Origin of the sequence: Enterococcus sp. HY326 (assembly GCF_026157065.1) — a bacterium.
Taxonomy (GTDB): Bacteria; Bacillota; Bacilli; order Lactobacillales; family Enterococcaceae; genus HY326.
Map to the genome: position 1 here is coordinate 1 of NZ_JANLGQ010000003.1, position 230,686 is coordinate 230,686.

The 230,686-nt window shown below is 40.7% G+C and carries 198 protein-coding genes, 8 tRNA genes, 1 rRNA gene, 2 pseudogenes and 1 other annotated feature (1 of these 210 cut by a window edge); of the genes and pseudogenes, 162 read left to right on the plus strand and 47 right to left on the minus strand.

The window, feature by feature from the left end; all coding sequences use genetic code 11:
- The first annotated feature begins 3 nt into the window (after window positions 1-3).
- The 15 genes and pseudogenes from rrf to ORH16_RS07970 form a co-directional block, all read left to right on the plus strand.
- Window positions 4-119 (plus strand): 5S ribosomal RNA (rrf, locus tag ORH16_RS07900).
- An 18-nt stretch (window positions 120-137) separates the two neighbouring features.
- Window positions 138-210: transfer RNA gene (locus ORH16_RS07905), tRNA-Val, on the plus strand.
- A gap of 3 nt (window positions 211-213) precedes the next feature.
- Window positions 214-286: transfer RNA gene (locus ORH16_RS07910), tRNA-Lys, on the plus strand.
- A 6-nt stretch (window positions 287-292) separates the two neighbouring features.
- A tRNA-Leu gene (locus ORH16_RS07915) sits at window positions 293-374 on the plus strand.
- 5 nt (window positions 375-379) lie between these two features.
- Window positions 380-452, plus strand: a tRNA-Thr gene (locus tag ORH16_RS07920).
- Window positions 453-462: 10 nt separating this feature from the next.
- Window positions 463-534, plus strand: a tRNA-Gly gene (locus ORH16_RS07925).
- A gap of 14 nt (window positions 535-548) precedes the next feature.
- A tRNA-Leu gene (locus tag ORH16_RS07930) sits at window positions 549-634 on the plus strand.
- Between the two features lie 17 nt (window positions 635-651).
- Window positions 652-725: transfer RNA gene (locus tag ORH16_RS07935), tRNA-Arg, on the plus strand.
- Between the two features lie 72 nt (window positions 726-797).
- Window positions 798-871: transfer RNA gene (locus tag ORH16_RS07940), tRNA-Pro, on the plus strand.
- A 212-nt stretch (window positions 872-1,083) separates the two neighbouring features.
- The gene (locus ORH16_RS07945; RefSeq protein ID WP_265457797.1) at window positions 1,084-1,551 is read left to right on the plus strand and encodes a CtsR family transcriptional regulator; all 468 of its coding nucleotides are present in this window, start codon (window positions 1,084-1,086) and stop codon (window positions 1,549-1,551) included.
- Window positions 1,552-1,558: 7 nt separating this feature from the next.
- Complete coding sequence (locus ORH16_RS07950) at window positions 1,559-4,057, plus strand: ATP-dependent Clp protease ATP-binding subunit (RefSeq protein ID WP_265457799.1); 2,499 nt, start codon at window positions 1,559-1,561, stop codon at window positions 4,055-4,057.
- Between the two features lie 458 nt (window positions 4,058-4,515).
- Entirely contained in the window at window positions 4,516-5,436 is a 921-nt protein-coding gene (locus ORH16_RS07955) for a peptidase U32 family protein (protein ID WP_265457801.1), read from the plus strand.
- Between the two features lie 10 nt (window positions 5,437-5,446).
- Window positions 5,447-6,694 carry a peptidase U32 family protein gene (locus tag ORH16_RS07960; protein ID WP_265457803.1) on the plus strand — a complete coding sequence of 416 codons (1,248 nt, stop codon included), beginning with the start codon at window positions 5,447-5,449 and terminating at the stop codon, window positions 6,692-6,694.
- Window positions 6,695-6,966: 272 nt separating this feature from the next.
- Window positions 6,967-8,313, plus strand: a complete 1,347-nt coding sequence (gene gor / locus ORH16_RS07965) for a glutathione-disulfide reductase (RefSeq protein WP_265457805.1) — start codon at window positions 6,967-6,969, stop codon at window positions 8,311-8,313.
- A gap of 94 nt (window positions 8,314-8,407) precedes the next feature.
- Window positions 8,408-8,659, plus strand: a pseudogene (locus tag ORH16_RS07970) (glutathione-disulfide reductase); the annotation flags it as partial.
- 216 nt (window positions 8,660-8,875) lie between these two features.
- On the opposite strand, the gene ORH16_RS07975 reads toward ORH16_RS07970, so the two are convergent.
- On the minus strand, window positions 8,876-10,795 hold the full coding sequence (locus ORH16_RS07975) for a BglG family transcription antiterminator (protein WP_265457807.1): 1,920 nt from the start codon (window positions 10,793-10,795) through the stop codon (window positions 8,876-8,878).
- Between the two features lie 269 nt (window positions 10,796-11,064).
- On the opposite strand from ORH16_RS07975, the gene ORH16_RS07980 reads away from it, so the two are divergent.
- The 7 genes from ORH16_RS07980 to rihC all read left to right on the plus strand — a co-directional run bounded on the left by ORH16_RS07980 (window position 11,065) and on the right by rihC (window position 17,482).
- Entirely contained in the window at window positions 11,065-11,388 is a 324-nt protein-coding gene (locus ORH16_RS07980) for a PTS sugar transporter subunit IIB (protein WP_265457809.1), read from the plus strand.
- Between the two features lie 94 nt (window positions 11,389-11,482).
- Window positions 11,483-12,751 carry a PTS sugar transporter subunit IIC gene (locus ORH16_RS07985; RefSeq protein WP_265457811.1) on the plus strand — a complete coding sequence of 423 codons (1,269 nt, stop codon included), beginning with the start codon at window positions 11,483-11,485 and terminating at the stop codon, window positions 12,749-12,751.
- A gap of 49 nt (window positions 12,752-12,800) precedes the next feature.
- Window positions 12,801-13,157 carry a PTS lactose/cellobiose transporter subunit IIA gene (locus ORH16_RS07990; RefSeq protein WP_265457813.1) on the plus strand — a complete coding sequence of 119 codons (357 nt, stop codon included), beginning with the start codon at window positions 12,801-12,803 and terminating at the stop codon, window positions 13,155-13,157.
- A 26-nt stretch (window positions 13,158-13,183) separates the two neighbouring features.
- Window positions 13,184-13,786: a YczE/YyaS/YitT family protein gene (locus ORH16_RS07995; RefSeq protein ID WP_265457815.1), complete on the plus strand. Its 603-nt coding sequence runs from the start codon at window positions 13,184-13,186 to the stop codon at window positions 13,784-13,786.
- A 334-nt stretch (window positions 13,787-14,120) separates the two neighbouring features.
- Window positions 14,121-15,584 (plus strand): glycoside hydrolase family 1 protein, encoded by a 1,464-nt coding sequence (locus tag ORH16_RS08000; RefSeq protein WP_265457817.1) that lies wholly within the window; start codon window positions 14,121-14,123, stop codon window positions 15,582-15,584.
- Window positions 15,585-15,786: 202 nt separating this feature from the next.
- Entirely contained in the window at window positions 15,787-16,344 is a 558-nt protein-coding gene (locus ORH16_RS08005) for a hypothetical protein (protein WP_265457819.1), read from the plus strand.
- A gap of 208 nt (window positions 16,345-16,552) precedes the next feature.
- On the plus strand, window positions 16,553-17,482 hold the full coding sequence (gene rihC, locus ORH16_RS08010) for a ribonucleoside hydrolase RihC (RefSeq protein ID WP_265457821.1): 930 nt from the start codon (window positions 16,553-16,555) through the stop codon (window positions 17,480-17,482).
- Between the two features lie 177 nt (window positions 17,483-17,659).
- On the opposite strand, the gene ORH16_RS08015 is transcribed toward rihC, so the two are convergent.
- Complete coding sequence (locus ORH16_RS08015; RefSeq protein WP_265457823.1) at window positions 17,660-18,628, minus strand: biotin--[acetyl-CoA-carboxylase] ligase; 969 nt, start codon at window positions 18,626-18,628, stop codon at window positions 17,660-17,662.
- 141 nt (window positions 18,629-18,769) lie between these two features.
- Here ORH16_RS08015 and ORH16_RS08020 point away from each other — a divergent pair, with 141 nt between their 5' ends.
- Window positions 18,770-18,982 carry a zinc ribbon domain-containing protein gene (locus tag ORH16_RS08020; protein WP_265457824.1) on the plus strand — a complete coding sequence of 71 codons (213 nt, stop codon included), beginning with the start codon at window positions 18,770-18,772 and terminating at the stop codon, window positions 18,980-18,982.
- 212 nt (window positions 18,983-19,194) lie between these two features.
- Here ORH16_RS08020 and ORH16_RS08025 read toward each other — a convergent pair whose 3' ends face one another.
- The 3 genes from ORH16_RS08025 to ORH16_RS08035 all read right to left on the minus strand — a co-directional run bounded on the left by ORH16_RS08025 (window position 19,195) and on the right by ORH16_RS08035 (window position 21,975).
- Window positions 19,195-19,998 carry an ABC transporter ATP-binding protein gene (locus tag ORH16_RS08025; protein ID WP_265457826.1) on the minus strand — a complete coding sequence of 268 codons (804 nt, stop codon included), beginning with the start codon at window positions 19,996-19,998 and terminating at the stop codon, window positions 19,195-19,197.
- Complete coding sequence (locus ORH16_RS08030; protein ID WP_265457828.1) at window positions 19,999-20,901, minus strand: ABC transporter permease; 903 nt, start codon at window positions 20,899-20,901, stop codon at window positions 19,999-20,001.
- Window positions 20,902-20,973: 72 nt separating this feature from the next.
- Window positions 20,974-21,975, minus strand: a complete 1,002-nt coding sequence (locus tag ORH16_RS08035) for an ABC transporter substrate-binding protein (protein ID WP_265457829.1) — start codon at window positions 21,973-21,975, stop codon at window positions 20,974-20,976.
- A gap of 714 nt (window positions 21,976-22,689) precedes the next feature.
- Here ORH16_RS08035 and rpoB point away from each other — a divergent pair.
- The 5 genes from rpoB (at window position 22,690) to ORH16_RS08060 (ending at window position 32,003) form a co-directional block, all read left to right on the plus strand.
- On the plus strand, window positions 22,690-26,307 hold the full coding sequence (gene rpoB / locus ORH16_RS08040; RefSeq protein ID WP_265457831.1) for a DNA-directed RNA polymerase subunit beta: 3,618 nt from the start codon (window positions 22,690-22,692) through the stop codon (window positions 26,305-26,307).
- 150 nt (window positions 26,308-26,457) lie between these two features.
- Window positions 26,458-30,111 carry a DNA-directed RNA polymerase subunit beta' gene (gene rpoC / locus ORH16_RS08045; RefSeq protein WP_322597294.1) on the plus strand — a complete coding sequence of 1,218 codons (3,654 nt, stop codon included), beginning with the start codon at window positions 26,458-26,460 and terminating at the stop codon, window positions 30,109-30,111.
- A 242-nt stretch (window positions 30,112-30,353) separates the two neighbouring features.
- Window positions 30,354-30,914, plus strand: a complete 561-nt coding sequence (locus ORH16_RS08050) for a DUF3592 domain-containing protein (protein ID WP_265457835.1) — start codon at window positions 30,354-30,356, stop codon at window positions 30,912-30,914.
- 227 nt (window positions 30,915-31,141) lie between these two features.
- Complete coding sequence (mgsA, locus tag ORH16_RS08055) at window positions 31,142-31,570, plus strand: methylglyoxal synthase (protein ID WP_265457837.1); 429 nt, start codon at window positions 31,142-31,144, stop codon at window positions 31,568-31,570.
- 19 nt (window positions 31,571-31,589) lie between these two features.
- The gene (locus ORH16_RS08060; RefSeq protein ID WP_265457839.1) at window positions 31,590-32,003 is read left to right on the plus strand and encodes a VOC family protein; all 414 of its coding nucleotides are present in this window, start codon (window positions 31,590-31,592) and stop codon (window positions 32,001-32,003) included.
- A 114-nt stretch (window positions 32,004-32,117) separates the two neighbouring features.
- On the opposite strand, the gene ORH16_RS08065 is transcribed toward ORH16_RS08060, so the two are convergent.
- Together ORH16_RS08065 and ORH16_RS08070 are read right to left on the minus strand one after the other, a co-directional pair.
- Window positions 32,118-32,672: a chromate transporter gene (locus tag ORH16_RS08065; RefSeq protein ID WP_265457841.1), complete on the minus strand. Its 555-nt coding sequence runs from the start codon at window positions 32,670-32,672 to the stop codon at window positions 32,118-32,120.
- Window positions 32,669-33,217: a chromate transporter gene (locus ORH16_RS08070; protein WP_265457843.1), complete on the minus strand. Its 549-nt coding sequence runs from the start codon at window positions 33,215-33,217 to the stop codon at window positions 32,669-32,671. Before ORH16_RS08070 ends, ORH16_RS08065 begins: the two co-directional genes overlap by 4 nt.
- A gap of 108 nt (window positions 33,218-33,325) precedes the next feature.
- Here ORH16_RS08070 and ORH16_RS08075 point away from each other — a divergent pair, with 108 nt between their 5' ends.
- Complete coding sequence (locus tag ORH16_RS08075; RefSeq protein WP_265457845.1) at window positions 33,326-34,180, plus strand: LysR family transcriptional regulator; 855 nt, start codon at window positions 33,326-33,328, stop codon at window positions 34,178-34,180.
- Window positions 34,181-34,292: 112 nt separating this feature from the next.
- Here ORH16_RS08075 and ORH16_RS08080 read toward each other — a convergent pair whose 3' ends face one another.
- From ORH16_RS08080 to ORH16_RS08090, 3 genes are read right to left on the minus strand one after another with little or no spacing between them, the layout of a single operon-like run.
- Window positions 34,293-34,934: an ABC-2 transporter permease gene (locus tag ORH16_RS08080; RefSeq protein ID WP_265457847.1), complete on the minus strand. Its 642-nt coding sequence runs from the start codon at window positions 34,932-34,934 to the stop codon at window positions 34,293-34,295.
- A complete protein-coding gene (locus ORH16_RS08085; protein ID WP_265457849.1) occupies window positions 34,924-35,670 on the minus strand; it encodes an ABC transporter ATP-binding protein in 747 nt (248 codons plus the stop codon). Before ORH16_RS08085 ends, ORH16_RS08080 begins: the two co-directional genes overlap by 11 nt.
- Window positions 35,671-35,672: 2 nt before the next feature.
- A complete protein-coding gene (locus tag ORH16_RS08090; RefSeq protein ID WP_265457851.1) occupies window positions 35,673-36,134 on the minus strand; it encodes a helix-turn-helix domain-containing protein in 462 nt (153 codons plus the stop codon).
- Window positions 36,135-36,509: 375 nt separating this feature from the next.
- On the opposite strand from ORH16_RS08090, the gene ORH16_RS08095 reads away from it, so the two are divergent.
- From ORH16_RS08095 to ORH16_RS08160, 14 genes are all read left to right on the plus strand, one after another.
- Complete coding sequence (locus ORH16_RS08095; RefSeq protein WP_265457853.1) at window positions 36,510-37,676, plus strand: AI-2E family transporter; 1,167 nt, start codon at window positions 36,510-36,512, stop codon at window positions 37,674-37,676.
- Window positions 37,677-37,796: 120 nt separating this feature from the next.
- A complete protein-coding gene (locus ORH16_RS08100; RefSeq protein WP_265457854.1) occupies window positions 37,797-38,519 on the plus strand; it encodes a class I SAM-dependent methyltransferase in 723 nt (240 codons plus the stop codon).
- A gap of 188 nt (window positions 38,520-38,707) precedes the next feature.
- A complete protein-coding gene (locus ORH16_RS08105) occupies window positions 38,708-39,667 on the plus strand; it encodes an ABC transporter permease (RefSeq protein WP_265457856.1) in 960 nt (319 codons plus the stop codon).
- Window positions 39,668-39,678: 11 nt separating this feature from the next.
- On the plus strand, window positions 39,679-40,566 hold the full coding sequence (locus tag ORH16_RS08110) for a carbohydrate ABC transporter permease (RefSeq protein WP_265457858.1): 888 nt from the start codon (window positions 39,679-39,681) through the stop codon (window positions 40,564-40,566).
- 26 nt (window positions 40,567-40,592) lie between these two features.
- On the plus strand, window positions 40,593-42,206 hold the full coding sequence (locus tag ORH16_RS08115) for an ABC transporter substrate-binding protein (protein WP_265457860.1): 1,614 nt from the start codon (window positions 40,593-40,595) through the stop codon (window positions 42,204-42,206).
- Window positions 42,206-43,693, plus strand: a complete 1,488-nt coding sequence (locus tag ORH16_RS08120; protein WP_265457861.1) for a glycoside hydrolase family 32 protein — start codon at window positions 42,206-42,208, stop codon at window positions 43,691-43,693. Before ORH16_RS08115 ends, ORH16_RS08120 begins: the two co-directional genes overlap by 1 nt.
- Entirely contained in the window at window positions 43,693-44,574 is an 882-nt protein-coding gene (locus ORH16_RS08125) for an ROK family protein (protein WP_265457863.1), read from the plus strand. The genes ORH16_RS08120 and ORH16_RS08125 overlap by 1 nt, the downstream gene beginning before the upstream one ends.
- 54 nt (window positions 44,575-44,628) lie before the next feature.
- On the plus strand, window positions 44,629-45,606 hold the full coding sequence (locus ORH16_RS08130; RefSeq protein ID WP_265457865.1) for a LacI family DNA-binding transcriptional regulator: 978 nt from the start codon (window positions 44,629-44,631) through the stop codon (window positions 45,604-45,606).
- Between the two features lie 151 nt (window positions 45,607-45,757).
- Window positions 45,758-46,159: a DUF2871 domain-containing protein gene (locus tag ORH16_RS08135; protein WP_265457867.1), complete on the plus strand. Its 402-nt coding sequence runs from the start codon at window positions 45,758-45,760 to the stop codon at window positions 46,157-46,159.
- Window positions 46,160-46,494: 335 nt separating this feature from the next.
- On the plus strand, window positions 46,495-47,385 hold the full coding sequence (locus ORH16_RS08140) for an SDR family oxidoreductase (RefSeq protein ID WP_265457869.1): 891 nt from the start codon (window positions 46,495-46,497) through the stop codon (window positions 47,383-47,385).
- Window positions 47,386-47,617: 232 nt separating this feature from the next.
- Window positions 47,618-48,412 carry a MerR family transcriptional regulator gene (locus tag ORH16_RS08145; protein WP_265457871.1) on the plus strand — a complete coding sequence of 265 codons (795 nt, stop codon included), beginning with the start codon at window positions 47,618-47,620 and terminating at the stop codon, window positions 48,410-48,412.
- A 560-nt stretch (window positions 48,413-48,972) separates the two neighbouring features.
- On the plus strand, window positions 48,973-49,719 hold the full coding sequence (locus ORH16_RS08150) for an alpha/beta hydrolase (protein WP_265457872.1): 747 nt from the start codon (window positions 48,973-48,975) through the stop codon (window positions 49,717-49,719).
- A 119-nt stretch (window positions 49,720-49,838) separates the two neighbouring features.
- A complete protein-coding gene (locus ORH16_RS08155; RefSeq protein WP_265457874.1) occupies window positions 49,839-51,008 on the plus strand; it encodes a cation:proton antiporter in 1,170 nt (389 codons plus the stop codon).
- Between the two features lie 75 nt (window positions 51,009-51,083).
- On the plus strand, window positions 51,084-51,719 hold the full coding sequence (locus tag ORH16_RS08160; protein WP_265457876.1) for an NAD(P)H-binding protein: 636 nt from the start codon (window positions 51,084-51,086) through the stop codon (window positions 51,717-51,719).
- A 172-nt stretch (window positions 51,720-51,891) separates the two neighbouring features.
- Here ORH16_RS08160 and ORH16_RS08165 read toward each other — a convergent pair whose 3' ends face one another.
- A complete protein-coding gene (locus ORH16_RS08165) occupies window positions 51,892-52,206 on the minus strand; it encodes a DsrE family protein (protein ID WP_265457877.1) in 315 nt (104 codons plus the stop codon).
- Window positions 52,207-52,332: 126 nt separating this feature from the next.
- Here ORH16_RS08165 and ORH16_RS08170 point away from each other — a divergent pair, with 126 nt between their 5' ends.
- The 8 genes from ORH16_RS08170 to ORH16_RS08205 all read left to right on the plus strand — a co-directional run bounded on the left by ORH16_RS08170 (window position 52,333) and on the right by ORH16_RS08205 (window position 60,818).
- Window positions 52,333-52,632: a rhodanese-like domain-containing protein gene (locus tag ORH16_RS08170; RefSeq protein WP_265457879.1), complete on the plus strand. Its 300-nt coding sequence runs from the start codon at window positions 52,333-52,335 to the stop codon at window positions 52,630-52,632.
- A 231-nt stretch (window positions 52,633-52,863) separates the two neighbouring features.
- Complete coding sequence (locus ORH16_RS08175) at window positions 52,864-53,937, plus strand: ABC transporter ATP-binding protein (RefSeq protein WP_265457880.1); 1,074 nt, start codon at window positions 52,864-52,866, stop codon at window positions 53,935-53,937.
- The gene (locus ORH16_RS08180) at window positions 53,937-54,824 is read left to right on the plus strand and encodes a carbohydrate ABC transporter permease (RefSeq protein WP_265457881.1); all 888 of its coding nucleotides are present in this window, start codon (window positions 53,937-53,939) and stop codon (window positions 54,822-54,824) included. Before ORH16_RS08175 ends, ORH16_RS08180 begins: the two co-directional genes overlap by 1 nt.
- A 1-nt stretch (window position 54,825) precedes the next feature.
- Complete coding sequence (locus ORH16_RS08185) at window positions 54,826-55,644, plus strand: carbohydrate ABC transporter permease (RefSeq protein WP_265457882.1); 819 nt, start codon at window positions 54,826-54,828, stop codon at window positions 55,642-55,644.
- Entirely contained in the window at window positions 55,628-56,917 is a 1,290-nt protein-coding gene (locus tag ORH16_RS08190; RefSeq protein WP_265457884.1) for an MBL fold metallo-hydrolase, read from the plus strand. The genes ORH16_RS08185 and ORH16_RS08190 overlap by 17 nt, the downstream gene beginning before the upstream one ends.
- 16 nt (window positions 56,918-56,933) lie before the next feature.
- Complete coding sequence (locus ORH16_RS08195) at window positions 56,934-58,223, plus strand: extracellular solute-binding protein (protein WP_265457886.1); 1,290 nt, start codon at window positions 56,934-56,936, stop codon at window positions 58,221-58,223.
- A 96-nt stretch (window positions 58,224-58,319) separates the two neighbouring features.
- Window positions 58,320-59,876, plus strand: coding sequence for a bifunctional metallophosphatase/5'-nucleotidase (locus tag ORH16_RS08200; RefSeq protein WP_265457888.1), 1,557 nt, complete (start codon window positions 58,320-58,322; stop codon window positions 59,874-59,876).
- A gap of 213 nt (window positions 59,877-60,089) precedes the next feature.
- Window positions 60,090-60,818 carry an AAA family ATPase gene (locus tag ORH16_RS08205; RefSeq protein WP_265457890.1) on the plus strand — a complete coding sequence of 243 codons (729 nt, stop codon included), beginning with the start codon at window positions 60,090-60,092 and terminating at the stop codon, window positions 60,816-60,818.
- Between the two features lie 97 nt (window positions 60,819-60,915).
- Here ORH16_RS08205 and ORH16_RS08210 read toward each other — a convergent pair whose 3' ends face one another.
- The 5 genes from ORH16_RS08210 to ORH16_RS08230 form a co-directional block, all read right to left on the minus strand.
- Window positions 60,916-62,712, minus strand: coding sequence for a glycoside hydrolase family 2 protein (locus tag ORH16_RS08210; RefSeq protein ID WP_265457892.1), 1,797 nt, complete (start codon window positions 62,710-62,712; stop codon window positions 60,916-60,918).
- 13 nt (window positions 62,713-62,725) lie between these two features.
- Window positions 62,726-63,115, minus strand: coding sequence for a hypothetical protein (locus ORH16_RS08215; RefSeq protein ID WP_265457894.1), 390 nt, complete (start codon window positions 63,113-63,115; stop codon window positions 62,726-62,728).
- Between the two features lie 7 nt (window positions 63,116-63,122).
- Window positions 63,123-63,959, minus strand: a complete 837-nt coding sequence (locus ORH16_RS08220) for a carbohydrate ABC transporter permease (RefSeq protein ID WP_265457896.1) — start codon at window positions 63,957-63,959, stop codon at window positions 63,123-63,125.
- Between the two features lie 12 nt (window positions 63,960-63,971).
- Window positions 63,972-64,877 carry a carbohydrate ABC transporter permease gene (locus tag ORH16_RS08225; protein ID WP_416207854.1) on the minus strand — a complete coding sequence of 302 codons (906 nt, stop codon included), beginning with the start codon at window positions 64,875-64,877 and terminating at the stop codon, window positions 63,972-63,974.
- A gap of 84 nt (window positions 64,878-64,961) precedes the next feature.
- Window positions 64,962-66,227, minus strand: a complete 1,266-nt coding sequence (locus ORH16_RS08230; protein ID WP_265457899.1) for an extracellular solute-binding protein — start codon at window positions 66,225-66,227, stop codon at window positions 64,962-64,964.
- Between the two features lie 239 nt (window positions 66,228-66,466).
- Between ORH16_RS08230 and ORH16_RS08235 the strand changes: the two genes are divergently transcribed.
- The 4 genes from ORH16_RS08235 (at window position 66,467) to msrA (ending at window position 69,949) form a co-directional block, all read left to right on the plus strand.
- Window positions 66,467-67,390 (plus strand): ArsR/SmtB family transcription factor, encoded by a 924-nt coding sequence (locus ORH16_RS08235; protein ID WP_265457901.1) that lies wholly within the window; start codon window positions 66,467-66,469, stop codon window positions 67,388-67,390.
- 213 nt (window positions 67,391-67,603) lie between these two features.
- Window positions 67,604-68,530 (plus strand): LysR family transcriptional regulator, encoded by a 927-nt coding sequence (locus tag ORH16_RS08240; RefSeq protein WP_265457903.1) that lies wholly within the window; start codon window positions 67,604-67,606, stop codon window positions 68,528-68,530.
- A 3-nt stretch (window positions 68,531-68,533) separates the two neighbouring features.
- The gene (locus ORH16_RS08245; RefSeq protein ID WP_265457904.1) at window positions 68,534-69,328 is read left to right on the plus strand and encodes an aminoglycoside adenylyltransferase domain-containing protein; all 795 of its coding nucleotides are present in this window, start codon (window positions 68,534-68,536) and stop codon (window positions 69,326-69,328) included.
- Between the two features lie 90 nt (window positions 69,329-69,418).
- On the plus strand, window positions 69,419-69,949 hold the full coding sequence (gene msrA / locus ORH16_RS08250; RefSeq protein WP_265457906.1) for a peptide-methionine (S)-S-oxide reductase MsrA: 531 nt from the start codon (window positions 69,419-69,421) through the stop codon (window positions 69,947-69,949).
- A gap of 45 nt (window positions 69,950-69,994) precedes the next feature.
- On the opposite strand, the gene ORH16_RS08255 is transcribed toward msrA, so the two are convergent.
- A complete protein-coding gene (locus ORH16_RS08255) occupies window positions 69,995-70,648 on the minus strand; it encodes a GntR family transcriptional regulator (protein WP_265457908.1) in 654 nt (217 codons plus the stop codon).
- A 127-nt stretch (window positions 70,649-70,775) separates the two neighbouring features.
- Here ORH16_RS08255 and ORH16_RS08260 point away from each other — a divergent pair, with 127 nt between their 5' ends.
- From ORH16_RS08260 to ORH16_RS08280, 5 genes are read left to right on the plus strand one after another with little or no spacing between them, the layout of a single operon-like run.
- Window positions 70,776-71,690 (plus strand): phosphate/phosphite/phosphonate ABC transporter substrate-binding protein, encoded by a 915-nt coding sequence (locus ORH16_RS08260; protein WP_265457910.1) that lies wholly within the window; start codon window positions 70,776-70,778, stop codon window positions 71,688-71,690.
- Window positions 71,690-72,508 carry a phosphonate ABC transporter ATP-binding protein gene (gene phnC / locus ORH16_RS08265; protein WP_265457912.1) on the plus strand — a complete coding sequence of 273 codons (819 nt, stop codon included), beginning with the start codon at window positions 71,690-71,692 and terminating at the stop codon, window positions 72,506-72,508. Before ORH16_RS08260 ends, phnC begins: the two co-directional genes overlap by 1 nt.
- Window positions 72,495-73,289, plus strand: coding sequence for a phosphonate ABC transporter, permease protein PhnE (gene phnE / locus ORH16_RS08270; protein WP_265457914.1), 795 nt, complete (start codon window positions 72,495-72,497; stop codon window positions 73,287-73,289). Before phnC ends, phnE begins: the two co-directional genes overlap by 14 nt.
- Before the next feature lie 9 nt (window positions 73,290-73,298).
- Entirely contained in the window at window positions 73,299-74,084 is a 786-nt protein-coding gene (locus tag ORH16_RS08275; RefSeq protein ID WP_265457915.1) for a PhnE/PtxC family ABC transporter permease, read from the plus strand.
- Between the two features lie 9 nt (window positions 74,085-74,093).
- Window positions 74,094-74,831 (plus strand): tyrosine-protein phosphatase, encoded by a 738-nt coding sequence (locus ORH16_RS08280; protein WP_265457917.1) that lies wholly within the window; start codon window positions 74,094-74,096, stop codon window positions 74,829-74,831.
- A gap of 6 nt (window positions 74,832-74,837) precedes the next feature.
- Here the strand turns inward: ORH16_RS08280 and ORH16_RS08285 are convergent, their stop codons facing one another.
- A complete protein-coding gene (locus ORH16_RS08285) occupies window positions 74,838-75,524 on the minus strand; it encodes a prepilin peptidase (RefSeq protein WP_265457919.1) in 687 nt (228 codons plus the stop codon).
- Between the two features lie 221 nt (window positions 75,525-75,745).
- Here ORH16_RS08285 and ORH16_RS08290 point away from each other — a divergent pair, with 221 nt between their 5' ends.
- From ORH16_RS08290 to ORH16_RS08310, 5 genes and pseudogenes are all read left to right on the plus strand, one after another.
- On the plus strand, window positions 75,746-76,231 hold the full coding sequence (locus ORH16_RS08290; RefSeq protein WP_265457921.1) for a Dps family protein: 486 nt from the start codon (window positions 75,746-75,748) through the stop codon (window positions 76,229-76,231).
- Between the two features lie 169 nt (window positions 76,232-76,400).
- A complete protein-coding gene (locus ORH16_RS08295) occupies window positions 76,401-77,357 on the plus strand; it encodes an NAD(P)/FAD-dependent oxidoreductase (RefSeq protein ID WP_265457923.1) in 957 nt (318 codons plus the stop codon).
- A gap of 354 nt (window positions 77,358-77,711) precedes the next feature.
- Complete coding sequence (rplM, locus tag ORH16_RS08300) at window positions 77,712-78,155, plus strand: 50S ribosomal protein L13 (protein ID WP_265457925.1); 444 nt, start codon at window positions 77,712-77,714, stop codon at window positions 78,153-78,155.
- 15 nt (window positions 78,156-78,170) lie between these two features.
- Window positions 78,171-78,563, plus strand: coding sequence for a 30S ribosomal protein S9 (rpsI, locus tag ORH16_RS08305; protein ID WP_265457927.1), 393 nt, complete (start codon window positions 78,171-78,173; stop codon window positions 78,561-78,563).
- 362 nt (window positions 78,564-78,925) lie between these two features.
- Window positions 78,926-80,085, plus strand: a pseudogene (locus tag ORH16_RS08310) (IS256 family transposase).
- 26 nt (window positions 80,086-80,111) lie between these two features.
- Here the strand turns inward: ORH16_RS08310 and ORH16_RS08315 are convergent.
- Window positions 80,112-82,016, minus strand: a complete 1,905-nt coding sequence (locus tag ORH16_RS08315) for a PfkB family carbohydrate kinase (RefSeq protein ID WP_265457928.1) — start codon at window positions 82,014-82,016, stop codon at window positions 80,112-80,114.
- A gap of 201 nt (window positions 82,017-82,217) precedes the next feature.
- Here ORH16_RS08315 and ORH16_RS08320 point away from each other — a divergent pair, with 201 nt between their 5' ends.
- The 12 genes from ORH16_RS08320 (at window position 82,218) to ORH16_RS08375 (ending at window position 93,160) form a co-directional block, all read left to right on the plus strand.
- Complete coding sequence (locus ORH16_RS08320) at window positions 82,218-82,826, plus strand: ECF transporter S component (RefSeq protein ID WP_265457930.1); 609 nt, start codon at window positions 82,218-82,220, stop codon at window positions 82,824-82,826.
- 15 nt (window positions 82,827-82,841) lie between these two features.
- A complete protein-coding gene (locus ORH16_RS08325) occupies window positions 82,842-83,594 on the plus strand; it encodes an energy-coupling factor transporter transmembrane component T (protein ID WP_265457932.1) in 753 nt (250 codons plus the stop codon).
- Window positions 83,595-83,606: 12 nt separating this feature from the next.
- Complete coding sequence (locus tag ORH16_RS08330; RefSeq protein WP_265457934.1) at window positions 83,607-84,458, plus strand: energy-coupling factor ABC transporter ATP-binding protein; 852 nt, start codon at window positions 83,607-83,609, stop codon at window positions 84,456-84,458.
- The gene (locus tag ORH16_RS08335; protein ID WP_265457936.1) at window positions 84,452-85,264 is read left to right on the plus strand and encodes an energy-coupling factor ABC transporter ATP-binding protein; all 813 of its coding nucleotides are present in this window, start codon (window positions 84,452-84,454) and stop codon (window positions 85,262-85,264) included. The genes ORH16_RS08330 and ORH16_RS08335 overlap by 7 nt, the downstream gene beginning before the upstream one ends.
- Complete coding sequence (locus ORH16_RS08340) at window positions 85,257-85,958, plus strand: phosphoribosylanthranilate isomerase (RefSeq protein ID WP_265457938.1); 702 nt, start codon at window positions 85,257-85,259, stop codon at window positions 85,956-85,958. Before ORH16_RS08335 ends, ORH16_RS08340 begins: the two co-directional genes overlap by 8 nt.
- Complete coding sequence (locus ORH16_RS08345) at window positions 85,951-86,910, plus strand: carbohydrate kinase family protein (RefSeq protein ID WP_265457940.1); 960 nt, start codon at window positions 85,951-85,953, stop codon at window positions 86,908-86,910. Before ORH16_RS08340 ends, ORH16_RS08345 begins: the two co-directional genes overlap by 8 nt.
- A 5-nt stretch (window positions 86,911-86,915) precedes the next feature.
- Complete coding sequence (locus tag ORH16_RS08350) at window positions 86,916-87,632, plus strand: HAD family hydrolase (RefSeq protein ID WP_265457942.1); 717 nt, start codon at window positions 86,916-86,918, stop codon at window positions 87,630-87,632.
- The gene (locus tag ORH16_RS08355) at window positions 87,604-88,785 is read left to right on the plus strand and encodes an iron-containing alcohol dehydrogenase (protein WP_265457943.1); all 1,182 of its coding nucleotides are present in this window, start codon (window positions 87,604-87,606) and stop codon (window positions 88,783-88,785) included. Before ORH16_RS08350 ends, ORH16_RS08355 begins: the two co-directional genes overlap by 29 nt.
- Before the next feature lie 30 nt (window positions 88,786-88,815).
- Window positions 88,816-90,255, plus strand: coding sequence for an MFS transporter (locus ORH16_RS08360; protein ID WP_265457945.1), 1,440 nt, complete (start codon window positions 88,816-88,818; stop codon window positions 90,253-90,255).
- Between the two features lie 30 nt (window positions 90,256-90,285).
- The gene (locus ORH16_RS08365; RefSeq protein ID WP_265457947.1) at window positions 90,286-91,236 is read left to right on the plus strand and encodes a nucleoside hydrolase; all 951 of its coding nucleotides are present in this window, start codon (window positions 90,286-90,288) and stop codon (window positions 91,234-91,236) included.
- Window positions 91,237-91,297: 61 nt separating this feature from the next.
- Entirely contained in the window at window positions 91,298-92,212 is a 915-nt protein-coding gene (gene rbsK, locus ORH16_RS08370; RefSeq protein WP_265457949.1) for a ribokinase, read from the plus strand.
- A 723-nt stretch (window positions 92,213-92,935) separates the two neighbouring features.
- The gene (locus ORH16_RS08375; RefSeq protein ID WP_265457951.1) at window positions 92,936-93,160 is read left to right on the plus strand and encodes a hypothetical protein; all 225 of its coding nucleotides are present in this window, start codon (window positions 92,936-92,938) and stop codon (window positions 93,158-93,160) included.
- 206 nt (window positions 93,161-93,366) lie between these two features.
- On the opposite strand, the gene ORH16_RS08380 is transcribed toward ORH16_RS08375, so the two are convergent.
- Window positions 93,367-94,203, minus strand: coding sequence for a helix-turn-helix transcriptional regulator (locus ORH16_RS08380; RefSeq protein WP_265457953.1), 837 nt, complete (start codon window positions 94,201-94,203; stop codon window positions 93,367-93,369).
- Window positions 94,204-94,370: 167 nt separating this feature from the next.
- On the opposite strand from ORH16_RS08380, the gene ORH16_RS08385 reads away from it, so the two are divergent.
- The 4 genes from ORH16_RS08385 (at window position 94,371) to ORH16_RS08400 (ending at window position 100,036) form a co-directional block, all read left to right on the plus strand.
- Entirely contained in the window at window positions 94,371-96,116 is a 1,746-nt protein-coding gene (locus tag ORH16_RS08385; RefSeq protein ID WP_265457956.1) for an ABC transporter ATP-binding protein, read from the plus strand.
- Window positions 96,103-97,884, plus strand: coding sequence for an ABC transporter ATP-binding protein (locus ORH16_RS08390; RefSeq protein ID WP_265457958.1), 1,782 nt, complete (start codon window positions 96,103-96,105; stop codon window positions 97,882-97,884). The genes ORH16_RS08385 and ORH16_RS08390 overlap by 14 nt, the downstream gene beginning before the upstream one ends.
- A 150-nt stretch (window positions 97,885-98,034) precedes the next feature.
- Window positions 98,035-98,754, plus strand: coding sequence for a RibD family protein (locus ORH16_RS08395; protein ID WP_265457960.1), 720 nt, complete (start codon window positions 98,035-98,037; stop codon window positions 98,752-98,754).
- 103 nt (window positions 98,755-98,857) lie between these two features.
- A complete protein-coding gene (locus ORH16_RS08400) occupies window positions 98,858-100,036 on the plus strand; it encodes an MFS transporter (RefSeq protein ID WP_265457961.1) in 1,179 nt (392 codons plus the stop codon).
- A 146-nt stretch (window positions 100,037-100,182) separates the two neighbouring features.
- Here ORH16_RS08400 and ORH16_RS08405 read toward each other — a convergent pair whose 3' ends face one another.
- Entirely contained in the window at window positions 100,183-101,166 is a 984-nt protein-coding gene (locus tag ORH16_RS08405) for a LacI family DNA-binding transcriptional regulator (protein ID WP_265457962.1), read from the minus strand.
- A 205-nt stretch (window positions 101,167-101,371) separates the two neighbouring features.
- Here ORH16_RS08405 and ORH16_RS08410 point away from each other — a divergent pair, with 205 nt between their 5' ends.
- Genes ORH16_RS08410 through gtfA form a run of 6 tightly spaced genes read left to right on the plus strand, consistent with a single transcriptional unit; the run spans window position 101,372 to window position 109,644 of the window.
- Window positions 101,372-102,577, plus strand: coding sequence for an extracellular solute-binding protein (locus ORH16_RS08410; protein ID WP_265457963.1), 1,206 nt, complete (start codon window positions 101,372-101,374; stop codon window positions 102,575-102,577).
- Between the two features lie 43 nt (window positions 102,578-102,620).
- Complete coding sequence (locus tag ORH16_RS08415) at window positions 102,621-103,982, plus strand: carbohydrate ABC transporter permease (RefSeq protein ID WP_265457965.1); 1,362 nt, start codon at window positions 102,621-102,623, stop codon at window positions 103,980-103,982.
- Entirely contained in the window at window positions 103,982-104,824 is an 843-nt protein-coding gene (locus ORH16_RS08420) for a sugar ABC transporter permease (protein ID WP_265457967.1), read from the plus strand. The genes ORH16_RS08415 and ORH16_RS08420 overlap by 1 nt, the downstream gene beginning before the upstream one ends.
- A 4-nt stretch (window positions 104,825-104,828) precedes the next feature.
- Complete coding sequence (locus ORH16_RS08425; protein ID WP_265457969.1) at window positions 104,829-106,496, plus strand: alpha-glucosidase; 1,668 nt, start codon at window positions 104,829-104,831, stop codon at window positions 106,494-106,496.
- A 12-nt stretch (window positions 106,497-106,508) separates the two neighbouring features.
- Window positions 106,509-108,194: an alpha-glucosidase gene (locus tag ORH16_RS08430; protein WP_265457971.1), complete on the plus strand. Its 1,686-nt coding sequence runs from the start codon at window positions 106,509-106,511 to the stop codon at window positions 108,192-108,194.
- Window positions 108,195-108,198: 4 nt separating this feature from the next.
- Window positions 108,199-109,644 carry a sucrose phosphorylase gene (gene gtfA, locus ORH16_RS08435; RefSeq protein ID WP_265457973.1) on the plus strand — a complete coding sequence of 482 codons (1,446 nt, stop codon included), beginning with the start codon at window positions 108,199-108,201 and terminating at the stop codon, window positions 109,642-109,644.
- A gap of 319 nt (window positions 109,645-109,963) precedes the next feature.
- On the opposite strand, the gene ORH16_RS08440 is transcribed toward gtfA, so the two are convergent.
- The 4 genes from ORH16_RS08440 to ORH16_RS08455 all read right to left on the minus strand — a co-directional run bounded on the left by ORH16_RS08440 (window position 109,964) and on the right by ORH16_RS08455 (window position 115,841).
- Window positions 109,964-110,794: a carbohydrate ABC transporter permease gene (locus ORH16_RS08440; protein WP_265457975.1), complete on the minus strand. Its 831-nt coding sequence runs from the start codon at window positions 110,792-110,794 to the stop codon at window positions 109,964-109,966.
- A 690-nt stretch (window positions 110,795-111,484) separates the two neighbouring features.
- Window positions 111,485-112,360, minus strand: a complete 876-nt coding sequence (locus tag ORH16_RS08445) for a carbohydrate ABC transporter permease (protein WP_265457976.1) — start codon at window positions 112,358-112,360, stop codon at window positions 111,485-111,487.
- 8 nt (window positions 112,361-112,368) lie between these two features.
- Window positions 112,369-113,631: an extracellular solute-binding protein gene (locus ORH16_RS08450; RefSeq protein WP_265457978.1), complete on the minus strand. Its 1,263-nt coding sequence runs from the start codon at window positions 113,629-113,631 to the stop codon at window positions 112,369-112,371.
- Between the two features lie 14 nt (window positions 113,632-113,645).
- Complete coding sequence (locus tag ORH16_RS08455; RefSeq protein ID WP_265457980.1) at window positions 113,646-115,841, minus strand: alpha-galactosidase; 2,196 nt, start codon at window positions 115,839-115,841, stop codon at window positions 113,646-113,648.
- Window positions 115,842-116,013: 172 nt separating this feature from the next.
- Between ORH16_RS08455 and ORH16_RS08460 the strand changes: the two genes are divergently transcribed.
- Window positions 116,014-116,838 (plus strand): AraC family transcriptional regulator, encoded by an 825-nt coding sequence (locus tag ORH16_RS08460; RefSeq protein WP_265457982.1) that lies wholly within the window; start codon window positions 116,014-116,016, stop codon window positions 116,836-116,838.
- 136 nt (window positions 116,839-116,974) lie between these two features.
- On the opposite strand, the gene scrK is transcribed toward ORH16_RS08460, so the two are convergent.
- Window positions 116,975-117,844 carry a fructokinase ScrK gene (gene scrK / locus ORH16_RS08465; protein ID WP_265457984.1) on the minus strand — a complete coding sequence of 290 codons (870 nt, stop codon included), beginning with the start codon at window positions 117,842-117,844 and terminating at the stop codon, window positions 116,975-116,977.
- Between the two features lie 26 nt (window positions 117,845-117,870).
- The gene (locus tag ORH16_RS08470) at window positions 117,871-118,680 is read right to left on the minus strand and encodes a helix-turn-helix domain-containing protein (RefSeq protein WP_265457986.1); all 810 of its coding nucleotides are present in this window, start codon (window positions 118,678-118,680) and stop codon (window positions 117,871-117,873) included.
- A gap of 81 nt (window positions 118,681-118,761) precedes the next feature.
- Between ORH16_RS08470 and ORH16_RS08475 the strand changes: the two genes are divergently transcribed.
- Window positions 118,762-120,942 carry an alpha-galactosidase gene (locus tag ORH16_RS08475; RefSeq protein WP_265457988.1) on the plus strand — a complete coding sequence of 727 codons (2,181 nt, stop codon included), beginning with the start codon at window positions 118,762-118,764 and terminating at the stop codon, window positions 120,940-120,942.
- A gap of 124 nt (window positions 120,943-121,066) precedes the next feature.
- Here ORH16_RS08475 and ORH16_RS08480 read toward each other — a convergent pair whose 3' ends face one another.
- Window positions 121,067-122,683, minus strand: a complete 1,617-nt coding sequence (locus ORH16_RS08480) for a glycoside hydrolase family 13 protein (protein ID WP_265457990.1) — start codon at window positions 122,681-122,683, stop codon at window positions 121,067-121,069.
- Window positions 122,670-124,631 (minus strand): sucrose-specific PTS transporter subunit IIBC, encoded by a 1,962-nt coding sequence (locus tag ORH16_RS08485; protein ID WP_265457992.1) that lies wholly within the window; start codon window positions 124,629-124,631, stop codon window positions 122,670-122,672. Before ORH16_RS08485 ends, ORH16_RS08480 begins: the two co-directional genes overlap by 14 nt.
- 247 nt (window positions 124,632-124,878) lie before the next feature.
- On the opposite strand from ORH16_RS08485, the gene ORH16_RS08490 reads away from it, so the two are divergent.
- The gene (locus ORH16_RS08490) at window positions 124,879-126,363 is read left to right on the plus strand and encodes a sucrose-6-phosphate hydrolase (RefSeq protein WP_265457994.1); all 1,485 of its coding nucleotides are present in this window, start codon (window positions 124,879-124,881) and stop codon (window positions 126,361-126,363) included.
- A gap of 11 nt (window positions 126,364-126,374) precedes the next feature.
- Entirely contained in the window at window positions 126,375-127,358 is a 984-nt protein-coding gene (locus tag ORH16_RS08495; RefSeq protein WP_265457995.1) for a LacI family DNA-binding transcriptional regulator, read from the plus strand.
- A 102-nt stretch (window positions 127,359-127,460) separates the two neighbouring features.
- Here the strand turns inward: ORH16_RS08495 and ORH16_RS08500 are convergent, their stop codons facing one another.
- The 3 genes from ORH16_RS08500 to ORH16_RS08510 all read right to left on the minus strand — a co-directional run bounded on the left by ORH16_RS08500 (window position 127,461) and on the right by ORH16_RS08510 (window position 128,728).
- Window positions 127,461-127,610: a hypothetical protein gene (locus tag ORH16_RS08500; RefSeq protein ID WP_265457996.1), complete on the minus strand. Its 150-nt coding sequence runs from the start codon at window positions 127,608-127,610 to the stop codon at window positions 127,461-127,463.
- 131 nt (window positions 127,611-127,741) lie between these two features.
- Window positions 127,742-128,179 (minus strand): VOC family protein, encoded by a 438-nt coding sequence (locus ORH16_RS08505; protein WP_265457998.1) that lies wholly within the window; start codon window positions 128,177-128,179, stop codon window positions 127,742-127,744.
- An 81-nt stretch (window positions 128,180-128,260) separates the two neighbouring features.
- Window positions 128,261-128,728 carry a GNAT family N-acetyltransferase gene (locus ORH16_RS08510; protein ID WP_265457999.1) on the minus strand — a complete coding sequence of 156 codons (468 nt, stop codon included), beginning with the start codon at window positions 128,726-128,728 and terminating at the stop codon, window positions 128,261-128,263.
- 231 nt (window positions 128,729-128,959) lie between these two features.
- Between ORH16_RS08510 and ORH16_RS08515 the strand changes: the two genes are divergently transcribed.
- The 6 genes from ORH16_RS08515 to ORH16_RS08540 all read left to right on the plus strand — a co-directional run bounded on the left by ORH16_RS08515 (window position 128,960) and on the right by ORH16_RS08540 (window position 133,048).
- Entirely contained in the window at window positions 128,960-130,177 is a 1,218-nt protein-coding gene (locus ORH16_RS08515; protein ID WP_265458001.1) for an MFS transporter, read from the plus strand.
- 522 nt (window positions 130,178-130,699) lie between these two features.
- On the plus strand, window positions 130,700-131,263 hold the full coding sequence (gene amaP / locus ORH16_RS08520) for an alkaline shock response membrane anchor protein AmaP (RefSeq protein ID WP_265458003.1): 564 nt from the start codon (window positions 130,700-130,702) through the stop codon (window positions 131,261-131,263).
- 18 nt (window positions 131,264-131,281) lie between these two features.
- Complete coding sequence (locus ORH16_RS08525; RefSeq protein WP_265458004.1) at window positions 131,282-131,473, plus strand: DUF2273 domain-containing protein; 192 nt, start codon at window positions 131,282-131,284, stop codon at window positions 131,471-131,473.
- A gap of 48 nt (window positions 131,474-131,521) precedes the next feature.
- Window positions 131,522-132,073, plus strand: coding sequence for an Asp23/Gls24 family envelope stress response protein (locus ORH16_RS08530; RefSeq protein WP_416207855.1), 552 nt, complete (start codon window positions 131,522-131,524; stop codon window positions 132,071-132,073).
- A 27-nt stretch (window positions 132,074-132,100) separates the two neighbouring features.
- A complete protein-coding gene (locus tag ORH16_RS08535) occupies window positions 132,101-132,349 on the plus strand; it encodes a GlsB/YeaQ/YmgE family stress response membrane protein (RefSeq protein ID WP_265458006.1) in 249 nt (82 codons plus the stop codon).
- Between the two features lie 444 nt (window positions 132,350-132,793).
- Window positions 132,794-133,048, plus strand: coding sequence for a hypothetical protein (locus ORH16_RS08540; RefSeq protein WP_265458007.1), 255 nt, complete (start codon window positions 132,794-132,796; stop codon window positions 133,046-133,048).
- A 64-nt stretch (window positions 133,049-133,112) separates the two neighbouring features.
- Here ORH16_RS08540 and ORH16_RS08545 read toward each other — a convergent pair whose 3' ends face one another.
- The gene (locus ORH16_RS08545; protein ID WP_265458008.1) at window positions 133,113-133,478 is read right to left on the minus strand and encodes an iron-sulfur cluster biosynthesis family protein; all 366 of its coding nucleotides are present in this window, start codon (window positions 133,476-133,478) and stop codon (window positions 133,113-133,115) included.
- A gap of 190 nt (window positions 133,479-133,668) precedes the next feature.
- Between ORH16_RS08545 and ORH16_RS08550 the strand changes: the two genes are divergently transcribed.
- The 13 genes from ORH16_RS08550 (at window position 133,669) to ORH16_RS08610 (ending at window position 148,277) form a co-directional block, all read left to right on the plus strand.
- A complete protein-coding gene (locus tag ORH16_RS08550) occupies window positions 133,669-134,148 on the plus strand; it encodes a hypothetical protein (protein WP_265458009.1) in 480 nt (159 codons plus the stop codon).
- A 246-nt stretch (window positions 134,149-134,394) separates the two neighbouring features.
- A complete protein-coding gene (locus tag ORH16_RS08555) occupies window positions 134,395-135,924 on the plus strand; it encodes an MFS transporter (protein ID WP_265458011.1) in 1,530 nt (509 codons plus the stop codon).
- A complete protein-coding gene (locus ORH16_RS08560; RefSeq protein ID WP_265458012.1) occupies window positions 135,917-136,861 on the plus strand; it encodes an alpha/beta hydrolase in 945 nt (314 codons plus the stop codon). The genes ORH16_RS08555 and ORH16_RS08560 overlap by 8 nt, the downstream gene beginning before the upstream one ends.
- A gap of 78 nt (window positions 136,862-136,939) precedes the next feature.
- Window positions 136,940-139,210, plus strand: a complete 2,271-nt coding sequence (locus ORH16_RS08565) for a glycoside hydrolase family 65 protein (RefSeq protein WP_265458014.1) — start codon at window positions 136,940-136,942, stop codon at window positions 139,208-139,210.
- On the plus strand, window positions 139,207-140,025 hold the full coding sequence (locus ORH16_RS08570; RefSeq protein WP_265458016.1) for an alpha/beta hydrolase: 819 nt from the start codon (window positions 139,207-139,209) through the stop codon (window positions 140,023-140,025). The genes ORH16_RS08565 and ORH16_RS08570 overlap by 4 nt, the downstream gene beginning before the upstream one ends.
- Before the next feature lie 206 nt (window positions 140,026-140,231).
- Window positions 140,232-141,221, plus strand: coding sequence for a LacI family DNA-binding transcriptional regulator (locus ORH16_RS08575; RefSeq protein WP_265458018.1), 990 nt, complete (start codon window positions 140,232-140,234; stop codon window positions 141,219-141,221).
- Between the two features lie 19 nt (window positions 141,222-141,240).
- Window positions 141,241-141,975 (plus strand): sugar phosphate isomerase/epimerase family protein, encoded by a 735-nt coding sequence (locus ORH16_RS08580; protein WP_265458020.1) that lies wholly within the window; start codon window positions 141,241-141,243, stop codon window positions 141,973-141,975.
- The gene (locus ORH16_RS08585; protein ID WP_265458022.1) at window positions 141,968-142,921 is read left to right on the plus strand and encodes a sugar kinase; all 954 of its coding nucleotides are present in this window, start codon (window positions 141,968-141,970) and stop codon (window positions 142,919-142,921) included. Before ORH16_RS08580 ends, ORH16_RS08585 begins: the two co-directional genes overlap by 8 nt.
- A 12-nt stretch (window positions 142,922-142,933) precedes the next feature.
- Window positions 142,934-143,551, plus strand: a complete 618-nt coding sequence (locus tag ORH16_RS08590; RefSeq protein WP_265458024.1) for an orotidine 5'-phosphate decarboxylase / HUMPS family protein — start codon at window positions 142,934-142,936, stop codon at window positions 143,549-143,551.
- Entirely contained in the window at window positions 143,548-144,090 is a 543-nt protein-coding gene (gene hxlB, locus ORH16_RS08595; protein ID WP_265458025.1) for a 6-phospho-3-hexuloisomerase, read from the plus strand. The genes ORH16_RS08590 and hxlB overlap by 4 nt, the downstream gene beginning before the upstream one ends.
- A 124-nt stretch (window positions 144,091-144,214) precedes the next feature.
- Window positions 144,215-145,498, plus strand: a complete 1,284-nt coding sequence (locus ORH16_RS08600) for a gluconate:proton symporter (RefSeq protein WP_265458027.1) — start codon at window positions 144,215-144,217, stop codon at window positions 145,496-145,498.
- 14 nt (window positions 145,499-145,512) lie between these two features.
- A complete protein-coding gene (locus ORH16_RS08605; RefSeq protein WP_265458029.1) occupies window positions 145,513-147,639 on the plus strand; it encodes a hydantoinase/oxoprolinase family protein in 2,127 nt (708 codons plus the stop codon).
- Window positions 147,636-148,277: a hypothetical protein gene (locus ORH16_RS08610; RefSeq protein WP_265458031.1), complete on the plus strand. Its 642-nt coding sequence runs from the start codon at window positions 147,636-147,638 to the stop codon at window positions 148,275-148,277. The genes ORH16_RS08605 and ORH16_RS08610 overlap by 4 nt, the downstream gene beginning before the upstream one ends.
- Before the next feature lie 54 nt (window positions 148,278-148,331).
- Here ORH16_RS08610 and rsgA read toward each other — a convergent pair whose 3' ends face one another.
- A complete protein-coding gene (gene rsgA / locus ORH16_RS08615) occupies window positions 148,332-149,294 on the minus strand; it encodes a ribosome small subunit-dependent GTPase A (protein WP_265458033.1) in 963 nt (320 codons plus the stop codon).
- Between the two features lie 282 nt (window positions 149,295-149,576).
- Here rsgA and ORH16_RS08620 point away from each other — a divergent pair, with 282 nt between their 5' ends.
- From ORH16_RS08620 to cls, 8 genes are all read left to right on the plus strand, one after another.
- Complete coding sequence (locus ORH16_RS08620; protein ID WP_265458035.1) at window positions 149,577-150,581, plus strand: LacI family DNA-binding transcriptional regulator; 1,005 nt, start codon at window positions 149,577-149,579, stop codon at window positions 150,579-150,581.
- Window positions 150,582-150,794: 213 nt separating this feature from the next.
- Window positions 150,795-152,066 (plus strand): extracellular solute-binding protein, encoded by a 1,272-nt coding sequence (locus tag ORH16_RS08625; RefSeq protein WP_265458037.1) that lies wholly within the window; start codon window positions 150,795-150,797, stop codon window positions 152,064-152,066.
- Window positions 152,067-152,090: 24 nt separating this feature from the next.
- Window positions 152,091-152,957 carry a carbohydrate ABC transporter permease gene (locus tag ORH16_RS08630; RefSeq protein ID WP_265458038.1) on the plus strand — a complete coding sequence of 289 codons (867 nt, stop codon included), beginning with the start codon at window positions 152,091-152,093 and terminating at the stop codon, window positions 152,955-152,957.
- A 15-nt stretch (window positions 152,958-152,972) separates the two neighbouring features.
- A complete protein-coding gene (locus tag ORH16_RS08635) occupies window positions 152,973-153,803 on the plus strand; it encodes a carbohydrate ABC transporter permease (protein ID WP_265458039.1) in 831 nt (276 codons plus the stop codon).
- A 344-nt stretch (window positions 153,804-154,147) separates the two neighbouring features.
- The gene (locus ORH16_RS08640; protein ID WP_265458041.1) at window positions 154,148-156,343 is read left to right on the plus strand and encodes an alpha-galactosidase; all 2,196 of its coding nucleotides are present in this window, start codon (window positions 154,148-154,150) and stop codon (window positions 156,341-156,343) included.
- A 212-nt stretch (window positions 156,344-156,555) separates the two neighbouring features.
- A complete protein-coding gene (locus tag ORH16_RS08645) occupies window positions 156,556-157,014 on the plus strand; it encodes an S-ribosylhomocysteine lyase (protein WP_265458043.1) in 459 nt (152 codons plus the stop codon).
- 109 nt (window positions 157,015-157,123) lie between these two features.
- Entirely contained in the window at window positions 157,124-158,089 is a 966-nt protein-coding gene (locus ORH16_RS08650) for a TMEM175 family protein (RefSeq protein WP_265458045.1), read from the plus strand.
- A 124-nt stretch (window positions 158,090-158,213) separates the two neighbouring features.
- Window positions 158,214-159,689 carry a cardiolipin synthase gene (gene cls / locus ORH16_RS08655; RefSeq protein ID WP_265458047.1) on the plus strand — a complete coding sequence of 492 codons (1,476 nt, stop codon included), beginning with the start codon at window positions 158,214-158,216 and terminating at the stop codon, window positions 159,687-159,689.
- 127 nt (window positions 159,690-159,816) lie between these two features.
- On the opposite strand, the gene ORH16_RS08660 is transcribed toward cls, so the two are convergent.
- Window positions 159,817-160,308, minus strand: coding sequence for a flavodoxin family protein (locus ORH16_RS08660; RefSeq protein WP_265458049.1), 492 nt, complete (start codon window positions 160,306-160,308; stop codon window positions 159,817-159,819).
- 174 nt (window positions 160,309-160,482) lie between these two features.
- Here ORH16_RS08660 and ORH16_RS08665 point away from each other — a divergent pair, with 174 nt between their 5' ends.
- The 5 genes from ORH16_RS08665 (at window position 160,483) to ORH16_RS08685 (ending at window position 163,639) form a co-directional block, all read left to right on the plus strand.
- Window positions 160,483-160,668 (plus strand): hypothetical protein, encoded by a 186-nt coding sequence (locus ORH16_RS08665; protein WP_265458051.1) that lies wholly within the window; start codon window positions 160,483-160,485, stop codon window positions 160,666-160,668.
- 290 nt (window positions 160,669-160,958) lie between these two features.
- Window positions 160,959-161,816: a transporter substrate-binding domain-containing protein gene (locus ORH16_RS08670; protein ID WP_265458053.1), complete on the plus strand. Its 858-nt coding sequence runs from the start codon at window positions 160,959-160,961 to the stop codon at window positions 161,814-161,816.
- Window positions 161,816-162,475 carry an amino acid ABC transporter permease gene (locus ORH16_RS08675; protein ID WP_265458055.1) on the plus strand — a complete coding sequence of 220 codons (660 nt, stop codon included), beginning with the start codon at window positions 161,816-161,818 and terminating at the stop codon, window positions 162,473-162,475. Before ORH16_RS08670 ends, ORH16_RS08675 begins: the two co-directional genes overlap by 1 nt.
- Window positions 162,476-162,749: 274 nt before the next feature.
- Window positions 162,750-163,130 carry a hypothetical protein gene (locus ORH16_RS08680; RefSeq protein WP_265458056.1) on the plus strand — a complete coding sequence of 127 codons (381 nt, stop codon included), beginning with the start codon at window positions 162,750-162,752 and terminating at the stop codon, window positions 163,128-163,130.
- 209 nt (window positions 163,131-163,339) lie between these two features.
- Window positions 163,340-163,639, plus strand: a complete 300-nt coding sequence (locus ORH16_RS08685; protein WP_265458058.1) for a DUF2316 family protein — start codon at window positions 163,340-163,342, stop codon at window positions 163,637-163,639.
- A gap of 333 nt (window positions 163,640-163,972) precedes the next feature.
- On the opposite strand, the gene aroD is transcribed toward ORH16_RS08685, so the two are convergent.
- Together aroD and ORH16_RS08695 are read right to left on the minus strand one after the other, a co-directional pair.
- Complete coding sequence (aroD, locus tag ORH16_RS08690; protein ID WP_265458060.1) at window positions 163,973-164,728, minus strand: type I 3-dehydroquinate dehydratase; 756 nt, start codon at window positions 164,726-164,728, stop codon at window positions 163,973-163,975.
- Between the two features lie 119 nt (window positions 164,729-164,847).
- Window positions 164,848-165,729, minus strand: coding sequence for a shikimate dehydrogenase (locus ORH16_RS08695; protein WP_265458062.1), 882 nt, complete (start codon window positions 165,727-165,729; stop codon window positions 164,848-164,850).
- Between the two features lie 333 nt (window positions 165,730-166,062).
- On the opposite strand from ORH16_RS08695, the gene ORH16_RS08700 reads away from it, so the two are divergent.
- From ORH16_RS08700 to ORH16_RS08770, 15 genes are all read left to right on the plus strand, one after another.
- Window positions 166,063-167,097, plus strand: coding sequence for a LacI family DNA-binding transcriptional regulator (locus tag ORH16_RS08700; protein ID WP_265458064.1), 1,035 nt, complete (start codon window positions 166,063-166,065; stop codon window positions 167,095-167,097).
- A 31-nt stretch (window positions 167,098-167,128) separates the two neighbouring features.
- Window positions 167,129-168,202 (plus strand): Gfo/Idh/MocA family protein, encoded by a 1,074-nt coding sequence (locus tag ORH16_RS08705; protein ID WP_265458066.1) that lies wholly within the window; start codon window positions 167,129-167,131, stop codon window positions 168,200-168,202.
- Between the two features lie 173 nt (window positions 168,203-168,375).
- Window positions 168,376-169,344 carry a sugar phosphate isomerase/epimerase family protein gene (locus ORH16_RS08710; RefSeq protein ID WP_265458067.1) on the plus strand — a complete coding sequence of 323 codons (969 nt, stop codon included), beginning with the start codon at window positions 168,376-168,378 and terminating at the stop codon, window positions 169,342-169,344.
- Window positions 169,345-169,443: 99 nt separating this feature from the next.
- A complete protein-coding gene (locus ORH16_RS08715) occupies window positions 169,444-170,490 on the plus strand; it encodes a Gfo/Idh/MocA family protein (RefSeq protein ID WP_265458069.1) in 1,047 nt (348 codons plus the stop codon).
- 237 nt (window positions 170,491-170,727) lie between these two features.
- Complete coding sequence (locus ORH16_RS08720) at window positions 170,728-172,326, plus strand: alpha-glucoside-specific PTS transporter subunit IIBC (RefSeq protein ID WP_265458071.1); 1,599 nt, start codon at window positions 170,728-170,730, stop codon at window positions 172,324-172,326.
- 27 nt (window positions 172,327-172,353) lie between these two features.
- On the plus strand, window positions 172,354-173,685 hold the full coding sequence (locus ORH16_RS08725) for a 6-phospho-alpha-glucosidase (protein WP_265458072.1): 1,332 nt from the start codon (window positions 172,354-172,356) through the stop codon (window positions 173,683-173,685).
- Between the two features lie 246 nt (window positions 173,686-173,931).
- Window positions 173,932-174,717 carry a MurR/RpiR family transcriptional regulator gene (locus tag ORH16_RS08730; protein WP_265458075.1) on the plus strand — a complete coding sequence of 262 codons (786 nt, stop codon included), beginning with the start codon at window positions 173,932-173,934 and terminating at the stop codon, window positions 174,715-174,717.
- A complete protein-coding gene (locus ORH16_RS08735; protein WP_265458076.1) occupies window positions 174,677-175,147 on the plus strand; it encodes a hypothetical protein in 471 nt (156 codons plus the stop codon). The genes ORH16_RS08730 and ORH16_RS08735 overlap by 41 nt, the downstream gene beginning before the upstream one ends.
- Window positions 175,148-175,157: 10 nt before the next feature.
- The gene (locus ORH16_RS08740) at window positions 175,158-175,625 is read left to right on the plus strand and encodes a PTS sugar transporter subunit IIA (protein ID WP_265458077.1); all 468 of its coding nucleotides are present in this window, start codon (window positions 175,158-175,160) and stop codon (window positions 175,623-175,625) included.
- A gap of 255 nt (window positions 175,626-175,880) precedes the next feature.
- Window positions 175,881-177,557: a potassium-transporting ATPase subunit KdpA gene (kdpA, locus tag ORH16_RS08745; RefSeq protein ID WP_265458078.1), complete on the plus strand. Its 1,677-nt coding sequence runs from the start codon at window positions 175,881-175,883 to the stop codon at window positions 177,555-177,557.
- Between the two features lie 51 nt (window positions 177,558-177,608).
- Entirely contained in the window at window positions 177,609-179,639 is a 2,031-nt protein-coding gene (kdpB, locus tag ORH16_RS08750; protein ID WP_265458080.1) for a potassium-transporting ATPase subunit KdpB, read from the plus strand.
- A 24-nt stretch (window positions 179,640-179,663) separates the two neighbouring features.
- Window positions 179,664-180,197 carry a potassium-transporting ATPase subunit C gene (locus ORH16_RS08755; protein ID WP_265458082.1) on the plus strand — a complete coding sequence of 178 codons (534 nt, stop codon included), beginning with the start codon at window positions 179,664-179,666 and terminating at the stop codon, window positions 180,195-180,197.
- Between the two features lie 14 nt (window positions 180,198-180,211).
- Entirely contained in the window at window positions 180,212-182,845 is a 2,634-nt protein-coding gene (locus ORH16_RS08760) for a sensor histidine kinase (protein ID WP_265458084.1), read from the plus strand.
- Window positions 182,835-183,518, plus strand: coding sequence for a response regulator transcription factor (locus tag ORH16_RS08765; protein ID WP_265458085.1), 684 nt, complete (start codon window positions 182,835-182,837; stop codon window positions 183,516-183,518). The genes ORH16_RS08760 and ORH16_RS08765 overlap by 11 nt, the downstream gene beginning before the upstream one ends.
- A 73-nt stretch (window positions 183,519-183,591) precedes the next feature.
- Window positions 183,592-183,963 carry a YccF domain-containing protein gene (locus tag ORH16_RS08770; protein WP_265458087.1) on the plus strand — a complete coding sequence of 124 codons (372 nt, stop codon included), beginning with the start codon at window positions 183,592-183,594 and terminating at the stop codon, window positions 183,961-183,963.
- Between the two features lie 172 nt (window positions 183,964-184,135).
- Here the strand turns inward: ORH16_RS08770 and ORH16_RS08775 are convergent, their stop codons facing one another.
- Complete coding sequence (locus ORH16_RS08775) at window positions 184,136-184,951, minus strand: AraC family transcriptional regulator (protein ID WP_265458088.1); 816 nt, start codon at window positions 184,949-184,951, stop codon at window positions 184,136-184,138.
- A gap of 131 nt (window positions 184,952-185,082) precedes the next feature.
- On the opposite strand from ORH16_RS08775, the gene ORH16_RS08780 reads away from it, so the two are divergent.
- From ORH16_RS08780 to ORH16_RS08790, 3 genes are all read left to right on the plus strand, one after another.
- Entirely contained in the window at window positions 185,083-186,585 is a 1,503-nt protein-coding gene (locus ORH16_RS08780) for a PTS transporter subunit EIIC (protein ID WP_265458089.1), read from the plus strand.
- Between the two features lie 2 nt (window positions 186,586-186,587).
- A complete protein-coding gene (locus ORH16_RS08785; RefSeq protein ID WP_265458091.1) occupies window positions 186,588-188,078 on the plus strand; it encodes a glycoside hydrolase family 32 protein in 1,491 nt (496 codons plus the stop codon).
- Between the two features lie 132 nt (window positions 188,079-188,210).
- Window positions 188,211-188,454: a binding site (T-box leader), on the plus strand.
- Between the two features lie 70 nt (window positions 188,455-188,524).
- Complete coding sequence (locus ORH16_RS08790; RefSeq protein ID WP_265458092.1) at window positions 188,525-189,640, plus strand: 5-methyltetrahydropteroyltriglutamate--homocysteine S-methyltransferase; 1,116 nt, start codon at window positions 188,525-188,527, stop codon at window positions 189,638-189,640.
- Window positions 189,641-189,897: 257 nt separating this feature from the next.
- Here the strand turns inward: ORH16_RS08790 and argH are convergent, their stop codons facing one another.
- The gene (gene argH, locus ORH16_RS08795; RefSeq protein WP_265458094.1) at window positions 189,898-191,280 is read right to left on the minus strand and encodes an argininosuccinate lyase; all 1,383 of its coding nucleotides are present in this window, start codon (window positions 191,278-191,280) and stop codon (window positions 189,898-189,900) included.
- Between the two features lie 467 nt (window positions 191,281-191,747).
- Window positions 191,748-192,968 carry an argininosuccinate synthase gene (locus ORH16_RS08800; RefSeq protein WP_322597295.1) on the minus strand — a complete coding sequence of 407 codons (1,221 nt, stop codon included), beginning with the start codon at window positions 192,966-192,968 and terminating at the stop codon, window positions 191,748-191,750.
- A gap of 306 nt (window positions 192,969-193,274) precedes the next feature.
- Between ORH16_RS08800 and gdhA the strand changes: the two genes are divergently transcribed.
- Together gdhA and ORH16_RS08810 are read left to right on the plus strand one after the other, a co-directional pair.
- Window positions 193,275-194,621, plus strand: coding sequence for an NADP-specific glutamate dehydrogenase (gene gdhA / locus ORH16_RS08805; protein WP_265458096.1), 1,347 nt, complete (start codon window positions 193,275-193,277; stop codon window positions 194,619-194,621).
- Between the two features lie 15 nt (window positions 194,622-194,636).
- Window positions 194,637-194,930 (plus strand): hypothetical protein, encoded by a 294-nt coding sequence (locus tag ORH16_RS08810; RefSeq protein WP_265458097.1) that lies wholly within the window; start codon window positions 194,637-194,639, stop codon window positions 194,928-194,930.
- 199 nt (window positions 194,931-195,129) lie between these two features.
- On the opposite strand, the gene ORH16_RS08815 is transcribed toward ORH16_RS08810, so the two are convergent.
- Window positions 195,130-196,302, minus strand: a complete 1,173-nt coding sequence (locus ORH16_RS08815) for an ROK family transcriptional regulator (protein ID WP_265458099.1) — start codon at window positions 196,300-196,302, stop codon at window positions 195,130-195,132.
- Between the two features lie 314 nt (window positions 196,303-196,616).
- Here ORH16_RS08815 and xylA point away from each other — a divergent pair, with 314 nt between their 5' ends.
- The 5 genes from xylA to xylB all read left to right on the plus strand — a co-directional run bounded on the left by xylA (window position 196,617) and on the right by xylB (window position 203,330).
- Window positions 196,617-197,924 (plus strand): xylose isomerase, encoded by a 1,308-nt coding sequence (gene xylA, locus ORH16_RS08820; protein WP_265458101.1) that lies wholly within the window; start codon window positions 196,617-196,619, stop codon window positions 197,922-197,924.
- A gap of 7 nt (window positions 197,925-197,931) precedes the next feature.
- Complete coding sequence (chvE, locus tag ORH16_RS08825; protein WP_416207847.1) at window positions 197,932-199,020, plus strand: multiple monosaccharide ABC transporter substrate-binding protein; 1,089 nt, start codon at window positions 197,932-197,934, stop codon at window positions 199,018-199,020.
- Window positions 199,021-199,084: 64 nt separating this feature from the next.
- Window positions 199,085-200,617: a multiple monosaccharide ABC transporter ATP-binding protein gene (gene mmsA / locus ORH16_RS08830; protein ID WP_265458103.1), complete on the plus strand. Its 1,533-nt coding sequence runs from the start codon at window positions 199,085-199,087 to the stop codon at window positions 200,615-200,617.
- Window position 200,618: 1 nt separating this feature from the next.
- Window positions 200,619-201,815, plus strand: a complete 1,197-nt coding sequence (gene mmsB / locus ORH16_RS08835) for a multiple monosaccharide ABC transporter permease (RefSeq protein ID WP_265458105.1) — start codon at window positions 200,619-200,621, stop codon at window positions 201,813-201,815.
- Window positions 201,816-201,827: 12 nt separating this feature from the next.
- Window positions 201,828-203,330, plus strand: coding sequence for a xylulokinase (gene xylB, locus ORH16_RS08840; protein ID WP_265458107.1), 1,503 nt, complete (start codon window positions 201,828-201,830; stop codon window positions 203,328-203,330).
- Between the two features lie 61 nt (window positions 203,331-203,391).
- Here the strand turns inward: xylB and ORH16_RS08845 are convergent, their stop codons facing one another.
- Window positions 203,392-204,903, minus strand: a complete 1,512-nt coding sequence (locus ORH16_RS08845; RefSeq protein ID WP_265458109.1) for a glycoside hydrolase family 43 protein — start codon at window positions 204,901-204,903, stop codon at window positions 203,392-203,394.
- A 212-nt stretch (window positions 204,904-205,115) separates the two neighbouring features.
- On the opposite strand from ORH16_RS08845, the gene ORH16_RS08850 reads away from it, so the two are divergent.
- Window positions 205,116-206,576 (plus strand): glycoside hydrolase family 1 protein, encoded by a 1,461-nt coding sequence (locus ORH16_RS08850; RefSeq protein ID WP_265458110.1) that lies wholly within the window; start codon window positions 205,116-205,118, stop codon window positions 206,574-206,576.
- A 152-nt stretch (window positions 206,577-206,728) separates the two neighbouring features.
- Here the strand turns inward: ORH16_RS08850 and ORH16_RS08855 are convergent, their stop codons facing one another.
- Window positions 206,729-207,535 carry an AraC family transcriptional regulator gene (locus ORH16_RS08855; protein WP_265458112.1) on the minus strand — a complete coding sequence of 269 codons (807 nt, stop codon included), beginning with the start codon at window positions 207,533-207,535 and terminating at the stop codon, window positions 206,729-206,731.
- Between the two features lie 107 nt (window positions 207,536-207,642).
- Here ORH16_RS08855 and ORH16_RS08860 point away from each other — a divergent pair, with 107 nt between their 5' ends.
- Window positions 207,643-209,643 (plus strand): beta-galactosidase, encoded by a 2,001-nt coding sequence (locus ORH16_RS08860; RefSeq protein WP_265458113.1) that lies wholly within the window; start codon window positions 207,643-207,645, stop codon window positions 209,641-209,643.
- A gap of 92 nt (window positions 209,644-209,735) precedes the next feature.
- Here the strand turns inward: ORH16_RS08860 and ORH16_RS08865 are convergent, their stop codons facing one another.
- Window positions 209,736-211,517: a sensor histidine kinase gene (locus tag ORH16_RS08865; RefSeq protein ID WP_265458115.1), complete on the minus strand. Its 1,782-nt coding sequence runs from the start codon at window positions 211,515-211,517 to the stop codon at window positions 209,736-209,738.
- A 9-nt stretch (window positions 211,518-211,526) separates the two neighbouring features.
- Entirely contained in the window at window positions 211,527-212,132 is a 606-nt protein-coding gene (locus ORH16_RS08870) for a DUF624 domain-containing protein (protein WP_265458116.1), read from the minus strand.
- A gap of 248 nt (window positions 212,133-212,380) precedes the next feature.
- Between ORH16_RS08870 and ORH16_RS08875 the strand changes: the two genes are divergently transcribed.
- The 9 genes from ORH16_RS08875 (at window position 212,381) to yicI (ending at window position 223,936) form a co-directional block, all read left to right on the plus strand.
- On the plus strand, window positions 212,381-213,322 hold the full coding sequence (locus ORH16_RS08875) for an ABC transporter permease (RefSeq protein WP_416207848.1): 942 nt from the start codon (window positions 212,381-212,383) through the stop codon (window positions 213,320-213,322).
- An 11-nt stretch (window positions 213,323-213,333) separates the two neighbouring features.
- Entirely contained in the window at window positions 213,334-214,275 is a 942-nt protein-coding gene (locus ORH16_RS08880; protein ID WP_265458120.1) for a carbohydrate ABC transporter permease, read from the plus strand.
- Between the two features lie 34 nt (window positions 214,276-214,309).
- Window positions 214,310-216,055 (plus strand): extracellular solute-binding protein, encoded by a 1,746-nt coding sequence (locus ORH16_RS08885; RefSeq protein WP_265458122.1) that lies wholly within the window; start codon window positions 214,310-214,312, stop codon window positions 216,053-216,055.
- Window positions 216,056-216,174: 119 nt separating this feature from the next.
- A complete protein-coding gene (locus ORH16_RS08890) occupies window positions 216,175-216,816 on the plus strand; it encodes an SGNH/GDSL hydrolase family protein (RefSeq protein ID WP_265458123.1) in 642 nt (213 codons plus the stop codon).
- Window position 216,817: 1 nt separating this feature from the next.
- Window positions 216,818-218,278, plus strand: coding sequence for an alpha-L-fucosidase (locus ORH16_RS08895; protein WP_265458125.1), 1,461 nt, complete (start codon window positions 216,818-216,820; stop codon window positions 218,276-218,278).
- Between the two features lie 10 nt (window positions 218,279-218,288).
- A complete protein-coding gene (locus ORH16_RS08900; RefSeq protein WP_265458126.1) occupies window positions 218,289-219,116 on the plus strand; it encodes an alpha/beta hydrolase in 828 nt (275 codons plus the stop codon).
- 30 nt (window positions 219,117-219,146) lie between these two features.
- A complete protein-coding gene (locus ORH16_RS08905; RefSeq protein WP_265458128.1) occupies window positions 219,147-220,565 on the plus strand; it encodes a response regulator in 1,419 nt (472 codons plus the stop codon).
- Between the two features lie 222 nt (window positions 220,566-220,787).
- Entirely contained in the window at window positions 220,788-221,672 is an 885-nt protein-coding gene (locus tag ORH16_RS08910) for an ROK family protein (protein ID WP_265458130.1), read from the plus strand.
- Window positions 221,669-223,936, plus strand: a complete 2,268-nt coding sequence (yicI, locus tag ORH16_RS08915; RefSeq protein ID WP_265458131.1) for an alpha-xylosidase — start codon at window positions 221,669-221,671, stop codon at window positions 223,934-223,936. Before ORH16_RS08910 ends, yicI begins: the two co-directional genes overlap by 4 nt.
- A 91-nt stretch (window positions 223,937-224,027) precedes the next feature.
- Here the strand turns inward: yicI and ORH16_RS08920 are convergent, their stop codons facing one another.
- Entirely contained in the window at window positions 224,028-224,804 is a 777-nt protein-coding gene (locus ORH16_RS08920) for an epoxyqueuosine reductase QueH (RefSeq protein WP_265458133.1), read from the minus strand.
- 343 nt (window positions 224,805-225,147) lie between these two features.
- On the opposite strand from ORH16_RS08920, the gene ORH16_RS08925 reads away from it, so the two are divergent.
- A complete protein-coding gene (locus ORH16_RS08925; protein ID WP_265458135.1) occupies window positions 225,148-227,829 on the plus strand; it encodes an HAD-IC family P-type ATPase in 2,682 nt (893 codons plus the stop codon).
- Window positions 227,830-227,971: 142 nt separating this feature from the next.
- Here the strand turns inward: ORH16_RS08925 and ORH16_RS08930 are convergent, their stop codons facing one another.
- On the minus strand, window positions 227,972-228,601 hold the full coding sequence (locus ORH16_RS08930; protein WP_265458137.1) for a hypothetical protein: 630 nt from the start codon (window positions 228,599-228,601) through the stop codon (window positions 227,972-227,974).
- A 198-nt stretch (window positions 228,602-228,799) separates the two neighbouring features.
- Between ORH16_RS08930 and ORH16_RS08935 the strand changes: the two genes are divergently transcribed.
- Entirely contained in the window at window positions 228,800-230,032 is a 1,233-nt protein-coding gene (locus ORH16_RS08935) for an MFS transporter (RefSeq protein WP_265458139.1), read from the plus strand.
- Window positions 230,033-230,070: 38 nt separating this feature from the next.
- On the plus strand, window positions 230,071-230,686 hold the 5' portion of the coding sequence (locus tag ORH16_RS08940) for an aldo/keto reductase (RefSeq protein ID WP_265458141.1). 347 nt of this gene lie beyond the right edge of the window; 616 of the gene's 963 nt are visible here — the first part of the coding sequence; it begins with the start codon at window positions 230,071-230,073; the stop codon falls past the right edge of the window.

Consider the following 230,686-nt stretch of genomic DNA (forward strand, 5'->3'; position numbering starts at 1 on the left):
TTGTGTGGTGGCGATAGCGAGAAGGATACACCTGTAACCATGCCGAACACAGAAGTTAAGCTTCTTAGCGCCGATTGTAGTGAAGGGTTGCCCTTTGTGAGAGTAGGACGTCGCCACGCAGTTGTTTTGTAATCATTGGAGGTTTAGCTCAGCTGGGAGAGCATCTGCCTTACAAGCAGAGGGTCAGCGGTTCGATCCCGTTAACCTCCATATGAGTCGTTAGCTCAGTTGGTAGAGCATCTGACTTTTAATCAGAGGGTCACAGGTTCGAGCCCTGTACGACTCATACGATGCGGGTGTGGCGGAATTGGCAGACGCACTAGATTTAGGATCTAGCGCCTTACGGCGTGGGGGTTCAAGTCCCTTCACCCGCATAGAAGCCGGCTTAGCTCAGTTGGTAGAGCATCTGATTTGTAATCAGAGGGTCGAGGGTTCAAGTCCTTTAGCCGGCATAGGAAAACTGCGGAAATAGCTCAGTGGTAGAGCACCACCTTGCCAAGGTGGGGGTCGCGGGTTCGAACCCCGTTTTCCGCTTTAAGTAAAAACAAGCCGGGGTGGCGGAACTGGCAGACGCACAGGACTTAAAATCCTGCGGTGAGTGATCACCGTACCGGTTCGATTCCGGTCCTCGGCATAGTGTGAAAACACCATGCACCCATAGCTCAACTGGATAGAGTGTTTGACTACGAATCAAAAGGTTAGGGGTTCGACTCCCTTTGGGTGCATTGTAACTTTTAGCTACGAATCAACTTAGAGGAGTAGTTTTTTTATTTATCCAATTTTCAATAGTTACTAAACGGGAAGTAGCTCAGCTTGGTAGAGCACTTGGTTTGGGACCAAGGGGTCGCAGGTTCGAATCCTGTCTTCCCGATTGTAGGTTAATCAGTAGATTGACCTATTTTTTTGACCTTAAAATACCATTTCTTAAATTATGATTAAAAATAATCGGTCGTTTTTAACGATAAACCTTGCAAAGCCTCTAAAACTGCGAGAAAATAACATAAGTGAAACAAGCTATTTCCTTTGCATTCCTTGTTAAATCAGCTATAATTAAGGTCAATATTAGTCAAAGGAATGATTATTATGAGTTCTCATAATACCTCAGATTTAATTGAAGCTTATTTGAAGCAAATTTTAGAAAATAGTGAAATAATTGAGATTCGCCGAACTGAGATGGCTGAACTATTTAATTGTGTGCCTTCTCAGATTAATTATGTGATTAATACGCGTTTTACGATTCAGCGGGGTTATACTGTTGAAAGTAAGCGGGGCGGCGGTGGTTATATTCGGATTGCTAAGGTCACAATTACTGATAAACATGTTTTCTTGGAGCAATTGGATCAGCTAGTCGGGCTGGAACTATCGGAAAAAAATGCAGTGGCCCTGATTCAAAAACTGTACGAGGAACAAGTAATTGGCCGTAAAGAAGGTAATCTGATGCTCAGTGCTATTTCCAAAAATGCTTTGAGCCTAAGTTCAAAGGAAAATCAAATTCGGGCTCAGCTGATGCACTTATTTTTAGAGCGACTTAGCTACGAAGAAAAGGAGTGAAGTAAATATGGATGAATTATTTACAGAACGCGTCCGAGTGGTACTTAATATCGCTCAAGAGGAAGCAAAATACTTTAAACATCAATCTGTTGGATCAGAACATCTATTATTAGCATTAATTTTAGAACCAAATGGTATTGCCGGCAAAACATTGCGCCAAATGAATGTTGAAGAAGGCGATGTCCGCGAAGAAATTGAACATTTGACGGGTTATGGAACAGTTAAAAAATATCCTGAAGGCAGCTATTTGCCGTATTCTCCACGGGCAAAACAAATTTTTGCTTATGCTGGAGATGAAGCCAAGCGCTTGGGAGCACCAAAAATCGGGACAGAGCATATATTGCTAGGTTTATTACGGGACGACGAAATTTTAGCCTCTCGTATTTTACAAAATATTGGCCTGAGTTTACCTAAAATGCGCCAGTTGTTGCGGAAAAAAATGGGTATTAGTGATGTGCAGGGGAACAACCAAAATGGACAAGCCCGCCGTCGTAATCCTAATAATGCTAAAGCAGCTGCACCACAAGGAACGCCAACTTTAGATAGTCTGGCCCGGGATTTAACAAAATTAGCTCGGGAAAACCGTTTAGATCCAGTTGTTGGTCGGGATTCAGAAGTCCGTCGGTTGATTCAAATTTTAAGCCGCCGTACGAAAAATAATCCAGTCTTAGTAGGTGAGCCTGGTGTTGGTAAAACAGCGATAGCGGAAGGTTTAGCCCAAAAAATTATCAAAGGCGAAGTGCCCGAGGATATGCAGCAAAAACGTTTGATGATGCTGGATATGGGAGCTTTAGTCGCTGGCACAAAATATCGTGGTGAATTTGAAGACCGAATGAAAAAAGTCATTGATGAAATTTATCATGATGGTCAAATTATTCTCTTTATTGATGAATTGCATACATTAATCGGTGCTGGTGGGGCTGAAGGAGCAATTGATGCCTCTAACATCTTAAAACCTGCTTTGGCTCGAGGTGAGCTGCAAACAATTGGTGCAACGACTTTAGATGAGTACCAAAAATATATTGAAAAAGATTCTGCGTTGGAACGGCGCTTTGCTCGTGTGCAAGTCGATGAACCGACAGCTGATGAAGCTGAGGAAATCTTGCGGGGATTGCGGGCTCGCTATGAAGAGCATCATGGTGTTGAAATTACTGATGAGGCGCTACACGCGGCGGTTCATTTGTCGATTCGCTATATTAATTCCCGTCAATTGCCAGATAAGGCTATTGATTTAATGGATGAGTCAGCGGCGAAAGTTCGTTTGGATAAATCAGATACACCTTCTGAATTGGCTCAACTGCAGGAAGACATTATGATTTTGTCTACTGAAAAAGAGTTGGCTATTCAACAGATGGACTTCGAAAATGCTTCTCGGTTACGTAAGAAGGAAAAGAAACTGGATCAAAAGCTGCAAACTCTTTTACAACAAGAAGAGAAGGAAGCTTCCGGTTATGCAGATAAAGTGACGGAAGAGGATGTTGCTGGCGTGGTTTCCCAATGGACGGGTGTGCCGTTGCAACAATTGGAGAAAAAAGAAAGCGAACGTCTGCTGGATTTAGAAAAAATTCTACATCAACGGGTCGTTGGGCAAGACGATGCCGTCAAAGCAGTAGCACGGGCTATTCGCCGAGCGCGTAGTGGCTTGAAGGATCCACAACGGCCAATTGGTTCCTTTATGTTTTTGGGGCCAACTGGTGTTGGGAAAACCGAATTGGCAAAAGCGTTATCTGAAGCAATGTTCGGCAGTGAAGATTCATTAGTCAGAGCCGATATGTCAGAATTTATGGAAAAATATAGTACCAGCCGATTGATTGGTTCCCCTCCAGGCTATGTTGGCTATGATGAAGGCGGCCAATTAACCGAGAAAATTCGTCAAAAACCTTACTCAGTCATTCTGCTAGATGAAGTTGAAAAAGCCCATCCAGATGTCTTTAATATTTTGCTGCAGGTTTTAGATGACGGTCACTTGACAGATGCTAAAGGTCGTAAGGTCGATTTTAGAAATACTATTTTGATTATGACCTCTAACATTGGCGCAACGGCGATTCGTGAAGAAAAGAATGTTGGCTTTAACGTGAAGGATTTGACCAAAGATCATGATGCAATGCAAAAACGGATTTTGGAAGAATTGAAAAAAGGTTTCCGTCCTGAATTCTTGAATCGGATTGATGAAACGGTTGTTTTCCATTCTCTAAGTGAAGACAATATTCATGATATCGTGAAAATCATGAGCAAGAGTATTATCAAACGTTTGGCGGAACAAGATATCAAAGTTAAAATTACGGCCGCAGCAATCGCAGTCATTGCTAAAGTCGGCTTTGATCCTGAGTATGGTGCACGGCCAATTCGCCGGGCTTTACAAAAAGAAATTGAAGATCGCCTTAGTGAATCTCTACTTTCTGGGCAAATTAATTTAGGTGATACCGTGACGATTGGCGCAACCAAAGGGAAAATTACGGTCAACGTAAAAGACCCAGTTGTCGATCGTGAAGCTCAGCCAGTTTAAAATTTTGGCATTTGGTATTAATGAAAAATCAATTGAAATTTGAAGCAGCATCCAGCACAGCCTATGTGTTGGGTGCTGCTTTTTTAATTTTGAAGGGATTATAAAAAATAAGCAGAGGGAAAGTTAAGTATACTTGGAAATTATTTTTTTGATTGCCTTACGGTAGGGCAATTGCTTCTAAGAAATTGAGCATCTAGTAAATATTTTGCAATTGGCCTATGCTTAAAGCCTAATTTAAAATCATTATAAAGGATTGGAAAGTTTGTGAGTCTGTGATACTATAAAAAAGTTCAAAAGTTATTTAAACTCAGCAATTTATGAATTGCTTTAAGAGATATCTGCTGAGAGTTGATTTGTTGAAATGAGAATCAGTTAGACTTAGCTGTAGTAATTTTTTGAGAATAAGTTAATCATGTTTAAAAGTAAAGATATCTTGGTAGGAAACAGGAGGAATAGCTGTGATTGAAATTCGCAGTACAGTGGAATCAATGGAGCAAGCGCAGGCGCTGTTGGTGGCTGGCGTGGATGCCATTCAATTTGGCGAGGCGGAGTTTGGCCTGCGTTTGCCCCATTCATTTTCCCGCGCTGAGCAGCAGGAATTAGTAGACTTGGCTCATTCGTTTGGCAAAAAAGCTATCATTGTTGTCAATGGCATTATGCATCCGGAAAAAATGAAAAAAATTCCGGAATACTTGGATTTTCTCGCGACGACAGGTGTTGATCAATTAGTTGTCGGAGATCCGGGAATTGTTTATTTAATCCGTAAAAATAATTATCAGCTGCCTTTTATTTATGATGGGGAAACTTTGGTCACTAGTTCCCGCCAAATTAATTTTTGGAGTAAAAAGGGTGCTGTGGGAGCTGTTTTAGCTCGGGAAGTTCCCTTTGATGAGCTGGTAGCGATGAAGGATAATTTAGCGGTGCCAGCGGAGATTTTAGTTTACGGGGCGACTTGTATACATCAATCAAAACGCCCGCTATTGCAAAATTATTATAATTTTAAAGGCCTTGATGAAGCGACGGTAAGAGAGCGGGATTTATTTTTGTCTGAACCTAAGAAGGCAGACACCCACTATTCAATTTTTGAGGACAGTCATGGCACGCATATTTTTGCGGATAATGATGTCAATTTACTACAGGAATTACCGCAGCTGTTTGAAAATCACTATACAACTTGGAAGCTAGATGGTATTTATGCCCCAGGGGAAAATTTTGTCGAGGTGGCTAAAATTTTTGTCGCTGCCAAAGCGGCCTTAGAGACGGGAGCTTGGACTGAGAGTTTGGCAACTGCTTGGACTGAACAGATTCAGCATTTGCATCCTGCACAGCGGGAATTAGACAGCGGTTTTTTCCATATTCAAGGAGCCGATATTAAATAAGAGGTGGAACATGACAACGGCAAAAAAATTAAAACGACCTGAAGTGCTAGCGCCGGCAGGGACGTTAGAAAAATTAAAAACGGCGATTCACTATGGCGCCGATGCGGTTTATATTGGCGGTAATGCTTACGGTTTGCGTAGTCGTGCCGGAAATTTTAGTTTAGAGGAAATGGCCGAAGGGGTGGCTTTTGCCAAAGCCCACGACGCCAAAGTTTATGTGGCCGCCAATATGGTAACTCATGAAGGCAATGAAGAAGGTGCTGGCGAATTTTTCCGAGAACTGCGGGATGTGGGTATTTCGGCGGTAATTGTTTCCGATCCGGCCTTAATTGAAATTTGCGCAGCAGAAGCACCGGGCTTGCCGATTCATTTGTCGACTCAAGCTTCGGCGACCAATTATGAAACACTGGAATTTTGGAAGGAAGAAGGCTTAGAGCGGGTGGTTTTGGCCCGGGAAGTTTCGATGGCGGAGGTGGCGGAAATCCGCCAGCATACGGATGTGGAAATTGAAGCCTTTATTCACGGAGCGATGTGTATTTCTTATTCGGGGCGCTGTACGCTTTCCAATCATATGTCGATGCGGGATGCCAATCGTGGCGGCTGTTCTCAGTCTTGCCGCTGGAAATATGAATTGTATGATTTGCCTTTTGGTGGGGAAAAGCGTTCTTTGACAACAGCGGGTTCAGTCACAGAAGAATTTTCGATGAGTGCCGTGGATATGACGATGATTGAACATATTCCCGACTTGATTGAAAATGGCGTGGACAGCCTGAAAATTGAAGGCCGGATGAAGTCGATTCACTATGTTTCGACGGTGGCAAATGTCTATAAAGCGGCTGTCGACAGTTACATGGCTGATCCGGAAAATTATGTCTGCAAGCAGGAATGGATTGATGAGCTGTGGAAGGTGGCGCAACGGGAATTATCGACTGGTTTTTATTACCAGACGCCATCTGAGGAGGAGCAATTGTTTGGCGCTCGCCGCAAGATTCCTGTTTATAAATTTATCGGTGAAGTGCTGAGTTATGATGAAGCGACTCAGATTGCCACGATTCGTCAGCGCAATCATTTTTCTGTTGGGGATGAAATCGAATTTTATGGTCCGAATTTTACGCATTTTTCCCAAAGTGTTACAGAGATGAAAAATGATGAGGGAGAAGCAATTGACCGGGCACCGAATCCGATGATGATGTTGACGATGCCAGTGACGCAGCCAGTCAAAGCTGGCGACATGATTCGCAAAAAGAAAAATGATTAGTTAAGTTCTGAACAGCTGCAGCTAGGCAAACGTTTGCTTATGCTGCAGTTTTTTTGATAAACTAGACAATCTTGAGAATATAGATTTTTCAAATGAAATGTTATAATGAAGCCATAATAGGGCACAAAAGCTTGTCAATCAGTTGTTTGTGCTGTTAAAAGCGAGAAAAAGTGCAACAACTTAGTAGTTGCAAACTAAAAAATTTACGGATTTTAATTGTGTAAAGACGGATTTAACGACAAGCAAAGAGCCCAGCAAACAGGAGGAAGAACATGGAAACCTACGATTATATAGTTATCGGCGGCGGCAGCGGTGGAATCGCTTCAGCGAATCGAGCTGGGATGCACGGCGCTAAAGTTTTGTTGATTGAAGGCCACAAAATTGGCGGTACGTGTGTCAATGTCGGCTGTGTTCCCAAAAAAGTCATGTGGCAGGCCAGTGATATGCTGGAAATGATGAATCGTGATGCTAAGAGCTACGGGATTGATGTGGAAGTAAAAGGCTTGGATTTCCAAGGTTTAGTAGAGCGTCGGGAAAAATATATTGATTTTTTACATACCGCCTACCATCGTGGCCTGGATAGCAATCATGTCACCTACTTAGAAGGCCATGCTAAATTTGTTAATGAAACAACAGTTGAAGTAGCAGGTATCGAATATACAGCGCCGAATATTTTAATTGCTACTGGCGGTCATGCCAGTGGGATGAAAATTCCCGGTGGTGAGTATGCAATTGATTCCAATGGTTTCTTTGAGCTGACCGAGCTGCCTCAAAAAGTGGTGGTTCTTGGCGCCGGATACATTGCGGCTGAGTTAAGCGGTGTACTGCATGGTTTAGGTGCTGAGGTGCATTGGGCTTACCGCAAGGAACGGCCGTTGCGGACTTTTGATAAAATGTTGCAAGAAGGCTTGGTGGAAATTTACGAACAGGCTGGTCTGCATCTCCATAGTCGTTCGGTTGCCGCTAAGATTGAAAAACATGAAGATGAGTACACTGTCTTTTTTGAAAATGGCGAAAGTTTAACGGCAAATTGTGTCATTTTTGCCGGCGGACGCAAAGCTAATATCAAAGGCTTAGGTCTGGATAAAACGCAAGTTGCCTTAGATGAACGAGGCTTTATTAAAGTTGATAAATTTCAAAATACTACCCAAAAGGGGATTTATGCGATTGGCGATGTGATTGGCAAAGTGGATTTGACACCAGTCGCAATTGCCGCTGGTCGCCGCTTGTCAGAGCGGCTGTTCAACGGTCAGGAAAAACTCTTTTTAGATTATGATTTGATTCCGACGGTGATTTTCACCCATCCGCCGATTGCCACAATCGGCCTAACGGAAGAAGACGCTTGGGCCAAATATGGTGAACAAGAGGTTAAAATTTATCAGTCTAAGTTTACGCCGATGTATTTTGCCTTGAATGAACACCGGCAAAAAGCCATGATGAAATTGGTCTGTGTTGGACCAGAAGAAAAAATTGTCGGTCTCCACGGTATTGGCATCGGTGTCGATGAAATGCTACAGGGCTTTGCCGTAGCCATTAAGATGGGGGCGACGAAAGCTGATTTTGACAACACAGTGGCAATCCACCCGACTGGTTCGGAAGAATTTGTGACGATGCGTTAAATTAGTTGAGTTAAATTATTTTGATAGATTGAAGGCCGCCCTTGTTAGATTAGGGCGGCCTTTTCAGTTAAATATCGAAAAAATGATTCCTTAGGTTAAAATTTATCAGTCTAAGTTTACGCCGATGTATTTTGCCTTGAATGAACACCGGCAAAAAGCCATGATGAAATTGGTCTGTGTTGGACCAGAGGAAAAAATTGTCGGTCTCCACGGGATTGGCGTCGGTGTCGATGAAATGCTGCAGGGCTTTGCCGTAGCCATTAAGATGGGGGCGACGAAAGCTGATTTTGACAATACAGTGGCAATCCATCCGACTGGTTCGGAAGAATTTGTGACGATGCGTTAAATTAGTTGAGTTAAATTATTTTGATAGATTGAAGGCCGCCCTTACTAGATTAGGGCGGCCTTTTCAGTTAAATATCGAAAAAATGATTCCTTAAATTTGAGAATTTAAAAGAGGGAAAAAATTTAAGAAGCAGAAGACTGAGAAACTTAGCTTCTGCTTCTTTTTTGATGTAAAGGAATAGCGTAAGAGATTAGTATGATTGACCTTTAAGTAAAGCTACATCTTGGCTTGCTGTTGGATAAATTCCTGCAATTTTTCATAGGAATTAATTTTTAGCAGCTCAGGATAAATAGCTGGGTCATCAAAAAAGGAAATCAAGGCTTCGTAAATATTGAAAAACAGTTTTTTATCGTGCTTGCTGATGGCGGGTAGTATCACTAGGGAAATTTTTTGACCACCCCAGTCCAAGGGCTTTTTCAAAAAGGCTAAAGCAATTTTTGTCTGATTAGCCGCCGAATGAATCGAATGGGGGATAGCAATCCCATCATAGGCTTTCGAGGCCGCTTGCTCCCGCTCTAAAACTTGTTCGAAAAAGCTTTCTGAAACGATTTCCGCTCGGGTGAAATTCCCGCAAATCAGTTGAATTAAATCGTGTTTTTCTGTGACCTCGGGATGGAAGTAGCAGAATTTTTCTTGGAAAAAATCGGTAAAATTATTCAGCAAAATACGGCACTTTTGATAGGTCCGCAGTTCGGCAATTTCCATCGTCAGTCGACGTTTTTGCTGCCGATTTAAAATCGGCGCAATCGGCAGAATTTGATAGCTCTGACTTAAACTTAAGGGCACCTCCAAGGTGGTAATCAGTAAATCAAATTCCTCCTGCTGAATTTCAGATAATTGGGAAATCACCGAGATGATATTCAGCTCGTGACTGAAATTATCATTGAGGTATTGATACAATTCCACATCCAGCTTCATATATTTTGGACACAGGAGCACGGTCCGGATTTTATAGAGATTCTGCTGTTGATTTTCCAATTCAAAGGCGATATGCATGGCAATATAGGCCACCTCGTCTTCGGTCACAGAAAAGGGATAGAATTCCTCCAGCTTTAAGGCGATGGCGACCGCCACCGTAAAGACAATCGGGTAATCTTTTTTGATGGTAGTGACCATCGGATTTTTGATAAAGCTATTTTCCTTACCTCGGGCAATCAAGCCGCTCAGATGTAGAGAAAAGGGCACAATAAAGCTGCGGTCAGTTAAGCTGATGCCAAAGGTTTCTTGAATTTCGGCAGCAATTTCGCGAATCTGCTCAAAGAGGATGGTGCCAACAATTTCCTCCACCTCCGCCAAATTATTCGTAGGAACAAAATTGGCATTGGCCTGAAATAAAACATGGAGTTCTTCCCTTTCAGAGGGATTTAATTTGATCGAAAAGGCCGCCTCAAGACGGTCAATTAGTTGATTGACCAGCAGGGCTTTTTCTTTTTCCAGCCAGACGCTGGAGGTTTCCCGCGCGACGAGGGTGTGGTGATGGCGAATCGAGTCGACTAAAATTAAAAGGTGCAGCACCAAATTCGTATAAGCAAATTCATTGAGGGAGTAGCGGCTTTCCTTGGTGACTTCGGTAATTGCCGTGGCGATGATTTTAATATCCGCCGGGTCAAAATGCTCCGCTAATATTGCTAAATCAATAAAATGATTGGGCATCTCCTCAAAGACCAATAGTGAAATCAGCCGCCGCCGCTCCTTTTCATTCCCCTCAATCACAAATTCTTCGCCCCGCAGGCAAAACTGCAGGTCAGCATTGCCATAGGTTTTATTCATGCGGGCAATATCTTGGCGAATGGTCGATTCGCTGATAAACAATTCATTTTCCAGTTGAAATAAATTAAGGCTGCGCTTTTGAATCAGGGCCTCCCGCAAATAATAATTGCTGCGCTCAGTAAAGGTTTCCGGCATCTCATTGACTTCATTTTGCGACTCGCTGACCAGCTTTCGGCCTAAATCTTTATCAATTAGATAGCCGCTGTTGGAGGATTGAATCACTCCGCTGCTTAATTCGTTGATTTCCTTGACATAATTTTTAACGGTGCGGGGGGAAATATTCAAACTGGCCGCAGTGACTTTGGAGGAGACGGGCTTGTCTTGTTTCAAGAGAAATGTGATGAGGTGTTTTTGTTTGTCTTTCATAAGCGTCACTCCTACAGTTAGTAATAATTCCAAATAAAAAAACACCGACTATTTTATTAAAGTCTTGCATATTGATTATAACATCATTTCTTATGAAATGTAGTCGTTTACAATAACATTCATTTGCACCGCTTGAGGGCAAATGAATAATTGTTTGCCCCCCTTTGAGGGAGCATAATAGGCTCATCAAAACAAATTGATCGCCGGTAGCGAAGCTCTTCAGACAAAGTAAAATTTTCCGGCATCAAACAAATCAGGAGGAAACAAAGATGGAAAACGTGAATATTTTACTCTGCTGTGGAGCTGGTATGTCCAGTGGTTTCTCAGCCCAAAAAACGCGAAAGGCCGCTAAAAAGAGAGGCTTGACTGCAACAGTAGAAGCTCGTAGCGAAAGCGAAGTTGCACAATATTTGCCAACGATTGATGTTTTATTATTAGGCCCCCATTATGCGGCCTTTAAAGATGAAATGGCAGAAACAGCACGGCCCCACAACGTAGTAGTCAACGTCATTCCCCAAGATATTTACGGCATGTTAGATGGTGATGGCCTACTGGATTTTGCCCTAGCTCAACTGGCAACTGCTAAAAGTTAATGGAAAATAAGCCAGACTTTTTGACAGACTAGCGCTGATCAAAAAAGTCTGGCGCTAAATAAAATTAGGTAACACACTTAGGAGGAGTAAACTCATGAAGAAATTTATGGATTGGTTATCGAATTCCTTTGCCCCGAAAGCGAAGAAATTAACGCAGCGTCCATCAGTGGCGGGCTTATCCAGTGCAATGCAAAAATTAATTCCCTTTATTTTAACAGGCTCCATCGTCTTCTTTTACAATGTGTTTCGGTCATACATCTCAGTCCTACCAGATTTAAGCACTATTTCAAATTATTCCTTTGGATTAATTGGCTTGATTGCGGCTTTTATGGTAGCCAATCAATATATGGAAAAATTCAACCATCGGCAATATGCCATCACCGCTGGCATTGTTTCCATCTGTTCCTTGATGATGTTTTTACATCCGGTAGCCGCTGAAGAAGGTGTTTACGAGATGGACCGCATCGGACCAACGGGCATTTTAATTGGTGTTATCGTCGGGATGGGCGTCAGCGTGATTTTCCATTACTATGCAAAATTGAAATTATTCAAAGAAAGCAATGTGCCAGACTTTGTAATTGAATGGATTAATAATATCATTCCGATTTTTGCCAGCTTAGCTTTTTGGGCGGCATTAACCTTTGGCCTGAAAATCGATATCTTTGCCGTCATTATCGGGGCCTTTGGACCAATTCAAAGCTTTGGTCAATCTTTACCAGGCTTGATTCTCTTAGTCTTAATTCCCGCTTTCTTTTATTCAATGGGAATTTCAACATGGCTCTGGTCAGCCATTCAAAATCCAATTTTTATTGCCGGCATTGCGGCGAATACTTTGGCGGTGCAACAGGGCATGGACCCGAGCAATATTGTCACCAATGAAGTGGTCTACAGCATCGGCTTAATCATGATGGGGGGCACGGGTGCCACCTTAGCATTAAACATTATGATGCTCTTTTCAAAATCGAAAAAATTGAAAACGCTGGGTCGAATTTGTATCTGGCCATCGATTTTTAATATCAATGAGCCATTAGTCTTCAGTACGCCAGTGGTTATGAACCCATTATTGATGATGCCAATGTGGATTAATTCAATTGTCGGCAGCTGTGTGGTCTGGTTTGTGATGAAGGGCGGCCTATTAAATATTCCAAGTGAATTAATGCAGCTGGCACAGATTCCTGCACCGATTTCCAGTGTAATTTTAACTAGCGATTTTAGAGCAGTCCTTTGGTATGTCTTGTTATTCGGCATTTACTTCGGCGTTTGGTATCCATTCTTTAAGGTGTATGAAAAAGAAGTCTTAGCTGAAGAAATTGAAGAAGCTAAAGAACCAACTTTTATTAACACAACTGAATCAGTGGCTTAAAAATGTTCAGCCACTGAATAAAAATAAGAAAATGAAATAGGTGAAAAAAATGGAAGCATTTGAAGAAAAAGAAAATGAATTGATTCCGGTGGCGATGCAGATTATTCTGCACGCTGGCAATGGTCGCACGAAAGCCCAAGAGGCCATCAAAGCCGCTAAAACCAGTGATTTTGAGGCCGCCCATCAGTTATTGAAGGAAGCCAAAGAGAATATCACGCTAGCACATCGGGCCCAGACCGACGTGATTCAAAATGAAGCCCGTGGGATAACCTATGCGCCTTGTCTACTCTTTACCCACGCTCAAGATCATTTGATGACCATTTCCAGTGAGGTCACGTTAACCAAAGATTTAGTGGAGCTGTTTGAATTAGTGATGGAAAAAGTAGGTCTGGTTCATGAAAGTTGAGACGTTGAAAACACAGGTGCAACTGGATGTCCTTAATTAAACGTCAATTATTTTCAGCAATCGGCGCCGCAATTGTCGGTATCGGGGTTGGCTTATGCGTTTTAACCGGCTTTGGCGCCGATGCGTTAGGTCTTTTATGGCAGGGCGTGGCCAATGTCCTGCCCCTGACAGTCGGTCAAGCGTCCTTATGTATCACTGGTATTTGTTTAATCATCGTCTTTTTTATCGACAAAAAAGAATTGGGTTTGTCGACGATTATTAATCCTTTGGTGACTAGTCTGGTGACAGATTGGACGATTCAAACGGTGCAATTACCGCAATTAAAAGTGCTGCTGCTGTTGATTTTGGTCTTCGGCATTTCCTTGATTGGCATCGGCAATGGCTTAGCTTCAGCAACCAACACCGGAAAAGAAGGATACATCGCCTTAAGCTTTGGTATCAGCCAAAAGCTACAGTTTGATTTAGCAAAAGTGCGCTCAGTGATGGATTTAATCTGTTTTATTCTGGGGATGATTTTAGGCGGTGGCTTGATGATTGGACCAATTTTAGGCGTTATCCTGATTGGACCATTGTTAAAACGCAGCAATCAATTTTGTTTCCAGCGTTTTAAATTTTTAGCAAATAGCTAAATGAAAGAACGGGCAACTTAGGAGATTGCCGAAGATGAAAACAATTTTTTTCAAGTTGAGCAAAAGTTTATCTGATTTTAAACAAGCCTTTTTAAAGAGGCTGATAGAAAGTTAATTTGAGGCGGAACTGGTAAAAAGTATTACTAGCAGTGGCTAGTGACTAAACAATAATAAATATTTTTGAGAAAAGCCGCTGACGAAATCGGTTTGGATATAAAGCTGAAATGTTAGATGCCAGCCAATTCCTCATAAAAATTTTAAAATATAGTAGCAATTGATGCAGTCCGCTATTGGCTTCATCCTTAAGCAACAATACATTTAAAGGAGCGAGACAATGAATAAAGAATTTCCAAAAAACTTCCTATGGGGAGCAGCAACTAGTGCGTATCAAGTGGAGGGTGCAGCTTTACAAGACGGCAAAGGACTGTCTCAACAAGACGTGATTAATCGGGAACGCCATGAGTTATACGGCTTTGCTGATGCCAGTATTGCCAGCGATCACTATCATAAATACAAAGAGGACATCGCCTTATTCAAAGAAATGGGGTTTACCAGCTATCGCTTCTCCATTGCGTGGTCCCGCATTTTTCCAAATGGTGACGATCAAGTAAACGAAGCCGGCATCCAATTTTATCGGGACTTGATTAAAGAATTAAAAGACAATGGCATTGAACCAATTCCTACTCTATATCACTATGACTTGCCGTGGGCTTTAGTTGAAAAATATGGCGGCTGGCTTTCCCGAGAAGTCGTCAAAGATTTTGAAATCTTTGCCAAGTATGTGGTGAACGAATTCAAAGATGATGTTAAATACTGGATTACCTTAAATGAACAAAGTATTATCGTGCAATACTGGACTCAAAAATGTTATATTTTGCCGGAATTTCAAGACAATAATCAGCTGCGTTATCAAATTAATCACCATATGAATTTGGCACAGGCAGTCGCAGTTAAATTGGTTCACGAAGTTGGCGGTTTGGCTGGCCCGGCCTTGGGCTATGCGCCGGTCTATGCCCGAACCTGTAAACCAGAAGATCAATTGGCAGCCATCAACGCCAACGATTTGCGTAATACCTATTACTTAGATGTTTACTTCAAAGGCTATTACAATGTCGCTGCCTTGAACTATTTACAGGAGAATGATTTAGCACCTGTTATGGAGGCGGGGGATGAAGCCTTCTTCGCCGAAAATATTTCTGATTTCTTCGCCATTAATTATTATGACAGCAGCTGTGCACAAGCTTGTCCAAAAGATGCTGAACGTCGCTGGTCCGGCTATAATCTTAGCGGTAAAAAAGGCGATATGTCCGGCTTTGAAACCCATCCCGGCTTTTATCAAATGTGTCCAAATCCTGAATTAGAAACGACTGATTGGGATTGGGCGATTGACCCGACCGGTTTGGAATTTGTCTACCGGGATTTATATACCCGCTACAAAATTCCATTTATGATTACTGAAAATGGTCTGGGGGCCTATGATGAATTGACCCCGGATGGCAAGGTTCACGACGAGTATCGCATCAAGTATTTGAAGGAGCACATTGCCGCAACCAAGCGAGCAATGGATCGTGGCGTTGAAGTCATTGGCTATATGCCGTGGTCGGCTTTGGATTTATTATCCACCAGCAATGGCTACCGTAAACGCTATGGCCTGATTTACGTGGACCGTACGGATGAAGATCCTAAAGACTGCGCCCGCATCCGCAAAGATTCCTTCTATTGGTATCAGCAAGTCATTGCCAGTCGAGGCACAGACTTAGCCGTAGACAATTTTCTATCAGTCAGTGAAAAAGAATGATTTAGACAGTTAGTTTGTGTTAAGTTGAAAAATAGAAAAGCCCGTTTATCATTGGTTCCCAATGATGATTGACGGGCTTTTTTGCGTCTTTGTTCGTAACAGATATAGAATAAAGCAGAAAAATTATATCCAAGTTCTTAAAAATATTTTATGATAAATTAAGAGCTTTGGATGTTGAAGGAGACTGGGAGGATGACGACCTGTGAAAAAACGCAGATACAACATGAAAAGGGTTCAAACAAATTATTATAAAAATGCTCAGTCAGGTTTGGTCATCTTACTATTCCTAATTTTCTTCGCAATGATTAGTGGATATATCACTTTTCAAACGATGACAGCCGGAGATTTAGGTATCAGTATTGTGATGTTAGTTTTAACACTGTTTGCTACGGCAAGCATCATTGTTACCGCTAAAGTATCTCTAAAGGCCTTTAGTAGAAGGAAACAGCTTTTTGAAGAACGTGTTCCGCAAAAGCTATTTCAGTTATTAGAAGAAGAATTGCAAGATGAAGCGAGCCAATATTTTGAATCCGTCTGTGTTGGACCTAGTTATATCATCAATTTGAACCCTGAGCCTTTTCAAGAAGTATTTTTAAAGCGGACCAAGCTTTCCCGCATACAGGTCGACAAGGTGCAAGCAGGGACTAAATATCGTTATTGGAGCCATCGGATTCGCGTGTATGTGCCGGGTAAGAGTATGGAAATATATATTATCAATGAGCAGGTGAAAAATGATTTTTTGGCGATGGTGGGAAAGTGAAAGGATGGAGTGGAGAAGTAGTTGTCAGATGGTAACCTGAAATTAATTGTGCTGGCTAAAACTTTCGCATCTTACTCAAAGTGACTTATGATATAAACATCGAGATATCTTTATAGCCTGTCTAAATTGATTAAGGACTCAACATTTGAAAAAAATGGTTATGATATAAATAAATTCTACTTAATATACCAAAACAAGGAGTAAAAAAATGGAAAAAACTAATAAACGTCCCATCATCATCGACACAGACCCAGGTATTGACGACGCAATGGCGCTAGCTGCGGCGTTGTTTTCAAAAGAGCTGGATGTTCAGCTTTTGACTACAGTGGCGGGGAATGTCTCGTTAGAAAAAGTCACCCGTAACTTATTACGGTTGTTAACTTTTTGGGATTTGAAAATTCCTGTTACCAAAGGAGCTAGCCAACCACTTTTAAGAGCTGCCCGTGATGCCAGTGAGGTTCACGGTGAGTCTGGTTTAGCTGGGTTTGATTTTCCTGATGGAAATCAGGAAAACTTGCTGCCAGAATCAGCTGTGGCAGCGATGAGACGTGTGCTAATAGCAGCCACAGAGCCGGTGACGATTGTTGCCTTGGCACCGCTGACGAATCTTGCTTTATTGCTGCGGGAATATCCTGAAGCCAAAGAAAAAATTGCAGAGATTGTGATGATGGGGGGCGCCCTTGGTCGGGGAAATTTTGGTGCTTATACAGAATTTAATATCGGAGTTGATCCAGAGGCGGCCCGGATTGTTTTTGACAGCGGATTGAAATTAACGATGGTGCCCTTGGAGATGGGCAGTATCGCTAAAATTTATCCAGAGGAGAGTCAGAAAATGGCGAGCCTTAATCAGACAGGACGAATGCTTTATTCTTTGCTGCAGCATTATCGCAGCGGTTCGTTGGATAGCGGCTTGGAAATGTATGACAGCACCGTTATCGCCTACTTATTAAACCCTTCAATGTTTACTGTGGAAAAATTGTCGGTTCAGATTGAAACTCAAGGGGCGTACACAGCCGGAGCGACAATTGTTGACTTAGCTGGTTTTTACCAAGAGCCAGCTAATTGCCAAGTTTGTGTCAACTTGGACAGTACCAAATTTTCTACTTGGCTCTTGGCGGCTTTAGCTAATTGCCCTTAATTTTCTGTAAAAAACGAGGCTGTGATATTAGGCGTTTTAACAGATGAAATCCCGATTTATATTATATTTGCTCCTATGGTTCAGTAGAGCCTCGTCGCAAATTAACAATATCTAGTGGTTTTCACTAGATATTGTTCGTAAGATTCGGCTCTGTTTTAACTAATATCACATCTTCCTTTAGCCAATCGTCGCTAAACTGATTTCGCCTGAAGATAAAACCTGCTGGCTGCCATCAGTTAAATCAACAATCAATTCACCTAAGTCGTTGATGTCAACGGCGGTACCTACATAGGTTTGGTTTTGCCGATTGTAGCTGACAGTTTTGCCTAGAACAAAGGAATGTTTCCGATACAAATCAATGGTAATTTGCGGCTGGTTCAAATAAAAGAAAAACTGATTCATGATTTCTGCAATCAATTGATTGCGGGTAATCGTTGGTTTGCCATCTGGGAAAAGTGAGGTCGCTTTGGCCTGCAATTCATCAGGGAAATCAGTTTGCGGAATTGCCAGATTGAAGCCTAAACCAATGATAATATGAGCAATTTCCATCGTATTAACATCACTCATGGCTTCCGATAATATCCCGCAAATTTTGCGGCCGTCTAAATAGATATCGTTGACCCATTTAATCTGGGCTTGTTTGCCAGTTAAATTTTCAACAGCTTTAACGACGGCGACTGCCATCACAACCGTGTATTGGGGCAGCTCAGAAAATTTCTTATAAGGATTTAATAGCAGACTTAAATAAATTCCCTCTTTAGGTTTGGCCACAAAGGGACGACCAAAACGGCCTTTTGCAGCTGTTTGAGTTTCTGCTACAAAAAGCGTCGCTTCGACTTGGTCTTCAATCGCCGCTTTTTTGGCGTCCTTCATAGTTGATTCGGAGGTTTTTAACACCGCCACACGTTCAATTTGATTTTCAGCCGTGAAAAGCTGGCGAATTTCGGTGGCTGAAAGATGCTCAGGGGTAGCTTCCAAGCGATAACCATTCGCTTCATGGGTGATTTCGAAACCTTCTTTTTCAAGGGTTTTGATGGCTTTCCAGACACTAGTTCTGGAAACGGCTAGGTCTTGGGCCATTTTTTCGCCGGATAAAATGCTGTCGCTGGTCATTAATAAGTCTAAAACTTTTTCTTTGGTGGTCATAGGTTCCTCCGCTAGTTTCATTTCTCCTAGTTTAGCAGATTTTAGGAAAATATCCGACTTTAGACAGATGTTTTTTTAAGAAAATATTTATATAATGAATTCATTAAATATCAAAGTATCGTTTAAATAGGAGTGAAAAATATGGAGAAAAAACAGTATGTCTGTGAGAAATGCGGCAATACTCATTACGAGGCTGATCAGTTTCAAGCAACCGGTGGGAACTTTGCCAAAATTTTCGATGTACAAAATAAAAAATTTATCACTATCAGCTGTAGTCGTTGCGGCTTTACTGAGCTGTATCAAGGTAGCACCAGTGATGGCTGGAATATCTTAGACTTCTTGATGGGCGGTTAACCAAGACTGCTCACTTCTACTGAAAAAATGTACCCCCATGTTTGGCTTGCTTATGTACCGACCTCAAAAAAGTTAGATTTTTGGTCTAACTTTTTGGGTCACTACATGGCCTGACTCTGGGGGCACATTTTATTTTGTCGCTATAAAAGAATTTTTCGACACCTAAAATAAGAATTACTTGTAACGATACAACTTAATTAAACACGAAAAAATTAGCTTAACAAAAGCTGATCGTCTTTCAATTCGGCTCCACTATTGCGATGGAACATGTCCATCAGCTCGGCGACGGTCAGATTTTGTTTTTCTTCGCCTTTGACATCGACAACGATTTGTCCTTGATGCAACATAATGAGGCGAGTGCCATAGCGAATGGCATCCTCCATATCATGAGTCACCATAAAGGCTGTCAAAGCTTGTTCACGAATCAACCGTTCTGTTAATTCCATTACCGTAATCGAAGTCTTGGGGTCGAGTGCGGCAGTATGTTCATCCAGCAAAATTAATTCTGGTTTTTGCAGGGTAGCCATCAGTAAAGTAATCGCTTGACGCTGACCACCGGAAAGCAGGCCGATTTCAGCACCTAAGCGCGTTTCCAAACCAAGATTTAAAGTCGCTAGCTGGTCTTTAAAAAAATTGCGGTCTTTGTTTTTCACACCGGCGCCGAAGTTTCGTGGGCGGCCACGTTTTAAAGCTAAGGCCAAATTTTCTTCAACAGTCAAACGGACAGCCGTGCCCATGCGGGGATCTTGAAAGACGCGACTAATTTGTTTGGAGCGGCGCATAACAGATTTTCGGGTGACATCTTCACCATTGACGATGATTTTTCCTTGGTTGACTGGTAATGTACCAGCAATGCTGTTTAAAAGGGTGGATTTACCAGCACCGTTTCCGCCGATAATTGTAATAAATTCTCCTTGGTCCATCGTCAAATTAATGCCTCGTAGGACATGGTTTTCATTGACGGTACCCTGTTCAAAAATTTGATGCAGATTTTCAATTTTTAAAATAGTAGTCATCTAGGCAGCTCCTTTCTTAGGGGCTTTTTTGCTGAGGCCGAGTTTTTTGCGAACCTCCGGCAAGGCCAAGCAAATTGTCAACACGATGGCTGAGGCTAATTTTGAGTCGCTGGCTTGAACATTTGTAGTGAAAACCAATGCTAAGATAAAGCGGTAAATGCTTGCGCCTAAAACAATTGTCAAAAGACGAATCAATAGCGGTTGGTTGCGGAAGATAACTTCAGCGATAATAATCGAAGCCAAACCGATGACGATGGTGCCGGTTCCGGAGTTCAAATCGGCAAAATTATTATTTTGCGCAAGCAGAGAACCAGATAGCGCAATGCAGCCATTGGAGAGGGCGTAGCCGATTAGTTTCATGTTGTCTGTGTTAATGCCGTTAGCCTGACTCATCTCGATATTGTCGCCGGTGGAACGCATCGCCAAACCGATTTCTGTTTTAAAGAAGAGCACAAGGAGAATGACAACTACTAAAACGATGATAGCGCCTGTCACGATAATTGACAGCTGTTTAGTCCCCAGAATTTCTTGAAAGAAATTAAAAATATTATCTTGGCCTAACAGGGCGATGTTCGCAGCCCCCATGACCCGCTGAGTGACTGAATATAACCCTGTCATCGTGATAATTCCTGCGAGTAAAGCGGGAATTTTTAATTTTGTATGCAACAGGCCAGTAATTACTCCCGCTGCGGCGCCACCGATAAAAGCGTAGACACAGGCGAGTAACGGAGGCGTGCCATTGACAATATTAATTGCAGCGATGCCGGCACCTAATGGGTAGCTGCCTTCAGCCGTTAAATCCGCCACGTCCAAAATTCGGTAAGTCAGAAAAACCCCAATCGCTAATAGCGACCACAACAACCCTTGGGCTAATGAACTTGTTATCAGAGATAAAATATCCATTGGAAAAACTCCTTTTTGTAATGAAATATGTACGAGGGGCGAAGGATAAGTCTCGCCTTCGCCCTATAAGAATTATTCTGGGGCAACGATGGTACTTGGATCAATCCCTAAAGCTTCCGCCATGTCTTCATTGATCACTAGTTCTAATTCAGTAGCACTTTCAACCGGAGTATCTGCCGGTGTCGCTTCGCCGCTTAAAATGCGGGCGGCCATCTCGCCGGTTTGCACACCTAGAGAATGGTAGTCAATACCGTAAGTTGCTAAACCACCATTTGTTGTTTGATCGACGGAGCCAGTGACCACTGGTGTCTTGCTTTCTTTGACTACGTCACCGATAATAGCTGCAGCACTGGCAAAGGTATTGTCAGTTGGGATGTAAATTGCATCGACTTGGCTAGTTAAGCTTTCGGTTACCTGTTGAACATCATTGGTAGAAGTGGCTGTCTTCACAACGACTTCAATGCCAGCATCTTCTAAAGCCGCTTGAGCCAAATCAGCTTGGATTTTTGAATTGGACTCGCCGGAGTTGTACATAATGCCCACGGTTTTGGCATCAGGCACAATACTTAAGAGTAAAGCGATTTGTTTGTCAATTGGCACCATATCAGTTGTACCGGTGACATTACCGCCAGGTTCTTCTTCAGAAGCCACTAAGCCAGCATCGACTGGATCAGTAACAGAAGTGAAGGTGATTGGAATTTCAGTTGTTTGATTGACTAAAGATTGAGCCGCTAAAGTAGCAATTCCTAACAATAAATCAGGATCTTCACTGACTAATTGCTGGCTCATACTCATCAAATTATCTTGGCCGTTTTGGGCATTTTGATAATTGACGGTGAGATTTTCCCCTTCAACGTAGCCGTTATTTGCTAAGCCCTCTAAGAAGCCCTCATAAGAAGCATCTAAAGAGTCATGCTCGACTAATTGTAAGACACCGACTGTGACGTTCTCGCTGTCTGCAGCGCTTCCCGATGTGGAGCTGCCGGAAGAGCCATTGTCCGATGACCCGCAGGCCCCTAAACTGATTGTCGCCAATAAAGCTGCTGCTGTTAAAACTAATTTTTTCATTTTCATTTTTACGTCCTCCATTTTTTTCAATCAAACAAAAACGTCCATTTAGATAATTTCTAAATGGACGAAAATAAACTATCGTATCACGCCACTTAGAAATCAATCTACGCGGCTTTTTGCTCATTGCGAATTTCCCTAGCCATCATAGATACAAACTGAACTGCTTGCCGTTTGTATCCACGTATGAATACAAACCTATCTAAAATAGCTAAAGTATGTGTGTTGATTCAACTGTTGTGTCGAAATTTTTTGAAGTGTTTGCATAATAATTTCTCCTTCTTGTTGAATGTCTAAAAGTATACCTGTAGTTAAATGGCATTGTCAATAGAAAAGTTAAAATTTTCTGAAAATTCGTTGAATTCATTTAATTTGAAACTTATTTACTCCTCATTTTTTGAATTCTAAAAGCTTTTGTTAAGCCTAGCGTGACAACCAGAAAACAGTTGACTTTCTACTATAAATATTATATTATATATAGACGCAAAAACGAAGTGAATTAAAAAAGGCAGGAGCGAAATATTGTCCGTTCCGGCTTTAGCATAGGAAACAAAAGTAGAAGCACTAAAGATTTTAATCTTTCAAAACGCCTCTGTCTTTTGGTTTTTTTTATGCCCAAAAGCCGCAAAAAATGCTCTTTGTTACGTAAAAATAATATTTGAAATTATTTCGTAACAATTTAGCTTCCTTTTTGAAAATTAATCTAGAGGAGTGAATAGCTTGGCTGGACAAGACGTAGCATACGGGAAACACCGCACACGTAGAAGTTTTGCTAGAATTAGTGAAGTTTTAGAATTGCCAAACTTGATTGAGATTCAAACAAAATCTTATCAGTGGTTCTTAGATCAAGGACTGCAGGAGATGTTTGAAGATATCTTGCCGATCAACGATTTTAACGGAAACCTGTCTTTAGAATTTGTTGGCTATGAATTAAAAGAACCGAAGTATACGGTCGCAGAAGCACGGGCTCATGATGCCAATTACTCTGCACCATTGCATGTCACTTTACGTTTAACCAATCGTGAAACTGGTGAAATCAAATCCCAAGATGTTTTCTTCGGTGATTTCCCATTAATGACTGAACAAGGCACGTTTATTATCAACGGAGCTGAACGGGTTATCGTTTCCCAATTAGTGCGTTCTCCTGGGGTTTATTTCCATGGAAAAGTTGATAAAAATGGTAAAGAAGGCTTTGGTTCAACTGTGATTCCTAACCGGGGCGCTTGGTTAGAAATGGAAACAGATGCCAAAGATATCTCCTATGTCAGAATTGACCGGACTCGGAAAATTCCTTTGACCGTCTTAGTACGGGCCTTAGGTTTTGGTTCTGATGATACGATTTTTGAAATCTTCGGCGACAGTGACAGCTTACGCAATACTGTTGAAAAAGATTTACACAAAAATGCTAGCGACTCACGGACTGAAGAAGGCTTGAAGGACGTTTACGAAAGATTACGTCCAGGCGAACCTAAAACCGCTGATAGTTCTAGAAACTTATTGACTGCTCGTTTCTTCGATCCAAAACGTTACGACTTAGCTAACGTAGGTCGTTATAAAGTCAACAAAAAATTAGATTTAAAAACTCGTCTGTTGAATTTAACTTTAGCTGAAACCTTAGTTGATTCAGAAACAGGTGAAATCCTTGTTGAAAAAGGCACTGTTTTAACTCACCAAGTGATGGATGAGTTAGCACCGCATATTGACAATGGGTTGAACTCGATTACGTATTACCCAAGTGAAGATGGGGTTGTCACTGAACCGATGACTGTTCAAGTGGTGAAGGTGTATTCACCAAAAGACCCTGAACGGGAAGTCAACGTAATTGGTAACGGCTATCCTGATACCCACACTAAAACAGTTCGTCCAGCTGACATCATCGCTTCAATGAGCTATTTCTTAAACTTAATGGAAGGTATCGGCAATGTTGATGATATCGACCACTTAGGAAATCGTCGGATTCGTTCTGTTGGTGAATTGCTGCAAAACCAATTCAGAATTGGTTTAGCACGGATGGAACGGGTTGTTCGTGAAAGAATGTCAATTCAAGACCAAGAAACTTTAACCCCACAACAATTGATTAACATTCGTCCAGTTGTGGCCAGCATTAAAGAATTCTTTGGTTCTTCTCAGTTGTCTCAGTTCATGGATCAAACGAATCCATTAGGGGAATTAACCCACAAACGCCGTCTTTCAGCCTTAGGACCTGGTGGTTTGACTAGAGACCGGGCTGGCTATGAAGTACGGGACGTGCATTATTCCCACTATGGCCGTATGTGTCCGATTGAAACGCCTGAAGGACCGAATATCGGTTTGATCAATAGCTTATCCAGCTATGCGAAGGTCAATGAATTTGGTTTTATCGAAACACCTTACCGTCGTGTCAACCGGGAAACTGGTCATGTGACGGACACCATTGACTATTTAACAGCTGATATCGAAGACCACTACATCGTAGCGCAAGCGAACTCACCGTTAAATGAAGATGGCAGTTTTAAAGAAGAATTAGTAATGGCTCGTTCTCAAAGTGAAAACTTGGAAGTAACGATTGATAAAATTGATTACATGGACGTTTCACCTAAACAAGTAGTTGCCGTGGCGACAGCGTGTATTCCTTTCTTGGAAAACGATGACTCCAACCGGGCCTTGATGGGTGCCAACATGCAGCGGCAAGCTGTACCGTTGATTCAACCTCGTTCACCTTTTGTGGGAACTGGGATGGAATTTAAAGCAGCCCATGACTCAGGTGCTGCCTTACTGTGTAAACATGATGGCGTTGTTGAATTCGTCGATGCTTCTGAAGTCCGTGTTCGTCGGGACAATGGCGCTTTAGATAAATATTCTGTGACTAAATTCCGTCGTTCAAACTCTGGGACTAGCTACAATCAACGGCCAATCGTGCATTTAGGCGAAGCAGTTGAAGCTGGCGATACATTAGCAGATGGACCTTCAATGGAAGAAGGCGAATTGGCTTTAGGTCAAAACGTCTTGGTTGCCTTCACTACTTGGGAAGGTTATAACTATGAAGATGCGATTATCATGAGCCGTCGTTTAGTTAAAGATGATGTGTATACGTCCATTCATATTGAAGAATATGAATCAGAAGCCCGTGATACTAAATTAGGACCTGAAGAAATCACTCGGGAAATTCCTAACGTCGGAGAAGATGCTCTGAAAAACTTAGATGAAATGGGTATTATCCGTATCGGTGCTGAAGTCAAAGATGGTGACTTACTCGTTGGTAAAGTCACGCCAAAAGGGGTAACGGAATTATCAGCAGAGGAACGTTTGTTACACGCTATCTTTGGTGAAAAGGCTCGTGAAGTTCGTGATACTTCATTACGAGTTCCTCACGGCGGCGGCGGTATCGTCCACGATGTGAAAATCTTTACCCGTGAAGCCGGTGATGAATTATCTCCAGGCGTGAACATGTTAGTTCGTGTTTATATCGTTCAAAAACGTAAAATTCATGAAGGCGATAAAATGGCCGGACGTCATGGTAACAAAGGGGTTGTCTCACGGATTATGCCGGAAGAAGACATGCCATTCTTACCAGACGGTACACCGGTTGATGTCATGTTGAATCCTTTAGGGGTACCATCTCGGATGAATATCGGACAAGTGCTGGAATTGCATTTGGGTATGGCTGCTCGCCAATTGAAGATTCATGTGGCAACACCAGTCTTTGATGGAGCCAATGATGATGATGTTTGGGATACAGTTCGGGAAGCTGGTTTAGCTAGCGATGCCAAAACTGTGTTATACGATGGCCGGACTGGTGAGCCGATGGATAATCGGGTCTCTGTTGGGGTTATGTATATGATTAAATTAGCCCACATGGTTGATGATAAATTGCACGCCCGTTCAATTGGACCTTACTCACTGGTTACACAACAACCATTAGGTGGTAAAGCGCAATTTGGTGGACAACGTTTTGGGGAAATGGAAGTTTGGGCCTTAGAAGCATATGGTGCAGCTTACACTCTTCAAGAAATCTTAACTTACAAGTCAGATGATGTTGTCGGTCGGGTGAAAACTTACGAAGCCATCGTCAAAGGTGAACCAATTCCAAAACCAGGTGTGCCTGAATCCTTCCGTGTATTAGTGAAGGAATTACAATCCCTTGGTTTGGATATGCGAGTTCTCGACATTGAAGAAAAAGAAATCGAACTTCGTGATATGGATGACGAAGATGATGACTTGATTACTGTCGATGCTCTAACAAAATTTGCTGAACAACAATCAGCAAAAGAATTGGCACAAAAAGGTACTGAAGCTGTTGCCGAAGCACAAGAGGACTTAGTCCAAAGCATCGAAACAGCAGAAGACTTCGAACAATAATCTTGAAAACCTGTCGCAACTGTCAGCTTTTCAAAAACTGAGTCGAGAGACAGTTAGGTTAGTCTAGGCGGACTTTATTCGGTGAAGTCCCTTAGCTGACTCTGCTGATCTTTCTCAGTGGGTCATCAAATGAAATGGAGGGAACCCCTTTTGATCGATGTAAATAAATTCGAAAGTATGCAAATCGGTTTGGCTTCTCCAGAAAAAATCAGAAGCTGGTCTTATGGCGAAGTGAAAAAGCCAGAAACCATTAACTATCGTACTTTAAAACCCGAACGTGAAGGGTTGTTCTGTGAACGCATCTTTGGTCCAACTAAAGACTGGGAATGCGCCTGCGGAAAATATAAACGTATTCGTTACAAAGGTATCGTCTGTGATCGCTGTGGTGTGGAAGTCACTCGCTCAAAAGTTCGTCGTGAACGGATGGGTCACATTGAGTTAGCTGCACCCGTTTCCCACATCTGGTACTTTAAAGGTATTCCTTCAAGAATGGGTCTTGTTTTAGACATGAGCCCCCGTGCCTTGGAAGAAATCATCTATTTTGCCTCTTATGTGGTAATCGATCCAGGTAATACTACTTTAGAAAAGAAACAATTATTAACTGAACGGGAATACCGTGAAAAACGTGATCAATTCGGTCAAGAATTCCAAGCTGCCATGGGTGCTGAAGCCATTAAGAAATTATTGGACTTAGTTGACTTAGATGGTGAAGTTGCGGAATTAAAAGAAGAATTGAAAACTGCTCAAGGTCAAAAACGGACCCGGGCGATTCGTCGCTTAGACATCTTAGAAGCTTTCAGAGCTTCTGGTAACCAACCAAGCTGGATGGTTATGGATGTTATTCCAGTTATCCCCCCAGACTTACGTCCAATGGTCCAATTAGAAGGTGGTCGTTTTGCGACTTCTGACTTAAATGACTTGTACCGTCGGGTAATCAACCGTAACAACCGGTTGAAACGTTTATTAGATTTAAATGCACCAAGCATCATTGTGCAAAATGAAAAACGGATGCTGCAAGAAGCCGTTGACGCCTTGATTGATAATGGCCGTCGTGGCCGTCCAGTTACTGGACCAGGTAACCGTCCATTGAAATCTCTTTCCCATATGTTAAAAGGGAAACAAGGTCGTTTCCGTCAAAACTTACTAGGTAAACGGGTTGACTATTCAGGTCGTTCAGTTATCGTTGTGGGACCATTTTTACAAATGTATCAATGTGGTCTGCCAAAGGAAATGGCGATTGAATTGTTCAAACCATTTGTGATGAAGGAATTAGTTTCTCGGGAATTAGCTTCTAACATCAAGAATGCTAAACGTAAAATTGAACGCCAAGAAGATGAAGTTTGGGACGTTTTAGAAGACGTCATCAGAGAACATCCAGTTCTGTTGAACCGGGCACCTACGCTTCACAGATTGGGTATCCAAGCCTTTGAACCAGTTTTAGTTGAAGGTCGTGCTATTCGTTTGCATCCACTTGTGTGTGAAGCCTACAATGCCGATTTCGATGGAGACCAAATGGCGGTTCACGTACCATTAAATGAAGAAGCTCAAGCGGAAGCCCGCATGTTAATGTTGGCTGCTCAAAACATCTTGAACCCTAAAGATGGTAAACCAGTAGTAACGCCATCTCAAGATATGGTCTTAGGTAACTATTACCTAACGATGGAAGAAGATGGTCGTGAAGGCGAAGGCATGATCTTCCGTGATATGAACGAAGCAGTCATTGCTTGGAGAAATGGTTATGTCCATTTACATTCACGGATTGCGGTTAATCCAAACAGTCTAGGTGACAAACCGTTTACTGATTGGCAAAAAGAACGCATGATGGTGACAACTGTCGGTAAAGTTATCTTTAACGAAATTATGCCGCAAGAGTTCCCTTACTTGAACGAACCAACTAATTCTAACTTGACGGAAAAAACGCCTGACAAGTACTTCGTGGAAGCTGGGACAGATATTCCGGCCTTCATCAAGGAACAAGAATTGATTGCGCCATTCAAGAAGAAAAACTTAGGAAACATCATCGCAGAAGTCTTCAAACGTTTCAAAATTACCGAAACGTCTAAGATGCTAGATAGAATGAAAGACTTGGGCTACCGTCATTCAACAATGGCTGGTATCACAGTGGGGATTGCCGATATCATGGTCCTTGCTGAAAAGCATGACATCATCGAAAAAGCCCACAAACAAGTTGAAAATATTACCAAACAATTCCGTCGTGGTTTAATCACCGATGACGAACGTTATGAACGGGTTATTGCCGTTTGGAATGCTGCCAAAGATGAAATCCAACAAAAACTGATGGAAAGTTTGGATGCTAAAAATCCAATCTTCATGATGTCAGACTCTGGAGCCCGTGGTAACATCTCCAACTTTACTCAGTTGGCTGGGATGCGTGGTTTGATGGCCGCTCCAAATGGTCGTATCATGGAATTGCCAATCATCTCTAACTTCCGTGAAGGCTTGTCCGTCTTGGAAATGTTTATCTCAACTCACGGGGCTCGTAAAGGAATGACCGATACCGCCTTGAAGACTGCCGATTCAGGTTACTTGACTCGTCGTCTAGTTGATGTGGCCCAAGATGTTATCATTCGTGAAGAAGATTGTGGCACTGACCGTGGTCTAGATATCCAAGCGATTCGTGAAGGTAATGAAATTATCGAATCATTGGAAGAACGTTTAGTTGGTCGTTATACTCGTAAGAGCGTAATTGATCCAGCAACGGGTGCTGTTTTAGTTGGTGAGGACCAAATCATCACTGAAGACTTGGCTCGCCAAATTGTTGATGCTGGCATTGAAACAGTGACCATTCGTTCTGTCTTCACATGTAATACTAAACATGGTGTATGTAAACATTGTTATGGCCGCAACTTGGCAACTGGTGCTGAGGTTGAAGTGGGTGAAGCAGTTGGTACCATCGCTGCCCAATCTATCGGTGAACCTGGTACTCAGTTAACCATGCGTACATTCCATACCGGCGGGGTTGCCGGCGACGATATCACGCAAGGTTTGCCGCGGGTTCAAGAAATTTTTGAAGCTCGGAATCCTAAAGGGCAAGCTGTCATTACCGAAGTTACCGGTGAAGTCATCGATATCTCTGAAGATGCAGCCACTCGGACTAAAGAAGTGACCGTCAAAGGTGAAACAGATACAAGAACTTACACTGTACCATTTACAGCCCGTATGAAAGTTGCTGAAGGCGACATTATTCACCGGGGAGCTCCATTGACTGAAGGTTCAATCGATCCGAAACAATTATTAGTTGTTCGTGATGTATTGTCTGTTGAAAACTATCTATTAAGAGAAGTTCAACGGGTTTACCGGATGCAAGGGGTAGAAATCGGCGACAAGCATATTGAAGTAATGGTTCGTCAAATGCTGCGTAAAGTCCGCGTTATGGACCCAGGTGGCTCTGACATCTTACCAGGTACTTTATTAGATATTGCTGACTTTAAAGATCGGAACTATGAAACGTTAATTTCTGGTGGTGTGCCAGCTACTGGCCGTCCAGTTCTATTAGGTATCACAAAAGCTTCCTTGGAAACAAACAGCTTCTTATCTGCTGCTTCCTTCCAAGAAACAACTCGTGTCCTGACAGATGCTGCCATCCGTGGTAAGAAAGATCCATTACTAGGCTTGAAGGAAAATGTTATCATCGGTAAGATTATTCCAGCTGGTACTGGTATGGCTCGCTACCGCAATATGGAACCAAAAGAAACAGTTATTGCCAGCGAAAATGTCTACAGCATTTCTGACATCGAAGCGCAAATGGCAGCTGAAGATGCTTTAAACAGCCAAAATATTTAAAATGATATTTAAACAAGTCCCTCGCACTTTGAGGGGCTTGTTTTTTTGTCTAGATGGTGAATAGAAGTGAGGTCGCTGGCGCAATTTGTGTTCCAAAAGATAAAATAAATTTTGAAAAGCAAGAAGAATGCAGCTATAGATGGTAAACTAATGATAGAAAAAAAGATAAACTTGTATAAACAGTAGGATTAAGTAACTGCTAATCATAACTAGAATCGGGTTTCAAAAAAGGGGAAGTGGCAATGAATCAGATAAAACCAAAAAGCTTTGTATATCGCTTTAGCTGGGTAGCTATTTTACTGGCGGCTTTAAGTCTTATTTTCATAGGAGTGGCGGTAATTATGCAGGTTATACCAATAGACTCAGATCATTTTAATCTGTCGGTTAATGGCGTGCGCCAGACCTACAATAGCGAAAACTTGCGCACCTTTCGGCTGATTTTTCTAGCAGCTTTTGGCGGCATCGGTGGCGTTTTACTTTTGGTGTCGGTGATTCTTTTTGCCCGGTCATCCCGTAAAAGTCGACGCATCGAAAACTTGCGAGCCACTGGTAAAAAAGTGCTGGCAGAGGTAGTCGATTATAATTTTTCTGGCGTGACGGTGAATAATCGGCGGGCGACTTATCTTATTTGTTCCTATCAGGCTAAAAGCGGCGAGCATCTAAATTTTAAAAGCCCTTTGCTACGGCGGGACCCTACTCCGTATCTACCGAAGGGAGAGGTGATTGTCTATTATGATAAAAACAATTTGAAGAACTATTTTGTGGATATTGATGGCAGCATGGAAAAAGTGGTTGAGTTGTAAAAGAGCTGTCTGAACTGCTACTTGGAAAACTGTATCTTTAATTTTTTTTAGTGGTGACTTTTTTGATTTATGCAGCAATTCAGTCAGATGAAGTAGATTCTAGGTCTGCTATCTATTTAACTGTTGCAAATTTTTTACATTTAACCAAATAGAAAATAGTTGATTTCTTTACAGGAGAGCAGGTTTCCTGCTACCATTTAGCTAAATAAATTTTGAGGAGTGTTTGCATGAAGATTGCATTGATTGCCCATGATCGCAAAAAAGCCGCCATGGTTAAATTGGCGACCGCTTACGAGCCGATTTTAGCGAAGCACGAATTGTTTGCAACGGGAACGACTGGCTTAAAAATCATGGAGGCAACGAAGTTAAAAGTTCATCGATTTAAATCCGGACCACTGGGGGGCGACCAGCAAATTGGCGCTTTGATTTCAGAGGACTCAATGGATTTGGTGATATTTTTGCGGGACCCGCTGGCTTCTCAGCCCCATGAACCGGATGTCAATGCCTTGATTCGCTTGAGCGATGTCTATGAAATCCCATTGGCCACCAATATCGGGACTGCCGAGGTTTTAATCCGCGGCTTGGCGGCAGGCTTTTTAGATTTTCGGGAATTAGTCAGCCATGAGACAGTGGAAATCTTAGCAGAAGAAATCTAAATTTAAAGGAGCAAATGAGATGGATGAACAACGAGTAGTACCCTTTTTAACATTTAACGGGGAAGCGAAGGCGGCTTTGGAGTTTTATGCGGCTAATTTGCCAGAAGCCGAGATTTTATTGGCGGAACCATATGGCACTGACAATCCGCATATGCCAGCAGCAGAAGGACAACGGATTATGTACGGACTGCTGTCACTCTTAGGACAGAAAATTATGTTTTTAGATATGGACAGTCAGAATCCGGCGCCGGCGTTTAATTGGTCCTCTTCTTTATACCTTGAGTGCCGCAGCGAAGCGGAGTTTGATGTAATCTTTGCTGCCTTGGCAAAAGAGGGCAGCATCATGATGGGACCAGAAGCAATTGGCGATATTCGCAAGTGTGCTTGGGTCGTTGATAAATTTGGCGTGACTTGGCAACCGGTTTGGCGATAAAAAAATAGTTTGCTGCATAAAGAGGCAGCCCTTTTTCAGTGATGAATGTGGTCCTGAAAAAGGGTTTTTCTTTATGGAGAGCAAACTATTTTTTGATAAGTCTTTTAAAACTGCTTAATAAATAATCAAGCCGATAACACCGGCCACACACATCAGTAAAATTGGGTTGACCTTATATTTTTTCAAAGCGAAAAAGGCAATGGCAAAGAGAATAAGCGCCTTGAAATCAATATTAAGCCAAGGAATACTTGAAAGCTCAGAGCTGCCGTAAAAGGTCAGTAAAATAATTGTCAAGGCGGCTGAGGCAATTAGGCCAACAGAGGCAGCCTTCAAGCCTTGAAAAATATTGCCGACTAAAACTGACTCTTGATGGCTTTGGAAAAATTGATATAAAGCCATTGAGATAATCACGCCGGCAGTAATGGCGCCTAATGTGGCCACAAGCGCCCCAAGGACTCCTGCCAGCTGCATGCCGACAAAAGTTGAGGTATTAACGGCTAGTGGCCCGGGAGTCATTTGGGAAATCGTAATAACATCGGTGAAGACCTTCTGGGTAATCCAGCCATTTTTTTCGACGACCTCTGCTTGTATCAACGGGATAATGGCATAGCCACCACCGATACTAAATAAACCAATTTTTAAAAAGTTCCAATACAGTTGCCAAATCATGCTTGCACTTCCTTTCTGCGATTAAAGACGACTAACAGACAGGAGAAGACTAAGATTAATGCAACATTGACTTGGAAAAAAGCATTGAGAATAAAACTGCCGGCTACAATAATTAATAACAATAGGCTGCGCTGACTGCGAATAGCCGTGACCATATCTACCACTACTTCTAAAATTAAAGCGGCAACGGCGGCCTGCATACCGGTTAGTACGGCATTGACTGTTGGATTGGCAGCAAAGGCTTGATAAAATTGCGCAATCACACCGATAATTACCAGCGGCGGTAAGATGCCGCAGACTAAGGTAATAACAAAGCCCGCCCAACCAGCTGCTTTTTTACCGGCTAAAACACATAGATTTATCGCAATCGCTCCGGGAGAGGATTGCGCTACTGCGGCCATTTCCACTAAATCTTCTTCAGTGAAGAAGCGCCCCACATAATATTTGCGAATCATCGGCACCACCACATAGCCGCCGCCAAAGGTAAAGGTGCTGATAATCAAATTAATTCGAATCAACCATAAATAATCTTTCAACGTTTTCATATTTTCACCTCATCTAATTAGTATAAAGGTGTTTTAATGATTAGTGAAATGATAAAATGAAAGAGAAGACATGAATAGATTTCATGGGAAAGCGAATGGTAATCAGTTATGAATTATCGGCAATGCGAAATATTTAGAGCAGTTGCCCGCCAAGAAAATTTCACTAAGGCGGCGAAACAACTTTTTATGACCCAATCGGCAGTTTCACATGCAATGGCGGATTTAGAAAAAGAAGCCAGCACCCAACTATTGGAGCGGCTGCATCGAGGAGTTCGTCTGACACCGGCGGGGGAAATATTTTTGCAGGAGATTCTGCCTATTTTAGAAAATTTTGAGCGGGTGGAAAGTCATCTGCCACAGCTTGCCCAACAGCTGCCCCTGAGAATTGGCTCTTGTATGACCTACGCCAAGAGTGATTTACCGCCACTGATTAAACAGCTGCAGCAGCAAAATATCCGCTGCAAAGTGACTGTTGGACCGGCTGGGGAAATTGCGCAGCTGCTAGAGCAAGGCCAGATTGATATTGCTTTTTTAGAGGGGCAACGAACGCTTGAGGGCTATCAGCAAAAACCGCTGGCCCGCTATCCCATCGGTTTTTATGCCAATCAGGATTTTATCGACCGGCATAAAGGAAAATTTTCTTTTGCGGAAGTCTTGCAACAGCCGCTGTTACTAAGGGAGCGGGGCAGCGCTGTCCGTGAGGCGCTGGAGGCCAGCGTGACGCTGCGAAACTTTCAGCTGCGGCCGGCTTGGGAAAGCAATGATTCAGAGGTGCTGATTGAAGCAGCCTTGCATGGCGTCGGCATCGCAGTGCTGCCGGAGGTTCTGATTACCGCTGAATTGTCAGAAGGCACATTAATTCCTCTACAAATCCCACAAGTTAAACTAGAAAATCCGGTAGCGGCTGCGATTCGCAGCAGCACAGAAATCCCGCAAATTCTCAATTTATGGCAGCAATTATAGAATTTGCGGGAGTTGATATTCGAATTTTTTTGGCTTAACACCTAGTCTAACTAGGAAAGTTAATTTTAATGCAAGTCAACTCAGCTTCATTTTAAGAAAATAAACCTGACTTCTACAAGTTCACCGCCAAAAAATTTCTCGAAGCCCTTTTTTTCGCGAAGTAGCTCGAAAGGATAAACAACAGGCTGCCAACTGCTAAAATTGGCAGCTGACGTAGTTGGTCAGCCCAAGCGATTGAATCTAACCACGGCAGCAGATGAGCTAAGCTTTCTCCGATGATGGCTACGATAGTGGCAGGAATAATCGCAAAAATAAAGCTTTTACCGGCTTGATAGGCCGTTTGAAAAAACAGCGGCAAAAACAGCCAGTTGAAAACGGCGAAAATCAATAATCCAATCCCAAAGAATGCCACGTTAGCCTCGATGCCCACTGGATTGCCGATGCTTCTCAGATACAAGAGACGAATAAAGGCGAAGGGGACAGTAAAGAGTAAAGCGAAAATTTCTGATGCAATTAAAATGGTAAATTTGCTGGTGACAACATCGACTTTTTTAATCGGTAACAGGGCAGTGTAATAAATATCGTGGGTTTCTCTGGCATACAGCAGGTTGACAAAGTTGCCGATGCAGACAAAGAGAAACACCATGCTATACGGATAGCCGGGGACTAACACCAATGCGCCCATCAAAGAGAAAACAAAGAGATTCGGATGCCCGGCTAGCCGAATTTCCTTTTCTAATAAATTAGAAATCATAATGTTTACCCTCCATTCGAACCATAATTTCTTCTAGAGAGAGGTCAGCTTCTTTAGGTGTCTCCTTTAAATATTGAAAAGAAGCGATAAACTCGGCTTTCTCAGCGGCTTGAATCAGCTTGCCCTCCTTTAAGTAAACAATCCAATCTGCAGATTTTTCCAAATCCGAGGTAATATGGGTGGAAAAGAGAATACCCCGGCTACCATCGGCCGTTAATTGTTTAAAAATAACCAATAAATCATCACGGGAGACCGGGTCAAGACCGCTTGTCGGCTCATCAAAAATAAAAAGTTTTGCTTGGTGGGACAAAGCCAAAGCAATATTGTATTTGACCTTCATACCTGCGGAGAGCTCCTTGACCTTTTTTTCAGGATTCAAACCAAACAGACGCATGTATTTTTGATAGGTGTCTTCTTGCCAGTTGGGGTAAAAACGCTTGGTGGTAGCTGTAATCACCTTAAGCTTTTTTTCTTGATAATAATCGACACCCCCAAGGACAACACCAGTTTGCTGCTTCCAAGCAATTTCTTGAGTGAGCTGGTCTTTGCCTAGTAGAGCAATGTTGCCCTGATCAATAGGAATCAAATTTAAAATGGCCTTCAACAAAGTGGTTTTGCCGGCGCCATTTGTGCCAATCAAGCCGACGATACTGCCAGCAGCGATTTGCAGCGAAATATCCGCCAAAGTAAAGCTGGGATAATTTTTAGTCACCTTATCGACTGTTAAAAGTTCCATCGTCAGTCCTCCTTTTTAGCCAACAGGGTTTCAAGACTATAACCGGTCCAACGGAAAAAAGAATCGGCAGTTAAAATGGCAATGCCAGCTGTAGCAGGATTGCTATCCCCTAAAACGACTAAGGTATCGCCGCCTTTGATATTAAAGGTCTCACGGGCTTTTTTCGGTAGCACGATTTGGCCCCGGTTGCCGACAGTCACTGCGCCAAAGATATGTTTGTTCAAGGGGGCTATCGGCAGGCCCGCTTGATCGCTATCGTGGCGCACCAAATCATTTAATGAAACGGTGTATAAATCGGCCAAAGCTGCACAATTTAGTAAATCTGGTAGGCTGTCGCCATTCTCCCACTTGGCAACTGCTTGGCGGGAAACGCCAACTTTTTCAGCGACATATTCCTGTGACCAGTGATTCTTCTGTCGCAGATAGCGGAGATTTGCGGCGACAATTTTTGCTTGATTATTCATACTTTTCACACCTTTCATACTTTGACTATACTTGAATTTTTAACAGACGAACACCACCTGCTGTTAACGAAAAATGTCTGCTTTAGTTGCTTCTAGTTTACCAAAATTATTCCCCTGACAACATCAGACTATTTTTCAGAAAAAAGTCAGTGTGCTTTTCTCGAAAATAAAAAGGAAAAAATTGATGGAAAGTTTTTTTCTGCAATCTGAACTGATGCTGTCATCTAAAAAGAAGCCAGAAATTCAAAAATTTAGGTGAGTAAGCTGAGTTCAAAGCTCGCTAACTTTCAAATGAAAAAAACGGGAGTATATTTAGAGCAGGAAAACGGACTTTTTGATACTATAGAGGTATTACAATGAAAACAGGAGTATATTATGGAAAAAAATCGTTTAATGGCCTTCTTAGGTGGGAAGACCTCCTATTTTGTGATTGGCTTAGTGGCGTTGTCGGCACTGGCCATCTTTTTGCTAAATCAAATTTCCTATATTTTTAATCCCTTGGTGACAATTGTGCTAACTGTCATGCCGCCGGTGATTTTTGCGGGCGTTTTGTATTATGTGTTTAATCCTATAGTGAGTCGGCTTTCAAAGAAAATATCTCGGACTTGGGCCGTTGCTATTGTCTTTTTAGTGGCCTTGCTGATTCTCGGCTTAGCAGGTGTGCAGGCGGTTCAAGTGATTAGCAGCCAAGCCCAAGAATTAGTTCAGCAGCTACCGGATTTATTTGACAATTTTCAAGCGGAGATTGAAAGCTTCTTTGCTTCAACCCCCTTTGACAATCAAGTAACGCAATTGGTGGATTCGATGGATAAAATTGTCACGGACGTCACAGGTTATGTGGCAGATAACTGGCAAGCAGGAGCTTCAAGTTTGGGAAATATTTTTTCAGCAGTTTCTTCCACCTTGGTGACCTTGTTCACGGGACCGATTATCGCCTTCTTTTTGCTGAAGGACCCACAGAAATTTTATCAAGCGGTTTTACGGATGATTCCGCCGGGCTTTCGTCCTGATTTTAAAAAGCTGACTCGAATTGCTAATCAGCAGTTGGGGGATTATCTCAAAGGCCAAGTGATTGCTTCACTGGTTTTAGGTGTCATGTATTGGATTACTTTCTTATTGATCGGTTTGAATTATGCGACCGTCTTGGCGGTGGCGGCGGGGATTTTGTGTATCATTCCTTATGTCGGGCCGTTTATCGCCTTCTTGCCGGGACTATTTATCGCCTTTCAAGACAGCAGCTTTATGGTCATTAAATTTTTAATTGTCTGGTTTGCTGTCCAATTGCTCCACGGCGATTTAGTGGTGCCACGGGTGATGGGAGATCGGCTGAAAATTCATCCAATCACAATCTTAGTGGTGTTATTGGTGATGGGGGACCTCTTAGGCTTTGTCGGCGTGATTTTTGGAATCCCAATTTATACTTTGATTAAGCTAGTTGTTGTCTATCTCTTTAGCCGCTTTAAGCAGCGTTACAATCGTTTCTTTAAAGATAAAGGAACTTATGAAGATAGCGAATTTTCTGAAGAGGACTATTTAGAGTAAAGCGTTGAAAAGATTCCACTCCTTACTATGATTGACAGGAGTTGTGAGACATTAGTTTACTTTCTAAAACAGACTTCACAGTATGGTAACAGAGCTTATTCCACTTTTAGGAGAAAATAAATGACAGTTAAAGATTATTATCAGGAAATTCATCAGCCCTGGGGCGAATTATTTTACAAATTATTGTTTCAACAGTTGAAAGAAAGCTTGCCTGCTGGTGGCCGGATTTTAGATTTTGGTTCAGGCTTCGGTAAAACGGCGGGCTTTTTAAGCCAAACTCATCAAGTGGTCGCTTACGAGCCTAACGCTGAAATGCTGCCGCTGCGACTGGCCGCTGACCAATACCAACAGTTGACGGGCAGTTTTGCCGAATTTGAGGCAGCTATTTTTCAACAGGCAAAATTTGATGGAATTTTGCTGCATAATGTGTTGGAGTATGTGGCCCTTGAAGAGCGCCCCAAAGTTTTAGCCCTACTGCAATCCCATTTAAATCCGGGTGGGAAAATGTCTATCGTCAAGCACAATCGCAATGGAACAATTTTTGCTAAGGCGGTCCTGCAGGATGACCCAGCGTTGGCTTTATCGATTATTAATGGCGGAGCTTCCCGTTCCGCCAATTTTGGAACAGTGGCGGTCTATGAAACGGAGTGGCTGGCAGAAGTCTTGCAGCCGTTAAATTTAGCGGAGCGTTTTGGCCTGCGAACATTTTTTGGCTTGAGTCAAAATACCGAAGTCAAATATACAAAAGCTTGGCAGGAAGCGATGTTTGGCTTAGAGGAAAAAGCTAGCCAGCAGGCACAATTTATTGAAGTTGCGATGTTTAACCATTTGATTTTCAGCTAAAAATAAAAGCACGGTAAACTTTTTTGCAAAAAGCAATTGACAGGAAAGCGCTACCGTGCTATTCTAAATCCATAAAATAGAAACGTTTCCAAAAGAGCTGTGAAAAGATTTTTCTGAATGGAAAAGTTGTCGCTATTATTTTTTTAAAACAAAATGGAAACGTTTCTAAAACGAGGAGAGGGAGTCTGATGGAAAAAGCTCTGCCGATTGAAAAAGTTGATAAGAAAAAAGAGAAGGCCCAGAAAAGGGAGAAAATCAAAAAGCGTTTAAAGCGGGACAAGTGGTTGTATTTCTTAATGATACCGGGAATTTTACTGACGCTGGTCTTTAAATATTTTCCGATGTACGGCGCCTTAATCGCCTTTAAAAATTACAATCCATTATTGGGAATTTTAGGCAGTCCTTGGGTTGGGTTAGAACATTTTAGAGATTTTATATTTTCACCGAATTTCACAAATTTATTAGGCAATACCTTGAAGCTAAGTGTTTATGGATTGTTACTAGGATTTATCCCGCCAATCTTTTTGGCACTAGCCCTAAACCAAATCTTAAACAAAAAGCTTAAAAAGAAGCTGCAATTAATTTTGTACGCACCGAACTTTATTTCAGTGGTGATTATTGTGGGGATGCTCTTCTTATTTCTTTCTGCTAACGGTCCGATTAACGGCCTAGTAGAAAAAATTACCGGTCAGCCCATCATGTTCATGTCTAATCCAGCGTACTTCAGGACCATTTATATTTTGTCCGGTATCTGGCAGGGGATGGGTTGGTCATCCATTTTATATACGGCAACCTTAGCCGGTGTCAGCTCAGATTTATATGAAGCGGCCAATATTGATGGCGCGAATATTTTGCAAAAAATTCGCCATATCGATTTACCGGCCTTAAAGCCTGTGATGGTAATTAGTTTTATTTTAGCCGCAGGAAATATTATGAATATCGGCTATGAAAAAGCCTACTTGATGCAGACATCCATGAATATTCCTACTTCGGAAATCATTTCAACTTATGTCTATAAAGTCGGGCTGCAATCTGGTGATTATGCCTATTCAGCGGCAGTTGGCTTGTTCAACATGATTATCAATGTGATTTTATTGCTACTGGTTAATGGAATCGTCAAGAAACTGAATGAAGGCAAAGGCTTATAGGAGGAAACAAGATGAATATGCAGATGTATTCGCAATTTGATAAAAGAATTTTATGGGTTAACCGCATCATTATCTTTTTTCTGGTGACGATTACGATTTTACCCTTGGGCTATGTGGTGATTGCCTCCTTTATGGACCCGTCAACGTTAATTAGTCAGGGGATTAGCTTGAATCCCGCCGATTGGACGACACAAGGCTATCAACGGGTGTTTGCCGATGATTCGATTATTCGCGGCTTTGTTAACTCGCTGTTTTATTCCTTTACCTACAGCGTCTTAACGGTTTTTATCACCATGATTACCGCCTATCCCTTATCGAAACCAGATTTATATGGCCGCAAAATTTTGATGACCTTCTTTGTCATCACGATGTTTGTCGGCGGCGGCTTAGTACCGACTTATTTATTAATCAAGGACTTGGGTATGTTGAACTCTGTTTGGTCAATTATTATCCCGGGGGCTGTTAATGTGTGGAACATTATCATGGCCCGGACTTACTTTAGCGGTTTACCAAAGGAATTGTCAGAAGCTGCGACAATTGATGGCGCTAATGAATTGCAGATTCTTTTTAAGGTGATGTTGCCGTTGGCCAAGCCAATTATGTTCGTCTTATTCCTATACGCCTTTGTCGGTCAATGGAATTCTTACTTTGATGCGATGATTTATTTGAAGGATCCCGATTTGCAGCCGTTGCAATTAGTTTTACGGAATATCTTGATTCAGAATCAACCATCAACAGACATGGTTGGTGCCAACACAGCGATGGCTGAGATGAAACAAATTGCGGAGCTGATTAAGTATTCAACAATTGTCATTTCCAGCTTACCGCTGATAGTGATGTATCCCTTCTTCCAAAAATATTTTGAAAAAGGTGTTTTAGTCGGCTCAGTTAAAGGATAAACTAAAAAATTTCTCAGGAGGATAAAATGAAAACAAAACCGATGATCTTCAGTGCATTATTAATTTCCAGTCTAGTCTTAGGCGCCTGCGGGGGTTCTGACAGCGCCACTTCAAGTCCAGATTATGAACTAACGGACGTGACTTTTCCTTTAGAAGAAAAAGTGACACTAAAAATGCTCTCACAAGGAGCAGCGTTGGCGCCGGACGATCCCAACGATAAATTAATTTTCCAACGGATTGAGGAAGATACCAATGTGCATGTGGATTGGACAAATTACAATGCTGATTTCGTAGAAAAAAGAAACCTTGATATTGCCAGCGGAGAATTACCAGATGCCATCTTTAACGCTGGGGCTAGTGATTATGATTTACTCAGCTGGGCTGAAAGCGGTGTGATTGTACCGGTGGAGGATTTGATTGACCAATACATGCCCAACTTGAAAAAGATTTTTGATGAAAATCCTGAATACCGCCAATTGTCAACTGCACCAGATGGCCATATTTATTCCTTTCCTTGGATTGAAGAATTAGGAGAAGGCAAAGAGTCAATTCATACTGTCAATGATATGGCCTGGATTAATGTTGAATGGTTAGATAATTTAGGCCTGGCTATGCCAACGACGACGGATGAGCTGATGACAGTTTTAGAAGCCTTTAAAACGCAAGATCCTAACGGCAATGGTGAAGCCGATGAGATTCCCTTCAGTTTTATCAACGACGGCGGCAATGAAGATTTGAAATTTTTATTTGCGGCCTTTGGCGAAGGGGACAACGATGACCATCTAATTGTCGACAATGACGGCAATGCGCAGTTTACCGCAGATAAAGAGGGCTATAAAGAAGCGATTAAGTATTTTAATGAAATGTATGACAAAGGCTTGATTGACGCAGAAGCCTTTGAGCAGGATTGGAATACCTATGTGGCAAAAGGTAAAGAGCACGAATACGGCGTCTACTTTAGCTGGGACAAAGCCAATATCTCAGGCGACAATGATAGCTATGATGTCCTGCCGGTATTAGCAGGCCCTGATGGCACCAAGCATGTCACAAGAACCAATGGGATTGGTTTCTCTCGGGATCGGTTTGTTATCACCAGTGCCAATCAGAATTTAGAATTAACCGCTAAATGGGTCGATAAAATGTATGAGCCTTTACAGTCTGTCCAAAATAACTGGGGCACATACGGCGATGACACGCAGGCTAATATTTTTGAACTCAATGGCGAGATGCTGACTCATTTGCCTTTAGATGGCGAAGCGCCTGGGGAATTACGCCAAAGAACAGAAGCTGCTGGACCATTAGCAATTCTTGACAGTTACTACGGTACGGTAACGACGATGCCAGATGATGCTGCATGGCGTTTAGAATTGATGCATGAAACATATTTACCATATATTTCCAATGAAAATAATTATCCTAAGGTCTTTTTAGAAAAAGAAGAGACCGATCGTTTAGCCAAAATCGAAACGGATATGTGGGATTACATTTACCGCAAACGGGCAGAATGGATTACCAATGGTACTATCGATCAAGAATGGGACGAGTATTTAGCAGAATTAGAGCGGGTCGGCATTGACGAATGGCTGGAAATTAAACAAGCCGGCTATGACCGCTTTGTTGAGGGGACTGAAGCAAATTGATGAATTTAACAACGGCTGAAGATTTATTGCAGGAAGCCAATCGCTATGTGGAAAAAAATAAGGCGGGGGTCAACCCCCGCTATCGCCATCAATTTCATTTGATGGCCCCGATTGGTTGGATTAATGATCCGAACGGTGTGGTCTATTATAAAGGCGAGTACCATGTCTTTTATCAACACAATCCCTTTGATTCTGCATGGGGCCCGATGTTTTGGGGCCACGCCAAATCAAAGGACTTAATCCATTGGCAGGAGTTGCCTATCGCTTTGGCGCCAGACCAATGGTATGACCTTGACGGTTGCTTTTCCGGTAGCGCCATTGAAAAAGATGGCAAGCTGTATTTGCTTTATACTGGCCATCGAGTGATTGACGGGCAAACTTATCAACGCCAGTGCTTAGCTGTTTCTGATGACGGCATTCATTTTAGCAAATCAGCACACAATCCGGTGATTGCCGAAGAACTCTTAGGCCAGCATGGAGAGATTAAAGATTTTCGTGATCCGAAAATTTTTCAAAAAGGAAATAAATATTATACGGTAGTGGCTAGCAAAACGCCGCAGGAAACGGGCCGAATTTTGCTATTCTCTTCGGATAATTTGACGGACTGGCAGTTTGTCTCAGTAGTTTTAGAAGGCACTCCAGAGCAGGGAATCATGTGGGAATGCCCTGACTTATTTCATTTAGATGGCTCAGATGTCTTAATCATTTCGCCAATTCAAATGCCGCAGGCCGGCTTAGAATATCATAACATCAGTTCGACGGTGGCTTTTATCGGGGAGATGGATTGGCAGACAGGGAAATTCCAGACTGAAAATTACCACGAGATTGACCGGGGCTTTGACTTTTATGCCCCGCAAACCTTAGAAGATGATAAGAAACGGCGAATTATGATTGCTTGGATGCAGCTGTGGGACCGGGCCATTCCCAGCCATGATTTAGGTCATGGCTGGTCAGGAGCGATGACTTTGCCGCGAGAGTTAAAGGTTAAAAATCAGCGCTTAATCCAAAAGCCGATTTCTGAAGTTTATGCTAATATCGAATATTTATATGGCGTTGAGAATTTGGTGGTGGCCGGCGAATCTCTCCGTTTGAAAAAGGTTATGGGGGATAATACCTACTTGCAGCTGGTCTGTGATTTATCTGCCAGCCAAAGTTTTGTTTTAGAATTGGCCAAAAATCAAGAATCCGCCATTCGTCTCAGCTATGATAAAGGGAGCGAAATTCTAACCTTGAGTCGGGAAAATTTCGGCTACGCACTCCTTGGTGCAGAAAAAGAGCCGCTGGTTAGCCGCAGTGTGCAGGTGCCTTTAATTAATCAATGTCTGACCCTTGAAATTTTTCGGGATACTGCTAGTTTAGAAATTTTTGCCAATGCACTGGAAACTTTAACGATGACCTTTTATGAAAAGACAGCTGGTCAGGAGATGGCCTTTGAAGCAGAAGGCCAATTAACGATCCAGTCCCTTGAGATTGGTCGGGTGATTTAATGCTCTTAGGTGCAATCGAAGCCGGCGGGACAAAATTTGTTTTAGGTGTCGGTACTCCGGCAGGGGAAATTATCGCCAAGACTACCTTAAAAACAGAAAATCCAGCTGTGCTTTTGCCGAAAATAGAAAGTTTTTTTGCCGACTACGAGCTAGCTGCCGTTGGAGTCGGCAGCTTTGGTCCGTTGGATTTAAATCCCAACTCAAAAAGCTATGGCTTTATCACCAATACACCGAAATTGGCTTGGCAAAATTTTGATTTGTTAGGCAGTTTAAAAAGCAGTTTAGATGTGCCGATTTTTCTGACTACAGATGTGAATGCCTCTTGTTTGGGGGAGAAAACCTTTGGCGCATTTCAAGACTATACAAGTCTAGTGTATTTTACGATTGGCACAGGAGTTGGCGCCGGCGGTATCCAAGGCGGGCAATTTATTCAAGGTCTGTCCCATCCGGAAATGGGCCACATGCTGCTGCGGCAGCATCCCGCTGATTTATATGCAGGGAATTGTCCCTTCCATCAAAATTGTCTGGAGGGCTTAGCCAGTGGTCCGGCGATTATGGCTCGAGCTGGTCGAGCCAGTCATTTATTGGCTGAAGCTGACCAAACTTGGGAATTTGTCAGCGACTATCTAGCTCAAGCGGCCTTTAATGTGTCCTTGATTCTCAGCCCAGAGGTGATTATTTTTGGCGGTGGTGTGATGAAGCAACCGCAGCTGCTACCGAAAATCCGCCAAAAGCTGATGCTGCTTAATCAAAATTATTTGAGCCTGCCAAATTTAGACGATTATCTGCAAACAGACAGCTTAGCTGATTTACAGGGCTTATTGGGCTGTATCGCCTTGGCACAACAGCAACTGTCGCCAACAAAAATGGCGAACCGCTAGTTTTTTTAAATTTTCCTCGTTATAATAAAGTGATTGGACTTTTGGAGGAAAATAATGAAGATTACGATGAAGGAAGTCGCAAAACTAGCCGGCGTTGGTGTCGGCACAGTCTCACGAGTTTTAAATAACGGCTCAGTCAAGGAGAGCACGCGTCTAAAAGTTGAAGCGGCGATGAAGGAATTAAACTATCAGCCGGATTTATATGCCCGCAGCTTTAAAACCAACCGTACGAATACGATTGCGCTAATTATTCCGACTGTCTGGCACCCCTTCTTTTCAGAATTTGCTTGGCATGTGGAGCATCAGCTAGAAAAAAATAATTACAAAGTCTATCTTTGCAATTCAAGTGGCAATGCAGACAAGGAACAAGAATATATTCAGATGGTTGTCCAAAATAAAGTCGACGGCATCATTGGCATCACCTATTCGGATATTGACCAATATATTTCCAGCAATCTGCCTTTTGTCAGCATTGACCGTTATTTTACCGAAGATGTCATCTATGTGACCGCCGATAATTCAGCGGGGGGGCGCTTAGCTGTTAATGAATTGCGGGCTCGTGGTTGTCAAAAACTAGCCTATATCGGTGGGTATCAAGAAACTCCGAATGAAACCAAGAACCGCCGCAAGTATTTTGAAATCGAATGCCAACGGTTGAAACAAAGCTATGAAATTTTAGATATGCTAGAGCCTTTGACGGATTTAGCAGACCGTTTAACCGAATTTTTAACGGCGCATCCTGAAATAGATGGCATCTTCACCATCAATGATTCGATGGCGCTAGATGTCCAACGGGTTTTAACAAAATTAGGCCGACGAGTGCCAGAAGATGTGCAGATTATCGGTTTTGATGGGCAGCGAAATCGTGAAGGTGAAAAATATTTAGTCTCTTCGATTGCCCAGCCGGTAGAGTTAATGGGCCAGACAGCGGTGGACTTAATTTTGCAGGTCATCAACGGGCAAGACGTGCAACAACGGACAGTCTTGCCGGTGGCTTTTGTTGAAGGCGGCACAACGCAAAGTAAAGAATAAACGGCAACTTGAAGTCTCAGGAGTGGGAGGCTTCAAGTTTTTTTGTGGAAATGAACACTTTTTATAAATGTGTCTAAAAAAAATGACAGTCAAAAATGAATATGCTAGGCTTTTCTTAGATTAGAAAAATTATTATCTAAAGGAGAGTACAATGAAAAAATTAGTACGGGTTAGTATGTCCTACATGATTTTAGGATTGGTGTTTGGTGTTTATTATCGGGAGTTTACCAAGTTCAATGATTTTACTGACAAGACGCAATTGAGTGTGCTACACACGCATACGTTGATTTTAGGGATGTTTTTCTTTTTGATTGTGTTGCTATTGGAGAAAAATTTCCAAATCAGCCAGCATAAAAATTTCAAAAAGTTTTTTATCATCTATAATATCGGCTTGGGGGTCACTTTGTTGATGCTGTTAGTCCACGGCACTATGACTGTTCTAGGCTACGCTGATTCAGCGGCGATTTCCGGTATTGCTGGTCTGGGCCATATTATTATCACCATCGGGCTAGGCTTCTTCTTTAATGTTTTATTCGGCTCGATTAAAGAATAAATCCTAATCAGTAATTTGCATTTGTCCTGTACCTTGCTCAATCTTTTCGATGAGAAGTTGGTAACAGTGTCAAATGCTTTTTTATTTGAAAAAAATTTTCCGATGAAAGTCGCTAAAAAAGCAGGAGCTCTTTTTTTAGCGGCCAAAAAGAAATATTGAAGCTAAGAGATTAAGTGCTTTTCCTAGCTATGATTCTTTGTTAGTAACGGCATACTCAAAATATATTTTCCTGTTATAAAGTCATAGCTGTCAATAAATTAACTTCTCAAAATTTGCTCACTTGGATAAAATATTTTTTTAATTTAGTCTGATAGCAGAACGGGAGGAGATTTTTTATGGCAAAACCAGATTTAAAGGACCCAAGAAAGTTATTTCACGATTGGCAGTTTCCTAAACAAGAGCAAGAGACACCGGCCCTTCAAGATGAAATGAAGGTCAAACCAGATTGTGGCGAGGACAGCTATGTCGGCAGCCAAAAATTATTTGGCCGCAGAGTCTTGATTACCGGCGGCGACTCGGGGATTGGTCGAGCTGCAGCAATCGCCTACGCTAGAGAAGGTGCTGATGTTGCCATTCAATATCTACCAGGTGAAGATGAAGATGCCAAAGAAGTTGCAGCGTTGATTGAAGCGGCTGGTCAAAAAAGCCTGCTGCTGCCTTATGATTTGCGGGATGAAGCCGCTCCAGCTGAAATGGTTGAAAAAACAGTGGTCGCTTTTGATGGTCTTGATACCTTAGTTTTAAATGCGGCTCAGCAAATTGCCCAACCAAATGTTGCAGATTTACCGTTGGAACAAGTCAAAGATAGTTTTATGGTCAATATTATTTCGATGTTTGCGACGGTCAAAGCAGCGCTGCCTCATCTACCAGCCGGCAGTGCGATTGTTACGACGACCTCGGTCCAAGCCTATCAGCCGAGCCCGCAATTATTGGATTACGCAGCAACCAAAGCTGCCATTGCCAACTACACCATGAACTTGGCGCAGTCATTGGCGCCAAAAGGCATTCGCGTCAATGGAGTTGCGCCAGGCCCAATTTGGACACCATTGCAATTAGACGGCGGCCAGTTGCCGGATGCATTGCCAGAGTTTGGGCAAGAAGCTCTGTTGGAACGGGCTGGTCAACCTGCTGAATTGGCCCCGGTCTATGTCTTTTTAGCCTCTAATGATGCTAGCTATGTTACCGCCCAAATTTATGGCGTGACTGGCGGTACTCTAATTAATTAAAATTAAAATTAAAAATAGAAATTTATCCTGCGCCGTTGACTTGTTTTTCAACGGTGCAGTTTTTTTGTCGAATAATAGTTCTGAAAAAATTTATTTTACGAAGGGTGGTTACGATTTTTTTCAGATAGTTGGTTAAATTTTGCTATACTGAAAAAAAGTTTATTTCCCCCTTGACCTTCCAGTAACAGGAAGGCTTAAGCTAGGAATGTGCCAGTCAAAGAGGAGGAGCAAGATGTTAACCATCAGTCAGTTTTCGAGAGCCGGGCGGATTACCGCCAAAACGTTAAGGTATTACGATGAGATTGGGTTATTGTCGCCGCAGAAAGTTAATCCGGACAATGGCTATCGTTATTATGCGGTCACCCAATTAGCCGACGTTGCCTTAATCCAGCGGTTGAAAATTTATGGCTGCAGTTTGGCGGAAATTCGAGGAGTGCTCCGTGATGCAACGCAGCTGCCTGTGCTGTTGGCAGAGAAGGAAAAACAATTGCGGGAACAAATGGCAAATTACCAGACCCTCCAGCTACAACTGGCCAAAGATTTGAAAACCTTAGCTGAAGGAGGAGACTTTATGTCTTACCAAAATGAAATTGAACTTGTCGATAGCCCCACCATGAATTTATTTAGTCTGCGGAAAACGATGGATGTCAAAGATTTCGGGAATTTGCTACAGGAATTATTTGAACAGATTGGTGTAGCCGGAGTTACGCCAATTGGTGCCCCAATGGCTTTTTATCACAGCGATGAATACACGCCAGAAAATTACGATGTGGAATGGGCGGTACCAATTGCTGAAGCAACGAAAGCCACCCGCATCTTACCCGCTTATCAAGCTGCCCGGTTAATCTTTAAAGGCAATTACCAAGAGATGCCGTCAGTCTATGGAGCCTTGTCGCAATGGCTTGAAGAGCACAATTTTCAACTGATTGAATCTCCTTTTGAGTTTTATCAAACTGACCCAAGCCAAGTCGCTGCTGACGAAAATCAAGTGGATGTCTATTTCCCCATTAGACTACTGGATGCTTAAAAGTGAGCAAGATAGTCTGTGATTGTCAGGCTTTAGAAAGCTTTTAGCAAAGCTAGCCGCAAGCAAATTCTTGTACCAAATATTGACATCGAAAAGCTGCTGTTATTGTGATAAAACAGTAGCTTTTTTGCTGAGCTGTGAGATTAGCCTTTTTTACAGCTGAAAGCCCGAATTATATTGCACTTTTTTGTGGTTCAGTGGTTGCGTAAGACAGAAAGTACCTATGCTCCTATAAGTTAGGAGGATTTCATCGCAAATTGAAAATGATTAACTGTTCCTACTGGATATTTTTCGTTAGATCGCAAGGTTCGGCGCGGCCTAAACTAGTTGTGCAGCCATTTTCTAATTGCTTACAGATGAGCCAAGTGGAAATTTTTCTTCATTTTTTTATTTTCTTTGATAATTACTGAAGTTTGGCAAGCCCGTTTTACTTGCAAAGACAATTGAAAAATTATGGTCTGAGACAAACTAATCAGCAGTCACAATTGCTGTCAGAAATTGTTTTTTGTGCTACGATCATCTGGCAGTTGGAAAATATCTAAAGAAAGTCAGGAAATAAAATGAAAAAACTAGCCAGATGGCAAAAAGTTCTGCTTGGTGCTTTATTGGCGATTGTCTTAGTCTTTGCCGGGGGCTTTTTGTACCTCGAAAAAAGTACCTACAGTGCCTCAACGGCAGCCGTGAATGCGGAACAGGTGAGCCAAGAATCAAAGGATTATTATTATTTTGCGGCACCGGAGAAAAGTAGCATCAACTTAATTTTCTATCAAGGAGCGCTGGTGGAGGCGGATAGCTACAGTATCTGGGCTGAGCAGGTGGCCCAAGCCGGCTACAATGTTTACCTTTTGAAACTCCCTTTGAATCTCGCTGTTCTGGGAGAAAACGCAGCTGAAAAAATTATCGAAGAAAATCCCGCCGACACGTATATTTTAGCGGGACATTCCTTAGGTGGCGTGATGGCCAGCCGCTTTACTGCTAACCACTTGGATCAAGTAGCCGGAATGATTTATTTGGCCAGCTACCCTGATGAAAAGGGGAGCTTAGCTACGAGTGATTTGCCGGTTCTTTCTTTGACCGCAAGTGATGATGGTGTCTTAGACTGGGATAATTATGAAGCGGCAAAGGAATATCTGCCAAGTGATACGAATTACCAATCAATTGTTGGCGGCAATCATGCCGGCTTTGGTAGTTACGGTGAACAAAAAGGGGACAATCTAGCGGAAATGTCCAATGGCGAGCAACAAATTGAAGTGGCGACGATGTTGATTCAATGGCTGCAGGAAAACTTTCCGCAAAATAATCGCTGAAAAATGTAAATAGAAAAATCCCGCAAACATTTTCAAGTTTGGGGGATTTTTTTCGTTTTTTTACCCAAGAAGTGCTATGCTTTTGGTGATCAATTATATAGAAAAAGGAAGTTACGACAATGGAATTTATCGGTATCTTGTGTCTTATTTTATTAGCAACTACCATCGCTTCTCATTTTTCGCAAAAAATTGGCATCCCGGCAGTCGTCGGGCAGCTACTGATTGGCGTAATCTTAGGGGAAGGGGTTCTCAATTGGTTGCATCCGGATACCTTGATTCATGAGTTTTCAGAAATCGGCGTCATTTTGCTAATGTTTATTGCTGGCATGGAAAGTAATCTGAGCCAGCTAAAAAAATATTTGAGACCGGCTTTGCTTGTTGCTTCTTTTGGCATCCTGTTGCCGCTTTTCTTAGGCTTTGGTACAGGACAAGTGCTGGCGATTTCCACCACTGAAGCAATTTTTTTTGGAATTATTTTGACCGCTACTTCCGTCAGTATTTCAGTGGAGGTATTAAAGGAATTGAAGGCCTTAGACACTAAAGAAGGTTCGACAATTTTAGGGGCAGCAGTAATTGATGATATTTTGACGGTGCTGTTGGTCAGCTTTAGCTTTACGTTTTTAGCACCTGACAATAGTCGCAATTCTCCATCAATTCTTTTGATTGTGTTAGAGGACTTACTATATTTTCTATTGATTTACTGTTTAGTCAAATGGTTGGCACCTTATTTAATGAACCTCAGCCGCAAAGTGTATGCACCGGCGGCCGTCATTATCGTGTCATTGGTCATTTGTCTTTCGATGGCCTACTTGGCGGATTTAGTCGGACTTAGTTCAGTGATTGGCGCCTTTTTTGCTGGCGTTGCCATCAGTCAAACCAAAGATAAAACAGAGGTCCATCGCAATGTGGAGGCCCTTGGTTATGCTGTTTTTATTCCAGTCTTTTTTGTCAGCATCGGTCTGAGCGTTTCCTTCGGCCAATTAAAAAGCCAAATAGTTCTAGTCGTGGCCTTTGTTTTGGTGGCAATTGCCGCTAAAATGATTGGCGGCTTTATCGGCTCCAAGCTTTCTGGTTTTTCTAATAACAGTAGCTGGATGATTGGCGCAGGAATGGTTTCACGAGGGGAAATGGCCTTAATCATTTTACAATTAGGGACAGACGCCGGCGTAGTTGCCAGTGATTACTATTCTTCACTGGTCTTAATTATTTTAGTGACAACCCTCGTTTCACCATTGATTTTGAAATATTTCACGAATCGCACGTATGGCAAGGTCGCATCTAATCAATAAACAGCACTTTTGAAGAAAAAAAGTCTTTAGGGTATGCTTAATTTAAATCAATTAGTCAAACAGGAGGTACAGAAAATGAAAATGTTTATCGCAGGGGCAGCCGGTCGGGTAGCCGAAGAATTAATTGCCGATTTGATTGAAGACGGTCATGAGGTATTAGCCGGAGCTAGAAGCCCTGAAAAAATAAAAACGGGCGTTAAGATCACCCCCGTCCATTTTGATTTACACTGGGAAGTCGCCGAAATGGCCGCTGCTTTAGCGGATGCCGAAGTCGTTTATTTTGTCGCCGGCTCTCGGGGCCAAGATTTACTACAAACCGATTTGTTCGGTGCAGTTAAATTAATGCAGGCTGCCGAAACCCAAGGTATCAAACGCTATATTCAATTGAGCTCGACGTATTCCATGGAACCGGAAAAATGGCGGGGCACTGGTTTAGAAAAAATCATGAACTATAATATCGCCAAAATGTTCGCTGACCATTGGCTCATCGATAACACGCAGCTGGACTACACAATTTTACAGCCAGGTAGTCTAGAAGAAACTACCGCAACAGGCAAAATTTCCGTAAACAGCGGAGCGATGGGTCTCAATCCGATTCCCGATGTCGCTAAAACTTTAGCAGAATTGTTGAAATATCCTAATACGATTAAAAAGGTTATCTCCATGATGGGCGGTTCAGATGAGATTGATGAGGCGTTGAAGTCTGTGTAGCCTTTGGACTGGCAAAACCTGGTTCATTTTAACAAGTCAATGAATCATATAAGAATCTAAAAAAATAGAAAACAAAAAAGGCCAGCAACAGCTTAAACTTAAAACGTTCGCCATTGCTGGTCTTTTCTTTTGCCAAATAGCTCGCTGCTAAAATTGTGTCTAGATTACTCCCTCAAGGCTTAATATAAGCATAGCCATTCGACTGTAGCTTAACTAAATCTAAAACGCCAGCGGGCACCACCTCGACATTTTTAGGTAGCTGTTCTTCTGCGATATCATTCGCCTTTAACGCATTGTGGCAAGCGTGGAAAATAATTTTGGGATTGCTGATAAAGTGTTGGTAAGCCGGTTCAAGATAACCGGTGACAGCTCCACCATTTACTAAAACAATCACTTCAATTGTGGCTGTGGCCTGTAGCAAATTTTTTACATTGCTGCGGGCTTCCGGCCATTTTTCTTTTTCATCAATGTGAAAGACAACCTTCATAAAGATTCCTCCTAAGTTTGTTTGCATTTTCCATGGAAGCACTCAGTCATTCCAAAGAACAATTAGTGGTAATAACTAGGCTTATTGTATATTATCAACATAAGAAAGAAAAATGGGAGGCTCAATATGTATCAAACGATTTCGATGAAGGATTTTTATCAACAGGCAACACAGAAAAAATTACATATTCTAGATGTTCGCCCGGTAGAGGGCTTTTTTGCTGGGCATGTGCCTAACGCAGTGAGTTTGCCACTGGAGGAGCTACCGGAAAATTTAGCTCAGTTGTCAAAGGACCAAAAGTATTACATTATTTGCCGCAGCGGTCAGCGCTCACAAAGAGCCAGCGAGTTTTTAGCAGAAGCGGGCTATGATGTCACTAATGTTGCCGGTGGTACGTTGGCTTGGCCGGGCACCTTAGAGAAATAATTTTAAATAAAGTATTTTCTTTTTGCTAAAAAAAGCTGATAATAAGCTGAATTGTTTTTTAGAAATATTGCCGAAGGGGAGCTGGTAATTCTATAAATTTTTAAGGATAAGTTTTTAAAAAATATCTCATAAAGACCATTTGAAATAAGTAAAGTTTTAAAATAAAAATAGCTGCTGTAATTTTTTGTTTTACATAAATTTGATTTTGATAAATAGATGGGGGATTCGACATTGATTGAAATTGTCGGTTTAAAAAAAGTCTTTGAAAATGGGTTTGAAGCCTTGAAGTCGGTGGACTTTACGATTGAAAAAGGAGATTTGGTTTGTCTGCTGGGGCCAAGCGGCTGCGGCAAGTCGACGATTTTAAATATGATTGCCGGCTTGTTGACACCAACAGAAGGCGACATTCGCTTTGACGGGAAATCGGTCGTGAAAACTGAACCGAAGGACCGCAATATTGGCTTTGTGTTCCAGAATTATGCCTTATATCCACATATGACGGTTGAGGAAAATGTCATGTTTCCACTGACTGTCGGCGACAAAAAAATGAAAAAAGCAGAGGCCAAGCCGATTGCTGAAAAGTATATGAAGCTGACCAATATCGAAGAATTAAAGGATAAAAAACCAGGCACTTTATCTGGTGGGCAACAACAGCGGGTAGCGATTACCCGGGCTTTGGTCCAAAATCCTGAAGTTTTATTATTAGATGAACCGTTAAGTAATTTAGATGCCCGCCTGCGTTTGAAGATTCGGGAAGAAATTCGCCGTCTTGTCAAAGAAGTCGGTATCACCACAATTTTCGTGACCCACGACCAAGAAGAAGCTCTTTCCATCAGCGATAAAATTATTTTGCTAAATGAAGGTGTCGTTCAACAAGATGATGATCCGCAAAATCTTTATTTGGAGCCTAGCAATTTATTCGTAGCTAAATTTATCGGAAATCCAATTATCAATATTTTACCAGTGGAAATCAAAGCGGGTCAGATGCTGCATCCGGAATTTAGTATTCCGCTGGAGCGCTTCAGTGATGAGCGCTTTAAAAAAGGCTATCAAGACGGTCAATACTATATTGGTATTCGACCTGAGGATGTGATTCCAGCCGATGCTGAGCCGGATTTCACGGCTAATATTAAAAGCGTAGAGTTGATTGGCCGGGAACGAATTTTGAATTTTGACGTTAATGAGATTCACTCCAAGTCTTTAGTGCCAATTGAAGTCGCCATTGAAGAAGGCAATACCCAAGGTTTCCGTTTTAATTTGAACAAGGCCTTTATCTTTGAAAAAGAAGGGGCGCGCATCTACTAATGTTTAAATTTAAGAAGAATTACAATCCAGAGAACCAGCCAAAAGCTTGGCTTTTCCTGTTGCCCTCGTTGATTGTCATTGTATTCTTTAGCATTTATCCGTTGATTCGTTCATTTTGGATGAGTTTTCAAAGCGGCAGCTTAATCAACCAGCAGTGGGCCGGTATCGAAAATTATCAAAGAATTCTCAGCGACCCAGTCTTTTTTCGGGCGCTAAAAAATACTGCTCTCTACACCTTCACTGTGGTGCCGATTGCTTTAATCATCTCTTTAGCGATTGCCTGGGTCATCTTTGAAAAAGTGAAATTCAAAAGTTTTTTTGAAACAATTTTCTTCATGCCTTATGTGACTTCAACAATTGCCATCGGGATTGTCTTCCGTTATTTCTTTAACGGCTCTTATGGGATTGTCAATTATATTCTGGGCTTTTTCGGAATTCCCGGAGTCAATTGGCTTGACGATGTCAAGATGAGCATGCCAACCTTGATTATTTTTGGGATTTGGAGCAGTCTGGCCTTCAATATTATTATTTTGCTGGCAGGCCTCAGAAATATCGACAAGGAACATTATAAAATTGCCAAAATGTTTGGCGCAAATAGCTGGGAAATTTTCAGCCGGATTACCTTCCCGCAATTGATTCCAACGATTGCCTTTTTGCTGACAGTCAATGTGATTGGTGCCTTTAAAGTTTATACTCAGGTCTATGCTTTATTTGGCGGGAAAGCTGGGATTGCCAACAGTGCGACCACGGCGGTTTATTATATCTATGATAAATTTCATATTGCCGGTCGGCCAGGTGTGGCGATGGCAGCGACTGTCGTGTTGTTCTTAATTATTCTAGCGGTCACCTTTATCCAAAATAAATTGTTGCGAAAGGTGGGCAATTAAGATGAGTAAAGTGCTGACAACTATCAGTTATGTCTTTATTGTTTTATTAGCGATTATCACCGTCTTCCCCTTTGTCTATATGATTTTAGCGGGCTTGATGACTTATCGGGAAGCGACAAGTATTCCGCCGACCTTTATCCCAGAAGCTCTGCAATGGAGCAATTTTACGACAGTCTTTGAGCGGGCACCGTTTCTGCAATATTTTATCAATACCGTCTTTGTGTCAACGGTGACGACTATTTTTACATTGATCACTGCCGTATTAGCTTCCTTTGCATTAACTAGCTTAGAGTTTCGCTTTAAAAAAGTTGTGATGGCGATTATGGTTTCCCTGTTGATGGTGCCTTATGAATCAATTATTTTTACCAACTACAATACAATTGCCAGACTGGGCTTGCTGAATACGTACACGGCCTTGATTATTCCATTCCTGACGAGTATTTTCTATATTTATTATTTGAACGGCTATCTTAAAGGAATTTCCAGCACCTTTTATAAAGCTGCCAAAATTGACGGGGCGACGGATTTGCAATACATTCGCCGGATTTTAATTCCCATGTCAAAACCAGCTCTAGTTACCGTGGGGATTTTAACTTTTATTTCCAGTTGGAATTCATTCCTGTGGCCGCTTTTAGTTACCAATACAAAAGATTTGCGACTGTTGAATAATGGACTGTCAGCCTTCACTACAGAAAGCGGCAGTGATGTCCAATTGCAAATGGCGGCTGCCACCTTGACGGTCATTCCCATCTTAATTATTTATCTTATTTTCAGAAAAGAAATTATCAAAGGAGTGGCAAAAGATGGCATCAAAGGCTAAGACAACTGTGACCTTTCACAGCGGAATTTTAACAATTGGCGGCACGATTATTGAAGTCGCTTATAAAGACGCTCATATTTTCTTTGATTTTGGTTCTGAATATCATCCTGAAACACCGTTACCGGACGAAAATTTACAAACACTTGTCGATCATCGCTGGGTGCCGGAGATGTCGGGAATTTACGACGCTCGCTTGAATTATTCCTATCAAGGGGAGACGCCTCAGGAGTTTAAAGAGACAGCGGTCTTTTTGTCCCATGCTCATTTGGACCATTCAAAAATTATCAATTACTTAGATCCCTCTATTCCGTTGTATACTTTGGCGGAAACGAAGGCGATTTTAGAAGAACTAAATCGGGACGGCGACTTTTTAACCCCGTCGCCCTTTGCTGAAAAAAACTTTGTCAGAGAAATGATTGGCTTAAAACCACGGGATGTCATTCAAGTTGGGGAAATCTCGGTGGAAATTTGGCCGGTGGATCATGATGCTTTCGGCGCTTCAGCGTTATTGATTCGCACGCCGGAACAATTGATCACTTACACAGGGGACTTACGCCTGCATGGATATCATCCGGAAATTACGGAGGCCTTTGCCAAAGCGGCCTTTCAAACGGATTTATTGATGATGGAAGGGGTCAGCATTAGTTTTCCAGAACGGGAAGAAAATCCCGAAGAAATCAAAGTTTTAAGTGAAAAAGACTTGATTCAAAGAGTTGTTGATGTCGAGTTAGAAAACCCGAAACGGCAAATTACTTTTAACGGCTATCCAGCCAATGTTGAACGCTTTTTACAACTCGTTGAGCATTCGCCACGGACAGTGGTATTGGAAGCCAATCAAGCCAGTTTATTACAGGAGATTTTTGGCAAACAAGTGCCTTATTATTATGCCAAAGACAAAATAAATCCTGATTTAAATCCAGAGTTAGAAGTCAGCTATCAAACTTTATTAGCTGATGATGAAAAATATTTGTGGCAGGCAGTTGCTGATTTTGAACAGCTGCAGGCCGGGGGACTTTATTTACACTTGGATGCTCAGCCTTTGGGGGACTTTGATCCGGCTTATGCAGTCTTTTTAGCGCTATTAGCGGATCATGAAATCGAATTTCTGCGTCTAGCAGTATCGGGGCATGCTTTTCCTGCTGATTTGAAGCAAATTATTGCTTGGATTCAGCCTAAACTATTGGTTCCAATCCATACCTTGAAGCCAGAAAAACTGGAGAATCCGTATGGTGAAAGAATATTACCCACACGTGGGCAAAAAATTGTTTTATAAAGAGGGAGCGTAAAAGATGAAAGCAAACAAAGTAACATTTGGAGTATTTGCAGCAAGTGCAGCACTTTTATTAGGGGCTTGCGGTGGCAGCAACGATTCAACGGCGGACTCAACTGCCAGCAGCGAAATTGCGACAGAAGTATCTGAAGGAACTACTGTCACATTTTGGCATGCGATGAATGGTGCCCAAGAAGAAGAATTGGTATCACTAACTCAAGAATTTATGGATGCGAATCCGAATATCACCATTGAGTTGCAAAACCAATCTCAATATTCTGATTTGCAAGCAAAAATCAATTCTACTTTGCCTTCACCAAAAGATTTACCAACAATTACTCAAGCTTACCCAGGCTGGTTATACAGCGCAGCAACTGATGGCATGCTAGTCGATTTACAAGATTACATCGATAACACCGATATCGGTTGGGGCGACCAAGAAGCAATTCGGGAACCCTTGATGGAGGGTGCGCAAATCGATGGCACGCAATATGGAATTCCTTTTAACAAATCGACAGAAATGTTATTCTACAATGCGGATATGTTAGCTGAATACGGCGTCGAAGTGCCAACAACTTTTGAAGAATTGGCGGAAGCTTCTAAGACAATTTACGAACAATCAAACGGTGAAGTTGTCGGAGCTGGTTTTGATTCATTAAACAATTATTATGCTATCGGTATGGAAAATGCCGGTGTTGATTTCAATGCTGACTTAGACTTTGCCGGTGACGAATCTAAAGAAGTTATCAACTACTATGCAGATGGTGTTAAAGAAGGCTACTTTAGAATTGCTGGTTCTGACAGCTACTTATCTGGACCATTTGCTAATGAACAAGTAGCAATGTTTATCGGCTCTATCGCTGGTGAAGGCTACGTGAAAAAAGATACTGAAGGTGTCTTTGAATACGGCGTAGCAACTCGCCCGGCTGAAATGAACCTGCAACAGGGAACGGACATTTACATGTTCGACAGCGCTTCTTCAGAAGAAAGAACAGCTGCTTTTGAATACATGAAATTCTTAACTTCTCCTGAATCGCAATTGGATTGGGCTGTCAACACAGGCTACATGCCCGTTGTCGAATCTGTTTTAACTTCAACAGAATACTTAGACAATCCAGAAACAAAAGTACCGGCAGAATTAGGCCAAGCAACAGCACATTTATTCTCAATTCCAGTGGCACAAAGTTCTGATGCTGCTTACAATGAAACTCGGGCAATTATGGAAAATATCTTGTCGAACACCGACCAAGATACCGACCAATTAATTGAAGACTCTGTTTCACAATTCCAAGATGCTTGGAACCAATAAGCGTTAAAAATCCAGCAGGTTGAATCTGCTGATGATAAACACGAGGAAGGCCTGTGACAATTTTGTCGCAGGTTCTTTCGTTAATTGGAGGAACTTATGCGTTTAACTATTTTAGAAACCAGCGATATCCACGGCTATATTTATCCGACCAATTACGCTGACAAGCAAGAGCTGCCAATCGGTGCAGCCAAAGTTGCCAGTAAAATCAAAGAACTGACTGCAGCGGCAGAAGGTCCGGTGATAAAAATTGAAAATGGCGATTTTATTCAAGGCTCGCCCTTCAGCTATTTCGTTGCCAAAGAAAATAAGTTGACGGCTGCTGACTTGACGCAAGTCACCGACTTAATCGGCTATGACGTTCATGTTTTAGGCAATCACGAATTTAATTACGGTCGGGCTTACTTAGAAGAAGCAGTTGCCAGTTATCAAACACCGGTTTTAGCAGCAAATATTTTAAATGAAAACGGTGAGCCAGCATTTGGCAAAGCCTATGAAATTATCGAAAAAGCGGGTGCTAAAATTGCCATTCTAGGCTTAGATACTCAATACATCCCCCATTGGGAGCAGCCAGCAACGATTGCGGGTTTGACGTTTGTCAGCGCTGTGGCAACCGCCAAAAAATATCTACCTCAATTACGGAAATTAGCTGACGTGGTAATCGTCAGCTATCACGGCGGATTTGAACGGGATTTAGTCACAGGAGAGCCCACCGAATTATTGACCGGGGAAAATGAAGGTTATCAATTGCTGACAGAAGTTGCCGGCATCGACGCTTTAGTGACCGGACATCAGCATCGGGAAATCGCCGCCATTGTCAATGGCGTGCCAATCGTACAGCCAGGCTATCGTGGCAATCATGTAGGCGAAATTCAATTGGAGCTGAAAAAAACGGCAACTGGCTATCAAGTGACTACTAGCAAAGCTGAAATTCATCCGGTGGCAGATGTTAAAGCCGATCAAGAAATTTTAGCTGCTGTTGCTCCTATTGAAAAAGAGTTGGAGGCTTGGCTCGACCAGCCGGTGGGAAAAGTTGTCGGTGACATGACGATTGTCGATGCGATGCAGGCCCGCTTAGTTGAGCATCCCTATGTAGAATTTATTAATCAGGTGCAAATGGCTGCCAGTGGTGCGGAGATTTCCGGGACGGCGTTGTTTAACAATGAAGGCAAAGGATTTCAAGAGACGATTACCATGCGGGATATTATCACCAATTATATTTACCCGAACACGCTAGCCGTTTTAAAAATTTCCGGCACCGATTTGAAAGCGGCCCTTGAGCAAACTGCCAATTATTTAATTTTGGAAGATGGCGAAATCCAGTTTAATCCGGCCTTCATTGATCCAAAGCCACAGTATTATAATTACGATATGTATGAAGGTATTGAGTACATTATCGATATGACGCAGCCTGTTGGACAGCGGATTACTAAGTTGACTTTTAAAGGACAGCCGGTGAAACCAACGGATGAGTTAGAAATTGTCACCAATCAATACCGAGCAGTGGGGGGCGGCAATTTTCAAATGTTTACTCCAGAAAAAATTGTTCGGGAAGTTCAGATTGATATGACCGAACTGATTGCCAATTATCTAGAAAAACATCCGGTAATCAACGCTAGTGTCAACCATAATTTTAAAGTCGTAAAAAAAGCCTGAATTTTTTTAACAGGCACCACCAGAATTTCAACTTCTAGCAACAATTGTATATTGCTGAACCGAAGATCCACTTCAGAAAATTCCTGAAATATACGCCAAGTAGTAGAGCTGCAGCTTTTTGCAGCTTTTTTGCTTGGTTGACACTTTTGCAACGTTTGTTATATTGGAAGGAAAGACCGGTTTGAAAATTGGACAATCAAAAGGAGGAGGACCATGTTTCTTCATGAGTTAAAAATCAATGATACACAGCAAAAGGGGTATCCCTTTGAAGTTTTTGCTGTACAGGAAATTTTAAAGCAGGAGGGCAGGCTACCTTTTACCGCTCCTGTTACCTTTTTGTCAGGAGATAATGGCACTGGTAAGTCAACGATTTTGGAGGCAATTGCTGTTGCCTATGGTATCAATCCAGAAGGCGGCAGCCAAAATTTTAACTTTGAAACATTTGCGAGCCACTCTTCACTCCATGAGAATGTGCGCCTGATTAGAAAAGGCACACTTCCAAAAACAAAATTTTTTCTGCGCTCAGAAACTTATTATAATGTGGCGTCAGAAATTGAAGAGCTTTCTGGATATGAAATGACGCCCTTTGGTTCCTACGGCGGCCAATCACTTCATGAACGCTCCCACGGAGAAGGTCTGTTGGCAATTATTGAAAATCGTTTTGGCGGCGACAGTTTTTATTTGCTGGACGAGCCAGAGGCGGGCTTATCAACCAGCCGCCAATTTTCTTTACTGGAACAAATGCATCGGCTAGTCAAGACGGGCTCGCAACTCATCATTGCGACCCATTCGCCAATCATCATGGCGTATCCCAATGCGCAAATTTATCAATTTTCGGAAGCGGGTCTAGAGGAGCTGCCCCTCGAGGAAACGCTGGCCTTCAAAGAAAGCAAAGTCTTTTATGATGACCATAAACGGCTGCTACATTATTTGTTGGAGTGAAGGGGTGCTGCAGGAAATTGAGGGGAGTATTTTTGCGGTTTTTTTTATAAAAAGGTAGGAGTATGAGCAGGCGCCCATACTCCAAATTTTTTTGAAATTATTCTACACTAGGGACATGGAACATATCGTTGACTGCTTTTATGGCTGACAAGTCACATTTTGGTTGACGATCATAAGTTACTAAGCCGTTAATTTCTTGTTCAACATCACTTAACTGGGTATAGCAGTAGCCCCATAATCCTGTGGAGGCATAGACAGCTTCCATTATTCTACGATAATCTTTTACAAAATCTTCTGCATTTTCGACAGAAGTATAGCCCCAGCCCGGTTGACCTGAGACATCAAAACCGATACCACCAAATTCAGTTAACAAAATTGGTTGGTCTTGATAGTCAAAACCATTTGCAAAAATTGGCCAAGGCGTTGAAGGTCTGGATAACAGCTTTTCTCTTGAAATCAATGTATCTTTGAAATAGTCATAAATTTGAACTTCATCCTCTTGTCCGTGGCAATAGTTATGAATTGCGCAGATATCTGTTTCTGTCGCAGCCCAACCATCATTGGAGATTACGAGACGTGTTTTGTCCAGTGAATGAAGATAGTGGTACATTGTTTGAGAAAAATGCTGTTGCTGGCGATCAAATGAAATATCAGGCACCCCCCAGCTTTCATTAATGGGAACCCAGGTCACAATCGCTGGATGATTGTAATCTCGTTTAATAATTTCAGTCCATTCTGACATTAATCTTTCTACCGATTGATGGTTGTATACGGCTGGTGCAGCGCATTCGCCCCATACTATGAAGCCCATTTGATCGGCATAATATAAAAATCTTGGGTCTTCGGTTTTTTGGTGTTTGCGACAGCCGTTAAAGCCCATCGCCTTCGATAATTCAATATCTTGAATAAAATCTTCGTCCGTTGGGGCAGTTAACAAGCCAGTCGGCCAATATCCTTGGTCTAAGATTAGCTTTTGATAATAAGGCTTATTGTTTAAATAGAACATGCCATTTTCCCAGTGAACTTTTCGCATACCAAAATAACTTTCAACAGTATCAAGAGTCTTGCCATCTTCCAGCAAGGTCAGCTTGATATCAAAAAGATTTGGCGTTTCGGGAGTCCAAGACCAACCCTCACCATGGTAATTTTTTCTGAAAATATAATCTTGAATTAAATCAATATCTAGGATTAAATTTTTTTCAGTAAGATTTGCGATACCGCTAACAATTAGTTGTTCTTTAAAGGAGATTTCATATTGTAATTTTATCTCAGAGTTCATTAATTGATTTAGAGAAACTTTAAGCTCTATTTTACCTTCATCGAATTTTGGCGTTAAGTAAAGTTCTTGGATATAAGTCTCCGCTACTACTTCTAGCCAAACAGTCTGCCAAATGCCTGTGGAATTGGTGTACCAAATTCCTCTCGATTCATCCTCCCAGAATTGTTTTCCCCGTGGAATACTTTCGTCATAATGTGCGTCATATGCGCGAACACTCAAACTCTGCAAAGAATTATCAGCTAATAAGTCTGTAATATCTGTCTGGAAAGAAGTGTGTCCACCAATATGCTTGCATACGTGCTGACCGTTGAGATAGATGTCTGATTCATAATCAACTGCTCCAAAATGTAAAATGACTCGTTGATTTTTTTCTTTTGCTAAGTCAAATTGACGGTGATACCAAACAATGTCATGGGGTGTTCGGTCGGCAATTCCACTCTCTTGGCTCTGATAGACAAACGGAACTTGAATTGTTTGATCATAGACATCTGAATTCTGATACCATTTTTCCTTTAGGCCTTGATTGCCATCGTCAAATTTGAACGACCATTCGCCATTTAAATTTGTCCAATTATTGCGAACGAGTTGAGGGCGAGGGTAACTAGTTTTTTTCATTTTTTTCTCCTTTTTATCCAATAGTGGATTTACTAATTCTGATTGATTTATTTCTTGCTAAGAATATAACACCGGCTGCCATGGCCAAAACCATCGTGACAAAATCCATGATAAAGTATGAAAATATGCCCAATACTAATAGATAGCAACCGATTTTTTTGCTGGTTTCTTGATCTTTCATATAACGTTTTGAAAGAATCAAGTTAAATAATCCTAATCCAATTAATAAGGTCCCAAACATGCAAATGAAGAAGAACATGTTCCCAACATGTTCAATGGTACTTAAGCCACCAGTCAGAACTTGTTGTTGATAAATGCCATAGACTAAAATGGTAATTAAGCCATCAATAATCTGCCAGATTCCCGTTATTTTTACTAACCTACGTTCTATTTTTCGATTCATCGTCATCCTATCCTTTCACACCGGCTGAAAGAGACATTGATTGTAGGAAATATTTTTGAGCAAACAAGTACAAAATAAAAGTAGGAATGATTGCAATTAATGCGCCAGCCATTAGTAATGTCGGTTGTGCTTGATACATTCCTTGGAGTAATTGCAAGCCTGAGGTAATCGGCATTTTATCAATATCATTGAAGACAATGGAAGGCCATAGGAAATCATTCCAAGAACCAGTGAAGGAAAACAACGCTACAACAAGTAACACTGGCTTAATTAAAGGCAGAATAATTTTTCTGAAAATCGTAAAATCATTTGCTCCATCAATTTGTGCTGCTTCATCGAAGTCTTTCGGAATATTATCCATAAATTGCTTCACCAGAAAAATATTAAAGACACCGGCAGCGCCTGGAATAATCATCGCAAGCGGGGTATTAACCCAACCGAAAATATCAACAATTTTATACAGTGGAATCAAATTCACAACACTTGGAAACATCATCGTAGCTAACAAAAAGGAAAAAAGAGCATTTTTCCCTTTAAAACTTAAGCGACTATAGGCAAAAGCTGAGAAGGATACAACTACTAAAACTAATAAGGTATGACTAACCGCAATAAAAAGAGAATTCATAAACCAGCTGACAAGAGGTGTACTAGTATTATTTACTAAAAGAGAAGTATAGTTGGTTAGCACCCATTCAATTGGTAGAATCTTGAAGCCGGCAGTTAGTAACTCTAATTCGGATTTAAATGAAGTCATAACTCCATAGATTAAAGGAACTAACCAAATTGCAGCCATTGCTAATAAAAAAATAAAGGCTATTGTTTTGGAAACGATACTTTTTTTCACGATGGCGTCCTCCTAATCTCGATTTCTTAAAAACTTAAATTGAACGGCAGATACAACCATGATGCATAAACCTAAGATTACTGCCATGGCTGAAGCCATTCCTGCGATGGATTGTCCTGAACCAAAGGCATTTTGTTGAATATACATTAATAGAACCCTTGTGGAATTACTCGGCCCCCCAGCAGTTAACATTAGCGGCTGACCGTAAACATTAAACTGAGCAATTGTTGTCATGACAACGGTATATAAGATTTGTCCACGAATAGCAGGTAAGGTTATTTTCAAAAACTTTTGCAAGGAGCTTGCCCCATCGATATCCGCTGCTTCGTAGTAGTCTTTAGGGATGCCATTTAAGGCAGCTTGATAAATCACCATATTACCACCAATCGTCCACCAGACTGTCACTACAACAAGAGCTATCCAAGCAAAGGGTTGCGTGCCTAACCACGAGGTTGCTGTATCGAAAATATTGTTAATCGGACCATAGTTGACATTAAAGATTAAAGTCCAAATGATGACCACAGCAGAGATAGCGAATAAAGAAGGCATGTAAAAAATAGATTGAAAAATTTTACCTAGTCGAGGTTTAGTATTAAGAGCCGCCGCCAAAATCAAAGGAATACCAATACAAAATGGTACTGTACAGATAACAAATAGAAAGGTATTTTTTAGTCCAATGCGTAGCTGCTCATAAAATATTGAATTTGAATTAAAGAATAGCTCTTTATAATTATCTAGTCCGACGAAAGTAGGTGTCGAAAATAAATTCCAATCCGTAAAAGATATGTAGATTCCAAATACTACAGGAACTAAGAAAAATATTAAAAAGATAATCAAGTGGGGAGCTAAAAAGAACCAAGGTGTTACTTTTTTTAAAGTGGTTTGCTTTTTCGCCTTGGTTGTAGCTGATGAAGCCATCATAATAAACACCCTTTCTTAAAAAGAAACCGTAATGGGAAAATCGCCAATTTATGCTTCTTCCCATTACAGTTTCAGAAGATTTTAATTATCCTTCGCAACTTTGTCGGCGACTTCTTTTTGCATATTATTTACGAAATCTTCAATCGAGGTTTTTCCGAAGATTGCATCAAAACCATTGGCATCTAAATATTCAGCTACATAACCGTTGTATTTGTAATCAAAGATTTTTAAGGTTGCTTGCTCCTCAGCACTGCTGATAAATAGCGATTGCGGCATTTCTTGGTATTCTTCGTTGCTTAAAATATCTAGGCTGGCAGGATTTTGTCCAGCTTTTGCCCATTCGACAGAATTGGTTCTAATCCATTCAATGAAGTCCATAATTCCTTGAGTTTTTTCCTCAGATCTTTCGGAGTTTTTAAACATGACAAATTGGTGAGAGGAGGCCCAATTGACAGTTTGACTAATGTCATCAGATAGTTGCGGTGAATTGGTTAAACCCCATTCAAACTCAGCATCTTTAATATTATTTTGTAGCCAAATTCCTTCTGGCATGAACAGTAGCTTGCCCGCTAAAAACAATTGGGTTGGATCTTCACCATCTTTAGTCGTCACGCCTTCATCGAATAAAGTTTTCCATTCTGTGATTGCATCGGTTGCAGCAGCTGTATCTAAAGTTGGAGTGATACCATCTTCACTTAACGAACCGCCTTCTTGAGCTAACAGAGATAAATAATTTGGTTTAACCCATGTTACTGCAATTCCCCGGACATCATCTGCTGCTGCTTTTTTCCCTGCCTCAGTGATTTCATCAAAGGTTAGTATATTGTCATCTAAAGCATTGGGTGCGTATTTTTCTAACAAATCTTGGTTGTAATAGGTCCCCCAATTGTGGATGTCAAATGGTAAACTGTAGCGGGAACCATCAATCTCTCCTAAGTTCCAAGCTTCTGCAACATAATTCTCTGCAGTTATATTTGTATAGTCTCCTAAAATATCGTCATAAGATTCCAACATATCGTTGTCCACATATTGTTGAATTCTTTCTGCATGGACAATGTTTAAATCGGGAATATTCTTACCGGAATTTACAACAGTCGGTATTTTTGAATACATATCGGTTTCTTTTAGTGACACATTTTTAATTTTGAAATCTGGATCAGTTGCATTGTACTCATCAATTAATTTCAATAAATTTGAATTGTCGGCTCCGGTGAAAGGATTCCAAAAAGTGATTTCATTGGCACTCGCCTCTGAACTTGAGCCGTCTGATGATCCCCCGCATCCTGTTAACAAGGTGAAACACGAACTTGCTACTAACAAACCAGCGAATAATTTAGTCTTTTTCATTCTGATTACCATTTACTAAAAAGTTAATAGAATAGTTGGTTGATAGATTTTTCATGATTAACTTATTAGTAATTCCTTCCTTGTTTTTTTAGTACAAAGTCAAAATAACATCCGTTGCAATCGCTGTCAATGCTATGTTACAATAGTTTTATAAAAACAACTTTTTAGTTATAGAAGTTTTATGTTAGTCTTGTGAACTAGTTTTTTACTTTAACTAATTAGTTAAAAGGAGTATAGAAATGGAACTTGACTTAAGTAATCTTTCTTTGCCGGTCTTTGAAGCTTTAGCCAGTGATACAAGAATAAAAATGATTCGCTTTGTGGGGGATAAGCAAAAAAGTATTCAAGAAATTGCTGAGCATTTAGGGATTAGCAATGCAATCGTGAGTAGACATGTTCAGCAGTTGGAGGATGCGGGGATTCTTTCATCTGAAAGGGGTTTGGGTAAAAATCGCAATAAAAAGATGGTGTTTTTAAAAGTGGATAACATCAACATTGTTTTCCCAGAAAAAATTTATCAACCTTTTCATCTACATCAAACTGACTTGAAAATAGGTCATTTTACCGACGTGTTGGTTGAGCCAACATGTGGCTTAGCCACGGTGGATGGAGTAGTTGGCAAATCCGATGATCCAAAATATTTTCTAGATGGCAATCGGGTAAATGCAGCATTATTATGGTTTAACAGAGGATTTGTGGAGTATAAAGTGCCAAATCTTTTGCAAGCAGACGAAATTCCGGAGCTGCTAGAAATCAGTTTAGAAATAGCATCAGAATTTCCTTTATCAAATAATGTCTGGCCAAGTGATATTTCCATCTTTGTCAATGATGTCAAAGTTGCAGTGTATACAGTTCCTGGGAATTTTTCAGATGTTCGTGGCAGATACACTCCAAAATGGTGGAATGACGAGTTTAGCCAATATGGATTATTAAAGCATATTAGGATTAATAAACTTGATACAGGAATAGACGGTGAAGCTTACTCAGAAATAACCATCAATGATTTAAATTTACAAGAAAGTCCCATTATCAAACTACGTCTAGAAATTGAGAAGGATGCAAAAAACCAAGGTGGCTTGACACTTTTTGGAAAAGGATTTGGCAATCACGATCAAAACATTTTAATCAATACCTATTATTTAAAAAAAGATGGGGATGAATAAGCTGACTGAAATTTTATCAAAGTATCATGTTGGAAAAAATGTTTATCAACTCAATTGGCATCATTTATATACATCGGAGCTAGCTATCACTTGGTAGCTGTAGGAATCTAAATGATTCAGCAAAATTAGCAAAAATTCTTCATAGCATTCCCCCCGCAGCTGGCGTATAATTTTTGAAAATGAAGCAGGTGTGCTTAATCAAAGGAGGCCCTTATGCGAATTCAACAGTTGGAATATTTGGAAATGATTGCTAAAACTGGCTCCATCAATGAAGCGGCCAAAAAATTATTCTTGACCCAGCCCAGTTTATCCAATGCCATCAAGGAATTGGAAAATGAAATGGGGGTCCAGTTGTTGCTGCGGAGTAAAATGGGGGTGACTTTGACCAATGACGGTCGGGAGTTTTTGATTTATGCTCGCCAAATTTTGGATCAGGTGTATTTACTGGAGGAACGCTATCAGCAGCAAAGCGTTCGTAAGCAGGCTTTTTCCGTATCGGCGCAGCATTATGCCTTCGTGGTCCATGCCTTTGTTGAGCTGATTCGCGGTGTCACAACCGCCGAATATCAATTTACACTGCGGGAAACCGAGACGGAAAATATTTTAGATGATTTAACTAGTTTTAAAAGTGAAATTGGTGTGCTCTATATAAATGACTTTAACCGTCAAGTGATGACTAAATTATTTAAAGAAAAAGATTTAGTTTTTACGCCTTTATTTGTCGCTCAGCCCCATGTCTTTGTCGGCCGCCAAAATCCTTTAACCCAGAAAAAAATTGTCCAGTTAGAGGATTTACAGGAATATCCTTATCTTTCTTATGAACAAGGGGACAGCAATTCCTTTTATTTTGCGGAAGAAATTCTCAGCACTCTGGAGCATAAAAAAAGCATTAAGGTCAGTGATCGGGCCACAATTTTCAATTTGATGGTGGGTCTGGATGGCTATACTATCAGCTCCGGCATTATCTCCAGTGAACTGAACGACGATAAAATCGTCGCCATTCCGCTGGCGGTCGAAGATTCGCTGACTTTGGGCTGGATTAAACAAAAGCAGTTGGAATTATCCCCGATTGCCCAAGAATATCTGCAGATTCTTCAGGCCCATATCAGAAAATATGGGTTTGAGGTTATTGGGGAGTAACCTATGCCCACTCCAACATTATTACAACAAATAAAAAATGATACCAAAAAAATCCTGCGTCATAAGCTAGTGGGCATTTATTTGCATGGCTCGTTTGTTTTAGGCGGCTACAATCCTGATTTCAGTGATTTGGATTTTTTGATTGTCGTCAAATACAACTTGACGAAGACTGAAAAATTGGCCTTGATGGCAGTCGTGCTAGAGAAGTGGTGGCCCAATGCTCCCAAAAAAGGCTTGGAGTTTCATGTAATGACGGTGAAGATGCTGCAAAAAAGCCCTGTTGCGGCAGCTTTTGATTTTCATTTTTCACCGCTTCATCGAAGGGCTTTTTTGAAAAGCCCTGAGCAATTTGTTGAAGCGATGCAGGGACTTGACCCGGATTTACCTGCACATCTAAAAATAATTCGCAAAAAAGGCTATGTTTTGCTAGGTAAATCCACTAAGAAAACCATCCCCTATATTTGCAAAGAGAACTATTGGCGCAGTGTGTGTGCTGATTTACAGGATGCTTCAGTGGGCATCCGCCAAGCTCCAGTTTCAACGCTTTTAAATTTGTGTCGCAGTTTAGCTTTTGTGAAGCGTAATCTGCTGTTAGGAAAATTAGCTGGTGGCCGCTGGGCTTTGCAGCAGGTGTCGCCAGAATTTCAGAAAATCATTGGGCAGGCAATTATTGATTATCAAGGAAATCCCCTTAGCTTGCAGCAAAATTATTCGGAGGAAAACTTGCAAGAAATCACAGTTTTTCTACTGTCTGCGATAAAAAAAGCTGCTGGGGAAAACTTGCTTTTCGTTCATTAATTTTTTGCAAAGCCGATTGATAATTCTAAGCATAATTTTTGCGGAAGTCCCAAAAGTGAGTATGATTAGCAGTAGAAAGAAGGGATAGTAATGGCAGAATTTAAAAAAGCCGTCTTTGCTGGCGGATGTTTCTGGTGTATGGTCAAACCTTTTGAAGAAACGCCAGGTATTGAGAAAGTAGTTTCCGGTTATACAGGCGGACATACCAAAAATCCCACCTATCGCGAAGTTGGTTCTGGTAAGACTGGCCACACTGAAGCGGTGGAAATTACTTATGACCCAGATCAAATCAGTTATGCTGATTTAGTTGAAATCTATTGGCGCCAAACCGACCCAACAGATGCTTTAGGACAATTTGCAGATCGTGGCGACTCCTATCGTCCGGTGATTTTTTACGGCGATGAGGCTGAAAAAGCAGCGGCAGAAAAATCGAAGGCCGACTTAGCAGCTAGTGGTCGCTTCAAAGAACCGATTGTTACAAAAATCGAAGCTCGCCAAACATTTTATCCGGCTGAGGATTATCACCAAGACTATTACAAAACTAACAGCGCCCACTACAACATGTATCGTGAAGGCTCTGGCCGGGCAGCGTTTATTCGCAATAACTGGAAAAATGAATAAAATTAAAGGAACAGCCAGTCATCTTGAGACTAGCTGTTCCTTTTTTTAAATACGCCCATAATGTAAAATCTGCTGGTTGGCGTATTGGAGATAGTCCTGCAATTTATCAATGGCTTCAGCATAATGTTCAGCACGGATTAAATCCAAATACTCTTGGAAAAATTGAATTGTCGATAAAATTTTTTTTGGTGCATTACTGGAAGCGGACATTTTTCGATACAAAGAGGTGCTGACGACTCGGGCCCACAGACTCTCGTAGGTCGGCGCAAGCAGCTCATTGCCGGAGGCTGCCATGATAGCCGTATAAACTTTGGGCATTTGATTGATATATTGAACGTAATCGAGATTTTCTCGATACTGCTTGGCTAAGGCTAATTTTTCTTGAATGTCCTCTACATCTAAAACAGCTAGGCCAAGGCTGGCTTGTTTTGTGGCTAAAATTAACCATTCAACACAAATTTGTGTGATGTCGACCATTTCTTTTACCGTGGCTTCCCTCAAGGAGATGCCACGGTTTTTTTTGTAGACAATTAATTTCTCCTGCTCCAATTGTTTTAGAGCAGAACGAATAGGTGAGCGGCTGTAGCCAAGTTTTTTTGAAATCGAGGCTTCGGATAAACCTTCTTCAAGATTATATTCCCCGAAAAGGATTGCTTGTTTAATTTCTTGGTAGACACTACTTTCAATGGATTTTGGCATGATTTTCATCCTTTTACATATAATTTACAAAAACGTTACTGAATATTGATGAATCTTCCCTGTCCTACAAAGTATACTACAAGTGTTCAGTGGTATACTACTGAAATTTGAAAATGGGAGATTGAAAATGAAAAAAATGAAATTAGCACTTTTAACTTTATTATGTGGGGCATCTTTAGCAGTGATGACAGGCTGCGGTAATAATCAAGCAGCGAGTGCAGCTGGCGAAATTGATAAATTAACGATTGTCCAAATGCCGGATGAAAATAATCCGGATGCAGGCACGAAAAATGAAGACTTCCGCAGTGCAATGGCGGAGGAATTAGGTTTAGAGGTGGAAGAATTAGTTGGCGCAGAATATTCTGTGGGCATTGAAGCGATGAAATCCGGGAAGCTGGATGTGTTGTTAGTTTCGCCGATGAGTTATTATCAGGCGAAAAAAGTTGCTGGCGTTGAGCCGCTAGTTACGACAACTTCCATGGGGGAAGAAGAATATCGGACGGTCTTTATTGTTGGTAAGGACGACACGGAAACACAAACGCTAGCTGATTTAGAAGGAAAAACTTTTGCCTTTGTTGACCCGGCCTCTTCTTCTGGCTATATGTTTCCCAAAGCTAAGTTAGTCAATGAACTGGATTTAGATACTGACCAATTGGAAAATCCTGACTACTTCTTTAAGACTGTTGCTTATTCCGGCAAACATGACTCAAGTATCATGGGCGTCATTAAAGGCGATTACGATGCAGCGGCGGTTGCTGGTCAAACAATTCCGCAATTGATTGAAGCGGGAATTATTGAAGAAGACGACGTGCGGGTAATTGGCGAAACCGATGTGATTCCGAATGCTTGCTTTGTCATTCGTGCAGACTTACCGCAGGAGATGAAGGATAAAATTAAAGAATTTTATTTAAATTATGCCAACGAAGACTATTTTGAAACAATGTATGGCAGTAAAGACGTGCGCTTTATCGAAGCCAAGGATGAAGATTATGCAATCGTAGAGGAAATGGTGGCGACATTAAACATTGAGGAGGCCGAATAATGGCAGCAGAATTATTAGTCTTAAAAAATTTAGGGAAAACCTACGACAAAGAAAATTATGCGTTGAAAAACGTTGATTTAACGATTCACAAAGGCGAATTTATCGTGGTTATCGGGCCTTCCGGTGCCGGTAAATCGACCTTCATCCGTTCAATTAATCGGATGATTGATCCCTCTGAAGGGGAAATTATTTTTGACGGTACCCATATGGAAAAAGTGAAGGGACGGGAATTAAAACGTCAGCGCTCTGACATCGGCATGATTTTCCAACATTACAATTTGATTGGCCGCACCAATGTGATTAAAAATGTGTTGCATGGTCGTTTAGGCAAGGTTTCATTCTTCAATAGTCTTTTGAGCCGCTATCCAGAAGCGGACAAACGGGAAGCCGTTGAATTATTAACCAAAGTCGGCTTAAAAGACCAATTATACAAACGAGCAAACGACTTATCTGGCGGGCAAATGCAGCGGGTCGGCATTTGCCGAGCGATTATGCAGCATCCTAAATTAATTTTGGCGGATGAACCAATTGCTTCGCTGGATCCCAATTCGGCTGGGATTGTGATGGATCATTTAAAGGGTGTTACCGAGGAACGAGGTATCACCTGTATCGTCAACTTGCACCAAGTCGATTTTGCAAAAAAATATGCGACTCGAATTATCGGCATTCAAGCTGGCCAAGTTGTTTTTGATGGACGGCCAAGCGAGCTTTCAGATGAAATGACTGCCATGATTTACAAAGGGAAAGAAGCGCAGATGAAATTGCCGCAAGAGGATGCGCTACTGACGGAGGGAAATTTGACTTATGGAGAAATCTAGCCAACAGGTACTGCTGACTGAACAAAAAAAATTGGCTTTATTGCTAAAGCTGATGACTGTCATCGGCGTGGTCATCTTTGCTTTTGCCTATCTGCAAGTAAATCCTTTAGAAGCATTGCTGGCCTTCCCTAGTTTCTTTCAGTTTTTTATTACTAATTTTCTGCCGGCTAATTTCACTCAATTACCAACCTACCTACCCTTAATTTTAGAAACGCTATTATTTGCGGTTGTAGGAACTTATTTTTCAGCGATTTTGGCCTTTGTCTTTGGCCTCTTAATGTCAGAACAAACAAATCCGTTTCGCTGGTTGAGAGTCGGCGTGCGGGTCTTCATTTCATTTTTAAGAAATATTCCGATTTTAGTTTGGGCTTCATTGCTAGTTTATATTTTCGGCATCGGGAATATGGTGGGACTGCTGGCTCTGATTATTGCTACTTTAGGATTTTTGGCCCGCTCCTATGCAGATTCTATCGATGAAATTGCCGGCAGCAAGCTCGAGGCTTTGCGGGCAAGCGGCGCTTCTTATCTGCAAATTTTATTTCATGGACTGATTCCGGAATTTATTCCATCTTGGATTAACTGGACACTGTTTTCCTTTGAAATAAATATTCGCGCCTCCTCCATTTTAGGAATGGTCGGCGCAGGCGGCATCGGGATTATGATTCAAACCAATATTCGTCTATTTAAATACCATGAGGCCTTGTCTTTGATTATTATTTTAGTGGCGATGGTGCTGCTGACTGAATTTGTCGTCAATCGCCTCAGACGTTTAGTGAAATAAGGAGAAAAAATGAATACTAAAATAGCCGTTTCAAGCAAAAAAGATAAGCTGCTAACCGCTTTGATCCTAATAGGCTTGACCAGTCTCTTTGTGGTCAGCTTATCTTTATTAAAACTAGATATTCCCGAATTTCTCAGCCGGTTTAAATCGGCTGGTGACATTTTACCGAACTTTTTAGCTTTGGATTTTTCAGAAATCAGCACGATTATCTATGAACTATTTGTTTCCATCTGCATGGCGATTGCCGCTTTGGCATTAGGCTTTGTGATTTCGATTCCCTTGAGCTTTCTCGGAGCTCGCAATACGACACCATGGCCAATTTTATCTGGTTTTATCAAAGGATTGGTGGGAATCGTGCGGGCAGTGCCTGCTTTGATTTGGATTTTAATTGTGGTGGCCAGCTTAGGTTTTGGTAATACGGCTGGTGTTGTGGGGTTAATTTTCCCAACGACGGGCTACTTGATTAAATCTTTTATCAGTTCAATCGAAGAACAAGATCCAGCCATCATCGAAACGATGAAGGCAACCGGGGCCGGCTGGCTGCAATTAATTGTTGAAGGCTTATTGCCGGGCTTAGTCAATCCGCTTTTGTCTTGGACCTCGATTCGTCTGGAGTCCAATATCGCAGAATCAATTTCTTTGGGGATGGTTGGCGCTGGCGGCATCGGCATGGTGATGACTCGGGCGATTGGTCAGTATGACTATGCTAAAATTTCCACAATTATTTTAGTCATTTTTATCACGATGATTACCTTTGAATTAATTATCGGCCAAATAAAACGAGCAATTAGATAGGAGCAAACCATGACAAATTTTACCCGCCTGCCGTTAAAAGGCAGTTATAATACCCGTGAATTAGGCGGTTGTCCCACAGAAAATGGAGCGATTAATTTCCACAAATTTATTCGCAGCGACAGCATCACAGCTTTAACCAATCAGGATTTGGATTTTTTGAAGGAATACGGACTGCAGACGATTATTGATTTACGCAGTGAAGCCGAAGTTGCGCAGGCGCCAAATCCGCAAATGGAGGGCGTTGAGAATCTGCACATTCCTTTAATCACCGGAGACATCGCTGATGCAACAAAGGATTTAGGTGGTTTTATGAAGCTGACCATGGGGGATTTTTATATCAATGTCTTAAAGGATTATCCGCAAAATCTGGTGAAAGTATTTGAAGCGATGGCCGATAGTCAAGGTGCTGTCCTCTTTCATTGCAGTGCAGGCAAAGATCGAACCGGAATTATTGCAGCTTTTCTTTTAGATTTAGCTGGCGTTTCCGAGGCCGATATAATCGCCAATTATCAATTGACTCATACTTATTTAAAAACTAATCCGACTTATACAAAGTCCGCCAGCGGCTACCCTCAAGAAATGTTTTATTCACTGCCAAGCTACATGGAGGAGCTGTTGAGCTATTTGTATCAACATTATGATTCAGCCGAAAATTATTTGAAAACATTCGGCCTATCAGAGTTAGCCATTGAAAATTTACGGGAGCAATTGACCGGACCTATTCTCGTTTCCGTGAAGGAAGATTAAAGTTTATCAAGAATGCCACAATAAGAACGCCAAAGCTGCCCACAGAAATGGAACAAAGGGCAGCTTTTTTATAGGTTGCCGAGAGAAACTGCTAAGCAAAATCACTAAAACACCCAGCAAACTTGCCAAACAAACCAGTAAAGCCAACTCTTGATAAGGAAGAAATAGCGACCAGCACAGGAGTAGTTGCAAATCACCATCACCGATTTTTTGAGGGAAGAATAACCGGATACACAAAAAAATTAGAAAAAGCAGAGCAGTCTGCTGCCAATATAAGGGCAACGGCCCAATAATTGCCAATAAAAGCATCACTACACTTGCAGGATAAAGAATTTTTGGTTCGACATGATAATAAAATAAGTCTGTCAAACTCAACAGCCAGCCACTCAATAGCCAAAGACCGCAAAATAAACTGTAAAAAGTCAGTGGCAGTTGTGAGAGTCCAACAAACAATAACGCTCCGCTCATCTCAGCAAGCAAATAAATTTTTGGAATTGGCTGGTGACAAGCGGTGCAGCGAAATTTTTGCAGGAGGATGGAAAAGATGGGAATCAGCTCATAACTGCGTAATTTATGTTGACAGCGGGTGCAGTGGGAAGCCGGTTTGACAATTGAAATTCCCTGATAGCTGCGTTCGATAACGACGCAGCAAAATGAAGCTAGGCAAGCACCGAATAAAAAAGCCAACAGCATGAACAGCACCTCATTTCAAAAGTATATTTTCTACTAATTTATATTTTCTATAAAGAAATACGCAGGCCTAGCAAGATTGCATTTTGCCGAGATTCCCGAAAGAGAAAACCGCTTTAAATGAAAAAAATTCTCAATTAGCTTGTTATGGTTTACTTTTTCTGCCCTTTCTACTATCATTTAAGAGTAGGAAAAATTAGAATTATTTTAAGGAGGAACTTAACATGAAATTTGAACAAACAAAAGAAGTATTAAATCAATTGGTCGCTGATTTGAGCCAGTTCTCTGTTGTGATTCACCAAACTCACTGGTATATGAGAGGACCTGAATTCTTAACTTTACACCCATTGATGGATGACTACATGGATGAAATCAATGATCAACTGGATGTAATTTCTGAAAGATTGATTACTTTAGATGGTTCACCTTACTCCACTTTAAGAGAATTCGCTGACAACACTGGTATCGAAGACGAAGTTGGCAACTGGGATCGCACAATTCCAGAACGCATGGAAAAATTAGTTGAAGGCTATCGCTACTTAGCCGACCTTTACCAAAAAGGTATTGACGTATCTGGTGAAGAAGGCGACGACTCCACACAAGATATTTTCATTGCTAACAAAACTGACATCGAAAAGAAAATCTGGATGGTCCAAGCTAAACTTGGCAAAGCACCAGGCGTTGACGCTGACACTCGTGTTGGGAAATAATTAAATGATTGAGAAGCTGTCGAAAAATCGGCAGCTTTTTTTATTGCCTTAAAGATAAGGAACGCTTCCTTTTTACAGACTATTTTTCTAGAAATTTTTGATTTAGCTAAATAAAACGAATATGCTATAATTCCATTGAGAATCATTTTCAATTAAATGGAGGGTTCAGATGGAGGATGTAATTATTATCGGCGGCGGACCTGCCGGTTTATATAGTGCTTTTTATTGTGGGATGCGAGGCTTGTCGGTGAAATTAGTTGAAGGAAGCTCGCAGCTTGGGGGCAAATTGAATTTTTATCCTGAGCGGATTATTTGGGACCTTGGCGGTGTTGAGCCAAGGCCGGCCAAAGAGGTTGTGGCGGCTTTACGAGAGCAGGCCGCCACGTTTCCGACAAAAGTCTTATTGAATCAAGCAGTTGTGGCGCTAAAACAGCAGGCTGAACACTGGCAGGTGATTACCAAGGAAGGACAAGTGCACGAGGCCAAAGCTGTGATTGTGGCGACTGGTACAGGCATGGTTGCAAAACAACCGGTGATTTGGGGTGATGCTCAAGCACCACAAATTGATTACAAATTAGCGACTGCTGAAAGGTATCGAGATCAGACGGTTCTTTTATATGGAAGCTTTGCGAAAGTCAAACGAGCACTAAAGAAATTAACTGTTGCCAAAAAAGTTATTGTCTTTGGCGCAGAAAAAAAATTCCCCGCTGAATTTACCAATCTACATGTTATTCCTGAGCCATTGCGAGTGACGGTGAAGGAAGTGGAAAATCAATTGGCCGTGACCTTAACATTTCCTGGAGAAAACGTTCAGCCTTTGTTAGTTGATTGTTTGGTTGCCTTTCAGCAGGTCAACCATGCTCATCCGCTTAAATCAGAACTGAGTAAGCGATTTGAAATTAGCGAGTTTGGGCAAGTGACAACCTTGGGGCAGGGTAAGACGGATCTGGCCGGCCTGTTTGCTGTTGGTGACGCCAGTCAGTATGAAGGCAAAATGAATATGATTGCCGGTGCCATTTATGAAGGATTACAGACTGCCAATCAAATTGCCGTTTATTTGAATAATGAAGCTGAGCCGGTCGGCAAGGTTTCTACTCATCACCCTGAGCTGCTAAAGAAATTGTGATGTGGGCTGCGAATTAGAATGGAGAAATCCATTCTTTTTTTGTTTTGAAAGCCATTAGCTAGTTTATTAACAGGAATTATCTGGAGTCATGAATCCAATTTCCCCTGAAATTTTCCGATAATGGTGTCCGCTTGCCGTTTTTTTATTTTTGCAAAAGGGTCTGCTGTATTTGCTTTTGCCTTTAGTTTGGAAGAATCTTGATTTATTTTAAATATTTTCTAATAAAAACTGGTGGATTTCATTGACTTTGCTGGTGTTTCAGGTTATGATGTTAAACGGTATTGTTTACCCCACAAGAGCCCCGGAAACTCACGTGTATGTAAACATCAGAACTTAAATTGGAGGAAGAAAATCGTGCGTACAACATATATGGCTAAGCCAGGCGAAGTAGAACGTAAATGGTACGTAGTAGACGCAACTGATGTTCCTTTGGGACGTCTTTCAACTGTTGTTGCTTCAGTGCTACGCGGTAAAAATAAACCAACATTCACACCAAACGTGGATACAGGCGATTTCGTAATCGTCATCAACGCTGACAAAATTAAATTAACAGGTAAAAAAGCAAGTGATAAAATTTACTACCGTCACAGTAACTACCCAGGTGGGTTGAAATCTGTAACTGCTGGTGAATTACGTGCTAAAAATTCTCGTCGTTTGATTGAAACTTCTGTAAAAGGCATGCTACCTAAAAACACTTTGGGCCGCAAACAATTTACTAAGTTAAACGTGTACGGTGGAGCGGAACATCCACATACTGCACAACAACCAGAAGTTTTAGACATCACAAACTTAATCTAAGAGGAGGGAATTTCATTGGCACAAGTACAATATATCGGCACAGGCCGTCGTAAAAATGCAGTTGCCCGCGTACGTTTAGTACCAGGAACTGGTCAAATTACTGTAAACAAAAAAGATGTTGAAGAATATATTCCACACGCTGACTTACGTCTAGTTATCAACCAACCTTTTGGTGTAACTGAAACTGTCGGTTCATACGACGTTTTCGTAAACGTAAACGGTGGAGGCTACGCAGGACAATCAGGAGCTATCCGTCACGGAATCGCTCGTGCATTGCTTGAAGTTGACCCTGACTTCCGTACACCTTTAAAACGCGCTGGCTTACTTACTCGTGACGCTCGTATGGTTGAACGTAAGAAACCAGGTCTTAAGAAAGCTCGTAAAGCTTCACAATTTTCAAAGCGTTAAAAACAGCTTCATATCAGTGCTTTCAGGCGTTTCGCAATTCACTTTGCGAAGCGTCTTTTTTTTTAGTTGACACCATTCCGGTCTGACTTTTTTTGAGATAATTTACGGTAGGCAATTTCACCAATAGGCATTTGAATGACGTTTGGTGTATTTAAAATGGTTAAGCGGGAAACCGATAAGTACGATTTCTTGCGGATAGTAATTTTGAAGATCAGTATTTAGTGAGAAAACTAATAAATATCTCGGCAGATCAACAAAAGACCGGCGAACTTATCAATATATTGTCCGAAGAACTAACGAATAAATCTTTTTCTGGAAGATTTGGTGGAGAAGGATTGATAGAAGCATTTGAAACGTTACGTCTGGCACTAATCCGAATTTATAGTAAAATCACTACAGATGAATTGGACGATTTATTTCGTCGCCATTTAGAGTTAGCTGTTAATTCATTATTACAAGCTGAATTAACAGCGTTTCTTGACTATGAGAAATATGATAGAGCAGGATTTAATTCAGGGAATTCCCGTAACGGAATTATACGCGTTCGTTTAAAACAGAATACGGAGAATTGAACCTGGTAATACCTAGAGATCTTGAGGGGGAATTTACACAACAAACAGTACCTGCCTATAAATGAACGAATGATTCTTTAGAGACGACAATTAATCAATTGTTTCAAAAGGGCATTACAATGTCAGAAATCTCTGATTTGATTGAAAAAATGTATGGTTATTACTATACTCCGCAAACTATTTCGAACATGAGCAAATTAGCATCTGAAGATGTTCTAGCTTTCAAAGAAAGAAAGCTTGAATCGAACTATTCAGTGATTTTTATGGATGCCACTCACATTCCAATAAAGAGACGGACAGTCTTAAAAGAAGCTGTGCATAATAGTGATTGATATTCGTCTAGATGGAACCAAAGAGGTACTTGGATTTACTATTGCTCCAACCGAATCAGCTTATATCTGGAAAGAACTACTTCAAGATATTAAAACTTGTGGGTTAGAAGAGGTTTAATTAGTCGTAACTGACGGACTAAGTGGTATTGCTGATAGCATCCATGCAATCTATCAAAATGCTCAGTTTCAGCAATGTTGCGTTCATGTTTTTAGAAATATCGCCTATAGCGTCCGTGTTGGTGATCGAAAGGAAATTTGTGATGATTTCAAACAAGTCTACCAAGCAACTTACAAAGAAGAAGCGGTTACGCAACTGGAATTTATGATAGATAAGTCGAAAAAACAGTACCTACAGTGATTAAATTACTCATGAACCCTGCTATATTAACGTTCTATAATTTTCCAACTTCAATCAGAAGGACGATTTATTCGACTAATTTAATTGAAGGATTTAATAAACAATTAAAAAAATATACAAAAAGAAAAGAACAATTTCCTAATGAAGAATCTCTAGAGAGATCCCTTGTTTCGCAAGTCAATCAATATAACCAAAGATTCTTATCTAGAGTACACAAAGGGTTTAAAGAAATTCAGCATACTTTGGAATCAATGTTTTAACTTGAGTGCCAGAGTGGATATTTCATTTACACATAATTCTTTACGCTACCAATTTTTGAAATATAGGTATCAAGAGTTTGCTTATCAATTAATGAGGGGATTACCCCATCACGAGAAATCGAAAAACCAGCAGCGGCAGTGGCAATTGAGATGCTTTTTTCTATATCATTTCCATACATCAGGTAGGCAGTCATCGCACTGATAAAGGCATCACCAGCACCAGTACTATCAATAGAAGGGAAGTCGGATGATTCAAAAAATAGACTTTTATTTTTTGTCTTCAAAAAGCTACCTTTCGCTCCACGAGTGACGATAATCATTTTTACCCCTTGAGCTAAAAACCAAGTGGCTTTTTCTTCTAATGTAGTTCCTTCCTCAGCAAATTCAGTCAGATAGTCTTCATTGGGCACTAAGATATCAATTTTTTTCAACATTTCCTTTGAAATAGATTGAGCTGTGGCAGGTTTCAAAATAGTTTTTGCACCATGTTTATGAGCTAAATCGCTAGCTTTTTCAATCGCTTCTAAAGGAATTTCGGTCTGCATCAAACAATATTCAGCATCTTCGAAAGCTTCCTCTTGAGTCTCGATATCTTTTGGTGAGAGCTCGTAATTTGCTCCGGGTAAAATTGAAATCATAGACTCACCATCAGGCTGGACAAATATATATGCTTTGCCAGTGTTGCCACTTTTGGAGTGAATGAGGTTGCTTGTATTGATACCATGTGCCTCTAACTCTTTATAGACTCGATCGCTATCTAAATCTTTTCCAATTTTTCCAATCAAGCTGACCCGGTGGCCAAGTTTCGCTACTCCAATGGCTTGGTTTAGTCCTTTACCCCCAGGCATATTAGTGATATTAGACAGAATTATACTTTTTCCCTCGACTGGAATTTCTGGTGTAGTCAAGTAAGTGTCAATGTTAATACTGCCAATAACTGTAACCTTAGGGGCATGTAAATCATAGGGTTTACTTATGGTAACAAAATTATTAATTTCAGGATGCCCAAACTGAATGGTTGGAGAGTCGATATCACTTTTGTTTTCAATCGCTTTTATGATTTTCTGACAGATAATTTTCCCAAAGTCTGCGTTTTTTACAATGACAGAAGATATTTTAATGTGTGAATTTGCCAAAGAAAAGTCACGATCATTCTGAATAGCAATAAGGGAAAAATTTTCGGGAATTTGGATATTAGAACCATTGACTAAGCTATATAATTCCATAGCTTGAACATAGGTTGAGACGACGATTCCTGTCAGTTCTTGCTTGCCAATTTTATGAAGTAGTTCATCATCTATACCGTGATAAATCTCATCTCGGGAAAACTGTAATCCATTTTCAAAAAAAGCCTTCTTATACCCTTCAATGAACTTAGCTGTTCTTCTACCAGCTTTTACGAGACAGGCAATTTTTTTGTGCCCTTTTTCAATCAAAGTTTTTGTCATAGTGAAAGCAGTGGACTCGTAGGGCAACAGTAAAGAATTATCATCACCATCCACTCCGATAGTTTGCAAGGGAACATCTATTTGATCAAATAAGTATTTTTTTGACAGACTGTTTTTTGAAACGGGTTCCCAGATTATGGCATCGACGTTCGCTTTGCAGATAGTGGTGATATTTTTAAGCTCCTGCTCTTCATTATTGTAATTATTTAAAACTAAAGTGCTATAACCATTTTTTTGTGCTTCGCTTAAAATACCATCTAAGGTCGAATCTTTAGTCGTTGTTGAATTCAGAAGAACTCCTATTGTCCAAGATCTCTTTTGTGGAGTAATTTTTGATGAGTAGGGAGAATAATTATATTCTTTGACAACTCTTAAAACGCGCTCTCTAGTTTCTTGGCGAATCGAATCGTCTTTTCCGTTAACAATTTTAGAAACTGTAGATACTGAAACGCCGGCTAACTTGGCTATATCTTTTATGTTCATATGAGACATCCTTTCTAATCGAAATTCTTGGCTTTACAGTTACTATAATAATCTATCCAAAGAAAACCGGTCAAATAAAAAATTATTCACGAAAAAAAATATTGACAACGGTTTCAAATAATGCTAAATTCTATTTAAGAAAACATTTTCGGAAAACACTTTCTTTAACAGTATAACATATTTATCATTGGAGGGGTTGCGATGAAGAAAGAAAAGGTACGGATTTTTGTAGCTAAGCAATTAACAACAAAATCATTAGTACTAATTCCAATTGCTGTTGGGATTAACTTGATTGGTGGCACTCTTTGCTCAACATTAAAATTGCCACTTTTTCTAGACATGATTGGCACTATTCTAATTGCTTGTCTTTCAGGACCTTGGATTGCTGCTTTATGTGGATTTATCACAAATTTATTTTTAACGATTGTTGCTAATCCAGTGTATTTACCTTATTCGATTGTTAGCATTTTATGTGGGCTTGTTACTGGCTATTTAGTTAAATTAGGACTTTTCAAAAAAATCTGGGGAGTTGTTTTAACATGGTTGGCTTGTTCATTAACAAATACTATCAGCGCGTCATTGATTACTATTTTCGTTTATGGAGGCGCCACTGGTATTAACACAAGTTCATTAGCGACAGCAGCTTTGATAGCGGCTACAAAAGAAATCGTGTTTGCTGTTTTTTCAACCTCTATGGTGGAAAACTTAATCGATAAAGGAATTGTTTTTATCATTGCTTATTCACTATTCAGAAAAATCCCTAAGAAGTTTGCTTCGCAATATGCGCCACTAGATTCTGCAAAAGTTTAAAAAGGAAGTGAAATAATGGAAGGTGTATCAAAAAGAATTGAGAATTTGAATCCATTGACTAAACTTTTGGCAATACTTGTTTTTGGCATGGCTACTGGCTTCTTCCCAAATCCCATACTCGGCTTTGTATTATTGTTTTTATTGATGATTCTGGCATTTATTTTACATTTGTTAGTGGGATTTTCTAAAATGATTTTTGGCTTCGGCGTGCCTTTAACTACTATGTTAGTTTTTATCCAAGGTTTTTATAGTCCCCAAAATAACCAAATTCTACTTGATTTTGGATTTGCTCAACTCGGCCTTGAAGGAACCATGTACGCGCTAAAACTTGTGAGTGTTCTTTTGGTTTTTATGGGAACGTTTTTCTTAATGAATCAAACAACTAAGACATCAAAATTAGTTGCTGCTCTTGAAAAAAGCGGCTTAAATCCTAAAATAGGCTACCTAGTTTTAGCAAGCTTTAATGTCGTACCACAAATGAATCGCAGATTAAAAGAAATCAGAGAGGCTCAGGAATCACGTGGAGTTGTTCTAAAAGGAAACATCTTCCATCGAGTGAAGACGTTTGTTCCTTTGATTGGACCAATAGTTTTGAGTTCTTTCACAGATGCCCAGGAAAGAGGAATGACATTGGAAACTCGTGGTTTTGCGATTGAAGGAGTTAAACGTACTTCCTTAGTTATTACGACAACAGATAAGCTAGATTACATTGTTCGATATAGTCTTCTGCTTTTTTTACTGCTAGTTATCATAAATAATTTTAGATAGATGGGGGACGAAATGGAAAACATAATTGAGATTTCTAATTTATCTTACCGTTACAACCAAAGTAGTCACCGAAGCCTAGACTCAGTCAGTTTCAATGTAAAAAGAGGTGAATTTTTAGCTATTATTGGCCCCAACGCCTCAGGTAAGTCTACCTTATGTAATGCTTTGGTTGGTCTAATACCATACTTTTTCGTTGGAGCAAAGGAAGGGAAAGTATTGGTTAATGGAAAAAATGTTGACGAAACTGATATTAGTGATTTATCAGCTGTTGCCGGGCTCGTTTTTCAAAATCCGTTTAATCAGCTTTCTTATACCACTGAAACAGTTGCCGAAGAGCTTGCTTATGGCTTAGGAAATCGTGGTGTTGCTAGAGAAGAGATGTTAAAGAAGATCGATGAGGTTGCGAAAAGAATTTCTTTGACAGATTTGCTGAATCAAAATCCTTTAGAACTGTCTGGGGGACAAGTACAGCGTGTGGCTTTTGGTTCAACTTTCATTTTAGAACCACAAATATTAGTGTTAGACGAATTTACGACTCAGCTAGATCCTCGAGGTAGTGATGAGTTGATGCAATTGATTAAAAGCTTAAATCAAGAGGGTGTGACAATCATTATTGTTGACCATGATATGGAACGTGTAGCTAAATATGCCAATCGAGTACTCGTTTTAAACGAAGGAAGAGTAATGCAAATTGGAACACCTCGCGAGGTTTTTACCAAAGAGAACGCTAAAAAATATCAAATAGATTTACCAGAGTTTGTTAAGCTGAGCTATCTTTTGAAGGAAAAAAATTATTGGCAAGGGGAAATAGCCTTCACAGAAAAAGAAGCTTTAAATATGTTGAAGGAGATTAAATTATGTTAATCGAAATCTCAAATTTAGTTCATCAATATGCTTCCGGACAGAGGGCTTTAAACGGTGTCAGTTTTTCGATAGAAGCAACAAATCCAGTAGCAATTATTGGACAAAATGGTGCAGGAAAAACAACTTTGGTAAAGCATCTCAACGGTTTGTTAAAACCGACATCTGGAAAAATCTATATTGATGGCAAGGAAATTTCTACACAAGAAACGTCTGCTTGGTCAAAGACTGTTGGTTATGTCTTTCAAAATCCTGATAACCAGCTATTTCTAGATTCTGTAAAAAAGGAATTTGAATTTGGACCTAAGCAGATTGGCATGGAGAAAGAGGAAATCGCAACAAGGCTAGAAATGGTTAGCCAGCTTGTTGGACTATCAAAAAAACTCGATGTGCATCCTTTTGATCTTTCTGCCGCAGAAAAAAAATTCTGCACGATTGGTTCAGTCTTAATGATGAATCCTAAAATTATCATACTAGATGAACCCACTTGCGGCCAAGATTTATTAGGTGCTCAGCGCTTAAACCAAATCGTTAAGCAATTGGCGGAGTTAAACATTTTGTGTATCACTATCTCCCATGATATGAGATTCGTTGCAGAAAACTTCGAACGAATTCTTGTTATGCGAAAAGGAGAAGTAGTTTTAGATGGCGATAGACAAACTATTTTTAAAGAGCGGGAACAATTGGCCAGCAGTTTTGTTACGCCACCACCGATAGCTCAATTGGGACTCAAACTAGGATTAACTCAACTGGCTTTTAACGCCGTTGATTTTATTAATAAATTAGAGGAGGAAACACAAAATGTCTGATGTAATTATACAGATTTACGGAATTAGGACGGTCGAAGACGCAAGGATGGTAGTGGAGCTTGGAGGAAATCACCTCGGCATTTGCTACGGTAAAAATAAGCGAGTTCCTAATCAATTAAGTTGTGAGGAAGCTAAAGAGATATTTGATAATATTCCAGAAAACGGGGTTGCGATTGGCCTAACTGTCGCTGAAGACATTGATGAGATAACAGAGGATTTAAAAATTGCTCTACCAGAAATTCTTCATTTGTCAGGTGATATTGAAGGGATTTCACCCGATGAGATTACTGCCTTGAAAACTAGGTTTCCCAATTTGAAAATTATGCAAGCCATACCGGTATTATCAGGGATACCGCTAGAAGAACAAAAAGTGATGGAGTACGTGAAAGAGTATGAAGCAGTTTCTGATTTCTTTTTAATTGATACAAAGACTCCTGATGCAGGAGATATTGGTGCAACTGGAGCTGAACATGATAGAAATATTGATAAAAAAATTGTAGAGAGTACGAAGGTTCCATGCATTATTGCCGGGGGATTAGGGGCAGATAACATTGCCGAAGCAATTCATTTAACCAAGCCGTATGGCGTCGATTCCTTCACCCTAACTAATTATTCTGATGAAAGAGCTGATACTAAGAGATGCAAAGATCCAGAAAAGGTACTAGCTTTTGTAGAGGCTGTGAAAAATGCCTAAGGTGTTAGTTGTAGGTGATGCTAACGTTGATATTATTGTACCTTACCCGAAAATCATAGATTCCGAAAAAGGGCTGGCTTCCTTTGAAAACCCCATTCTTCAAGGAGGTGGAACAGCAGCCAATACAGCAATTGCTTTGTCTAGAATTGGGGTTGAAACTGCTTTTTTAGGCACAGTAGGAAATGACAGCTATGGGAAATTTGTAGCAAAGGATTTTGAGAATGAAGGAATTGATGTCGCTCATTTAATTATTGATCCTAGTTTAAATACTGTAGGGGTTTTTGCATTTATTGATGACTCAGGAGAACGATATTTGTGGGGATGGCCTAGAGAACAACAAGCGTTTAAAGAAATTGCTGGGGAGTACGTGAATGAAAATACTTTAAAAGATATTAATTGGGTGCATTCTTCTGGAATGGCAGTTGTCCATGATTCTTCAGCAAGGAGTTCTATCCTAAAATTATTTACACTTGCTCAGCAAGCTGGAATACCCACATCTTTTGATTTAAATTTACGTGTAAATGATGGCCAGTTAGACCCTGAATATAAGGAAGCAGTATTAAAAATATTGGAGCAAACGAATTATGTTTTGGGGTCTGCAAAGGACGAATATGCCTATATCGGTACAACTGACAATTGGTTAGATAATGTCAAAGAACTAGTGTCAAAAGAACGCGTTTGTATTGTTCGTAATGGTAGTCATGGCTCTTTAATTGTTACTGAGGAGGAGCAAGCTGAGGTTTCAGCTTTTCGCATCACTGTAAAAGATACAGTTGGAGCTGGAGACACTTATAATGCTGGCTTTATTAAAGGAATGCTTCATGGCGAAGATTTACGTAAATGTTTATTTCTGGGTAATGCCGTAGCAGGCTATACAGTATCTAAAATAGGAGCTAGAAATTGTCCTCGAAAAATAGAATTAGCTACTTTTATTGAGGAGCATGGAGGATAAAAGCTTTGCTGAAACTTAGTACAGAAACCTGTATCAGCGTAATTTGGGATTTCGATGGAACCTTGGTAGATACAAGCTCGGATGTTTGGAAATCTTTAATTAGTGCAGCAAGAATGTGTACCGGGGAGATAAACTGCGAGTATATTTCAGATGATACTAATTTGGCAAAGCCAATCCAAGAGATATTTTCTCAGATGTTGATCAATGGGGACGCAAGTCAACTTAATTTTTTCGAAAAGGAAGTTGCAAGCCATTATCGTACAAAGAATAACTTTGATCAATCATTCGCTTATGAAGGCATTCGGGAAATTTTACACTTTTTTCAGGAGCAAGGAGTTCCACAGTTTGTCGCCTCTATGAAGCCTCAACAGCCTTTAAAGAAAGTAATAAAAAAATTGAATTGGGAAGAGTACTTTTTGGAAGTCATAACGCCAGATGTACTAGATAGTAAAGTTTTGACTAAGGAAGAAATGATCTATTTAATAGTAGAAAAAAATAAGTTGGATAAAAAAAGCTGTTATATGATAGGCGATTCAGCGAGTGATATCTTAGCAGCTTCAAAAAATGAAATTTTAACCATCGGAGTAACCTATGGCGATGGAAACTCAGAAGAACTAATTAGTTCTAACCCGGATACAATAATAGATTGTTCTCAATTGTTGAAAGATTTTTTTATAAAAGGAGGGAAGTCATTTGAAGGGGAATTTCGAAATAGAAATTGATACCAAGTTCATTTTTGATGATAGGTGTGAAGAAAGAGTTGGTGAATGCATAGAGGAACTTGGGTATAGTAAGGTTCTACTATTACATGATGACGGAAAATTTCTTCAAGAAAGTGGTCTGCTAGACACCGTCGTGAGTTCATTGCAAAATTCGAAAATCAATTTTTGGGTGTTATCTGGAATTTTGCCGAACCCGAGATTGACAATCGTTGAAGAAGGAATTTCTTTAGTTAAAGAACATCAAATTGATTTGATTTTGGCAATCGGCGGTGGCAGCGTCATTGACACAGCTAAGGCAATTGGTATTGGAGCTAAGGTAAATCATCCAGTTTGGGATTTTTTTGAAGGAAAAGCAATTCCTAAGGATACTGTTGCAGTAAGTTCATTGTTAACTTATCCATCAGCAGGAAGCGAATCTAGCTGTGTGACTGTCATTAATAATACAGAAAAAAAGCAAAAGCTTTTAGTAAGTGCTCCAATTATCAGACCTAGAATGGCTTTTATGAACCCTCGCTTAACCTATTCACTACCCGGCAGTTTAACGGCTTTGGGAATTGTTGATATGTTTTCACATATATGCGAGAGATATTTTTCAGACTCTGATGAAATAGGTGTTATTGATCGTATGGCAGAGGGGGCACTTAAAACAATTGTCGAGATTGGTCCTTTATCGATTTCTGAACCAAATAATTATTTTTATCGATCTGAATTGATGTGGCTGTCAACGATTGCTCAAAATAATACTTTAGGGATTGGTAGAAGCCAGGACTGGGCCACGCATGAAATTGCTAATGAGCTTAGTGCATTGTATGACACTCCACACGGCATTACAATTTCAATTATCATGCCTGCTTGGCTTAAGTACGTGTCTCGGATGCGACAACAACGAGTCGGGCGCTTTGCTGTAAAAGTTTTTGATGTTGAAGAATCAACTCAAGAGTTATCTAAACAGGCGGAGGAAGGAATCACAGCGTTAGAAGCATTTTTCAAAAAAATGAAGATGCCAGTATCGCTAAGGGAGTATGGTCTTACAGAAATTGATATTGAGGCGCTCCTAGATGGAATTAATTTTAATGGTGATGACCAGTCAATCGGCAGCTATTACCGTTTAAATAGAAATGATTGTCGTGAAATTATTAGAATAGCGTATTAATGGATTACAAAATTGAAAGTGAGGAAAAGAATGGAGAATACTAAAGATGTACATGTGACGGGAGTCCCTGTACCAGAAGAAGGAACTACAGAATTTGAAAAAATGAACAAGATGGCAAAAAAAGCCATCCCTCTAATCCTTTTGATTTTCACATTTGGTATTTTAGAGCAACAGGCTTTTGGTATGATCTTTGTGAATATTGGTGAACAGTTGGGAACTCCTAATTTAGCCTCATTAATTACCTCAATTCCTGGTATTATTTTAGGTATTGTTTGTGTTATCTATGGTTCTTTAGGTGACTTTGTTTCTTTGAAAAAAATGACCATTTTAGGTGTTGTAGTCTTTGTAATAGGTTCCCTTATTGGTTTTGTCTTTGGTCCAATGAGCATTTGGGCTGTCGTTATTGCTCGAGTGCTACAATCCGCAGGGGGGCAAGTAGCAGGCTCAGTTTTCTTAGTATTAGTATCCAAATATATTTCTAAAGAAAATCGGGTGGTCTATTATGGAATATTTGTTGCGGTATTTAGATTTTCTGCTGCCTTAGGTGTGGTTGCAGCTGGTTATATCACGAAAGTTGATTGGCGCTGGCTATTCGCAGTTCCTATCCTATCCGTACTATTCATTCCTTCATTAGCTAAAAATCTTCCTGATGATAAAGCAGAAGGAGCAAATATTGATTGGCTTGGTTTTGCATTAATCGGTGCGTTTGCCGGATCAGTTACGATGTTTTTTACAGATATGAATATTTTCTGGGCATCAGCTTCTGTAATTAGTTTAATTTTGTTTGTTGTCTATATCAATAAAGCGAAAGATCCTTTCATTACGCCTGAATTCTTTAAGAATCCAGCTTTTATTGCAACAATGGTTGTCATATTTGTCGGTTACTTCTTTAGCTACACCTTAAATGCAGGGGTCAATGCTATTGGTCTTAATGTTTTCGGGATAGATTCTGCTGAAGTGTCTACCTTGCTTGTCTGGTCGATTTTATTGGCAGCGGTATTAGGTTTTGTCTGTGGACCTGTAGTTAAAAAAATTGGACGTTCGGCAGCTATTATTATGGCTTTGCTATTTATGGGCTTAGGACTTCTAGCAGTCGCTTTTGCGATTCCTTATGGGAAGGTGATGGCTTTAGCAGTAGCCCCATGTATTTACTATTTTGGGACCTCTTTCTTTTATTCACCAATCGTAGATACAGCGACATTGACTGTAACCCCAGAAGAATCTGGCCGTGTTTTAGGAGCTAACGATTTGGTTCAAGCGATTACTGGCTCAGTTGGTGTGGCAATCTTTGGTGGAATGATGTCATCTGGTGTATTTTCTGGAGGCAGTTTAACTGGTACGGCAGAAGGTGCAGCTTCAACTTATTCAAATGTGTTCATAATTGGTGGAGCTATTGTTTTAGCGGCGATGCTCATCTTCATTTTTACTAAAAAAATGATTTATCAGTACTCAGATAAGATTAAACGCTAATAATTAAAGTTTGAAACTGGAGGATAAAAGATGGTAAGGAAAGTAATTTTAGATTGTGATCCCGGACATGATGATGCAATGGCTTTATTGATGGCGATTGCCTCAGAAGAAATTGATTTATTGGCAATCACAACTTCAGCAGGCAATCAGTTGCCTCAAAAAACCTTTGAAAATGCTAGAAAGCTATTGGCATTAGCTAAAAGAGAAGATATTCCGGTCGCAGCAGGTGCAGCTAAACCGTTAAGACGAGAATTGATTATTGCTGATGATGTACATGGGGAGAGTGGTTTAGATGGTGCTGATTTACCCATCCCTACAACTTCTAAATTGTCAATATCAGCTAACGATTTAATCGCAGAAATTTTAAAGGAATCTACAGAAAAAGTAACACTAATTGCTACAGGCCCGTTAACTAATATTGCCATTTTCATTCTGTCACATCCAGAGTTAAAAGAAAAAATCGAATTAATCTCTTTTATGGGAGGTGCTTGCTTCGGTGGGAATATGACTCCAGAAGCTGAGTTTAATATTTATGTCGACCCAGAAGCAGCTGACATCGTTATGCAATCAGGGGTGCCATTAGCAATGTTTGGCTTGGATGTGACGCTGAAAGCACAACTGTTTGATACTGATATTAAAGAAATTCGAGAAATAGGCAATGATGTCGCAAAGACAATGGCCGACTTACTAGACTTTTTCAACTTAACAACAACTGTTCCTTTTTGGGCTGATAATCAACACGTTGAGGGAATTCATATGCATGATCCTTGCGCAGTGGCATTCGTCATTGATCCTACTATCTTCACCACCTATTTGATGCATGTAGAAGTGGAAACCAGCAATACTTTAGCTTTAGGTAGTACAGTTGTTGACTATGACAATGTGTTCAAAAAAGACAAAAATGTGGCGGTTAGCTTTGATTTAGATTTACAAAAATTCCGAAAGCTTACTATGGATACAATGAAGTTTTTCGATAATTAAGGGGTTTCGCAGTTAGAAATATGAATCAAATAATTTTGTCACTAGGTGAGAGGAAAGTCCTATGAATAAAGTAACTGTATTGGGTAGTATAAATTTGGATACCACTATTCGGATGAAACAACTGCCAAAACCTGGAGAAACTGTCCATTCTAAAGAACTCTTCAGTAGCGGTGGCGGCAAAGGGGCAAATCAAGGGATAGCGGCTCAAAGAAGTGGTGCAATGACCACTTTTATAGGTGCAGTAGGAAATGATGAAGCAGGAAAACTTTTACTGGATTTATTGAGTCAAGATGGAATAGATATCTCTGGCATAAGAACTCTAGAAAATGAAAGAACAGGATCAGCGGTTGTCATGGTTGATGATGTCGGAGAAAATTGTATTGTTATCCATTCTGGAGCTAATGAGAAAGTCAGTCTTCCTAACTCAAATTGGCTGATTCACCAAATTCAAAATAGCGATTTTCTAATTGCTCAGTTTGAGACTAATCTGAATGTCATCATTCAAGCTTTCAAAATAGCTAAAGAAAATGGGATAAAAACTATTTTGAATCCAGCTCCAGGTACTAATCGAATTCCTAGGGAGCTGCTTCAAAACACAGATATCTTAATTCCTAATGAAACTGAAGTTGAAATAATTACCGGTCTTACAGTTCAAACGGAAGAAAACTTGGAAACGGCAGCTAAAGAAATTTTGAAATACGGAGTGGAAGTGGTGATTATTACTTTAGGAAGCAGAGGTTCTTACTATTTTAGCCAGAATGGATCTGGGATAATTGCTGCTCAAAAAGTTCAAGCAATAGATTCTACAGCTGCTGGGGATACTTTTATTGGAGCTTTGGCGGCTGTTTTAAAAGCAGATTACTCCAATCTAGTCAGTTCAATTGAATTTGCATCACATGCTTCAGCCATAACTGTACAGCGCTATGGTGCGCAACCTTCAATTCCGTATCTAAAAGAAATTTTAGCAACAAAATGAAGAACGCTTGCGATATTTACCAAATGTAAAAAAATTTAAAATGAATAGTCAAATGTTTAACTTCATTTGACTATTCATTTTTTGCAGAAATCAATTAAATAGAGAATTAAAATCGTTAACAATTGTCAAGAATCTTTAATGTATAAAAGTTGATTGTTTTTAAAATATCAACAAACTGAATTTCGATAGTAGTTTAAATTTTAATGCTGAACTATATTTTGACATTAAATTACAACAAGATTACTATGAATTTTGTAAAAAAAGGTTTGTTCAAGAAAATATCCAGATACTTCAAGGAGATATTTTTAAATTTCCTTTGAAAGAATTGTCGGGAGAACAAGATGTCTTGTGGATTAGGAATTCTCCGTGGGTAACAGTCAGTACCTTGTCTAGTTTGGATTCTAATAATTTACCTACTAAGTCTAATATAAAATTTTAAAAGGAATTGACACTCTAACTGGTGCTAGTAATTTTGATATATGTGAATATATAATTTTATAATTGATAGATGAATGTAAAAAAACTAATACGGTTCTAGCTATGTTATGTAAAACTAATGTAGCTCGTAATGTATTTCAAGAGTTGCATAGACGAAAAATCAACTTTATTCTCAATGTTTGGCATAGGAGATTGTTCATATTCAAGCTACAAAGTTGGTATCAGTGGCTTCTAAAAAAACCATTGTTTGTTTTGATGTATTCAGAGAATAAAAAGTCCATGGTGATGGATGATACAGGATATTTTTTATCTTTTGATGACTATGACCTTGCCTATGTGGTGATGCTGATTATTAATTCAGAATCTGTTCAAGAATTTTTAAAGACTATTGCTTTTTTGGATGCTAAACATCTTTTTACAAAAAAAGTAATACAGCGGATTGATTTTAGAAAAAATATTGCTTATTTAACGATTGAGGATTTAGTTCAGACAGAAATGAATTTGGACTGAATCTTTACATAACTGATGAAATTTATCCGAATTTATGAATTTTAGTTCATATTCATGGAAGTTTCGTTTTCTTAAGTGTTGATGTAAAGGGATTCATAGTTTTCAATAGGAAATTCTCAAAACATTAACATTCGTTTCCTATAGAGTTAGATATATAAACCTAAAAGGCACTTTCCATTTTTATTGGAAAGTGCCTTTTTCACTACTCACCCCTCATCCCCCAACATCAACGATGGCGCCTTCCCAAATTTCTTCTTAAAAGATTTACTAAAATGAAACGTATCCTGATAGCCCACTAGCTTGGCGACGTCGCCAACGGTGTGCTGTTTTTTTTCTAGCAGATATTTGGCGTGATTGAGGCGAATATCAATTAGGTAGCTGATGGGGCTGACGCCAATCAGCTCTTTGAAAATACGTGAGAGATAGGTGGCGCTAACAAAATGGTCTTGGGCCAGCATTTCTAGCGTAATTTCTTGGTCATAATGGTTTTCAATGTAGTAGAGCACCTGGTTGACGATTTTTTGTTGGCGATTTTCATTGTCGAAGAGCAGGTTGGACATTTTGATATCGTTTTCAGTATTGAGGGCCCGCAGAATATAAATCAGCATTTCGATGATGATAATTTTTTGCATCATGGCGCTCTCTGATTGTTGCTGTTCGACTTCGTTGATGGCCTGCCAGGCTTTTTGCAAAACAAAATGCTGGTATTTGCCCAGATTTGGGCGTGGATGGTCGTGGGGCAGAAAATTGCGCTTGAAGCCATCTAAGGAAATATTGCGGATGCCGATATGAAGTTGATGGGAAAAAGTATCTGGCTGCTGCCATTCCCGATGGCGCATGCCGGAATTGAAAATCATCACATTTCCGGCGGCTAAAGAGATGGGCTCTTCCCCTTCAAATTGATAGATGGCTTCTCCCTCTAAAATAATGCTGATTTCTAAAAAATCATGGCTGTGCATATTGGAAAAATTGCGGTCATTATTCCAAGGGTCAAATAGGTAAATGACCTCAGGACTAAAAGTTTTTGGCGAAATAAAATTCATCGAAGGCCCCTCATTTCCTCACTCATATAAATAATATTTTACATTATCTAGACAAAGAAAATCCATTCTCATTGGCAACTATTTTCATTAAACTTTTACATGCAAACAAGGTGGGATTTTTCTTAAAAAATCTAGAGGGAAATTCCTAAAAGGAAGGTGAAAAGAGAATGGGAGATTTGCAGTGGATTTGGCGTTATGCCAAAAGGGACAAGCGGAAAGTTTTTCTGGGATTATTATTTATTTTATTGAATGCGGGGTTGGTGATTGTCAATCCGTATGTTGCGGGAGTTATTGTGGACCGGGTGATTTATCAAGGGGATGCGGGGCTGTTGCTACCAATTCTGGCGGTGATGATTGGCACGACGCTGCTGCGGACGATTGTTCGTTATAGTTATCAAATTATTTGGGAGCAGGTGGGTCAGGATACGATTTATGCGCTGCGGGGCGACCTCTATCAAAAATTGCAGGAGCTGGACTTTGGCTTTTTCAATCATACGCGGGTCGGCGATATTATGGCCCGGATGACGGGAGATACGGATGCGATTCGCCATTTTGTTTCGTGGGTCAGCTATAACGTGTTGGAGTGCGTGATTTGGTTTGTTTCAGCAATTATTGTGATGGGTACGATTAATTTGCGGCTGACGCTGGCGTTGGTGGCGATTACGCCGTTTATTTTTATTTTGACAAATCGGATGGCTCGGGATGCCCATCCATTATTTATTGAAATTCGCGAAAGTTTTTCCCGGCTAAATTCGATGGTGGAGGAGAATATCGGCGGCAATCGCGTGGTCAAAGCCTTCGCCCAAGAGGCTTTTGAGATTGAAAAGTTCAATCACTTTAACGCTGATTTTAAACAACGGAATTTAGATTTGGCTGGAGTCTCCAGAAAATATTTGCCATTGTTAGATGGACTGGCGGGTAGTTTAGGCATGACAGTTTTGGTGTTGGGTGGCTTTTTAGTAATCAACAGTCAAATGTCTTTAGGGGAATTGGTGGCTTTCAATGGCTATTTATGGATGTTGAACAATCCCTTGCGGATGAGTGGCTGGCTGATTAATGATGTTCAGCGTTTTTCGGCTTCTTGTATTAAGATTCGGGAAATGTTAAATCGCAAATCAGAAATTCCTATTGGAGCGGCGGCAGATATTCAGCAAATTAAAGGTGATGTGGAGTTTCGCCATGTGTCTTTTGCTTTTCCTGATGATCCGGAAAAGGAAATTCTAGCGGATGTCTCTTTTACGATTAAACAAGGGCAGACGATTGGTATTTTAGGAGAGACGGGTTCTGGTAAATCCACACTGGTCAATTTAGTCGGGCGTTTTTACGACCCGACGGCGGGCACGGTTTTAATTGACGGCAAAGATATCAAGACCTATCCCGTGCGACAATTACGGGAAAAAATTTCGATGGTGATGCAGGATGTCTTTTTATTTTCCAATACGATTGCCGAAAATATTTCTTTTGGGAATCCTTATGCCGACCCAGAGATGATTCAGCAGATGGCGGCGATTGCCGATGCGGATGCATTTATTCATCGGATGCCAGAGGGCTATGAAACGCTGGTGGGTGAGCGGGGCGTTGGTCTTTCTGGCGGTCAAAAGCAGCGGATTTCCTTGGCCCGGGCTTTGACCAAAGACCCCGCTGTCCTGATTTTGGATGATACAACGTCTGCTGTCGATATGGAGACGGAAATTAAAATCCAAGAAAAATTGACAAATCTGACTCAGCAGAAGACGACTTTCATCATTGCCCACAGGATTTCTTCTGTGCGAAAAGCCGATGTCATTTTGATGATGGAAAAAGGCAAAATTATTGAACAGGGCACCCATGAAGAATTAATTGCAAAACGGGGCAAATATTTTGAAGTCTACCAAAGACAACTGGGAGGAGCTGAGGAAAATGGCTCGCAATAAATACGATGTCGATGAAGAATTAGAAAAAAGTTTTAACTGGCAGGATTTTAAATGCTTAGGGCAATATGTAACGCCTTATCGCAAGCCGATTGCGCTGGTCTTAGTAACAATTATTCTGGCCAATAGTGGAAGTATGCTCTTGCCGCTGTTCACCAAAATTGCCATTGACACATCGATTCCCCAAAGAAACACAAATGAACTGCTGCTGATTGGTGCTGGCTTTCTCGCAATATTAATCATTGTCGGGCTCTGCTTACGCTACCGTATTTTCCAAATTACTAAAATCGGTCAAGATGTCTTGAAGGATATGCGCTTTGATATTTTTCAACATTTGCAAAAGCTGCCTTTTTCTTATTTTGACAATCGACCCCACGGCAAAATTTTGATTCGTGTGGTTAACTATATCAATACGCTGAGCGATTTGCTGAGCAATGGCCTGATTAATCTCGTTTCGGATGTCTTTAATATCTTGATTACCCTCGTCTTTATGTTTGCGATTGATTTCAGACTGACCTTGTATAGCTTGGCTTTGCTGCCGGTGCTGATTATTATGGTGCTGTTTATTAAAAATCGTCAGCGGGCGGCTTACCAAACCTTGTCGAACAAGCAATCAAACATGAACGCCTATATTCACGAAAGCATTGCTGGCATCAAGATTACCCAATCCTTTGCCCGGGAAGCGCAAAATTATCAGGAGTTTCAAACGGTCAGCGATGATTGCCGTCAATCTTTTATGAAGGCGGTTAAAATTCAATTTCTGATGTGGCCGGGGGTGGAAAATATTTCGGTTATTACCACCAGCTTGATTTATTTTGTTGGGGTCAGACAAATGGGTGTCGATGTTTCTGTGGGAACGCTAATTGCCTTCATTTCTTATATTAATAATTTCTGGAACCCTGTTATCAATATTGCGAATTTTTATAATTCGCTAATTACCGCCACCGCTTATCTAGAACGGATTTTTGAAACGTTGGACGAAAAGCCGGTCATACAAGATGCACCGACGGCGATTGAACTGCCTGCTATCACCGGCGACATTGACTTTCAAGATGTCAGCTTTTCCTATGAAGCGGGGAAAAATATTTTAAATCAGGTCAGCTTTCAGGTTGAAGCCGGTCAAAGTATTGCTTTAGTTGGGCCAACTGGTTCTGGGAAGACAACGATTATTAATCTTTTAAGTCGGTTTTATGATGTATCTTCAGGCAGTGTCAAAATCGATGGCTATGATGTGCGGGATGTCACGCTGCATTCATTGCGGCGGCAAATGGGGGTGATGCTACAAGATACCTTTATTTTTTCCGGCACGATTATGGATAATATTCGTTACGGCAAATTGGATGCAACAGAAGCAGAAGTAATTGAGGCGGCGAAAGTCGTGCGGGCACACGATTTCATTAAGGAATTAAAGGATGGCTATCAAACTGTGGTGGAAGAACGGGGCAATACCTTGTCTGCTGGTCAGTGCCAATTGATTTCCTTTGCTCGAGCGTTACTAGCCGATCCAAAAATTTTAATTTTGGATGAAGCCACCTCTAGCATTGATACGAAAACGGAGGAGCTGTTGCAAAAAGGTTTGGTCCAGTTGCTAAAAGGGCGGACTTCCTTTATCATCGCCCACCGGCTTTCGACAATCAAACATTCTGATAAGATTTTTTACATCAACAAAGGTGAAATTGCTGAAGCTGGTAGTCATGATGAATTGATGGCGGCTAGAGGCTTGTATTATTATTTGTATCAATCCCAGTATGATTTGTTGCGGGCGATATAGAAAAGAATAGTTAAAGGTGGAGATTAGAAATTTAAAATCGCCACCTTTTTCCATGCCCCGAAAGCATACTCCAAACCCAACTAAGCATTGGTCAACTCAGCTAGTTTCCTCTAAAGTGAAATTAGAAATTATTTTAGAGGAGGAAGAAAAATGACGAAACCTTTTGTTTTTTGTCACATGCTGATTTCATTGGATGGAAAAATTACCGGCAAGTATATGGAGACACCGGAAGGAGAGCGGGCCGGCGACTTTTTCTATCAACTGGCTTTTGGTCAAGCGCCTTTTTACAAAAATCAAGGCTGGCTGTCTGGCCGGAAAACGACGGATGATAATTTTACTTTTTATCAGGAGCCAGAGCTGCCGGAAAAATTTCCAGAAGTTCCTGATGGGGATTTTATCACCGAGACCGGTCGAAAGATTTATTATATTTCGATTGATCCCTCGGGGAAACTCGGCTGGCAAAAAAATACGATTACCTATCGAGACACGACGGCGACAGTGATTGAAGTGCTGACAGAAAAAGTCAGCGACCAATACAAAGCTTTTCTACGGCAGCGAAATATTCCCTATCTGATTGCTGGCCAAAAGCAGATTGATCCACAGCTGACACTGGAAAAATTGCAACAATATTTTGCTTTGGATTCAGTGATGCTAGGTGGCGGCGGACTATTGAATTGGTCATTTATTGAAGCGGGAGTCTGCGATGAAGTCAGTCTGGTGGTGGCGCCGGTGGCCGATGGCGCCTCTGATAGTCCTTCGGTTTTTGAAAGCGGCAATTTGAGTGACAATCAAGCCGTTGCATTTTCCTTAGAACAAGTGGAAAAGCAAGCAGACGGCACCTTGTGGCTGCGTTATTCAGTTAAAAAATAAACTTCCATGCTTTAAAGGCATACAAAAAAATATTATAAGTATTGGTGGTCTGGTCAGCTTTCCTCTAAAGTAAAGACAGAATGAGTTTAGAGGAGTAAAAAAGATGGATCAACGAAAAAAACAATTGCTCGCCCTTTTGTCGGCGGCTTTGGTGATTGCTTCGGCGCCGGCAATCTCTGCTAATATTCCGGCAATAGCGGCTAGCTTTCCCACGGTCAGCCAAACTTTTATCAGTTTGTTTACGACAATTCCAGCGCTATTTATTATTGTGGGAGTTTTTCTGACTAGCATAGTTGAAAAGCAGCTAGGGCAAAAGAAAACAATTTTGGCAGGCTTATTGATTGTGGCAATTTTTGGTACGCTGCCGGCCTGGTTTAATCAAGCCTTTGCGCTATTATTTTTATCCCGCTGCATTTTAGGGTTAGGCATTGGGTTATTTAACCGACTGATTATCCAAATGGTCAGTGCTTTGTATCAAGATTCCTTGACGAAACGGGCGCGGGCACTAGGTTTGGAAAGTGCCTTTGAAGGGCTGGGGGGCATCGTGATGACAATCAGTGTCGGCCAGCTGGTTAAAATTTCTTGGCAGCTGTCCTTTTTGGTTTATGGCATTTCGTTGATTGGCTTTGTGTTGGTATTGTTCTTTTTGCCAGAACAAAAAAAATCTGCACAAGCGCCTACCGCTGATTTAACAATAACGGTAAAAGCTGCTCCAGCAGTCAAAGCAAAGATGATTCAGCTGGCTTGTTTGTTATTTGTGATAGTCGGTTTGTTTATTATTTTTAATCTGCAAATCACCCCGCTGCTTTTAGAAAAGGGCATTGGCGATGCTACACAGGGGAGCAATATGATTGCCGGCATTTCGATTGGCGCCTTTATCGCAGGGAATTTATTCGGCAAAACTTACACTATTTTGAAAAATTATGTCCTGCCGACTGCAGCCTTTTTAGCGGGGACCTTTATCATTTTGACGACAATTTCAACATCGATTCCCTTGACAATTCTCCTTTCCGGCGGCTTGGGCTTTGCCTTTCGCAATATCATGCCTTTTTTTAATCATTTATTTACCTCGGCTGACGGTGATTCCGCTAAGTTTGGGACGACGGCAATTTTAATTGCCTACAATTTAGGCTCGACCTTTTCGCCTTACTTTATTCAAGGCTTTAATTTTTTAGGCGTTAATCAACCAAGTTTGCTTTTGCAAGTTGTCGGAATAATTTTTATTGGCATCGCAGTGTTGACGGCAATTTTTAACCGGAAAATTTATCTAGAAGAAATTTAATAAAAAAAAAACCACCTCTTTGAAAATAGATTTGTAGGAAGTACCGTAAAAGTAAGCATAAAATGCTAACTCGGCGGTCACTTCAAGCATCTATCGTTTAAAAGGTGTTTTTTTGTGTATAGAGGGATTGTTATTTTCCTTCGAGGTTAAACTGACTCCCGAACGATTAAGCGAGTTTCTAACGGTGCCGCTTTAGGAACTGGTTGTTCTTCAATTTTGGCAATCAACGCTTCTGCTGCCAGCCGACCCATTTCCTCAATCGGCTGATGAATCGTAGTGATTTCCGGATTGGTTAAGGCGGCCATCGGTTGGTCGTCAAAGCCTAAGACCGCTAAATCAGTTGGGATAGTTAACTGAAATTTGCGGGCTTCACTGATAATGCCGGCTGCCACTTCATCGCCGTTGGAAAAAACGGCGGTTGGTCGCAAAGTATCAGTAGCCATCATTTTTTGTAAAAATTGGCGACCACCAGCTGCCCCTAAAATATTTTCATAATAATCCGTGTCGGAAAATTCGATGCCAGCTTCTTTTAAGGTTTTTAAAAAGCCTTTAAAGCGATGGTCGTGGGCATTGCGAATATTGCCGGTACAAAAGGCAATTTTGCGATGGCCTTTTTCAATTAAAAACTTGGTTCCTTGATAACTGGCTGCCTCTTCGTCAATTTGAATCACCGGCAAATCCTTCGAGCCGATGTAACGATTGCAGAGAATTATTTTGCCTTCATCAATCAGTTGGACAATATTGTCCGTGGCATGTTCTAAATTGGTGACAATAATTCCGTCCAGCTGTTTTTTGGAAATCAGCTGAATAAAAAAATCCTCCAGCTCAAGATTGCCCTGAGTTTGTAAAACAACAAGGTTATAGCCTTTTGCTAAGGCGGTTTTCTCGATTTCATTGACTAGATAGGCGAAAAATGGGTTGGTGATATAAGAAATAATCACGCCAATCATTTTGGATTTTTTACCCCGCAGCTGCTGGGCGACATTATTGGGGAAATAATTTAAATCCGCCATCGCTTTTTCAATTTTCTTTTTGGTTTTTTCTGAGACATAAGGATGATTATTTAAGGCACGGGAAACGGTTGTCACTGAAACCCGGGCTTTTTTTGCAACGTCTTCAATACTGGCCATGTGCTCAACTCCTTAGAAAAAATCTTAATTTAATTATAGCTTAAAAACTTGATATAGCAAGGAATAAATCATATGGTAACGATTATCATATGAAAACGGTTGACAATTTCTTTTGCGGCTGTTATTCTCAATTTATGAAAACGATTGACATAAATGATTAGCAATTATTTTTTCAATAGAAAGAGTAAAAAGAAGGAGTAAAAAAATGAAAAAGAAATTATTTGCAATAGGTTCAGTACTTTTTCTTAGTTTTGGTTTAGTCAGCTGTGGGCAGGGTGCAGAAGATGAGGTCAGTCTAAAATTATGGGTCGATCCTGGTAGTAGTGAATTTTATGAATCTGTCGTGGCTGAATATCGGGAAACATATGACATCGACTACCCGATTGAAATTATTGAATCTGATACTGGAAAAGCACAGGAATATGTTAAAAAAGATCCAGAGGCAGCTGCCGATGTTTTTAGTATGCCCCATGATCAGTTGGGTCAATTAGTTGAAGCCGGAGTTATTTATGAAAATACCAAATATCGTGATGATGTGACGGAATTAAATACAGAACAGGCTGTCGAAGCTGCTACTTATGAAGGCAAGATGTATGGCTATCCCTATGGTGTAGAGAGTATGATGTTGTACTATGACAAATCGGTTTTGAGTGAAGAGGATGTTCAAACTTTTGAAGGGATTGTGGCAAAAGCCAAAATTGGTTTAAACCTTGAGGAAAACGGAGCTGATTATTTTGCTGTCCCATTCTTTGTATCCAATGGTTCGAAACTTTACGGAGATAATGGTGAAGATCCTAACGGAACCACCTTTAATGATCAGTATGGGGTTAATGTTTTAAAATGGATAGCGGCTCAAAAAGCTAATCCAAATGTTGTACAAGCTAATGCTGACTTAATGAGCCAATTAGAAAATGGGTCAATTTCAGCTTTGGTCAGTGGTCCTTGGGGGAAAGATAGTGTTGAAGAAATTCTAGGAGATAATATGGGAATTGCCACCTATCCAATGAATGACTTTGGCAACGGGAGTGTCCAAATGAAAGCTTTTCTTGGAGTGAAGCTTTATAGTGTCAATGCATTTACTGAACACCCTTTAGAAGCGATGGCGTTGGCTAATTACTTAGCAGGTGAAGAGGCGCAGTCACGGGCTTTTGATGAATTAGGGATGACTCCTTCCAATTTAGTTTTGCAAGAAACGGCTAAAGTATTAGAAAATCCTTTGGCCAGTACAGTTGTTGAGATGGCGACACCAGAACATACATTGTTGATGCCTAAAATTCCTGAGATGGTTGGTTTTTGGCCTTCTGCGCTTTCAGTAATTAGTGATGCCTATAAAGGGAAAATCCCTGAAAATCAAATGGAAAACAAATTAACTCAGCTGATTGAAGACACATCAACAGTTGCTGAAGAATAGTTGATAGTAAAGAACAGTTGAAACGATAAAATGAGGTGGGAAAATGGAAGAGAGCAGAGCAAAAGAAATCAATCAGATTTCTTTTAGAGAATTTTTTTCTCAAGGGGATGTAGGGGACAAGCTATCCTTTATTTTAATGGGAGTCAGTAATATTATCCATCAGCAGATTTTGAAGGGATGTCTATTTCTCATTTCAGAGATTGCTTTTGTCAGCTGGTTTATTCTTTTTGGAATTCGCAATATTATCAGCATGATAACTCTGGGAACAGCAGAGCAAAGCTGGCTTTATGATGCCGCGTTGGAGATCAATATCCGTGTGTCTGGTGATAATTCCATGCTGCTATTGATTTATGGGATTGCTACGATTTTAGCCGCCGTAGCGTTTGGCTTTTTGTATGTTGCTAGCCTGAAAAGCGGCCGTAAGAATTTCTTTTTGCGGGAACAGGGCTTAAGCATTCCAAATTTTAGAACAGACTTAAAATCATTACTAGATGAAAAATTCCATTTAACGCTGATGTCAATTCCATTGCTAGGGGTGATTATTTTCACCGTCTTACCACTGGTGTATATGATTTCTTTAGCATTTACTAGCTACGATCATAATCACTTGCCTCCTAGAAATTTATTTGACTGGGTGGGCTTAGTTAACTTTGGCAATGTCTTGAATGGCCGTATTTCCGGCACCTTCTTTCCACTATTGGGTTGGACATTAATCTGGGCAGTGTTGGCGACTGTTACTAGCTTTTTCTTTGGAGTTTTATTAGCAATGCTGATTAATTCTAAAGGTATCAAAGGCAAGAAAATTTTCCGTACACTTTTCGTATTGACGATGGCAGTACCGCAATTTATTTCGCTATTGATTATGCAAAATATGCTGCATGCTTCTGGTCCTATCAACACTCTTTTGGAGAATTGGGGCTGGATTAGCGGCCCGATTCCATTTTTAACAGACGGTTTGATGGCTAAAATTTCCATTGTAGTTGTCAATATGTGGATTGGAATTCCAGTTTCAATGCTGGTGACAACAGGGATTATTATGAACTTGCCAGAAGAACAAATTGAGGCAGCTCGGATTGATGGTGCGAATAAATTTCATATTTTCCGCTATATTACGTTTCCACAGATTTTGTTTGTGATGGCGCCTAGTTTGATTCAGCAATTTATCGGCAATATTAACAACTTCAATGTTATCTATCTGCTGACAGGTGGAGGGCCATTGAACAGTGATTATTACAGCGCTGGTGAAACGGACCTATTAGTGACTTGGTTGTATAAATTGACTGTGGAGGTCGCCGATTATAATATCGCTTCTGTTATTGGAATTATCACTTTTGTACTGAGTGCTGTCTTCTCATTGTTTGCTTACACCCGTTCTGGTTCCTATAAGAAAGAAGGAGAAATCTAATGGAAAAAAGTCGCAAAAATACCAAATTTTTAATTTATGCTCTACTGATCGCTTTGGCGATTCTCTGGGTTTTTCCGATTCTTTGGATTGTCTTGACCTCATTTCGTGAAGAAGGTGGTCAGTTTGTTTCATATATCATTCCTAAGCATTTTACTTTAGAACATTATAAGTTTTTGTTCAGTGGCAGTTCAAGTTTTCCTTTTCTTCGCTGGTTTATGAATACGCTGATTGTCTCAATCGCTTCTTGTCTGCTAAGTACAGCAATTACGATTTCCATGGCATACGTTTTATCGCGGTTGCGCTTTAGATTTCGCAAAAGCTTTTTGAAAATTGCTTTGGTTTTAAATATGTTCCCGGGATTTATGAGTATGATTGCTGTCTATTATATTTTGAAGGCGTTAAATTTGACTCAAAGTTTATTTGCTCTAGTCTTAATTTATTCATCAGGGGCAGCCTTAGCTTTTTATATTGCAAAAGGCTTTTTCGATACAATACCCCATTCTTTAGATGAGTCGGCGATGATTGATGGCGCAACAAAATTTCAAATTTTTACTAAAATCACACTGCCCTTATCTAAACCAATTATTGTCTATACAGCTTTGCAGGCATTTATGTCACCTTGGATGGACTTTATCTTTGCCCGTGTCATTATGGGGGATAAGGTGGAGAATTACACAGTCGCAATTGGATTGTATTCAATGATGACTAGGGATAATGCGGATAATCTGTACATGGCTTTCACCGCTGGTTGTGTAATTATCGCAATCCCGATTACAATGCTCTTTATTTTCCTACAAAAATATTATGTGGAAGGAATTACGGGCGGTTCCGTAAAAGGTTAAGAAGATGACAGTCAAACATAAATGGTGGCAAGAAGCAATTGGCTATCAAATTTATCCCAAAAGTTTTCAAGATAGTAATCATGATGGAATTGGGGATATTCAAGGGATTATTCAACATTTAGATCAGTTGAAAGATTTAGGCATCACAGTGATTTGGATTAGTCCAATTAATTTATCGCCGATGGTGGACCATGGTTACGATATTTCTGATTATCTGCAAATTGATCCTTCGTTTGGAACTAATGGGGATTTTGAGGAACTAATTGCCGCCGCCAATGATCGAGGGATTAAAGTCTTATTGGACTTGGTGATTAATCATACTTCTTCTGAACATGAATGGTTCAAAAAAGCAATGGAGGATTTAAATAGTGAGTATGCGGATTATTATGTGATTAAAGAAGGTAAAGGCGATTTACCACCAAACAATTGGCGCTCGATTTTCGGCGGCAGTGCGTGGGAAAAAATTGCAGGCACGAATAAATACTATTTGCACTTATTTACAGTAGAGCAGCCAGATGTCAATTGGGAGAACCCTAAACTACGGCAGGAACTGTATAAGGTGATTGAATTTTGGTTGGACAAAGGTGTAGCCGGCTTTCGGATTGATGCCATTTCCCACATTAAGAAGATTTATGATCAAGAGGATAGTCCCGCTGATGGACCTGACGGCTTAGCAACCAATTGGGAATTATATCGAGACGCAGAAGGCATCGGTGAATTTCTCGGAGAAATGCGCGATATGACTTTTAAAGGCAAGGACATTTTAACGATTGCTGAGATGGATGTTGAGGATCCTCAAAAATGGGAGGAATACTTCGGTGATGATGGCTACTTCACCTCGATTTTTGACTTTTATCACACACCCTTTACAGTGCAAGACAAAAAATATCGAGATGATCCAGTAGCTTTTATTGAAATGTTGAAAAAATTAGTTTTTAAAAAACAGCAATTAGCTAACGGGCGTGTGTTTTTCACAAATTTCATTGAGAATCATGATTTGCCGAGAGCCTTGAATCGTTTCATTCCTCAAAAAGAGATTAACTTTCATTCGGCCTCAGCACTGGCATTGTTTTATTTCTTTTTGCGGGGAATTCCCGTGATTTATCAAGGCCAAGAAATTGGTATGGTGGATTATCCAAAAGCGTCGATTGAAGAGTATGTAGACTTGGCCACCCACAATAACTATCAAGACTATCTTTTGCGCAATTATACCGAAGTTGAGGCTCTGCAACAGATTAATATTGAAAATAGAGAGAATAGTCGGACACCTATGCAATGGGATAATACAGCTTATGCAGGTTTTAGCGATGTAACACCTTGGTTTGCAGTCAATCCTAATTATCCTCAATTGAATTATCAAGTAGAAGAAGAAAATCCAGCCTCCTTGCTGAATTTCTATAAAAAAATGACAACTTTGCGAAAAAGAGCTGCTCTGCAACCGATTTGGATTGATGGTGATAGTTTGCCAATCTTAGAAGATTATGCTGGATGCATCGCATATCAGCGGGTACTAGTTAATCAAAAATTAACCGTCGTAATTAATTTTACTAATAAAAAAATGACGCTGCCTTTGGAGAAATCGGAAGTGCTGCTAACTAATTATGACCAGGTTGCTTGGAGGAAAAAACAAGTGGAATTGCAACCGTATCAAGGACTTATCTTAAAGGATTAGGGAGCGTAAAGGATGAAAAAAAATTGGTGGAAAGAGGCGGTTGTCTATCAGATTTACCCCAAAAGTTTTCAAGACAGCAATGGTGATGGGATTGGCGATATTCCAGGGATTATCACTCGTTTAGATTATCTCAAGGAACTGGGGATTAATGTTATTTGGCTATGTCCCGTATACAAGTCACCAATGGATGATGGGGGGTACGATATCGCCGACTATTATCAAGTTGATGAGATGTTTGGCAGTAATCAGGATTTGGAAGAACTATTAACCAAAGCCAACCAACTAGGAATGAAAGTTTTGATGGATTTGGTAGTCAATCATACATCAGATGAACATGCTTGGTTTCAAGAAGCAATTAAAGATCCTACCAGTCCATACAGGGATTACTATGTCTTCCGCGAAGGCCGTGGAGGTCAAGCACCTAATAACTGGCGCTCTTATTTTGGTGATTCCGCTTGGGATTTGGTACCGGGAGAGGATAATTTATTTTACCTCCACGCTTTTACAAAAAAGCAACCGGATCTAAATTGGGAAAATGACAATTTGCGACAGGATATTTACGATATGATTAACTACTGGTTAGATAAAGGCTTAGCTGGTTTTCGGATTGATGCAATTTTAAATATTAAAAAGCGAATTGAGCTAGGGGACTTTCCCGCAGATGGTGAGGACGGACTGACCTTTATTGGCCCGTGGATTTTGAATCAGCCGGGAATTGAAATTTGGCTAAAAGAAATGAAGGAAAAAACTTTTATCCCCCATGACAGCATGACGGTTGCCGAAGCGAATGTGCCTCATGAGCGTTTAGGTGAATATATTGGTGAAGATGGTTTTTATTCGATGGTTTTTGATTTTAGTTATACAGATATCGACGTGCCGACAACCGGGGAATGGTTTAAACCGAGTGGCTGGACTTGGCCACTATTTGCAGAAAAAGTTTTCGAGAGTCAAGTGGAGACACAAAAACAGGGATGGGGAGCGACTTATCTAGAAAATCATGATCAACCACGTTCTCTTAATAAATATTTACCAGCAGCCGATATCAATAATGAAAGTAAAAAAATGTTGGCTACATTATGGATGATGCTTCGGGGAACCCCATTTATTTATCAGGGGGAGGAACTAGGGATGACGAATAATGCTGGGATGACAGCTATTAGCGATTTTGATGATATCGCCACCCATGACCAATTTCATCGGGCTAAATTGTCTGGTATGACACAAACTGCAGCATTTGAAGCTGTCAGTCAGCGCAGTCGCGATAATTCCCGCACGCCAATGCAGTGGGAGAATTCAAAAAATGCTGGTTTTTCAACTGCTGATCAAACATGGTTAAAGGTGAATCCCAATTATCCTGAAATCAATGCTGCATCTGAAATTTCTGATGAAGATTCGGTCTTTCGTTATTACCAACAACTAATTGCGCTGCGGAAAAACAGTATTTATCGTGATGTTGTCATCTACGGAGAATTTCAACCAGTTTTGACTGACAATAGCCAAACGATTGTTTATCTACGAAGACTTGTTGAAAAGGAAATTCTAATAGCTGTTAATGTGACTAACGAAGTCCAAGAAATAGTAATACCAGAGGGTTTCAATCATTTTATATTAGGGAATTATGGGAGGGAAAATTTTTCAGCAGGACAATTGATGCTGAAGCCATACGAGAGTCTCATCATTGCCAATTTTGGAGGATAAAAAAATGAAGCTAACCAATCAAGTCATGCTAATCACCTATGCTGACAGCTTAGGCAAAAATCTGAAAGAACTAAAGCAAGTGCTGGATAATTATTTAACGGATGTGATTGGCGGGGTTCATCTGCTGCCCTTCTTTCCTTCGACGGGCGACCTCGGTTTTGCCCCGATTGACTATCGGGAGGTGGACAGTGCTTTTGGCGATTGGCCGGAGATTGAAGCGTTGGGGGAAAAATATTACCTGATGTTTGATTTTATGATCAATCATATTTCCCGCCAATCGACTTATTTTAAAGACTTTAAAGAAAAGCACGAAGACTCCGCTTATAAAGAAATGTTCATCCGGATTCACGAGTTCTTTCCTGAAAATCGACCGACACAAGCCGACATTGACTTAATTTATAAACGCAAAGACAAGGCGCCTTTTCAAGAGGTGACCTTTGCTGATGGTCAGCAGGAATTAGTTTGGAATACCTTTGGAGAAGAACAGATTGATTTGGATGTCACGAAGGCCGTTACTAAACAATTTATTCAAGAAACGATTGCCGATATGGCGGCTCATGGTTGTTCGCTGATTCGCCTCGATGCCTTTGCCTATGCCATCAAAAAATTGGACACCAATGATTTTTTTGTTGAACCGGAAATTTGGGAATTATTGGACGAGGTTAGAGCGGAGGCAGCCACACATCAAGTGGCGTTATTGCCGGAAATTCACGAGCACTATTCAATCCAAATGAAAATTGCCGATCACGACTATTATATCTATGATTTTGCTTTGCCGATGCTGACTTTATATAGCCTGTATAGCGGTCAGACAGCGCCTTTGGCAAACTGGTTGAAGAGGAGCCCGATGAAACAATTTACGACACTGGATACCCATGATGGCATCGGCGTTGTAGATGCCCGGGATTTATTATCCCCGGAGGAGCTGAGCTATACTTCTGAGGAATTGTATAAAGTTGGTGCCAATGTTAAAAAGATTTATTCCTCTGAGAGCTACAATAATTTAGATATTTATCAAATCAACAGCAGCTATTATAGTGCATTAGGCGACGATGACCGCAGCTATCTGCTGGCACGGGCGCTGCAATGTTTTGCTCCAGGTATTCCGCAGGTTTATTATGTCGGATTACTGGCTGGAAAAAATGATATTGAGCTATTAGAGGCCACCAAAGAAGGCCGCAACATCAATCGCCATTACTATGACTTAGCTGAAATTGCAGAAGAAGTCCAGCGGCCGGTTGTTCAACAGCTTTTTGAATTATTGAAATTCCGCAATCGCAGTGCTGCCTTTGATTTAGCTGGCAGCATCACCGTGGAGACACCAAGTGCAACGGAAATTGTCATTACCCGTAAAAATCAAACGGGTGAGGTAACGGCAACACTGACGGCTGATTGCCAAACAAAAAACTTCAGTATTCATGAAAATGGTAAGTTGGTTTTTGAACAGTAAATAAAATTTGTCCCTACAACGGAAATTAAACCGTTGTAGGGACTTTTTGTGGTTTTAAGTTGCTGATGAAAGTTAAGAGCGTGTAGGCTGGCCTAACATTTTTAAGCGAATCATGGGTAAGTTAACTTAATAATTCTGTGGATAACAGAATGAACTATTTTAAACCCACTAGAAATCACTGCAATAATGTTTCGCCACAATCCAAATACCCACCAGGACTAATTAAAAATTTAGTCCCGTCTATATCGACAGCCTGAATAATTCTCAAAACAAAAAATCCCCGCTGCAATCATTTGAGGGAGGATTTTTCACGTTTCTTTTATTTCACAGCACCATTGCTCATACCGGCAATGATATTTCTTTGGAAGACTAGATAGACTAAAGTGATGGTGATGATCCCCACCGTGTAAGAAGCAAAGCTTGGACCGTAGTCGTTGAAATATTGTCCCGTGTAGTTGTATTGGAACAACGGTAAGGTCCACATGTTAGAATCCCGATTTAAAATCAACAACGGCAACATGAAATCATTCCAGAACCACAGGGCATTGATGATGACGGTGGTTGCATGCATTGGCTTTAACATTGGAAAAACGATTTTGAAATAGGTGGTAAAATGACTAGCGCCGTCAATTTCAGCCGCTTCATCCAAGCTGACTGGCACGTTTAATTTGATAAAGCCAACGTATAGGAATAGCGTTTGTGGGACAGCATACGTGATATAAAGCAAGATTAGACCCCACATATTTGCTAAACCAATCCGGCTCATCATAACGGTAATTGGAATCATAATGACTTGAAAGGGCACGAAAATTCCTAGAATTAAAAAGAGATACATTAATCCATAAGCTTTGCCGCTGGACATTTTGCGGGCCAGAGAATAGGCAGCCATCGGGATGATTGCCGTTACTAAGAGGACGGCAATGACCGTGATCACTGCGGAGTTCCAGAAGTAATGGCCGATGCCGTCTTCTAGTAGTCGCTTAAAGTTATCCAGCGTGCCGGGATTAGGCAGGCTGAAGAAATTATTCATAATATCTGGGGTCGTTTTGAAGGAGCTGAACAAGGTTGCTAGCAACGGCACTAAAATCATAAAGCCGCCTAACAGCAAGAGCAAGTATTTTGGAATATTTTTTTCTTTCGATGTTTTCATTAGGAACCTCCTACTTCGTTTTAAAGGAATAATTTTCTTTCAGAAAATTAGATTCTCATCCGTATGTCATTCCGCTAAACAGGTTTTTTCAAGTTTTCTTTTAGCAAAGAGATTTTGTTTAGCCGAGGGTGACTGTGAAAAGCGGAACTGAAATCCTACTTCGTGTTAAGGGAATAATTTTCTTGCAGAAAATTAGTTTGATTCTCATCCGTATATCATTCCGCTAAACAGGTTTTTTCAAGTTTTCTTTTAGCAAAGAGATTTTGTTTTACTAGCGGAGAGTAACTGCGAAAAGCGGAACTGAAATCCTACTTCGTGTTAAGGGAATAATTTTCTTGCAGAAAATTAGTTTGATTCTCATCCGTATATCATTCCGCTAAACAGTTTTGGTCAAGTTATTTTTAGCTAAGTGATTGTTTTACTAGCGAAGAGTAACTGCGAAAAGCGGAACTGAAATCCTACTTCGTGTTAAGGGAATAATTTTCTTGCAGAAAATTAGTTTGATTCTCATCCGTATATCATTCCGCTAAACAGTTTTGGTCAAGTTATCTTTAGCTAAGTGATTGTTTTACTAGCGAAGAGTAACTGCGAAAAGCGGAACTGAAATCCTACTTCGTATTAAAGGAATAATTTTCTTTCAGAAAATTAGTTTGATTCTCGTTCATCCGTTTATTTGTAACGGATAAGCTCTTACTCGATTTCAAATTTCTTCGACATTTTTAATTGCGCCATTGAAACGAGCCCGATGAGGATAAATAGGACTAGGGCGATGGCATTGGCATAACCAAATTGGTTATTTTTAAAGGCGTAGTTGTAGACTAAAAGACCTAAAGAGGTTGTGGCGTCGTTTGGTCCGCCGCCGGTTAAAGCAAAGATTTGGTCAAAGGCAGTCAGTCCGCCCTTTAAAGCCATAATGAAGACCATCGAAATACTTGGTAATAAATAGGTCAGTTCAATATTCCAAAAAATTTGTTTATCATTAGCCCCGTCAATTCGGCCAGCTTCAATGATTTCCTGGGGAATACTTTGAAAACCTGCAAGAAAGATGATGACGGGCATGGCAATTCCCTGCCAAAGTAAAACGAAGATAACTGCAAAGATAGCGCCCCAAGTGGTTCCTAAGAGGCCAGTTTGTAGAAATTCAATGCCAAGTGCGTTGCCGATTGTCGGCAAGCCATAGTTGAAAATTTGGCGGAAAACTAGCGAAACCACTACGCCAGATAGAACAGCGGGGAAAAAGAACCAAGCCCGAAAGAAGGTTTTTCCGCGGATGTTGGAGTTCAAGGCCCGGGCGATTAAAATCCCAAAGCCGATTTGGCCGGCAATCATGCAAACGGTGACAATTAAAGTGAAACCAATTGATTTAATGAACTTTGGATCTGAGAAGAGGATTTTATAATTATTCAACCCAACAAAATCAAAATTATAGGTTAAGCCGGTCCAGTTGGTAAGACTGTAAAAGGCTCCTTGCACCATTGGAAAGTAGAAGAAGACGATTTGCAGAATAATTGGAATTGCAACAAAGATGACGGCCCAATAACGGTTTAAAAACTCTTTTATTTTCATGAAACTCCCTACCTTCCATCTGCTTTCATCGGATTAAAGAAAGCGTTCAGTGCATCCACCATCATCTGCTGGTTGCCGTTGTGTAAATAATTTGTCGTCAAGGTGTAAAAATCATTTTCGCTGTTCCAGTCTTTGGCTAACCAAACCAAGTGGCGGTCAGTAAAGGCTAACTCAGTCAGGCCGCTTAATGGCGAGTCTTCGTCATTTTCCACTACGCCCTCAACGGCGACAGGTGAACCATCGACATCATAGTATTTTTGCATCGCTTCAGGAGTGGTCATATATTCAACAAAACGCTGAGCTTCTTCTTTATGCTCAGAAGTTGCGGAAATCGACATCGCCAAATCACCGGCGCCAATCGTCAAACTTTCGCCAGCTTCATCAGCCGGAAACGGGAAGGTAGCCACTTCAAAATCAGGATCTTGCGAATTAATCATCGGCATCGCCCAAGAACCATTTGGCATAATCAAAGCATCGCCCTTGGTGAAGGTCACGACGGTGTCATTGTAGCCGGCTCCCTGCCAATTATTTTGCAGAGCACCGGCTTCTCTTAATAAATCTAGACGATTGAAATCTCCCTGCATGTCTGGCTCATCGACACTGATGCCGTTGACTTCAGAAAAACGCCAAACATCATTGGCTTCTTCTTCACCGCCGGCCACTGTCGCTAGGGCCAGCTGATGATAACCATTTAAGGTCCAACCTTCAGACCCAGCTATTGCAAAGGGAACTTGGCCTTGAGCTTCAATATCAGCTACTAAATCTTGAAATTCCGCCCAAGTTTCAGGAGCTTCTAAGCCCATTTCATCAAAGGCAGTTTTATTGTAGTAAAAGCCATAAACATTAGCAGATAAAGGTACATTGTAGACTTCCCCATCTACAGCGAAACGTTGGGCATATTCATTTTTAATATTTTCCAAGTAAGGCTCATCCGTTAAATCTTCGAGATAGCCGGCTTTTGCCCATTCCTGCAATTCAATACTTTGCGGGTAGAGATTGATGACATCCGGCACGTCACCGGCCAACATGCGGGTTTTAATTACTTCGCCGGCATTGGGAACATCAATCACCTCAACGTGAATGTCAGGATTTTCGGCTTCAAAATCTTTAGCGATTTCTTGGATAGTTTGCGACATTTCTTTTTTCTGGTTAAAATATTCAATCGTCACTCGGCCGTCGCTGCTCATTTCCGAACTGCCGCAGGCGCTAAGGCCGACCACTGTTAAAGCTAAACCAGTGGTCAGAAGCCATTTATTTTTAGATAACTGCATTTTTTTCACTCCTATCAGTCAACAAGTTTAAAGCGATACAGCCAAGAAGAAAAATCCTCTGTCTGCTGCGGTAAATAAAAGCCGAGATTCATCAATTCATCGCCACCGTAAATCTCACCGTTCGCGGCTTGATAATTTTTCTGCGGATCTAAACCTGTTAGTTTCAACAGGCTAAAGGGTTCTTGCCCTTGATTTAGAATTTTAAAGGCCATCACCAGTACTTCTTTTTTATCTTGCGCGATAAACTGCCACACACATTCATTGCTGGTAAAAGGATTTTTTAAGCGGGCAAACTGACCGAATTGGACCGTTTGCCGAATGTCTTTATACAAGGAAACTTGTTCAGCGACAGCTTGTTTTTCGGCCTTTGTTAGTTTTGTTAAATCCAGCTCATACCCAAAAGTCGAACTCATGGCAGCATTCCCCCGAGTCTCTAAGGAAACCTTGCGACCGGTTTGATGATTTGGAATATCTGAAACATGAGAGGTGAAGGCAGACGGCGGATAAACTAAAGAAGTACCGTATTGAATTTTCAAACGCTCAACAGCGTCGGTATTATCACTTGTCCATGATTGCGGCATATAGTGTAAGATGCCGCTGTCGAAACGACCACCACCACCAGAACAGCCCTCCCAAAGAATATCGGGATACGTTGTAACTAAGTTTTCTAAAAGCTCATAGAGTCCTAAAATATAACGGTGGAAGGCCTCTCCTTGATTGCTTGGCGCCAATTGCTGAGAAAAGACTTCTGACAGGCTGCGGTTCATATCCCATTTAACATAATCAACATGGCCTTCATCAAAAATGGCCGATAGCTGATGAAAGACATTGTCCCGCACTTCTTTGCGACCTAGGTCCAACAAATGCTGGCTGCGACTCGGTGCCGGCGTGCGACCAGGATAAGCCATCAGATAATCTGGATGCTCACGATATAAATCGGAATCAATGGATATCATTTCCGGCTCCATCCACAGACCAAATTGCAAGCCTTTTTTATGGACGTAATCAGCAAAATGATTTAAACCCTTTGGAAATTTGCGTTTGTCTACAACCCAATCCCCTAAGGAACTGTTGTCGGCATCCCGCTGGCCATACCAGCCATCATCTAGGACAAACATTTCAATGCCAACCTCAGCGGCAGCATCGACAATCGGTAATAATTTTTCTTCGGTGAAATCAAAATAAGTGGCTTCCCAGTTATTCACCAAAATCGAGCGTTCAGCATTGCGGTACTTGCCTCGAGCTACCCGATTGGTCAATAAATCATGATAGGCTTGGCTCATTTTGTTTAAGCCTTGATCTGAATAAACCATCAGAACTTCCGGTGTTTGGAATGTTTCGCCAGCATTTAACTCCCAAGCAAAATCTTCCTCATTAATACCAGCTACTAAACGCAGCTGATCAATTTGGTCCCGCTCTATTTCAAAGCTGTGGTTGCCAGAATAAACTAGATTAAAGCCAAAGACCTCTCCTTGAAATTCATCGGCGGCGCCTTTTTCTAAGGCGATGAAATTATTCATGTGATGACTTGTTGAACCGCGGCGGCTACCGAATTTTTTAATGCCGTAGCCAATCGCTTCTTTTTGGACTTGGCGTTCTTTATTGTGGGCTCCCGGTAGAGAAATTACCGAAAATTCTTCGGCCGCAAAATCGAGTTGCAGAGAAGCCAATTTATTAATCACAGCTGAATGATTGCTTAAGTTTCTTAGCTGAGTCGAGCGGGCAATCACGGGGCGATCTTGATAAATGGTGTAATAGTTAGCCAATTCCAATTGGCTGACTTCATCAAATGAGGTGATGACCAAGGTTTCGGCTTCGCTGTCAGCTTCGACATAGGCTTGCGGTAAGCCAATCAAATTGGGCTTGCCGGGAAACATTTCAAAGCCGGTGAATTTGAAATTCAAAGCATAACTGCCATCGGCTTGAACAATTTTAGCAGCGGGGGTTCGATAATCCCCTTCGCCGGCCATGCTGTATTCCCTTAATAATGTGTCTTGAGAATAGCGGCGGTCCTCAACACCAGCCAAATTACCGGAGAAGCCGCGGTCAACCCGGGGATATTTTCTTTGACCGTGATAATTCTCAACGGCCTTGCCAAAATATAAATGGCTAACCAGATCAAAATCCTCAACTGCTAACAGGTAGCTGATCTGTTGGTTTTTTAAATGAAAGACCTGCTGCTCGCCGTCATAAGAAATTAAGTTTGTCATAGTTTCCCGTACTCCTTTAAAAAAATTATGTAGTGATTCAATTAATTTGAAAACGTTTACTGTTGGTGGATTTATCATAACAAGAATTTTTGTATAAAAACATGGTTAGGTGTGGGTAAAATATGTCATAATGTAATTAAGACATTTTGACATATTTTAGGGAGGAAAAGCGATGTTATACGAATACAAGAAAGTTAGCATTGAACATTTTGACTGTAATGTCCTCTTCTTTGGGCGGGAATTAACGCCAGCGGATTACGCCTATTCTGGCAATAATGCGCGGGATTATTATGTATTGCATTTTATTTTATCGGGGAAGGGCAGCTTTGCCAGTGCCGGCAATCGCATGACGCATTTAACGGCAGGGGATGTTTTTATTTTGCCGCGGGGGGTGCCGTGTTTTTATCAAGCGGACCATCAAGATCCATGGGAGTATAGTTGGATTGGTTTTTCCGGTAGCAGCGTTCGGGATATTTTGCTCCAGAGTCAATTAATGGAGCGGCATTATTTAAAAGGTGTTGCCAGCAGCCAGTTTGCCAAAGAATATCAAACGTTATATCAGAGTCTGCATCAGCCATTGAATTTGAGTCATCGTCTCTTAGTGCAAAGCGGGATTTTTCAGACCTTTCATCGGCTGATTCAGGAATACCCTTCGCAAAAAGGCCAGTCCAAAACCAGTTCCTACGAGCATTTTAATCAGGCGGTGCAGTTGATGAAGCATAATTTGGCAGACGGCTACAATGTCACCGATGTCGGTGCGGCACTGCATTTATCCCGCAGCTATCTTCATACTATTTTTAAAAAATTTGCCGAAAGCAGTCCACAGCAGTATTTATTAAATCTGCGGATGGAAACGGCTAAAGAATTTTTGAAGGACACCAATTATTCTCTGCAAAATGTCGCCAGTCTGGTAGGCTATAAAGACCAGTTTACATTTTCAAAAGCCTTTAAGCGGCTGGTGGGAAAATCACCGCAGGAATTTCGTTTAGAGAAATAGGCTGAGAAGAGTTTAATATATTTTTTTTTGCGACTAGCTTAAAAAAGAAAAAAGACAGTAAGTTCTTTTGAATCTCTTTGCAAAGGGTTAGCCCTTGCTGGAAATTCAAAAATAGCAACTTACTGCCTTTTTTAGTTTAAGAATGTAACTTGGCTTCTTTGGCTAGTGCTAAACAGCCTAAAGTGCCGGCATTGTCCTCTAGCTCTGGTGTAACAATATAGTCTGCCAACGGCGGAGTTTTAACATAGCCGTTGATTAATTTAGTGAAGGCTTGATGTACTTTTTCAACCATGTGGCGTTGTTTCATCACGCCACCGCCGAAAATAATTACATCTGGCGAAAGCATCAAGGTCGTATTATAGGCACATTGAGCAATGTAGTAAGCCTCCATCTCCCAGAAAGGGTCGGTCTCAGGAATATCTTGGCCTTTTTTACCATTGCGTTTTTCAACGGCCGGGCCCGCTGCCATTCCTTCTAAACAATTGCCGTGGAAAGGACAGCTGCCTTTGAAGCTATCATCTGGATGGGGCACGACCATCATGTGGCCCATTTCCGGATGGCTGAAGCCTTCGACAAATTGGCCGTTTTGCAATGCACCACCGCCAACGCCAGTCCCGATTGTATAATAAACTACGCTGGATAAGCCTTGACCTTTACCAAAAACATATTCGCCATAGGCTGCGGCATTCACATCAGTCGTCCAAGCAATCGGCAATGAAAAAGCTTTTTTCATGCTGCCGACAAAATCAAAATTTTGCCAGGGAATTTTTGGTGTGGATGTAATAAAACCATAAGTCGGTGAGTCCCGATGAATATCAATCGGGCCAAATGAGCCGATGCCGATGCCTTTTAATTCAGCGGCATATTTTTGGAAAAATGCAATCACCAAGCCCATTGTTTCTTCTGGGATGGTTGTGGGAAAACTCACTCTTTCTAAAATTTCTAATTCTTCATTGGCGACAGCGCAGACAAATTTAGTCCCGCCGGCTTCGATTGAACCGTACATGTACATTTCCTCCAGTTTATAAAAAATTAGTGATAGCCTTTGTTCAATTTATATTCCGTGGGGGTTAGCCCCAATTCGGCTTTAAATAATTTACCGAAGTAATTACCGTCGGAAAAACCGACCGCTTCGGCGAGTTCCTGTAAATTTTTCTTTTCACCTAATAGCTCCAAGGCTTTTAAAATACGAAACTTCCGCAGATAAGCCATCGGTGTGATGGTGTAGGCGGCCTCAAAAAGATGGATAATTTGATATTTAGACTTAGCAAAAAGCGCCGCCAAGTCATCCAAGCCAAAATCTTCTTGAAAGTGTTCCTCTAAATACTTTTTAATCTGCTCAGCTTCTGGAGAACGGGCTTGTTGCAGCCGTTCCAATTCTGCTAGTAAATCTAAAAAGAAATCAAACGCCAGCTTGGCATTCTCGTGTAAGCTCAAGTCTGTAATAGCTAAGCTGTCTACCAAGTTGAGCAACCTTTTTTGAAAGGCGGGGCTAGCCCCTTGACCAATTTGTGTGGGAGCTGGCAGCCATTGGCGAAAAATTGGCGCAAATTCCAGATAGGCAAATTGCCAATCCGTACCAGAATAGCTGAATTTTCCCGGGATAGCCGCAACAAAAAAATCGCCGGGCCGTTGGGGAATGTCCTTGCCGCCGCTGTTTAGCTGCCCTTCACCGGCGAGGGTCAATTGCAACACCACCAACTGGTCTTTGCGGGCAGTACCGTCCCAAAAATAATTAGCGTGGCCTTGACTGCGGCCTGCACCTTGGATGTAAGGTAAATTTTGGGGCGATAAATAATGAAATCGTTTGACGAACTGCTGCAATTTTTTACCCACCTCCACAATTATTTCTTCTTGCGGCCAACCAGTATCTTGCTTATCCTCATTATATAAATAGTATATACAAACTTGGAGGTAAAGAAAATGCCAATTTTCCATCAAGAGACAGGAAATTTTTTCCATCTGCAAAATCAGCAGCTGAGCTACGTAATTGGGGTGGAAAGAGAAAAATATCTGACCCACCGCTATTTCGGTTCTAGGCTGCCTAGTTATCATGGCAGCAATCATTTACAATTCATTGACCGAGGGTTTGCGACCAATCCTTTTCCTGAAGAGCGGGGTCTATCCCTCAATGCACTACCATTAGAAACCAGCACGCAGGGAAATGGCGACCACCGAATCGCCAATTATCAAATTCGTCTAGCGAACGGTACCAATGTGACCGACTTCAGCTATGCTAGTCATAAAATTTATCAAGGCAAGCAACCTCTAGCTGGTCTACCGGCTTTAAAAGGCGGCAAGACTGAGGTGACGACATTAGAAATTCAGCTCGTAGATGACATCAGCCAGTTGCAAATGACCTTGGTCTATAATTTATATGAAAAATTTCCGGTCCTTACCCGCAATGTTTTATTTGAAAACAACGGCAACCAAGCCGTTTTTCTAGAGAATGCCGGCTCGGTGCAGCTGGATTTTCCTAGAAATGATTTTGAGCTGATTACCTTGAACGGCTCCCACACAAATGAAGCCAATCTGCATCGGCAGGCGCTCCATCCCGGAATTCAAAAAATCGAAAGCAGTCGCGGCACCAGCAGCCCGCAGCATCAGCCCTTTATCGCTTTGGCGGATGCCTGCACAACAGAATTTTCTGGGGAAGTCTTTGGCTTTCATTTAGTTTATAGCGGCAATTTTGCAGCGCAGGTCGAAGTGGAGCAGTATGGCTCAAGCCGGCTGCAAATGGGGATTCAGCCGGAGACCTTTGAATGGCAATTGAATCCGCAGACTAGTTTTCAAACACCAGAAGTCGTTATAAATTATAGTCAAAAGGGCTTTAACGGAATGTCGCAAACCTTCCATCAAGTTTATCAAGAATATTTAGTGCCGCAAACTTTCGCCAAAGCGGAGCGACCGATTTTGTTAAATACGTGGGAGGCCAATTATTTTGACTTGGCGGAGGAAGAATTAATTCAACAGGCAAAAATTGCCAGTCAGCTGGGTATAGAATTATTTGTCTTAGATGATGGTTGGTTTGGTCAGCGCAATGATGACACCACTTCATTAGGTGATTGGCAGGTCAATGAAGATAAACTACCCCATGGCATCACGGGCTTAGCTGATGAGGTCCACAAATTAGGTCTGAAATTTGGACTTTGGTTTGAACCGGAAATGATTTCAAAAAATAGCGATTTGTTTGCCGCCCATCCTGATTGGGCGTTGCAGGTGCCTGACTATCCATTAACAGAAGGGCGTCAGCAGCTAGTCTTAGATTTAAGTCGATCTGAGGTTCAAGATTTTGTTATTGCGGCTTTGAGTCAGCATTTAGCCACTGGAGCCATCGACTATGTTAAATGGGATATGAACCGCCATTTAACTGAGGTGGGTAATCTCGTTTTACCTCCACAGCAGCAAAAAGAAATCAGTCATCGTTATGTGTTAGGTTTGTATCGGATTTTAGATAGCTTAATTCAACAGTTTCCACAAGTTTTGTTTGAAAATTGTTCTAGTGGTGGCGGTCGTTTTGATCCTGGCATGATGGCCTACATGCCGCAAACTTGGACCAGTGATAATTCTGATGCCATCTGTCGTACGAGCATACAATATGGGTACAGCTATTTATATCCACCGATTATGATGGGGGCCCATGTCTCTGATGTGCCGAATCATCAAGTAGGGCGGATAACACCGCTGGAAACACGGGGCTGGATTGCCATGAGTGGAAATTTTGGTTATGAGCTAGATATCAGTAAGCAAACGCCCACTGATTTAGAAAAAATTCAAGAGCAAATTGCCTTTTATAAAAAGCATCGTAAGCTGTTGCAATTTGGCGAGTTCTATCGTCTGTTGGCACCAACAGCTCAGCAATTTGCGACGGCTTGGCTCTTTAAAAATCAAAAAGAAGCTTTGTTGATTTATTCCAATGGCTTAGCGCAGCCGGCAGTTCCTGCAAATTATTTGAAATTGCATTATCTAGATGCCGAAGCGATGTACCGCAATGATGCAACTGGCGAAGTGGCTAGCGGTGCTGAATTCAATCAGGCGGGGATTCTAATTCCCCGCTTAAAAGAAGATTTTGCTGTGATGGCTTTACATTTTACTAAGGAATAAAAAATGGCTGTGACATTAGTCTTACGAACAGATGGATTCCCGAATGAGATTGCATTTGGTAGTGCGTACCAGATGTTCTTCGGGAAATCAGTTCTGTTTTAACTAATGTCACAGCCACTTATTTTTATAAAATTTTAAGGGCAAATGCTTCATAAGGTTGCAGCTGATTTGTCAGTTGCTCTTGATAATTTGTAATCAGCCAAGCTTTTATTTGTGGATTTTCAATGAATTGATAAGATTGAACCTCTTTTGAAAAGTTCACTACCACTAAAATTTTATCACTACCCAATTGTCGCTGATAAGCTAAGACTAGCGGATTATTGGTTTCAATAACTTGATAGTCACCGTCAATTATCGTTGTTTCTTTTTTTCTTAGCTCAATCAGGCGTTTGTAAGTATAGAACAATGAGTGTTTATCTGCTAAAGCAGCGTCAACATTGATTTCACTGGAATCTCCCACCGGCAGCCACGGTGTCCCTTGGCTAAAGCCAGCATTGGGACCGTCATTCCATTGCATCGGATGGCGGGCGTTGTCTCGGCCCTTGGCGTTAATCGAAGTGAGCATCTCTTCTTTTGAGTAGCCAGCGGCAGAACGTTCTGCATACATCCGTCGACTTTCAATATCGTCGACTTCAGCAATATCGGTAACTGGATAATTGATCATGCCGATTTCTTCCCCTTGATAAATATAGGGCGTGCCCTGCATAAAATGTAAATAAATTGCCAGCATTTTGCCGCTGAGCTCGCGATATTCTTGATCGTTGCCCCAACGGGAAATAATTCGGGGCAGGTCGTGATTATTCCAAAACAAAGAATTCCAACCTTTACCGGCTAATTCAGTCTGCCATTTTGAAAAGACTGCATGCAATTCTTGAGGCTCTAAAGCTTTTAAATCCCATTTTCTTTGGCCGGCCTGTTTATCTAAGTTAATGTGTTCAAATTGGAAAACCATCGACAGCTCTTCCCGCTGCTCATCGGAATACAATTGGGCGATTTCGGGAGTCGCCCCCCAAGTTTCGCCAACCGTGACAACATCATAATTCCCAAAGGTTGCTTGATTCATTTCCTGTAATAATTCGTGTAGTTTTGGTCCATTTTTAGTAATCAATTGATCTGGTTCTTTGCCAATTAAATCAATCACATCGAGACGGAAGCCGCCAATGCCTTTTGCTAGCCAAAAATTCATCATCTGATAAATCGCCTGACGCATTTTGGGATTTTCCCAATTTAAATCCGGTTGTTTTTTTGAATGCAAATGCAAGTAATATTCATCCAGAGCTGGCACATAAGACCAAGCTGAGCCACCGAAATTTGACAGCAATTCATTTGGCACTTGACCGTCAATACCTTTGCGCCAGACATAAAAATCATGATATGGATTTTCTGGTCCGGCCAGCGCAGCTTGAAACCAAGGATGTTCATCAGAGGTGTGATTCACAACTAAATCCATAATGATTTTTATATTTTTTTCCTGAGCTTTTGCTATCAGCTCATCCATGTCCTGCATGCTGCCGTATTCTGAGCCGATTTTTTGATAGTCGCTGATATCGTAGCCGTTATCATCATTTGGCGAGGCATAAACAGGACTCAGCCAAAGTGCTTCGACTCCCAAAAAGGCTAGATAATCTAGCCTTTGGGTAATGCCTGGCAAGTCACCGATGCCGTCGTTATTCGTATCTTGGAAACTGCGGGGGTAAATTTGATAAAAGACGGCATTTTTCCACCAATTAGTCTTCTTCATAGGCTGCACTCACTGCTAAAATATTTTCACCGGCGGCTACTGAGGTTTTATCCAAGACCTCAACGTCGCCATAGGCCATCGAATTTGTAATAATCATCATCACGGTGTCATCATAGCCCGCCGCTTGAATTTCTTTTGAATTAAAGGTACCCAAGACATCGCCTTTTTTCACTAGGTCCCCTTGTTTTTTAGCGCTAGTAAAATGCGCCCCGTTTAAATTCACGGTGTCGATGCCAATGTGAATTAAAATTTCGGCGCCGGTATCCGTTTCGATGCCATAAGCGTGTTTAGAATCATAAGCCACGGTCAACTGTCCATCCGCTGGTGCGTAGATGGTATTGTCAGTTGGTTTGATGGCAACACCTTTGCCCATCATTTCGGTTGAGAAAACCGGATCATTGACATCTTTTAATGAAACAACACTCCCACTGACTGCTGCAGCAATCGTTTCATCCTGCGGCAAAATTTCTTTATTTTGCGGAGTTTCATTGACAGCTAAAGCCGTTGGATTTTCAACATCGACTGCAACGGGTTCATTCATTTTATTGCGGCCGTAGATAAAGGTGAAACCAAAGCCTAAGACTAAACTAATTGCAATTCCCATCATAAAGAAGGGAATGGAAGAAGCAGAAATTGAAATGAAACCAATAACGCTAGCAGGTCCCATGGCTACTGAAAGTACATGGAAGAAGCCGATAAAGGCGCTGGAAATTCCAGCAGCAATCATCCCGCAGATAAACGGGAATTTTAATTTTAAATTGACTCCGAAAATGGCTGGTTCGGTAATTCCTAAAAGGGCCGAAATACTTGCAGAAGAGGCCAAGCTTTTTTGCTTTTCATTTTTAGTTAAGAGGAAGACAGCTAGAGCTGCGCCACCTTGGGCCACGTTTGCCATCGAAGCGACCGGGAAAATAAAGGAGCCGCCGGTACGAGCTACGTCTGCCAGTAAAGTTGTTTCAATTGCTGGGAAGCTTTGGTGCAGACCGGTGATGACAATCGGTGAATAGAAGAGACCGAACACACCGAGACCAAGAGCGCCAGTTGTTTCATATAACCAAACTAAAGCGTCAGTTAAACCATCAGAGACCGTTCGCATAACTGGTCCTACAACGATAAAAGTTAAAAAGCCGGTGATGATTAAAGCCAACATTGGCGTAAAGGTAAAATCAAAAGCAGCTGGGATTTTTTTGTGGAAGAATTTCTCTAACGTTGCCAAAATCCACGCCACTGCTAAGACGGGTAAAACGGAACCTTGGTAGCCTGCTTGGGCTACGTTTAAACCAAAAATATCCCAATAAGGCATGCTGCCATCGACAATTGCATTGGCGACGCCATAACCGTTAACTAAATCCGGCATGACCATCACCATACCCATGGCTGCACCGAGATAAGGGTTACCACCAAAGCGGCGTGTTGCCGAGAAGCCGACTAAAATCGGCAGAAAGGCAAAGGGGGCAGAGGCCATCAAATTAATAATGCCGGCAATATCAGCCAGAGCGGGAACCATTTCAACGACGGATTGCGGGCCAAATAGATTTTGAGCAGTTAGCACATTATTGATAGCCATCAATAAACCGCCTGCAACTAAGGCTGGCACGATTGGTACGAAAATATCCGATAAGACTTTAATCAAAGCCATTGCTGGATTTAATTTTTTCTGATTAGCTGCCACCGCTTTCAAATCGTCGGTAGAAGCTTCGCCAACGCCGGTTAATTGAATAAATTCTTTATAGACATGGTTGACATCCCCGGGGCCAATGATAATTTGATACTGGCCGTTGGCTAAAAAGGTTCCCTTGACATCATCGTTATTGTCTAGAGCCTGTTGGTCAATTTTATCCGTATCCTTTAAGACTAAGCGCAATCGTGTGGCACAATGAGCTGCTGCCTGTACATTATATTCCCCAAGAGCTGCGACAATCTCTTCAGCGACTTTTTTATAATTCATTTTATTTCCCCCTTAAACTGTAATCGCTTTTATTTGACAACAGTATGCCATGGTTTTTCAAAATTGTCAAACGTTTATCAAAAAAATTTTTTTACTTTTTTAAAATTCTTTTTGATATTCTGTTGTAAAAGGAAATATTCTTGGGTTGTTTTGTTATACGTTTGACATTTTTTGTTAAGCAAGCTATGATACAAAAAAGAAGACGATTACGAAGAAGCTGTTAAAGCAAAAAAAGGGGAATATAAAAATGACATTGATTACAGATTGGACACAGGCGCTACGTTATCAAAAATATGACCAGTGGAGCTCTGCTTATTTAGCTGAATTAAAAGAAAAGGTGACTCAATCACCATGGCGTTTGGGTTATCACATTCAACCGGAGACGGGGTTGCTGAATGATCCCAATGGTTTTTCCTTTTACAATGGCAAATGGCAATTATTTTACCAAGCTTTTCCTTTGGGACCAATCCACGGATTAAAATCTTGGTTTCATTTAACATCAGAAAATTTGGTGGACTGGAAACCGGAGGGCATCGCCTTATTGCCAGATAGTGAGTTTGACAGCCACGGAGTGTATTCTGGTTCAGCGCTACCAGTCGGCAATCAATTATTTTTAGCCTATACCGGCAATGTTCGTGATGAGAACTGGCAGCGCCAATCTTATCAGATGGGTGCTTGGCTGAATCAAGACAATCAGATTGAAAAAATTTCAGCGCCTTTAATCAGTCCAGATCCCAACTACACTGATCATTTTCGTGACCCGCAGGTGTTTGCTTACGAAGATTCCTACTTGATGCTGTTAGGAGCGCAAGATCAAGAGTTGAAGGGAAAAGTTTTAACCTATCAATCAGAAAACTTAAAAGACTGGCAGTTATTAGGCGAGTTGGATTATACAAAAGAAGAAATGGGCTTTATGGTGGAATGTCCGAACTTAATTTTTATAGAGGGACGGCCAGTCCTACTGTTTTGCCCGCAGGGATTGGCTCAAGATACATTTGCTTATCAAAATATTTATCCCAATACATATGTGATGGGGAGTGAATTTAAGCTGACGGAAAATAAAATTCTCGATGCGACGCCGCTAAAAAATCTAGATGAAGGCTTTGAAGTCTATGCGACCCAAGTTTTTAATGCACCAGATGGCCGCGCTTTAGGAGTCAGTTGGATTGGCCTGCCGGAAATTGATTATCCCAGCGACCAAGACGGTTGGGCTCATTGCTTAAGCATCGTTAAGGAATTTAAAATCGTTAACGAGCAACTACTGCAACAACCCGTAGCAGAAATGCAGGAATTGCGAGAAACACAGACAGACTTTTCTGGAACTATTTCAAATGATTCTGAAAAAATCGCCGGACCCATGCCTCATCAATATGAATTGAAGCTTAACTTAGCGGCCGGTGCTGTCGGTCAACTAGATTTATTCGCAGATGAAGCAGGCCATAAATTTAGCATTCATTTTGATACCGTCCGTGGTACAATGACCATAAATCGTGGACAAAGCGGATTGACATTTGGCGAAGAGTTTGGTGTAACCCGTCATTTTGAGATTGCCACCGGCGAATTAGCGTTGCAAATTTTTGTCGATGCTTCGGTAGTAGAAATTTTTATCAATGACGGACAGCAGGTTGCAACGGCACGGGTGTTCCCAACCAGCAGTCAAAGCAGCATCTATCTTTCCGGCGAAAAAATCAGCTACAGCGGTCAGCTTTGGTCCTTGCGCAAAATGAAATAAGAGGTGCCTGTATGGTAGTTAAATTAACAGATGTCGCCAAAAGGGCTGGTGTTTCAGCAACGACAGTTTCTAGGGTGATTAACAATTACGGTTCTTTAAGCCAAAAAACAATTGATAAGGTACAACAGGCGATGAAGGAATTAAATTATCAGCCGAATTCGCTGGCCCGCTCGCTACAGGGGAAAAATACCCAGCTCATTGGTGTCATTTTTCCAACTGTCGCCAATCCATTTTACGGGGAGTTGGTTGAAAAAATCGAGACCAAGTTATTTGAGCTCGGCTATAAAACAATTCTTTGCGACAGTGCTGACAATAAAGAGAAAGAACGTAATTATATTAATATGCTGGCGGCTAATAAAGTTGATGGCATTATCGCCGGTGCCCATAATTTAGGAATTCAAGAATATGAAAATATCGAGCTGCCGATTGTCTCCTTTGACCGCTATTTGGCAGAGGGCATTCCCATTGTCGGTAGTGACAATTTTCGTGGTGGCTATCTTGCAGCAGAAAATTTGTATCTTCATGGAGCTAAAAAAATTGCTATTCTCACGGGCAGTCAAAAATCCGATTCCCCTACGAATGAACGCTTAAACGGTTATCTCAGCTTCCTAGCGGAAAAGCAAATAGAGCCACAAATTTTCCAGCTGCAAATGCAGACCCGCTCCGCTACTTTGAAAAGCGTTGAAATCAAACGGCTTTTAGAAACAGAGGAGTTTGACAGTATTTTTTGCACCGATGATTTGACCGCCATCTTAGTCTACAATCTCTGCCAAGAATTACACATCCAAGTCCCATCCGAAATGAAAATCATGGGTTATGATGGCACCAAATTTGTCCAAACATATTTTCCTCAGCTTTCGACAATCGTGCAGCCATTAACGGATTTCGCTGAACTACTAGTGGACCTGTTGATTCAGCGGATTGAAAAGCCTGAAAAGCAACTGGAAAAACATTACCAGCTGCCGACGAAAATTTTTCAAGGGAAGACTTTGTGATGGCTAAAGCGTAAAAGCAGAAACGGCTGTTAAAAAAATGCGTTAGTTTCTATAATAAAATAGGCAATAAAAAAAGCCACTACCAAACTCCGGTAGTGGTTTTTAAGCGGCTTGATATAGGTTTTGAATGGCCTTTTCAATCGTAATGCCAGTAGCAAATTTTTGCGGATCATTTTTGGCATAGACTAAAAATATATTCAGTTTGACATCATAGGTGACCCGCACTTGACGGGGAATTTCTACAGTGTTCATAGGTTAACCTCCTCTCTGCTACTAGCATAACGAAGGAGTATTAATTCCATGTAAAAATTCTGTAAAAGATTCTGCTACGGGCCATATTCGAAAATTTTAATGGTGATTAAAACTACAACAGAACATTCCTATCAATCAATAATCAACATATTATTGTCATCGAATTGCCAATTTTTACCGTAGGCTACTTCCCAATAATAACCATTTGGGTCGGTAAAATAGCCCGAATAGCCATCCCATAAGCGGTTTTGTTCAGGGGCTTTGGCAATTGTCCCTCCGGCCGCCTCGATTTTGCTGAAGAGTTCATCAACTTCATTTTTAGAACGCGTGTTAATCGCCAGCGTGATGCCTGAAAAACCAGAAGTCTGTAGTTCAGGCGGTGAGACTTCATTAATGTCTTTAGCTAATTCAGCTAAGGGATACAGCTCCAGCTTAGTGCCCTCGTTGTCAAAGAAGACAATCGGGGGATTTTTCTCCTGCCCCAAGGTTTGAAAGCCAATCTCCTTGTAAAACGCCAGCGACTTAGCCATATCCTTGACCCCTAAACAGATTAAATTAATACGATTCATAGGTAGTCCTCCTTTTATGTAATTCAGTAATTTTGACTCAATTAGTTAATGATAGAAAAAATATTTCCGAGATTTCATACGCTAGTTTTCTGGTGGGAACGAAAGATAAAGCATAAGCGCCTCTTCCATCGGTTTAAAGCCAGTGGCCAAATAAAATTTTTCAGCCGGAGTGCCTCGGTCAGTATCGAGTAAAATCGTATAAATTTCCCGGTGGTGTAAAGCAGTTTTTATGTTTGAAATAAAGGTTTGTCCTAGCTTTTGCCCTTGATACTTTTGGCGAATAAACAAAGTATCCAACATGTATTCACGACCTTGGTACCAGGGTTTGATAAAACCTAAAGCACAGCCAAGTAATTCATGAGTGTCAGAATCCTCAAGTAAATAGCCGATAAAGGTGTTGAGCTCCGTCATATCCGTCACATATTGTGTAATTTGTGCCTCGGTCAACACATCATTCCAAGGCTCGTCTGAGAAAACGTCAATATAGGCTTGAATAATGGCTGGATAATCGTCATTTTGGGTATGGCGAAAGATAACCTGATTTGTCATAAGAACTCCTTTTAATTTTTAGTGATGTAAATCTGCTAGTTAACTTTTATTTTACCATGGGCGGCGTGAATTGAAGTGGAGAAATTGAAAATCAGTCAAACTAGCAAACTGTTTTACATTAGTTGATTCAAATTATTAAAATGAAAATTTTCTCGAAAATTCCTCTTGCATTTTAGTGGAAGTTTCTGTAAACTCATATCAATTTGAGAATCTTAAAAAAGGAGAATTGAGATGAATAAGTATCAAAGTAAAGTTTTGCTATCTACTTCAGCGGGAATTGCGTTAGAGAATATGGATATTATGTTTCTTTCTTTTTCATTATCTTCAATGATTGCAACCTTTGGAATTTCTAGCACGGCGGCTGGCTGGATTGCTACAATTACCAATTTGGGAATGCTCGTTGGAGGTATTTTTTTTGGCCTGATGGCGGATAAATATGGCCGCGTCAAGGTCTTTTCTTACACGGTGATTTTATTTTCAATCGCCTCATTGTTAATGTTCTTTGCTTCAAATATTTATCTCGTCTATCTGTTTCGTTTTATCGCCGGAATTGGGGCAGGTGGCGAATATGGTGCATGTATGTCCCTCATCTCAGAATCTTTTTCGAAAAAACAATTAGGGCGGGCCGCATCCACTGCTGGCATTGGTGCTCAAGTTGGAGCGGCGTTGGCTGCAATCTTGGCTTCAATTATTATTCCGCTGTTTGGCTGGCGGATGCTCTACGTAGTTGGTGTGCTACCAGTCCTGATGGTTTTATTTATTCGTCGCGACTTGCGGGAACCAGCCGCCTTTGCTAAAGCCCAGGAACAAGGGCGCAGCGCAAAGCTTCGGGATTTATTTGCAACTAAAAGCTTTGCTTGGCAGACGATTGGTCTAAGCTTGATGGTAACAGTTCAAATTGCTGGTTATTTTGGCTTGATGAATTGGCTACCCTCCATTATGCAAACTCAATTGGGCTTGTCGGTGTCCGGCTCGTCCCTTTGGATGGTCTGTACTATTTTAGGCATGTCTTTGGGAATGTTTACCTTCGGCACTGTCATGGATAAAATCGGACCGAGAAAAGCTTTTGCCATTTTTCTTATCTGCTCTGCACTGTCTGTTTATCTGTTGGTCATGGCCCACAGTCAGCTGACGCTTGTGGCGGCGGCTGTGATTGTCGGCTATTTTATCAATGGTATGTATGGTGGTTATGGAGCGGTGATTAGCAGTCTTTATCCTACAGAAATTCGGGCGACTGCCAATAACTTTATCATGAACTTGGGTCGAGCTGTCGGTGGTTTTTCCGCCATTATCATTGGTTTTTTGATGGACCGCTATAATCTGACAGCGGTAATTTTATTTTTAAGCGGGATTTATGTTATTAGTTTGTTGGTGCTATTGACCATTCCGGGAATCAAGACACTGCAAGCAGTTGCCGACAGCCCAGTCGAATTGGAAGAACTTTCATAGATTTTTTGTTAATAAAAAAGATTTCTATTTTGATAAAAAACTTCAGAGACTCCTAACGTGCCAACATCTTTTTAGCTATATGCAGCAGAAATGAGTAAAATTTTTATCCAGCAATCAAACTTTTTTGATTGCTTTTTTTGTTTCTAAGGAAAGACTTCAAAAATATCAGCCTTTTATTTAATAACGAAGGATTTGAGGGGAGCATCTGGAATTTGAAGGGCATAGCTAACTTTTTGTAAGCTCTTTTAAAAAGATCTGTTTCTACTGGGAAACAGTTATTTAAGCTATCTTAATCAGCCAAGTAATTTTACACAAAAAGTGATTTTAGGAATTGTAAAAAAGGAAAATAGAACTTGAAATAAAGTGGCCTTGATATTTTTTGGATAACAAAAAAATATCAAAAATAACGAGAATAGCGTTTCAAAAAATTCAATTGATTGTGAAAAAAAGGGAATAAGACTAGCATTAATTTTGTCAAAGGAAATAAAAAAGCTTTATTTTCAAGGAAAGAAGGAGGTATATGTGAATAGGTTTCAAAAATTATGCTTGCTGTTGTTAATTGTGATTACCCTTATTCCACTGCTTTTCCTATTATTAGTGACAAGGCCGACAGCACAAGAGTATTCATTCTTGAATCAACTGCAATTTACATTAGTCAGTCATGAGATATTTTTATTGACTATCTTTTGGATTACAGCAGTATTGACGGTTATTTTATTGTTGGCTGTGCTCTGGGTGATTTTCTATCCGAAGGCAAAGCGCGATTTTGTGATTAAAGAACAAAATGGTCGTTTAGCTGTTAAGGATCGGGCAATCAAAGGGCTGGTCGCTGCAACTATTTCAGAAAAAGAGTTTGTTAGTCAGCCGACGATTTCGGTGGCGGCGACCAAGCGGAAAATTAAAGTCTTAATTAAAGGAGACTTGAAGCGCACATCTGGCCTTGTAGGCAGGACAGCAGAGTGGACCGAAGAAATTCGTCAGCAAATTCGCCAAACAGTTGGAATGGATTACGATATTCAAGTGGAGGTCGCTTACAAGAATTTGGAAAAAGACAGCAAGCACTATACGACGGCAAGAGTTGAGTGAGGATAAGGAGGCTAATTTATGGAAACGTGGCTACGTATTTACAAAGTGCCTTTAGTCGGAGCTCTAATCGGGTTAGTATTTGCGATATTGCTGGTGACTTTAGGTTTTTTCAAAACAATTTTAATTTTGCTTCTAACGGTGATTGGCGCCTATCTAGCGCTATATCTCGATAGAAATCATATCATCCAAAACTATTTCAAAAGAAACTAGACAAATTAGGAGGAATTTATCATGGAAAAAATGAACACAACGAACACGATGAATAATGACAATATGGATTCGAAAATGAAAAAAGATTCAGCAATGGACACGACAGAAACTGTTCGTGGCGAGTTAACTTACGAAGACAAGGTTATCCAAAAAATTATTGGCATTGCAATTGCTGAGGTAGACGGCTTGTTGACAGTTGATGGCGGCTTTTTCTCCAATATCAAAGACAAAATTGTTAATTCAGATGATGTGACTACCGGAATTGAAACAGAAGTCGGTAAAAAGCAAGTAGCTGTTGATATGGACATTGTTGCTGAATACGGGAAAGACATCGAAGAAATTTTTGAAAATATCAAAAAAGTTATCGCCCGTGAAGTGAAAGCGATGACCCATTTAGAAGTGATTGAAGTCAACGTAAATGTAGTCGACATTAAGACTCGTCAACAATTTGAAGAAGATAGTGAAACCTACCAAGACAAATTGGGTAGTGCCGCTGAAGCAACTGGCGATTTTACTTCAAAACAAGCAGACAAAGCAAAATCGGCCTTTGCAAAAGGCCGCGACAAAATTGAAGACAATTCAGAACCACGTGTACGTTAAAAATAATTTGAAATTGGAGTGATTATCATGGGTTTAATCTGGTCATTAATTGTTGGTGGGATTATCGGTCTCATCGCAGGAGCAATCACAAATAAAGGCGGCTCAATGGGCATCATCGCAAACGTAGTTGCCGGTTTACTCGGTTCAGTTATCGGTCAAGCGCTATTTGGTACTTGGGGCTGGACCGTCGCTGGGATGGCAGTATTCCCTTCTATTTTAGGAGCAATCATCTTAGTTGCAGTTGTGTCATTTTTCTTTGGCCGCAGCCGCGCATAAGAAAAACTAGTTAATGTATAACCAGTATTTTTATAAAGCAGCTCTAGTAGATAGCTTTTTGGAAGAATCATTTTCCAAAGCTAACTGCTAGAGCTGCTTGTTTGTGTTTGGGATAGCTGGCAAATGGGTCTCGATAGGTGTCTTGTGACAATCAGTTGTTAAAGGCAGGGCAAAAAGTGACCTAACAGATTTTATCCAGTCAACTTGATTATTATCGCTGATAAAATAAACTTGTGCGCCGCTAGTCGATTGTGCCTTTTCGTGTATAGCTTGTCCGTCTGCGTACTTCTAATTGATCATACAAAGAGGTGAGCAGATGAAATTACAGGAATTAAAGCGAAATACAGTTTCAATCAAACGAGCTTTTATGGCTGGCTGAAGGAAGCGAAACTAATTGAGAAAACTGAAGGAGGTTATATTGTAGGGCCCGCTGCTTGGCCGGAGATGGAAACTGTAACTTCGACAGTCTATCGAAATGGTGGCACTGTCGAAGCAAGCCATGTCAAAATTGCTGCTGAGAAAGTTCCAGACCTGGTCAGCTTATACGAAGCTTCCAAGTGGGGCAGTCTCTATTCTCAAAGCAAACAATTTGATGTGCTTCATCAAAAATTACTGAGTCTAATGGAAGGCTTGGCAGGTTTGAAGGAGCAGCTGAATCAGATGCAGCAATTGCTAGAAAAGAAAAAGCCAACTAGCTAGTGAGAAGCGGCAGCTTAATTAAAGCTGCGACCTTCTGACAAAAGCAAGTTGGCAAATATTATGTTTATTGTTGCAGACTTTGCAAGGCCCGCATGTCGATAATTTCAACATTTCCATCAACGGTTCCGCTGGCGGTTTTTAAAACTAGATTTTGAAAGCGAGGATTTAATTCTAACACCGGTTCCTCAGCAAAGTAATTGCTAGTATAGTCTTTAATATAAAGGTCGCCGATGGGAGAACTTAACGCTGTTGGATAGTCCTTCAAATCACTATCTTTTGCGACTACTAAAACCCGAAAACTGGTATCTAAAGAGCAAACACCGAATTTTGAGAAACTGCCGACACCATCGTCTAAATCTAGTAATAGTTTAGCATCCTGTTGATAGGGTGCTAATTTTTTTTCAACTTCTGAACTCATTTTGATTTCCATTGTAAAACCCCCTGTGAGTTTACACATTCTTTTAAGTACAATTTTATCCTACTCTTTTTTATAAGTAGACTCTAATAATCTGCTTATAAAACCAAAGCTGAGAAACCGTAAAATCAGCATAACTATATCTTGATGCAGATTTGCGGTATAATAAAAAAACAATTTGCGGCTTTTTCGGGAGGTGTTGGAAATGAACGGGATGGGAATTTTTTTAGCACTGTGGGTCAGCTTTAGCGGATTGACAGCTTGGTTCCAATGGCGTCAGCAGCCACAGCAGATTTGGCTGAAGCTTGGCGGTTTGAATTTGGCGTTTTTAGCAGCCAGTCTCTTCATTTTTTCAATTTTTTCAACAATTGCTGGCTTTGCGGAGCAGGCATACAATAGTATCTTTCTGATGATATTTGCCCTGTGCATCAGTTTAGTGCTGGGACTTGCTAGCCTTGGTATTCTTGGCAATTTTTACGGGAGTTATTCTGCGGAAGCTATTTTACAGGTCAAAAAAAGTAGCCACTTGATGAGTATCACGAGTTTTAGCTATTTGACCGTCGTTAGCTTAGCCGCATATTTTTGGCTCGACAATCATAGCGGTCTGAGGTTTGCGCTGTTGGCGTTGGCGCTGACTGGCTTATTTATTTTTTCTTACGTGCAACGCTATCAATTAAAAAGTTAAGATCATGAAGCTCTGTTGGGTTTGCTTCACGAAATTTTTTCAATCAAAACAGGATTTGTTCAGGTGCCAATGCCTTTTGATAAGGCTTGGCTGACCTGATTATCCGATTGAGTGAAGAAGAGTTTCGTCAGGCAGGAGACAGCGCTTTTTTTGTTTAAAGAATTATTGATTGACAAGCTGTTTAGTAAACAGTAAATTGAACTAAATTAATATCTGACAGGTGTTTTTTATAAGGGGGAATCAATCATGGAGAGTACACAGTTATCTAAACGCAATCTTTGGTCATTTTCAATCGGTACTGTCGGTCGAGATATGGCGGCCGCCGGATTATTTGTCAACTATCTCTTAAATTATGTATTGTTTACTAAAACTTTAACGGCGGCCCAATTTTCTGTGATTACCGTTATCATGGTGGCGGCCCGCTTTTTCGATGCGGTCATTGACCCGATTTTGGGGAATGTGATTGATGCTTCCCACAGCAAGTGGGGAAAATTCAAACCCTTTATTTTAGCTGGGGTCATTGGAACGGCGATTATCGTCAGCCTGTCTTTTTCATCTAATTTGCAGGGCTGGCCCTACGTTATTTTCTTTGGCATTATGTATTTTCTTTTTAGTATTTTCTTTTCGATTAACGACATTGCCTATTGGGGCATGATTCCCGCTTTGACAAAAGATCAAGACGGTCGCAATCGCTTGATGTCTTTAACCAATTTGATGGCGGGCATCGGGGCTTTCTTGACGGCTTTAATCGTGCCGACATTTACCGTCGGCAGTTTGGTAATCGGCGGCAGCGCTGTGACTGGTTATGCAGCTATTGGGATTGGCTTTTCTTTATTTATGCTCTTGACGCAGGCGATCACATTATTTGGCGTTGAAGAACCGCCAAGACCTGCGGTAAAAAAAGAAACCACGAAAATCAGCGTGAAGGAAATTGTTCATATTATCTATCGTAATAAACAAGCCTTGTGGAGCGGCGTAATTCTATTTGTTTATATGTTGGTCACCACCTTGAGTACAACGTTGATTTCTACTTATTTATACTTTAGTTTTGGTTACAACGGCTTATTGGTGACGATTTTCAATATCGTCGGACAAGTTGCCGGCGCTTTAGTTTTTATTATGTTTCCCGCTATTTCTAAAAAATTCAACCGTGATACTTTAATTAAAATTGCTGCCAGCATGTCTTTGATTGGCTATTTTCTTTTATTGGCAGCTGGCTGGATTTTACCCAACAGTCTGGAAATGACCAAATTAATTATTTTGGCATTGGTTAATATTTTGCCAGCAGTGGGTAATGGCGTCTTTTATCTAATTATCATGATTAGTATTGCTAACGGGGTTGAATGGAATGACTGGAAATTCGGCACCCGCAATGAAGGCATTATTTTTTCAGTGCGGCCCTTTGTAACGCAATTAGGCATGGGCTTAGGTCAGTTCGGGACTATGTTAGTTTATCTGGTGATTGGGGTGCTTTCCACCACTAACCAAATTTCTGATTTGGAAAATCAAGCGGCAGCTGGTACGATTTCCGCTACCGCCAGAGAAAGTATGATTCAACAGATTCTAAATGCCACACCGGAAATCAAAGGCCGTTTGCTGTTAATTTTCTTAACGGTGGTGCCTTTAATCGGGATTACGATTGCCTACACTATTTATAAGAAAAAAGGCATCATGACAGAAAGTCAATTTGCGCAAATTACGGAGGAAATTAAAGAACGGGATGCCAAGGTGGAAGCTGCAACCTCCACTAGTCCTGAAGGTGATATTCATGCTTAAAATTATTTTAATTATTGTCCTGCTATTGGCAGCTGTGCTACTTTTTGCGGCCTATAAACTATTTACAATCGCTTTTTTGAAAACAACTAATCGGGCGGAAACGATGGAGTCCGACCACAATCGGATTGACACGCCAGAGGATGCTCTATTGCAACCAGTTTTGGATAAAAAAGCGGAGTGGTTAGCTGAAGTTACTGAAGAAATGGTCAGCATCACTAGCCAAGACGGCCTAAAACTGAAGGGCTTCAGCTATTCTTTAGCTCAGCCAAGCAAACGCTGGGGCATTTTAGTCCACGGGTTTGACAGCCGCCATGAAGAAATGTTTGATAAGGCTCCTTATTTTCAAGACTTAGGCTTCAATGTGCTGCTGCCGGATTTGCGGGCTCATGGCGCTAGTGAAGGCCGCTACATCGGATTTGGCTGGCCAGATCGCAAAGATATTCAGCTGTGGATTGATTTTATTTTACAAAAAGACCCTGAGGCGGAAATTATTTTATATGGGGTTTCCATGGGCGGGGCAACCGTGATGATGACCGCTGGTGAAAATTTGCCGGACAATGTCAAAGCAGTGATTGAAGACTGCGGCTATGCTTCTGTGAAAGAAGAATTGAGCTATCAATTGAAAAATTTGTTCCATGTACCGGCTTTTCCTTTGATTCCCCTCGTCTCAGTTATCAATAAAATGCGTCAAGGTTGGTGGCTAGGTGAAGCCAGTAGTACAAAGCAGTTGGCGAAAACCAAACTGCCAGTACTCTTTATCCACGGAAATGCCGATACTTTTGTGCCTTTCAGCATGTTGGCGGAAAATTATCAGGCGACCGCCACCTCTAAAGAAAAATTACCGGTGGCTGGAGCACAGCACGCCATGTCAGGAATTATTGCCGGAGAGGCTTACTGGCAAAAAGTAAAAGCCTTTTTAGATGAAGTAATGGCTTAAGCAAGACGTTAAATTAACCAGTGGTAGAAATAATGGCTACTGGTTTGCCACCATCATAAATTGAAAGAGGAGTCACGGATGAAAAAACTGATTAAGCAAGGGTTTGAATTAACCAACGACAATTTATTATTGCAGGAAACACTGTTCCATACAGCTAATGGCTATCTTGGTGTGAGAGGAAATTTTGAAGAAGGCTATCCTCAAGGCTTTTCCTCCAGTCGAGGACAGTATATCAACGGTTTTTACGATATTGCTGAGATGAAACAGGCTGAACAGCTATATGGCTTTGTCAATAAAAAAGAAGTGATGCTAAACGTTGCTGATACGCAATCCTTAATGATTGAAATCGGCGGAGAAGCTGTCTCACTTTTTGAAAACGCTACAGATATTTATCGGGAATTGGATATGGAAAAAGGTACAGCCCTTCGTCAATTTACTTGGCACAACCAAGCGGGCCAAAGCTTTCAAATTGCCTTCAAACGGATGGCATCTTTTGTTATGTTGCCTTTGTTCACCATTGAATTGACAATCACTTCAAATGAATTTAGCGGTGAAGTTAAAATTACTTCTAAGCATAATGGCGAGGTCACCAATTTCGCTGACCCCAATGATCCGCGAGTTGCCGCAGAATCTGAGCATTATCTGCGGGTTGTCGGCAATCAGGTGGATGAAGCGCAGGGGATTTCTAAAATCACCGCTAAGACGCAGGTTTCAGATTTAGCCGCTGAAACAATTGTTTTTCATGAGAGCAAGCTTCCATTAACTGAGCTGGTGGCAACAGAAGTAGAAAATACGTTTATCTATCGAGGGGAGATTTCTCCTAAGCAACCGCTGAGCTTCACGAAATTCAGTCTCTTTCTAGATTCCCGTCGCTATGATTTAGCTAAGGCGAGCGAGGAATTAATTGCGGAAGTTAAATCAGCTGGTCTCAGTGATTTATATCAAAAGCAAGCCGCTTATTTGACGGATTTTTGGCAAAATGCGGTGGCTGAAGTGAGCGGCGACCAATTATTAAACGAATCTCTGGATTATAGTTTATATAGCTTGTTGCAGTCAGCTGGTAAGGACGGCATTTCCAATATTGCCGCCAAAGGCTTAAGCGGCGAAGGCTACGAAGGCCATTATTTCTGGGATACCGAAATTTATATGATGCCCTTTTTTACCTTAACCAATCCACAAATTGCTCAAAAATTAATTCACTATCGTTATAGTATTTTAGATAAGGCCCGGGAAAATGCCCGCATTCTTGGTCATCAGACCGGCGCCCTTTATCCATGGCGCACGATTGCCGGGGCGGAGTCTTCTGGATATTTTCCTTCAGGCACGGCCCAATATCATATTAACAGCGATATTGCTTATGCCATCATCCAATATTATTTGGCGACCGGGGATCTGCAATTAATTGCCGATTACGGAGGGGAAGTTATTTTTGAAACGGCCCGCGTTTGGTTAGAGGTCGGCCATTTTACCGAGGAACATTTTGTCATCAATGCGGTGACTGGCCCCGATGAATACACTTGTGTTGTTAACAATAATTTTTATACCAACATCTCAGCTAAATACCATTTGGAATGGGCGGGGAAATTTTATCAAGTATTAACCGAGGCAGGCCTTGCTGAAGTCATTGGAAAAATCGGCTTAACCTCTGCTGAAATCGCCGAATGGCAGCGGGCAGCGGCGGCTATGTATTTGCCTTTTTCTAAAGAATTACAAATTCATGAGCAAGACGACAGCTTTTTAGCAAAACCTGTGATGGAATTTAAAAACTTGCCGGCTGAGAAGTTTCCACTATTGCTCCACTATCATCCGTTGTATTTATACCGGCATCAAGTAACAAAACAGGCGGACTTAGTCTTGGCCTATTTCTTATACGAAAATCAATTTGAGGAAGCGGCTATCAAACGGGGCTATGATTATTACGAGCCATTAACGACTCATGACTCTTCTTTGTCTTCTTGTATTTTCAGCATTGTGGCGAATCAGTTTGGAGATAGCGAGAAAGCTTATAATTATTTCGATGAATCTTCAAAAATTGATATCACCAATTCCCATAAAAATACCAAGGATGGTATTCACGCAGCCAATATGGGAGGGACTTATTTAGGACTCGTCTTTGGTTTTGGCGGCTTACGCTTAACTGAAAGCGGCATAAGTCTGCGGCCGCAGCTGCCAAAAAATTGGGATAAAATGACCTTCAGCTTCCACTATCATGGCAGCCAATTTTTAGCAGAAATCACTGAAGCAACGATTAATTTGACGTTAGTGGCAGGAGCAGCACAATCTGTTATGATTAATGGAGAAAATTATTTAGTTGAAAAAAAACAGTCATTAAACGAGGTGCTTAAATGAGAGTGTTAACGGAAAAAATCCAGGCAGCTGGTCACGAGGCGGAACTGATTTTATATTTGCAGGACAACTCGGCTGAAATCGACCCGCTGCGCCAGCGACCAATGATTTTAATTTGCCCAGGCGGCGGCTATGAATTTTTATCAGAGCGGGAAGGCGAACCAGTGGCGTTGCATTTTCTCAGCTTAGGCTATCAAGCTGCTGTCTTAAAATACAGTGTCGCACCAGCAGTTCGCTATCCAGTGGCTTTAAAGCAACTGGCAACCTCGGTAGCTTTTATTCGTAAGAATGCCGGCGACTTTTTTGTTGATGCCGCAAAAATTACCGTGTTGGGCTTTTCTGCCGGTGGACATTTGGCCGCTTCTTTAGGTGTTAATTGGAATAAGCCGTTACTGGCAGACATTGCACCGGCTGCAGAAATCTATCCGAATGCTTTAGTATTAAGCTACCCAGTGATTTCTAGTGGTAAATATGCCCATCAAGGCAGTTTCCAAGCGTTGCTAGGAGCTGATTATCCAAAAGAAAATGCGGCTGTCTCCATTGAAAAATTAGTCGATCAAGATTTTCCAGCAACTTTTGTTTGGCATACCGTGGCTGATGATGCCGTGCCAGCCAAAAATAGTTTATTGTTGGCGGATGCTTTATATGATGCCAGCATCCCCTTTGAATTTCATCTTTATAATCGGGGACTGCATGGTCTAAGCCTAGGGACTGTCGAAACTAGACGCGCCAGTGAGCCGTATCAAATACTAGAAGATGTCGAAAACTGGCCGCAAATGGCGGACCGTTGGTTAAAAAATCAATTTGCCAAAAATTAAATCATGAATCAATTATTTTAAATAAAATGCGTGAGCCGCTTCCTTGTTGGCTGCGCATTTTTATTTTTTTTGAAAGTGTAACAGTTGTAAATTTTTTGCGTATCTCGTTGAAGTTCGTGAAAAAAATCTTTTTGTCAAAAAGTCTTGAATTTATTTTAGAAACCGTTTACAATGTGGTTAACCGGTAAACCAGAAGGTGAAAGATTATGAAAAAACATGTCACAATTCAAGAGGTTGCTAACCGAGCTGGCGTTTCTAAAACAACCATCTCTAGATATTTAAATGGCAAATTTGGCAACATGTCTCTTGATACTAAACGAAAAATTCAATTGATTATCGATGAATTAGACTATCGTCCCAGCAAACAGGCGCAGGGATTAAAATCAAATAAAAGTTGGTTAATCGGTTTACTAGTTGCGGATATTGCCAATCAATATACAGCCTATATTATTAAAGCCGTACAGGATGCTTTAATGGACACTGGTTATCAATTGCTGATTATGAACACAAATAATTCTGAAACTGAAGAACAGCGGGCTATCCAAAAATTAATTGATCAAAATATTGATGGCATTCTCCTGCAGCCAGTTGCAACCGAGCTGACTGCTTTTCAACAGATTATTGATCAAGAGATTCCGACAGTCTTAGTCGATCGTTTCTTAAATATCGATCGCTGGACGACAGTGCAAACCAATAATATTCAGGTTTCCAAAAAGATGGCGGAAATTATTGTTGCAAATGGCTATCAAAAAATTGTTCACGTCAGTGAAGCTATCGGCGACATTAGTCCACGGGCCGAACGCTATCAAGGTATTCGTCTCGGGACTTTAGATACAAATTGTCAAGTGGAGTTGTTGGAGCTACATCATACCGGCAAGGGACAAGATATTGTCGAGTTTTGTAGCGAGGAGTTCAAGGAAAAGACTTGCTTCTTTGCAGCTAACGGGAATGCAATGTACGAAACAGTCGTCGGCTTGAATAATTGTCAACTGAAATTTCCGATAGATTGCGGTTTAGCCGGCTACGATGACTGGTTTTGGGGAGAATTAATTCAACCGGGAATTACCACGATTCACCAAGTACCTGAACGGATTGGCGAGCGGGCAGTTGAAGTTTTAATGCAGGAGATTGACATTCCTCAACCGACAGAAACAATTGAAATTGCTGCTGAAATTCATTTGCGAGGCTCATTGTAAATAGCGAAGGAGAGAAAACATGGGAAATATTTTTGTGAACACAATTGTCAAAGAAGGAACTCCTTATCAAGATCAGACAGCGTTTGTTAAGGCTTTGGCAGAGTTGCCGTTGTCGCTTTCTGGAATTGAAGTGCGGCGGGAATATTTTTCAAAAATTCCCGCAGAAAAACAGCAGGAATTTTTAGAAATTTTGGAAACCGGTAAACTAAAAAATTGGCAGCTGCGTTATTCGATTCCTGAGCCGCTTTTTGTCGCAGATGGGCTAAATCCTGATTTGTCAGAATGGCTAGCAGAAGCTGAAAGCCTAGCTGCAGTTTCAATGAAATTAAATATCGGCAGTTTAGCGGGCCTGCAAAAAGTTTCTCGAGGGCAATTGGAAAAGCTTTTGCCAAAAGAACTGACGGTTACCATTGAAAATGACCAGACTGAAGAAAACGGGAAGTTAGCCGCTGTTTTAAAAGCGCTAACAATCATTGAAGAGCAACAGCTTCCGCTGGGCTACACCTTTGATTTAGGCAATTGGGTGGTGATGGGGGAAGACCCAGAAGCAGCCTTCCAACAAGTAAAAGAAAAAATTACAATTTTTCATTTAAAAAATATTTTTCAAGGTCAGCCGGTTTTATTAGACCAAGGGGAGCTAAATTGGCGAAAATTTTTAGCACCTGAGTGGCCGACTGGCATTGAGTATCCCATGAGTTTAATGGAGCTGGAACAAGAATATCAAAAAGTACAGGAGGTTATTGAAAATGGGTAAAGTGCTGACAATCGGCGAGCCGATGGCGATGTTCATTGCGCAAACACCGGAGAAATTAAAACATGTAAAATCTTTTGACCGTTATGTTGCAGGAGCCGAGGTCAACGTTTCGGTGGGCTTGGTTCGCTTGGAGCATGACGTGACCTACGTGACAGAATTAGGTCAAGATCCTTTTGGCGAACATATCGTGGAATTTTTAGCGGCAGAAGATATTGATACTTCCTTGATTGAGATTAACCCTGAATATCCAACTGGTTTTCAATTGAAAAATAAGGATTCGAAAAATGATCCGGAGGTTGTTTATTTCCGTAAAGGCTCGGCCGCTTATCACATGGGAATTGAGCGGGCAGCGGAAATCGATTTTTCTGACATTGATATTTTTCATGTGACGGGGATTTTGATGGCCTTAAATGACGGGACTTACGAGTTGATGGAGGGTCTTATTCAAAAAGCGAAGGCTCAAAATACAATTATTACCTTCGATCCAAATCTGCGGCCAACCTTGTGGGGCAGTCGCGAGTTGATGACTGAACGCATCAATCATATTGCAGAGTATGCAGATTATGTTTTACCGGGAATCGGTGAAGGCTTTATCTTAACTGGCCGGACAGAGCCGAATGAAATTGCCGATTTTTATTTAGATTTAGGAGCTAAGGCAGTCATCATTAAACTAGGTTCAAAGGGTGCCTATGCCAAATGGCGGGATTTAGCTGGTGACCACAGCCTGACGCAAGCTGGCTTTAGAGTCGAAGCTGTTGATACTGTTGGTGCAGGTGACGGCTTTGCAGTGGGGATTGTCAGCGGCCTTTTGGAAGGGCTACCGATGAAGGAACTATTGGTTCGGGCGAACGCAATTGGAGCGATTCAGGTCAGCCATATCAGTGATAATGAAAATCTGCCAACGAGAGAGCAATTAGCTGATTTTATTCAAAATCATCCAGAGTAAAAGGAGGAAGCCATGAAGATACAAGTTGCAATAGACCGTGTGCCTTTAAGTGAGGCTTGTCTGCTGGTAAATCAGCTACAAACAGCCGACATCATCGAATTGGGAACTTCCTTAGGCAAAGACTACGGCCTACTCTCGGTGACAGAAACCAAAAAAATTGCCGGCTCGGCTAAAATTTTAGCCGACATTAAGACGATTGATGAAGGGGAATATGAATTCCGCCAATATTTTGCCGCAGGTGCTGACATTTTGACGGTAATGGGAGCGAGTGCCCCTGAAACTTTAGAAATCTGTTACCAAGTCGCAGAAGAATTAGGCAAAGAAATGATGATTGATTTACTGGAATGCTCAGCAGAAAAAATTGCCCAGATTGCGCATTATGAAAAGGCGATTTACAGTCTGCATTTTGCTAAAGACAGTCAAAAGCCAGTTTCAGTTGTTGAAGAAGTCCGAAATTTTCAGAGCCGCTTTCCACAGATTAAGCGGACGGCACTAGCTGGCAGCTTAACCTTAGAAAAAGTTGCAGAATTAAAAGATAGCGGCTTAGAAATTGCAATTGTCGGCAGCAGCATTGTCAAAAGTCCGGAACCACAAAAGGAACTGGCGAAATTTAAGGAGGTTTTAAAATGAAGGATATGGAAATTATCCTCAAAGAGATTGATCAGGTAATTGCCAAGCTCAATCCAGAAGAAGTACAGGCGGCCATTGATTTACTAAATCAAAACCAGCGGATTTTTGTTTTAGGGGAAGGGCGCAGCGGGCTGCAGGGAAAAGGCTTTGCGATGCGGCTGATGCATATCGGCTTACCGGTCTATGTAATTGGCGAAACGACGACCCCTTCGGTGCAAGCCGGTGATTTACTTGTGGCAATTTCTGGTTCGGGAACGACAAGTGCAATTGTCAGTCTGACCACCAAGGCAAAGGCTCAAGGCGTCACAATTTTAGCAGTGACTAGTAAAGGCGATTCTCCGCTTGGGGAGCTCGGGGATGTAACGCTTGTGATTCCAGGAGCAACTAAAACGAAAAGCGGCCTACCTTCGATTCAATTATTGAGTAGTTTGTTTGATCAAACCTTGCATATCACCTTAGATTATATCTGTCTGCAGCTAAGTAAGCTGAAAAACGTCAGCAACGAAGCGGCCAATCAGCAGCATTCAAATATGGAGTAATTGATGGATTTTTACGGAAAGGCCAATCACTTAAGAGCAATGTTATAAAAAGCTTGGCTCTTTTCCGTAACAATAGTGTAAACCAAATTTCAGCAGGAATTTAAAATTATGGAGGAGCGAGAATATGGATTTTATTATTGGAATTATTTTGTTGATTAGCTACTTTCTCTTGATTCGTTTCGCTGCAAAAGGCGGGAACCTCATGGTAGGTTTCTTCGTAATGGCAATTGTGTGGGTGTTCTTTAGTATTATCGGTGGCCAATTAACTTGGGATCAGGCGATGATTGAGGTCTGGCAGGGCGGCCCAGAAAGCTGGGGAGCAACAGCCGTTATCGTAATTTTCGGTAGCTGGTTCGGCCGTATTTTGATCGAAACTGAAATCGCTTCCAGTTTGATCAAGAAAACTGTTGAGCTGAGTGGGGAAAATCCTTTATTTACAACGATTCTTTTATGTATTGTCACCACCTTGATTTTTACTTCAACTTTTGGCGCCGGTGCAGTTGTGGCCATCGGGATTATCGTTTTACCAATCTTAATGTCATTGGGTGTGCCAAAACCGTTAGCGGTAACCTCCTATCTGATGAGTGTCGGTAGCGGGATGTATGTCAACATTGTATTGTTCAAGCAGATGCAGGGGATTTTTACTGATTATGCTTATGATTGGAATTATTTAAAATTTGGTTTCACCGCTTTAGGCGTGCAAACTTTGATGGTTATTTTAATGTTGATTTTCGGTTTACGGAAAAAGAAAACCTTCAACATGGCTTCGTCGGTTGAAGATATCGAAGAGGAAAAAGATATTCCGATTTATGCCTTGATTACACCAGTAATTCCAGTATTATTAGCGATTGTTTTTGGCTGGCAGCCAATTCCAGCCTTTATCGTAGCGTCATTATACGCATTGGCAGTTTGTGGAAAACTGCCGAATTACAAAGAAGGAACTCGATTAATTACTAGAACCTTCTATGATGGGGTTGTCGATGTGGCCTCACTACTAGGTTTCCTATTTATTTTACCAATGTTTAATAAGGCTTCTGGGATTGCTGCGCCGTTTTTCCAAGCGGTTTTAGGGGACTTTATTCCAAGCAGCGCGTTGATTCTCTGTATCGCCTTTGCCATTTTGATTCCGTTAGGACTTTTCCGGGGTCCATTGACAATCTTTGGTGCAGGTAGTGCAACCGTTGGTATTTTGCAAGCGATGGGTGTTTTCCCTGTCAGTTTATTATTCCCACTGATGTACATTCCAACAATTGCTATGAACTTATCGACGTGTCCGACCCAATCGTGGAATCTATGGGCTTTGAATTATTCCAAGGTTGGTGCCAAAGAGTTTATGATGACTGGCGTACCATGGGGCTGGTTAGCCGGGGCAATTAACGTGATGGTTTGTTACTTCATGTTCGCATAGAGAGGAGATTTTCAATGAAAAGAGCAATTCGTGTCGGAATCGACGTAGGTGGCACCCATACGAAAGCTGTCGCAATTGATGGGGATACCTTTGAAATAGTTGGGATTGGTTCAGTCAAAACGACCCATGATGATGAATTGGGAGTTTCCGCTGGCGTGGTGCAGGCTTTTGAAAAATGTTTAACGCAAAATAACATCTCCCCAGACGAGGTGATGTTTATCGCCCATAGTACCACCCAGGCGACCAATGCCCTTTTAGAAGGGGACGTGGCGGTAACAGGGGTTATCGGCATGGGCAATAGCTTTTTAGCCAAGCGCCAATCTGTGATTAAAGATATTATTTTAGATGAAACCGGCAAGCGCCGGATTGAAACCCATAATAAATATATTCCTTTAAAAAAATTCTCTAAAGATGTCGCAAAACGGACAATGGAGGAATTGCTAGGCGAAGGTGCGGAGGTTATTGTGGCTTCCAAGGCCTTTGGGGTGGACAACAAGCGGCAAGAGGAAGAAATCGCCGCTATCGGTAAAGAGATGAATGTTGAAGTTTCACAGGCTTCGGATATTAGTAAGATGTATGGTTTATCCAAACGGACTCGGACTGCGGTAATCAACGCTTCAATTTTACCAAAAATGTTTGAAACAGCAGACAGTACCGAAGACAGTGTGCGCAAAGCTGGCATCAAAGTTCCGCTGATGATTATGCGGGGGGATGGCGGTGTTATGGACATTAATGAAATGCGCAAACGGCCGGTATTGACGATGCTTTCCGGCCCGGCAGCTTCAACAGTTGGTGCTTTGATGTATCTAAAAGCCTCCAATGCGATTTTCTTTGAAGTTGGTGGCACTTCAACTGATATCGGCGTAATTAAAAATGGCCGCCCGATGATTGATTACTCAGTAGTTGGCGGGCATAAAACATTAATTAGTTCTCTGGATGTTCACGTTTCTGGTGTGGCCGGTGGGAGTATGGTACGGGCCGACAAGACGAGCGTTGTGGCGGTTGGGCCACGTTCAGCCCATATTGCTAAACTGCCGTATGCTGCTTTTTCAAAACCAGAGGACATTATCAATCCTAAAGTTGTCCACATTCAACCATTAGAAAATGACCCGTCAGATTATGTTGCAATTGAATCTGAGAACGGTCAGCGGTTTGCCATCACAGTAACCTGTGCTGCCAATGTCTTAAAATTGGTGAAGGAAGGGGATTATTCTTTCGGGAATTACGAAGCCAGCTACAAAGCGATGGAAGCCTTAGCTAAGGATATCGGTAAGTCAGTGGAAGAGACTGCCACTGAGATTATGGAACGAGCTTCAGACGTGGTAATCAAAGTGATTAATTTCTTAGCTGACAAACATAAAGTTGAACGGGATCAAATTTCTCTAGTTGGCGGTGGCGGCGGAGCAACGTCATTACTGCCTTATACAGCTAAAAAAATGGGCTTAGGCTATGACATTGCCAAACACGCCGAGGTTATTTCTTCGATTGGAGTAGCTTTAGCGATGGTTCGTGACGTGGTAGAGCGGGTAATTCCTAATCCTGCGCCACAGGACTTAGAGGATATTCGCAACGAGGCAATTCAATCAGCAACGAAATCCGGTGCTTCTCCGGAAACTATCGAAGTCCAAATGGAAATCGACTCACAGACTAATAAAGTGCGGGCAATTGCTACGGGTTCGACAGAAGTTAAAACAACTGATTTATCAGCTAGTGTTGATGAAGCTGAGGCGAAGACATTGGTAGCTAAATCAATGCAGGTCAGTGAAGAAAAAGTTTATCTAGTGGCTGAAAATGAATATTTCTTCTGCTTTGGTACGATGAAAGGCACAAAGGATGAGCAGCAGGAATTACGGATTATTGATAAAAAAGGTTTTATCAAAATTCAACGGGGAGATGGCGAAGCAACGAAAACAACCGTTGGCGGCATTCGCAATGTCGTGGATAAATATTGGGAAGATTTAGCAGTCTATAAGAGTGACATCAAGCTAGCACCAGATATTTATCTTTGTATTGGAGCGAAGGTTGTGGATTATACAGGGATGCTCGAGCTTTCTCAATTGCACATGGTAATGGATACTGAACTGATGCAACATGGTGGCCGGGAAGAGGTTATCGTTGTGGGCGCCCGGAATAATCTATGATCGGCGAGTTATGGCAAGCCTTCAAAGGCTTGCCAGAGGAAAAGCTGCAGCAATTGCAGCTGCAGGAAAGTGCCTCCTTCAAAAAAATTCCCCCTGCTGAGATTCCCGAGCTGATTGCCAAAGCTGTAGCAGATGGTAAAAATCTAGCGGCGAATGTGGAGCAAAAATTTCCCGGGTGCAGCTTGGCTGAGATTTTAAAAGCTCAGCAGGTGAAGGTTAGCTTTGCTGAACTACCAATTTCTGAAAAATTTATCTCACTGGGGGCCTTCGAGCTGCCAAACCAGATTACGATTAATCAGAGCTTTCAAACAAAAGATGCTTATTTTAAAAAGGCTGGCTTATCTGAGCTGCTTTTTGAGAACTGGCAGCAGGTAGCAATTGCCCATGAGCTGTTTCATTTCTTTGCCGAGCCAGAGGAGCTCTTTGTTAAATCTTATCGACTGTCGCTATGGAGTCTGGGCTTTTATCAGCACCAGACGAGTGTAGGAAGTCTTGAGGAAATTGCGGCAATGGTCTTCGCCAAAGAACTTTTACAGCTAGACTATTATCCTTATCTGTTGAATCTCTTTTTACCAGCGGCTTTTTATCCAAAGGAAGCTGAAGGGCGATTAACTAAACTATTTAAACGCATTAACTAATCTAAAATCCGCAAAATCGGCTGTTCTCAGCCGATTTTGCGGATTTTTTACTGTTTATTTATTTTTTTGAAGACGTCGCTGCTGCCGTTGTTCTTTTTGCTGTAAATAGCTGAGCTCTTTTTGCAGTTTCAGATAATTTTTTAGGACTGCATCTGGTAATTGACCAGTAGCGATGGCCTTTTTTACAGCACAATTTGGTTCTGTCAAATGCTGGCAATTTTTAAAGCGACATTGCTTTGCTAGTGCGTCGATTTCATGAAACTGCTGTTCAAAGCCTTCACTTTGCTGCGCTGCCAAACTGATTTCCCGCATACCCGGGGTATCAATCAGCATTGCGCCATTTGCCAAAAGAAATAGCTGTCGGCTAGTTGTCGTGTGCCGCCCTCGATCATCATCGAGGCGAGTGCATTGGGTAACTTGTTTTAGTTCTCCTATTAATTGGTTTAATAAAGTTGATTTGCCAACACCAGAAGAGCCAATAAAAGCTGAGATCGAGTCTGCTTTTAAATAAGTTGAAAATTTTTCGCGGTTATCCTCTTGACTAGTGGTTAAAATCACTGGGACACCGATAAAGCGCTGGCGCAAGTCTGCTTCAATCTGAGTGATTTCTGCAGCGTTCAATAAGTCAGTTTTGGTAATGACTAAGACGGGAAAAGCGCCGCTGTCCCACACAATAGTCAGATAGCGATCTAAACGGGAAAAATTCAAATCCTGATTACCGCTGGTAGTGATAAAAACAGTTTCAATATTTGCAGCAATCCCTTGTTCATCTAAGCGGTTGCCAGCAACTTTGCGGGCTAAAAAACTTTTTCGCGGTAAGATTTCTTCGATTAAAAAAGCATCTGCGTCATAGAAACGACCACTGACATAATCGCCGACAATCGGAAAATCAGCGGGAGCAGTTAATTTTTGCCTGAGACTACCAGAAATTCTTCCTGTAACTTGTCTTGTAGATAATAAAACTTTTGCGACATCCTGTCCTTGGAAAATCACAATACCAATGTTTTTTTCGTTCATAAAGCCTCCTAAAATTTGGGGAGGTTTACATTAAAAAGGGAAACCTCCAATTTTTATTGCCGTAAATTTACTCATGATACATTTCCCCTTTCCAAAAAAAGTTATTGGTTTTGCAAGACCAACTTAAGTATAAAGATAGTTTTAAAATAAAACAATCGTTTTGTTAACGGATACAACTTTTTTTGTTGAAAGCAGTCTAAAGAGAATTTCGCTTGTTAATTTTGTTTCAAAGTTGTATACTAGTAAAAAGAAAAATATTTACTAAAAAAGGAAGGTGAAGAGATGGTTGGGATTAGAGATGTTGCAAAACGAGCGCAAGTTTCTCCTGCCACGGTTTCACGTTTGCTGAATGAAGATCAGACTTTGTCGGTGACTGAAGAAACTCGCCAGCGTGTTTTGGCGGCAGTTAAGGAATTAGATTACCAAGTAAAAAAGAAAATTAAACGCAACGCATCAATTTGTATTATTACGCCAGTATCTGAGGAAGAAGAAATCGATGACCCTTATTTTCGAGCGATTCGTTTAGGCTTGACGCAGGAGGCACGGCAGATGAAAATTGCCGCTAACCGGATTTTCCGACTTAACGAGGACAAACCGCTCCCAGAAATTGATGCCTTTGGTGCTGTCATTGTGATGGGACATTTAGCCAAGGAATTATTGGCAAAGCTCTATCAGCATAATCCCAACATTATTGTGGTGGACGATCCTTTGGCGGAGGAAAAATACGACATGGTCTATGTCGACATTGCCAAAGCGACTGAAAACCACTTGGACCGGCTCTATGACAAAGGCCATCGCAATATTGCTTTTATCGGCGGCTTGCGAAATAGCATGCAGGAAAACCACAAATTTAAAATATCTGATGATGATATTCGGACCCAAACCTATCGAGATTGGATGGTGACCCACGGCTTGAGTGAGAACATCCAAACTTATTTGGCTGGCTGGGGACCGTTAGATGGGATGCGGTTGGCGGAGCAATTGATTGAAGACCATCATGAGAAGCTGCCGACAGCAATTTTAGTTGCTAGTGACCCCTTAGCAGTCGGTGTCTATCGGGCGTTGGCTAAAAATGATTTAACGATTCCTGATGACATTGCGGTTGTTTCCTTTGATAATGTTGAAGTATCAGAATTTATGACGCCGCCATTATCAACGGCGGACTTAAAAACCAGCGAAATGGGCAAAGCAGCTATTCGTTTAGCTTCAGAGAAGATTCAAGAGGTTCGTGGTTACCCAATTGGTTTAGTAATTCCGGCTGAGATAATTATCAGAGAAAGTGAATGAAAAAAATATAAATATTGAAAGAAAGCCTTTGAACGCATTAGTTCAGAGGCTTTTTTGATTAGTAAAAAAACTTACGTAATTATTTTTAATAAAATTTGAAGATTCTATGAAAAAAACTATTGACAATTAGTTTAGTAAACAATATGTTGTAAACAAGTTAAGTGGAAACGCTTAATAAAAATTAAATGTTTACCATATTAGGGGGACGAAAGAATGAAACGATTTACAAAAAATGTGTTACTGTCGGTTGCAGCTTTGGGATTGGTCGGCGGCTTAAGCGCCTGTGGTAGTTCATCCAATTCATCCAGCGCTGATAGCGGTTCTTCAGGTGATAAAGAAGAAATTGAATTTTTCTTTCAAAAGCAAGAAATGCTCGACACGATGAAGGAAATTGTGGCAGATTTCGAAGCCGAAAATCCTGATATTACTGTTAAATTAACGAATGTTCCTGATGGGGCAACAGTGTTGAAAACTAGAATGGCCAGCGGTGACGTACCAGATGTTGTCCATGTCTATCCTCATCAACAAGATTTCCAAACTTGGGCTGAAAGCGGCACATTTGCTGATTTAACTGATACAGACTTACTAGATAATGTCAAAGACGGCGTTGCTGAAACTTATGCGATTGATGGAAAAGATTACGCTGTGCCATTATCCAATAATGCTTATGGCATTTTCTACAATGCCACTGCCTTTGAAGAATTAGGTATTGAAGCACCAACCACCTTTGCTGAGTTCGAAGAAGATGTTCAGGCGATTAAGGATGCTGGTGAAACACCATTTGCAGAAGCTTTATCCAGTGATGCAGCCGGCTTTATGATTGGTTTTGACCAACTAGCTTTTGCTACGACAACTGGTGGCTATGACGAAGCCAATGCTTTCTTGTTGGATTCACCAAAAGATTCAATTGAAGTCAGCGATCCAGTGATTGAAGAAGTTTTATCTAAATTAGATATCGTGCGGGACAACTACCAAGCGAATGCAGCTGGAGCAGGTTACAATGATTCAATTGCTTCATTTGCTAGTGGCGATGGCTTAATGTTAATCAACGGTACTTGGGCTTTACCAGCAATCCAAGCCTTGGAACCAGATTTTGAAATCCGCATGTTTGCTTTCCCAGGTGATGAAGCTGGTCAAGAATTAACTGCTGGTGCGGCTGACTTGGCATTAGCTGTCAGCGAAACATCTGAACACAAAGAAGCATCAGAAAAATTTGTTAAATTTGTGTCGAGTGCAGAAGAAATGCAAAAATACTACGACGTTGATGGCGGACCTGTTTTAGTTGATGGCGTCGATACTGAAGGTAAATTCCCTGAAACAGAAGGTGTCACTGAATTGGTTGGTACTGACAATCAAATCGTGTGGTTGGCAAAAGACTGGTCATCAGAAACTGACTTTGGTCTATTGACAGTTGACTACATTTTAAATGGGGATGCAGATCAATTTGTTTCTAGCTTGAACACATTTGTAGATACGATGAAATAATTAAAGATTGAAAGAGGTTAAACCATGAAAAAGAAAAAATCCTATAGCTGGGGATACTTATTTATCATCGTCCCTTTGATATTACAATTAATTTTCTTTTATTTTCCAATGTTTCAAGGATTCTTCTATAGCTTTACCGATTGGACTGGCTTAACTCCTGATTTCAATTTTATTGGTTTTGATAATTTTAAAGCAATTTTATCAGATGCAAAATTCACCAGCGCAATCAGCTTTACCGTGATTTTCACGGTAGGGGTGATTGTCGGTGAGATTGTAATCGGTATTTTTATCGCCCGGGTTTTAAATAATAAATTTAAAGGCATCGGCTTTTTTAGAACCCTTTACTTTTTCCCGGCTGTTTTAAGTACGGTGACTCTAGGTCTGATTTTCCGACAAATTTTCAGCTATGGCCTAACGCAAATTGGTCAATCCTTTGATATTGAGTTCTTGAAGGTCAATCTCTTAGCCAATGAAAAAACGGCGATTGCAGCCGTCCTGTTTGTCGCATTATGGCAGGGAATTGCGATTCCAGTCGTAATCTTTTTAGCCGGCTTGCAAAGTATTCCTTCGCAAATTCTTGAGGCTGGTAAAATTGACGGGGCCAATAAATGGCAATCCTTCACCCATATTGAACTGCCATTTTTACTACCATCAATCAGCATGGTCTTTATCATGGCCTTGAAAAATGGCCTGACTGCTTTTGACTTGATTTATTCCTTAACCGGTGGCGGTCCTAGCAATAAGACCACATCAATCGGGCTATTAGTTTACAACTACGCCTTTAAGAGTAATAAATTTGGTTATGCCAATGCCTTGGCGTTAGTCCTATTCTTGATTGTCATGGTGATTTCACTGGTGCAAATCAGAATATCACGGCGTTTTGAAATTTAAAGGAGTGAGTCAGGAATGAAAACAAAGAAGAAAAGTGCAATTTTTAATTATTTATTCTTATTCGTTGGAGCAGTTCTAATCTTAATTCCTTTGATTTTGACAATTACCAGCTCCGTAAAAGAAACAAAGCAAATTCAAACAGATTTTCTGGGACTGCCGAGTCCTTTGACTTGGGATAACTTTACCCGCTTATTAGATGATGGCATCAGTCAATATTTCTTTAATTCTGTGACGATTACCGTCGTATCAATTCTCTTGATTTTGCTCTTTGTACCGATGGCAGCTTACTCAATTGCCCGAAATATTTCAAAGCGCAGAGCTTTTGGAATTTTATATACCTTATTGATTTTGGGAATTTTCGTCCCTTTTCAAATTATTATGATTCCGATTGCCAGCTTGATGACCAAGCTGAATTTATCTAGCATTACCGGCTTAATCATTTTGTATCTCGCCTATTCGGTACCACAAACATTGTTTTTATATGTAGGCTACATTAAAAATACCGTGCCGGTAGATATTGATGAAGCGGCGGAAATTGATGGTGCCAGCAAGCTGCGGATGTATTTCCAAATCATCTTTCCTTTGATGAAGCCGATGCATGCGACGGTTTTAATTGTCAATGCGTTGTGGATTTGGAATGACTTTTTGCTCCCATTGATCATTTTAAACAAGGATGCCTCAAACTGGTCCTTGCCATTATTCCAATACAATTACTCCAGTCAATATTTAAACGATTTTGGTCCATCCTTTGCCTCTTATGTAGTGGGGATTGTCGTTATTTTAATTGTGTATCTGGTCTTCCAAAAGAATATTATTTCCGGTATGACCAACGGTTCTGTCAAATAAAACAGTGTCGCTAATTTCCTGCTTTTTAGCTTTAAAAGCCGATGAGTTTCTTGATAAAATCCTCTGAGCAGTCTTTTCATCAAACGCAAGATTCGTTACAATGGAGGAGAGCTTGCTGAGGAAATAAAAAGGTTAAAAAGCTAAGGGAATAGCAGTCAGGATTTACTGAAAACAATAGTTTAAAAACGAAGTTGATTCTCAGCAGAAGTTGTTTCACATGTTAGGCGTTACGGGTAATTTCAGCTGAGGAATTCACGGATAGAAAAAATTGCGGGGATCGGCTGAGTATCTTCGCCTTTTTTTTCAAAAAAATTACATATTGGTATCATCTAGGAGGAGAATTTATGAAAAGTATTCGCGTGGAAAATGGGGTCTTCCATCTTTCCAACCAGACCATCAGCTACCTTTTTTATATTGAAGAAGGGGGCATCTTGAGCCATCTATATTTCGGCAAAAAAATTGCGGATTATCAAGAGGGGTTTCGTTTTCCGCGAGTGGATCGGTCATTTGCGGCTAATCTGCCAAATTCAACTGAACGGGTGTTTTCTTTAGATACTGTCCTGCAGGAATTTCCTGGTCACGGTAATGGTGACTTTCGTGAGCCCGCTCAGATTATTCGCCATCCAGATGGCTCAACGATTAGCGATTTTCGTTATGATTCATATGAAATTATTTCCGGTAAGCCTAAGTTAAAAGATTTACCAGCGACGTATGTCGAAGCTGATGCTGAAGCGGATACTTTAAAGGTGACGTTAAAGGATGAAGTCGGTGGTTTGTATTTGGATTTGTACTATACAATTTTTGCCAATCAGCCGCTTGTTTCCCGTTGGAGCGAATTGCGCAATGGCGGAGAGCAAACGGTCCATATTCAAAAGTTGGCCAGTAGCAGTCTCGATTTTCCGAAAAGAGATTTGGAGTTGCTACATCTTTGTGGCAGTTGGTCCAGAGAGCGCACAATTGAACGGGAAGTAGTCCACCACGGCATCAAAAAAATTGATAGTAAACGGGGTTCCAGTTCCCATTTTGAAAATCCTTTTGTGGCTTTGTTAAGTCCTCATGCAACTGAAACAGTTGGCGATGTCTATGGTTTTTCGCTAGTATACAGCGGTAATCATGAAGCGATTATTCAAAAGGATGCCTACGATCAAACACGAGTTGTAATGGGAATTAATTCCTTTGGCTTTGACTGGCCACTAGCTGTCGGTGAAAGCTTTGTGACTCCAGAAGTGGTGATGGCTTATTCGAGTCAAGGCTTGAATCAAATGTCCCAGGCCTATCATGAGCTGTATCGCAACCGTCTAGTACGAGGCAAATTCCGCAATCAAGAGCGGCCGATTCTGGCTAATAACTGGGAAGCAACCTTCTTTGATTTTGATGATGAAAAAATTATGGCGATTGCCGATGAAGCCAAGGATTTAGGCGTTGAATTATTTGTCTTAGATGATGGCTGGTTCGGCCATCGGGACAGCGACAATTCCTCATTAGGGGATTGGGTAGAGGACCGCCGTAAATTAAAACATGGTTTAAAGACATTAGCTGAAGCGATTAAACAAAACGGAATGCAATTTGGGCTGTGGTTTGAACCGGAAATGATTTCTGAAGACAGCGAGTTGTTTAAAGCGCATCCTGATTGGGCCTTTCACGTACCAGGTCGGCCAATGTCGCCGGGACGGGGCCAGTTTGTCTTAGATTTTTCCAGAGCAGATGTGCGGGAAAATATTTTCCAACAGATGAAAAATATTTTAGACGAGGTGCCCATCGATTATATTAAATGGGATATGAATCGTAATATGACAGAGGTTTACTCTAGTTTGTTGACGGCTGAGGAACAAGGAACAGTTGCCCATCGCTACATGCTGGGGCTTTATGATTTATTAGAAAAACTGACTCAGGCCTATCCTGATATTTTATTTGAAAGCTGCTCTGGTGGTGGCGGCCGTTTTGATCCAGGGATGCTTTATTATATGCCGCAGGTTTGGACTAGCGACAATACCGATGCAATTTCCCGCTTGAAAATTCAATACGGCACTAGCTTGGTCTATCCAATCTCCAGCATGGGAGCCCACGTAGCAGCGGTGCCGAATCATCAAACCGGCCGGATTACGAGTTTACAAACTCGAGGAGCAGTGGCGATGTCCGGTGTCTTTGGCTATGAATTAGATTTGACGACATTATCACCTGAGGAAAAGGCTGAATTTAAAGAGCAGGTAGCTTTTTATAAAAAGCATCGGCAATTGATTCAATACGGAGAATTTCTCCGTTTACGCAGTCCCTTTGAAAAAAATCAAACGGCGTGGATGTTTATTGCCCCAGATCGCAAAGAAGCCCTCGTCTTTTACTATCAAACATTGGCAGAAGCAGTTGCGCCTTTTGAAGTGTTGCAATTAGGCGGTTTGAACACCGAGTATACCTATCATGTAACTGGCGATGGCCTTGATTTAGCAGTGAAGGGAGATCAGTTGATGAATTTAGGACTTTATATGGGTCTAAACTTTAACGGTGATTTCCAATCGAGTATTTTGCATTTGCAGGCGCAATAAATAAATGAAAAAGTAAATAAGAGCTTGGTGCATTCTTCAGAGATTGAGAAGGATTTGCCAAGCTTTTTTTTCGCTGCAAGTAGCATTTAGCCAACGGAAAATCCCGATAACACAATAGCCTTCAAACATGGTAAAATATGAACAGTTTTTAAAATCTTTGGAAGGCTGACGCAATGTCAGCTTGTGTTGCACCATTTATGGAGGAATCAATCATGAAAATGAACGTGGAAAGTTTTAATTTAGATCATACGAAGGTTAAGGCCCCTTATGTGCGGGTGGCTGACCGCAAGATTGGTGGCAATGGCGATGTTATTGTCAAATATGATGTGCGCTTGAAACAGCCCAATCAAGAGCATATGGAGATGGCGGCGCTGCATTCTTTGGAACATTTAACGGCGGAATTAATTCGCAATCACGCCGATTATATCGTGGACTGGTCGCCGATGGGCTGTCAAACTGGATTTTATTTGACTGTTTTAAATCATGAGGATCTAGCTGAAATCATGGATGTTCTAGAGCTGACGATGAAAGATGTCTTAACTGCTACAGAAGTACCAGCCAGCAATGAAATTCAATGCGGCTGGGCAGCGAGCCATACATTGACAGGCGCCCAAGCTCTAGCAGAAGAATTTTTAGCGAAACGGTCTGAATGGGGACAAGTATTTGCTTAATTTTCTAAAAAAGGAAGTCGCCGTGCTTTTTTAGCACAGCGGCTTTTTATTTTTGCCCAAAAAGCCTTCTATAGAGTAAAATGGTGAGACTAACAGAGGAGCTTAGCAAATGAAAGAACGGGTAGTATTATTTAGTGATGCAGTTATTGCAATTATTTTAACAATTATGGTGCTGGAGTTGCCGGTGGACCTCCATAGCGGTGTGATAAATTTTCCTGAATTGTTTCGTGGAGTAGGAATTTATTTTATTAGTTTTTGTTTTGTGGCCAATCTCTGGTTTGAGACAGCCCAAAGCTTTAATAAAGTTGAGCGAGTCACCAATCGTGATTTGGTTATCTATCTCCTTTCGCTTTTTTTCTTATCACTAGTGCCAATGTCAACAGGACTTTTAATTGAAGACACGAATTCTCAGGTAATGTTGATTTATGGCGTGCTGACACTGATTGTTTTGTTGTTGACACAATTTTTGATTATGAGTCTAACAAAGCAAGCTGTCGCCGAAAAAACAGTGGAGGCTTATCAAATCGAAGTCTTGAAGGGGCGTAATCGAATCGATGTCGGTCTGCGTTTAACCTTACTGATTATCGGGCACTTTTTTGTACAGGTTGGCTTAGTGATTTATTTGATTTTACCGATTGTCTCCTTTTTGCAAAATATTGTTGATCGAGAAGAAGACAGCTTGGTCAAGCAGATGGATGGCGAGCAAAAGGAATATTATTTGCAGGAGCGTGGTCAGGTCTGGGGCAATCCGATGAAAAAATATTCTCAGCTGCTGCGCAATTCGTTGCAGGAGTATCAGCAAAATGGCGAGCGGCCGGATGCCCAGTGGTGGAGTCAATTTAATCAGCAGTGGGAGGCCCAATTAGCCGGCCAGATTCAGCAGACAAAAGAGCGTTTGGCAAATAGCAACGCCTCCGAACGAAATCATTTAGAGCATGAGCTACAACGGTTGACTAGCGAACAAGAAAAATTTCGCAAGCGGGTGACCATGATGCAGCAAAATCAAGAACGGGGCTTTCAGCGCCAGCAACACAGACAACAGCAGCAGGAAAGACACCGCAAGCCCAAAAAATGATTATTATAGTTTTGGGTGGTGTTAGTCAGATGATTTAACGAGTAGCTTTTTGACCTAGTTGTGGGAATTTCTTCAAAGTAATTGGGTTATTTGGTATGATTAGGGAGTATCTAGGAGGAAAGAAATGAGAATATTTGAAATTGTGCTTTTGGTATTAATCTTCATCAATACGGTGTCAGCGATTATTACCGTTTTTCGAAAGCCCCGTAGTATCGCCAGTGTCTTGGCTTGGCTACTAACCTTAGTCTTAATTCCGGTGTTGGGCTTTATTTTATATGCCTTTGTCGGTCGCGGTCTGACTAACCGCAAAGAGTTATTTGGGAAAACAGATGTAGAAAAAGACGAATTGAAAGATATTCGCCGCAGTATTTCTCAAGACAATCATCTGGTCAATAATGAAAATATCGAAGCGGATAACCTAAATCTGCAATCTTTGATTCATTATTTCAGCAATATGGATGGAGCGCCTTTAGCGAAGCGAAATGAATTAAAACTTTTTACGGATGGACAGGAAAAATTTGCGGCACTGCTGGAGGATATCCGTCAAGCCAAGGACACCGTCCATGTTGAATACTATGCCTTTTTTGATGATCGCATCGGCAATAAATTATTGAAGGCTTTGACAGAAAAAGCCAAAGAAGGTCTTGAAGTCCGCGTTATTTACGATCCATGGGGCGCCAATTCAAAGCCCAAGTGGTTTGATTCTTTTAAAGCGGCAGGTGGGGAAGTGGCGGCTTTTATCACTTCTAAGAATTTAGTTTTAAAAACCCGCTTGAATTATCACCTGCACAGAAAAGTTGTGATTATCGATGGAGAAATCGGTTGGACCGGCGGCTTTAATGTCGGCGACCAATATCTAGAGATGACCGAAAAATTTGGCTATTGGCGGGACACTCATTTGCGAATGAAGGGTTCTGGCGTGCGCTCTTTACAGGAAATTTTTATCATGGACTGGAACGCTTCGATTTCAGATAAAAGTCGCAAGCTGCCCTACAGTGGCATTTATTTTCCAGAAATCGACCAAGATTGTCCGGGAACGTCAGCTGTTCAAGTGGTCGCTGATGGTCCTGATTCTAGCTTTGATATTATCAAGGGCGGCTTTATCCGTATGATTTTAGCGGCAAAAAAATCGGTCTGGATTCAAACTCCTTATTTTATTCCTGATGATAGTATGGTGACGGCGCTTTTAGTGGCGGCCCATTCTGGTATTGATGTAAAGGTGATGATTCCTAATAAACCGGATCACCCTTTTATTTATCGGGCTACTCAATACCATGCAAACTACATGCATCGGTTGGGAATTAAAATCTATCAATATGATGGTTTAGATAATCGTGGCGGCTTTATGCATGCCAAAACAATGGTGGTGGATGATGAAATTTGTACCATCGGCTCCACCAATCAAGATACCCGCAGCTATTCACTAAATTTTGAAGACAATGTTTTTATCTATGATCCGGATTTCGCAGCCCAACTTGGTAAAGTTTTTACAGAAGATATGAAGAACTGTATCTTGTTAACCGATGAAATTATTAAAAAGCAATCGCTGTGGCTACGCTTCAAGCAAAGTTTCTCCCGCTTGTTATCACCGATTTTGTAGCATTTAAGTCAAGCTTTTAAAACGAATGCAACACAAAAAAACCGTCAGCTCTTATTTAACAGAAAGCTGATGGTTTTTTGTGATACAATTGTGGAGGCGTTCAGCTTTCAAAAAAGTTTTTCGTCCCTTAGAAAAGTTCCAGCGCTTTTTCGACAAAGCGCTCACCAAAAATCGTAAACATTTCCTGAGCTTCTTCAAAGTGATTGCCGACTGCATCTAGTGCGACAGGGCCGTGATGGATAAAGGGCTTGCCTAAGGCTGATCCGCCGGAATAGACGAGCATACCTTTTGTCAATAAAATGCCCGCCAGTGACATAATAGCAGAGTCACTGCCTCCTTGAGCGTAGTGGGCGGTGGCAAAACAGCCGCCTAATTTGCCGGCGAGTTTTACGGAATGATTGGTGGTCAGCCATTCTAATACTCGCCAATGGGCCGTTGCGAGATAGGTCGGCGTGCCAAAGATAATTCCAGCGCAGTCATTTAAATAAGCGACATCCAACTCTTCATCTAAAGAAAATAGACGCACCTCAACAGGCGAAACGCTCATACCTTGAGCGATGCATTCCGCCATTTTTTTCGTATGTCCTCCGTGGCTGTAATAAATAATCGCAAGTTTCATCCGCTGCTCCTTTTGTTCGTTTCTTTAACTATAGGATTTTTTTCATAAGATAACAAGGTGGTAAGGCTGAAAAGTTCAAAGCAGCATGTTGATGCCCTTCGCTATCAAGCAAGTTATTAGGTTAAATCATGCTATACTTTAATTAATAGATTTTATTGAAGGTGGGGATTTGACATGCTTTGGCGAACTTTTCTGCTTGTCTTATATGTTGTGGGGTTGATTTTTTTGGCTAGAAAAATCAAAAAAGAAATCACCATCACGAAAGCAACGAGAAATACCGTTTACTTTTTACTAATTTTCGGTGGGGGCCTGCTGTTTTATTTTCTATTTACCGTTTTATTTTTCGGCGGCAATTTTTGAATTTCGTTAGTTTCTGCTGAGAAGGGCAAACCACTTGAATAAAAAAATGGTTTTAAGCTGGGTTCATCAGCAAATACTTGCCGATAAAGTTAAAATTTTGAAGACTATTTATAAAATAGCACAGGTTATAAAACTGTGCTTATTTTGCGTTTTAGAAAACGCTAATTTCTTGTCGTAAAACAAGGTGTCTGCTATTATATATGAGACTTCTATTTGACGGACGCTTTGTTATGTAACAGACTGAGAATGTGTTATAAAAGAAGTTAAAAAACCATCAGGGGGATATGATTTTGAAAAAATGGCTAACAGGTTTGACAATTGCGGCAGCAACTTTATTTTTGGTGTCCTGCGGCAATGATTCTTCATCAACAACTTCGAGTACCCAAGCCGATACTAGTTGGAGCGACGTGGAATCTGCTGGGAAAATTGTAGTGGCAACATCAGGAACACTTTACCCTTCTTCTTATTACAATGATGATAACGAATTAGTTGGTTATGATGTTGAGATTGCCCAAGAAGTTGCCAATCGATTGGATTTGGATATTGAATTTAAAGAATACAACGTCGATGGACAAGTGACCTCTGTGCAAAATGGTGAAAGTAATTTTGCTGCCAATGATTTTGGCTTAAGCACTGAGGATCGAAAAAAATATTTCAGTTTATCTGAGCCTTATAAATACTCTTTTGACAGCATGATTGTTAGACAAAGTGATGATTCTGGGATTGCTTCTTTGGAAGATTTGCAAGGGAAAAAGGCCGCTGGAGAACCAAATACCAGCTATATGCGAATTGCCGAAGCTTATGGTGCAGAATTAGTTACCTATGATAATGCGACTAATGACCAATACCTCACCGATGTTGCCAATGGCCGGACTGATGTCATTTTAAATGATTACTATTTGCAAAAAATGTCAGTAGCGGCACTGCCGGATATTCCTGTCAAAATTTTAGAAGATGTTTATTTTAACGAAAGTGAATCTGGCTTTTTAACGAATAAAGAGGACCAAGCTTTGCAGGAGCAAATTAATTCCGCTTTGACCGAGATGAAAGAAGACGGAACGCTAAAAGAAATTTCTGAAAAATACTTTAATGCCGATGTATCAGTTAAGCCTGACGTGGAAATCACGGAAACGGTGTCGGTGGACTAATGTATATTCCCAAGCTTGATTTTGCTTTGATGTGGGAGTCGCTGCCTTTTATTTTAAGCGGTTTGTCCTATACAATCGGCTTAGCAGCTGCTTCATTTCTGCTGGGAAATATTTTGGGAATTTTGCTGACAGTCTTAGGTCTGGTGAAAAATAAAGTCCTCAATGCCATCGTCAGAGTGTATATCTCTTTTTTGCGGGGCGTGCCGGCTTTAGTGCTGCTGTTTATTTTGTATTTCGGCCTGCCGTATCGGCTAAATGCTTTAACGGCTGCAATTATTTGTTTCACCTTAACCAGCAGCGCCTTTATCGGTGAAATATATCGAGGATCGATTGTCGGAATTGACTATGGTCAATGGGATGCTGCCTATGCACTGGGCATGCCTTTTAGCAAGGTCATGCGTCTAATTATTTTGCCTCAGGCGGTGCGGATTTCTGTGCCGGCTTTGAGTAATGTCGCCATTGATATTATTAAAGGAACCTCACTGGCGGCGATGATTACAATTCCGGATATTTTTCAAAAGGCTAAGATTGTCGGCGGCCGCACCTTTGATTATATGTCGATGTATATTTTAGTTGCCTTAATTTATTGGATGCTGTGTTTAATTATTGAGTTCTTCCAAAAACGCTTAGAACTCTTCTACAGCAAACGATATGGATAATTTGTTTTGCCCTCGCTTTTTGGCGAGGGCTTTTTACTAATCTGATGGAATTTTATTACCCATAAAAAAATGGACGAACACCACGAAAATGTGAATTTCCTGAACCAAATAATTATGTGCTAAAAAAGGTAATTCACAGGTTAAATATTGTGAAAAATCTTTCCATCAGCTGAGGCTTTCTTTATAATCAAAGGAAACGACTAGCAGAATCGGGGAGAACATCATCAAGCGAGAAAAACTTTTTAAACGCATTAATTTAATCATTAATTTTTTCATGACAGTAGGGGCTTTTTTTTGTAGTCTGGCCGCCTTGATTCCCGGAGCGGCAGAGAGTATGGGGCTGACGGCAGAGGCCCTTAAGAATGCACCCTTTCAAACTTTTTTAATTCCGGGATTGTTTCTGTTGCTAATTTTAAGCAGCGGTAATTTGGTGAACGGCCTGCTGTATATAAAAAAGCAGACTAGCGCAGTCTTTTTAGCGGTCTTATTGGGGGGTATTTTAATGCTGTGGATTATCATCCAATGTCTGATGCTCTGGAGCGTTACACCGCTGCATGTAATTTTTTTCATCGTCGGGGCAATTCAGTTCAGCAGTGCTTTGTATCTGTTTTTTACTTTAAAGTATAAATTGCCCTTCAGCGCCCAGCAGAATTGAAGGGTTGACTATGCAAAGGCAAATTGCCAAAGGTCATCAGTCTGGGGAAACAGCTAGAAACTATGAGAGGCTGCATTTTTAAGTCTTTCTTGAAAGCCTTCTAGACTAAAAAAATCTAAAAAATCCTCTAAACTCGGCAAATTAATTTGCTAAAAAAGCTGGCGGGGAGTAGAGTAAACTTAGGTTTGTTTAGAAAAGAAGGTTATCTTATGTCACTAAATCCATTAGAACGTCGCCGGACTAAAAAAGAATTTGTTGAAAATATCAAACTCACCGGCTTAAGTGAAAGCGAAATTGCAGCAGATTTGCAAATTTCTGTTACAACTTTACAAAGTCTCTTATTGTTAAAACCAAAAGCAATCGAAGATGTCTGGATTCTGCGGAATTATTTGCTAGAAAAAGTTCGGGCACAAGGAAAAACCCCCGTTCCCTTTACCGCATTAAAGGGGAATCCAGAGGACTATTGGTTTATCGATAGTCAAAAGGTTTTAGCCAAACAGATTAGCTGAAGGATAAAAATAAAGCCAGACAACTGGCCTAAAGAGCAACTTTCATGCAGCGAATAAAGTCGCTGAAGAGTGCTCAGAAGGTCAGCCGTCTGGTTATTTTTTTGCAAAAAAGCAAGCTGGGATATCCATTTAATTAGTATTAAACATTTAAACGAGTATCAATCTGCTTAGAATTAAACATTTAAATGAATATTAGTTTAGTTAGAACTAAATATTCAAAACTATGCATTTCAATTAGGTAGTAAGTGTGTCAATTTATAGTTTGCGCAAAAGACTTCCTAAACCACGGGAGAAATAGCACCTCAAAGGAGGAAATCTCCCTATAAATTAATGTTATTCCACTCGTAACGTTTCTAAAATACTTCTTAATTCAGCGACTGGCACTTGTCCAGGGGCTGAAGCGGTTTTGGCAGCGCCGAATGTCGCATCTGAACCAAAGACTTGACCGGAGACTCGGCTGACCATGCCTAAAGCGCCCATCGACATGGTGATTAGCGGTCGATCAGAAAAATTTCGTTTCATCTCCTCGGTGGCACTGAGTAAGACCAGTACGTCAGCGGCATTTTGCGGCATGACGGCGATTTTACAAATATCGGCGTGTTTCTCCTGCATTTTTCGCAAGCGGCTGATAATTTCATCCTTGGCCGGTGTGGCGTGAAAATCATGATTGCACATCACGATTTTAATACCGTTTGCTTGTGCGGCTGCGACAATTTCTGCCACGGGTTCTGCCGGTAAAAACAATTCCACATCCAATAAATCAATCTGCGCATCAGAAATCAATGCCTGATAAAGAGCAAAATAATCCTCCGTTGGCAGAGCCATCTCACCACCCTCTGCTTGAGTGCGAAAAGTTGCTAGTAGTGGTTTAGCGATAATTTCTTTGATTTCCTTGACTAAGGAAAGAGTCTGAGGAAAATTGCTAACATCTTGATAAAAATCTAGCCGCCATTCGACTAAATCACAATCTAATTGGGCAACGAGCTGCGCTTCTTCAATAATTTTGTTGCGGGTTTCCCCCACCAGCGGGACAATAATTTTCGGCAGCCCTGCTCCTATTTCAATATTTCCTACTTTAACAGTTTTCACATCAATCAGTCCTTTTCCTTCATTTCAGCTGCGGCAGGAAAGCCGAAACTTTGAAGAGTAGCTAGTACCATTGTAAAGATTCTTTTCAAGAGAGGCAAATCAGTCTCAAAAATTTTTTACTATTCTTCGTCAAACAGAACAGCTTTGATATAATCCACCGGCATTTCTTCGCCGGTGAATAATTTGAAGGCTTCCGCTCCTTGATAGAGCATCATCCCTAAGCCATTGATCGCTTTTTTAGCGCCATGCTCTTTGGCGAATTTTAATAATTTTGTTTCTCTCGGTGAGTAGACGACATCAAAAACTACTAAATCTGGGCGAATCATTTCCGGGTCGTTAATCAAGCTAAGATTTTCTAATGGCTTCATGCCGACGCCAGTTCCATCAATGTAGATACTGCTTTCAGCGATTGATTTTTTGAAGGCCTCCTGATCAGCAAGGTCTGTTAAGGTTGCTAAACAATCTGTGTGCTGATTAATTTTATCGACTGTTTCCTGAGCATTAGCATAAGATGGATCTTTGATATTAAAAATCCGCAGCTCTTTAACACCATCTAAGGCGGCTTGAATGGCAATTGCGGTACCCGCTCCGCCGCCGCCAGTCATCGTGATGATTTGATCTTTGACGCTGACGCCTTCTTCTTTGAGAGCACGCATTGCGCCAGTGCCATCGGTGATATGGCCGACTAAATGGCCTTTGCCATCTTGATTGACCACAGTGTTGACTGCGCCGACTAATTGCGCCGCTGGAGATAATTCATCTAACAAGGGAAGGATGGCTTGTTTATTAGGCATGGAAACATTTGAGCCGCGAATGCCTAGCGCCCGAATCCCTTTCACTGCATCGGCTAATTCTTGATTGCCGACTTCAAAGGCTAAGTAAGCATAATCTAAGCCGAGTTTGGCGAAGGCTTCATTGTGCATTTTTGGTGAAAGGCTGTGGCGAATCGGAGTGGCAATTAAACTGATTAGTAGGGTGTGCCCGGATAATCTTTCTGTCATTGTATCTGACCTCACAAATTCTATTCATTTTTATTAATAAAGTTGATTTTAAAAAATTTGAAAAAGTTTATTTTTTCACATGTTTAAGCTTCTTTCATCATAAAGGAATGCCAGCAGAAATTCCAATTTATTTTTTTGATGAAACTGATTGATTAGAGCTATTGATTATCTCCTTTTCAGCTTCAAAAAAAATTTGAAATTATTTTTTTGAAATCGTTGACATTTATTTAGTTTAACGTTAAACTTCTTTTTGTAGGAATGAGTTTAACGTTGAACTAAAATAAAAATCTTAGGAGGCTAGCTGATTAAGAAAAATTTTAGAGGAGAAGATGGATGAAGGTCACAATCAAACAAATCGCTCAAGAAGCCGGTGTCAGTGTCACAACCGTTTCCAATGTGGTGAACAATAAGGCTCATCGGGTTTCTGCTGAGAAGAGAGAAATCATTCAAGCGATTATTAAAAAATATGATTATGTTCCCAATATGAACGCCCGCTCGTTAGTCAACTCCTCTTCAAGACTAATTGGTCTGTTGTATTTTAGTCACGAGGCGGCGGGACCGGTTGATTTTTCCACCCCCTTTGCCTCAGAAGTGCTAGAAGGGGTCGAGCGGAAGGTCAAAGAGCTAGGCTATTTTACCTTGATTCATAATGTTACCAATGTTGATGAAATTTTGACCATTCAAAATAATTGGCTGTTTGAAGGTTTTATCGCCGTTAGTTTTTCTCAGGAAATGTTTGAAAAAGTGCGGGGGAAATTAAAGGAGCCGACGATTTTTGTCGATACCCATTTGGAGCCAAAGGTGTATCAAAGCTTAAAAGATTATCCAGACTGCTTTGTAATCAATACAGATGATTTTGAAATGGGTAAAAAAGCCACCCGCTATTTAATCAGTCAAGGCCATCGGCAAATTGCTTTTTTAAGTCATCACTTTGACGAAGAGCAGCCGGGGGTTATCAAAGAACGCTATCACGGGTTTAAAGCAACGATGGAACAAGAGCAGCTGCCTTTAAGAGAAGAAAACTTTTTTTACGAGGAACAAATGTCCACGCTATTGGCGCAAATTGACAATTTTACTGGTGTTGTTGTTGACGGCGATGATTTAGCGTTGCAGTTCATCCACTTTTTACGGGTGCATGGCAAAAAGGTGCCGGAGGATTTGTCGATTATCGGCTTTGATGATATTCGTTTTGCGGCATATAGCGACCCGCCGTTGACGACGATTCGTTTAAATCAAATCAATAAAGGCGAACAAGCGATGGAAATGCTTATTAAGGAAATGCAAAAGCCCCAAGAAAAAAGGAAGCAATTGGTTTCTCTGCCAGGAGAATTAGTGATTCGTGAGACTGTCGGCAAACCAAAAAAATAAAAATGAAGTATTATCAGCAGGAGGAAATGAAATGACTTTAAGAATTGGAATTATCGGTTGTGGCGGAATTGCCAATGGCAAACATATGCCGTCACTTGCGCAGGTTGCAGAAGTAGAAATGGTAGCCTTTTGTGACATTATTGAAGAGCGAGCGGTTAAAGCGAAGGCTGATTTTGGAACTGAGACAGCTGAAGTCTACACCGATTATAAAAAAATGTTAGCAGAAGCGAAACTAGATGTTGTCCATGTCTGCACACCGAACAGCAGCCATGCGCCATTAACGATTGCAGCATTAGAAGCTGACAATCATGTAATGTGTGAAAAACCGATGGCCAAAACCAGCGCTGAAGCCAAAGAAATGATTGCGGCAGCTAAACGAACCGGCAAAAAATTAACGATTGGTTATCAAAATCGTTTCCGGACAGATTCTCAATACTTGCATGAAGTGTGTTCAGATGGTGAATTAGGCGATATTTATTTCGGCAAAGCCCATGCAATTCGCCGGCGGGCAGTCCCAACTTGGGGCGTTTTCCTAGATGAAGAAGCGCAAGGGGGCGGACCATTAATTGATATCGGCACCCACGCTTTAGATTTAACTTTGTGGATGATGAATAATTACAAACCAAAATTTGTGGTCGGTAAAGCCTATCATCAATTATCGCAAACTAAAAATGCCGCAAATGCTTGGGGACCATGGGACCCAGACAAATTCACAGTAGAGGATTCCGCATTTGGTTTTATCACGATGGAAAATGGCGCGACAATCTTCTTAGAATCCAGCTGGGCTTTAAACAGCTTAGATGTCAAAGAAGCTAAAACCACTTTAGCTGGAACTAAAGGCGGCGCTGATATGAATGACGGCCTGAGCATTAACGGCGAAGACCACGGTCTTTTATACGAAAAGAAAATTGAGTTGGAAACAGGTGGCGTTGATTTTTATGATGGTGCTGGTGATGATCCTGCCTTAAAAGAAGCAGAATCTTGGGTGGCAGCCATTTTAAATGATACCGAACCCGTTGTGAAGCCAGAAGAAGCGCTAGTAGTGACAGAAATATTGGAAGCTATTTACCAATCTTCAGCAAAAGGCGAGCCCGTCTTTTTATAAAAAATAGCTGCTAGCTTACTTTGAAAAAAGTAGTAAGCGGTCAATCTAAAGAAGACAGTGAGAATAATTTTATCGACGTGGGCCGTTGACGACAGCGGCTTACGATTTTCAAAATTGATAAACTGTGTAAGGTTAAAGAAAATAGTTTAACAAATACTAGGAGGAATTTTTAGATGAAATTAGGCGTATTTACCCCATTATTTAACAACTTGAGCTTTGATGAAATGATTGATGTAGTGTCTAAAAAAGGCTTGGAAGCAGTCGAAATTGGGACTGGCGGTTCTCCCGGCAATGCCCATTTAGATATTGATAAATTATTGGCATCTAGTGATGAAAGAAAAGATTATTTGGCAAAATTAGCGGACAAAGGCTTGAGCATCTCAGCTTTGAGTGCCCATCATAATCCAATTTCACCAAATGCAGCTGTTGCTAAAGAGGCCGATGAATTATTACAAAAAACCATTAAATTGGCTAGCCTGATGAACGTTGAAGTTGTCAACGGCTTCTCTGGAGTTGCCGGCGGAAATGCTACCGATACACAAGTGAACTGGCCCGTTTTACCATGGCCAACTGAATATACTGACAGCTATGAATATCAATGGGACCAAAAACTGATTCCTTATTGGAAAAATATCAACGGCATTGCTGAAAGTGCCGGCGTGAAAATCGGGATTGAATTACACGGTGGATTTTTAGCCCACACACCTTATACAATGTTGCACCTGCGAGATGCAGCCGGCAAAGCCATCGGTTGTAATTTAGATCCAAGTCATTTGTGGTGGCAAGGAATTGATCCAGTTGCAGCGGTTAAAATTTTAGGTGCTGACAATGCGATTCATCATTTCCATGCAAAGGATACGTATTTAGATCAAGACAATATTAATATGCATGGTTTAACAGATATGCAGCCTTACAGCAATGTTAAAACGCGGGCTTGGACTTTCCGTTCTGTTGGTTGTGGTCATGACTTGAAAGTTTGGTCAGATATTATTTCAGCGTTGCGGATTTACGGCTACGATTATGTCTTAAGTATCGAACACGAAGACCCAATTATGTCGATTGATGAAGGTTTAAATCGGGCAATCACCAACTTAAGAAGTGTAATGATTAAAGATATGCCGGCTGATATGTGGTGGGCATAAGCATTAAGTAAAAAATCGTTCGAGGCTGTGCTGGAAGTCTTATTATCAGAAGGGATAGCCTCGACGTTAGTTGCAAAATTATTTTTTAGGAGGCAGCTTATGAACTTAGCAGTAATCGGCTACGGAGGCATGGGAAGCTATCATGTAAAAACTTTGATTCCTGAACAAAATCCCGGCGTCCAAGTTGTCGGTATTTATGATATTGATCCAACCCGTCAAAAAGAAGCGGAAAAAAATGGTCTGCAGGTGTTTCCTGATTTAGAGACACTGTTGGCAGATAAAAAGGTCGAGGCAGTCTTGATTGCCACGCCTAATGACAGCCATAAAGAATTGGCAATTGCCAGTTTGAAAGCAGGCAAGCAGGTTATTTGTGAAAAACCGGTGGCGATGAATGTGGCCGATCTGGATGAAATTTTAGCAGTAGCTGAAGAAACCGGTAATACGTTTATGGTCCATCAAAATCGCCGTTGGGATCCAGATTTTTTAATTATTCGGGACTTGTATCGTCAAAAACAAATTGGCGATTTATTTCAAATCGAATCGCGGGTGCAGGGTGCGAACGGAATTCCCGGCGACTGGCGCCATTTGAAACAGCATGGTGGCGGTATGATCTTAGACTGGGGCGTGCATTTGTTTGACCAAATGCTTTTTCTAGTCGACAGTCCGATTAAAGACATCGCCGTTGATTTGAGTTTTATTTTAGGGGATGAAGTCGATGATGGTTTTATCGTTTATCTGACTTTTGAAGATGGTCTGCGGAGTTTAATTGAAGTGGGAACTACGAATTATACGAAGCTACCACGTTGGTATGTGAAGGGCATTAAAGGCACCGCCAAAATTGATGACTGGGATTTATCTGGAGAAATTATTGCCAGTGCTGAGAATGCTTACGCCGCTGCACCTGCGCCGATTCAAGCCGGCGTCGGTCTAACTAAAACGATGGCTCCGCCTTCAGAGGATGCAGTGGAAGTGTTAAGTTTCCCTGAGGCTAAAGCGGAATACCCAACTTTTTATGAAAATTTTGCTGCAGTCGTCGCTGGTCAAGCGGAACCAATTGTCAAAAATGCTGAGGTTCGCCGAGTGATGCTCTTGATTGAAAAGATTTTTGAATTAGCGGAGGAAGAAGCAACGAGTTTAAATTTATAAAAGAATGTCGAGAGGCAGTCGTCTACTGAAATGCGTGGGGAGACGAAACTGCTTCTCGCTATTTTTTTGTCTAAAAATGCTGTGGGAAATTTCCCAGCACCTGACACTTTAGTTCATTCAATGGCGCTAGTTCCCAAGATCAACTGAAAGTATTGAAAGCGGATACGAGGGTTGGTATAACTAATGTACAAGCAAGAAGAATTATTTTTTGCACAGAGAAGAGGAGGAAGTTCACTTATGATGGAAAAGATCCAACGCTTTGGCGGGGCTATGTTTACACCGGTTTTACTATTTTCTTTTTCCGGGATTATGTTGGCGGTAGCAATTATTTTTAAAAATCCGTTAATTATTGGCAGCATCGCTAATGAAGGAACCACCTGGTACAACATTTGGACCATTATTGAAAATGGTGCTTGGACCGTATTTAATCAAATGGAATTATTATTTGTCATCGGCTTGCCGATTGGTCTAGCTAAAAAGGCGAATGCCCGCGCTGCGCTTGAGGCTTTTGTCGTTTATCTGACAGCTCAATATTTTATCGGCAGCATGTTAGAATTTTTCGGTGATTTTTTCGGAGTCAACTACAATCAAGAGGTTGGCGGCGAAAGCGGCTTGAAATTAATCGCCGGTATCAAAACCTTAGACACTAGTATTGTCGGCGCAATTTTAATTTCAGCGATTGTTGTTTTTCTCCACAATCGTTACTTCGATACAAAATTGCCAGATTTCTTGGGAGTTTTCCAAGGTTCATCCTTTGTTGTAATTTTAGGATTTTTCGTGATGTTACCTGTCGCTTTTCTATTCTGTCTGATTTGGCCGAAAGTTCAAATGGGTATCGGTTCAATGCAAGGATTTCTAGCAAGTGCCGGCGTCTTCGGCGTTTGGCTCTACACCTTCTTGGAACGAATACTGATTCCGACCGGGCTGCATCATTTCATTTACACACCGTTTATCTATGGCCCAGCAGTTGTTGAAGGCGGAATTGCCAGTTACTGGGTGGCACATTTAAATGAGTTCTCACAAACGACTACACCGCTAAAACAATTGTTCCCAGAAGGCGGCTTTGCTTTACACGGAAACTCAAAAATCTTCGCTTCACCGGGGATTGCGGCAGCCTTTTACTTTACTGCAAAACCTGAAAATAAGAAAAAAGTCTTGGCAATTTTAATTCCTGCAACTTTGACAGCTGTCTTAGCTGGGATTACTGAGCCGCTAGAATTTACTTTCCTATTTGTTTCACCTGCATTGTTTGCGGTTCACGCTTTCTTAGCCGCTTCAATGTCTGCAACCATGTATGCCTTCGGAGTTGTTGGCGATATGGGTAGTGGTCTAATTGACTTGCTTGCGAAAAACTGGATTCCATTATTTGCCAATCACAGCGGCATGATTTTTACGCAACTTGCTATTGGGTTAGGATTTACGCTTATTTACTTCTTGGTTTTCCGTTTCTTGATTTTGAAATTTAACTTTGCGACACCAGGACGGGAACCAGATGCAGAGGAAATTAAACTGCATACCAAAAAAGATTATAAAGCCAAACAAGCGGATGATGCTGCCGGAGCCGGAGCCTTAGCTGGTGGCAACCAATATACTGAACAGGCCGCTATCTATCTAGAAGCTTTTGGCGGTTCTGACAATATTGATAAGGTCAACAACTGTGCGACTCGTTTAAGGATTACCGTTAAAGATGAAAATCTGGTAGGAGCTGACGATGAATTTCGAGCAGGCGGAGCCCACGGGGTTGTCCGCAAAGGCAACGCCTTCCAAGTTATTGTTGGCTTAGATGTTCCACAGGTCAGAGAACAATTTGAACAATTATTACAAGTTAACGACTAAAAAAGGAAACAAGAGAGGGAGAACAAAATGAAGAAATTTTCAATCGTTATCGCTGGCGGCGGCAGTACATTTACACCGGGGATTGTCTTGATGCTTTTAGACAATCTGGAGCGTTTTCCAATTCGCCAAATTAAATTCTATGACAACTTAGAGGAACGGCAGCAGCAAATTGCCGATGCCTGTGAAATTATTATTCGGGAACGGGCACCAGAAATTAACTTTGTTGCTACGACTGATCCTCAGACTGCCTTTGAAGATGTCGATTTTCTGATGGCTCATATTCGCGTTGGCTTGTATGCGATGAGGGAACAAGATGAAAAAATTCCTTTGAAATACGGCGTTGTCGGCCAAGAAACCTGCGGACCTGGCGGGATTGCCTATGGGATGCGTTCAATCGGCGGCGTTTTAGAATTAGTCGATTACATGGAAAAATATTCGCCAGATGCTTGGATGTTAAATTATTCCAACCCAGCAGCAATTGTGGCTGAGGCGACCCGTAAATTACGACCAAATTCAAAAATTATCAATATCTGCGACATGCCAGTAGGGATTGAAGAGCGGATGGCAAAATCCGTTGGTCTAAATTCCCGCAAAGAAATGGTTGTTCGCTATTATGGCTTGAATCATTTTGGCTGGTGGACTGATATTCGTGACCTTGAAGGCAATGATTTAATGCCGAAAATTAAAGAACATGTTAACAAATACGGCTATTCCTTACAAGATGAAATTGAAGAATCGCAGCATACTGATGCTAGCTGGATGCATACGTTTGCCAAAGCGAAAGATGTTTATGCAGTTGATCCAGAGACGTTGCCAAATACTTATTTGAAATATTATTTATACCCACAAGACGAAGTAGCTCATGCCAATCCAGAATATACGCGGGCTAATGAGGTGATGGCGGGAAGAGAAAAACATGTTTTCGGTGAATGTAATCGCATTGCTGAAGCTGGCACAGCAGCTGGCATGACGTTAGAAGTTGATGAACACGCTAGCTACATTGTCGATTTAGCCAGAGCAATTGCGTATAACACCCACGAAAGAATGCTGTTGATTGTGCCAAACGAAGGGGCAATCGTCAACTTTGATGAAACGGCCATGGTGGAGGTACCGTGTATCGTTGGTGCTAATGGTCCTGAGCCATTAACTCAAGGGAAAATTCCACAATTCCAAAAAGGCTTGATGGAACAACAAGTTTCTGTAGAAAAATTAGTCGTGCAGGCTTGGGAAGAAGGCTCTTATCAAAAATTATGGCAAGCCTTAACACTTTCTAGAATTGTTCCGAATGCGCGGGTTGCTAGAGATATTTTAGATGACTTATTAGAAGCCAATCAAGAATTTTGGCCAACGCTAAAATAAAGAGTCAATCTTTAAACAAGTGAAATTAAAATAAACTGAATTACGCTAAAGGAGGCTGGGGATTTTTAGGCAGCTAAATCCCCTAAATTTAGCCTTAAAAGCTCCAGTCTAACTTTTAGCAATTTCAATTTGTCGCAACGCTTGAGAAAACTTCTTGATTTTTCACCAACATAAAAAAGTTTCCATTCATATTTTTTCTTATTTCTTCTATAATAAATAAAAGAGAATGAAGAAAAGAGGCCGATTATGAATTTGGAAACGATTGCGCGCCAGCATCAAAAGGATTTAGGTGAGTTGGACCAAGAAATTTTGGCATATATCATTGACAATCAGGCGTTAGTAACTAAAATGAGCATCATCGAATTAGGCGAGGCTGTCCATACGTCAAAATCAACAATTTTACGTTTGACGAAAAAGATTGGCTTTACCGGATTTTCTGAGTTTAAGTATTTTATTAAGCAAAATCAGCAGGAGGATACCACCGCTGATAGGGTAGATATTTTTGACGCCCAGCAACAGGATATCCAGCGGACGATTGCTTATTTAGATAATGTCGATTTCAGTCGCATCTTACAGGAGATGCATCGTTCAGAAACGATTTACTGCTATGGCACTGGCTATTCTCAACGGAAAATTGTCGATGAATTTTCCAAGATGATGATGGCGGTTGAAAAGCGGGTGATTTGTCTGCCCAACAGCACCGAATTTGATATGGCAATGCCGATGATTAAAAAAACTGATATGGTGATTTTTGTTTCATTAAGCGGTGAAACGGAAGAGGTCAAAGAAAATTTGATTTCTCTGAAGATGCGGGGCATCACCACGATGGCCTTCACAGCTTTTGGCGACAACTTCTTTAGTAAAAATGCTGACTATGCCCTGTTTTATTACATAACGCCGATTGCAGTCGGCAAAAAATCCTATGTCACCAGCTTGGTGAGTCTCAGCTGTGGCATGGATTATCTTTTTAGAAAGTTTGGTGAATATCTTTATGATCTTAACGAAAGCGATGAACTGGCTGACACCGAATAGAATTAAACATGTTGTAATTGGGTATTGGCTATTGCTGCCGGTGTTATTTTACAGTTTTGTGCTACTGTTTGCTTTTAATAGTCAAAGCAGTTTTACAACACTGATTGCCGAAGTACCTTCTTTGACGCTGACCTTTCTTTTGACGTGTCTGATGTTACTACTGGCTTTTCTAATGTATACTTTATCCAAGGATCAAAATAATCAGCAGTTGTTAAAGCGTTTTGTGATTTTTGCTTTGGTTCAGCAGGTGGCAACGGCTAATTTAATTGGTGCTGCTTTGGTCTTCGCATATTTCAAATCCATGAAACACCAACCGATTGCAGCAGGTGTTGCCACAACGAAAACACAGTTTGAAAGCTATTTGCTGATGGGCCTAATTGGTTTATTATCCATTTTAGTTGTCGCTTTGACCTTAATCACGAATTTCTAGGAGGAAAAATATGTTTGGTTTTAAGAAGAAAAAGAAAAAAGAAGTTTTTGTGCCGGTCGACGGCGAATTAATTTTATTAGAAAAAGTCGCTGACCCCGTATTTGCCCAAGGGATGATGGGGGCCGGCTATGCTGTTGAACCGGCCAATGGGGAAGTTTATTCACCGGTTGTCGGCAAAGTTGCTTCCATCTTTCCAACAAAACATGCGGTTGGTTTAGTCATGGAGGATGGCACCGAAGTTTTAGTCCATCTGGGAATCGATACGGTAGAATTAGATGGCGCCGGCTTTACAAGTTATGTCAACGCAGGCGACAAGGTGGATCAAGACACCAAATTAATCTCAATGGACCTAGCAACCTTAAAAAGCAATGACAAGCCAGCCACAGTGATGGTTCTCTTCCCCGGGAAAATGGGCGAGACCTTTACCATCAACGAAGGCCCAGTCAAAAAAGGTGAAGTGGTTTTGGAATTGGAATAATAAGAAATATTGAACTCCAGCTCGTTTTTCAACGGGCTGGAGTTTTTTTGTGTTGTCTCACCTAGGCCCCCCCATTCCAAAATCCCCATATAAAGATAGCATAAAGAAATATCTAAACTTTAACACTATCTTTATACCCCTTTAGGTAAGCTAAACATGTAAAGGAGACGTGACGTTTATGAATCTGGTTTTGGGGCTTTTAAGTCTGTTAATCATGGTTTACTTATTTTGGTATTTATTTAAGGGGGATCAACAATGATTGGCAATTTATTGCAGGGAAGTGTGTTCTTCCTCGTATTAATTGGATTGGCAATACCATTAGGTTGGTATATAAAGGAAATTTTACAAGGGAACATTCCTAAATATATGCGGTTTTTACAACCGGTTGAGAGATTCTTTTATCGAATTATCGGGCCGGCTAGTCGACACACGATGAAGGCTAAACAATATTTGGTTTCAATATTGATGGTCTCATTATTTTCACTACTGGCTTTATTGCTAATTTTAATGACACAAGGCTGGCTGCCCCTCAATGGCAATGGCGCAGAAAATCTAAGCTTTCCGCTAGCTGTTAATATTGCCGTCAGCTTTATTACTAATACAAACTGGCAGGCTTATGCCGGTGAAGAAATGCTTTCAAATTTCTCGCAAATTTTTGGTTTAACCGTGCAAAACTTTTTATCTGCGGCTATTGGGATTGCCGTCTTATCCGTTTTAATCCGCGGTTTAATCCAGCGACAGCAAAAATTTATTGGAAATTTTTGGCAGGATATTGTGCGCAGTTTAGTTTATCTATTGCTGCCACTGGCGACAATTGTGGCGATTTTATTAATGTCCCAAGGAGTTGTCCAGACCTTCAGCAGTGGCTTTAATTATGAAGGACTAAATGGTGAAAGTTTATGGTTGGCCTTAGGAACAGTCGCTAGCCAAGTAGCCATCAAACAATTAGGCACAAATGGCGGTGGTTTCTATGGTGCCAATTCGGCCTATCCCTTTGAAAATCCGAATCTGCTGACAAATTTTATTGAAAATATCAGCATTCTCTTAATTCCAATGGCGCTGATTTTTGCCTTTGGTTTTTGGGTTAAAGAATGGCAGCAGGGACGAACCATTTTCATTGTTTCTTTAAGCTTTATCTTGTTGGCGGTGGTTGGTGTATTAATCAGTGAAACTTATGGTCCACAATTTGCAGATGTTTTAGGGCAAGCAAATTTAGAAGGCAAAGAAATGCGTTTTGGTGTCGGCTGGTCTAGCATTTGGGCAGTCAGTACGACCGCGGCTGCCAACGGTTCGGTCAATGCCATGATGGATAGTTTTACTCCTTTTGGCGGCTTGATTCCAATGTTTTTGATGCAGCTGGGAGAAATTATTTTCGGCGGTGCCGGCAGCGGCCTTTACGGAATGCTCGCCTTCATTTTATTGGCCGTTTTCGTGGCGGGGCTATTAGTGGGCCGCACGCCAGAATATTTAGGCAAGAAAATTGAAGTTTTTGATATGAAGATGGCTAGTCTGGTGATTTTAACACCATTGTTGCTAACGCTCTTTGGCGGCATGCTCTTAGTCTTACATCCAGATATTTTTTCTTGGTTGAAAAATTCAGGGCCCCATGCCTTTACTGAAGTGCTATACAATGCAACTTCCTTAGCAAATAACAACGGGAGTGCCTTTAGCGGCATGACAGCGGACACGACTTTTTTAAATCTTCTAGGTAGCGGCATGATGCTATTGTCCCGTTTTATGCCAATGGCGGCGATTCTTTTTCTAGGACAAAACTTGAGCCAGAAAAAAATTGCAGCCGTCAGCGAAGGGACCTTATCGACCACAAACGCAACCTTTGTCGTCATGCTAATGATTGTGATTGTCGTCATCGGTGCTTTGAGCTTTTTACCGGCAATGGCCTTAGGACCGATTGCAGAATTTTTTACAAACTAGTTGAATAATCAAAAATGTTGTAACTATTTATGATATAAAAGGGGAAATCAAATGAACAAATTATACCAAGCGGCGCTACTAGATGCTGTCAAAAAATTAGATCCCCGCTTGCAAATAAAAAATCCGGTGATGTTTATCGTCTATATCGGTGCAATTGTCACTAGCATTTTATGTTTTACCAAGCAAAGCGTGCCCCTCTGGTTTATGGTGACAGTCGCCTTTTTCCTATGGCTGACACTCTTGTTTGCCAATTTTGCCGAAGCGATTGCCGAAGGACGAGGAAAAGCGCAGGCCTCTAGTTTAAAAGAGGCCAAAAAAGCCGTACCGGCCTTTAAAATCCAACAGCCAAATGATTGGCAGCAGGAAAAATTCATTGAAGTGATTTCTTCTGATTTAAAAAAAGGTGACTTAATTTATGTCAAAGCCGGCCAACAAATTCCCGCTGATGGTGAAGTCATCGAAGGGGCTGCTTCGGTGGACGAAAGTGCCGTGACCGGAGAATCGGCACCAGTCATTCGGGAATCCGGTGGGGACCGCAGTGCGGTGACTGGCGGGACTAGCTTAGTGTCAGATTTTCTGGTAATAAAAGTGACCGCTGAAAATGGCCACTCCTTTTTAGATAAAATGATTTCGATGGTGGAGGGCACGCAACGGAAAAAAACGCCGAATGAAATTGGGCTGCAAATCTTTTTGGTGACGCTGACGATTATTTTCTTAGCAGTTGCTGTCACACTGGTGCCCTTCACTGATTTTTCCAGCCAATTAGCCGGCAATGGCGAAGCCTTATCAACTGTCATTGTGATTGCATTGTTAATTTGTTTAGCCCCGACAACTATCGGCGCTTTGGTTTCTAGTATCGGGATTGCTGGGATGAGTCGGCTGACCAAAGAAAACGTGATTGCCATGAGCGGTCGTGCGATTGAAGCGGCCGGCGATGTGGATATTTTATTATTAGATAAAACAGGAACAATTACGTTAGGCAACCGGCGAGCCAGTGAGTTTTTACCAGTTGCTGGCGTTAATGAACGGGATTTAGCTGATGCAGCGCAGCTTTCTTCTTTATCCGATGAAACGGCTGAGGGCCGCAGTATTGTCGTTTTAGCCAAAGAAAAATTTGACATCCGTGAACGAGAATTTACCGACAAGGAAGTTGAATTTATTGATTTTAGTGCAAAAACCCGCATGAGCGGTATTAATTACCAAGGCACGCAAGTCAGAAAAGGTGCCGCTGATACAATGAAAAAATACGTCGAGGCAGCTGGCAAAACTTATCCTGCTGACTGCGATGAACTCGTCGATAAAGTTGCCCGAGCTGGCGGAACGCCACTGGTTGTTGTCAAAGACTTACAAGTTTTAGGCGTGATTTACTTAAAAGATATCGTTAAAAACGGCGTTAAAGAAAAATTTTCAGATATGCGAAAAATGGGCATTAAAACCATTATGATTACTGGCGATAATCCTTTGACAGCGGCGGCGATTGCCGCTGAAGCGGGAGTCGATGACTTTTTAGCTGAAGCGACGCCGGAAAATAAAATGACTCTGATTCGTAATTATCAAGAAGAAGGACACTTAGTGGCGATGACTGGCGATGGTACCAATGATGCGCCGGCTTTGGCCCAAGCCGATGTTGCTTTGGCGATGAATACCGGAACCCAAGCCGCCAAAGAAGCCGGCAACATGATTGACTTAGATTCTAGTCCGACTAAATTATTGCAGGTGGTACGAATTGGGAAACAATTGCTGATGACCCGTGGCGCTTTGACAACCTTTAGTATCGCCAATGATATTGCCAAATATTTTGCGGTGATTCCCGTCTTGTTTTACAGTATTTATCCGCAGCTGAATGCCTTAAACGTGATGCATTTAGCAAGTCCTTTAACGGCGATTTTAGCCGCCTTGATTTATAATGCGCTGATTATTGTCGCTTTAATTCCCTTGGCTTTAAAAGGCGTGCGCTATAAAGAAAAACCTGCCAGCCAAATTTTGCGGGACAATTTATTGCTCTATGGTTTAGGCGGCATGTTGGCACCTTTTGTTGCCATCAAGCTGATTGATATGCTGTTAGCGCTGATTATTTTATAACAGAGAAACTTAGGAGGTTCAAAAATGAAACAAACAGTCTTAGCCAGTCTGCGATTTTTAGTTTTAGCGATTGTCGTGTTTGGCGGTTTATATACCTTGGTAATCACCGGTGTTGGCCAGACATTTTTCTCAGAAAAAGCAGACGGCAGCTTGATTGTTCAAGAAGGCAAAGTTGTCGGCTCAAAATTAATCGGTCAAGACATGCAGGCAGCCGACTATTTTCAAGGTAGACCAACTGAAGTCAGCAATCTAGCGGTATTTTCTGCTGAGCAGGCAAGCCTAGTAGCCAAACGAAAAGAAACATTACTAACTGAAAATCCGACACAGACTGAGGTGCCTCTTGATTTAGTCACCGCTTCGGCCAGCGGTGTCGATCCTGATATCAGTCTCGCCGCTGCTGAATTTCAAGTGGCCCGAATTGCCAATCAACGGAATCTTTCAGAAGAGGCAATCAATGCTATAATAAAAGCACAAACCCAACGGGATTTTCTCAGCAATCGAGCGTATGTTAATGTTTTAGCATTAAACTTGGCCTTAGATAAATTGAGTCAAGAGTAATTGGAGGAATTATGGTGGCAGAAAACCGACCAAGCGCTTCAGAATTACTAAAAAAAATTCAACGGGAGACTTCGCAGCGGGGACGCTTGCGGGTCTTCTTTGGCTTTGCTGCCGGTGTCGGCAAGACCTATGCCATGTTGCAGGAGGCTCAAGAGCTGCAGCAATTGGGCCGGGATGTTTTAGTCGGCTATGTCGAGCCCCATGACCGGCCGGAAACCAATAAATTATTGCAGGGCTTACCTCAATTAGCAGCAAAAGATGTCACTTATCGTGGCATCACTTTAAAAGAGTTTGATGTCGATCAGGCCTTAGCCATTAAACCGGAAATTATTTTGGTGGATGAATTGGCCCACACCAACGCCCCCGGCTCCCGCAATAAAAAAAGATACCAAGACGTCGAAGAATTATTACAAGCGGGCATTAATGTGTTAACGACGATGAACGTTCAGCATTTGGAAAGCTTAAATGATTTAGTCGATGACATTACCGGTGTAGAAGTGCAAGAGACTGTGCCTGATACCGTTTTAAAACAGGCCTCGATTAAAGTTGTGGACATTGAACCGGAGGAATTGATTGAGCGTTTAGCCGAAGGGAAAATTTATGCAGCCGGCAATGCCCGCAAGGCGTTGGAAAACTTTTTTTCCCTTGATAAATTGGATCAATTGCGGGGCTTAGCAATTCAGCGGGCCTCAGATTATATCAATCAGGCAGCTGTCACCAATAAAGTTCAAACCAAGCTACTGACAATTGTCGAGGACCGTTTTCCCAAAATGGGAGAAAAATGTATCCGCTGGACGGCTCGGTTAGTGCAGGGCTTTGGTGTCGATTGGACGGTTGTCTTGGTGCATTCGCAAAATGAACCAGAAACAAAGGATGCGAGCTTTTTATTAGACCTCGGAGAAAAACTGGGAGCTGAAACCGTCACGCTGGAGGAAGACAGCAGCTATGAAACGATTGCTAAATATGCGGAGTTAATTCAGGCAACTGATATTGTGATGGGCAAGCGGCTCAATCAAAAATGGTACGAACGACTTTTTGTCAGCGACCCGGAGGATATTTTGCTGGAACAGCTGACGGATATTGAAATCCATTTAGTGCCTTATCAAGAGAAGGGACAAAAAACAAAGTGGTGGCAGGAGCTGATTCCCACAGGCGGCTGGGGGAATTTGATGGTTACTTTGTTGATGGTCATCAGCGCCACGATTATCACGGAAATTTTACAGTGGTTTCATTTTGGCGACCAAAATCAGATGATGATTTATTTGGTCTTTGTTTTAATCACAGCCCGTTTAACAAACGGCTATCTTTGGAGCGGCTTAGCCTCCATTTTAAGCGTGCTGATTTATACGTATTTATTTGTTGAGCCCCGCTATTCACTGGTGATTAATCGGGCGAGCTACTTGATTACCCTGTTGATTATGCTGATTGTCGCTTTAATGGTCAGCAATTTAGTTGTTCGTTTAAAAATGAAGGCCAGCAGTGCGATGGAGCGGGAGCACCAATTGGAAATTTTATATGAGCTGAACAAACGCTACGTTGTGGCAACGGATAATCAAGAAATTTATGATACGGCGACGAGTTTTTTAGCCCGCCTTTTAAAGCGGGAAATTGTTTTATACAGTCCGGAAACTGAAATTATCAGCCACAGTCCCGAAACGGCTCAGACATTGCAAACCAAAGAAGAAATGGGGGTCGCCTTTTGGACCGGTAAAAATCAGCGGGAGGCGGGCTTTGGCACGGACACTTTAGGTGGCGCCAAAGGTTATTATTTGCCAGTGGCCGCCGAGGGACAAACCCTAGCTGTTTTAGGAATTTTACGGAACCAGCAGCATAATTTAGAAAATAATCAATTAAATTATTTGCGATTGGTCACGACACAATTGGCCATCGTGCTAGAACAATCCCGCCTGAAAAATACTCAACAGGAAATGCGGGTGGAAAATGAGCGGGAAAAAGTCCGCAGCAATCTTTTGCGGGCGGTCTCCCATGATTTACGGACACCACTGACCTCAATTTCAGGTCTAGCGGAAACCTTGATTGAAGACGAAGAACAACCAAATTTAGCTAAAGCAACGAAAGTGAAACTATTGCAAGACGTCAAAGATGAATCCCAGTGGCTAGTGCGAATGGTAGAAAATTTATTGTCGGTCACCAGAATTAATATGGACACGATGGAGGTCACGAAAACGCCAGAACTTGTCGAAGAAATCGCCGAGGCCGTTTTAGCCCGTAGCCGCAAAGCTTATCCCGAAAAGCAATTACAGATTGATTTGCCCGCGGAGATGCTCTTTGTGGCCGCTGACCCAATTTTATTGGAGCAGGCGCTATTCAATTTAATTGAAAATGGCTTCCGCCACGGCAATCAAGGGACACCGGTCAAAATGAGTATCAGCTATCAAGAGCCCTTTGTGACTTTTCAAATCAGTAGTCAAGGCCAGATGACTCAGCAGCAATATCAAAAAATCCTCCATAATTTATCCAGTGATGATGAGATACCCGTTGATTCGAAAAATGGTCTTGGAATCGGTCTAAGTATCGTTAAAACGATTATCAAGGCCCATGACGGCCAACTGCAGGTGTTGCAGGCTGGAAAAGAAACAATTTTTGAAGTCAAAATTTTAGGAGAGGAGAGTTCCTATGAAGCCTAATATTTTATTAATTGAAGATGATTCAGTAATCACCGATTTTATGCAAGTAGTTATAGAAAAGGAAGGCTATCAACTGGCAACGACCGTTGATGGCATGAGCGGCCTGAATTATTTTCAAGGCCATGAGGTGGATTTAATTTTGCTGGATTTAGGTCTGCCAGATATTGACGGCAGCGAATTACTAAAAATAATTCGCAAACAAAGCCAAGTGCCGGTGATTATTATTTCAGCTCGAGATAACGAACAGGGCAAGGTCGATGCGCTGGATTTAGGGGCGGATGATTACGTCACCAAACCCTTTGGCACTAGGGAATTATTAGCGCGGATTCGTACAGCTTTGCGACATAAAAATTTTCAAGCGCAGGCTGAGCCAATTATTACCAATGGCGCCTTGAAATTAGATATTCCCCGCCATCAATTACTTAAGGAGGAGACAGAAATTCATTTGACTAAAAATGAATATCGAATTGTTAAAGTCCTCTTTGAAAATCTTGGAAAAGTAGTGACCTATAAAACTTTGATGACCGCCGTGTGGGGCCCTTACACTGGCGACCAGCAAGTGCTGCGGGTCAACCTCTCCAATATCCGCAAAAAAATTGAAAGCAATCCGCTGGAACCTGAATACTTATTTACTGAAATTGGCGTCGGCTACCGCTTGAAGGATTGGCGCTAATCAAAAAATCCGTCTTAGTACGGATTTTTTTCTGTCTATTTTTTGATAAACTTAAAAAGTGGAGGGGATTTTAATGAGTTGTTTAGGAAATATTATTTGGTTTATCTTTGGCGGACTGATTGGGGCCGTTACTTGGTTTCTAGCCGGCTGTCTGTGGTGCATCACGATTATTGGCATTCCTGTCGGCCTGCAATGCTTCAAATTTGCTGGTTTAGCCTTGGCGCCTTTTGGCAAAGAAGTTGTTTATGGTGGCGGTGGGGGCAGTCTAATTTTAAATATTCTCTGGTTGATTTTCTCGGGGATTCCTTTGGCACTCGGCCATTTGGGAAGTGCGATCCTTTTAATCATTACGATTATTGGTATTCCATTTGCCATGCAGTCTCTGAAAATGGCAAAGCTCGCATTGATGCCTTTTGGCGCTCAGATTGTGAGCAGTCGGTATTAAAAAAAGTGTTATACAGTATTGAAAAGATTATCCGAACAAAGATACTTACTGCTTTTCTTAGCATAATTGGCACGAAGCGCTGATTAAAAATTAGCTGGCAGTTTAGTAGAAAATTGTTCGGATATTTTTTATGGAAAAGTTGTTTATAAGACTATTATTTTGAACCAAAGCTTTACTCAGAAGCCAGTCGATAATCTCGAGGGGAAAAACCAGTATTCTTCTTAAAGACCCGGGAAAATTGTTGAGTATTTTCATAGCCAACAGAATAAGAAATGACTTTCACTGGTAAATCTGACTCAGTTAATAATTTTTGTGCCTTACGCACTCGCAGAGTCGTTAAATATTCTTTAGGGCTGGTTTCTAATTCATTTTGAAAGAGTCGATGCAAATAGCTACGATCAATTCTCAAGGCTTCGGCAATCTCATTGATTTGTAGATTATGTTCATAATTATTGTGCATAAATTGAATAGCTTCTGTTAATAGTTGGCTTTTTTTACTGCGGGGCTGTGTCTGTTCAACAGGAAAATGGCTCACCAATTGAAAGAGAATTTCCAGCAGCTTTCCATTTAGTAAAATATCGTTATCTTGGTGAACATAAGAAATTTCAATCATCTCACTTAATAGTTCTTTAATCTGTAAACTGTTTGAATTTTTGAAAATAGGATTATTATAAGTTATCGTTGTCCGCTGAAGATATTCTTTGGCCAACGCTCCCCGAAAACCAATCCAATAAAATACCCAAGGATCCTCTGAATCAGCTACATATTTAATTGGCAAGTTTGGTTCAATAAAGAAGAAATCATCTGCACCTAGATTGTAAGTCTGGTTGCCGGAGGTGAATTTTCCTTTTCCTTTGTAGATATAATGCAACATATAGCCACTGCGGACAGTTGGTCCATAGACATGACCTTTAGGAGTTGGTTCATAGCCTCCAGAATACAAATAAAGTTGTTCACTTTCAATATGGTTATTAAAAAAATAGTTCATCTTTGAGAATCTCCTTTAGATAAGACAAATCCACATTGATTGTCTACATTTCTGCATTTAATTTTAATGGAATAGTCGTTAAAATGGAACTATAAATAATCAAGTTGCAGAGGTTTAGGAGGATAAACTGAATGGAAAAAGATTTGAAAAAAACAGTTGCTGAAATTGCTGAAGCTGTTGGTGGTGTTGAAAACATTGAAAAGGTGACTCATTGTGCGACCCGTTTGCGCCTCGTTTTAAAGGATAATAGCGCTATGAATCTTGAGGAAGCCGAAAATGTTTCGTTAGCAAAAGGAGCCTTTGTGGCTGGTGATCAATTACAGATTATTTTTGGGGCAGGCTTAGTCAATCAAGTATATGCTGAATTTTTAAAGAGCTTTAATCAAACAATTGATGACACTCAACCGCAAGTAACACAAAGTAATAAGAAAAAGCAGAATCCTATTCAATCATTTATCAAATCAATTTCAGATGTCTTTATCGAGATTATGCCATCTATTTTAGCGGCAGCTTTATTAATGGGGTTAACCTCCTTATTGTCGACAAAAGGACTATTTGGTTCTGAATCAATTGTTGAGATGCTGCCACAAATTGCTGGCTTAAACCGAATTATTTCCATTGCTAGCTCAGGGATTTTTACTTTTCTACCGATGATTGTTGCCTACTCTGCAACCAAACGGTTTGGTGGCCGACCAGCATTAGGCTTAGCTATCGGAGCCATTATGGTGCATCCTAATTTAGGTGATGCTTTTCAAGTTGCCTCTGGCTCAGCCTCAGCAGAACTAGTTGATTTATTTGGCTTAAATGTTGAACTCGTTGGCTTTCAAGGAGGGATAATCATTGCCCTGATGATTGGCTTTGTGGTAGCAAAACTTGATAATTTCTTTAATAGAGTCTTACCAGATATTATTAAATTTGTATTGTCACCGATGCTGACAATTCTAATTTCTTCCTTGCTTTTATTTATTGTGATTGGTCCACTAGGCAGAGCTTTGGGGGATGGTTTAACCAACAGTCTACTGTGGATGGCAGAACATTTAGGGATTTTTGGTTATATGATTTTTGCCGGGGTTCAACAAATTATCGTTATCACAGGATTACATCATACTTTTGGTGCGATTGAAGGGCAATTACTATCAAACACTGGTCGAGATTTCTTAAATCCTTTGATGTCAGTTGCTTTAGTAGCTCAAGGTGGTGCTGTTCTAGGATATATGTTGTTAAACAGAAAGAATAAAAAAATTAGAGAAATCTCTATTTCAGCTTTTACCTCAGTCTTGTTTGGCATTTCTGAACCAGCCTTATTCGGTGTTACACTGAAATATAAATTTCCATTAGTTGCTGGTTGTTTGGCGGGAGCTGTTGGTGGAGCTTATGTCCATCTATCGAAATTAACTGCAGTTGGTTATGGTACCACGGGATTGCCGGGTTTTACAATTGTTGATCCAGCCAATCAAGGCTATCTGCATTTTGCAATTTCTCATTTATTAGCCATTGGGTTAGGAATTACTTTTACTTTAATTTTAGGCAAGTTCTACAATAAGGGAACCAATCGAGATGTCATCACAGAAGAAGCACGGGAAGCTGACATTGAAAATGACGCTGAAGCAATCATCAAAGCGGTGGAGGAATAATGATGGTTGTTGATAATATAGAAAAGTATTTTCGTTTTTCAGAAATTCCTGACGGTATTAAAGAAGAAGCTGCTCAAAAAGTGGCACTGAGTCCTTATCGCCAAAAATACCATATTGAAGCACCGACAGGTTACTTAAATGATCCTAATGGCTTTGCGTTTTTTAATGGACAGTACCATTTATTTTTTCAATGGAGCCCATACCGCTATGCTAAAGAAAATATTTGGTATCAAGGTTGGTATCATCTGGTCTCGGATAACTTAGTTGACTGGCAATTTTTAGGGCCTGGCATTGAGCCAGATTCTAAATTTGAAACTCATGGGGCATACTCCGGGAGTGGTCTGGCTATGACAGATGAACTACTTTTATTTTACACTGGCAATACACGAACAGCCTCTGGCAAAAGAATTCCTTATCAGATAATAGCTAAGATGAACGAAAGTGGTGAGATTATAAAACGACAATTGCCGGAAGTTATCGGAAATGTTGCTGGTTATACCGATCACTTTAGAGATCCTAAAATTTGGTCCACTGAAAATGGTGAATTTTTGGCAGTAATCGGTTCTCAAAGAAATAATTTAACTGGCGCAGCTTTAGTATTTCATTCAAAGGATACCTATGATTGGCAGTGTCTGGGTGAAATTGAAACTGGACACAAGGAACTTGGTTATATGTGGGAATGTCCTGATTACTTTGAGTTGGCTGGAGAAGGTGTCCTGATAATTTCTCCTCAAGGACTTCAGCAAGAGGAAGAGCAGTATCAAAATATTTACCAAACAGGGTATTTTATCGGGAATCTTTTAACAAAGAATCAATTGACATTAGGCCAAAACTTAACTTTTACAGAATTGGATTTGGGATTTGATTTTTATGCTCCACAAACAACAATTGCGTCAGACGGCAGAAGAATTTTGATTGGTTGGATGGGGCTGCCCGAGTTGGAGTATCCGACAGAGAAATTTGGTTATTGTGGTACCTTGACCATACCAAGAGAACTGAGCATTGATGAAGGACAGCTTCTTCAAAAGCCTGTCAGAGAAATGAAGGCGAAGCGGGGCTTATACACAACCTTTAGTAATCAGGAGCTGGCATTAGGTCAAAAGGTTTCGGAAGCTCTGGAGCTCCAGTTTAAAATTTCAGAATTAACTCAGGAAAATTTTTCAATTGATTTATGTGGAAATCAAGATTTTTCAGAATACACTCGTCTGTATTATGATGGAAAAAAAGCTGAATTGTGGCTGGATCGTTCCCAATCTGGGACAGTTGTTGGTGAGAACTACGGGACTAAGCGTTTGTTGAAAAAAAATAATCGAGGAGAATTGAGTCTTCACATTTTTATTGATATAAGCTCAATCGAAATCTTTATTGATGGGGGAACAGAAGTTGCTTCCAGCCGAATCTTTCCAACCAGCCAGCAACGTTTTATTCGTGGATACTTTGACAAAAATGTTTCAGTAAAAATAGATAGCTGGGATATTCAGCATAATAACTGAGTGTCTATTATGATTCGAAGCAATCTTATATAGCCAAAAACTATAACCGTAGATAAAAAATCCATATAGGCAAATAACCTATTTTAGATTGCGGAAATAGAATAATTAAAGTAAGATTAAAAAAACGAATAATCAAACGCAATGAGAAAGAAAGTAAAATTTGTCAGTTTTCAACAGAGAGCCTCGGTAGCTGAAAAGAGGTGGAAGTCAGCAAATTTGAAAATGGCTTTTGAGCGGGTGTTCTGAGACAAGGTTAAGGAGCACACGGGGCAATCCTCGTTAGGAAAATTCCAGTATTTTAGCAGCTAAAGTATTGGCAGAGGTAAAAGGCAACTTTTACGAATTAAGGTGGTACCATGTCAACGACATCCTTAGAAGAACAATTCTTCTAGGGATTTTTTTATTGATGGAGTCCACGAATCTAAAAAAATCGGAGGAAATTTATTATGTGCAAAACAGTCAATCGTTATGAAATCGTCGGTAGTTTTTTAAGACCAGAAGCTTTGAAGGAAGCGAGAAGTGCTTTTGAAGCGGGCAATTTAACGCAAGCAGAATTAACGAAAGTTGAAGATCAGGCCATTGCTGATTTGGTGGAAAAACAAAAAAAAGCCGGCTTAGAAGTTTTTAGTGATGGTGAATTCCGTCGCAGCTATTGGCATTTAGATTTCTTTTGGGGCTTTAACGGTGTCGAACATATTGTCAGAGATCAAGGCTATCTATTCCACGGCGAAGAAACCCGAGCAGATTCTGCCCGCTTATCAGGAAAAATTGCCTTTAATCCCGAGCATTCGGTTTTTGCGGAATTCACTTCCTTAGCCAAATTAGTTGCACCAGAAAAAATTCGCCAAAGCATTCCCGCACCAGCACAATTATTTGCCGAATTAGTTCGGGAAGACAATGAAGACTGGGTCAATCGCTTCTATCCTAATCGGGAAGATTTATATGCAGATATCGCTAAAGCTTACCAAGAAACACTGCGGCATCTGTATGATTTAGGTGCTCGCCAAGTTAAGTTGGATGACTGTACTTGGGGCATGCTCGTGGATAAAAATTTCTGGGAAACGATGACCAACGGGGAATACGACACCAGTGCTTTGCAGGAATTATATTTGAAGTTAAATAATGAGGGCATTCAAAATTTACCAGAAGATTTGAAAATCACTACTCATATTTGTCGGGGGAATTACCATTCGACCTGGGCCACTTCTGGTGGGTATGAACCAGTCGGTGAAGTTTTATTTGGCCAAGAAGATGCCGATGCCTTCTTTTTAGAGTTTGACGATGAACGCTCTGGGGATTTTTCACCATTGCGCCATCTTCCTGAAGATAAATTTGTAGTTCTCGGCCTAGTCACCAGTAAAGATGGCAAATTAGAAGACAAGGAAACCATCATCAATCGAATTCACGAGGCCGCCAAATATGTTGACCTCGACCGAATCAGCCTTTCCCCCCAATGCGGCTTTGCCTCAACCGAAGAAGGCAATATTCTTACCGAAGAAGATCAGTGGAAGAAACTGCAGCTGATTAAAGAAATCACTGAAGAAGTTTGGGGCGCCGCTTAAATTAATCACCAATAAAAAATGCGGACTATTAGTAGTTCGTATTTTTTTGCGGCAAAAAAATAACCCGCCAGTGGGTGGCTGGCGGGCAAGGAGTTAAAAATGAAAAAGTGTTTTTTAGGGTTGTTTGTTGGTATGTATTTATAATACAATGCAAAACTTAAGGTGAGCCTAAGAAAGTGTAACCTTTTTGTGAAGTTGTATTAAGGATTCCTTAAGAAGCTTATGAATTTATTATTGCAACTACCAACATAAAAAATTTATTCTTCGTCAGCTAGTTGTTGATGAGCTAAAGCGACTTGTGCTTGCACCTGATCAAAGCCGGTGCCGCCTAAGGAATGGCGGCGGGTGATAGCTGTCTTGGAGGAAAGCGTATCGTAAATATCTTCTTCAATTAGTGGTGTAATCTCTTGATACTCAGTCAAGGGCACATCCTGCAAGTAGATGCCTTTTTTTGTGCAGGCCAAAACTAATTTACCGACCACTTCATGGGCTTGTCTAAAGGGCATACCTTTAGCTGCAAGATAATCTGCCAGTTCAGTGGCGTTGGAGAAATCTTTTTCAGTAGATTCTGCCATGTGGGCTTTGTTTAATTTCCATGTATCCACCATGCCCGCCATAATATCTAAGCTAGTCAAAATAGTATGAGCCGTGTCAAACATGCCTTCTTTGTCTTCTTGCAAATCTTTATTATAAGCTAGCGGCAAACCCTTCATCACCGTCAACAGACCAAATAAGTCACCATAGACCCGACCGGTTTTACCGCGAATTAATTCCGCCATGTCGGGATTTTTTTTCTGAGGCATAATCGAGCTACCGGTGGAAAAAGTATCCGTCAATTCAACGAATTTAAATTCGTTGCTGGTCCATAAAATAATTTCTTCGCAAAAACGCGAGAGATGCATCATCATAATCGATGAATTGCTTAAAAATTCTAGGATAAAATCCCGATCGCTGACGGCGTCAAGACTATTGGTATAAATATTGGCAAAGCCGAGTTCTTTCGCCGAAAATTCCCGGTCAATTGGAAAGGTTGTGCCGGCCAAAGCAGCTGCACCTAAAGGCGAAATATCAATCCGTTTCAGGCTTTCAGCAAAACGTTCCTGATCTCTCGTCAGCATGCCGTAATAAGCCATCATGTGATGACCAAAGGAAATCGGTTGGGCATGCTGCAGGTGAGTATAGCCGGGCATAATCGTTTCGATATTTTCCTCAGCTTGATGGACTAAGACTTTTCGGAAAAAATGAATTTTTTCCACGACTTCCTTGACGATTTCTTTTAAATATAAATGCATATCCGTCGCCACTTGATCATTGCGACTGCGGGCAGTATGAAGTTTGCCAGCGACAGCCCCGATTTCTTCGGTTAAATATTTTTCAATATTTAAATGAACATCTTCATTTTCAATGGCGAAGGTCAATTCGCCATCTGCCAGTTTTTTTCCAACAGCTTTTAAGCCTTTCGTAATTTCTGCAGCCTCAGCCTCAGTAATAATTCCCGTATGAGCCAGCATTTTCACATGGGCTAAAGAGCCAGTAATATCTTGTTTTGCTAATTTTTGGTCGAAGGGAATCGATGCGCCGAACTCATCAATCCATGCTTCGCTTTGGCCTTCAAAACGGCCGCCCCAAACTTTTGCCATAAATTGGTCACCTCTTCTTTTTTTCCAGTATATCAAAAAATGCTTTTAAAAAGCGGAGAAAGTAATTTTTCTCGTAAAAAAGAGGCTATGACACTAGTCTTTTTAACAGATAATCCGTCGAACTATATTGATTTGCTTCTGAGGTCAACTGAGTCCACTGAAGTAAATTTTCAATATCTAGCTGCTTGTACTAACTAATCTTCGCAGCGTTCGGTTCTGTTTGAACTAATGTCACAGCCTCCGTATTTCTAGGGGAGAGCAGTTACAGGAAGCCTTTAATTTTTAGAAAATAGACTCCTCACTTAAGTAAACTGCTAAATTAAAAATTGGCGATTTACTGGTTTCCTTATTTCTTACTTGATAAGAAAAGAAACTCACTAAAAGTAAATCAAGATGTCAACGGACAAAATTATTTTCTCTCGGAAAAGTTTGCCTCACATCAGTTGCATCAGCCAAATTATTTCAGATTAAGCATTAGGGACTGCTTGGTCAGCTTTTAGTTTGCTTTGCACCTCAGCATTAACTTTTGTCGGTAGGCCCCACAGTTTGATAAAGCCAATTGCAGCATCCTGGTCAAAGGTATCCGCAGAAGTATAAGTAGCCAAGTTTTCATCATATAAGCTGTTGTCAGACTTCCGACCTTCAACAATGCAGTTGCCTTTAAATAATTTCACCCGCACAACACCATTTACATAGACTTGAGTTGATTTTAAGAAGGCAATCAAGGCATCTGTTAATGGATTAAACCAAAGGCCATCATAAATCGTTTGGCTCAATTGATTTTCAATCGTTGGTTTGAAGTGGGCCACTTCCCGTACGAAAGTCAAATCCTCCAACGCTTTGTGGGCAGCGATTAACGTTACCGCACCGGGACATTCATAAACTTCCCGAGATTTAATGCCGACTAACCGATTTTCAATGTGATCAATCCGACCAACACCATGCTTACCGGCAATTTCATTTAATTCTTGAATCAAAGGATATAACTCAAAGGCTTTGCCATCTAAGGCTACTGGCACCCCTTGTTCAAAAGTAATTTCAATAATGTCTGCGGTATCAGGTGTGTCTTCCAACTCAGCGGTAATTTCATAGGCACCCTTTGGCGGCGTTGCCCACGGATTTTCTAAAATTCCACATTCACAAGCCCGGCCCCATAAGTTTTGGTCAACTGAATAAGGATTGTCTAAATCAGCAGGGATTGGCACACCTTTTTCAGCAGCGTAAGCAATTTCTTCCTCCCGTGACCATTTCCACTCCCGCACTGGAGCAATAACTTTTAAGTTGGGATCTAAAGCGGCAATCGCCACTTCAAAACGAACTTGGTCATTCCCTTTACCAGTACAGCCATGGGCAATTGTTGTTGCGCCGGTTTGATGGGCGATTTCAACTAATTTTTTAGAAATCAAAGGCCGGCTTAAAGCAGAAACCAATGGGTAAATTCCTTCGTAATATGTGTGGCCTTGTAAGGCAATTAAAACGAAATCTTTGGCAAATTCTTCTTTAGCATCAATTGCGTAAGATTCGCTAGCGCCAACAGTCAAAGCTTTTTCTTTAATAAAATCAATATCTTTTCCTTCGCCGATGTCCAGACAAACGGCAACGACATCATAACCTTCATCAACGAGCCATTTAATTGATACGGAGGTGTCTAAACCACCGGAGTACGCTAAAATTACTTTTTCTTTCATGATTGTTTCTCCCCTTAATGCTTTTGTTTTGATGAAAGTATCATAACACCCTTTTCAATGGGATGCAAGAGAAAAGTAAATAAATATACATAAAAAGTAAAATAATTCAGTTAAATATACGTTTAATCCTATTTATACAAGAAATGCATGCATAAAATCATTTTGAAAAAATTTACATCGCAATCCTTATAGAAGAATATTTTTTTAAATTTCGGCCTGCTGAAATTGCTTACAAAAAAAGAATAGTGTAAAGTTTAGTGAAGGGCATTTGTTGCCCAAAATAATTAGCGGAAACGAGGAAATCAGATGTCACAATCTTCCCAAGCAATTGCAGCTTTACAAGAAAAATTAATCGCCAAGGATGCCCACCAGCCGGAATTTTTACAGGCTTTAGAAGAATTTTTACCAAGTATCGTGCCCTTTTTAGAAGACCATCCCGAATATTTGGAAAAAAATATTGTGGAGCTGATGGTAGAGGCGGAAAGGATTATTCAATTCCGAGTGCCTTGGCAAGACGATCAAGGAAATTGGCAGGTTAACCGTGGCTTTCGTGTCCAATTTAATTCGGTGATTGGCCCTTATAAAGGTGGTCTGCGTTTTCATCCAACCGTTGATTTAAGCATTTTAAAATTTCTCGGATTTGAACAAGTTTTTAAAAACAGTCTGACTGGTCTGCCGATTGGCGGTGGTAAAGGCGGGAGTGATTTTGATCCCAAAGGAAAATCTGATAGCGAAATTATGCGCTTTTGCCAAAGCTTCATGACAGAATTGTATCGTCACATCGGTCCGTCGCTGGATGTTCCCGCCGGTGACATCGGCGTGGGTGGTCGAGAAATTGGCTATTTATACGGTACTTATCGCCGTCTGAGGGGAGCAGAGGCCGGCGTTTTAACTGGCAAAGGGTTAGACTACGGCGGCAGCCTTGTGCGGACAGAAGCAACTGGCTATGGTTTGGTTTATTTTGTCAAACATCTACTAAAAGAACACCAAGATTCCTTTGAAGGTAAAACAGTTCAAGTCTCCGGCAGCGGCAATGTTGCCATTTATGCGATTCAAAAAGTACAGGAATATGGCGGCAAGGTTATTACATGCTCAGATTCCAATGGTTATATTGTCGATGAAGCGGGCATTGATTTAGCTTTACTGAAGGAAATTAAAGAAGTAAAACGCCAGCGCTTAACTGAATATCAAAAAGCTCGCCCACAAGCTCAATATTTTGAAGGCAGTGTTTGGAATTGTCGCAGCAATATTGATATTGCCTTGCCTTGTGCAACACAAAATGAAATCAATGAAGACCACGCAGATATTTTAATTGCCAATGGCGTTAAAATCATCGGCGAAGGCGCTAATATGCCTACAACGTTAACAGCTGTAAAAAAAATCCAAGCAGCGGACATTATATACTGTCCCGGCAAAGCAGCCAATGCTGGTGGCGTTGCAGTCTCAGCTTTAGAGATGGCCCAAAACAGCCAACGCTTAAACTGGAGTTTTGAAGAAGTTGATCAGCAGCTCGACCAGACGATGGCTACTATTTATAAAACGTGTAAAGAAACCGCTGAAAAATATTCCCACAAAGATGATTTATTAACTGGGGCTAATATTGCCGGTTTCGCCAAAATTGCTAAAGTAATGTTGGCTCAAGGCTTAGTGTAAAAGAGGAAGACAGAAATGTACGATGAACTATTTAAAGAAGTTGATTTAGAGGTGATCGAACTGCCAATTGAAATGATTGACGGCAAGACGAAGTTTAGCGCATATATCCGCCAACTGCCTTTTATCGCAGCAGAAGGGGAGTCACGCCAGGCCGTTTTTCGCAAATTGGCCGAAGCCTATGCAATCTATCGCCAAGAGCATCTTCCTAAAGAAGAAGAGACAGAAGAAAAGCAGCTGACTATTGACGAACTGCTGCGCTATTACGACGGTGAAACAATTGATGGCTACGGAGACTTTTTCAAAGAATAAAGTATAACCAGCCCCCAACTAATCTGAAAAGGATTGGCTGGGGCTAGTTTTCATTTGAAATAAGTGTTTTTAATTCTCTTGTATCTCAATTAAAGAAGATACTTACTATGATACCTCTCAAACTGTCCAATTTTCATTTGTATTGCATCTATGGCATGATAAATAGAGAGAAAGCATTACTTCCGTAAAAAAACTTAAATTATTCTTGGTATTGTGGGCAAATTATTTTCAAATTTTGGATATTCAAAAATTTTTGAGCGGAAACTGCAAAGCCTCCAAATAAAGTGGCACGATCATCAAGAGTTGTATTTCTTAAAATGATGTTTTTTGAATAATTACTTTTCAAATTAGTTTTCAACAAATCAACTAATTCGGGTATTTTTCTATATACGGAACTATTAATAATAACAATCTCAGGATCAAAGAGCATGACGACATTATTAATACCAATGCTTAACAACTCCACATTCTCCTTCAGTAGCTTTCTCACATATGGATCGCCGTCAAAAAACATTTTCTTGATTAAGTCTGAATTGATTCTAGTCAAGTGTCTGTCATACTCTGCCAGCTTTGCATATAGAACCTTATGAGAAATATACTGTTCCAAGCAGCCGTGATTACCACATGGGCAAATTTTACCATTAGGAAATAAAATTGAATGACCTATTTCTCCGGCCTTACCATTTTGCCCGAGCCATAGTTCACCATTCTCAACAATTCCGCCACCTACACCGCTGTGGATGCTGATACTAAAAAGCCTTTTAGATTCGGAAGTAAAAGTGTATTCTCCCATTGCAGCTAAATTGGCTTCATTTTGAATAAATACAGGGAAGTCATATTTGCTACTTAGTTCATTATGAAGATCCATTTGGTCTAAATCATAATATGGTGTGAAGACAATTTGATTATGTTCAACCAAGCCATGAATAGCGATGGTGATTCCAACAATACCGTGAGGTGCTTCTACTGAGTATTTTAAAAAACCATCAATTGTTTTCTCTAGATACTCTAAAACATTTTCCTTTGTAATACTAATGTGTTTATCTTTTGTAGTGTCAATAATTGCTCCATCAATAAAAGCTAACATAGATTCTATATAATCTATACCAATATCTATTGCAATCACTATAGCTGATTTACCGTTAAAAGTTAATAAGGTAGGCTTTCTTCCACCAGTTATTGAAGCGTTACCAATTCTTGTTTCGACTACAAGGTCGTTGTCAATTAAGTCTTTAGTAATTGCTGAAACAGATGCTTTATTAAGCTTAGTCGATACAGCAAGCTCTGCTCTAGAAACTTCTTTTCTATTTATTATTTCAGATAAAATACTGGCTTCGTTTTGCTCCCGCATTGTGTACTTTGTAGAAATCACTGGAATCACTCCTTTTTTATTATGAGTCATGAATAATATCACAACTCAGGATAAACTAAAAATATGATAGAACATTCTCCTAAGCGGAAAGTATTTTTTAGTTAAAATATTTGACGATAATAATTTTAGATTGCTATAGTAATAATTTCGAAACATTAGTTATTTTAAGTATAAATGATTTGCTTGAAAAAAACTTCAATTATTTTTTGAAAGCGCTTGACTTTTATTGACGAATCAAATATATTGTTCTTGTAAGTTAGTTTAACGAACTAACAAACTTAAATCAAGTGTAAATTTATGAGGGGGATAAAAAAATGCATTACTTTCCAAATGTCGAAAAAATTAAATACGAAGGAAAAACAACAGAGAATTTATTTGCCTTCCGTCACTACAATCCTGAAGAAGTAATTATGGGGAAAACTATGAAGGAGCATTTGCGTTTTGCCGTTGCTTATTGGCATACCATGACTCAAGATGGTTCTGATCCATTTGGTGATCCAGTCAATCAACGGACTTGGTTTGGAGAAACACCGATGGATACTGCTCGTAATCGTGTTGAAGCCTTCTTTGAAATTTTAACTAAATTAGATGTCGAATATTTTTGCTTCCACGATGTCGACATTGCACCAGCCGGCGATTCGTTAGAAGAATTTTTCAGTAATATTGATGAGATTACGGATTTAATTAAAGAAAAAATGGATCAAACTGGCATTAAATTATTATGGAACACAGCAAACATGTTTAGCCATCCGCGTTTTGTGAATGGTGCGGCATCTTCAAATAATGCAGAAGTCTTTGCCTACTCAGCAGCTCAAGTGAAAAAAGGGTTGGATGTCAGTAAAAAACTCGGCGGCGAAAATTATGTCTTCTGGGGCGGCCGGGAAGGATATGAATCACTGCTAAATACCAATATGAAATTTGAGCAGGACAACATTGCTCGGCTATTTAAAATGGCAATTGCTTATGGAGAAAAAATTGGCCACAAGCCACAATTTTTAATTGAACCAAAACCAATGGAACCATCAAAACATCAGTATGATTTTGATGCAGCAACGGCGATGGCATTCATTCAAAAACATGGTTTGGAAAATGATTTCAAATTGAACTTAGAGGCTAACCACGCAACTTTGGCTGGACATACTTTTGAACACGAGTTAAATGTTGCCAGAGATTATGATGCGTTAGGCTCAATCGATGCCAACCAAGGGGATGTTTTATTAGGTTGGGATACAGATGAATTTCCAACAAATATTTATGATACGACCCTAGCTATGTACGAAATTTTAGAAAATGGCGGTATCGCACCTGGCGGTATCAATTTTGATTCAAAAGTACGTCGTTCTTCTTTCGCAATGGATGATTTATTATTGGCTCATATCGCCGGAATGGACACTTTTGCCCGCGGGTTGAAAGCAGCGGCTGCTTTGAAGGAAGATCGCTTCTTTGATGATTTGAAAGAAAAACGTTATGCCAGCTATACGACCGGTATCGGCGCAAAAATTGTTGCAGACGAAGAAGATTTAGAAAGTTTGACCACCTATGCCTTGGCCCATGATGATATTACGAATGAATCTAGCCACTTGGAAGTTGTCAAGTCACGTTTGAATGATTATTTAGTCTAAGGGGGAAATGAGAATGGGGTTAAAAAAATTTTTAGCAAGTGCTTTACTAGGTGCGACCGTAATTAGTTTAGGGGCATGTGGAACTTCGGATAGTTCAGGATCTGGAGAAAATGGTACGATTGGGATTGCAATGCCATCAAAGGCACTTGAGAGATGGGAAAAAGATGGGGACTACATGGTTGAACAACTTGAAGGCAATGGTTATTCAACCGACATTCAATACGCTCAAGATAGTGTGCCAACACAAGTATCTCAAATTGAGAATATGATTACTAAAGGTGTGGATGTAATTGTAATCGCTTCGATTGACGGTGAAGCATTAACGGATGTTGTTTCTAAGGCACAAGACCAAGACATTCCAGTTATTGCTTATGACAGATTGATTATGAATGCGGATGGTATTGATTATTACTGTACATTTGATAATTTTCAAGTAGGCGTTTTGCAAGGACAGTATATTGTTGATAGTCTAGATTTGGAAAATGAAGTAGGACCTTTTAACATCGAGCTATTTGGTGGAGCACCGGATGATAACAATGCTAGATTCTTTTTCGATGGAGCAATGTCAATTTTACAGCCATACATTGATAGCGGAAAACTTGTTGTTAAAAGTGGACAAACAGATTTTAACAAAATTGCTATTAAGAACTGGGATGGTGCTACAGCACAAGCCAGAATGGATAATCTGTTAAGTGCTTCTTATACAGATGCAACTGTTGATGCAGTTTTGGCACCAAATGATGCTGTAGCCATGGGGATTGTTTCTTCTTTAAAAGGAGTTGGATATGGTAGTTCTGATCGCCCAATGCCCATAATCACTGGTCAAGATGCGGAAGCGGCATCAGTTAAGTCAATTATCTCAGACGGCCAAACTATGACAGTTTTTAAGAATACACAAGAGTTAGCAGATGTTGCAGCAAGAATGGTTGATCAGATTATTAAGGGTGAAGAAGTAGAAGTTAACGATACGGAGACTTATAACAATAATGTCAAAAATGTCCCAACCTATTTGTTAGAACCAGTTGCAGTAGATAAAGATAACTACCAAGAAATTTTGATTGATAGTGGGTATCTAACAGCTTCTGATGTTGAATAAGCTCTGATATATAAGCCAGGTCTAGACCTGGCTTATATAATATTCTTAAAGTTGGAGGAGAGTTATGACTGATTATATTCTAGAAATGGAAAATATTACTAAAGAATTTTCGGGTGTAAAAGCCTTAGATGATGTAAGTTTCAAAGTGAAACGTGGTGAGATTCATGCGTTGTGTGGAGAAAATGGGGCGGGAAAGTCTACCTTAATGAAAGTCTTGAGTGGTGTTTATCCATATGGAGATTACACTGGAAATATTTTTTTAGACGGTGAAGAGAGTAAATTCAAGGATATCAGAGACAGTGAGAAAAAGGGAATTGTTATTATCCATCAAGAATTAGCATTAATACCTTACTTATCTATAGCAGAAAATATCTTTTTAGGAAACGAAATAAAAAAATATAATATTGTAGATTTTGATCAAACATTTGAAAGAGCACAAATCTTACTAAAACTTGTTGGCTTAAGCGAAAATCCCGGAACGTTGGTTACTAATATAGGAGTTGGGAAGCAACAACTTGTTGAAATAGCGAAGGCAATTTCAAAAGAAGTACGCTTGTTAATTCTGGACGAACCAACGGCAGCATTGAACGAAGATGATAGTGCAAATTTGTTGAAACTATTACTGCAATTTAAAGCACAAGGTATCACCTGTATTATAATTTCCCACAAACTCAATGAAATAATGGAGGTTGCGGATTCAGTAACAATTTTAAGAGATGGGAAAACAATTGAAACCATTAAGAAAGATTCTGGTGAATTAACAGAAAATAGAATTATTAAAGGGATGGTAGGACGTGATTTAGAAAATAGATATCCTGATTATGAACCTTCTATTGGTGAAAAATACTTTGAGGTGAATAATTGGAATGTTTATCATCCTGTTCATCAAGATAGAAAGATTATTGATGATGCGAGTTTTTATATCCGAAAGGGTGAAATTATTGGCATTGCAGGACTGATGGGTGCTGGAAGAACCGAATTAGCAATGAGTATTTTCGGAAAAAGCTACGGAAGCAAGATTTCCGGCACTATAAAAAAAGAAGGAAAAGTATTGCATCTAAGTAATGTAAAGCAAGCAATTGACAATGGTCTTGCCTATGCTACTGAAGATCGCAAAGGAAATGGACTGGTCTTGATTGAAGATATTAATCAGAATATATCAATGGCAAGTTTGAATAAATTATCTAAAGCGACTGTCATTAATGAAAATGATGAAATTACTAAATCTGAATACTACAAAGAAAAAATGAGGATAAAAAGTAATAATATTTTTCAAAAAGTCGGAAGTCTCAGTGGAGGAAATCAGCAAAAAGTTGTACTAGCGAAATGGATGCTAGCTGAACCAGATATTCTTTTCCTGGATGAACCAACACGGGGCATTGATGTAGGTGCTAAATATGATATTTATACAATAATTCAAGAAATGGCAAAAGCCGGTAAAGGTATATGTGTGATTTCTTCGGAATTACCAGAGATATTAGGAATCTGTGATCGTATCTATACAATGAATGAAGGAAAGATTACACGAGAGATTCTTAAAAAGGATGCAGATCAAGAAATATTAATGGAAAGCATGACAAATAAAGCGGGGGTATAAGATGGAAGCGAAAAAAATTGCCAAGTCAGATAAATCAGAAGGTATTTTAGATATTCTAAAAAATAGTTTTCAAAAATACAGCATGTATTTTTTCTTAGCAATCATCATGATAGTGTTCCAAGTGATGACGGATGGAGTCTTATTAAGACCCTTAAATATTACCAATATAATATTGCAAAACAGTTACATTCTAATTTTGGCAATTGGAATGGTGATACTAATTATTTTAGGTGATATAGATTTGTCAGTTGGCTCAATAGCAGCCTTCACTGGGGCATTGTCAGCAATATTTACAATTAATATGGGGCTTTCTACGCCTATAGCGATACTATTATGTTTATTGATCGGTGCAGCTATCGGAGCCTTTCAGGGATTTTGGGTAGCGTTTGTTAAAGTTCCGGCTTTTATTGCTACTTTAGCAGGGATGCTTATTTTTAGAGGCCTGACTATTGTTGTATTAGATGGAAAGTCATTGGCTCCTTTTCCTGAGAGTTTTCAATTATTAAGCTCTGGTTTTCTGCCAGATCCTTTGGGAAATGGCGGCGTACATTTATTTTCATTAATAATTGGTTTAATAATTGCTTGTCTATTTGTCTTTTTTTCATTTAAATCTCGAAATAAAAAAATCACTTATGGATTTCCAGTAGAATCAAAGGGAATGTTTGTTGTTAAATTGGTGTTGGTTTTAGTCTTACTTGGACTTTTTACCTATGTAATGGCTTCATATGAAGGATTTCCCAATGTGTTAATCATACTGGCTGTTTTAGTAATGATTTATCGCTTCATCACAAATAAAACTACCATAGGACGTTATGTATACGCTACTGGTGGGAATGAAAAAGCTGCTGCCTTATCAGGTATAAAAACTAGAAAAATAAAGTTCATTATGTTTATGAACATGGGGCTTCTTTCAGCAGTAGCGGGACTAATTTTTTCTGCTCGTCTGAATGCGGCGACTGCTACAGCGGGAAATGGGTTTGAACTAGACGCCATTGCAGCTTGTTATATTGGGGGAGCATCAGCCTACGGAGGTGTAGGAACAGTTCTAGGTGCTATTGTTGGGGGACTTGTAATGGGTGTTCTTAACAATGGAATGTCTCTTCTAGGGATTGGGGTTGACTGGCAACAAGCAATCAAAGGCTTAGTACTATTACTAGCTGTTGCATTTGATATTTATAATAAAAACAAAGCGAGCTAGGAGGTACAAAAAATGCCCTACGTATTAGGAATTGATTTAGGCACGAGCTCACTAAAAGGCCTTTTGATGAATCAGGCCGGCGAGGTAGTTGCCACGGCAGCCCAAGATTATCCATTAATTCAACCGGCTTCTGGCTACAGTGAGCAAGATCCGCAGCATTGGGTTGCAGCCTGTAGCGCTGTTTTTGAAAGTTTAAAAAGTGAAGTGGCTGATTTTACAGAAGAGCTAGTAGGCATTAGTTTTTCGGGACAGATGCACAGCTTAGTTCTATTAGATGAAGAAAAACAAGTGTTGCGCAATGCCATTTTGTGGAATGATGTACGAACCACGAAACAATGTCAGAAAATCATGGCAGAATTTGGAACAGAGTTGTTAGCAATTACGAAAAATATTGCTTTAGAAGGCTTTACTCTACCTAAAATTTTATGGGTGCAGGAAAATGAACCAGAGATTTGGCAACAGGTACGCCATTTAATGCTGCCAAAAGATTATCTTGGCTATTGGCTGACAGATACAATTCATATGGATTATTCTGATGCAGCCGGAACATTGCTTTTGGATATTAAAGAAAAACAGTGGTCACCGGCGATTCTAGAGAAGTTTGCTATTTCGAAGGATTTATTGCCGCAATTAATTGAATCATCAGGAATGACGGGTCTCTTGAAAAAAGAATTAGCAGAACAATTTGGCTTTAGCAAAGAAGTCAAAATTTTTGCTGGCGGTGCAGATAATGCTTGCGCTGCAGTTGGATCAGGAATTTTGGCAGAAGGTATCGGCATGGCTAGCATCGGAACTTCAGGTGTCTTCTTGTCCTATGAAAATTCCGCTGACCAAGACTACCAAGGGAAACTCCATTTATTTAATCACGCTCAAAAAGATAGTTATTACTCAATGGGTGTAACTTTAGCAGCAGGCCATAGCCTTAGCTGGTTTAAAGAGGTTTTCGCTGCAGGTTTATCCTTTGATGAGTTACTAAAGGGCGTCCATGATGTGCCAGTCGGAGCAGCTGGATTATTGTTCACGCCTTATATTAGCGGTGAACGGACACCCCATGTCGATGGCAAAATTCGCGGCAGCTTCATCGGGATGGATGATCAGCACACCTTTAATCATTTCACCCGAGCCGTATTGGAGGGCATTACTTTTTCTTTGAAGGACTCACAGGTCTTGATGGAGGAGGTAGCAGGTCGCAAATTCGAAAAGATTATTTCAGTTGGTGGCGGCGCTAAGAATGCCGATTGGCTGCAGATGCAAGCAGATATTTTTAATGCAGAAGTAACCAGTCTGGTCTCCGAACAAGGGCCAGGACTAGGGGCAGCCATGCTAGCCGCTATTGGCTTAAATTGGTTTGCTGACTTGAAAGCTTGTGCAGAAGTATTTGTGGCATATAAACAGTCACATTTTCCAATTCAAGAAAATGTCGCAGCTTATCAAGAAATTTATCAAGAGTATCGGAAAGTTTATTCAGCGACAAGCGAGTTGAGTCATGAGTTGCGGGAGCTAGCAGAGGAATAGTATTGTAAAATGTCGATAAAAAGAATTGCTTCTGAGAGTTGAGTTCTCAGAAGCAATTCTTTTAATCTAATTCTTGATAGTCAAACCATTCGCACACAATTGGGGTCACTGATTCTTTCCCATTTCCAGTAGCGTATAAGGCTAGATAAGGTCCGGTAAATAAGCCGCCAACCTCTGTTGTTAAATTGACCGTGGTTGCCTCGCCAATTTTTTGTAGAGAATTTTCTTCTGTACCACCAAAAAATTGATAGAGTTTTTTATCGCCACGAATTTCTAAAAAGTAAGGGGTACCAGCCATCAGTGGATCTTCAGTAACCTTTGTCATCTTATCAAAAATACTAACGGTTTGTCTGAAGATAATGGCTGTGGGCTCATCTTGTTGTAGCGCAATTTCATAATGATGCTGTCGATTAAGAAAAATACTTAAACCAAACTCAGTGCCATCCTGCATTTGTGGCAAAATGAATTTCGCTTTAGCAAAAAAATGAAAAGCTGTTTGGCGACGGCCTAACCAAGTCAGACCAGCTTCGGAGTTTAAAGTTTCAGCGGTTCCCAAGAGATTCAGCCCCTGTTCATCTGTAAAAATATGAACATCATCTTGTTCGTATAAATAATTCCAAGTTGCATCGACGCCCTGTTTTGAAAAAATTGTTTTTGCTGGCTGACTAGGAAATACTTTTTCCGGTAGACCAGTTGCCTCCATTTCTAATGAGAGGCTGCCATTGTTGCCTAAAATTGGCCATGCTCCTGACCAATCAACTGGGAATAAAAAGGTTTCTCTACCCAGTAAATGTTTCGGTGTGAAGGTGCCAATTGTGCGGATACCGAGGCAGACCCCCCACCAATTTCCTAAATGATCTTCAATTAAATCTGCATGACCGACTGCTTGAATCGGATTTTGCAAACTGCGATTCGTTAAAATCGGATTTTCAGCGTAAGCTTCATAAGGTCCTAACATATTTTTACTACGGGAAATCGTCACCATGTGCCCAAAAGATGTCCCACCTTCGGCAATTACTAAATAATAATAATCGCCTTTTTTATAAAGATGCGGACCCTCCGGATCAGCAGCGCCAATGCCCTGCCATAATTCATGGCGAGGACCGGTTGCACCTGTAGTTAAATCCAGCTCGCAAAGATAAATTGTTTTGTGGGTACCCACATAAAAGGCTTTGTCACCTTCGAAATATAAAGAAGGATCAATTCCGGGTAAATCAATCCAAATCGGGTCGGACCATTCTCCGTGAATATCGTCTGTCCAAATAACAAAGTTTCCTGATGTAAAATTACCCTCTGATACATTTGTGCAAATAACGTAAAAACGGCCATTGTGATGTCGAATGGTCGGTGCATACAAACCAAAGCCATTTGGAACTTTATGAGAAAGTGTTAGTTGACTATTGCGGGAAATACAGTGACCTAATTGCTGCCAATGGATTAAATCCCGACTGTGGAATAAAGGCAAGCCAGGAAAATATTCAAAGGAACTGGTGACTAAATAGTAATCTTCGCCGACACGGCAGATGCTGGGATCTGGATAAAAACCTGATAGAATTGGATTTTTATATTTCAAAATAAAAACGCCTCCTTTTTGTGTGAATCATAGCATGATTCACTAATAAAAAAGATGGAGAAATTAGATGTGTTACTGTACAAATTAGCGTTATTTATATAGCGTTTTTTTAGTCTGGAAAATAGTTTCAAATTCTATTATTTTAGGTTAATTTTCTTGAATAAGTTCAAAAAAGCTTGTGCTAAAGTTAAGCTAAAGAACGGGGGATGAACATGTATCACAAGACATTAGATGCTTTTCCGGAAAAATTTTTATGGGGAGCAGCTTCGGCGGCTTATCAAGTTGAAGGCGCATGGGATAAAGATGGCAAAGGGCCTTCTATTTGGGATGATTTTGTAAAAATACCTGGGAAAACTTTTGAAGGAACGGATGGGGAAGTTGCTGTAGACCATTATGGACATTATAAAGAAGATGTCGCATTGATGAAAAAGATGGGCTTGAAAGCTTATCGTTTTAGTGTGGCTTGGAGCCGAATTATTCCTGATGGCGACGGTGAAGTAAATCAGGCGGGATTGGATTTTTATGAAGCTCTCGTCGATGAATTAATTGAAAATCAAGTGGAACCAGTCTTGACTTTATATCATTGGGATTTACCTCAAGCATTACAGGAACGGTACGGTGGTTGGGAATCCCGCAAAACTGTCGCGGCTTTCAAAAAATATTGCCAAGCTCTCTTTGAACGATTGGGAAAAAAAGTAAAGTATTGGGTTACGATGAATGAACAAAATGTCTTTATTTCTTTAGGCTATCGCTGGGCGGCGCATCCACCAGCAGTAACCGATGTTAAACGAATGTATGCTGCCAGCCATATTGTCAATTTAGCAAATGCTGAAGCGATTAAGCTTTTTCGCAAGATGGTGCCAGAAGGTTTAATTGGTCCCAGCTTTGGTTATGGACCAATGTATCCACTAACAGCTGATCCGCAAGATGTACTGGCGGCAGAAAATGGTGAGGCCTTTAATAATGATTGGTGGTTGTCGGTGTATTGCTTTGGGAAATATCCTAAATTTGTGATGAAGCAATTAAAACAATTGGAAATTGCCCCAGAGGTGACCGCAGAGGATGCCAAACTTCTGGCATCTGTGAAACCGGATTTTTTAGGAATTAATTATTATCATGGCGGTACTGCCAAGACGAATCGGATTGAAGCGCCCATTGAGGAGGAAAAAGAATTTTCAAAAACTGATCCTTATTTGATGCAGCCGAAAGAAGAGCAGGCAGTCTCGCCAGAAGTTCCGATGTTTAACAGTGTCGCCAATCCATATTTGGAAAAGACTGATTGGGGCTGGGAAATTGATCCAGTTGGTTTCAGAGTAGCTCTAAGACGAATTCAAGCCCGATACGACTTGCCGATTTTTATTACCGAAAATGGTCTTGGCGCCATCGATCAACTCACGGCCGATAAAAAGGTTCACGATCAATATCGGATTGATTATTTGGAAAAACATTTAGTGGAGCTACGCAAGGCAATTACCGATGGCGTTGAAATTATTGGTTACTGTGCATGGTCCTTTACAGATCTATTAAGTTGGTTAAATGGCTATAAAAAACGCTATGGCTTTGTCTATATTGATCGGGACGAGCATGAGGAAAGAAGTTTGGAGCGTATTCCCAAAGACAGCTTCTATTGGTATCAAAAAGTAATTCAAGAAAATGGTCGAAACCTCCAATAAAAAAGTTACAGCTATGACATAAGTTATACAGAGGGAACTCTTAAGGTTTGGTTTTGCTACTTAGTAAACCTTCAGTGGGATTTAGGTGTTTTCATTAAGTTTCACTTAGAGACATCCTTTTTGTTCAAGCTAAAGTCATAGCTTCTTTTCTTTCAACTGTGATAATACCGTCGAAAATTCTTCGGCGTCACCTGTTCGCTTCGTTTAAAAAGTGCAATAAAGTGACTGGCATTGCTAAAGCCAGTGGCGTCACTGATTTCTTGGATGGTTAGTAACGGCTCGTTGGCCAATAATTCTTTGGCCTTTTGCATCCGATACTCAAGCAGATATTGATTTGGGGAAGTCTGATAGACATCTTTAAAAAGCCGATTTAAATATTGAGGGCTGTAGCCAATTAATTGGGCAAGCTCTTCATTGCGAATATCTTCAGCGTAGTGTTTTTTTATATAATGGACCACAGGTTGAATCAAGTCATGATATTTTGAATAATGACTTGATTCAGCTAAGGTGGACTCTTTAATCAGCATCAAAAAAGAATAAATCATACCAGATACTTTTAACGGCGTCGTTAAAGTATCTTTTTCAATTTCTGCTGCTAATTGACTGACAAAATTTTCAACATCAATCGCATTTTCGGAAATTACTAGATAGTTGCCAAAGCCAAGCAGAGTCATAATTTCAGAAATCAGAGCGCCACCAAAAGTAAAGTAGGCTGTTTCCCAAGCGTCATTTGGATAGTAGTCATGAGGAATCGCTTGGTTGATTAAAATACTGGTACCAACTGGTAAATTAATTTTTTGATTGTCGATCAACACGGTGCCGCTACTTTTTTCAGAGAAAAGCCAATGGACATAAGGGTATCCTTTAGGCCGCTGAATCTGTTCCTGCTGCCAGTTAGTGCCAAAGCTGTCGACAAAGAGTGGTAAGCTGCGGTCCTTTTGATTAAAACTATAGCGCAAAATCAACGCCTCCAATTGTTTCGTTTTATGATATTTTGTCTTTTTTATTTACTACTATTCTACCATGTAAGCGTGTTAAAATGAGAAAAAATAGCTGGAGGTTTATTATGACATTTAAAAAAGTTTTGTTTGGTGGCGACTACAATCCTGAGCAATGGCCTAAGGAAGTATGGACAGAAGATATGCGGATGTTTGACTTGGCTTCGATTAATTCGGCGACTGTCAATGTTTTTTCTTGGGCCCAGCTGCAGCCTAGTGAAGAAGAATATGATTTTTCACAATTGGACGACATCATGGAGATGCTTAAAAAACATAATTATCAGATTGTATTGGCGACTTCGACAGCGGCATTGCCGGCTTGGATGAGCCGTCGTTATCCTGATGTTAATCGGGTTGATTTTGAAGGACGGCAGCATAAATTTGGCCATCGCCACAATGCTTGTCCCAATAGTCCGACCTTTAGAAAATACAGTCCACTTTTGGCTGGAAAGTTGGCAGAGCGCTATGGTGATTTGTCTGAGGTAGCTTGCTGGCATATTTCCAATGAGTATGGCGGAGAATGTTATTGCGAAAATTGTGAAAAAGCTTTTCGCGTGTGGCTGAAGAAAAAATATCAAACGTTAGAAAATTTAAATGATGCTTGGAACATGACTTTTTGGAGTCATAAAATTTATAGCTGGGAGGAAATTGTTGCGCCTAATGCCTTAGGCGATGCGATTGGTACTGAAAAAACAGCCTTTGCTGGAATTTCGATTGATTATCGCCGCTTTATGTCTGATTCAATGCTACAAAATTTTGTCGATGAAAAAAATCAAATCCGCAGATTCGATGCAACAACGCCAATTACGACAAATTTAATGGGCACGTATAAAGGTTTAGATTATTTTAAATGGGCCAAAGAAATGGATCTTGTTTCTTGGGACAGTTACCCGAGTTACAATACGCCGGCAAGCTATACAGCGATGTGTCATGACTTGATGCGGGGCTTGAAAAATGGTCAGCCCTTTATGCTGATGGAACAAACGCCAAGTCAACAAAATTGGCAGCCTTATAATTCTTTAAAACGCCCAGGGCAAATGAAAAATATGAGCTATCAAGCCATCGCTCACGGTGCAGACACGATTCAATATTTCCAATTGCGTCGCTCAAAAGGCGCCTGCGAAAAATTCCATGGGGCTGTGATTGACCATGTCGGTAATGAACATACAAGAGTCTTTAAGGAAGTTGCTGAATTAGGCGGTGAACTGGCTCAACTTGGTGACAGCTTCTTAACGGCAACTACACCAGCCAAAGTAGGACTCATTTTTGATTGGTCAAACTATTGGGCACTAGAATATACTAGTGGTCCGACAATTGAATTAAAATATGTCGAACAAATTCATCATTATTATCAAGAATTGTATCGCCGTAACATCGATGTTGATTTGGTACCGATTGATGGCGATTACGAAAAATATGATTTATTGCTGGCACCTTGTTTATATATGATTGAAGAAGCAAGTGCTAAAAAGATTGAAAAATATGTTACTGCTGGTGGAACTTTTGTGACCACCATGATGAGCGGGATTGTCAGTCAATCAGATAATGTTCATTTAGGTGGCTATCCGGGACCATTGAAGGAATTATTAGGAATCTGGGTGGAGGAATTTGACGCACTGCCACCAGAAACGCATTATCAAGTCGTCTTTGAAGATGGAAGGCAACAGGATTGTCGCATGCTTTGTGATATTATCCATCCGAAAGGGGCCCAAACGCTTGCTAATTATGGTAAGGGTGAATTCTATCAAGACACTCCGGCAATCACTCGCAATCAATTTGCCAAAGGTGCAGCCTATTACGTGGGTACCATGTTATCAGAGGCGGGCATGACAGAATTGTTTGATTTAATCCTAGCTGACTTAGATATTCCCGAATTAATTTTACCAGCGGGCATTGAAGTCAAAACAAGAATCAAAGACAATCAAGTTTTGAAATTTGTTTTGAATCATCGTAATGAAACTGTTGCAGCTACACTGCCTTTCAACGGGACTGATTTACTGGCTGGTCAAGCTTGTGGTGGTGATGTCGAGTTAGAACCTTTTGGGGTGAAGTTGATTGCGGTAAAATAAATGGAAATTAAAAAAGCTACCGATAGGCTAATATAGTAGATAAATTTCAAAGAGAAGGAAATTATCGACTGAAGCCTATAAGGTAGCTTTTTTTAATGCTCCATTGTTGATTTAATTTTCAAAGTAACTGTCGTGCCAACACCAACTTGACTAGTAATTGTCAGGCCGCATTCTGCTCCATAATAATTTTTTATGCGGCTATTCACATTTCTTAATCCAATATTTTGCGCATTGCCGAGATCATTTTCAGCAATTTTTTTGTGGACTTCAATCAGGCGTTCAGGTGAAATGCCAATGCCGTTATCTGTCACTTGGATAATCAAGTAATTGGCGTCTCTAGTGATGGTCAGTTGAATGTGGCCAGTGGTAGTTAGCCCCTCCAAACCATGGGAAATCGCATTTTCAACTAACGGCTGAATTAATAGCGGTAGTAAGCGAATTCCTTCAGTATCAAGATTATCTGCCACGTTAATTTCCAAATTTACGCGATCGCCAAAACGCAATTTTTGAATGTCGGCATACAGTTTAGTTGCCGCCAATTCCTCGGCCAAAGTGGTCTGTCTTTTGCCTTGACTATCTAAGGTGTAGCGCATGGATTTTGATAGTAATTTAATCGATTGGGCGGCGGCTTTATCTTGATTTTTTAAAGCGGTCATGCGAATGGTCTCTAACGTATTAAATAAAAAATGTGGATTTATCTGGCTGGAGAGTACACTGAATTCCATTTGTTTTTGTTGCGTCAGTAGTTCTTGTTCATGCAATTGCGATTGGAAAATGGCCTCTTCATTTTGTTTAATATGTTGGATAATCTTAAGGAAGTCCAAGGAGATTTTAGAAATTTCATCATTCCCTGAAATATTTTGAAAAAATTGGTAGTCTTCAATCGAAGCGTGATAAACTGCCGATTGCAGTTTTTTAATTCTGCGGGCAAAAATATTAGCAAAGATGATGATGATAATCGCTGTTGTCAAAAGTGTCAGTAGTAGAACACTCGACCATTTGAAAATATTATTACGCAGATTGCCAAATGCGTTAAAATCCATTGAATAAATGTGGATTTGATCCGATTGATTGCCTAAATCCAAAGTTGTGGTAGCCAGCAAAACATTTTCTCTGTTACCAATCGTTGCAAACTGAGTATTAATTATTTCAGATTGGGCTTTTAGCTCCTCAAATGGATTGGTCCCCAAGTCATTAATGTGGTCGCTGTAAAATAAGACATCTTGGTTTAAAGACATCTGATTGGTGTAATCAGAATTATTAATGCGATTACGCAAAAAATTATAATCCACAACGATTTCCACGACTGCCTGATAATCAGAGAGGGGAAGCGGCAGCTGCTTATAAATCGTCAATAAGGAAAAATTACCATCAGATGTTTGGGTAGTTTTCCAAAAGGAGTCAGGTGTGACAGTAGCTTGTTTGAACCATTCGGACGCCTGCAATTCCGTTGTTGCTTGAGCAAAATTTTGATAATCAGGAATTGTCAAATTCGTAGTATAAATCCGAATTGATGAAATGGAAGTATCCTGCTGTTTTAGTTTTGTTAAGGCATCATATTGGCTTAAAGATTCTCGAGCAGCAGTCTCTGATTCATAGTCTTGACTCAGGAATGACCGGAGCTCTGTATCTGTCGATAAACTTGCAACATCATTTTTTAAGGAGCTGGTGCGCTCAAAAATCACAGAGCGGACTCGTTGAGCATCTGAAACAGCCAAGTCTTGATAGCTCTGACTGAGCTGTCTAGTGGAATCTAAGATTAGTAAGCCGCCGATAATTAGTGTGGCTAAAAAGATTATTGGGATATAAATAATAAACAATTGAAACTTAATTGAATACTGGCTTAAGTTGAGTTTGCTCCATCTGTTTTTCATAGTGCAGACCTATCTATGATTAGCAAAAATTGATAGGAGTAAAAAGGCTCCGCAATAGGCTGAAAATGAAAAGCCTAAAAACAAAATGAAATAACTGAACCCCGGTATTATGAAGGCCAATAAAAACATCGTCAATGGAATCAGTAAAATCCCTAAGCTTTTCATTGGATGAGCCATCACTAGCAGTAGGCTGTTTTGCAGGGTTTGTTTGGTTGAGGTTTGGTACTTAGCAGTTAAGCCACAACTAATCAGAAATGCTAAAAAAAGAAATAGGCTAACAAGACCTGCTAGCATGCCAATAACTGTCCCTAAAGTCGTTTCAAAAGAAAACCAGAAGAATGCACTAAAAGTTAAAGCCACCAACGGGATCAGATAAAAAGGGAATAGCTTTAAGGCAGTTTTGAAATTGGTTTTAAAACTTCTGAAATAGTTTTTAATTAGATAGCCACTTTCGTGATCTGCAAAATCTAAGGTTACATCATAAAGCGCCGTTGTGGCTATACCAATCGTAATAATTGGTAAACAAGATAGAATGTAAATGACATTTAAACAGATAAATTGTGCTGCTGTCGTTGTAATTTTAAAAAATTGACTATTAGGATTAAAAGTAATCATGCTCATCAGTCCTTCTTATAAGATAGTTGTATTTTACATTATAAAAGGTAGAATACAAAATTTGTTAAAAGTTGATAAAACAATCAAGAAAGCGCTATCCATCGGGCTTCTTATTTAAAATTGACAGGTTTTGGTTAAAAAGAAGTCTATTTTGTAGGGTAAGGAGATACTCTTTTGTCCGGTGGAAGAACCGCTTTTAAATGCTATGATATAGAAAATAAAACGTTTACAAGAAAAGGGGTATTGTTATGGAGGTTCAGTTGAAGAGCCGGAAAAAAGCTAAAAAAAGGGCTAACCGAGAAGGAAAAATCATGTTTTTAACGATTATACCCTTCTTAATTTTAGTTTTTCTTTTTGCTTATTTTCCATTACACGGCTGGATTTATGCATTATATGATTATCGGCCAGCTTTGGGATTGTCGGGCAGTGAGTTTGTCGGTTTAAAATGGTTTAATATGTTGGTATCCAATCCAACACAAGTGAGTCAAATTCTCCAAGTAATGAAAAATACTTTTGCGATGAGTTTCTTAGGTATTGCCACTTCTATTTTCCCAGTTGCCTTTGCGATATTTTTAAATGAAATCAAATGCAAGTGGTTTAAAAATATTGTACAGACACTCACCACCTTACCAAATTTTATCAGTTGGGTACTTGTTTATACAATTGCTTTTAGTTTATTTTCAACAACCGGACTGTTGAACTCATTACTTTTAGATTGGGGCGTCATTGTTGAACCCCTTAAAATTTTAGACAGCAACAGCCACACTTGGTTAATGATGTGTCTGTGGAACCTTTGGAAAGGTCTTGGCTGGGGTGCCATTATGTATCTGGCGGGAATTTCCGGCATCGACCCTGAACTTTATGAAGCAGCTCGAATCGACGGCGCCAATCGTTTCCAATTAATGCGCAATGTCACTTTGCCAGCACTTATGCCAACTTACCTAGTCATGTTGATGCTTTCGATTGCCAACTTATTAAACAATGGGATGGATCAGTATTTTGTTTTTCAGAATGCGTTTAACAGTGAAAATATTCAAGTGTTAGATTTATATGTATACAATCTAGGACTAGGCGGCAACAGTTTGTCATTAGCGACGGCTATTAGCATGTTGAAGAGTTTGATTAGTGTGGCGCTACTTGTAATCGTTAACTTTGCTTCTAAAAAAATTCGCGGATCGTCCATCATTTAGGAGGTGAGAAAATGGAATTGTCTATGAAAGAGAACAAAAAAAAGCAACGGAAACATAAAAAGCCTTCTAAAGAAACAGTTGGTTTTAATATTGTAAACTATTTATTTTTCGGGATTATCACCATCATATGCGCTTATCCTTTCTATTACTTAATTATAAATTCAATCAGTAATAACGAACTTAGTGCACTTGGAGCCATTCGTTTTTTCCCAGAAGGAATCCATTTTGAGAATTATAAGCAAGTCCTACAGTTAAATGGTTTGTACTCTGCAGCTGCAATTTCCGTTGCTAGAACGGTTTTAGGAACAGCAGCTACTGTCTTAGCTTCAGCATTTTTAGGCTTTATGTTCACTCAAGAAAAACTTTGGAAACGTAAGTTTTGGTATCGTTTTATCATCATTACGATGTACTTTAATGCTGGGTTGATTCCAATGTTTATCACGATGAGAAATCTTGGACTGACGAATAGCTTTTGGGTATATATCCTACCAGCGATTGTCCAACCTTTTAATATCATTTTAGTGAAGACCTATATCGAATCAATTCCTAAATCATTGCAGGAAGCAGCTGAAATGGATGGCGCTAATATTTTACAAGTATTCTTCAAAGTAATTTTGCCAAACTGTACACCAATTTTAGCAACGGTAGCTATTTTCTCAGCGGTTGCTCAATGGAATTCATTCCAAGATACGCTGATTTATATCACAGATCAAAGCCTTTATTCGTTACAATATTTATTATACACCTACATTAATCAAGCAAGCTCTTTAGCTTCTTTAGTGAGAAACTCAGGGGGAGTTGTATCGAGTGTGGCGTCGGCAGCGACAACTCAGACACCGACATCTATTCGTATGACTGTTTCAGTCGTCGTCGTATTACCAATCATGTTTATTTACCCAATGTTCCAAAAATATTTTGTAAAAGGAATTATGTTGGGTGCAGTAAAAGGCTAATTTGAGTAGTTAAAATTGAAGGGAGAATTTATTAATGAGCAAGAAATGGGTAAAGTATGGCGGACTGGCATTGTTATTAGTTAGCAGTGTAGCTGGAATGGCAGCATGTGGTTCAGCAAGTTCAGCAGATGATTCACAAGATAATAGCGGAGAGACAATCACGATTGATGTGTACTCCGACACAGCTAATTACATGGGAATTCAAAGTGGATGGTTTGGAAAATTAGTCAAAGATAAATTTAACATTGAACTAAATATTATCGCTCCAAATGTAGCAGGAAATGGTGACACACTGTATCAAACAAGAACAGCGGCTGGCGACTTAGGCGATTTAATTTTAACAAGTACTGGTGAAAGATATGATGAGCTATTACAAGCCGGATTGTTGTACGATGCAACAGATTTATATGCAGATATGGAATTTTTACCTGAATATGATGGTGCTGTTCAAAACTTGAACGAAAATCAAGGTGCCATTTACGGATTTCCAACAGAAGTTTCTAACTCAGCGCCAGACACTCCATCTGAAGGACTAGATTTAAATGTTGGAGCATATTTACGCTGGGATTTATACGGTGAATTAGGTTATCCAGAAATGAATACATTGGAAGATTTATTACCGGTTTTACAAGACATGCAAGAAAGTAATCCTACGACTGGGAATGGACAACAAGTTTATGGATTTTCACTATTTAGCGATTGGGATGGAGACTATATGTCAAATGCTGTCCAATTAGCGCAATTATACGGCTATGATTCAGTAGGTTATGTCTTAGCTAAAACAGATGGATCTGATTATCAAGGAATTTTAGATGATGATTCTGAATATATTCGAGCGTTGAAACTTTATTTTGAAGCGAATCAGATGGGCTTAGTAGATCCGGAATCAACAACACAAAACTGGGATACTTTATACTCTAAGTTCCAAGGGGGACAAGTATTATATTCTTGGTATCATTGGTTAGGTCAGCAAGCCTTTAATACTGTTGATAATACTAGTAATGGTGTCGGTTTCATGATGGCTTCTATTGCAGATCAAAAAAATTATTCAACAGGTGCTCGCACAAATGGTGGCAACTTATTCTTGGGTATTGGAGCAAATGCTGAAGAGCCAGAACGAATTGCTGATTTTATAGATTGGTTGTATTCACCAGAGGGAATTTCAACAAATGCTTCTCAAACTGTCGGTGGTGCAGGTATTGAAGGATTGACTTGGGAAGTAGATGATGCAGGTCAACCACAGCTAACTGATTTTGGCGTGGAAGCTTTAATCAATGGTGATGCTGAGGTACCAGAAGAATATGGTGGCGGAAATTATGCCGACGGAAATTCAGCATTGAATGTACGCACAGTTATGTTAATTGATGAAAATCCTGATACAGGATATCCATATAACTTTAATCAATGGGATAGTTATTTAACTGAAACATTGACGCCATTAAAAGAAGATTGGTCAAGTCACATGGATGGAGCAACTAGTGCAGTTGAATATCTAGAAAGTCATGACGAAATTGCTGTCGCACCTGGAGCGACCTACACGAGACCAGAAGACAGTTCAGATATTTCAACAGTCAGAAATCAAGTTAGCTCTTCAATCAAAGATTATTCTTGGCGGATGATTTTTGCTAGCGATGAAGCAGAATTTAACTCACTATTAGATGAACTACAAAGTACAGCAATTGGACTTGGCTATGAACAAGTTTTAGAAGTAGATATGGCAAGTGCTGAAGAACAAGATGCTGCTCGAGTTGAGGTTATGTCAGAATATGCAGCGCAATAGAAATTAAATCTTGAATTTTAGAGTTGTAGCATAAGTAAAAAAACACTTGTGCTACAACTCTATTACTGATTAATAAAGGTAGCTAAAAGATAGAAAAAGATTATAAAGGACTTGATACCATGTTCAAAAAAAAGGAACGCATAGTTTTTGTCGGGGATTCGATTACCGATGCTGGTCGTGACTACGGAGCTGCTCCGGCTGCTTGGTCTTCATGGGGCGAGGGCTTCGTTAATTTAATCAATGCTTATACAACAGGCCTTCATCCTGAAAAAGAGTTGATGATTATCAATCAGGGAATCAGTGGAAATCGAATTACAGATTTAAAGGAGAGATGGGCGGAAATTATGGCTCTTCAGCCAGATTGTTTGACGATTATGATTGGTGTGAATGATGTCTGGCGACAGTTTGATGGAACGTTTATGCAGCAGGAACAGGTAAAATTGGATAAATTTGAAAAAATCTATGAAGAGCTTATTCTTGAAAGTTTAGAAAAGAGAATAAAGCTTGTCTTGCTCTCTGCTTTTATGGTAGAGGCTAATCAAGAGGACCCAATGAAAAAAATGCTGATGACTTATAATCAGATTACTGAAAAATTGGCGGACAAATATGGATTGTCTTATGTTGATTTACAAGTTGAGATGGATCGCTTTACAGCACTTCAGTCATCCTATGTTTTGAGTGCAGATCGGGTCCATCCATCATTGGCAGGACATGTCATAATTGCCAAAGCTTGGTTGCAGGCGGTCAAGTTGGAGGGGTAAGATGCTATCTTTAGCAGAAATTAAAAAAATTGCCAATCAAGGTCCTTTTTTCCCGAATTGGCAATCTTTGAAACAATTTGAGATACCAACGTGGTTTAAGGAGGCCAAGTTTGGCATTTTTATTCATTGGGGACTATACAGCATTCCAGCGTTTAATAATGAATGGTATTCCCGCAATATGTATATTGAAGGTCATCCAGAATTTAATCATCATCGTCAAACATATGGTCCGCAGGATAAATTCGGTTATCAGGATTTTATTCCATTATTTACTGCTGAAAAATTTCATCCCGAAGAATGGGTGTCTCTATTTAAACAAGCGGGAGCTAAATATATTTTTCCTGTAGCTGAGCATCATGATGGCTTTCAAATGTATAACAGTGAAATTTCGCACTTCAATGCAGCTGAAATGGGACCTAAACGAGATATTTTGAAGGAACTGAAACATTCATCAGAGGCTGCTGGTCTGCATTTTTGTACGTCCTCTCATCGAGCTGAACATTGGTTTTTCTTTGGTCATGGCAAAGAGTTTACAAGCGATGTCAGAGAACCACTAGAAAAAGGTGATTTCTATTGGCCCGCTATGCCAGAGCCAGATAATCAAGCACTTTATAGTGAACCATATCCAACAGACGAATTTTTAGAAGACTGGCTTTTGCGTACTTGCGAAATTATTGAGCAGTACCAACCGGAAATCTTGTATTTCGATTGGTGGATTCAACATGCTGCTTTTAAGGAAAGCTTACAATTGCTGGCGGCTTTTTATTACAATCGTGGTGCTCAATGGCAAAGACCAACTAGTATTTCCTATAAACATGACGCAATGATGTTTGGCTCGGGTATTGTAGAAATCGAGAGAGGAAAATTTGCTGATTCACAGCCATTTTATTGGCAGACAGATACGGCGATTGCCCGCAACTCATGGTGTTACACCACTACACTGGATTACAAAACACCAAAAGAAATTTTACATGATTTAATTGAAGTTGTTAGCAAAAATGGTAATTTATTATTAAATGTTGGGCCAAAAGGGAATGGTGAAATTCCCCAGCGAGACCGGGAAATTTTAGAAACCCTCGGAGCTTGGTTAGCAGTTAATGGAGCTGCCATTTATAAGTCGAAGCCTTGGCGTAAAGCTGGAGAAGGGCCAACAAAATTAAAATCGGGTCAATTTCAAGAGGCAAGTATCCAAACCTATACTTCTGAAGATATCAGATTTACGGTTCAAGGAGATAGCATTTATGCAATATTTATGGAGCCGCCGCAAGGGACTGCTTGGATAAAATCGTTAGGAGATAGCCAAGACCAAAATATTCCAGAATTTCACGGAATTATCAAAAAAATTACCTTGTTAGAAAATTCAGAGGAGCTAGTTTGGCAAAAAAGTCAACAAGGGTTACAGGTGAATGTACCAAAACTAGCGACAGAATTACCGATTGTACTAAAAATTCAAATAGAGTAGAGGGATTTTTGTGATTCATGATAAAATTGCACTACCAATTAACGGAAGCACTGCAAACTTAACAACCTATGTGATGGAAAATTCTCAGGAAATGGATGTGAGCTGGCGACGACCAGCAATGATTATTTGTCCCGGCGGTGGTTACGAAATGACTTCAGATCGTGAAGCAGAACCGATTGCTATAAAGATGATGAGTTTTGGATATCAAGTTTTCGTTTTACGCTACAGTGTTCAACCAGCAACCTATCCGACAGCTCTAATACAGTTAGCTGCTAGCGTTGCGCTAGTCAGAAAAAATAGTGAAAAATGGTTTGTAAATCCCGAAAAAATTATTGTTGCTGGATTTTCCGCTGGTGGGCATTTAGCAGCCCATCTTGGTGTTGCTTGGCAAACTGAAGTGATTGCTGATTATCTTGAAGGCCCTAGAGAGAGCTGGCGGCCTAACGCATTGCTCCTGAGTTACCCTGTGATTAGTAGTGGTTCTTTTGGACATCAGGATTCTTTTAAAAATCTATTAGGGGAAAATTATCAACAGGCTGCTGCTGATTTTTCCTTAGAAAATTTGGTGACCAACAAGACGCCGCCGACTTTTATTTGGCATACTGGCGAGGATGGCTTGGTACCGGCTGAAAACAGCCTGCTTTTTACGGCAGCCTTGCGTAAAGTTCAGGTTCCTGTTGAGCTACATTTGTTCACCAAGGGTGGGCACGGCCTGTCGTTAGCCGTGAAGGAAACTGCTACAGGTCTGCCACTATATGGAATTGAAAAAACGGTAGCCGTTTGGCCAGAACTTTTTGCAAAGTGGTTTGAAGAGTTGTTTGAAAGCGAGCAATCGTGAGGTTAAAGAGATAGAAAACTAGGAGGTCCCATGAAAAAGATATTAGTAATTGATGACGAAGAAATGATTAGAACGGGATTACCTAATTTGATTGAATGGGAAGACTATGGTTATCAGGTAGCATGGACTGCTGAAAACGGTGAAGAAGGCTTAAAAATTATTTTGGCTGAGCATCCGGATTTAGTCATTACTGATATCCGGATGCCAAAAATGAACGGTTTAGAGATGTTGAAGCAGGCCAAGGCGCAGCAAAGCGATTTTTATTCGATTGTTTTATCGGGATATTCAGATTTTGAATATGCTAAAGAAGCGATTAAGCTCGGCTTGGCTTCTTATCTGCTAAAGCCTGTGGATGAAGACGAATTAATTGAAATTCTCGTTTCAATTAATCAAAGCGATCAAGTACAACGGGAAAACACCTTAAAGCAAGAACTGATGAGCAAAATTTTTGGCAATGACCACACTGGACTGCAAGGATTTCAGCAGATTAATTGTCTGTGTTATCCCCAAGAAGAAGTCCCTGAAATGTTAGAAACAATTGTTCAGCATGCAGCCGTGACCGTTACTTTGAATAACTTTGGCTATAATTATTTGTTTTTATTAGATAAGGTAGCACTTGAAGTAGCTGGTAAAAGCTTAGTCGACCTGTTAGGGCAAGAAGAAATCTTAATGACTGGTTGGCTAAAAACAAATCAAGATTTGCACGTAATAGCGGAGACTGTTCGAGAATTACAGCGAATGACTTTTTTGTTTTCCAATCAGTGGATTTCCCAAGCAAAACTACTAAAAAAACAAAGTCAGGTTGTTTACACTGAACATATCACCAATCAGTTTGTCGAAACTATTTTAAATAATCAACCCCTACTGCCGACCTTAACGGCTTATCGAAATAATTTCATTTTTGAATTGGCTTATGAGAGGGACATTAAATGGCATGTCAATCACGAGTTTGAACAGATTATTCTGCAGGTAGCACAGCGGATTGGTGCTAGCCCAGAAACGTTAACCGCTGAAAATCATTCAAACAAAGAATTTTTTTGGAGTGCAGTGACTTGCGCAGATTTACTGCAACGTTTTCAAGAAAGACTGGCAGAATTCTCACTTTCTGTGGCTAAGCAGTTAAACAATTTAGATATTGTCTTAGAGATTATCCATTTCTTGGAGAAAAATTATCAAAAGGATTTAACCTTAAAATCAGTCTCAGATCAATTCGGTTATAACAGTGCTTATCTAGGGAAAAAATTTAAAAAGAAAACAAATGAAACTTTTTTGAGCTATTTAGAGAAGATTAGAATGAATCGAGCAGCGGACCTCTTGCAAAATTCCAATTTAATGGTCTATGAGGTGGCCGAAAATGTCGGTTATCACAATGTAGATTATTTCTACAAAAAATTTAAGCAATTTTTTAAGCAGTCACCAAATGAGTTCCGCAAAAAGATAACAGAGTAATCTAGGTTGAACACTTGGGCTAGTAGAACTATTTTTCCCGCAGTCAATTACGATTGATGATGGTGGATAGTTTACAGTAGCTGAAGTGTTTTTCTATTTTAGGTAACAGGTCAAAGGAAAAGACTATTTTTCACAGTATTGCCACTAATATTAGCGGTATTAAAAAGAGCAAGTGATTACGTATAATAAACTTTGAAAGGGTTATCATTAGGAGGTGTTGAAGTGAACTACTTGTGTTTTGATGTTGGCGGGACCTTTGTCAAATACGCAGTATTAACTGACGAAGGCCAGTTTTTAACTAAGGGGAAGATGCCAACGAATCATGAGAAAAAAATTTTTTTCGCCAGTCTAGCAGACTGCTATTTTACTGCCAAAAATAGTTTTCAGATTGAAGGAATTGGTCTGAGTTTTCCCGGATTTATCAATCCAGAAAGTGGTGAGGCACTTCTGGCTGGGGCTTTAGCTAATTTGCACGGAGCCAATATTATTGAATTATTGGCAGCGGAGATTAATCACGAGGTTTCCATCAAAATTGAGAATGATGTCAATTGTGCTGCTTTAGCAGAATTAGCTAAAGGAAATGCCCGAGACATTGCAGATTTTTTACTGATTACACTTGGTACTGGAATTGGTGGAGCCATTGTCGAGAATCGAGAAATTATTCATGGTGCGGGTTTTAGAGCCGGTGAATTTGGAATGATGATTACTAATTTTTCTGATAGCGGCTATCAAACGCTTCATGACTTCGCTTCAACTAGAGCTTTAGTTGACCAATACCGTCAGTTTTATCAAATATCAGCGGCACAAGAGATTTCTGGGGAAGAAATTTTTGCCGATGAGCGATTGACAACCAAAGAAATTTTAAGAAATTGGAGTCGCTATGTAGCAATTGCAATTTTTAACACTGTGACAACTTTGAATCCCCAAAAAGTTTTACTTGGCGGTGGTGTCAGTCAAAATCCGCAATTAGTACCGTTAGTTGAAGCAGCTTTGCAAGAAAACCCCCACTGGCCGGATTTATCAGTGGCGGTGGAAAAATGTTTTTATTCAAATGACGCTGGTTTATTAGGCGCTTTATATTTAATTTCAAAGGAGCGAAAAGGATGAAATATTCAGATGGTGGATGGCTAATTAAAGAAGGCTATGATGTTAAGTATGTCGTACATATTTACGATGCGGTTCAAAAGGAAAATAAGCTGATTGCCTATATGCCTTATACTTATGTTGGTCATAAAGGAGCAACATTAGATGGCGGACTGTTAACAATGGAAATATCCACGCCCCATCAAGATGTTATCGGGGTGAAATTATACAATTATAAAGGAATTCAAAAAAAATTCCCGGACTTTGAAATTAACAGTCAAGAAATCCAACCGGAAATTTTGGAAGATGAAAAAGTGTATCGCTATACATCTGGTGATCTCTCTATCGAATTAACCAAAGGAGAAGGCTTGCAAGCTACTTTTTCTTATAAAGGTAAACCAATTACCCAAAGTCTTTCCCGCAGCAAAGCCTACGTTCATGATCCGAAGGGGCTGCCGCACATCAGTGAGCAGTTGACGATTGGGGTGGATGAAAAAATTTATGGTTTAGGAGAACGATTTACCAATTTTATTAAGAATGGTCAATCTGTTGATATTTGGAATGCCGATGGCGGAACGGGTACCGAACAAGCCTATAAAAATATTCCGTTTTATATTAGCAACCAAGGTTATGGTGTTTTTGTTAACTCACCGGATAAAGTCAGCTTTGAAGTAGGGAGTGAAAAAGTATCCCGCGTTCAGTTTAGTGTACCGGGTGAAGCGTTAGAATACTTCGTGATTGCTGGTGAAACTATAAAAGATGTCCTCACTAACTATACGGATTTAACTGGCAAACCTGCATTACCACCAGCATGGTCATTTGGATTGTGGCTTAGCACTTCCTTTTTAACAGATTATGATGAGAAAACTGTTAATTCCTTTGTCGATGGGATGCTTGAGCGGGATATTCCTTTAGAAGTTTTCCACTTTGATTGTTTATGGATGCGGGAATATGAATGGTGTAACTTTACTTGGGATGAACGAACTTTTCCAGAGCCGGTTAAAATGTTGCAGCGCTTAAAGGCAAAAGGATTAAAAATTTGTGTTTGGATTAATCCTTACATCGGTCAAAAGTCTCCGTTATTTGACGAAGGCATGGCAGGTGGCTATTTCTTGAAGCGAGCGAACGGTGACGTTTGGCAATGGGATAAATGGCAGGCGGGTATGGCAGTCGTTGATTTTACTAATCCAGAGGCAGTTGCTTGGTACAATGGTAAATTAAAAGCTTTGCTAGACATGGGTGTCGATTCTTTTAAAACAGATTTTGGTGAAAGAATTCCGACTGATGCAGTTTACTATAACGGTGCGGATGCTGAAAAAATGCACAACTATTATGCATTTTTATATAATGAAGTCGTTTTTGATTTGCTTAAGAAAGAAAAAGGCGAGGGACAGGCAGTTTTATTTGCCCGCAGTGCAAGTGTAGGTTCACAAAAATTCCCCGTGCACTGGGGAGGTGACAGTACGTCCGACTATCCTTCAATGGCGGAAACCTTACGGGCTGGTTTATCATTTGGTTTAGGTGGTTTTGGTTATTGGAGCCATGATATTTCCGGTTTTGAAGCAGGCTCAACACCAGATTTATACAAACGTTGGACGCAATTTGGCTTGCTTTTTTCTCATAGTCGTTATCATGGTAGTTGGGAGTATAAAGTACCATGGTTATATGGAGAAGAAGCGGTGGCAGTTTCGCAATTCTTTACAAAATTGAAATTAAGTTTGATGCCGTATTTGCAAAGCCAATCGGTTCTGACAACCCAGACAGGTGTGCCGATGATGCGTAGTATGTTCTTAGATTTTGAAAGAGATCGAGCAACCCATACGTTAGATCAGCAGTATATGTTAGGCGAAAATTTATTAGTGGCGCCTGTCTTTAATGATCAGGGAGTCGTTGATTTTTATGTACCGGACACAGAAGATGTTTGGACTGATTATTTATCTGGTAAAACTTATGCTGGTGGAAAATGGTATCAAGAAACCTATGACTATTTCCATCTGCCGCTATTAGTGAAACCTAATAGTATTTTAGTAACCGGTCAGGACAACAAAGCTGAATACGACTACCATCAAAATGTTGAGATTCATGTGTATCAACCACAAAATTGTCAGGCAAAAATATTTGATACTACTGGTCAATACTTAGCAGAAATTTCTATTTCCCGAAATGGTCAACAGGCTTCTGTAGTAATTGACGGGGATGTGACAGGGCAAGTTATCCTTCATTTATCAGCTAAAGAAACTGTGACAGCGCAAATTAAGCAAAAACAATTTTCAATTGATTTGAATTAATAAAGAAACTGTATGCATAGAGAGAAACAAAGAGGAGCTTGGCCATTCTGCCAGCTCCTCTTTTAATTGTATTGGTATCTAAAATTATTGTCTAGACGGATGATTCTTTCGCTTTCACTCTTCTCTCTGGTAACAGCTCTGCCAATTCTGCCTGATGGTCAGCAACGTAAGCTTTGGCTTCTTGGTTGACTGCTTTGATATCGGCGCCTTGTTGTTTGGCGGCGAAGATACAGCCGCAATAGCATTGGCGGTAGACATCGTATTCTTTGCACATTTCAATTGAGCGTTGGTAGCCGCTGTTTTTTTTGAAATCGCTGGGTAGATAGTTTGTATTATAAATTTTTTGGATGTCCATGCCGATTTGATTGATTAGAGCACTGTTTTTTTTCGGCGAAATTGTCAGGGCTGAGCCGAAGTAATCAAAGCCTAATTCGGCGGCTTTTTCGGCAGCTAAATCTAAACGCATGTTAAAGCAAGCGGTGCAGCGCTCGCCGCCTTCTGGTTCTTTGTCCAACTTGGCGGCGGTCACCATTTTAACGAATTCGTTTGGTTTATACTCATCGACAATTAGCTGGACAGCATGATTGGTGTTGGTGTTGAAATCATCGATGAATTTTTTTTGAACTAAAACCCGCCGCTGGTACTCACTTTCGGGATGGATATTGGAGTTGGCAAAGAAAATCGTCACATCAGCATATTCACATAAAAATTCTAACGTATAGGTGCTGCAAGGGGCACAGCAGGAGTGCATCAGAATTTTAGGGCGCTCTTCATTTTTTTGCCAATCGCTGATAACTTTGCGTAAAACTTTATCGTAATTGACCTTTTGCATGGCCATTTTTTCTAGGACAGTCGTTACATCTAACATGATTTTGACCTCTTTTTCAGCGGAAAGTCTCCGCAACTAATTGTCCATATTATAACGAAGATTTTCTTTTAGGAAAAGAGTTGTTAAGAATTTTTTTCAACTTACAATGATTATAAAAATGCTAAGAAAATGTAAGCCCTTTGACAACTGCCGTTATTTTTGTTAAGCTTAAATTAATTTTTATTTGGAGGTGATAGTCTAATGGACCCTGACGCCGAGACGTCGTTGTATGTTTTTGAAGTTCCTTATTTTTTAATTGAGTAGAAGGTAGCGGTGCGCATTTTTTTGCGGAGCGTTTATTTGTGTATCTAAAAATTAAAAAATCAAGGAGTGTTTAAACACAATGAAGGAAGATTATCACCAGAGTATCAATCAATTGAAACAAGCTTATCAAGCAGAAAATTTTGAAAATGGACTAAGTGCTGAAGAAGCCGAAAAACGGCTAGCAGCGAATGGTCCCAATCAGCTGACCAGCGAAAAGACGCCAAAGTGGAAACTTTTTGTACGACAGTTTCACAATATGATTATTTATATTTTAGTCTTAGCAGCGTTACTGACGATTTTGATGGGGCATTATTCGGATGCTGTGATTATTGGCTTAGTGGTTATTGCCAATGCCTTAATTGGTTATTATCAAGAAGCCAATGCTTCTGATGCCTTGGATAAAATTAAAGAAATGTTAGCGGCGAAAGCGACCGTTTATCGGGATGGTCAACGGCAGGATATTCCCGCTGAAGATTTAGTTGTCGGCGATGTGGTTTTCTTAGAAGCCGGCGATAGTGTGCCGGCGGATTTGCGGATTGTCGATGCCGATAATTTGCGAATTCAAGAGGCTTCTTTAACCGGTGAAGCCGACTCGTTAGAAAAGACAGCGAAGGATTTAGCTGGTGAAAACATTCCCTTGGCGGAACAATTTAACATGGCCTTTGCCTCCACTTCTGTAACAAATGGGAGTGGGCTTGGCGTCGTGGTTGCGACCGCTGCCGATACGGAAATCGGGAAAATTTCAACGGAGGTCAGCCAGGTTAAAAAAGGTAAGTCACCATTGATGCGCCAAATTGATAATTTAGGTAAAGGCGTTTCTTATGTTGTATTGGCTGCTGCTGTTGCTTTGTTTGCATTAGGTTTATTTTTTGAAACCTATTCCCTTTCGGTTTTAGCTTTAGCTGTTGTGACGATGATTGTCGGTTCGATTCCAGAAGGATTGCCGGCCACCACTTCAGTTATTTTAGCGATGGGCGTAAGCGACATGGCTAAAAACAAACACACGATTGTGAAATCTTTGCCGGCAGTAGAAACATTGGGCTCCGTCGATGTGGTTGCGACCGATAAAACTGGGACCTTGACGAAGAATGAAATGACGGTCAAAGACCTTTTGATTGATGACCATCATTATAAGGTCAGCGGCAATGGCTATGAGCCAGTCGGAAAAATTTCTGAGTTTGGTAAAGAACAGCCAGTGACAGAAAAATTAAAATTATTCTTGGAAGCTGGGTTTGAAGCGAATGATACTTTGTTGTTTGAGGAAAATAAAACGTGGCAGATTAATGGTGAACCGACCGATGGTTCATTTTTAACCTTGTATCATAAAGTTTTTTCAAAGGCACCAGCCTATGAAGAAATCGATATGCTGCCCTTTGATTCAGATTACCGCTACATGGCAAAATTAGTTCGAGGAACCACCGAAGAAAATATTATTTTCATTAAAGGTTCTCCGGATAAATTATTGCCAATGGCCCAAGCCAGTACAGCGGACTTTGCCTTTGATAGCTGGGCCCAAAAAGTTCAGCGATTAACAGAAGAAGGCAAGCGGGTGGTGGCAGTCGGCTATCAGAAAGTGCCGGCGGATGTCACAGAGATTACCCATGAATTATTAGCCGAAGGAATTCAATTTCTCGGCGTTGCCGGAATTATCGACCCGCCGAGGGAAGAAGTCATCAGCGTCTTAAAAGATATGCGGGAAGCCGGTGTTGAAGTTAAAATGATTACCGGTGATCACCCGACGACTGCTAAAACGATTGGAGAAAAATTAGGGTTAGCCAAAAATATCAAAGTGATTACTGGTCCGGATTGGGATCAGCTTTCTGAAGTAGAGAAAGCTGAAACAGCAGTCAGCCACCAAGTTTTTGCCCGCACGACGCCAAAAAATAAATTGGAAATCGTTGCCGCTTTACAAGAGAGCGGCAAAGTCACCGCCATGACTGGTGACGGTGTCAATGATGCACCAGCTTTGAAGAAAGCCGACATCGGCGTGGCAATGGGGATTACTGGGACGGACGTGGCCAAAGATTCGGCGGATATGATTTTAGCCAATGATAGTTTTGCGACAATTGGGGTGGCGATTCGTGAAGGTCGCCGAATTTACGATAATATTAAAAAGAGTATTCTCTTTTTATTGCCGACCTCTTTTGCAGAAGGGCTGATTATTGCCTTCACCATTTTAATGCAGCGGGAAATGCCGTTGCAGGCGACCCAATTGTTATGGATTAATATGGTTTCGGCGATTACGATTCAGTTTGCCTTTATTTTTGAACCGGCAGAAGCGGGAATTATGCAGCGGAAGCCCCGCAAAAATTCCGCCAACTTGATGAATCGCCATGATGTGATTCAGATGGCGTATGTCTCTATTTTGATGGCGCTGATTAGTTTGTTTGCCTATGAGTGGATTCTTGCTCAAGGGGTTAATCAGGTAACAGCTAGCACGATGATGGTGAATATTATGGTGATGAGTAAGATTTTCTACCTCTTTAATATCCGGACCAACAGCTTTGCCTTTTCAAAAGATTTCTTCAGCAACAAAATGGCTTTTGTTATCATTGCCATTATGTTAGGGCTCCAGCTGTTACTCACCTATGTGCCGTTTATGAATCAGTTTTTCCACACGGAAGCGATGAGTTTGACGGAATGGGGCGTGACTTTAGTGGCCGGAGCGTTAATCTTGGTGATTACCGAAGCGGATAAATTTATTCGCCATAAATTCGGCAACCAAGAAGAAAAAGATTTGTACGCCAGTGAATGGCGCTAATCTATAAAAGCCATTAGACAAAAATAAACCGCAGGAGTTTTGCCTAGCTTTTTCAGCTAGAGGCTAACTCCTGCGGTTTTTTATTTAAAAAATTGAAGGATTGAAAAGCTCTTGGCGCAGGCTTTTCAATCCTTCATTTATGTTAGTCTTCACGATTAAATTCCCGTAGTAATAGACGATAAATGTAGGAAAAATTTCCTAGAAAGACATAAAGGCAGCTTGCCAGTAACAAGCCAAGAAAGGTCCAGATTGGAAAAGGAAATGTTTTTAATAAGCTGCTGAATTCAGCTGCACTCATCAAGCCAACCATGCTGCGGCGATATAAAAAATTGCCGATTGCTAAACCAATTGGCTGAGAAATTAATAGATAGCAGATGGATTGTAAAGCAAATTCGCAGGCAATTATCGAAGTCCGTTCCCCGAGAAAACTTTGAATTTCAAAATCCTCCTTTTGAATTTGGGCATATTGAATGGTGCTGCGTTTAGTATACACCGCCATCAAGACAAAAAAACAAAAGGAAAGCAAGGTCGCCATAAATTTTGCCAGTTGAATCGGCAACGTGTTGCTGACGGATTGGATGCCCAAAGAAGATTTTGCGGCAGCTGCCATGGAGTCTGCCTGCCAGTGACCGATGAAAGAGCTGTAAAGCATAAAGAAGTAGCAGAAGCTGCCGACGATGATTAATAATAAAAGCGTACCTAGCTTGCCTTTGGTTCGCCACAGATTTTTGGCAGAATTTTCTAAAATGTAATTTATTTCCAACTTTTTCATCTCCTTTCATTCTCCTTACAAATAGCTTATCAAGTTTTGATTTTTAATGCAAATCTACATATGAATTTAATTTATAAAAACAATCAAAATAAAGCATTAGTTTTATCATTCTACCTGTATTAAACTATTTGTGCAGAGTTAATGTGAAAAGTATCACATTAACAAAAAAACGCTGGGAAAATTAAAGGGGTTCAGGACATGTTAAAAAACAAATATTTTTCAACGTCACTCGGTTTATACATGAATTATTTTGTACAGGGTATCCAAGCAATTATTATTTCACAGAACATCAATAACTTTGCTGAAAACTGGAACACCACCACGGCTGGCGTGATGGGCGTGATTGCCGCTACCGGAATCGGCAAGATTATCGTGTTGCTTTTCTCAGGTATGTTAGCGGATAAATTTGGTCGCAAGCCGATTGCTTTAATCGGAATGGTTGGCTACATTTGTTTCTTCGGCGGGTTAATTTTATGTAATAATTTAACCTTAGCTTATGTGGTGGCTTTCACAGCTGGTGCGGCAACCTCCTTCTTAGATGGGGCAACTTATCCTGCTTTGATGGAAATTTATCCAGACCGGCCAAGTGTTGCTTCCGTAATTGTCAAAGGTTTTATCGCAGCCGGCGGTGTTGCACCGTTGTTTATCAGTTTCTTGAGAACAAATAATTTTTGGTATGGCTGGTCATTAGTTTTACCATTAGCCGTGGTTGCAGTGAATTTCATTTTCATGATGACTGCCAAATTCCCGGATATTAAAGGAAAAGAAGTTGCCAAGGAAGAAAAAGCAGAGGAAGCAAAATTTTCCAGCAAGCCGAAGTTTTATCTGGAAGGTATCTTTTTAATGGCATACGCCTTCTTTATCTTCGGTACTTTCTATTTGTGGCAACAAACATCAACTTTATACGCAGTTGATATTGTTGGGATGTCTGATGTAGCTTCAAGTAGTTTAGTAACAATTTATAGTTTAGGTAGTTTCATTGCGGTACTTTTAACTTCAGTTATCATGTCTAAAGGTATCAAAGATATCACCGTCATGATTGTGTACGGTTTAGTGGCTACTTTATTATTAGCAATGGTGTATCTAATTCCGAGTCAATTAACATTAACAATCGGTTCCTTCGGTGTTGGTTTCTTCGCTGCTGGTGGTGTCTTGCAAATCGGTAATGCGATGTTGAGTCAATTCTTCCCTGAAGGCAAAGGCCGTAACACAAGTCTTTACAATGTCTTTATGGCAGGGGCTTCTTATGTGGTACCAGTTTTAGTTCAAACGTTAATGGCTGGCGACTTCACTCGTGTCATGCTGTTAGCAGTTGCTTTTTCAACCGTTTGTTTTGTCCTAGCACTCTTAATCGGAATGCGTTACAGCAAAGTGTTCGGTGCCAAAATTGGTAATAAATTTGGCAAAACAGCCGATGCCAACAGTAAATAAATTTCAAAAGAAAAGCAAAAATTAAGGAGCGTTTCACAATGACAATGACTTATACGAAAATCAAAGGAATCGACAAAGAGGTTGCCCGTGTTTCATTAGGAACTGGCTGGTTTGGCCCAGAAGATGAAGCGGTGATTTTTGATTTGATGGATGAATATGTTAAACAAGGCGGCAACGTAATTGATACGGGACGTTTTTATAACGGCGGCAAGTCTGAAACAATTATCACTAAATGGTTAAAAGAGCGGGGCAATCGTGACGAGTTAATTCTTGTCAATAAAGCGGTTCATCATTATGTGGATGAAAACAATGTTCATTATCCAGAGCAAAGCCGTGTTGCTGCTAAATACATTACCGAAGATTTAGAATTTTCTTTGAAAAATATGGGCGTGGATTTCTTTGACTTATACGTCTTGCATCGAGACGATGAATCCGTTCCTGTAGCGGAATTGATGGATCGTTTAGAAGAGCATCATCAAGAAGGTAAAATTAAAGCTTATGGTATGAGCAACTGGTCATTGGCTCGGGTCAAAGAGGCCGCTGAATATTGTAACGCTAAAGGCTATCAAGGCATTAGTGTCAACAGCCCGTCCTTTACTTTAGCTGATGTTGAAAAACCTCGCTGGGTAGGAACTGTCTATGCAGATGCCGATT

What these genes read in the sequence shown, in the direction of transcription:
- ORH16_RS08530 (WP_416207855.1), top strand. Translation starts at nt 131,522, where the DNA reads ATGAATAATGACAATATGGATTCGAAAATGAAAAAAGATTCAGCAATG.
- ORH16_RS08170 (WP_265457879.1), top strand. Translation starts at nt 52,333, where the DNA reads ATGTATCAAACGATTTCGATGAAGGATTTTTATCAACAGGCAACACAG.
- ORH16_RS08640 (WP_265458041.1), top strand. Translation starts at nt 154,148, where the DNA reads ATGAAAAGTATTCGCGTGGAAAATGGGGTCTTCCATCTTTCCAACCAG.
- ORH16_RS08570 (WP_265458016.1), top strand. Translation starts at nt 139,207, where the DNA reads ATGAGAGTGTTAACGGAAAAAATCCAGGCAGCTGGTCACGAGGCGGAA.
- hxlB (WP_265458025.1), top strand. Translation starts at nt 143,548, where the DNA reads ATGAAGGATATGGAAATTATCCTCAAAGAGATTGATCAGGTAATTGCC.
- ORH16_RS08515 (WP_265458001.1), top strand. Translation starts at nt 128,960, where the DNA reads ATGAATAAGTATCAAAGTAAAGTTTTGCTATCTACTTCAGCGGGAATT.
- ORH16_RS08135 (WP_265457867.1), top strand. Translation starts at nt 45,758, where the DNA reads ATGAAAAAATTAGTACGGGTTAGTATGTCCTACATGATTTTAGGATTG.
- ORH16_RS08725 (WP_265458072.1), top strand. Translation starts at nt 172,354, where the DNA reads ATGAAGAAATTTTCAATCGTTATCGCTGGCGGCGGCAGTACATTTACA.
- ORH16_RS08285 (WP_265457919.1), bottom strand. Translation starts at nt 75,524, where the DNA reads ATGCTGTTGGCTTTTTTATTCGGTGCTTGCCTAGCTTCATTTTGCTGC.
- ORH16_RS07960 (WP_265457803.1), top strand. Translation starts at nt 5,447, where the DNA reads ATGACAACGGCAAAAAAATTAAAACGACCTGAAGTGCTAGCGCCGGCA.
- ORH16_RS08865 (WP_265458115.1), bottom strand. Translation starts at nt 211,517, where the DNA reads ATGAAAAACAGATGGAGCAAACTCAACTTAAGCCAGTATTCAATTAAG.
- gdhA (WP_265458096.1), top strand. Translation starts at nt 193,275, where the DNA reads ATGTCACAATCTTCCCAAGCAATTGCAGCTTTACAAGAAAAATTAATC.
- ORH16_RS08260 (WP_265457910.1), top strand. Translation starts at nt 70,776, where the DNA reads ATGAAAAAAATGAAATTAGCACTTTTAACTTTATTATGTGGGGCATCT.
- ORH16_RS08510 (WP_265457999.1), bottom strand. Translation starts at nt 128,728, where the DNA reads ATGACAAATCAGGTTATCTTTCGCCATACCCAAAATGACGATTATCCA.
- ORH16_RS08405 (WP_265457962.1), bottom strand. Translation starts at nt 101,166, where the DNA reads ATGGCCAGTATTGAAGACGTTGCAAAAAAAGCCCGGGTTTCAGTGACA.
- ORH16_RS08165 (WP_265457877.1), bottom strand. Translation starts at nt 52,206, where the DNA reads ATGAAGGTTGTCTTTCACATTGATGAAAAAGAAAAATGGCCGGAAGCC.
- ORH16_RS08020 (WP_265457824.1), top strand. Translation starts at nt 18,770, where the DNA reads ATGGAGAAAAAACAGTATGTCTGTGAGAAATGCGGCAATACTCATTAC.
- ORH16_RS08110 (WP_265457858.1), top strand. Translation starts at nt 39,679, where the DNA reads ATGAATATGCAGATGTATTCGCAATTTGATAAAAGAATTTTATGGGTT.
- ORH16_RS08125 (WP_265457863.1), top strand. Translation starts at nt 43,693, where the DNA reads ATGCTCTTAGGTGCAATCGAAGCCGGCGGGACAAAATTTGTTTTAGGT.
- ORH16_RS07980 (WP_265457809.1), top strand. Translation starts at nt 11,065, where the DNA reads ATGGAAAACGTGAATATTTTACTCTGCTGTGGAGCTGGTATGTCCAGT.
- ORH16_RS08730 (WP_265458075.1), top strand. Translation starts at nt 173,932, where the DNA reads ATGAATTTGGAAACGATTGCGCGCCAGCATCAAAAGGATTTAGGTGAG.
- ORH16_RS08375 (WP_265457951.1), top strand. Translation starts at nt 92,936, where the DNA reads ATGGATGATACAGGATATTTTTTATCTTTTGATGACTATGACCTTGCC.
- ORH16_RS08650 (WP_265458045.1), top strand. Translation starts at nt 157,124, where the DNA reads ATGAAAGAACGGGTAGTATTATTTAGTGATGCAGTTATTGCAATTATT.
- chvE (WP_416207847.1), top strand. Translation starts at nt 197,932, where the DNA reads ATGAGAATGGGGTTAAAAAAATTTTTAGCAAGTGCTTTACTAGGTGCG.
- ORH16_RS08720 (WP_265458071.1), top strand. Translation starts at nt 170,728, where the DNA reads ATGATGGAAAAGATCCAACGCTTTGGCGGGGCTATGTTTACACCGGTT.
- ORH16_RS08885 (WP_265458122.1), top strand. Translation starts at nt 214,310, where the DNA reads ATGAGCAAGAAATGGGTAAAGTATGGCGGACTGGCATTGTTATTAGTT.
- ORH16_RS08700 (WP_265458064.1), top strand. Translation starts at nt 166,063, where the DNA reads ATGAAGGTCACAATCAAACAAATCGCTCAAGAAGCCGGTGTCAGTGTC.
- ORH16_RS08680 (WP_265458056.1), top strand. Translation starts at nt 162,750, where the DNA reads ATGACAGTAGGGGCTTTTTTTTGTAGTCTGGCCGCCTTGATTCCCGGA.
- ORH16_RS08635 (WP_265458039.1), top strand. Translation starts at nt 152,973, where the DNA reads ATGAAAACAAAGAAGAAAAGTGCAATTTTTAATTATTTATTCTTATTC.
- ORH16_RS08685 (WP_265458058.1), top strand. Translation starts at nt 163,340, where the DNA reads ATGTCACTAAATCCATTAGAACGTCGCCGGACTAAAAAAGAATTTGTT.
- ORH16_RS08080 (WP_265457847.1), bottom strand. Translation starts at nt 34,934, where the DNA reads ATGATTTCTAATTTATTAGAAAAGGAAATTCGGCTAGCCGGGCATCCG.
- ORH16_RS08070 (WP_265457843.1), bottom strand. Translation starts at nt 33,217, where the DNA reads ATGAAAACGTTGAAAGATTATTTATGGTTGATTCGAATTAATTTGATT.
- ORH16_RS08255 (WP_265457908.1), bottom strand. Translation starts at nt 70,648, where the DNA reads ATGCCAAAATCCATTGAAAGTAGTGTCTACCAAGAAATTAAACAAGCA.
- ORH16_RS08385 (WP_265457956.1), top strand. Translation starts at nt 94,371, where the DNA reads ATGGGAGATTTGCAGTGGATTTGGCGTTATGCCAAAAGGGACAAGCGG.
- ORH16_RS08195 (WP_265457886.1), top strand. Translation starts at nt 56,934, where the DNA reads ATGAAAGCAAACAAAGTAACATTTGGAGTATTTGCAGCAAGTGCAGCA.
- ORH16_RS08525 (WP_265458004.1), top strand. Translation starts at nt 131,282, where the DNA reads ATGGAAACGTGGCTACGTATTTACAAAGTGCCTTTAGTCGGAGCTCTA.
- ORH16_RS08780 (WP_265458089.1), top strand. Translation starts at nt 185,083, where the DNA reads ATGGAAAAAGATTTGAAAAAAACAGTTGCTGAAATTGCTGAAGCTGTT.
- ORH16_RS08075 (WP_265457845.1), top strand. Translation starts at nt 33,326, where the DNA reads ATGAATTATCGGCAATGCGAAATATTTAGAGCAGTTGCCCGCCAAGAA.
- cls (WP_265458047.1), top strand. Translation starts at nt 158,214, where the DNA reads ATGAGAATATTTGAAATTGTGCTTTTGGTATTAATCTTCATCAATACG.
- ORH16_RS08860 (WP_265458113.1), top strand. Translation starts at nt 207,643, where the DNA reads ATGACATTTAAAAAAGTTTTGTTTGGTGGCGACTACAATCCTGAGCAA.
- ORH16_RS08485 (WP_265457992.1), bottom strand. Translation starts at nt 124,631, where the DNA reads ATGAATTATAAAAAAGTCGCTGAAGAGATTGTCGCAGCTCTTGGGGAA.
- xylB (WP_265458107.1), top strand. Translation starts at nt 201,828, where the DNA reads ATGCCCTACGTATTAGGAATTGATTTAGGCACGAGCTCACTAAAAGGC.
- ORH16_RS08280 (WP_265457917.1), top strand. Translation starts at nt 74,094, where the DNA reads ATGACAAATTTTACCCGCCTGCCGTTAAAAGGCAGTTATAATACCCGT.
- ORH16_RS08560 (WP_265458012.1), top strand. Translation starts at nt 135,917, where the DNA reads ATGCTTAAAATTATTTTAATTATTGTCCTGCTATTGGCAGCTGTGCTA.
- ORH16_RS08295 (WP_265457923.1), top strand. Translation starts at nt 76,401, where the DNA reads ATGGAGGATGTAATTATTATCGGCGGCGGACCTGCCGGTTTATATAGT.
- ORH16_RS08230 (WP_265457899.1), bottom strand. Translation starts at nt 66,227, where the DNA reads ATGAAAAAGACTAAATTATTCGCTGGTTTGTTAGTAGCAAGTTCGTGT.
- ORH16_RS08810 (WP_265458097.1), top strand. Translation starts at nt 194,637, where the DNA reads ATGTACGATGAACTATTTAAAGAAGTTGATTTAGAGGTGATCGAACTG.
- ORH16_RS08240 (WP_265457903.1), top strand. Translation starts at nt 67,604, where the DNA reads ATGCGAATTCAACAGTTGGAATATTTGGAAATGATTGCTAAAACTGGC.
- ORH16_RS08360 (WP_265457945.1), top strand. Translation starts at nt 88,816, where the DNA reads ATGGAGAATACTAAAGATGTACATGTGACGGGAGTCCCTGTACCAGAA.
- ORH16_RS08095 (WP_265457853.1), top strand. Translation starts at nt 36,510, where the DNA reads ATGGAAAAAAATCGTTTAATGGCCTTCTTAGGTGGGAAGACCTCCTAT.
- ORH16_RS08880 (WP_265458120.1), top strand. Translation starts at nt 213,334, where the DNA reads ATGGAATTGTCTATGAAAGAGAACAAAAAAAAGCAACGGAAACATAAA.
- ORH16_RS08105 (WP_265457856.1), top strand. Translation starts at nt 38,708, where the DNA reads ATGGAAAAAGCTCTGCCGATTGAAAAAGTTGATAAGAAAAAAGAGAAG.
- ORH16_RS08025 (WP_265457826.1), bottom strand. Translation starts at nt 19,998, where the DNA reads ATGACTACTATTTTAAAAATTGAAAATCTGCATCAAATTTTTGAACAG.
- ORH16_RS08065 (WP_265457841.1), bottom strand. Translation starts at nt 32,672, where the DNA reads ATGATTTGGCAACTGTATTGGAACTTTTTAAAAATTGGTTTATTTAGT.
- ORH16_RS08090 (WP_265457851.1), bottom strand. Translation starts at nt 36,134, where the DNA reads ATGAATAATCAAGCAAAAATTGTCGCCGCAAATCTCCGCTATCTGCGA.
- ORH16_RS08790 (WP_265458092.1), top strand. Translation starts at nt 188,525, where the DNA reads ATGTGCAAAACAGTCAATCGTTATGAAATCGTCGGTAGTTTTTTAAGA.
- ORH16_RS08770 (WP_265458087.1), top strand. Translation starts at nt 183,592, where the DNA reads ATGAGTTGTTTAGGAAATATTATTTGGTTTATCTTTGGCGGACTGATT.
- ORH16_RS08755 (WP_265458082.1), top strand. Translation starts at nt 179,664, where the DNA reads ATGAAACAAACAGTCTTAGCCAGTCTGCGATTTTTAGTTTTAGCGATT.
- ORH16_RS08180 (WP_265457881.1), top strand. Translation starts at nt 53,937, where the DNA reads ATGTTTAAATTTAAGAAGAATTACAATCCAGAGAACCAGCCAAAAGCT.
- ORH16_RS08925 (WP_265458135.1), top strand. Translation starts at nt 225,148, where the DNA reads ATGAAGGAAGATTATCACCAGAGTATCAATCAATTGAAACAAGCTTAT.
- mmsB (WP_265458105.1), top strand. Translation starts at nt 200,619, where the DNA reads ATGGAAGCGAAAAAAATTGCCAAGTCAGATAAATCAGAAGGTATTTTA.
- ORH16_RS08630 (WP_265458038.1), top strand. Translation starts at nt 152,091, where the DNA reads ATGAAAAAGAAAAAATCCTATAGCTGGGGATACTTATTTATCATCGTC.
- ORH16_RS08335 (WP_265457936.1), top strand. Translation starts at nt 84,452, where the DNA reads ATGTTAATCGAAATCTCAAATTTAGTTCATCAATATGCTTCCGGACAG.
- ORH16_RS08625 (WP_265458037.1), top strand. Translation starts at nt 150,795, where the DNA reads ATGAAACGATTTACAAAAAATGTGTTACTGTCGGTTGCAGCTTTGGGA.
- ORH16_RS08415 (WP_265457965.1), top strand. Translation starts at nt 102,621, where the DNA reads ATGGAAGAGAGCAGAGCAAAAGAAATCAATCAGATTTCTTTTAGAGAA.
- ORH16_RS08785 (WP_265458091.1), top strand. Translation starts at nt 186,588, where the DNA reads ATGGTTGTTGATAATATAGAAAAGTATTTTCGTTTTTCAGAAATTCCT.
- ORH16_RS08425 (WP_265457969.1), top strand. Translation starts at nt 104,829, where the DNA reads ATGACAGTCAAACATAAATGGTGGCAAGAAGCAATTGGCTATCAAATT.
- ORH16_RS08660 (WP_265458049.1), bottom strand. Translation starts at nt 160,308, where the DNA reads ATGAAACTTGCGATTATTTATTACAGCCACGGAGGACATACGAAAAAA.
- ORH16_RS08210 (WP_265457892.1), bottom strand. Translation starts at nt 62,712, where the DNA reads ATGAAAAAAACTAGTTACCCTCGCCCTCAACTCGTTCGCAATAATTGG.
- ORH16_RS08235 (WP_265457901.1), top strand. Translation starts at nt 66,467, where the DNA reads ATGGAACTTGACTTAAGTAATCTTTCTTTGCCGGTCTTTGAAGCTTTA.
- ORH16_RS08590 (WP_265458024.1), top strand. Translation starts at nt 142,934, where the DNA reads ATGAAGATACAAGTTGCAATAGACCGTGTGCCTTTAAGTGAGGCTTGT.
- ORH16_RS08455 (WP_265457980.1), bottom strand. Translation starts at nt 115,841, where the DNA reads ATGACAAACTTAATTTCTTATGACGGCGAGCAGCAGGTCTTTCATTTA.
- ORH16_RS08035 (WP_265457829.1), bottom strand. Translation starts at nt 21,975, where the DNA reads ATGAAAATGAAAAAATTAGTTTTAACAGCAGCAGCTTTATTGGCGACA.
- ORH16_RS08600 (WP_265458027.1), top strand. Translation starts at nt 144,215, where the DNA reads ATGGATTTTATTATTGGAATTATTTTGTTGATTAGCTACTTTCTCTTG.
- ORH16_RS08545 (WP_265458008.1), bottom strand. Translation starts at nt 133,478, where the DNA reads ATGGAAATCAAAATGAGTTCAGAAGTTGAAAAAAAATTAGCACCCTAT.
- ORH16_RS08580 (WP_265458020.1), top strand. Translation starts at nt 141,241, where the DNA reads ATGGGAAATATTTTTGTGAACACAATTGTCAAAGAAGGAACTCCTTAT.
- ORH16_RS08225 (WP_416207854.1), bottom strand. Translation starts at nt 64,877, where the DNA reads ATGGCTTCATCAGCTACAACCAAGGCGAAAAAGCAAACCACTTTAAAA.
- ORH16_RS08500 (WP_265457996.1), bottom strand. Translation starts at nt 127,610, where the DNA reads ATGAACACTGTAGAAATTCCCCGTCAAGTGCGGGTCACCTATGATGTC.
- mmsA (WP_265458103.1), top strand. Translation starts at nt 199,085, where the DNA reads ATGACTGATTATATTCTAGAAATGGAAAATATTACTAAAGAATTTTCG.
- ORH16_RS08315 (WP_265457928.1), bottom strand. Translation starts at nt 82,016, where the DNA reads ATGAACATAAAAGATATAGCCAAGTTAGCCGGCGTTTCAGTATCTACA.
- ORH16_RS08605 (WP_265458029.1), top strand. Translation starts at nt 145,513, where the DNA reads ATGAAAAGAGCAATTCGTGTCGGAATCGACGTAGGTGGCACCCATACG.
- rbsK (WP_265457949.1), top strand. Translation starts at nt 91,298, where the DNA reads ATGAATAAAGTAACTGTATTGGGTAGTATAAATTTGGATACCACTATT.
- ORH16_RS08365 (WP_265457947.1), top strand. Translation starts at nt 90,286, where the DNA reads ATGGTAAGGAAAGTAATTTTAGATTGTGATCCCGGACATGATGATGCA.
- ORH16_RS08320 (WP_265457930.1), top strand. Translation starts at nt 82,218, where the DNA reads ATGAAGAAAGAAAAGGTACGGATTTTTGTAGCTAAGCAATTAACAACA.
- ORH16_RS08870 (WP_265458116.1), bottom strand. Translation starts at nt 212,132, where the DNA reads ATGATTACTTTTAATCCTAATAGTCAATTTTTTAAAATTACAACGACA.
- ORH16_RS08480 (WP_265457990.1), bottom strand. Translation starts at nt 122,683, where the DNA reads ATGAAGAAGACTAATTGGTGGAAAAATGCCGTCTTTTATCAAATTTAC.
- ORH16_RS08430 (WP_265457971.1), top strand. Translation starts at nt 106,509, where the DNA reads ATGAAAAAAAATTGGTGGAAAGAGGCGGTTGTCTATCAGATTTACCCC.
- ORH16_RS08115 (WP_265457860.1), top strand. Translation starts at nt 40,593, where the DNA reads ATGAAAACAAAACCGATGATCTTCAGTGCATTATTAATTTCCAGTCTA.
- yicI (WP_265458131.1), top strand. Translation starts at nt 221,669, where the DNA reads ATGAAATATTCAGATGGTGGATGGCTAATTAAAGAAGGCTATGATGTT.
- ORH16_RS08380 (WP_265457953.1), bottom strand. Translation starts at nt 94,203, where the DNA reads ATGAATTTTATTTCGCCAAAAACTTTTAGTCCTGAGGTCATTTACCTA.
- ORH16_RS08555 (WP_265458011.1), top strand. Translation starts at nt 134,395, where the DNA reads ATGGAGAGTACACAGTTATCTAAACGCAATCTTTGGTCATTTTCAATC.
- ORH16_RS08935 (WP_265458139.1), top strand. Translation starts at nt 228,800, where the DNA reads ATGTTAAAAAACAAATATTTTTCAACGTCACTCGGTTTATACATGAAT.
- gor (WP_265457805.1), top strand. Translation starts at nt 6,967, where the DNA reads ATGGAAACCTACGATTATATAGTTATCGGCGGCGGCAGCGGTGGAATC.
- ORH16_RS08030 (WP_265457828.1), bottom strand. Translation starts at nt 20,901, where the DNA reads ATGGATATTTTATCTCTGATAACAAGTTCATTAGCCCAAGGGTTGTTG.
- ORH16_RS08440 (WP_265457975.1), bottom strand. Translation starts at nt 110,794, where the DNA reads ATGAAAACATCGAAAGAAAAAAATATTCCAAAATACTTGCTCTTGCTG.
- ORH16_RS08445 (WP_265457976.1), bottom strand. Translation starts at nt 112,360, where the DNA reads ATGAAAATAAAAGAGTTTTTAAACCGTTATTGGGCCGTCATCTTTGTT.
- ORH16_RS08345 (WP_265457940.1), top strand. Translation starts at nt 85,951, where the DNA reads ATGCCTAAGGTGTTAGTTGTAGGTGATGCTAACGTTGATATTATTGTA.
- ORH16_RS08585 (WP_265458022.1), top strand. Translation starts at nt 141,968, where the DNA reads ATGGGTAAAGTGCTGACAATCGGCGAGCCGATGGCGATGTTCATTGCG.
- ORH16_RS08205 (WP_265457890.1), top strand. Translation starts at nt 60,090, where the DNA reads ATGTTTCTTCATGAGTTAAAAATCAATGATACACAGCAAAAGGGGTAT.
- ORH16_RS08895 (WP_265458125.1), top strand. Translation starts at nt 216,818, where the DNA reads ATGCTATCTTTAGCAGAAATTAAAAAAATTGCCAATCAAGGTCCTTTT.
- ORH16_RS08540 (WP_265458007.1), top strand. Translation starts at nt 132,794, where the DNA reads ATGGAAACTGTAACTTCGACAGTCTATCGAAATGGTGGCACTGTCGAA.
- ORH16_RS08060 (WP_265457839.1), top strand. Translation starts at nt 31,590, where the DNA reads ATGGATGAACAACGAGTAGTACCCTTTTTAACATTTAACGGGGAAGCG.
- phnE (WP_265457914.1), top strand. Translation starts at nt 72,495, where the DNA reads ATGGAGAAATCTAGCCAACAGGTACTGCTGACTGAACAAAAAAAATTG.
- ORH16_RS08705 (WP_265458066.1), top strand. Translation starts at nt 167,129, where the DNA reads ATGACTTTAAGAATTGGAATTATCGGTTGTGGCGGAATTGCCAATGGC.
- ORH16_RS08565 (WP_265458014.1), top strand. Translation starts at nt 136,940, where the DNA reads ATGAAAAAACTGATTAAGCAAGGGTTTGAATTAACCAACGACAATTTA.
- ORH16_RS08715 (WP_265458069.1), top strand. Translation starts at nt 169,444, where the DNA reads ATGAACTTAGCAGTAATCGGCTACGGAGGCATGGGAAGCTATCATGTA.
- rsgA (WP_265458033.1), bottom strand. Translation starts at nt 149,294, where the DNA reads ATGAACGAAAAAAACATTGGTATTGTGATTTTCCAAGGACAGGATGTC.
- ORH16_RS08875 (WP_416207848.1), top strand. Translation starts at nt 212,381, where the DNA reads ATGGAGGTTCAGTTGAAGAGCCGGAAAAAAGCTAAAAAAAGGGCTAAC.
- ORH16_RS07990 (WP_265457813.1), top strand. Translation starts at nt 12,801, where the DNA reads ATGGAAGCATTTGAAGAAAAAGAAAATGAATTGATTCCGGTGGCGATG.
- ORH16_RS08775 (WP_265458088.1), bottom strand. Translation starts at nt 184,951, where the DNA reads ATGAACTATTTTTTTAATAACCATATTGAAAGTGAACAACTTTATTTG.
- scrK (WP_265457984.1), bottom strand. Translation starts at nt 117,844, where the DNA reads ATGTACGGTTCAATCGAAGCCGGCGGGACTAAATTTGTCTGCGCTGTC.
- ORH16_RS08275 (WP_265457915.1), top strand. Translation starts at nt 73,299, where the DNA reads ATGAATACTAAAATAGCCGTTTCAAGCAAAAAAGATAAGCTGCTAACC.
- ORH16_RS08190 (WP_265457884.1), top strand. Translation starts at nt 55,628, where the DNA reads ATGGCATCAAAGGCTAAGACAACTGTGACCTTTCACAGCGGAATTTTA.
- ORH16_RS08395 (WP_265457960.1), top strand. Translation starts at nt 98,035, where the DNA reads ATGACGAAACCTTTTGTTTTTTGTCACATGCTGATTTCATTGGATGGA.
- ORH16_RS08490 (WP_265457994.1), top strand. Translation starts at nt 124,879, where the DNA reads ATGACATTGATTACAGATTGGACACAGGCGCTACGTTATCAAAAATAT.
- ORH16_RS08000 (WP_265457817.1), top strand. Translation starts at nt 14,121, where the DNA reads ATGAATAAAGAATTTCCAAAAAACTTCCTATGGGGAGCAGCAACTAGT.
- ORH16_RS07945 (WP_265457797.1), top strand. Translation starts at nt 1,084, where the DNA reads ATGAGTTCTCATAATACCTCAGATTTAATTGAAGCTTATTTGAAGCAA.
- ORH16_RS08160 (WP_265457876.1), top strand. Translation starts at nt 51,084, where the DNA reads ATGAAAATGTTTATCGCAGGGGCAGCCGGTCGGGTAGCCGAAGAATTA.
- ORH16_RS08920 (WP_265458133.1), bottom strand. Translation starts at nt 224,804, where the DNA reads ATGTTAGATGTAACGACTGTCCTAGAAAAAATGGCCATGCAAAAGGTC.
- ORH16_RS08740 (WP_265458077.1), top strand. Translation starts at nt 175,158, where the DNA reads ATGTTTGGTTTTAAGAAGAAAAAGAAAAAAGAAGTTTTTGTGCCGGTC.
- ORH16_RS08390 (WP_265457958.1), top strand. Translation starts at nt 96,103, where the DNA reads ATGGCTCGCAATAAATACGATGTCGATGAAGAATTAGAAAAAAGTTTT.
- ORH16_RS08120 (WP_265457861.1), top strand. Translation starts at nt 42,206, where the DNA reads ATGAATTTAACAACGGCTGAAGATTTATTGCAGGAAGCCAATCGCTAT.
- ORH16_RS07975 (WP_265457807.1), bottom strand. Translation starts at nt 10,795, where the DNA reads ATGAAAGACAAACAAAAACACCTCATCACATTTCTCTTGAAACAAGAC.
- ORH16_RS08850 (WP_265458110.1), top strand. Translation starts at nt 205,116, where the DNA reads ATGTATCACAAGACATTAGATGCTTTTCCGGAAAAATTTTTATGGGGA.
- argH (WP_265458094.1), bottom strand. Translation starts at nt 191,280, where the DNA reads ATGGCAAAAGTTTGGGGCGGCCGTTTTGAAGGCCAAAGCGAAGCATGG.
- ORH16_RS08140 (WP_265457869.1), top strand. Translation starts at nt 46,495, where the DNA reads ATGGCAAAACCAGATTTAAAGGACCCAAGAAAGTTATTTCACGATTGG.
- ORH16_RS08150 (WP_265457872.1), top strand. Translation starts at nt 48,973, where the DNA reads ATGAAAAAACTAGCCAGATGGCAAAAAGTTCTGCTTGGTGCTTTATTG.
- ORH16_RS08245 (WP_265457904.1), top strand. Translation starts at nt 68,534, where the DNA reads ATGCCCACTCCAACATTATTACAACAAATAAAAAATGATACCAAAAAA.
- ORH16_RS08800 (WP_322597295.1), bottom strand. Translation starts at nt 192,968, where the DNA reads ATGAAAGAAAAAGTAATTTTAGCGTACTCCGGTGGTTTAGACACCTCC.
- ORH16_RS08100 (WP_265457854.1), top strand. Translation starts at nt 37,797, where the DNA reads ATGACAGTTAAAGATTATTATCAGGAAATTCATCAGCCCTGGGGCGAA.
- ORH16_RS08200 (WP_265457888.1), top strand. Translation starts at nt 58,320, where the DNA reads ATGCGTTTAACTATTTTAGAAACCAGCGATATCCACGGCTATATTTAT.
- ORH16_RS08015 (WP_265457823.1), bottom strand. Translation starts at nt 18,628, where the DNA reads ATGACCACCAAAGAAAAAGTTTTAGACTTATTAATGACCAGCGACAGC.
- ORH16_RS07985 (WP_265457811.1), top strand. Translation starts at nt 11,483, where the DNA reads ATGAAGAAATTTATGGATTGGTTATCGAATTCCTTTGCCCCGAAAGCG.
- ORH16_RS08130 (WP_265457865.1), top strand. Translation starts at nt 44,629, where the DNA reads ATGAAGATTACGATGAAGGAAGTCGCAAAACTAGCCGGCGTTGGTGTC.
- ORH16_RS08505 (WP_265457998.1), bottom strand. Translation starts at nt 128,179, where the DNA reads ATGAATCGTATTAATTTAATCTGTTTAGGGGTCAAGGATATGGCTAAG.
- ORH16_RS08645 (WP_265458043.1), top strand. Translation starts at nt 156,556, where the DNA reads ATGAAAATGAACGTGGAAAGTTTTAATTTAGATCATACGAAGGTTAAG.
- ORH16_RS08460 (WP_265457982.1), top strand. Translation starts at nt 116,014, where the DNA reads ATGTTATACGAATACAAGAAAGTTAGCATTGAACATTTTGACTGTAAT.
- ORH16_RS08325 (WP_265457932.1), top strand. Translation starts at nt 82,842, where the DNA reads ATGGAAGGTGTATCAAAAAGAATTGAGAATTTGAATCCATTGACTAAA.
- ORH16_RS08620 (WP_265458035.1), top strand. Translation starts at nt 149,577, where the DNA reads ATGGTTGGGATTAGAGATGTTGCAAAACGAGCGCAAGTTTCTCCTGCC.
- ORH16_RS08410 (WP_265457963.1), top strand. Translation starts at nt 101,372, where the DNA reads ATGAAAAAGAAATTATTTGCAATAGGTTCAGTACTTTTTCTTAGTTTT.
- ORH16_RS08695 (WP_265458062.1), bottom strand. Translation starts at nt 165,729, where the DNA reads ATGACAGAAAGATTATCCGGGCACACCCTACTAATCAGTTTAATTGCC.
- rihC (WP_265457821.1), top strand. Translation starts at nt 16,553, where the DNA reads ATGGAAAAAACTAATAAACGTCCCATCATCATCGACACAGACCCAGGT.
- ORH16_RS08475 (WP_265457988.1), top strand. Translation starts at nt 118,762, where the DNA reads ATGCCAATTTTCCATCAAGAGACAGGAAATTTTTTCCATCTGCAAAAT.
- mgsA (WP_265457837.1), top strand. Translation starts at nt 31,142, where the DNA reads ATGAAGATTGCATTGATTGCCCATGATCGCAAAAAAGCCGCCATGGTT.
- ORH16_RS08330 (WP_265457934.1), top strand. Translation starts at nt 83,607, where the DNA reads ATGGAAAACATAATTGAGATTTCTAATTTATCTTACCGTTACAACCAA.
- ORH16_RS08575 (WP_265458018.1), top strand. Translation starts at nt 140,232, where the DNA reads ATGAAAAAACATGTCACAATTCAAGAGGTTGCTAACCGAGCTGGCGTT.
- msrA (WP_265457906.1), top strand. Translation starts at nt 69,419, where the DNA reads ATGGCAGAATTTAAAAAAGCCGTCTTTGCTGGCGGATGTTTCTGGTGT.
- ORH16_RS08085 (WP_265457849.1), bottom strand. Translation starts at nt 35,670, where the DNA reads ATGGAACTTTTAACAGTCGATAAGGTGACTAAAAATTATCCCAGCTTT.
- ORH16_RS08400 (WP_265457961.1), top strand. Translation starts at nt 98,858, where the DNA reads ATGGATCAACGAAAAAAACAATTGCTCGCCCTTTTGTCGGCGGCTTTG.
- ORH16_RS08765 (WP_265458085.1), top strand. Translation starts at nt 182,835, where the DNA reads ATGAAGCCTAATATTTTATTAATTGAAGATGATTCAGTAATCACCGAT.
- ORH16_RS08675 (WP_265458055.1), top strand. Translation starts at nt 161,816, where the DNA reads ATGTATATTCCCAAGCTTGATTTTGCTTTGATGTGGGAGTCGCTGCCT.
- ORH16_RS08550 (WP_265458009.1), top strand. Translation starts at nt 133,669, where the DNA reads ATGAACGGGATGGGAATTTTTTTAGCACTGTGGGTCAGCTTTAGCGGA.
- ORH16_RS08185 (WP_265457882.1), top strand. Translation starts at nt 54,826, where the DNA reads ATGAGTAAAGTGCTGACAACTATCAGTTATGTCTTTATTGTTTTATTA.
- ORH16_RS08155 (WP_265457874.1), top strand. Translation starts at nt 49,839, where the DNA reads ATGGAATTTATCGGTATCTTGTGTCTTATTTTATTAGCAACTACCATC.
- ORH16_RS07995 (WP_265457815.1), top strand. Translation starts at nt 13,184, where the DNA reads ATGTCCTTAATTAAACGTCAATTATTTTCAGCAATCGGCGCCGCAATT.
- kdpA (WP_265458078.1), top strand. Translation starts at nt 175,881, where the DNA reads ATGATTGGCAATTTATTGCAGGGAAGTGTGTTCTTCCTCGTATTAATT.
- ORH16_RS08735 (WP_265458076.1), top strand. Translation starts at nt 174,677, where the DNA reads ATGATCTTAACGAAAGCGATGAACTGGCTGACACCGAATAGAATTAAA.
- xylA (WP_265458101.1), top strand. Translation starts at nt 196,617, where the DNA reads ATGCATTACTTTCCAAATGTCGAAAAAATTAAATACGAAGGAAAAACA.
- ORH16_RS08905 (WP_265458128.1), top strand. Translation starts at nt 219,147, where the DNA reads ATGAAAAAGATATTAGTAATTGATGACGAAGAAATGATTAGAACGGGA.
- kdpB (WP_265458080.1), top strand. Translation starts at nt 177,609, where the DNA reads ATGAACAAATTATACCAAGCGGCGCTACTAGATGCTGTCAAAAAATTA.
- ORH16_RS08610 (WP_265458031.1), top strand. Translation starts at nt 147,636, where the DNA reads ATGATCGGCGAGTTATGGCAAGCCTTCAAAGGCTTGCCAGAGGAAAAG.
- ORH16_RS07950 (WP_265457799.1), top strand. Translation starts at nt 1,559, where the DNA reads ATGGATGAATTATTTACAGAACGCGTCCGAGTGGTACTTAATATCGCT.
- ORH16_RS08290 (WP_265457921.1), top strand. Translation starts at nt 75,746, where the DNA reads ATGAAATTTGAACAAACAAAAGAAGTATTAAATCAATTGGTCGCTGAT.
- ORH16_RS08930 (WP_265458137.1), bottom strand. Translation starts at nt 228,601, where the DNA reads ATGAAAAAGTTGGAAATAAATTACATTTTAGAAAATTCTGCCAAAAAT.
- ORH16_RS08450 (WP_265457978.1), bottom strand. Translation starts at nt 113,631, where the DNA reads ATGCAGTTATCTAAAAATAAATGGCTTCTGACCACTGGTTTAGCTTTA.
- phnC (WP_265457912.1), top strand. Translation starts at nt 71,690, where the DNA reads ATGGCAGCAGAATTATTAGTCTTAAAAAATTTAGGGAAAACCTACGAC.
- ORH16_RS08890 (WP_265458123.1), top strand. Translation starts at nt 216,175, where the DNA reads ATGTTCAAAAAAAAGGAACGCATAGTTTTTGTCGGGGATTCGATTACC.
- ORH16_RS08050 (WP_265457835.1), top strand. Translation starts at nt 30,354, where the DNA reads ATGAATCAGATAAAACCAAAAAGCTTTGTATATCGCTTTAGCTGGGTA.
- gtfA (WP_265457973.1), top strand. Translation starts at nt 108,199, where the DNA reads ATGAAGCTAACCAATCAAGTCATGCTAATCACCTATGCTGACAGCTTA.
- ORH16_RS08420 (WP_265457967.1), top strand. Translation starts at nt 103,982, where the DNA reads ATGGAAAAAAGTCGCAAAAATACCAAATTTTTAATTTATGCTCTACTG.
- ORH16_RS08215 (WP_265457894.1), bottom strand. Translation starts at nt 63,115, where the DNA reads ATGAATCGAAAAATAGAACGTAGGTTAGTAAAAATAACGGGAATCTGG.
- ORH16_RS08665 (WP_265458051.1), top strand. Translation starts at nt 160,483, where the DNA reads ATGCTTTGGCGAACTTTTCTGCTTGTCTTATATGTTGTGGGGTTGATT.
- ORH16_RS08495 (WP_265457995.1), top strand. Translation starts at nt 126,375, where the DNA reads ATGGTAGTTAAATTAACAGATGTCGCCAAAAGGGCTGGTGTTTCAGCA.
- ORH16_RS08710 (WP_265458067.1), top strand. Translation starts at nt 168,376, where the DNA reads ATGAAATTAGGCGTATTTACCCCATTATTTAACAACTTGAGCTTTGAT.
- ORH16_RS08340 (WP_265457938.1), top strand. Translation starts at nt 85,257, where the DNA reads ATGTCTGATGTAATTATACAGATTTACGGAATTAGGACGGTCGAAGAC.
- ORH16_RS08535 (WP_265458006.1), top strand. Translation starts at nt 132,101, where the DNA reads ATGGGTTTAATCTGGTCATTAATTGTTGGTGGGATTATCGGTCTCATC.
- ORH16_RS08145 (WP_265457871.1), top strand. Translation starts at nt 47,618, where the DNA reads ATGTTAACCATCAGTCAGTTTTCGAGAGCCGGGCGGATTACCGCCAAA.